Source organism: Thermogemmatispora aurantia (assembly GCF_008974285.1).
GTDB lineage: Bacteria > Chloroflexota > Ktedonobacteria > Ktedonobacterales > Ktedonobacteraceae > Thermogemmatispora > Thermogemmatispora aurantia.
Genome location: NZ_BKZV01000001.1, coordinates 1 through 171,220, shown reverse-complemented (window position 1 = coordinate 171,220; position 171,220 = coordinate 1). Strand labels below are relative to the sequence as shown.

Below are 171,220 nucleotides of genomic sequence, written 5' to 3'. Positions count from 1 at the left end.
GGCGGATGCGCCGCATGAGATGCTGATCTATGTGCAGACGACGATGGATGTGAACACGGTGATGGCCAAGATTGAGGAGCTGGATCGCAAGCTGGATGGAGGTCGTCATCAGCTCGCCATCGGACTCACCGATGATGCAACCTGGCCACTTATCTGGTATCTGCGTGACTACCCCAATGTCTGCCTGGAGTACCCCAATGGCTGCCCGGCAACAGCCAAGAGCATACCCGTGATCATTGCGGGTGGCGATAGTATTGCCAATGGCTTCCAGCAGCAATACGCTGGCCCCAACGGCGACTATCTCTATCATGAGTACCAGATGCGCTCGTGGTGGGATCAAGGCTACATGCCGCCTCCCTGCATTCCCAGCGCGAAGCAGCGATGTGGACCGCCGGCTCCCTATGTTGGAGTAGGGCCGCTGCTGTGGCTCAGCTATGGGGACAATCCGCCGCCGGGGGCGCACTTCAACCCGGTGCTGGCAGCGGAACGCATCTGGGCCTGGTGGTGGCAGCGTCAGCCCATAGGACAGGACGCCGGCTATTATCCAATGGCGCTTCTCATCCGTAAGGGCCTGGGAGTTGCACCCTGAGCTGGAGCCGACCCTGGGAGAGAAAAGGACCTGCTGTCCTGGTGGGGCAAGTGCTCTACCAGGACAGCAGCTAATCGGCTGCAGCGTGCTCGCACTCTGCTGCAGCTAGGCAGGTAGCCGAACCGCTTATTCAGACAAAGCCTCGTTCTTTCAGAAAGCGCATCAACTCATGGGCCAGCTCTTCGGGCGATCCCTCGACCAGGCGAGCTTGCCGTCGAGACGTGCCACCGGTGATAATCTCTCCGATGCGTTCAAAAGGGCTCAGCTGACTATCGGGGATGGGAAGGCGATGTGGGCGCGGGCGTGGCGTACGTACCTCAACGATGGTTGTCTCCTCTGCCTCGAAATCAGCGGCAAACTGGGGCAGACTCAGCGGGTCGCGCACAGTGATCGTGGCCCGTAGCGCTGCCAGGTGGGCAGGCAAAGAGGGATAGCGCGGCTCGTTGAGTGTCTCGTGTACAGTGAGCAACACGGGAGGCCTGGCCAGTAGCCGCTCGCGGTAGCCGCGTTCTAGACGGCGAGTGACTCGTAAAAGGAGCTGGCCAGAATCCTGGTGCGCCTCCAGCCCTATCACGCCCGTAATTTGGGGCAAACCCAGGTAGGCCGCCAGTGCTGGCCCCACTGTCCCAGAGGCCCAGTCGCTGCTCTGTTCTCCACAAAAGATCAGATCGGGCAAGGAAGGATCAGCGCGCAAGCGCGCTGCCAGCGCGGCTGCAATCGTCAAGGGCCCCCAATCAGCAGCGCTCGGATGCCAGAGGCGTTCGATAGTGTCAGCTCCCATTGCTAAAGCGACGCGCAGCACCTCCTCGCTCTCGCCTGGCCCCAGGGTGAGCGCAAAAACTGACCCTACTCCTAATTGCTCCTTCAAGCGCAGGGCCGCCTCCAGGGCACAAGCATCAGCGGCATTCAACGTCTGGACGAAGCGCTCCGTATCGACCTCGCCGCTGATGGGATCAACATAGACCGAACTACAATCAGGAGCCTGCTTTAGGCAGACAGCGATGCGCATGGTCTCTCCTTTGGGTGGACCTTCCCTGTGCTGTGATCCAGTCTGAGTTGGAGAGCCTCTTATGAGGCTCGAAAACTGACTCCCCAGCCTCCGCGGGGATAATCCCACTCGATGGCTTTGCGCTCGCAGGCCACATAGCACGTACCGCACTCCAGGCAATGCTCGTAGGAGAAATGCATCTCCCCCCCGAGAATCTCGAATAGTCCCGCAGGGCAGACATAGACACAGGGAGTCAGGTCACAGCCTCGGCAGGCCTCAGTATGAACGCGAATGTGTGGCCTCTTATCGACCTTGAAACGCACCAGTTCTAGCCGTTCTTCGATAGGTTGCATCAGCACTGGCTCAGATGCTATCTGTTGCATAGTCACGTCTACTCCATGCACTCCTGAAGCGCACTAACGAACAGAGCAGGAAAGGCAAAGCGCGCCTCGCTGGATTCTTTTTCTTAAAAGAAGAGCGCGCGCCCCGCCTGCCATCCATCGCGCAGGAGGGTCCAGAGCGAGACCTTGCTGCGTAGTGTCGCCAGGATCGTTGACCCTAGCTTCTTGCGTGGCCTGCCCTCCGAGCGAAAGACCTGTTCAGCTGCCTGACACAACAGTTCAGGATAAAGATTCTGCAAACGCTCGTTATTCACAAAGGCGGGGGTCAGGCGGAAGCGCTGCAGGTCCTGCAACACAAAAGACTGCTCCAGGCGTTTCCGATAGCCCATGAGAGTCGCTGTAGAAAAATCCCCATGTCGGTGAGCCTCAAGCGCCGTTTCAGCGGCGGCCAGGCCAGAAGCCACAGCGAAGTTCATGCCTTCTAGAAAAATGCCTGCGGCGAAGACCAGGGCGGCAGCATCGCCAGCCACCAGCAGGCCAGCGCGTACCAGGCGGGGGACAAGCTGCCAGCCTCCTTCGGGAATCATGTGGGCCGAGTACTCCAGTGTCACACCATCGCGCACCAGAGGGGCGACCGCTGGGTGCTGTTTGAAGCGGTCGAGCAACTCATAGGGTCTGACCCGCTCCTGAGCCAGCGAGGCAATCTGGACGATGATCCCGAGCGAGAGTGTGTCGCGATTGGTATACAGAAATGCCCCGCCTTTGACGCTGCCAGTGGCCTCGCCCACATACTCGCTGGCCATACCCTCATCACCCGTCAGATTGAAACGCTCCTCGATCGCATGCTCTCCCAGGCGGAGCACCTCCTTGACGCCCAGGCTCATCTCTTCGGCGGAAAACTCCCGTTGCAGGCCAGCTTTTTTGGCCAGGAAGGAATTGGCACCGTCAGCAGCAATGACCACGGGGGCATAGAGGACCCCGTCGTCACGCCGGCATTGAACCCCGATAACGCGCTCTCCCTCGTAGAGCAGGTCATCGACCACTGTCGAAGTAATGAGCAGCGCGCCGGCCTCGACAGCCTTGCTGGCCAACCAGCGGTCAAATTTGGGGCGCAGAACCGTCACCCCATTGTAAGGAGGGATAGCGAAATGGCGGGTGCGGAAGTCGAGTGAGAAGGCGGATTCCTTTCCCAGGAAGGTCAGTACTCGGCGCGTGATATAGCGCTCGAAAGGGGCCTCGTCCCAGAAAGTAGGGAGCAGTTCAGCCAGCAGACCAGGCGCATAGAAGACCGCTCCAGAGACATTTTTCGCACCGGGATACTCGCCGCGCTCGATCAGAGCCACGCGCAAACCGGCGCGTGCCAGCGCCAGCGCTGCACTGCTTCCCGCTGGCCCGGCACCCACAACGATCACGTCAAACTGCTGCTGCGCATGCATTGCTTCGTCTCAGCTTTCGTCGACACACTGTACTGCTGTACTGCCTGTACCGCTGCTTCGCGATCAGCTCGCGCTAACCTGGTCTGGCATAGCCTCGGAGCACGCTCCTTTGCCGCGTTGTGCTGTCCATAGCCAGATTGCTAGCTGCTACGTAGAAGGACCTGAGCATACTGGAGGGAGGGCCGGCCTGGAGCAGGTCGAGCAGACGATGCTGGGGACAGATCTGTTATGCTCCGGACCAGCTTCCCTCTTTTCCCTTGCCGATAGTGACTCAGCTGTGCAGGAGGACAATCTTGCCAGTAACCTCACCTGCCGCTAACAGGCGATGAGCTTCGGCCACCTCGTTGATCGGCATAACGCGCGCTATGATCGGCGAGACTGCCTTCTCGGCAATCAGCTGCAGAATGCGCTGCTCATTGGCGGGCGAAGTGCGCAAGGTGCCACCGCCGATGACCTTCACTCGTTTGAGGCGCCAGGACTGTGTGTCAACAGTAGAGTGCTGGCCGCCCAGGTTGCCGATCAGCACCACACGTCCGTCGTTCACGCAGGCATCGATGCTATCCTGTAGGGTGGTACCGACTAATTCAATGACCAGGTTGACGCCGTGAGCATTGCGCACTACCTGACCGACCTTTTCCTCACGATAGTTGACGATCATATCGGCTCCCAGGCGGCGCAGTGTCTCGGATTTCTCCGTGTTGCTGGCTGTCGTGGTGACCCAGGCACCGACATGTCTGGCGAACTGGATGGCCCACGTCCCGACTCCACTTGCGCCCGCCCATACGAGCACGCGCTCACCTGCCTTGAGGTTCCCCAGGTCGAACAGCGCCGCCCAGGCCGTCGAGGCCGCCAGACCGGCTGCTGCCGCCTGCTCGAAAGTGACCTCATTGGGAATGCGTACCAGGTGGGAGGCAGGCACCGCGATCCGGCTGGCATAGCCACCACCCCCACGCGCCTCCGGCGCCCGCGTGGTGAGCACGCGCTCACCTGCCTTGAAACCGTTGCTGTCTTCGACTACCACACCCGCCGCCTCTAGACCTGGCGTGTAAGGCAGGTTGGGCACCGGTCTGCTGCCAGCCCGCTGAAAAAGATCCAGACGATTAACTGTCGTTGCTTTCACGTCGACGAGCACTTCGTCTGCTGCGGGAACAGGGTCCGGGACCTCGCGCAGTTCCAAAACTTCGGGTCCGCCGTAACGAGCAAATTGCACAGCTTTCATGGCGATGTCTTGCTCCTCGCTTCTCGTGAATCGTCAGGATGTGTTGCTCCTGGCTTGATATATTGTATCCATTCCGCCTGGTGACTGGCAAAACCAGAAAGAACGCTGGCAATCAGCCGGCCAGACAGCTCAATCAGGTCAGACCAGATCAGACAGGAAGGTAAAAAGAGCAGTAGAGGACTGAATTGAAACGCTTAGACCCCTACCGACTCTTCTTGTAGCAGCTGGATGGCGCGTCGCAGAATCTCTCTGGCATCGCCTAAAAGTCCCAGATCGGCCAGCGCAAAGATCGGGGCGTTGCGGTCGGGGTTGATGGCGATGATGGTTTGGGCCTCCCGAATGCCGCTGGTGTGTTGAGCTGCGCCTGAAATGCCACAGGCAATGTAAAGTCTTGGGCTGACGCTTTTGCCAGTCGCTCCAATCTGGCGCTCTGGCTCAACCCAGCCACGATCGGTCGCTACGCGACTGGCTCCCACCGCGGCACCTAGCAGACGAGCAAAGGTGGCAAGCTCGGCAAACCCCTCGCGGCCAACACCTCGACCGCCGGCAACGATCTTCTCCGCTGCCTCTAGCTCTACTTCCTCTGCTGCCGGGGCCTCGATCCCAAGATGCTGCAGACGCGGGCTTTGCTCCTCAATGGCAAGCGGAAGCTGATAGCGAAGCACCTCTGGCTCCGGTGAACGCCCCAGCTGCGAACGGCTTGCCGACGGTGTTCCCCGCGTGCCCGGTGCAAAGGTCACCAGCGCTGGCAGCCGTCCCAGCCGGGTACGAGTCTGGACGTAAGCCCGGCCGCCGTACAAGGCCCGCAGCGTCAGTAGGGTATCTTGCTCCAGCACAAAACGCAGGCAGCGCGCCACAAAGGGTAACCCGAGCTGCGCTGCCAGGCGTGGGGCCCAGTCCTGGCCATTGGCCGTCGCGCTGGTTACGATCAACGCCGGCGTATGCGCTCGGATGAGCCAACTCAGCGCCGCAACATAGCCCTCAGTTGTGTAACGCTCCAGGGAGGGATGCTCCAGCACATAAAAGCGTTCAGGCACGATGCTCTTGAAAAACGGCTCCGTGCTCTTCTCGGTAGCAGTAGGAAGAGGAGCGCGCAGCTGCACTGCGCAAAGCTGCAATCTGCCTGAATGTTGTTTGGCCAGCTCCTGTGCCTCAGCAAGCACCTCCTGATTGTACTCAGGGGGCAGGCCATCTTGTTCCTGTAGCACGACCCAGAGTTCGGCCACGCTTTCACCTCGCATGAGCGCCGCATAGTCGACAACATTCGTTGTTGACCAGACTCGCCTGTTCTCTCAAGCTCCCGCAGGCGCGGGAGCCTGGAGCCGGCCCTTTGCTCTGAGCACCTGGGTAACCAGCACAAACATGGCGTGAGACCAGCCAAGTGGCATAATCCAGCAAGGTTGGCCATCCTGGCGACTGATTTGCTCAGCCAGCAGATCGAGGGCAGTACGATGTTCGACGGCCCAACGATAGAGCTGCTCGGCTTCAGCAAGGTTTCCCGTCAGTGCCTCGTACCAGGCCAGCCAAAGGGTGCACAGTATCCAGGGGTTGCCGCCGCGATAGCTATCTCCCTGGTAACGCAGAATACCACCGACAGGACTGCGCAGCCGCTCGGCAATAGCTCTGGCTGTGGCCTGCAGCCGGGGATCAGTCGGATCAAAGACGCCGCAGGGAACCGCCAGCCCCAGGATCGAGATATCGAGTGTCGGATCGCTACGGCGGGCGCGCCAGCGTCGACCCCGGATCGTGATTGCTACTTCATCGGCTGCCAGGGCTGTCGTTTCGTCATCTTCCAGCGGAGCCACTTTCAAGCGTCCACCGCGTAGGAAGTGCCCTGCTGACTCACTCCACAGATGCTGCTCAATAGCCTGCTTTAAGCGCGCGGCAGCTTCCTGCCACTGCCGCATCTCAGCCTCGTCGCCCAGGAGCGTGGCAAGGTGGGCCAGGGTGGCGAAACCGGCCCAGGTCGTGGCGCAGGCATAGGTACTGATCCCGTCGAACTCCTCCCACAGATCCTTCGTGACCGGAGCCAGGCCTGTCTCCGGGTCCAGCTCGCGTAACATATAGTCTCCGGCCCGCCTGAGCGCTGGCCAGGCTAGGCGCGCGTACTCTATATCCCCGGTTAACTCCACGTGCTGGCCCAAGGCCCAGACAAAGAGGCCGATCTCATCAAATTGAATCAGACCCCAAGTTGGTGCCAGGTTCCCCTGCGTATCATAGCGCTGGTACCAGCAGCCAGCAGCCTCCTGCGTCCGCAAAGCCCAGTTAAAGAAGGCTCGGGCACGTTCATGCTCGCCGGCCACATCAAGAGCATAGGCATTATAGGCTCCATCGCGCAGCCAGCACATACCATATCCCCCGCTTGAGCGGAAGGTCGGGTCCATCTCCGGCGCGGCGATGATGGCCCCCGTCTCCTGGTCGCTCAACAAATGGAGCACCATGAGCGAACGCTCGTAGAGCCGACTAATCTCATCTTCTATACCATTGAGCGCGAAGCGTAAGCAGCGCTGGCGCCAATAGACAAGCGTCTCCTCAAGCAACTGACCGCTGTTGTGTCGCTGCTGAATCAGGACCGTACGCACGGCCTCTAGCTGGCGACCGAAAGAGAACAGCAGGACCCCACTGTGGCTGGCCCCGGGAGACAGCTCCCCGATATTGTGACGCAGGGCCGCCGCCACCTGACCAACAGCAAACTCCTGGCGGCTGTAGCGCTGCTCAGCGGCCATCTGGAAGGCTGTGTCAACGATCCCGCAACGGCTCTGTTCACAGGCAAAATCGGCCACGGGCCAGTCGCTGCCCAGGGCCAGATAGCGATCAGCATGGAAGAAGGTCAGCAGCTCCGTCTCTGGATCGTACCAGGCGCAGTTGCCCCCTGGACGCAGATCGATGTCAATAGCAGCGTAGGTGAGCAGACTACAGCGCAGAGGAGCCGGCCCCGTATTTGTCAGGCGCAGCTCAACCACTAGCAGATCGTGCTCGGGATGGACGGCGAGGCGACGCTCAATAAGCAGCCCGAGGTCGGATTGCTCCGAGCGAGCGCTGACCACGGCGCTGGATGGCAGATAACCCAGCTCGTGCGACCAGCCTTCTTCGGCCAGCCAGCTCACCTGCGGCGCCTGCTCCTCCCGCTCGACCTGGACTCCCTGGAGCAGGGAACGCACATGTGGACCACCGTCGATATGCGGATAGAAGCATTGCACAGGGGTCGCTGTCTCATCCAGACAAACGAGTAGCCTGCCATTGCTGAGGAGCGCGCTATAGAGCCAGGCCAGGCCCAAGGCCCGTTCTGGAGGCAGAGGAGGAACGCTCGCACGCCGGGCAGGCGGCTCCATCAGATAGCTGGCATTGAGACCAGCACTCAGCTGAGCAGCGACATGAGACGGAGACGACCCGGCAGCCTGGGCCGGCTCCCCTTGCTCTCCTGACGAAAAGGAAGAACGCTCAACAGACATACCTACTCCACAAACAGCATTTGGCCTAGCGCTCACCGCTGGCTGAAGACCGGCGACTGCCGGCGGGCAAGAACCAGGCAAAACCTGAGCTCCTGGCACCCTGGGTTCAGCACAGCGGGTTTCCCTGTATTGTAGCATCTCGCGCGAAATCGACAAGCCTCGAACCTGCTCGGAGGGCCACAAGCTGGGGCCGCTGGAGCTGAGGCCTCAAGCACTGTCGACAGCGCTCAGGCCCTCTAGCGCCAGTGCCCGCCCGACGCGCTCACCGTCGAGAATAGCATGCTCCACACGTCGCGGCGCCAGACAGTCTCCTACACGATAAAGGTGAGGAACCCGACCCTTGAGGTCCTGATAGAGGGCCTCATCGGCTACCTGGGGAGCGACTACGACCACCAACGCCAGGTCCTCAATAGTGCGGGCCTGACCGGTATAGTTATTGACAATGGTCGCCCCGCCGGGCTGCAGGGCCGCCAGATAATGATGAGGAGTGAAGATCGCCCCGTGAGCAAGCATGCGACGATACCACAGCTCGATATCCAGGGTCACACTGAGATCGCCGCCGACGTAAAACTGGGGCGTCACCACTTCAACCTGACAGCCGCGCTCGGCTAACAGCTCTGCCACACTTGTCGCCTGGTGGAAGCCAACCTGATCGTAGATCAGAACGCGCTGGCCGGCAGCCGCAGTTTTCTCTCCGAGAAGCACTTGCCAGGGATTGGCCACATGGGGCAGATCGCCGCCTGGTACTGGGACCGGCCCAGGGCGGGAGCCGGTGGCGAGAATCACCGCGTCTGCCTCCTCTCTCAGGATGAAGTCGGCGTCGACCTCGGTGCCTGTGATCACCTCAACATCCACCTCGGCCAGCTCGCGCTGCAGATTCCGCGCGGCATCGCCAAACTCAACGCGACTGGGCACCCGTACAATCAGGTTGATCTGGCCCCCAGTCTCTGGCTGGCGCTCATACAGACGTACCTGGCCTCCGCGTTGAGCAATCACCTTGGCCGCCTGCATGCCCGCTGGCCCGCCGCCCACCACAAGCACCCGCGGACGACGAACGGCGCTTCGCATCACGGGCCGCGAGGATAGGGGACGGAAGCGCAGCTCGTTCCCTGTAGCCGGTGTCTGGATACAGCCCAGGCTGAGATTCAGCCCCATCCGTCCGATGCAATACTGATTGCAAGAGATACAGAGGCGGATACTCTCACTATGTCCCTCGCGCGCCTTGCGGGCGAAAGCAGGATCACAAATCTGGCCGCGCACTACATCGACCATGTCGGCCAGCCCTTCGCGCAGAATACGCTCCGCCTGAACGGGGTCCTTGATGCGCCCGGTGCAGAAGACCGGCAGCTGTACGACCTCGCGCAGTCCTGCCGAGACGAAGAGCTGGTAGCCGGGCGGTGTGTGCATCGACCCCTCAACCATATAGAGATTATGGAATTCACCGATGCTTGTATTAATGAAGTCAAGCTGGCCAGTAGCCTCCAGGCGCAGAGCGATCTCGCGTACATCGCTGAAGGTCAGGCCCCCGGGGATCAACTCATCGCCGCAGAGGCGAATTCCCAAAGGGAAATCGCGCCCGACCTCGGCGCGAATGGCCTCGATGACCTCCAGCACGAAGCGCAGGCGGTTCTCTAATGAGCCACCGTAAGCGTCACGGCGCCGGTTGTAGTAAGGGGAGAGGAATTGACGGATCAGGGAGCTATGCGAGGCCTGCAATTCGGCCCCATCGAAACCGCCTTCGCGCACATGACGAGCCACCATGGCGTAGCTGCGCACGATCTCGGCAATCTCCTCGGCCTCGATCTCCTTACACATCTCGCGGTGGATCGGGTCGACCAGAGGGGAAGGGCCGAGCACGGGGCGGCGCGAGTAGATGCTGCTCGCCTGCATGCCGTTATGGTTCAGCTGAGCAAAGATGCGCGTCCCGTAGTCGTGAACGGCGCGTGTCAGGCGGCGATAGGCGGGGATTACCTGGGGATCGAAGCCGTGAATCAGTTTTTGATAGGCCCAGTCGCTGGGATGAACCGACTGCTCCTCGGTAATGATCAAGCCGCAGCCGCCGCGAGCACGCTCAACATAATAGGCAATCAAGCGCGGGCCGGGCTGATTCTCCTCGGCCAGGTTCGTCAAATGAGCGGCGAAGACGATGCGATTGGGTATGACCACTGTACCAATGCGCAGCGGCGTAAACAAATACTGAAACTGGCCTGCCATGGGCGGACCCTCCTGTGCTGCTCAGGCGCATGCTTACCTGCTCTCTGCTACGCTCATGCATGGGCTGGCTGCTGACGCTCAGGCCCAGAGGCCAGCCTGGCGCCCCTCAGCGATCGCCTGCTCAATGCGACGAGGTGCAATGCAATCGCCAGCGCGGCGCAGACGAGCGAGGCGCCCCTTCAAAGCAAAATAGAGATCCTGATCGGGCTGCTCATAGACTCCCAGAACCACCATGTCGGCGGGCAAGGCGCGCTCTGCCAGGGCGAAGCGATCACGCACGATCACCTGCCCAGGCTCAATGCGCACAACGCTGGTATGAGGTGTCATGACCACGCCGCGCGGGAGTACCCGTCCCAGCCAGGCCGGCAGATCGTGGGTAGCGACCAGATCGCGCCCGACATACCAGTCTTCGGTCACAATCTCGATCTGCCATCCCTCATTGGCGAGCAGCTCCACTGTCGAGAGCACGCCATGTGAAGCCGTCTCATCGATCACGACGGCGCGCTGGCCAGCCCCAGTCACGCGTTCACCCTGCAGAATGCGGCGCACGTCTAGCACATGGGGGAGGCCATGACCGGGAATCGCCAGCAGACCCTGGCCCGCTTTCGCCCCTGTAGCCACAAGCACCGCCCCAGGCCGCTGCTCCAGGAGCCAGGAGGCGCTCACGGCTATGCCGGTCTGCAGCTCGACTCCCAGACGCTGGCATTCGTCCACCAGATAGTCGATGATGCGGCGCAGTGAAGCGCGTCCCGGCGCCCGTGCGGCCAGGGCCACCGCTCCACCTGGCTCCGACTCACGCTCGAACACTACCACCCGCCGCCCGCGCAGAGCGGCGGTGCGTGCCGCTTCTAATCCTGCCGGACCTGCCCCTACCACAACAAAGGCTCTGCTCAGCGAGGGGGTCTTGTCTGGAGAAACCTGGCAGTCCTGGCTCTGGCGGCCTCCCACGGATGACTCGGTGAGCAGAGCAATGGAAGGAGGCCAGGGATGCAGCACATCGGGGTTGACGTTACAGCTGAGGGCGACATTGAGCAGGCCACGTACCTGGCAACCCTGGTTACAGGCCAGGCAGGGTCGTACACGCTCTGCGTTGCCCGCCTGAGTCAGACGCGGCAAAGCGGGATCGGCGATCAGAGGCCGGATCATCTCAACGCCATCGGCCTGGCCTGCCGCCACAATTGCCTCCGCTTGCTCGGCATCCATAATGCGACCGGCGGCAAAAACAGGCAGCGAAACTGCCTCCTTCACGGCTGCCGCCAGCGCTACTGCATAGCCTGGGGCGACGTGCATGGAGGCGTGGAAAGGAAAGAGGTGGGTACTCAGGATGCTTCCCATCGTTACCGTCAGGTAGTGTACCCGACCTGTCTCGGCCAAGCGGCGGGCGATCTCGACCCCCTGCTCTGGCGTGAGACCAGCCCACGGTGCCAGCTCATCGACGCAGAGGCGGACCCCAAGTATATAGCGCCCCTGCAGGACGGCGGCCACGGCCTCAATGGTCTCCTGCAGGAAGCGCAGACGGTTTTCCAGCGATCCCCCATAGGCGTCGCTGCGCTGGTTGGTCAACGGTGACAAAAACTGACGCAGCAGCGAGCGATCGGCAACTTGCAGCTCTACCCCATCGGCTTCGCCGCGCACAGCGTGCTGAGCGACCAGGGCGAAACCGGCGATCACAGCGCGAATATCTTCCAGCTCCATCGCCTTGGGAACCTCGCGCGTGGCCACATCAGGTACGGCAGAGGGCGCCCACAGTTCGCGCTGATGATGGTCACTCACTCCTTGCTGACCGTTGTGGTTCAGCTGAACGAGGGTCAGCGCCCCGGCAGCACGCAGGCGAGCGCTCACCTTGGCCAGGGCCGCTGGCGTTTCGGGCAAATAACCAAACAGGGCAGCCTCGTACGGGAAATCGGAGGTGTGAACGATGTGCTCCTCCAGCACGATGCTGCCGACACCTCCTTCGGCCCGGCTGGCGTAGTAGTCGCCATGCTGCTCGCTCAGCAGATGATGACGGGCGAAGTTAGTCGTGTGGCTCCCAAAAATCAGGCGATTGCGCGCCTCTCGCGGCCCAATGCTGATGGGTTGAAAGAGTTTCATATCCATGCTTATCATGGCGTAGGGCGGATTCTCCTCCGGCGGCAGTGCCTGCGCCGCCCGTTCTCATGGACAAACAAGCAACCAGACTGCTGGCTCAGCTCCCAACGCTCAAGCCCAACGCACCAGCCCCATATCATGTTTACCCGCTAGCAAGGGATGATTGGGCAGCACACGTACCCCATAGACCAGACTGCCGCTCTCCTCTGGCTGGAAGCGGGCCTCGTAGCGATACGAGCCGTCCTGCTCTTGGTGCTGATATTGCATGGGAATAGCCCGCTGATTAGTGACCTGCTCACCGTCCCCGCTCTCGCCATAGACCAGCTCGACCAGCAAATCATCCGGTGTAATCTCTGGCGCGCGCACCCAGGCCCGTACTTCGATTGTCTCGCCCAGGCTGAGCTGACCCTCGCGGCGTCCCTCCACGTAGAGAGCCAGGCTCTCCCAGCGCTGCTGAATGCGCTCTTTCCACTGAGCCAGTGCGCGGGCCAGCTCGTAGGCGTTCTGCTCGACCCGCTGGCCCTGCTGAATCTGGGGTACATAGAAGCGTGTCGTGTATTCCTTCACCATCCGTCGCGTACTGAAGTGAGGGGCACAGGAGCGGATGGCTTCTTTCATATAGCTGATCCAGCGATGAGGCAGACCGCTATTGGCCAGATCGCGCTCATAGTAGGTAGGGATGATCTCCCCTTCCAGGAGAGCGTAGAGCGACAGACTGTCGGCCTCATCCTGAACATCGGGATTGTGGTACTCGCGCTCCTCGCCGATGGCCCAGCCGTTGCGCCCATTGTAGGCCTCGGCCCACCAACCGTCGAGAACGCTGCAGTTAGGCTGCCCATTCAAAGCCGCCTTCTGGCCGCTGGTGCCGCTGGCCTCGTGGGGGCGAATCGGGTTATTCAGCCAGAGATCGGTCCCTGCTACCAGATAGCGTGCCATATCAATATCGTAGTTTTCCAGGAAGATCACCTTGCCGCGGAAATCGTCGCTACGCGAGATCCGATAAACCTGCTCAATCAGGGCCTTACCAGGCTCATCGGCGGGGTGGGCCTTACCCGCAAAGATAATCTGTACCGGACGCTCAGGATTATTCATAATGCGCTTCAAGCGCTCCGGATTGCGGAAGATCAGCGTTGCCCGTTTATAGGTTGCAAAGCGACGGGCGAAGCCAATCAGCAGAGCCTCGGGATCAAGCATACGCTCGAACTCGGCCATCTGCAGCGGCCCCTCGCCCAGGCGCAGATGCTGCTGTTTTAAGCGTCGACGCACATAGTCGATCAGCAAGCGCTTACGCTGCAAATGCACCTGCCACAGCTCCTCATCGGGAATCTCCAGCACACGATTCCACAGATCCGGCTCATCGACGTGCTCCGCCCAATCCGGCCCTAGGTAGCGCTGGAAGAGAGCGTTCATCTCAGGAGCCACCCAGGAGAGGGTATGGATACCATTAGTAATCGAATCGATAGGGACCTCATCGGGATCGACGCCCGGCCAGAGAAACTGCCACATCCGGCGCGAGACCGCGCCGTGCAGCTTGCTCACCCCGTTATGCTGCCCGGTCAAGCGCAGGGCCAGCACTGTCATCCCATAGGTCGGACCCCAGCCATGATCTTCGCGAGCCACCTCCAGAAACTGCTCGCGCGAAAGACCAAGTTGACCCCAGTAGGTATTGAAATACTTGTCGATCAGATCATAGCTAAACGTATCATTGCCCGCTGGCACCGGCGTATGAGTCGTAAAGAGGGAGCTGGCGGCCACGACCTCGCGTGCCTCGCGGAAAGTCAGCCCGCAGGCGACTAACTCGCGGCAGCGCTCCAAATTCAGGAATGCAGCGTGTCCCTCATTGATATGCCAGACCGCCGGAGAAAGGCCCAAAGCGCGCAGAGCGCGCACTCCACCAATGCCCAATACAATCTCCTGAGAAATGCGCATCTCGCGGTCGCCACCGTAGAGGCGGGCCGCCAGCTCACGATCGGCGGGAGCATTCGGTTCGACATCGGTATCCAGCAGATAGAGTGGAATACGACCGACCTGGACGCGCCAGACCTTGGCATGGATGCGCCGTCCCGGCAGATCAACGCTAATCAGGACCTCATTGCCATCGGGGCCGCAGGCCGGAGTTGCTGGCACCTGGGAGAAGATCAGCTTATCGTAGAAGGCCTCCTGAATACCCTCGCGAGTGATGCTCTGCCGGAAGTAGCCCTGGGGGTAGAGGAAGCCTACTCCCACTAGCGGCAGGCCCAGATCGCTGGCCTCCTTACAATGATCGCCTGCCAGGATACCCAGGCCACCGGAATAGATGGGCAGAGCCTCGTGCAGGCCAAACTCAGCCGAGAAGTAAGCAATGACGCACTGCTCCAGCTCTGGATATGTGCGAGCGAACCAGGTGCTGCCCGGAGCTGGATGCATATAGCGGTCGAATTCTGCCAGCACACGATCGTAGACCTGCAGATACTGGGGATTATGAGCGGCCTTCTCTAGATACTGTGGTCGCACCTCGCTCAGAAAGTGGACAGGATTATGACCGACCGCCTCCCATAGTTCGGGATCTAGCGTGCTATAGAGCGTGCTGGCTTCGGGGTGCCAGCTCCACCACAGATTGTAAGCAAGCTCATAGAGGCGGCTAATCCGGGCGGGCATGATGGGGAAAACGGTCATGCGTCCGAATACTTTCACGGAAATCAAGCTCCCTTTCTTCGCTTACTGGACTGGCCTGTGGGCTATGTTGTTATCTCTCGTTATCGCTAGCCCGTGACCCGGCAGGAAGCCAAAAGCCACCTGGGCTGACCTTCTGCCGCAAGGCAAGGCTTGTTTCAGGGTACCACAGCTGGCAAGAGGAGGTCCCAGTCTGCGCCCTGGGTTCTCGCTCCGCTCGTCAGGCCCTGCAGGCGCAGGTCTGGCAGCGCCGGGCCTGTAAACCATAGACAGACTCAAGCTGGCTTCTTGCTCCTCTTCTCATTCTCATTATGGCATATCGCCTTGAGGGCTGCGCCTTCCCTCCGCTGTGAGAGGCTTGTCTTGGCCAGGCATCTTCGACTATACTTGGCAATACTGGACGGACCAGATGCTTGAGCGAGGCGGCGAGCGCCAGGCCCACGAGTCAGTCGTCGACCAGCCAGCCGGTTTAGTGGCAAGCGAGCCATAGCTGATCAGCTCGTCAGAACCGTACAGGCAGCAGGCCAGGTGCATCTACTCAGAGGAAGGAGAAAAGGTATCAGCATGAAGCGGCGACAGCGTATCCAATCGCGTACCTGGAAGATCAGCGGCCTCGTCGGAGCGCTTCTGCTGGTGATTGGTCTGGGCTGGTTTATCCTCCTGCTCAGACACCCCCAAGGAGGGCTGAGGCTGCTTGTTCCCCATCTGGCCCAGACCAGTCAGACCTCGGCGGTCCAGCTGCCCGCCCTCTACACCGCTGGCGTTATTCTTGGTACACCCTCCCAGCCGGCCAGTCTTAGCCAGGAAGAGGCTCTTCTACTAGCCAGCCAGTGGGAGCCAGAGGTAGCCAGCGAAGCCAAGAAGGTCCTGGCACGCTATGTCCTCCTCACCTACATTCCGCACACCAGCAATCGGGCCCAGATTGAAAATGCTCCGGCCTGGATGATCATCTACGAGCAGGTACCGCTGCAGCCCGCCGATGCCTCAGTTGATCCCACACCCTTCCCGCGCTCAAGCTACGACTTTTATCTGTTTCTTGATGCCCGGAACGGCAAAGTGCTTCTCAGTCTGTGGACCTAGCAAGTTTGCTTGGCTCAGTGCTGCCTGCGACCTCCTCCCTCTCTGCGCTGGCTTTACGTATCCTGAATCTTGATCCAGCCGTGGCGCAGAGCATGCACCACTGCGGCGGTACGATCGTTAACCGCGAGCTTTTTGAGGATCGACGTAATGTGATTTTTCACGGTCTGATCGCTGATCTTCAAAGACTTAGCGATCTCCTTATTGCTGTTTCCACGGGCAATGTAGTCCAGAATCTCGATTTCACGGCTGGAGAGCGGGGAATAGCTCTCCTTGCCGTCGCTCTCAGCGGCACCATCGTGAGAGGCCGCCGGCAGCTCGCGCAACGACTGCAAGACACGGCTGGCGATCTGAGGCCGGGCGAGCACTTCGTCATTGATCAAATACTCCCCGCGATTCACGCGCTGCACGGCCTCGATCAACTCCTCAGATGAAATATTGCGGGTATAGTAGGCGGCGGCGCCCACCTTGATCGATTGAAAGAGGCGCTCCTCATCCTCGGAAGGGGTAAGAATCACAATGGCCATCTGAGGGGCCAGCTGGCGGAGCTGGCGGGCCAGCTCAAGAGCGTCAGTGCTCTTGAGGCCAGCGTCGAGGAGGATCACCTCGGCTCCCGGCTCGCGCGCCAGCGCCAGAATCTCGGCGGGGTTAGTCGACTCGCCCACAACAGTGCAATGGCCCAGGCGCTCAAGCGTATAGCGAATTCCTTCGCGGAACAGCGGCTGCTCATCAACGATGATGACACGGATAGTCTCCATAAGAACCTCGCAGCGAGACAGTCGATCGATCCAGCGGGCGGCCCGGTGCTTTGCCTGGGCCGCCTCGCAGTGATGGCCTTTCATCCGCAAAGAGGGGAAAGGCCAAATCTCCCTTCGTAGAGAGGGAGAAGATAACCAGACCAGGTTTCGCCGTATTATACACAGAAAACCGTCGATGAACAACGAGTAAGACAGGAACAAAGTTGCTCTACATAGATGGCGGAAGAGGCACGGGGAGAAAGAGTTGCTGAAAAAAAGGTCGGGCCATCCTGCCAGTCAGAGGAGAAGCGGCGACTCCTTGCCACGGGAGGAGAGCGAAGCGAGCGAGCGCGTAGGCGCGCGCACCGCTAGCAAGCTGGACTAGATGCGTTCGAGGCGGCGGAGCGTCGCATTGATGGCGACGCGCAGGCATTCGATCACGCCGTAGCCTGTGACAGCGACGGCCTCGAAGCTAGGGACGCGGTACGGGTTCAAATACTGTTCCAGCACCGATACTGGTAGAATATCCTGCAAGTCGCGCTTATTCCACTGCATCACCAGCGGGAACTCGGTAATATTCTTGTTCATGCGGCGGAGCTGTTCCTGAAGCTCGTTCCAGCTTTCAATATTTTCCTGCAATTTGCTGGCCTGGGAATCGGCCACGAAGATCACGCAGTCGGCCCCTTTCAGCACCGAGATCCGCGTCTGCTGGTAGAGCACCTGACCGGGCACGGTGTAGAGCTGAAAACGGATTGAGAAGCCATTGACCTTGCCCAGTTCCAACGGCAGCAGATCGAAGTAGAGGGTACGCTCTGTCTCGGTATCGATCGAGACCATCTCACCCACATCGCGGGGATCGACTGCCTGATAAATATAGTGCAGGTTAGTGGTCTTGCCGGACAGACCAATGCCATAGTAGACGAGCTTACAAATGATCTCGCGTTTGGCCATATTAATCAGGGACATAGGTGGTCATTCTCCTCATCCGCTCGCTGGTGTGCCTCGTCGTGGTAGCGCGTCGTCTCCTCTTCTCTGTAAGAGGAGGGCACCGTGCCTATGAATCTCAGCAACAGTCCTCTCGTGCGAAGCAGTACAAAAGGTATTTCCTGGATTTATCGAGGGAAGCTTGCGTTTCAGCGCAAGACGTCCCACGATGTTGGTGACTTCAGTATACCAGAGTCATCCGTATCTGGCAAGGACTCCGACTCCTCTTTCCTGCTTGTCCCGAAGCAAGGGACTGGCGGCCTGCTCGGGCATCAGCGAAGCCCTGGCTGGGCCTGTCACGGCTACCCAGTTGACGAATCCAGGGGAAAGGGCTAGACTAACGGGTGACAGTGACGCTGAAGAAGCTTTCAGGAAGGTTGGGAAAGATGGCTGTACCTGCTCATACCGAGGTTGCCACCGAATTCGAGATTGTCATCGGTCTCGAAGTGCATGCTCAGCTCACCACGCGGAGCAAGATGTTCTGCTCCTGCAGCACTGATTACGCCAACGCCGCTCCCAACACCCATGTCTGCCCTGTCTGCATGGGGATGCCAGGCGTGTTGCCGGTCATCAATCGGCAGGCTGTGGCCTACACCATTATGACGGCGCTGGCCCTCAACTGTAGCATTCCCGAATACTCCAAATTCGACCGCAAGAACTATCCCTATCCTGACTTGATGAAGGGGTACCAGATTTCCCAGTATGATCTCCCACTCAGTCGCAATGGCTATCTGCTGATTGAGCATGATGGGCAGGTGCGGCGCATCGGTATTACGCGCGTTCATCTGGAGGAAGATACCGCCAAGCTGCTGCATCGAGACGGTTACAGCCTGGTTGATGTCAACCGCGCCGGTACACCCCTTATCGAAATCGTTAGCGAGCCGGACATGCGCAGTCCCGAGGAGGCGCGGCTCTATATGCAGAAGCTGCGCGAGATTCTGGTCTACCTGGGAGTCTCTTCGGGGCGTATGGAGGAGGGCAGCCTGCGCTGCGATGCCAATATCTCGGTCCGTCCCCGCGGACAGCAGACGCTAGGAGTCAAAACCGAGATCAAGAACATGAATAGTTTCAAGGCCCTGCAGCAGGCCCTCGAATATGAAGCTCATCGCCAGATTGAGGTGTTGCGAGCTGGCGGGACCATTCAGCAGGAAACGCGTGGTTGGGACGAGAGTCGAGGCGTGACGGTGCCGCAGCGTAGCAAAGAGTATGCGCATGACTATCGCTACTTCCCTGAGCCGGATCTGCCGCCGCTGGTGATCAGTCGTGCATGGGTGGAGGAACTGCGTGCGCGCCTGCCAGAGCTGCCCGATGCGCGCCGGCTGCGATATCAGCGCGACTATGGCCTCTCGGCTCAGGATGCGGATATTCTCACAGAAGAGAAGGCTCTGGGCGACTACTTCGATCAGGTCATGGCTCTTTCTTCCCAGGTCCAGGATCGCCAGGCCAGGGCCCGCGCAGCCAGCAACTGGCTCCTGAGCGAGGTTGTTCGCCTCCTCCATGCGCATGATATCGCTCCCGCAGCTTGCCCACTGAAGCCAGAGGCGCTGGTGAATCTGCTGGATCTGCTCGATCGTCAGCGCATCACTGGCAAGCAGGCGAAGGAGGTTCTCGATGAGGCCTTCGTCAGTGGTGAGCTGCCAGAGACCATCGTGGTGCGCAAGGGCATCCAGCCACCGATTACTGATCCGCAAGCCTTGGAGCGCATCATCGTTGAAGTCATTGAGGCGAACCCTAAGATCGTGGCTGATTACCGCTCGGGTAAGACCAACGCCGCCCAATATCTGGTCGGCCAGATTATGAAGCGCACCCGTGGCCAGGCCAAAGCCGATCTTGTCCAGCAACTCTTGCGCGCCAAGCTTGATGAGGCGCCCACGGCCTGAGCGAGCTTGACCGACTCTGGCAGTCACCTGGCTGCTGGGCCGGAACAGGCTGGCTGGGCGATTCCTGAGCCTTGGCTGCATCAGCTGCTTTCAGCTGTAAAATACGGAAAAAGGAGCAAGAACGTGGACCTGCACAACGACGTGAAGTCCTCTCGCGAGACCCGTATTAACCCCTATGAAATGGCTGTTCAGCAGTTTGAGGAGGCTGCCGATCGGCTCAATCTCTCGGAGGATATGCGAGAGATTCTGCGCAAGCCCAAGCGCGAGCTGACAGTCAACTTCCCTGTACGCCTGGATGATGGCCGGATCAAGACCTTTACCGGCTATCGCGTACAGCATAACGTGAATCGCGGGCCTGCCAAAGGTGGCATTCGCTACAGTCCTGATGTGACCCTGGACGAGGTCAAGGCGCTGGCCATGTGGATGACGTGGAAGTGCGCGGTGGTGGGTATTCCCTATGGCGGAGCCAAAGGGGGAGTCATCTGTGATCCCAAGGCCATGAGTCCAGGCGAGCTGGAGCGGCTGACGCGCCGCTATGCGACTGAAATTTCGATCATTATCGGCCCTCACAGCGATATCCCAGCGCCCGATGTCAACACCAATCCCCAGGTCATGGCCTGGATTATGGACACCTATTCGATGCACGAGGGCTTCTCCATTCCCGCCGTTGTCACTGGCAAGCCACTCTCTATTGGAGGGAGCGAGGGGCGCAACGACGCTACCGCGATGGGCGTGCTCTTTGTCACACGTCAGGCGGCGCGCCGGATTGGCATGCCGCTGCGAGGGGCGCGCGTCAGCATTCAGGGATTTGGCAACGCTGGCTCCATTGCTGCCCGTCTGTTCCATCACGAAGGCTGCAAGATCGTGGCGGTCAGCGATACCCGGGGTGGTATCTACAACGAGGCCGGACTGGACCCTGCCGCTGTGCTCCGGCATAAGCAGGAAAGGGGCAGCGTGGTTGGTTTCCCGGCAGCTCAGCAGATCAGCCCCCAGGAGGTCTTGGAAGTTCCCTGTGATATCCTGATCCCGGCGGCGACCGAAGGGGTCATCACCGAGGCCAATGCCGGTCGTATCCAGGCGCAGATCATTGCTGAAGCTGCCAACGGCCCGACAACGCCCCAGGCGGACAGGATTCTCGGACGCAGGGGTGTCGTTGTCATTCCGGATATTCTGGCCAATGCTGGTGGCGTCACGGTCAGCTACTTCGAGTGGGTGCAGGATCTCCAGAGCTTTTTCTGGGGAGTTGAAGAAATCACTCAGAAGCTAGAGATCATTATGAATCGGGCCTTTGCAGCGGTGGCCGAAAAAGCGGAACAGTACCATTGTGACCTGCGGCTGGCGGCCAATATGCTGGCCATCTCACGAGTGGCTGAGGCCACTCAGATTCGCGGCATCTATCCCTGATATGGCCTGAGAGGAGCCGAGGGTTGAACAGCTGCTGCTCGGCGAGCGGTGGCGGCTCGGCGTAGTCGAAGCGGCTAGTGATCAACAAAAAGGCCAGGAGCAGACAACTGGCTCCTGGCTTTTCCTGGCTGGGATCGGACTGGGACAGCGGTGAACAAGTTCCCCCAAAACACAGAGGCTGATCAACAATTTCCTCTGTTAGCTACTGCTCCAGTCCGACTGGCATCCAGCGCAGCGCATCATCGCAGGCTGTCTAGCTAGTAACCGCGACGCGTCTCGCGTTTTGAGCGCTTCGCGGGCTTAGACTGGCGACCGGGTTTTGGCTGCTTCTTCTTCCCTTTACCGCCGGGCCAGAGGTCCTCATCCTCCTCCTCTTCCTCATCCTCGAAAAACTCCTCCTCCTCGAAGTCCGGCTCTAGCTCCTCCTCTTCCTCGTATTCCTCCTCCTCTGGAGTGGCTTCCAGAGACTCTTCCTCTAGCAGCTCCTCATCCTCAAGGTCGGCCTCCACGCTCTCCTCTTCCTCCTCAGCGGTCGGAATCTCCTCCTCGGGGACAGTAATTTCCTCAGAGGAAGCCGTCTCAGGAGGAGCCGCGGGCGCCGTGACCTCGGGCTGGCGGGCCTTAGCTGTCAGCGTTTCCGCCTGAGAAGCGCGAAGCTCCTCACGCTCGCGGCTTTCGCTGCTGGACGTGTGGCTGCCGCGAGCCGGCTTTCGTGCTGCCCCTGACTCCTGGGAGTCGCGTTCGCCCCGCTCACCCGTCTCGCTCTCCTCGGTGGTCTTGGAGCTGCCGATCACCCGGCGTCCGGCGGCGACATCGAGCCAGAACTGAGAATAGTAGTGCGGACGTTCGGTGTCCTTTTCGCTCTCTTTCCTCGTCATTGGACCTGCGGCGCAGCAACCCCCGCCAGGAATCTGGGGAAAAGCGCCGCCTCCTTTCCCTCAAACAGTATCAGAAGATGACGACAAAAGCGCCGTAATGTCCGTTCATTCAGACAGACGGCAAGCCGCCTGGGCACTATTGCCGGTGCCTCTCTCCCCGGACCGGGCGTGCTGATCGTCTCCCTTTCCATGATCCTGTTGGCGTGCTGTTCTGCGGGGCTGCTTCAGCCCTGATGCTTGCCGACCTCATGACTGCTTGGCTGGTTTGACTCAGCTCGACTGGCTTACTCACGAGCTGAAGGAGGACATTCCCACGCACGGACAGGGTTGATGGGAGACGAAGAGCTGAAGGGATGCAGGAGAGCCGCCTCCACCCCAGTGTGATCAGTATACCGGCAGGAAAAGGCAACGTCAAGCGGTCCATCGGGTCACGCCTGCCATCATTTCAGCGCGTAAACGGACCTCCCCTTGCGGGGGAGCGTTGATCTTTTGGGAACGCTCCAACCCACCCGGATGTCCCAACTGTTTTCCGAAAGGCCATGATAAGAAGAAAGTGGAACCCTGTCAAGAGTCTTCCGGCTCCATCCCGGTTGGCCAGTACCGTGAGCAACGCCAGCGCACCAGCAACCGCCTGGCCGCTTCCCGCCCGCACTGCCTCCCCCTTCTTTCACGTGAACAGCTGTCCTGTCAAGGCTTTAGGTGCCTTCCTCTGTCGCATCGCGACCTTTCTTTCGCTGTCTGCGACGCCCTATAATACAAGGTAAGCTTTCCTGTGGGAGGACTGCCTTGGCAAGGATACTGGATCGCATTGATAGCCCGGCTCAGCTCCGCTCGCTCAGTGTGGCGGAGATGCAAATGCTGGCCGAAGAGATTCGTCAGGAAATCATCGAGACTGTCTCGACGAGAGGGGGACATCTTGCCCCCAACCTGGGTGTTGTCGAGCTGACACTCGCCTTGCATACCGTCTTCAACACCCCCCATGATCTTCTTGTCTGGGATATCGGCCATCAGGCTTATGTGCATAAATTGTTAACTGGACGTCGCGAGCGCTTCCGCACAATTCGCCAATTTGGAGGCCTGTCGGGCTATCTCCGCCGCGAAGAAAGTCCCTATGATGTCTTCGGCGCCAGCCATGCCAGCACCTCCATCTCTGCCGCCCTGGGCCTGGCCGTGGCGCGTGACCTCCAGGGCCAGGACTTCAAGGTTGTGGCCATCATCGGTGACGGCGCCCTGACTGGCGGTATGGCTCTGGAAGCCCTCAACAACGCTGGCAGCTTGAAGAAGAATCTCATTATTATCCTCAACGACAACGAGAAATCGATCTCGGATAATGTAGGCGCCATTGCCTCCGTGCTGGCCAAAGCGCGACGCATGCAGACCTTGCCGGCCTATCAGCGCTTACGAGAGGTGACCAAAGGCTCTATCGAGCGTTTGCCTGTCGTGGGTGATGTCGCTCTGGAAGCCGCTGCCCGTGCTGAAACCAGCTTTAAACAGTTTGTCTTGCATAGCAAGAGCGGAACCATTTTCGAGGAGCTGGGCTTCAAATTCTTTGGGCCATTCGATGGCCATGATCTTGCACTGCTCATCGATGTTCTGGAAAATATCAAGCGTATTGAAGGGCCGATCGTGGTCCAGGTGGTTACCAAGAAAGGCAAAGGCTGGACCTTTGCCGAAGAAGATGCCACCAAGTGGCATGGACCAGGCGCCTTCGACTACCGCACCGGCGTCATTAAAAGGAATCCCAACGACCCCCCAACCTACACCGAGATCTTCGCGAACACACTGGTCGAGCTGGCTGAGCGCGACCAGGCCATTGTTGGTATCACTGCCGCCATGGCCGAAGGCACAGGCTTGAAGAAGTTGCACCAGCGTTTCCCCGAGCGCTACTTTGATGTCGGTATAGCTGAGCAACATGCCGTGACCTTTGCCGGCGGGCTGGCTGTTGGTGGCCTGCGTCCGGTGGTTGCCATTTATTCCACCTTCATGCAGCGGGCCTTTGATCAGGTCATCCACGATATCTGCATGCAGAACCTGCATGTCGTCTTTGCGATGGACCGCGCCGGCGTCGTCGGCGAGGATGGTCCCACACAGCACGGCCTCTTTGATATCGCCTTTATGCGCATGATTCCTAATATGAAGGTCATGGCCCCTCGTGATGAAAACGAGCTACGCCACATGCTCTATACGGCCCTCTACATGGACGGGCCAGTCTGCCTGCGCTATCCGCGTGGTAAAGCGCGTGGAGTGACCCTAGACAAGGAGCTGCGCCCTCTAGAGATTGGCAAGGCTGAGCTGCTCACACCAGCGACCCTCTCGGAGGCCAGGCGTTGCCAGTGTGCCCTGCTCGCCTATGGCACTACCGTCGAGTTAGCTGAGCAGGCGGCCACAGAGCTACGAGGAGAGGGATTGAATGTCGCGGTAGTCAACGCGCGCTGGGCCAAGCCGCTTGACGAGGATCTCATTCTGGATCTGGCCCGGGCCACGCGACACCTGATCACCATTGAAGACCACATGGTGGCGGGCGGCTTTGGCAGTGCCGTCCTTGAACTCCTGGCCCGCGAAGGCTGCCACGACACCCGTGTCAGGCTCATTGGCTTTCCCGATCGCCTGGTCGAGCACGGGGCGCCGTCTATCCTCAAGGAGCTGTATGGCCTCTCCTCTGCTCATATTAAGGAAGTCGTGCGCGAGCTGCTTGGGATCACAACCCCAACACCCACCGCGCATAGTAGCCCAGCCTCGGCCTGAGCAAGCGGCGGCAGGCCACACCTGTGAGCTGAGGGCAGCACGGGCCTGTTCTATCTGCCCGGTTTGATCCTGCCCTCAGCCACAGCGATGAGCAAGCGTGCGGCAGAATGATAGGGAACAGATGTCCGCCTGATGGTGCGCGAGAGATAGGTTCAGCCCTCAGTTGCGTGAACTGAGCAAATAAATGGCCTCAGTGCGGCTACGAGCATGTAGCTTCTCAAAAATATTCTGGATGTGTTTATGTACTGTTGATTCTGCTATATTGAGTTCCTGGGCGATTTCCCGGTTCTTGCGACCTTTGCGGATCAGATCAAGAACCTCGATTTCGCGCTCCGTGAGCGGGCGCGAGAGGTTCGGCAGGTTCAGTGCCGAACCGTGAAGCCGCTGCTGGACCTTATAATAGAAGGCGCGACTGGCCGCGCCCTGGGAGAAATCGGCGGGAGGAACCTCGCGGATCTTACCGCTGAGAGTCAGTGTGCGCAGGTGAGCTAACACGCGCGTTGCCAGGGGGCCGGGGATCGAGATTTCGTTGCGCGCGGCGGAGCGGATGGCAGCTACCAGCGTCTCTGGCTCGATATCCTTGGTCAAATAGCCAATGGCCCCACGCTGGATGGCGAGCAGCGCCAGCTGTTCCTGCTGCGAGGCTGTCAAAATGACCACGCGCGTCTCCGGTGAGCAGGCGAGCACACGCTCCGTTGCCTCGAAACCATCGCATTCTGGCATGTCCAGGTCCATCAATGCAACATCCGGGTGCGTTTCACCGGCCTGGGCCTCGGCCTCCCGGCCATTACATGCCTCGGCCACTACCTCGATATCACCGGCTCGTTCCAGAATCTCACGCACGACACGTCGAATCAAGGTATGATCATCTGCCAGTAGGACTCTAATCATCGTCTAACCCTTTCTGCCTCCTGTACAGTCTTAAGTCCTATCAGTATATAAGCAAATATGCACGTGTGCCAGATAGGAAAGCACACATAAGCGAATATGTGTACACATTACACTGTACTGTGGCCTCCAAGAAGCAGGGGCTAAAAGCGCGGTTAGAGGGGGGAGGTCGTAGGAAGGTGGGGGGATGGTCGGGGTAGGATGAGCCGGGAAATCTTGCTTGCGTCCATCTGCAACCTATGCTATACTTGCAAGTTAGCAGGAGCGAGGGTTCCTGCGGGTTAAGGCAAGTGTAGCGTTGTATTATTCATCAAGTACACACGCTCTCTAATCGGCGTTTCCCTGGTGCCCCGATACCCTCGGTACCTCGAACCCTGAACAGCCCTGGCACCAGCGTGGCGAGGGGAGGGGCGCGAGCGAACCAGCAGGCCAGCCAGGAAGCTGTGCAGCGCAAGGAGCGAGCAAGGGGAACCCTATCGCCGATAGGAGGAGAGCGGAGGAAAAAGGGAGGATCTGTTTTTTGGCCAACATTATCTCGATGAAGCAGCTGCTGGAAGCTGGCGTTCATTTTGGGCACCAGACGCGGCGCTGGAACCCCAAAATGAAGCCCTTCATCTTCATGGAGCGCAATGGCATCCATATCATCGACCTTCAGCAAACTGTGGCGCGTCTCAACGAGGCCTACAAGTTTGTGAAGGAACTGGCTGCCAGCGGTGAGACTCTGTTGTTCGTCGGGACGAAAAAGCAGGCTCAGGAGGCGGTGGCGGAGGAGGCCAGGCGCTGTGGAATGTTCTATGTCAACCAGCGCTGGTTAGGTGGTATGCTCACCAATTTCCAGACCATTCAAGGGCGTATCCGTTATCTCCGTGAGTTGGAGGCGCGGCGCGATCGAGGTGAATTCGAGCGCCTGCCCAAGAAAGAGGCTCAGCGTCTGCAGGATGATCTGGTGCGTCTGGAGCGTATTCTGGGAGGCATCAAGGAAATGCGGCGCCTGCCTGGAGCGGTCTTCATCATTGATACGCGCAAAGAGCATACCGCTGTGCTGGAGGCCCGCCGCCTGGAGATCCCCATTGTGGCCCTGGCCGATACAAACTGCGATCCCGACGAGATCGACTATCCGATCCCGGCTAACGATGATGCTATTCGCGCTGTCCGCCTGCTCTGCTCAAAGATCGCTGACGCGGTGATTGAAGGACGCCGCGAGCTGGAGGCGCAGCAGAAGGATAGCGAGGTGCCTGCCGAGGGCGCAGCGGCTTCAGGCGAAGAGGGGGTTGTCCCGCCGGAGGCGGTGGAGGTGTCAGCCTCTGGTGCTGGTTCGTCTCAGCGTGAGCGTGAGGCGACGTCCTCTACTGGTGGAGAGGCCGAGAGTTCATCGAACGCCTCTGAGCCTGAGCTGGTGGCCAAAGAATCCTAGTGCCATCTCGCTCCCCTACGAGTTTGTCCCATCCTGCCGCTTGTCGTTCGTTGTGATCTGGTTGCACTGCTGTGCTGCTCACCCTGCTTGCGCCTACCAGCTGATCGCCAGCTGGAGAGGCGTGGCTACCTGCACTTGTGCCTGAAAGCAAGGGCCTGGGCTGGTGCCCGCTCTTGGTCCAGGCTCTACGAGAAGAAGCGCGAGAGCCTGGGCGGTACAAAGAACTGCGATATTGGACCAGTGCAACTGCCCTGGCCGGCCCATCGCTGGGGGCTGAGTGAAACGAAGCGCTGTCCCGGGCAGCAGGCGGTTCCCACCAGCAAGGAGGGCAAGTGGCGAGGCAGGTAGCCCGGCGAGCTGGATTCATCTTAACGGACCTGTTCTTCTCTTCTCTCTGTTATCCCGCGTGCTCCAGGTCTATCGGGACCGGCACGGATGGCTTGCGGCCTGCGCCAGATGTCAGCTGTCGGCTGCGCCCTCTGCTGCCAAGAGACTTGGTTGGGATATGGACCTGGTGACCACACGTGTGCCAGACCGGAAAGACAGCAAAGTTTCTCGCCTCCGGGAGCTGGCCGTGGTGGATGCCAGGTCCTCTCTATGCCGTCTGGCCTGGTCGAGATTGGGCCAGTGGCTGCATGCTATGCTCACACTGGGGGGTCTTGGAGTAGAGGAGGCTGGTGACTGGTGAGCCGCACAAAGCCCAGAATCCTACTGTACCGCAGCTGTCAAGCACTCGAAACCGTCTACGAGTGGCCGAGAGTCATTGTCAGTCAGACTGAAACCTGAGTATGCTATCAGAGTACGCTGAAGGAGAAATGCCCTTATGAACTATGCTGCTGCCGATGTGAAGAGGTTGCGTGAGGAGACCGGGGCGACCTTTGCCGATTGCAAGAGCGCGCTGGAGGAGGCGCAGTCGTGGGAGGAGGCCATCAAGATCCTCAATGCGAAGGCCAGCCGCAAGGCGGAGAAGATGATTGCTGCCGGTCGCGAGACCAAGCAGGGAGGCGTCTTCTCCTATGTCCACCACAACAACAGTGTGGGGGTCCTGCTGGAGCTGAACTGCAGCACCGACTTCGTGGCGCGCAGTGAGAGCTTTCGCCAATTAGCCAATGAGTTAGCTCTGCAGATTGCTGGCACCAATCCAAAGTATGTGAATTACGAGGATGTACCTGCCGAGGTGATCGAGCAGGCTCGTCAGCAACTGCTTGAGGACCCCTCGATGGCTCGTGTGCCGGAGCACAAGCGTGAGGAGGTCATTCAGGGCAAGCTCAAGAAGCTCTTTGGCGAGCAGGTGTTGATGATGCAGCCCTGGATTCGTGATGAGAGCCAGGTGGTGGGCGACCTGGTGCGCAAGGTTATTGCGGAAACCGGGGAGAACATCGTGATTCGTCGCTTCTGTCGCTTTGCCTTGGGCGAATAGGGTAGGAAAGGAAGCGGCACTTCCTGGCCAGTCTTGTGGCGTGCTATGCTATGTGTGGAATTGGAGGTGAGCGAGATGCGCTCCGGTCAGCCGTCCAGGTGGCCGCTGAGGCATCCGCTCCCACTCCGGCCTTGCCTACCGGGGGCCGGCCTCTCTTTTTCCCCTCTCTGCCTGCTCTGGCCAGCAGCTGAAAGCGTCACGCGCCAGTGTTGGGCAGTCAGGGCCGGGGGCTGTCCCCCCACCAGAAGCGCATGGGAGTAGAAGAGAAGATGGCTGAATCTCAGATGGCTGCGTCCTTGCGATATCGGCGTATCCTGCTCAAGCTGGGCGGCGAAGCGCTAGGTCCCCGCCATACCTCAGAGGCCGGCGAGCCGCGCATTGGAATCGATCCGGTGGCGGTCCGCCGGATCGCGGCTGAGGTCAAGCGCGTCCACGATCTGGGGGTCGAGGTCGCGATGGTCATCGGTGGCGGCAACATTTGGCGTGGGGCAGATGCCGCTGCCGCAGGCATGGATCGAGCGACCGCCGACTATGTTGGCATGCTGGCCACGGTAATGAACTCTCTGGCCATGCAGGATGCCATGGAGAAGCTCGGTCTGGTCACCCGCGTGCAAACAGCGATAGAGATGCCTCCGGTGGCGGAGCCCTTTATCCGTCGCCGCGCTGTGCGCCACCTCGAAAAAGGGCGCGTGGTCATTCTGGCGGCGGGAAGCGGTAATCCGTTCTTCACGACCGACACGGCGGCGGCCTTGCGCGCCATTGAGCTGAATGCCCAGGTGCTGCTGAAGGCCACAAAAGTCGATGGCGTCTACGATGATGATCCCATGCGCAATGCGAACGCTCGTAAGTTCGAGGAGTTAAGCTATATGCGTGCGCTCAACATGGGCCTCAAGGTGATGGATAGTACCGCGATCTCGCTGTGCAAGGATAATCGCTTGCCGATCGTGGTCTTCAACCTCGATCAGCCTGGAGCGCTGGAGGCGATTATGCGTGGCGAGAAGCGTGGGACACTCGTTCATGACCTTGAGGAGAGTGCTATTGGTGAGCGTGCCTGAGCACAGGTTGGCTGCCAGCCGCAGGCCCAGGTCTCTTGTTGCCTGGCCGCTGACTGGCTCGCTGGCCCGTGATTCTATCCTGGTCTGTCGCTGGCTCTGCGTGCGTATCCAAGGTACCTTACGATGGGAGCATTGCTATGGTAGATGATATTTTCGGAGATGCCGAACGCCGGATGCAGAAAGCTGTGGAGGCGCTCCGCCATGACTTGGGGAGCATCCGTACTGGTCGCGCCAGTTCTGCCCTCGTGGAGCGGATTCAAGTCGATTACTATGGCGTCCCCACGCCAATTAACCAGCTCGCTTCGATCTCTGCGCCGGAACCGCGTTTGCTGGTGATCCAGCCCTGGGACCGCAAGCTGCTCCCTGATATTGAGCGGGCTATTCAGAAGTCCGATCTGGGGATCAATCCCAGTAGTGATGGCCAGGTGATCCGCCTGGCGATCCCCCCTCTCAATGAGGAGCGGCGCCGTGAGATGGTAAAACTCCTTCATAAGAAGTTGGATGAGCATAAGGTGGCGGTGCGCAATATTCGTCGCGATATCCAGGACAAGTTGCGCGACCGCGAGAAGAAGAAGGAGATCTCCGAAGATGAGCTGAAGCGCGGTCAGGATCGTCTGCAGAAGCTGACCGACCGCTACATCGAGGAGATGGATAAGATCGGCAAGCTCAAGGAACACGAGATTTTGGAGGTCTGACGTTGACCAGGATACGTGATCTTTTTCCCTCTTCCGTAGGGAAAAAGAGTGAGCAGTCGCAACCAGCGGTAGAGGTGCGCTCTCGGGAGCAAACTCAGGAGCAGAAGCAGGGACAGAAGCAGGAGCAGAGCTGTCCGCTGCGTCACCTGGCCATCATCATGGATGGCAATGGACGCTGGGCCGCTCAGCGCCATTTGCCTCGCCTGGCCGGCCATAAGGCCGGCGTGGCTGCGCTCCGCCGCGTGGTGGAGGCCGCCGTCGATGAGCATATCGAGTATTTGAGCGTCTATGCTTTCTCGACCGAGAACTGGGGCCGCCCGAGGGAAGAAGTCGAGGGCCTCATGCGCCTTTTCTGGGAAACCATTCGCTCTGACCTGGAAAAGTTGCATCGTGACGGAGTGCGGCTGCGCCATCTTGGTCGCTTGCAAGATCTCCCCCCTGCGATTCAGCGCGCCGTCCAAGAGTCGGTGGAGCTGACGCGCTATAATAATCGTATCCACCTCAGTGTGTGCTTTAACTACGGCGGTCGCGCCGAGCTGGTCGATGCCGTGCGACGTATTATTGCCGCTGGCTTGCCGCCCGAGGCGATCACCGAGGAGGTGATTAGCTCCTATCTTTATACTCATGATCTACCCGATCCCGATCTCGTTGTCCGCACAGCTGGCGAGATGCGTGTCAGTAATTTTTTGATCTGGCAGTCAGCCTATAGCGAGTATTATTCCACACCAACACTTTGGCCCGATTTCGGGCGCGAAGATCTACGCGCGGCCCTGGAGAGCTATCGCCAGCGCCAGCGGCGTTTTGGTCGGCTGACCGCTTCTCCCAGTGGCCGCTAAGCAGGTGGAAGCATCGCGTGGAGCGCGCAACTGAGAAACAGGTACAATCAGGGAAGAGAGCTGCTGACAGCGGCAGGCAGTGGACGGGCACTCTGGCTCTGCGAGTGCTGACCGCTGTTGTCGCCATTCCTATTGTCTTGCTGGTGGTCTGGCTGGGGGGTTGGGTGGCTTTTGCGGCGGCGCTCTTTGTGCTGGCCTGGGGCAGCTACGAGTTGCATCAGATGATGGCGCACTCGGGTAGCCGCCCCTTGCTCTGGGTGAGCTTCGGGCTGGGGACGCTCTTGCTGATCTCTGCCATGCTCCCCCAGTGGCGCTTGCTCTTGCTGGAGATCAGCCTGGGCGCCGCTTTGCTGGTGGCCTTCCCGCTCCTCTTTTGGCGAGAGCGCCTTGACGGCTCGCTGGTCGATTGGGCGCTGACGGTCGTCTTCGCTCTCTATCTCGGCTGGCCGCTTAGCCTCTTGTTGTTGTTGCGTGGCTCTCAATTCGGCTGGCCCCCCCCTCGGGGTCTCTGGTGGCTGCTCTTGCTCTTTGCCGCCGTCTGGACCTTCGATTCGGCGGCCTTTTTCACCGGCCATTTCCTGGGGCGCCATAAGCTGGCTCCTCAGATTAGCCCTGGCAAGACCTGGGAGGGGGTCTTCGGCGGCCTGCTCTGTACAGTGATCCTTTGCCTGTGGCTGGCTGGCTCGCTACTGCAGGTCCCCTGGTACCTGGCTCTGATCCTCGGCCTGGCTCTCTCGTTGGCTGCTACCCTGGGCGATCTGGCTGAGTCATTGATGAAGCGCCAGGCGCAGGTGAAGGATAGTGGTCAGCTGATGCCTGGCCACGGCGGCTTGCTCGATCGCATCGATAGCCTGCTCTTCGCCGCCGTTGTTCTCTACTTTTTCTCTGAGCTGGTCCTGGCGCTCCCGCACTAATCAGCTGGCCAACTCGCTTCCTGGCAGATCCAGGTAATGGCTCATCTAGGATAGTCACTGATAGACGAGGCTGGTCGCTGCCGATTAGACGGACCGGCTTGAAGTGCCATGCTCCGTTTTGCTTAAGGATGAAACTCTGACTGGAGTGTAGAATAAGAGCAGAAACGTCTCCTGCTGCATGTGCTCTGCCGTGCTACAATATTCCCTGGGCAGAGCCAGCAAGGGAACGGCAATACAGCAATGGAATCGAATGAGGAGAAAGAAGCTGACCAGCCGGCTGCGGGCCGGATGACTGCGATGCAGACCTTTCCCAGGCGCATCGCCTTACTAGGAAGCACCGGCTCAATTGGACGACAGACGCTGGATGTGGTGCGCTGCTTCCCTGAGTACTTCGAGGTCGTGGCCCTGGCCGCCCATAGTAATCTCTCCCTGCTGGCCCAGCAGGTTGAGGAATTTGCACCGACTCTCGTGGCCTGCTTCGCGGAGACACCGGCTATTCGGGAGGAGGCGCAACGCTTGCTTGTGGATGCCCGTGGCCGTGAGCGGCGACCGGCGCCCCGCCTCGCTTTCGGTCTCGCTGGCTTGCTGGAGGCGGCTACCCTGCCGCAGGTGGATCTGGTGGTTGTGGCTACGTCTGGCCTGGTGGCCTTGGAACCGGTGATGGCAGCGATCCAGGCTGGCAAGACCATCGCTCTGGCGAATAAGGAGACGCTGGTTATGGCTGGCCATCTGGTGATGGAGGCGGCGCGGCGGGCCGGAGTGGCTATTCTGCCGATCGACAGTGAGCATAGTGCGCTATGGCAGTGCCTGCGAGGTGAAGATGGAACCGAGGTGCGCCGCCTGATCTTGACGGCTTCTGGCGGGCCTTTCCGGCGCACTCCTCTCACAGAGTTGTCCTCGGTGACGGTTGCTCAGGCGCTGGCTCACCCAACCTGGCGCATGGGGCCGAAGGTCACCGTGGATTCGGCGACCTTGATGAATAAGGGACTGGAGGTCATTGAGGCTCACTGGCTCTTCTCCGTCCCTTACGAGCGTATCGAGGTGGTAATCCAGCCTGAGAGTATTATCCATTCTATGGTTGAGTTCGTTGACGGCTCGATCAAAATGCAGGCGAGCCTTCCGAGTATGCATCTGCCAATTCTCGATGCGCTAAGCTATCCACTGCGTCTGGAGGCTGAGGCTCGCGGGCTGATCCGACCCCTGGACTGGGCGCAGGTGGCGCAGCTACATTTTGAGACTCTCGATGTGGCACGCTTCCCTTGCTATCGCCTGGCTCGTGAGGCCGCTGAGCACGGTGGTACCTACCCTTGCGCTCTGGTGGGGGCCGATGAGGAGGCGGTCGCGCTCTTTCTGGCGGGACAGATTGGCCTCTTGGATATCGCTCGCCTGATTGAGGCTGTGCTCGAGCGCCACACGACGATGGCTCAGGCGCAGCCGGATATTCCAGCAATCCTCCAGACGCGCGATTGGGCACGGCAGACAGCGCGAGAGTTGGCTGCCTCGCTAGGGGTTGTGCGCCAGGCCACAGGTTAGTCTTTGCTTGCAAAGCTGTCTGAGGGAAGTGGGAATGAATTATTGGTACTTGTTAGCTGCGATACCGGTCTTTGGCCTACTAGTCTTTGTCCATGAGCTGGGTCACTTTTTGACTGCCAAGTGGGCGGGGATTCGGGTCGAGGAGTTTGGCCTCGGCCTGCCTCCACGCATTGTGGGCATTCGTCGCCGCCCTGGCGGGGGATGGGAGCTAATCTGGTTTAACGGGGGCACTCAGCCTAGCCAGCCAGCTACTGCTCAGACTGCCGACGATCTCTGGACTCCAAGCGCTCCCGGTTCTGGCACCATAGCCGGTGAGCGCGAAGGCAGCTCTATGGCTGTGGCTCCTCCTTCCTCGACGATCTACTCGCTCAACCTGCTTCCCATCGGTGGCTTTGTGCGGATGCCTGGTGAGAACGGGGAGATGTACGATGAGTACGGCCGCTATGACCCGCAGAGCTTCGCCTCGAAGTCTGCTGGTAAGCGTCTCATTGTGCTGGTGGCCGGGGTGGCGATGAATTTCTTGTTGGCGATCCTCCTCTTCTCGATCGCTTACAGTGTCGGGGAGCCGGTGATCCCGCCGGTCATTGCCAAAGTGGCGCCGGGTTCTCCGGCGGCTGCGGTGGGCTTGCGCCCAGGCGATACTTTCCTCTCTGTCAATGGTCAGCCGGTTCAGCAGTTTTCTGATGTGCAGAATATCGTCCAGCAGGCCATCGCTCAGGCCCACGGTCAGGCTACAGTACCGGTACACGTTGTCATCAGACATGCTGGTGATTCGCAGCCGGTGGCGCTGACCATCAATGTGCGGGTCAACCCTCCCCCGGGTCAGGGTCCGATGGGGATCGAGCGCGGCAATGAGGTTCGCTATGTGACCTACCCACTCTGGCAGGCTCCACTCAAGGGCATCACGCAGACCTTCTCTGTGACTGGCCAGTTTATCTCCAGTATCGTTCAGATGGTGACGGGGGCGGTGAAACCGGAGATCGCTGGACCGGTGGGTATTGTGCAGATGACCGGCGAGGTGGCCCAGACGGTGCCTACCATCGGCTGGTGGCCCATTTTGACCCTGACCGGTATCCTGAGCTTGAATCTGGCCATTATCAATATCTTGCCGTTCCCAGCTCTCGATGGGGGGCGAGTGCTCTTGATCTTCATTGAACTGCTGCGCGGCGGCAAACGCTTGCGCCCTGAGCGCGAGGGCCTGATTAATCTGGTGGGCATGGCCATTCTCTTGATGTTGATCGTGGTCGTCACGATCAGCGATGTCGTGAATTGGAGTGCCCGCTGAATGCCAGTACAGTGCTGGTATGATGGGTTGCTTGCTCTCTAGTCGACCTGTCTGCTCTCCTGCTCGCTAGTGGCCCTCGATTGCTCTGACCGGTCGAGTAGCGGGCGGGTAGAGCCTCGCCGCAATCGTTTGTCGGGGTAGACTCCTGCTCAGCAGTACCTTGCCGCAGCGGGTGCTGCTGTTATGATAGATGTATCGGATTTATGGAGTGCTTATGCGAAGAAAGACGCGACAGATTCATGTCGGAGATGTACCTATCGGTGGTGATGCACCCATTGCGGTGCAGTCAATGTGCACCACCTACACCCGCGATGTCGAAAGCACCGTGGCCCAGATCTTGCGCCTTGAAGAAGTAGGCTGCGAGCTGGTGCGTGTGGCCGTACCGGAGATGGAAGATGCTCTCGTCCTGGGGGAGATCAAGAAGCGTATCCATATTCCGCTCATCGCTGATATTCATTATAATCATCAGCTGGCCCTGGAGGCAATTCGCCAGGGCGTCGACTGCGTGCGCATTAATCCTGGTAACTTGATTCATGGGCGCAAGGCTCTGGAGGAGATTGTCAAGGCTTGTAAGGAGCGCGGTATAGCGATGCGCATCGGAGTCAATTCCGGCTCGCTCGATGCTCTGGACAAGCAGGCCCAAATGCAGCGCATCCAGATTCGCCGCCGCTCCGATGGGGTAGTGGAGCGCAGTGATCCGGCGGAGGAGCGCCGGCGCGAGCGTGAGCAGCTGGCCGAGCGCATGGTGAATAAGGCTCTGGAGTACATTAGCTGGTGTGAGGAGCTGGATTTCCACGAAATCAAGGTCTCGCTGAAGTCCTCTGCGCCGTTGACGGCTATTGAAGCCTATCGGCGTTTCTCACAGCGCTCCGACTATCCGCTTCATTTAGGAATCACCGAAGCCGGGACTCTGGTGCCAGGAGCGGTGAAGTCGGCGGTTGGTCTGGGTATCTTGCTAGCTGAGGGAATTGGCGATACTATTCGCGTCAGTTTAAGCGCCGAGCCGGAGCAAGAGATCCCTGTGGCCTATGAAATCCTGCGCTCGCTGGAATTGCGCAATCGCGGCGTGACCTTTGTTTCGTGCCCTTCTTGTGGGCGCGTCGAGATCGATGTTATCGAAGTTGCTAATGAAGTGGAGCGCCGGCTGGCCAAAGTACAGACCCCTATTCATGTAGCGGTGATGGGTTGTGTGGTGAATGGACCAGGTGAGGCGCGAGATGCGGATGTCGGCCTGGCGGGCGGTCGTGGCAAAGGGGTCATTTTCCGCAAAGGGCAGGTGGTACGCACGGTGCCTGAAGAGGAGTTCCTCGATGCTGTCTTAAAAGAGGTGGCCTCGCTCCTGCCAGAACATGAGGCGCGCCTGGTCTATCCCGAGGGAGGGATTAAGGAAAGTGCCGGGCGTCATCGCACGCGCGATGAGGGCATCACAGAAATCCCTGTGCTGAGGAAGTAGAGAGAAAATGCGCTGAACTAAAAAGAGAGCAGCCCTCATGGCGTCCTCTACGCGCAACCTCGTTCCTGCGAGACGGGGGCACAGCCAGCAAGCCAGGGCAGGATAGCCGAGTAGAGCTATGCCCTCGTAGGAGGGTGCCAGGCTGCTCGACCGGCGCCCTCTGGCTAAACTGGCGAGAGACGCTCGATTGGGGGAGCTAGTCGTTCTTGTCTTTCTGGAGTCCAATGAGGGGAGAGAGCAACCTCCTCTGGGCCGTAAGGCAAGGAGCCGGATTGCAAGAGTTCCTTTCTCTGCTTTTTGACCCCACTGTTTCCTCCCCTTTTTCCCTGTCTCCTCAATAGAAGCCTCTTCCCTTTTCTGGAAAAGAAAAGAGGCGATCCGCTTTGCACAGGATCGCCTCTCAGAGTGGGCAATACAGGACTCGAACCTGTGACCTCTGCCATGTCAAGGCAGCGCTCTAACCGGACTGAGCTAATTGCCCGAGCCTTGGATTGGATAGCCTTGCCCTTCCTTCAGGACGCTCCTATCATAGCATTGCTCCCCCACCCTGTCAAGCCCTTTTTTGGCTGGGGAGCGAAAAGGACAAAGTGCAGGCTTGTTGTCTTCTGCTCGCTTGCTAGGTATCTGCCGGGTGGCTGAGACGGGCCTGGCTGCCCAGGAAAAAGGTACAATAGAACTGGAAAGTGACGGAGGCGGTGCCAGCTCCTGGCGAGTGCTGCGGCGTGAAGGCAGAAAGGAACCGGCAAGACAAGCAGGCCACCTTGCGCGCATGAACTCACAATGGTATACTCTCCAGGAAATCGCAGAATGGCAGAAAGACCGCGAGCGTGCTTTCAGGCAAATTGGCCAGCCGTGGCTGCATACAGGTCTTATTTTAGGGAGGAAGAGACCAGATGCATCCTTTGGCCTTCCTGCGGAGGCTACTGCAAAGCGATGACAGGCATGTGTCCACTGGGCCTATCAAGCGACGCCATTTCCTCACTGCTTTCCTCGTTGCGGTGCTCTGCTTGCTGTTCTCGCAACCACTCTCATTGATGAGCCTGCTCCAGGCTAATGCCCAGGGCCTGGGGTATACCGCTCCAACACTCGATTCTGACTGTGACCAGCTCAGCTTCAGCGCTGATGGCAATCCCTTTGCGCTTTGCCCTGGTCCCTTTCCTCGGGGCGGAAACTGTGTCTGGTGGGCCTGGGAGCAGTGGCACTGGCTGCATTACGATCTCCCCCTCAATTGGGGGAATGCGGCGGACTGGATCAGTGACGCTCAGAAGGCTGGCCTGGCAGTGGGGACGCAACCCCGCGTCGGAGCTATTGCTGTCTTCCCCGTTGCTGATGGCGTCTGGGCCTACAGCTCCGCTGGTCACGTAGCTTTTGTCACCTGGGTCAGTCCCGACGGCGATACCTTCAATGTGACCTATCAAAACTATGGTGACCCTACCCCGGTGCATCTCGGCCTTGGTTACCGGGTCTCGGTCATCAATCAGCCACGCTATCAGCGCGGTCAGCTCCGCTTCATCTATTTCCCGGGCCAGATAGACCCGCAGCTCTTCGCTCGTTTACCAGGCGTTGACAGCGAGGCCCTGGCGCAGGTGATAGCGGCTAATCAGCAGCAGCAGCGTGATCCGGCTACGCTGACCACGGCGCGCCTGGCTCTTGGTCTGCCCCCAACCTCCTCGGAGCAGGAGTTTGATGCCGATTTCACTGGCAGCGGTCAGAGCGCTCTCCTGCTTTATAACCGTCAACAAGGTACGCTGAAGGTGCTGCAACTGCTGGACGCCGACCAGCTCAGCAGGCGCCCCGGAGGACGTCTCTGGCCCTATCCCGATGCGCCAGCAACTTCCTCTGGCACGATCGCCGGTGCGCGGCTAGTGACGCTGGCCGATCGCCAGGTGGGGCCACATGGTTGGGGCTCGGACCTCGATATCCGGATCGGCGATTTCGCGGGCCTCGGTCATGCTCAGATACTGCTCTACAGCCGCTCTTCAGGAAAGATACAGATCTTGAGCCTTGGCCCTGATCTACAAATCAGCCAGCATATTACGCTCGATGGTTGGGGACCTGGTTGGGAAGTGTACACGGGTCGCTTCAATGGTCAGACGACGGGTTTGCTGCTCTACAATCGCTTTGTCAACACGCCGATCCCGACCATTCCGACGCCGAGCTTGACGCCCACGCCTTTCCCAACCGTGACCAGCGAGCCAAGCGTCTCGCCTGTGCCTAGCCTGGTACCGACGAAGACATCTACACCTTCACCCACTCCAAAACCCACGCCAAGGCCAACAGCGACCGCTACGGCGAGTCCGACCCCGGTACTGACGCCGACAGCCACGCCAAGGCCAACAGCGACCGCTACAGCGAGTCCGACCCCGGTACTGACGCCGACGGCCACGCCAAGGCCAACAGCGACCGCTACAGCGAGTCCGACCCCAGTACTGACGCCGACGGCCACGCCAAGGCCAAGCGCGACCCCTACCGCCACCCCTACGACCAGCCCTACAGTCACGCCGACGGCCACGCCGGGCTCAACGCCTTCAGCCACGGCGGGAACTATCACCAGCACTCTGGCCTCTGGCGATGCTGGACCCCTGGCCGTGCCGAATGGCCTGGCTCTGAGCTTGTCCCCCAGCGATGGCGGAGGCAATGACCTCGGCGGCAGCCAAAGCAATCAGTCCCAGTTGATGCCGAATGTACTACTGATTGACTTCACGAGCAAATTGGGCATCAATCATCTCCAGCGCTATCTACTCTCACAGGACTCGTGGGAGATCTATGTCGGGAGCTTCGTGAGCACCCGGCAGGACGGTCTCTTTCTCTACGATCGCCTGAATGGCCAGGGGCGTCTGATCAGTTTTGATGCCCGCTTGCAGGTTGTCCATAACCAAGCCGTGACCGATCTCGATGGCAACTGGCAAGTCTACAGTGGTGATTTTTGCGGCACCGGCCAGGCCCAGCTTTTGCTCTATGATCCCATTGCTGGCGAGGCGCAGCTCTTGATCCTGAAGCCCAATCTACAGGTGCAGGAGCGTCAGAGCTACAGCCAGTGGGGAAGTGGGGCGATCCTCTACACGGGTCACTTTGGCGGTGCTGCGGAGGGTATTATGCTCTATAGCCCTCTGCAGGCTCAGAGCACCTTCATCGCCTTTGATCATGATGGGCAAATTACCCACCAATATACTGTGGCAAGCTGGGATCAGCGCTGGCAGATTCTGATCGGCTCTTTCACCAATCATACGTCCTGTAGTGCTGAAGCAACCTGCCTGCCTGGGGATGACATTCTGGTGCTCAATCGCCAGACGGGGCGTCTTGAACAGTACGCCTTCCATTTCCAGTCAACCTTTAGGCTCTACGATAACCGCGTCCAGGCTTTCATGCGCGAGGGTCTGGCCCAGGAGCAGGATAACTATCTCAAGATAGTCGATACCTCGACCTTCAGTCTGCTGGCTGTCCTGGATACGCCGGTGCACAGCGAAGAGCTTTACTGATTCAAGCAAATAAAAGGAGTATAAGAGGAGGGAGGAAGGAGCCGCGGCAGCTGCTGAGCTGACTGCCAGGCTCATGGTAGAATAATGCGCATGCGTAACGTCTTCTTGATAGGGCTGTCCGGGAGTGGCAAGACGACCGTAGGCCGCCTACTGGCGGAGCGCCTGGGAAGGCCCTTCCTTGACACCGATCTGCTGGTAGAGCAACGCTGTGGGAAGCGTATTGCCACCATCTTTGCTGAGGAGGGTGAGAGTGCTTTCCGGGCTCGTGAGAAGCTGGCCTTGCAAGAAGCGGCTGCCAGCGCCGGAGCCATTGTGGCCACGGGCGGGGGTATTGTCCTGGATGCTGACAATCGCCGGCTCATGGCTGAGCGGGGAGTCAGGATCTTTCTGAATGTCGAGCCGGAGACTGCTCTTGAACGTCTGCGTCAGCAAGAGGCGGTAGCGCGGCGGCAAGGCCTCTCTCCCGAAGTGCGTCCGCTGCTGGCTGGTGATGATCCGCTGGCGGCTCTGCGTCGTTTGCAGGCCGAGCGTCGGGCACTCTATGAAGAGGCGGAGGCCACCTGCTCAACCGATGGCAAAAGCGGCGAGCAGGTCGCACGTGCTGTCCTGGCGGCCCTCATCGCCCTGGGAGTGCTGGAGGGAGAGGAGCCGCTGGAGCGTCAGATTCGCGCTGGGGAGGGCTATGCAGCGATCGTCGATTGGGGTGGACTGGGACGCTTACCGGCGTATCTGGCGCGTCTGGAGCTGCCGCGGCGCGTCTTTCTCCTCAGCGACCAGCATGTCTATGATCTCTACGGGCCGCCTTTGCTTCGCACGTTGCGGCGAGCTGGCTGGAGCGCGAGTAGCTACGTCCTTCCTGCGGGCGAAGCCAGTAAGTCGCTGCAACAGCTGAGCGCCATCTACGACTGGCTCGTCGAGCAGCGGGCAGAGCGCCGTGAGGCCCTGCTGGCCCTCGGCGGAGGCGTTGTCGGCGATCTGGTTGGCTTTGCCGCCGCTACTTATCTCCGCGGCGTGCCCCTGGTGCAGCTGCCGACCTCGTTACTGGCCCAGGTTGATGCGGCCATTGGTGGAAAAACAGGAATCAATCATCCGCGGGGCAAAAACCTCATTGGCGCCTTCTATCAGCCCCGTCTGGTCTTGGCCGATCCGGCAACGCTGCTGACGCTGCCAGAGCGCGAGCGCACTGAGGGCTGGGCAGAGGTTGTCAAGTATGGTATGATACTCGACGCAGAACTCTTTACTTTGCTAGAAACCCATGCGGCGGCGCTGCGCGACTTCTCTTTGCCCCCAGCTTCTCTGTTGGCGCAGATCATCGCGCGTTGTATTGCCCTCAAGGCCGCAGTAATTGAGGAGGATGAACGCGAGCAGGGGCGGAGGGCGATCCTCAACTATGGGCATACGCTGGGCCATGCCCTGGAAAATGTGACCGGCTATGGCGAGTGGCTGCATGGGGAAGCGGTAGCGCTAGGCATGGTGGCCGCGGCTGAACTGGCTTGCCAGGCCGGCTTCCTGGCGCGTGAGGAGGCTGAGCGCCAGCGAGCGCTGCTAGCGGCTTTGGGACTGCCCACCGCCTATCATGGGAAGCCGCAAACCGAGGCTTTGCTGGCCGCCATCCGGCTTGATAAAAAGGTGGCTCAGAAGCAGGTACGCTGGATCATGCCGCGCCGGATCGGCGAGGTTTTCCAGACAACGCTGCCAGATGAGCTGGTCAGCAAGGTCGTGTACTCCCTCTTTGGAGGCGAGAGCATCACCCGCTCCAGCGCCGGGGCAAGGCAGGAAGAAGTATGACGCACACGATCCTGGTGGTCAATGGACCGAACTTGAATCGTCTGGGAAAACGGGAGCCGGCTATTTATGGCACGGTCACCTTGTCCTGGATTATCGAGCGCTTGCGCCGCCTTGCCGCTGAACACGGGGTCACGCTGCTCGATTTTCAGTCGAATCACGAGGGGGCACTCATCGATTTTCTCCAAGAGCAGGGAGAGCAGGCCGCCGGAGTGATCATTAACCCAGGGGCCTTGACTCACTACTCGCTGGCCCTGCGCGATGCGCTGGCCGCCCTCGCGGTTCCGATCATCGAGGTCCATCTGAGCAATATTTATGCGCGGGAGCCTTTCCGTCATCAGTCAGTGACGGCAGCGGTCTGCCGCGGCCAGATCACTGGCCTGGGCTGGCGTGGCTACGAGCTGGCCCTGCGCGCCTTGCTCGATATCCTTACTGAGGAAGATTCTCGCGCAAAAGAGGAGCATACATGAAAGAGGAGAGCATCGCTGCTGTACGCGCGTGGCTGCGCGAGCAGGCACTCGATGCCTGTTTGATTACGCAGCCGTACAATCGCGTGTATCTGAGCGGCTGGCTGGAGAGCGACCCCGAGGCGGCCTGGCTGCTCATCTCTCAAGAGCTGTGTCTGCTGATTACCTCCACGCTCTACCGTGAGGTAGCGGAGAGAGAGGCAGCGGGCTGTCAAGTGCTGGTGCCGGAGCGGCGCGACTTCGCCGAGGCGGTAGCAGCTCAGGCCCGTCAGTATGGTTGGCAGCGCCTCGGCTTCGAGGCGTCGGCCCTCAGCTACAGCTCCTATGCCAGGCTCTCTCGTGGCGGTGAGGGCCACTACACCTTGCAGCCACTGGAGAGCACGATCGTTGACCGTCTACGCCAGGTCAAATCGGCCCAGGAGCTGGAACAGCTGCGCAAGGCCGCGGCGATTACTGACGAGACCTTTATCCGTCTACGCCGCTGGCTGCGCCCCGGACTCTCCGAGAGGGAAGTGCAATGGGAGATTATTCGAACCATGATCGCTCTTGGGGCGGATGGGCCGGCCTTCGAGCCGATCGTGGCGGCTGGTCCTAATGGCTCGATGCCCCATGCTCGTGCCAGCGAGCGCCCCATTGAGGCAGGCGAGCTGATCACGATCGACATGGGGGCGCGTTACCAGGGCTATTGTGCCGATATGACGCGCACTGTCTGTCTCGGGGAACCGCGCGAGGAGCGTATGCGCACCCTCTATGGGGCCGTGCTAGAGGCCATGCGTACCTGTGAGCAGGGCCTGCGGGCGGGCCTCTCTGGACGTCAGGCTGACAGCCTGGCGCGAGATGTATTGGAGCGTCACGGCCTGGCTGAGTACTATATCCACAGTACCGGCCACGGCGTTGGCCTGGAGGTGCACGAGGAGCCGCTGTTATCTCAGCGTGCACCCGAGGATAGCCACTTGCCCGCTGGGGCGGTGGTGACCGTAGAGCCGGGGGTCTATATCCCAGGCTGGAGTGGCTTGCGCATTGAGGATAGTGTGCTGGTGTTGGAAGATGGGGCGGAGGTGCTAACGCGCTCACCGCTCGATCTGATCATTCCGCAATAGGGAGTGTGTGGCGATGATTTCGACTGGCGACCTGAAAAAGGGCCTTTCTATAGAGCTGGATGGCCAGCTCTATACCATTCTCGACTGGCAGCATATTAAACTTGGCCGCGGTGGGGCCACGGTTCGCCTGAAGCTGCGCAATTTGCGCACGGGCGCTATCGTCGAGCGGACCTTTGATGCCGGCGAGAAGTTTAGGCGCGTCTTCCTGGACCGGGTGCATGTGATGTACCAATACCGGGATGGCGATCAGTACCATTTTATGGATACGACTACCTACGAGGATATTGTCCTGACCGAGGACCAGCTCGGCGATGCCCGGCTCTATCTGACCGATAATATGGAGCTGGATATCATCATGTACGAAGGCCAGCCGATCTCGGTGGAGCTGCCGGAAAAGGTGGTGCTTCGGGTGACTTATACGGAGCCGGGCGTCAAGGGCGATACGGCGACAGGTGGTTCGAAGCCAGCCACCACGGAGACAGGCCTGGTGGTGCAGGTGCCGCTCTTTGTCAACATCGGCGACCTGATCCGTATCAATACCACCACTGGTGAGTACGTTGAACGCGCGTAGCCTGCTAGCGTAGGGGAGGACCAGAACAATGGAAACCAAGGGATCGCGCCGGGGAGGCAGCCGCGCTGCTCTGGAAAACGGTTCTTCTGGCACTGAGGAGCTGACAGTTGAGCAGATCAAGCGCCTGGTGCAGTTGCTCGACAGGAGCGATGTGAGCGAGCTGGAACTGCGCGCTCCGGCTGCGGGCCTGCGCCTGGCGCTGCGCAAGGCGCGCCTCAGTGGCGCCGATGGTCTGGCAGCGGCAGAACTCGTTGATGAAGAAGAGGCGGCGACCGAGGAACCGCCAGCGACCGCCGTCGAAACCCGACACACGATTGTCTCTCCCTGGGTCGGTATCTTTCATCGCTGGGCCAGGCCCAAGGAGCAGCGCCCTGCGGTCCAGGTCGGCGATCAGGTCAAGGTGGGACAGCTGGTGGCCACCGTCGAGGCACTCAATGTCATCAATGAGGTCGAATCGCCAGTCGCGGGCCGCGTTGCTGAGATTCTGGTGGAAGAGGGCCAGCCGGTCGAGTACGGGCAACCGCTGATGGTGATCGATAGCGCCGGCGAGGCTTAGCCGAGGAGCGGGAGGGCGCTGATGCTGGCGACACTCAACGAGCCGCCGTTGACAGTCTCCGAGGCGGTTCATTACCTCAAGAAATTGCTGGAGCAGGATGAGCTGCTGCGCAGTCTCTGGGTGCAGGGAGAAATCTCTGATTATAAGGTTCATCTGGCTTCCGGCCATTGTTATTTCACCTTGAAAGACGAGACAGCCCAGCTGTTATGCGTCTTTTTCAAGCATGCTCGCCAGCGGGCCGGCTTGCCTGAGCTGCGCAACGGCATGGCGGTGCTGGCCGCCGGCTATGTCTCGTTCTATGAGCAACATGGTCGGCTGCAACTCTATGTCGAATATGTCGAGCCTCTAGGCGAGGGCGCCCTCTATCGCCGCTTTGAGCAACTGAAAGAGCGGCTGGCTGCGGAGGGCCTCTTTGCCGAGGCCCGTAAGCGTCCGCTCCCTTCAGCGCCAGCGGTAATCGGGGTCGTGACCTCACTGCAGGCGGCAGCCCTCCGCGACATGCTACGCGTACTCCGCACACGCTACCCGCTGGCGGAAGTGCTGATTGCCCCCGCCCTGGTGCAGGGCGAGGAGGCTCCAGCCTCTATTGCCGCCGCTCTTGATCTGTTAAATGAGCATGGAGAAGCAGAGGTGATCATTGTGGCGCGCGGCGGCGGCTCGCGTGAAGAGCTGTGGGCCTTTAACGACGAGCTGGTGGCGCGCGCCATCGCTCGCTCGCGCATTCCGGTCATCAGTGGTGTCGGCCATGAGACCGATGTCACCATCGCTGACCTGGTAGCCGACTATCGGGCTTCAACGCCGACCGCCGCCGCGACTATCGCTGTCCCCGATGTGGCTCGCTGGCGCCAGGACTTGCTTGAGTGGCAGCGGCGCTTGCAGGAGTGTATCTTGTCGTACCTGGCCGAGCAGCGTGAGCGCTTACTGCGCGCCGAGCGCGATCTCCGACGCGCTAGCCCTCGTGGTCAATTGGATCAGCAACGCCAGCAGCTGGATGATCTGAGCGAGCGCTTGCTCGTCAGTATGCAGACGCTCCTCACTCTGCAGCGCGAACGTCTCCGCGGAATCGCACGTCATCTGGAAACGCTCTCTCCGCTGGAGACGCTCGCACGGGGCTACGCCATTGTGCGACGCGCCGAAGACCAGGCGCTGGTTACCACTGTCGAGCAGGTCCACCCTGGCGATCGCTTGCTGCTCCAGCTCGCGAACGGTTCCGTGACCGTTCAGGTGCTCCCCTAAGCGAGTCATTCCTGCCGCGCGACCTTGCTTGAGGTGATCTGCGTTCCCTTGCTGCTCTCTCTGGCTCTCAGCTCCCTCAAGGTCAATGGCCTGTAAGCTGTGGTGAAAGCTTCGCTGCTGCTCACTTTGCTGGTAATTAATAAGGCTGATCCCGTCTTCTTGGTTGGCTTTACTCGGAGAACTGGCGGAATGGTGCGCACTATGGAAGAGTTGTCTTTTGAAGAGGCATTTCAACAGCTAGAGGAGACAGTGCTCACCCTACAAAATGGACAACTTCCTCTAGAAAAAGCTATTGAGCATTTCGAACGTGGTATGCGCCTGGTGCATTACTGCAACGATCTCTTACAGCGGGCGGAGCTGCGTGTCAGGCAGCTGACGGTTGACGGCCAGGGTATGCCAGTGGCGCAGCCGCTGGAGCCGAGCCAGCTCACGGACGAGATCGAGTAGGATGCAAAGCGCGCATAGTTGCAGGTGTCGATGGCATCGTTGCTAGAGAATCGTGCCTTGTTGGCAGCCTTGCTGGCCTGGGCCTTGGCTCAGGTGAGCAAGACCCTTATCGAGGTGGTCACCCAGCGGCGACTGAACCTGCGCCGACTGGTCTCGGCAGGAGGAATGCCTAGCGCCCACTCAGCTCTTGTCATGGGACTGGCCACGGCGGTAGGCCGTCTGGCGGGCCTCTCCTCGACCAGTTTTGCCATCAGTATCGTGCTGGCGGGCGTGGTCATGTACGATGCGGCGGGCGTAAGGCGAGCTGTTAGCATTCAGGCCCGGATGTTGAACCAGATGCTGGAGGAAGCCTTTAAGGGCCACCCTATTGGGGAGCAGCGTCTGCGCGAGCTGATTGGCCATACCCCGGTGCAGGTCCTGGTTGGGGGACTGCTGGGCATTGCGATCGGCTTGCTCATGACGGCCTGAGCATGCCTCGCTGGCCTCCGACAGCAGCTGCTCGTTCCTCTTCGAGGAACGAGCAGCCAGCAGACAGCTCAAGAGATGATATTTTCAGGAGAAGCGCGGTAATGGAGCACAAGCGCACGAGTGAGAAGGATATCTTTATCCATCCGACGGCAGATGTCTCGCCAGAGGCGCAGATCGGCACGGGGACACGCATCTGGGGTCTGGCCCAGGTACGTGAAGGAGCTGTGATTGGTGAAGAGTGCATTCTGGGACGAGGCGTCTATATCGATGCGCGAGTACGCATCGGGGCGCGGGTCAAGATTCAGAACTACGTATCGGTCTTTGAGGGGGTAACGATCGAGGACGGGGTCTTTATTGGCCCCCATGTCTGCTTTACGAACGATCTGTTGCCGCGGGCGATTACGCCCGATGGGCACCTGAAGAGGGCCCAGGACTGGCAGATTACGCCCACGCTGGTGCGCTATGGGGCTTCGTTGGGGGCGCGGACGGTGGTCGTCTGCGGGGTAACCATTGGCGAGTTTGCTCTCGTAGGAGCCGGTTCGGTGGTCACGCGCGACGTACCTGCTCATGCGCTGGTTTATGGTAATCCGGCGCGCCAGCATGGCTATGTCTGTCGCTGTGCGCGGCGTCTGAGCGAGCTGCGCGAGGAGGGGGGGCAGCTCGTTGGCTGGTGTTCGGCCTGTCAGCGCCTTTGCCTGCTGCCTGCTCACCCCGAAGGCCCGAAGGGTGGAGGTGAACAGGGAGAGGCAACGGGGTAGTGCGCTGCGCTTCCCTGCTCACCCCGCAAGGTCAAGTGGCAGCCGTGGACGTCACGGCGCCGGGGGAAGGGGGGGATAGTAGTGGGGGTCCTGGCTAAAGTCAAAGACCTCATAGAGGTCGCCGATCTGGGCCAGCCCGTCGCGTGGCGGGGCTGGCGGTCCTGCACTTCGCCCGGCGGCGGCGTCGTTGTTGCTGGCAGGCGTCTCGTCATCAAATTGATGGTTGAGGCTCGCCAGCGTTGGCAGCCCGAAGGTGCGCTCGATGAATTTAAGCACGGAGCTGTGTTCGTAGAGTTGGCCGGCGACATAGCCGCGCTTGACCCAGGGCGAGATGATCAGCGTGGGTACGCGCATGCCGAGGCCATAGGCATCCAGCTGCGGCGGCGCGATGTGGTCAAAGTAACCGCCGTTCTCGTCGTAGGTCAGGATGAAGGCGGCCTGGCTCCAGTAGCGCGAGGCGATGAGCGCGTTGATGATCTCTGCGACCTTTTTCTCCCCAGTGCGCACATTGCTGGGGGGATGCTCGCTGACCTCGCTGCTGGTAATGAGAAAGACAACCTGGGGCAGGGTTCCGTCGACCAGGGCCTGATAGTAGTCGTCTTCGCTGCCATAGAGCCGCGCATCGTTGATCCAGCGTTTGAAGTAGGCCAGGCCGTTGAAGCCGTTGGGGCTGCCGATGCGCTGCCGGCTGTGGCTGTTGAGATTATAGCTTTGCCAGCTGACGCCGTGCTGGTCAAGCAAGTCGGCGATGGTTGGCCAGTCGAGCGAGCCTGGCCCTGGTCGATTATTGGTGATGCCACCACTGGTGCCGCTCCAGAGGGCAAGGCGATTCGGCAGGGTTGGTCCGAGCTGGTAGCAGAAGTAGTTGCCGCAGAGGGTGAAGGCGTCGGCCAGGGCGTAGTAGTAAGGCAGGTCGCTCCGCGTGTAGTAGCCGAGAGCTTCGAGGCCATCTGTGGTAACGAACCCGTCCATCTTGCCACCGTTCCATTCAGCGTGGAGGGCCTGCCAGCTGTGGGGAATGTCGTGGTTGGTATAGCTGCTGAAGTGATAGGGCTTGACGGCGGGCTTACCGGCTCCGCCCGGCTGGCTGTAGTTGGCCGGTACGGCAAAGCGCCCAGCCCGCTCGTAGTAGCCAAAATAGGTATCAAAGGAGCGGTTTTCCTGGCAGAGGATGAGAATATGTTTGAGCGGGTTCTCTGCCGGAGCCGGAGCCGGCGCGCTGGCCGCGGCTCGCCCAATGGCGGTCAGCGCTCCTGTTCCCAGACCTGCGCTAGCGCTCAGGCCAAGGGTAAAGGCCCCGAGCCGCTTGAGGGCATGGCGCCTGCTCTGGCGGCGGAGAAATTGCTGTGAAAAGTTCATGTAGCCTCCTTTGCTCTACTAAACCATCCTGTTGCTATTATAGCGGTATGAGTAGCAAAAGTGAACACAATATCTGTGAATATAGGGGGAGAAGGATGGGAAGTGGTACTGACAGGCAAAAGCGCGCATAGCTTGACCAGTAGTCCAGTATACGTTAGAATAGGTCTGGCGCTCGGCGACCTTGCGGTCGCAGCCTTTGGTTAGGCTGGTGTCCTGGTTGGATGAGTGATGAGTGAGGAGCTGTAGGCGGATAGGCCGGACGGTGCCGTTGCTCAGGTCGGGGGAGAGAGGTATTGAAAGGCGGGTGGCTTTGCTGGCAGGCAGCGGAAGGCTGTGGTGGAAGTTGGTTCTCTGGTGGCACGAACTGGCAGACGAGCCTGTCTGGTTCTTACCTGAGCTGAGCCGGGTGGGTTGGGCTGCGGCCGTGCGCTGCTGGAGATGATCCTGATGAGACCCGGTGGCTCTGGACGCTTTAGAGCCGGTCCGGTCGGGTTGGGACGGCACGCGGACGAGGGCCGCTGGACTGCGGTAGGTGGGGGAGGCGCTAGAGTGGAGAGGGGCAAGGGATGGGAGGAATGGGTGAGTAACCCGCACGTGGCACTGTCTCACGGTCACGGGAGACAGCACCCGAACACTGATGATGGCCTGTCCATCGTTAGGGCAGTTTCGGAGAACGGCGTTGTACTATGTCTTCCAATGCACAGTGGCAGGGTTCGCTAGCTGACCTGCCCAGTATTATCAGCAGTATTAAGCGCCTGCGCGCCTTTGGGCGGCTGACCGTGCGGAACAATACGCGTCTGGGGCTGGCTCATCTCTATTTCCGAAATGGCAGACTGGTGCATGTGATCGGAACGCGGGGCGCAGTCGATGCTGTGCTGGCGGATTTGCAGAGCTGGACGCGCGCGACGCTCCGGTTTGAACGCGGTGTGACGGTCCAGAGCGAGAATGTGACGCCTGCCCATGAGCAGCGCTTTGAGCGCTGGCTCTTGCATTTGCAGGCGCGCTATAGCTCTGGGGCCGTACCACGCTCAGGGCCGGCTCCAACCGCGCCGCCGCCTCCTGCGGCCCAGCCGCGTCCACAGATTGTAGAGGGCCAAGTGGTAGCCCGTACCAAGGTCAATCAGCTGATCTCGCCCTGGGAGTGGCAATTGCTGGTTGAGGCCACCAGGCGGGTCTCGTTGGCTGTAGCTCAGCTGGTCGGGCCGAAGGAGGCCATGAACGTTCTGCGTGACATCATCGATGATTGTTCCGCTGCTTTCCCTGCCTTCTCTGGCCTGAGAATCTCCCCCAACGGCTACCTCTATGTGATGGATAAATCGCACCTTGACCGGATGCCTCGTGAAGACTTGCTTGAGGGGTTCTCAGCCCTGATTGCCATCTGTCAGTATTTCTGCTCTCCTATTGTCGGCGAGGTGGAGGCTCATAAGCTGATTATTCGGGCCTTGGGGGACATCGCCCCGGCCCTCGTCAGTCTGGGAGTCTTTCAGGTTGACAACCACCTGCTCCTTAATGGGGGCTGAGTCGGGCGAAAGGAGCGAGCCAGCCACGCCGCAGCAAGCCTGCTCACCTCGGCTCGAGCTGGCGGCGTGCGCTGGTCTCTGGCTTCCTTTCTCCGCCTGGCTAGGCAGGTGGACTTTCCTGGAGCCGCTCGGGGTGCTTCTTCCGCCAATAGCGCATGTAGCCCTGGACCGTCATCGGATAGTTGGTCGCAAGGTCGTAGCGCTTGATGGCCCGGGGATCGCGAGCAACGCGCTCCAGCTCAGGTTGGGTCTTGGCGATGAGGTGCTCGCGGATCTCCTCCTCGCTTTTGCCTTCGCGCATGGCCTGCAAGACAATCTCACCCCAGGCGATGAGGCGCTCGCGCAGATTGGCGATATGCCGCGTGACATCGCGCGTTGGCCCGAAGTGCCCCAGGTAGAGCACATCAGGCCGCAGACGGCTGATGCGGCTCAGACTCTCGAACCAGGCCTCCAGATCGAGATCGGGTGGCGGCGTGGGTGGGCGCACATAATCGACATCCTGGAGACGCACGCCAGCGGCGTCCCCGGCGAAGAGTTCCCCCGAGTGAACATCGAAGAAGACAACATGATGGATGGCATGTCCCGGTGTATAATGCACCTCCAGCCGACGCCCGGCGACTGTGAGCACATTCCCGTCTTCAAGGCTATGAACACGCTCGGCGGGCACGGCCTCAACCTCGCCCCACAGCGTTGGCATCTGCTCGCCGTAGATGCGGCTGGCGCTGGCGATGACCTTCGACGGGTCGACCAGGTGCGGAGCACCCCGACTGTGGACATAGACCTGAGCCTGCGGCAGCAGGCGGGTCAGAGTGCCCGTGGCTCCGGCGTGGTCCAGGTGAATGTGGGTCAGCAGGATATGTGTAATGGCCTCGGGATCAAAACCCGCCTCGCGCAATTCGCTTAGCAGGGCTGTCACTGTACTGGTTGGTCCGGGATCAATGAGAGCCGTCTGCCGCTCATCTGTGATGAGGTAGCTGCCGATGATCCCGTGTTCTCCGAGGAAAGGCAGCGAGATCTGCCATGTCCCCGGCCTTTCTTTCCGTAGGCGAACAACAGGTTGAAAGTTTGCAGACACGTAATACACCTCTCTCGTGCCGCGACGCAGGCGCTGCCCTGCGGCAACAAGCTGCTCTTGCTTGGACTCACTCGCCTGGCGGGCGAGCTAGAGCTTCTTGACCGAGATTGCCTTAGCCTGCGTAAACAGCAGGAGATAGTCGCGACCCCCGGCTTTGGAGTCCGTGCCTGACATGTTGAAGCCTCCGAAGGGGTGCACGCCGACCAAGGCTCCCGTGCACTTGCGGTTAAAGTAGAGATTGCCAACGTGGAACTCTTCTTTGGCCCGCTGGATGCGCTCAGGGTCGCGCGTATAGACTGAACCCGTGAGGCCGTACTCGGTATCGTTAGCGATACGCAAGGCGTCACTGAAGTCCTTCGCCCGGATGAAGGCCAGCACAGGCCCGAAAATCTCCTCCTGGGCGATGCGGGCGTGGGGGTCGACGTCAGCGAAGATGGTCGGCTCGATATAATAGCCCGGGCCGTGATAACCACCGCCCAGGACAAGGCGCCCCTCGCCTTTGCCGATCTCAATGTAGTCGGTGATCTTTTTGAAGGCGTTGGCGTCGATCACTGGCCCCATGAAGGTTTCAGGGCGCGTGACGTCGCCGATGCTGAGCTGTCTGGTCTTCTCTACCACCTTCTGCAGAACCTGGTCATAGACGCTCTCGACAATGATGGCGCGCGAGCAGGCTGAGCATTTCTGGCCCTGGAAGCCGAAAGCGGAGGTAACAATGCCGTTAGCGGCAGCCTCCAGGTCGGCGGTTTCGTCGACGACGATCGCATCTTTACCGCCCATCTCCAGGATAGTGCGCTTGATCCAGCGCTGGCCCGGCTGGGTCTTGGCCGCCAACTCGTTGATGCGCAGGCCGACATCGCGCGAGCCGGTGAAGGCGATGAAACGCGTCAGGGGATGGGAGACCAGGGCGTCGCCAATGCTGGAGCCAGCTCCCGTCAGGAAGTTGACAACGCCCGCTGGCAGGCCGATGTCTTCAAGGATGCGTACAAATTGGGCCGCAATAGTAGGCGAGGCGCTCGATGGTTTGAGAACCACGGTGTTGCCTGCCACAAAGGAGGCGCTGGTCATACCAACCATGATAGCGCCGGGGAAGTTCCAGGGTGGAATGACGGCACCGACGCCCAGCGGAATGTAGACAAGTTCATTATCTTCGTCTGGAATACGGACAAGCGGCTGTTCTTCGGCCAGGCGCAGCATCTCGCGGGCGTAGAACTCCAGGAAGTCGATGGCCTCGGCGGTGTCGGCATCGGCCTCGGTCCAGCTCTTGGCCACCTCGTAGATCATCCAGGCGTTGAAGAGAAAGCGACGCTCGCGCAGGCGGTCGGCGGCGGCAAAGAGATAGTTGGCGCGCTCGTGGGCTGGAACGCGCTTCCACTGCTCAAAAGCCTCGGCGGCGACGCGCACGGCCTGGTCAACCTGGTCTAACGTGGCGCGCGAGAAATAGCCGATGACCTGGTCAGGCTGAGCTGGGTTGACAGAAGCGAAGGTCTCAGAGTTCTGGATATGCTGGCCGCCAATGATCAGCGGATAGGTACGGCCTAGCTCGCTGCGCACCTGAGCCAGGGCCTCTTCTTGGGCCCGACGATTCTCAGGACGCGAGAAGTCTGTCAGCGGCTCGTTTCTAAAGGGAGTCCGCGCACGCTCTAAAACGTGCTCTGCGGTTATGGTCATGATCGGTCACACTCCTTCGTGTTCTCAACGGGTACTTTCCCCTTTATTGTATCCCACGGAGTGGCCCGCCTGGTAGGGAAAGGGCCAGCTCTGCCGGCAGACCGCTGGCTGGTTGGCTCGATTGCTGACCGTCTGCTCGACCGGCTCAGCAAAGAACGAGGTCACTGGCGATTGCAATCAGAATGGTGCCAAGGCAGAGGAGCGCGACACCAGGCCAGCCGCCGTGCAGGAGGGCAATGCCAGGCAGGACCGCCCCCAGACTGCCACCGAAGTAGTAGCAGGAGAGGTAAAGGGAAGCGGCTGTCCCTTTGGCTTTGTGGGCTTGTTCACCGAGATAGAGATTGACAGCGGGAATAGTACAAAACATGCCAAGGGCTAGTAGACCAAGACCTGTGATGACAAGAGGTAGTAGAGGGATCAGAGTAACCAGGAGACCGCAACCAGCCAGGCTCATGCTGACAGCAATGGCGCGCCGTGAGCCAACACGTCCCGCCAGGCTGCCCGCGATGGGCGAGCAGAGGCCAGTTAGCCAGAGCAGATAGACCAGACCAAGCTGGACCGTTGAGAGACCGAAGTGCGGTCCGCTGAGGTAGTAGGGTAAATAGGTGAAGGTGCCAACGAAGCCAAAGAAGAGGGTGAAGCCGATGATGAAGGCTCCCACCAGATGCTGATTATGCAGATGGAACCAGATATCGCTGAGCGATTGACGCAGGACGTTGCCCTCTGACTGATCACTGACGCTGTCGGAGATCGCCGTCCGCTGACGCCGGTGGAGCAGATGAGGAGCCTGCTGGGACTGCGGGCCCTGGCTGTCGGGCAGGAAGCGCCACATGGCGAGTGCGGCGATCAGGGTCGGCAGGCTGAAAGAGAAGAGGGCGACCTGCCAGCTGGTGGCTGCAGTCAGGGCGGCGCTCCCGAGGCGAGCAAAGAGACCACCGAGCGTCTGCCCGCTGACATAGACACCCATTGCCAGGCCACGCTCGCGCCCTCTAAACTCGTCATTGACATAGGAGATGGCTACACTGGTCAATCCCGGCATGAGCAAGCCCTGCAGGGCGCGCAGACAAAGTAGAATAGTAAAATTAGGTGCGAAGGCGCATAGCAGCGTCGGCAGGGTAATGAGAAGACTGCTGCCTACCATGACGACTTTGCGCCCGATGCGGTCGGAGAGCGGTCCATAGAAGAGCGAGCCAATCGCGACCGCCAGGACAATAATGGAAATGGTCAGGCCCGCGGTGGGCGCATCGACTCTGAAAGCCCGGCTCAGCACAGGCAAGATAGCCTGGGTGGTGTACATGTTAGCAAAGACGAAGGCAGGACCTAAGAAAAGGGCTATCAGGGCTCCAATGCGGATGTTTTTCTGCTCCGGATGAGAAGAGAAAGAGGTCGTGCTAGACATGAACGGGAAGACCTTTCCAGACACAAGAGACTGCCAGAAAAGAGATGGATGTCTCTATTATAGCCTCGTGAGGGCTGGCTAACCAACCAGGTCGGGGACCACGGCTTTTAGGCATCTGGACTGTCTTGCTGTTATGGTCAGGACGCTGCCGACGTTTGTGACCCTTGCCAGTGTCAACTATGATAGGAAAAGCGAGGAAACCATATGGACATCTATCGCGCCCTGGGACTGGATATACCGATCCTCCATCTCTGTGTCCGCCTGCTCGCTCGGGAGGGGGAGGCCGAACTTTTGCCGTTGCTCACTGCGCTCCGTGAACGCTGCGCGGCGGTTGCTGCACGCTTGCAGGAGTGGACTGAGGAGCAGTGCGCGCGCTATGCGGAGGAGGCCGCGCTGCGCCTTCAGCGTCTGGGCTTCCTTGCTGCCGCCGCTCAGCCATCCCAGGTTGCAGCCGCCTTGCAGCGTGAGCTGCGTCATCTGGCCACACGCTTAGGCTCGACTGGCCTTTTCCCTCTTGAAGGACCAGCGCTAGTCGTCTGCACTGTCCCGGAGCTGGGGCCGGCGTTGGCTGCCAGTGAGCTAGCGCCAGCATTACAAACCGCCAGAACCAGGCTGGAGGACTGGCGACGCTGGCGACCCGGGCATCAGCTCTACGAGCTGTGGTTTCTCTTGCGTGGCTCCTGCGCCTTCGATCTGCTCAATCAGTTCATTACAGACTGGCCAGCTTCCTTGCGCGGCGATCAGGGGCCGGCAGCAGAGGAAGAGCTGCCTGCGCCTGCCTCTGCCGGGCTATCCTCCGTGGCCAGTGGCGCGCTTGTCTATCATCTCGTTTACCAACTCGGCAATGATCTGCTTAGTGGCGCGGCGCCAGAGTTGGGGACGCAAACGCTCTCGCTCTCCTTCTCTGCGGGTGATCTTTCGTATAGTACTCTGAGGTATGAGGTGATGGCCTTGCTGGAGCAGCTGGCCGAGCAGCCTTTCCTGCGCCACGCCTCGTTTTGGCAGCGTGATCCCTGGCCGGGAGAGGCGGGCGCGGCTTTTCTGCTACGCCTGCGTTTGCCTGCGGGAGAGGTGGCGCTGCGGCAGATTGGAGAGGCGCTGAGGGCGGCCAGCCCCAGTGGATGGGAACAGCTGTTGCGCGGGGGCCTGCTGTTCACTGGACGGCGCCTCTTCTAAGCAATGGGTAGCCGGGTTGGTCCAGGTGTGGGGCCGATGCTGTAGGGCGTAGGCCTGGCAGGTCCTGCTGGTGTGCGCATCGCCCGGCTGACTCGACAGCACTGGTGCCAAAGGCTATACTGGAGATCACCATCAGAATTGCCGAGAGGATAGGAGGAATATGTAACATGGCGCAGACGCGTGAGGAGTTCCCTATCGAGAAACAACTGCGGAAAGATATTCAGGAAGCTCAGCGAGCGAGAGATCAGCTCAGGGTTGATACGCTGCGTATGGTACTGGGGGCTATCCACAATCTGGAAGTTGCACGCACCGATCGCAAGCATCCTGAGTACGGGAAGCCACTGACCGAAGCTGACTGCTATCAGGTGCTAGAGCGCGAGATCAAGATGCGTGATCAGGCCATTCCTCTCTACGAAAAGGGAGGTCGCAGTGATCTGGTCGAGAAAGCCCAGCGCGAAAAGGCCCTCCTGCAATCCTATCTTCAGGCTGCCCAGCTCAGCGACGAGGAGATCCGTGCTGTAGTGGCCCGTCTCATTGAGGAGCAGGGGCGCGATTTCCGCAAAGTCATGCCGCTGGCGGCTCGTGAACTGAAAGGGAAGGCCCCAGGCGCCAGGGTTCAGCAGATAGTCAAAGAGATGACCGCCTGAGTCTGGACTCCACCTGTGCACGAGCGTTACTGGCGAGGAGGGAGACGGCTGCACGTCAACACACTGGCGGGACTGCCCTGTCTCCTCGCCTGGTCGAGGCCGCCGAGCTGGGAGTATAATTCCGTGTGGGAAAAAAAGGGACATGGGGCGGGTCAGTAGCAGTCGGCGCCAGAGACGGCGGTTGAGCCGAGCCACATGGGCGCTCGCTCGGGCGAGGACTGGCAGAGGAGAGGCTGTCACGGAGAGCCGTTCGTCGTTGTTCTGTTTGACGCATGCTGGGAGCGTGACGAGGCGATGAGAATCTATAACACACTCACGCGGCGCGTCGAGGAAATTGTCCCGTTGGAGCCTGGCAAGATCAAAATGTACTCCTGTGGTCCGACCGTCTACCGCTATATCCACATCGGTAACCTGCGTACCTTCACAATGGCCGACTGGCTCCGTCGTACCCTGGAGTACCTCGGCTACGAGGTCTTCCATGTGAAAAATATCACTGATGTCGGGCACATGCGTCATGAGCTGTTGGACCGTGGCGAGGATAAGATCCAGGCCCAGGCCCGCAAGGAAGGGAAGACCTCTGCCGAGATCGCGCGCTTTTACACTGAAGCCTTTCATCGTGACGAGGCCAAGCTCAACATTCTGCCGGCCCATGTCTTCCCGCGGGCCAGTGAGCACATTCCCGAGATGATCCAGGTCATCGAGGAGCTGCTGCGCAAAGGCTTTGCTTACGAGGTTCGTGGCTACGTCTATTTTGACATCCAGCGCTTTCCCGGCTATGGCAAGCTTTCGCGCAATCTACTGGAGTATATGCAGATTGGCATTCACGAGGGCAGCGATGCTGACCGGCGCCATCCCGAGGATTTCCCGCTCTGGAAACCTGCCGAGCCAGGGCGTGACATGGCCTGGGATAGCCCTTGGGGGCGTGGCTTCCCCGGCTGGCACATCGAATGCTCAGCCATGTCCATGAAGTATCTGGGACCCCACTTCGATATCCACACCGGCGGGGTGGACAATATCTTTCCACATCACGAGGATGAGATCGCCCAGAGCGAAGCCTACAGTGGTCAGCCCTTTGTCAACTACTGGGTTCATGCCCAGCACCTGCTTGCCGACGGGCAGAAGATGGCCAAGTCGGTCAGCAACGACTATACCTGCGCTGAAATTGAGGCGCGCGGTTTCGATCCACTGGCCCTGCGCTATCTCTACACCACTGCCCTCTATCGTAGCCGTCTCAACTTCACCTTCCGCGCTCTAGAAGCGGCCCAGATCGCTCTGGAGCGCTTGCGCGAGCGTGCCTATGATCTCTGGCTGCGAGCTGATCAGGAGCGTGCGCTCAGGTCGCTGGAGGATGAAGAACAGCCGTGGCGTCTGGCTTTCCGCCGTGAGCTGGAGAATGATCTCAATATCCCTCGGGCGATGGCGGTGCTCTCGGCCATGCTGCGCGCTCCTGAGCTGGATGCCACCAGGAAGCTGCAGCTACTGCTCGATTTCGACCGTGTGCTCGGTTTCGACATCAAATCTTATCTTATGAGTGAAAAGCCACGCCAGCGCCGTGAGCCGCAGCACTCACAGCATCTTTTGCCGGCAGAGCTGGCGGCGCTTGTGCGTGAGCGGGAGGCCTTGCGTCGGCAGAGAGACTACGAGGGCGCTGATGCCTTGCGGCTCCGTTTACTCCAGCGGGGCTGGAAAGTAAGTGACCTGCCCGAAGGGACGCTGGTTCGGCCCCGGCGCCTCAGCGAAGAGTTCCCGGTGCTCTCGCGCTGGCAGGATGCTCCTGATGCCACACAGCTGCCATCGCGCTATGCCTTCTCGCTCAATCTGCTGGCGCGCAATAACTACAAGGACCTTGAGCGTTGCCTTGACAGCATCTGTCGCCATGCTAACGGGCACAGCCTGGAAGTTGTCGTGATCGAGAATGGATCAACCGATGAGACCCTTCCTTTTCTACGGGAGCTGGCCCGACGCGCGGAGCTGGTCGGAGCCAACGGCGAGCAGCTTGCTCTGCGTGTGCTCTTCGCCGACCATAACCTGGGCTTCGCCGCGGCGCGCAATGCAACCATGCGTGCCAGCCAGGGAGCGATCATTGTCTGGCTGGACACCTCGGTTGAGATCCAGGGCGATATCTGGACGCCCCTGGAGCAAACGCTGGCCGATCCGCAGATAGGAGTGACCGGTCCCTTCGGCCTGATTACTGAGGATCTGCGTGAATTTCGCGAAGAGAGTGGCCCCGAGGTGGATGCCATTGAGGGGTACCTGTTTGCCTTTCGCCGCGCCTTGCTTAACGAGGTCGGCTGGCTCGATGAAAAGTTCCGTTTCTATCGCCTGGCCGACGTCCACTACAGTTTCTTCTTCAAGGCCGCTGGCTATCGCGTCGTAGTCTGTCCCGAGGTCGCAGCCCGTCTTATCAGGCATCCGCATCGCGAGTGGTACAGCCTGACGGAGGAAGAGCGGCGTACCAAGAGCAAGAAGAATTATGATGTCTTTCGCGCGCGCTGGCATCATGGGCAGAGCCTGCTGGTGGCGTATTGCAATCCGGCCCATCGTTGGTACGGGCATGATCATCCCTATCATCTCGAAGGCACTCATAGTCACGGACCTGGCGAGCTACCGCCGCCGGGAGTCATGCACAGCCACGAGCATCAGCACTGGCCTGACCATGCTCATAGCCATCCTCATCTCCATGCTGTTCAAACGGTCTGAAGCGCCTCTTCACCACGGTCAGAGCGGACCAGCCAATGGCCTCGCCTGGCCTGGTTCCGTCGGCGGAGGTATCCTCGACAAGCTGCATCGACCTGACCAGGGTCTCTCTTCGGCGCCTGAGAGCGAGGTACTCAGGCCGGCGGGCCAGGGCTGCCTGGGATGCGATCGAGGCAAGGCCCCTGTCTATCCCAATCAGCAGGCACAGATGCGGATGCGCCGGCAGAAGCGAGCGAATACACCCATGATCCTGTAAGAAAGCCGAAAGCCCGTGCGCTAAGGAGAAGATCCCGTGGAGAGAATCGTCGAGGTCCCACTCTTCCCGTTGCAGCTGGTCCTCTTCCCGACCGCGGTGGTGCCGCTGCATATCTTTGAGCGGCGCTATCGCCTGATGGTCGCTCGCTGTCTTGAGGAGAAGTCTCCCTTTGGCATCGTCCTGATGCGTCCCGAGAGTCGTCATCTTCAGGAAGTACCCTACAGCGTAGGCACGCTAGCCGAGATTCTGCAAGTTGAGCGTCTAGAAGACGGGCGCTACAATCTCATTGCCATTGGCAGCGAGCGCTTCCGCATTCGCCAGCTCAAGCATCAGCAACCCTATCTTTCGGGTGTGGTTGAGCTGTATCGCGATGCGCGTGAACCAGCCAATCTGATCAGGCCTTACGCCGAGCGGGCCCTTGATCTCTTCAGCAGCTATCTAGAAATCCTGCTGGAGGCGCGCAGCCTACCAGAGATCAAAGAGCATCTTCCGACCGATCCAGAGGAACTTTCCTATCTCATTGCCTATCTGCTCGATCTGCAGGATGAGCAGAAACAACACTTGCTGGAACTGACCTCGACGCGACAGCGTCTGGCAGAGGAGAACGAGATTTTGAGACGTGAGGTTCCCTTTGCCCTGCAGGTACTGCAGCGTAACGCCCATTTGCAAACTCATCCAGACCGCAGCTTCTTGAATTAACGCGATGAGGAAGAAGGGGCGTGCCCATTGGTAGGCGGGAGCGTTAGCTGTATCAGCCCTTGTTCCTGCAAGCGCTGGAGAGAGGCATAGACCTCAGCGGGTGTGCGCCGGGTCAGCTGTGCCAGATCGCCAAGCGTGCGCCGACCATTGATGAGGAGAAAGACGATTCGATCATAACGCGGAACGGCGGTGGCAGCATATTCCTTGCCGAGAGCGGTCAGGCTGGGTACGACGGTTTCCGGCGGCAGCGGACCGGACGGCTGGTTGGGCTTGACAGCTGGCAGCACCAGCGAGTCGCCGAAACGCGGGGTCAGGCGCCCGTTTTGGGGCTGCGCCTGGCTTGGAACCTGGACATGAGTCTGCCCTGCGCTGGACGGGCGCGCCTGGGTGGGTGGGCTACCCATGCCGCCATGCTGACCCTGTAGCGAGATCGTCTGACGGGCACTGCTCCGACCTCTAACAGTGGGCAAAGGTCCACTTTGGAGCGAGAGAGGTGGCCAGGTTGGCCGCCGCGGGCCCTCACCAGTGGGAGCACCCTCCTGCGGCTCCGGCTGGCCTGGGGCGGGCAGCTGCAAAAGCGGCTCGGCGGATTGAAAAGTAAAACGAATTTCTCCCCATGAATTTAGCCAGGCTAGCACAGCCTCGCTGGCCTCCTGCTGCTGGCGGTTCCAGACAACCAGCGTTGGTTGCCCCCGCTCAACCGTGATATACACTTCCTCGGGCGGCGCGCCCCGTGCTCGTTGAATAGTTAGCAGACCGCTGGGCCGGTAGATCCTGAGCTGCTTGAGCACTTCCGCGAGCGAAGGCGCGGAAAAAACCGGTCTGGAAGGCATACGGCCACCTCACTGAGCTCTGGTGCAGGCCCCCTGCTCTCGTCCTTAAGAAGGAACACGATCTGTTCGTTGTCTCTGGAATTGTACGTATCCTGGTGTCCGCTGTCAAGTCCGCAGAGCTGCCTCCTTCGCTAGAACGCCGCTCAGTCCAAATCCTCGCATTCTGCCGCCTGCCTTCAAGGGGAAAAATAGAATCACGATTGAAAGCCTCTTAAAAGAGAACGATCGACTTTTAAATAATCAGTAAGCATATCAATGCATCGTGGTCACCGTTGCCGGCGAGTTTCCTGCCAGGACCTTCCGGCAACGGTACTGGTCCGTCTGCTACTGTGGAGCTGGAGGAACGAAGTGCGCCAGGAATGCGGGCAGCTCTTCGGAGAAGGTCGGTGGGTAGAAGTGACCCAAGCCGGAATAGAGTTTCACCTCGCAGGTCAGGCCGGCGGCGCGCAGGCGCTCGATGGCTGCCAGGGTGGTGGGAGCGCACTGGTCATGCTCACCGAGCAGCACGAAGCCCAGGCGCACCTGGCAGGCATCTTGAGGAAGCAGGGTCTGGCTCGCCTCCAGGGTTGGGCAGATAGCAATGAAGCCGATGGCGGGGATACGCCCCTCCAGCGCCAGACGCAAAGCGATGCGTGCACCACGCGAGAAGCCGGCCAGGACCACATGTTGGGGATCAATACGTTTCCAGCGCTGCTGTCGTTCCCAATGGGTGCAGATCTCATCCATTGCGCGGGCCTCATCATTCCAGCTAGCCAGGCCATAACCGACCAGCTGCGAAGAACAAGGCAGGGCCACTTGCCAGCGATGCGCCGTGATTGGCTGCCAGTACTCGAGCTCGGCCAGTGGGCTACTCTGATTCCCGTGGAGCACGAACAGTGTTGGATAGGGGGGTGGGACCAGGTTGTCAGGCTCCAGCACTAGAATTCCCGGATGTGAGCTAGTCTGGGCCTCGGCGTAGCGTTCCTGGCAGATCTTTTCCAGGGCAGCGAAAGCTGGTAGTGAACGTAGAGGAGCGAGATCCTCATCCTCCAACTGCGCTGGTCCAAACCACAGTCCCTGGCCAATGGCCTCTTCCAGAATCGCCAGTGCCTCCTCGGGGCTTCCCAGGCGCAGCGTGAGGATGGCACGCCATAATACTAGGGTGGGCCAATGTTCGGGGAAAAAAGGAAGCGCTTCCTCAACCAGATCCCGAGCGCGGGCATAGTCCCGCTGGCGGTACAGCTCCAACACCTGGGATCGCAGCCAGCCGAAAGACCTCTCGTGCAGAGACATTGCAACTCCTTTCACCGAGCCCAGCTACTCAAACTCAACCGTAACAGAAAGGAAAGCGGGGCACCGTCCTATCCTGACGGATCAGCCATTGACCTCTGGGGGTAGCTCTCCGCTCGTCTTGGGAAGACGGTGCCCCATCCTGCAATCGAATGACAGCGATATTGAGGGAGTCATCTGCCTTGCTCGCCTCTCTCGCGAACCAGGCAGCGAGAATCAGGCTGGCTCTCCCTTCTCTTTCTTGTAGCGCGCGATCAGCTCCTGCTGGATCTGAGGGGGGACCTCCTCGTATTGATAGAACTCCATCGTAAAGGTACCACGGCCCTGAGTGAGGGAGCGCAGGTCTGTCGCGTAATGAAGCATTTCCGCCTGGGGAACTTGAGCGACGATCTTCTGCATACCGTTGCCAAGGGACTCCATGCCCAGCACTCGCCCGCGCTTTGTATTGATATCGCTCATCACGTCGCCCATCGTCTGCTCGGGCACAATCACTGTCACGTTCATCACCGGCTCCAGGATCGTGGGATTGGCCTGGGGCACGGCCTCCTGCATACAGATCGAAGCAGCGATCTCGAACGACTGGGCGGAGGAATCGACCGGGTGATATTTCCCATCGACCAGGGCCACCTTAACGTAGACCATCGGATTGCCGGAGATGAAGCCTCGCTTCAACGACTCGCGCACGCCCTTCTCGACGCCGGGGACGAACTGGCTTGGAACCACGCCACCCACAATACGGTCTTCGAAGATGAAGGTATCGGGTCCCCCGATGGGCAGCGGCTCAATCTCCAACCAGACATCGCCAAACTGACCGTGACCGCCGGTCTGGCGCTTGTGTCGTCCATTCGCGCGCGCCTTCCGGCGAATCGTCTCGCGGTAGGCGATATGGATATCGCGCACCTCCAGGTCGATGCCAAAGCGCCGCTTAATCATATCGACCGCGACCTGGATATGTGTCTCGCCCATGCCCGAGATGCGGGTTTCGCCTGTCTCTGGATCGCGCGTTACCCGGAGCGTGTGATCCTCCTCTACTAGGCGTGTCAGAGCATTGCTCATCTTATCGAGATCGGCCTTGCTCTTGGGGAAGACCGCCACTGTAAAGCACGGCTCAGGGAATTGGATTGGCTCCAGCGCCGTAGCAACCTCTTTACTTCCCACCAGCGTATCGCCTGTATGCGTATTGGTCAGCTTGGCCACACCACCAATGTCGCCGGCGGCAATCTCTGACGTGCTCTCCTGCGCCTTGCCGCGAGGAATGATCAACTGACCGATGCGCTCCTCGGCGTGCGTTTGCACATTGAAGACATGACTATCGGCCTTCAGCGTGCCGCTGTAAACGCGGAAGAGCGAGATTGTACCGACCTGAGCGGCTGCGGTCTTAAAAACAAAGAGAGCCGGCGTCTCGCCCAGGGCACGAACCTCATCAGAAAGTGCCTCGGCGGCGCTCGGCAGATAGTCGAGAAGCGCATCGAGTGCGGTCTGCACCCCGATATTCTTTAGCGCGGACGCACACACCACGGGCACCAACTCGCCGCTTACCGTCCCCTGACGCACCAGCGTACGCAGCTCCTCCTCGCTCAGCTCCTCGCCTTCGAGGAACTTATCCATCAGAGCCTCATCGTTCTCGACCGCCGATTCAATCAACTGCTCGCGGAAAGCAGAGACCTGATCCTGGAGGTCGGGAGGAACAGGAACCTCCTGAACCTTATTACCGCCCTCGAAGGTGAAGCCACGGCGAGAGACCAGGTCGATCACTCCCTTGAAGTTCGATTGGCTTCCGATGGGGATCTGCAGGGGAACTACCCTGAGACCGAAGCGCGCCCGCAGTGCCTCCAGTGTCTGCTCGAAAGAAGTGTTCTCGCGGTCCAGCTTGTTGACCAGGATCATACGCGGCAGCCGGCGCTCATCGGCGTACTGCCAGGTGAGTTCGGTGCCGACTTCGACCCCTTTCTCCGCCGTCGTCACGATTAAAGCCGCATCGGCCACACGCAGCGCTGCTTTCACTTCACCTACGAAGTCTGGGTAACCCGGCGTGTCGATCAGATTCAGCTTCTGGCCCCGCCATTCTACCGGCACCGGCTTGGTGTGGAGGGACATGCCTCGCTTCAACTCCTCCGGGTCGTAATCGACCGCCGACGTCCGCTCATCCACTTTCCCCTGCCTGGTCACAGCTCCGCTGTCATAGAGCGCGGCATCCACCAGCGACGTCTTGCCCGCTCCTACATGCGAGATCAGCGCTACATTGCGAATCTGTTCTGCCGTGTAGACCTTCATGAAAACGTTGCGGCAGAACCCCTACCAGGATCGCTCCTGGCTGCGAGGTGCAGAATGCCGCCCCTCCTTTCCATGCGTATTACGTTCTTTTGCAAGCGCAGACGCGACGCTTCTCCTTTCTATGGTGGTAGTATAACAGGATCGCCATCTTTGTTCAATGCTGTTTGAAGACGATCGGGGTTCACTTTCTCTCATCTTTTGTTCAGCTTATTGCAGCAATACGCACTCGGAGCCATATCTGAATGACACGGCGGGTGCTGTGCAGCCTGACCAGAGGCCATTGCCATTTACAGATGCTGGAGGCCATGCTACACTAAACCCACCAGCGTTGCGCACGATCAGCTCAGGTCAGTCAGCAGTCAGCCATAGTTGCCATTGCTCGCTTGCTTGCTCAGCCACTCAGAGGGGAAGGCGCACCATACTCGAACGGGCCGAACGTGATGCACCCGATATTCAGGCGTAACGTGTGCGGTATGAACAGGTAGGGGTCTGGTGGTTAGGCTCCGTGTAACCTCTGGCCCCCTTCACCTCTCCCTCGCTAGCGGCTAGCCGCTGCAGGCTCCCGGCTGATCCGCTGCGCCGCCACTTGCCCCGCCTGGCTCTTCTGGCTGGTACTGTCCCTGGCCAGCGGTCGCTCTGGTGATCGCCACGGCTCCGGCAGGCCAAAACCCGGGAACCGAGCCACGGCGCTCTTGCTGTCGCGCTTGCCGTATTTCTTTTAATGCTTGCTTGAACGCTCGGCACGTCTGCTCTTCGTCGGTCAGTCGATCAGGCAGGCAGAGTGACTGTCTGATTGGCTGGCGGCCAGACGCTAAACTGCCTGTGCGGGAGGAGGAATACTGATGACGGTTGATATCAGTGACATTGAGGCCATTCTTGCCAGGCAAGAGGACTGGCGCCAGAGGCAGTGCATTAATCTGATTGCCAGTGAGAATACCCCTAGCCCGGCGGTGCGTCGCGTCCAGCTTTCTGATTTCATGGGGCGCTATGCGGAAGGCCATCCTAATGAGGGCGAGCGTATCAATCGCTACTATCAGGGAACGCGCTACATCGACGAAATCGAGCGTATGGCGCGGGATGAGATTCGCGAACTCTTTGGGGCTAAGCAGGCGGATGTACGCCCAATCAGCGGCAATGCAGCCAATACGGCGATCGCGCTCGGCTTCCTGCGCGGCGGGGATACGATCGTAGTCAACTCGACCGATGCGGGGGGGCATATCAGCCACGGGGCCGTGGGTGTCTTCGGGCGACGCATTCAGACGCGGGGGCAGTCTTTGAAAGTGGGCGGGTCTCAGTCCATCAATCTCCACTACCTGCCTCTCACCGAGGATCGCTATCATGTCGATGCGCAGAAGACGATTGAATTGATCGACCGGGTGAATCCGCAGATTGTTGTCATGGGCAAGAGCCTCTTCCTCTTCCCCGAGCCGGTGGCGGAGGTAGCGGCCTTCTGCAAGACCAGGGATATTCCGGTGCTCTACGATGGGGCTCATGTGCTCGGTCTGATCGCCGGTGGCCAGTTCCAGTCACCGCTGCAGGAGGGTGCCACCTGGATGACCGGCAGCACCCACAAGACCTTTCCCGGTCCGCAGCGCGGGGTAATCCTGGCGAATATGGATGAGGAGACAGCGAAGAAGTACTGGCCGCCTGCCGATCGCGGAGTCTTCCCTGGCTCTTCGAGCAACCATCATCTCTTCTCACTGCCGGCCCTGCTGGTGGCGACCCGTGAGATGAAGCGCTACGGGCGCGAGTATGCGGCCCAGATTGTGCGCAATGCACAGGCGTTGGGCCAGGCCCTTGATGAGCTGGGCACGCCGGTGGAGGCGCGCGAGTTTGGCTACACGCGCAGCCACATGATTGCGGTCAATGTCGCGAACTGGGGGGGTGGTGTGGAGGTAGCCAGGCGTCTGGAAGCCAACGACATCATCGTGAACTATAATATGCTGCCCGGCGATGCTGATCCGCGCAATCCCTCGGGCCTGCGTATTGGAGTGCAGGAGATGACGCGCTTCGGCATGGATGAGCGCGCAATGGGAGAACTCGCTCAGCTGATCCACGATGCCATCCGCGGCAAGCAGGTGCGTGAGGCTGTTCATCAACTGCGTGCTCGCTATCTGGAGATGCACTACGTCTGAGTCCGAACCACAGCTGACCCCACCGTCAGGGGTCAGCTGGGCTGAGGGGGTAGAAAGGAGGGGCGACTCACGAGAGCGTCTGTGCTCCGGGCTGCTCCCTCCACTCTCTCTGGCCCGGTGGGACCAGTCTGCTGTTCCTCTTGCCAGGCTGGTCCCCTGCCCGGGTTTCAGATGCCTGATGAGCTAATGTCGACGCCGTGCTGGCGCAGCAGGTCAAGGAACCACTGTTCGTCGTGAATCTGTACGCCGGCGCGGCGGGCTTTCTCTAGCTTAGAGCCAGGGTCTTCGCCCACAATGAGGTGGGTCAACGAGCGGGTGACGTTGCTGGCGACGGTACCGCCGAGCTGGCGCACCGCCTCCTCGGCCTGTGAGCGTGTCAGGTGGGCCAGTTTGCCGGTGAAGAGGAAGGACTGGCCGGCCAGCGGTCCGCCTGGCCGTTCTTCGATGGTCATGTTGACGCCAGCCTGGCGGAGGCGCTCAATAAGCTGGCGATTCTTCTCCTGCTGGAGCCAGGTATAGAGGCTGTGAGCGCTCTTCGGTCCCACACCGGGAATGGCCATGATCTCTTCTTCGCTGGCCGTCAGCAGGCGATCCATTGAACCGAAGTGCTCGGTAATCAGCTGGGCTGTCTTTTCGCCAATGTAGCGAATGTTGAGGCCGAAGAGCAGGCGCCAGAAAGGACGCTTCTTGCTCGCCTCGATGGCTTTGAGCATATTGTCGGCGCTCTTCTCCTTGACCCCCTCCAGCTTGAGCAACTGCTCTCGCGTCAGATCGTAGAAGTCGGCCACGGTTTTAATATAGCCGGCTTTAACCAGTTGCTCGCATTGCTTCTCGCCGATTGTCTCCAGGTCCATTGCCCCTTTGGAGGCGAAGTGGATGACGCTTTCCAGCAGGCGCGCCGGACAGTCCGTGTTGGGGCAATAGGCAATGGCCTCGTCCGGCAGACGCATGATGGGCGTCTCACAGACGGGGCAGCGTTCGATCGGGGTGTAGGGGCGTTCTTCGCCGGTGCGCCGCTCGACGATGGGCTTGACTACCTGGGGAATAACCTCGCCAGCGCGCTGTACAATGACCCAGTCGCCGATGCGCAGGTCTTTGCGGAGGATGTCTTGTTCGTTGTGCAGGGTGGCCCGCGAGACTGTCACGCCGCGGATGTTGACCGGCTCCAGCACAGCCCAGGGATTGACTGAGCCGGTACGCCCGATGTTGATACGGATGTCTAGCAGGCGTGTGGCGACCTGGATGGGAGGATATTTGAAGGCGATGGCCCAGCGCGGCTCTCGTCCAACATAGCCCAGCTCCTGCTGTTGGGCGAGATCGTTGATCTTGATGACAACCCCATCAATTTCGTAGGGCAGCTCGAAACGCTTCTGCTCCCATTCACGACAATACTGCAGCACTTCGTCAAGATCCCGCGCCCGCCGATTGTGGGGGTTGACTGGAAAGCCCCATTCGGCGATCAGCTGTAGAGCCTCCCAGTGCGTGCTCAGATTGCGACCCTCGATATAGCCGATCTGGTAGCCGAAGAAGTCGAGGTTGCGCTCAGCGGTGATACGTGGGTCTTTCTGACGGAGCGAACCGGCGGCGGCGTTGCGCGGGTTGGCAAAGAGTTTCTCGCGGGTAAGCGAGGCGTTGAGCTTCTCAAAGCTCTCGATAGTCATGTAGATCTCGCCACGTACCTCGACCCGCGGCGGCGGATTGGCGTCACGCAGGCGCTGAGGAATGCTGCGAATGGTGCGCACGTTGGGGGTCCAATCCTCGCCGACGAGACCGTCGCCTCGGGTGGCACCCACGGTCAGCCTCCCCTGTTCGTAGGTCAGAGCCATAGCCAGCCCGTCGATCTTCAGCTCGCAGACATATTCAAAGGTGGCGTTGGGCAGGATGTTCTGCGCACGCCGGTGCCAGGCCTGTAGCTCTTCTTCGCTGCGCGCGTTGGCCAGACTCAGCATGGGAACAGGATGGCGATGCTGCCGCACTTCAGGGAGCGGCGCCGCCCCAACGCGCTGCGTTGGCGAGTCAGGCGTCTGTAGCTCAGGATGCTCTTCCTCGATGCGTCGCAGCTCCTGCATCAATTGATCATATTCTGCGTCGGTCAGCGTGGGGTTGTCGAGCACGTAATACTGGTAATTGGCTTCTTCTATGCGACGGCGCAGCTCTGCCACGCGAGCAGCTAGCTCCTCGCTCTCGCTTGCTCTGCTGCTTGCTTCCTGGCTCGGCTCGACGCCGGTCTGTTCATGCTCGCGCTCAAACGACTGATCGGCCATCAGGTTGCCTCCCCGAAAAAGAATCTCCCTGACTGAAATACCTCCCCACTTATCTTGTTCTTTTGAGAAGGGCCAGGAAAGGAAGAGTCTGTTCTGTCTCTGTTTGTCAGTCAGTCAGTCAGTCAGTCAGTCAGTCAGCCTGTCTGTCACTGGTCACTCCTGGTCGGAGAGGAGCGCTCTCTGTCAGGAGTGGTCAGGTTTATGACGAGGCTGGGGCTGAGCGTGTGAATGCTTACCCATCTGCCCCATCGGTTCTACTGATCGCTCAAGTCCTGTGGTTTGGCCTGCGCTGCTGTCAGCTCTACGGAAGGACTGGGAACGACAGAACATGCTTTCCTATCGTATCACATGGTAGCAACGGGGAGAGAGAAGCAGGAACGACGCGACGTCAGCCTGGTACTATCAAGCCGGGCCAGGCTGAGCGAGAAGCCTGGCGAACTAGCTACTCCGCTGTGTGAGTCCTCCGGGCATACCGCTCAAGGCTGGTTTGGCTCGCTCGTGCTGACCCGGTCCAGGCTGTTTGTGCCCGTCGTCTCAGGGGCGGTCTAGAGAAAGGACCGGCCTTCTTGCTGAACCGCCTAGCGGCAGGCGGCTCAAGATGCGGTCGAGGCCTATGGGTTTTTCAGACGCTGCGTGAACTGTCCCAGTCCTCGGAAAAGGTCTGCTGGAGCACGCTGAGAATGTGTTGATCGGAGAGCACGATACCCAGCTCGCGATTGTGATCAAGCGATTGGCTTGAGAAGTTCTCGGAGCCAACAAAAGCCTTCTCACCGTCGACGATCATCAGTTTGGCGTGCATATAGAGCTGCTTATCCTCACGTACCTGGGCTCCGCCGCGTTTGATGGCCATAATACCGCTGTGGTTGCTATCGGAGGAACTGCTCTGGTAGGGTAGGATGACCTGCACCGTAACGCCGCGTTGGGCCGCGGCAGCCAGGTCCTGCTCAATGGTGTCGTCGATCAGCTCCTCTGCTTCAATGAGCAGTGATTTTTGCGCGCCTTTGATGAGCGATTCAAGGACGCTGCGCGAGTTGATAGGGCTGACGACGAGATTTGGATCGCTGAGAGAGACCTGCGTGCGGTTCCAATCGGCTTCGAAGATATCGCTAACGGCTTTGACATCTGCGGGATTGGTATCGACGATCCCATATTCGCGGTTTTTGGTGCTGCCGATGCCGAGAGCGGCGTTTGTCAGGTTACAGGTCATGATATAGGCCGTGGTGCCATCGATAATCATGCCTTTCTCGTGGGTCAGCGCGAAAGCTGGGCTGGTCGCTTTGACTTTGACCCCCGCCGCGCTCAGGCGGTCCATCGTTTCGGTCGGTGAGAGCGAGCCGCCGCCGTAGGGGTGAGTCTCCAGCATCACGCGCACATCGAGGCCGCGGTTGGCCGCCTCCTCAAGGGAGTTGATGACATTACGGTTAGTTAACAGGTAGAGTTCCAGCCAGACCGAGTGGTGGGCCCCGCTGATAGCGTTGGTGATGACCCTTTCGCCGGCATCTGGCTCAACAAAAACTTGCAGCCCTTGCTGGGCTCCATTGCTGAGAACGGCGGTCGGCGAGGCTAGCAGGGTACTCCCGCCAGCGGTAATCTCAACGTTACAGGCGCTCAGGGACAAGAGGAGGCAGAAGAGCACGGGGAAGAGGCCCTTCTGCCAGCGAGAAGCAGTGCGTTCGGCGTACCTTTTCATCCTCATCGAAGCGACTCCGTGATCGTTAGAATGGAGAGGGTAAATGGCCTCTCCAGCCTCATCATATCTTCTGCAGACTAGAGGCGAGCAGCGCAAGAGCAGTACTCTCTAGATAAGCACGTCTTGGGGGCCAAAGGCGCGTCAGAAGCAGTCATCGTCAAAGGCGGGCTTGACGCAGGGCGATGAGCCGACCGGGACGTTGCCAGTCTTGGGGATAAGCGCAGGTCACAGTGAGACCAGACCGGAAAGCGTGGGCCTGCGCAGTGTTGCCGGCCTTGTCTTCCTCCGCCGGTCTGGTCTGTAGCGGTTGGCTTCGGCTTCCTCTCTGGCCAGGGCAGCGCTACGATCGAACACGCTCCTGGAGCAGGCTCCGAATACGACCCAGCAGGGGAACCAGTTGTTTCTTGCGTGAGACCAGCCCCTCGACCTCGATAGTGTGACCGTCCGACCCGAGCGGCGCTCCGAGCGCTGTGGCCACCGCCTGCTCGCCACCGTGGATTAGCAAGCGGCAGCGCATGTTGATAATGTCAACAATCATGAAGAGGAAGACGCTATAGTTACGCTCCTGAGAGAGCTGGCGCATGGTCTCCAGCAGCTCTGCACTGCGCTGCTCGATTACCGAGGGGGTGGCGGTCTCGACGGTGCCGATAGCGAAGCGCAGACCGTTGACGGTATACTCCTTGAAATCGGCGGTGAGCAGAGCCTCGGGGCTGCGCTCGTTCAAGTCGGAGGCCGCCGCGGCAAAGATAGCCTGGCCATAGGATTCAAGATCCTCGCCCGTGATCTCAGCCAGCTCGGCAGCTACCTGCTCATCGCGCTCCGTCGTCGTGGGTGAGCGTAGAATCAGTGTATCATAGAGCAGTCCGGCGAGCAGCAGGCCGGCGGCTTCGCGCGAGATAGGCACTCCAGCCTCGTGATAGAGACTGACAATAATGGTGCCCGTACAGCCGACCGGCTCGGCCCGGAACATGATGGGCTTGCTGGTGTGAACATCGGCAATGCGATGGTGATCGATAATGGCCAGCAGCTCTGCCTCTTCGATGCCATCCACAGCCTGCGCACGTTCATTGTGGTCGACGAGCACAATGCGACGTGGACGGGCATTGAGCATGTCGGTCCGCGAGAGATAACCGACCAGACGCCCTTCATCGTCCAACACTGGCAGCGAGCGATGGCGTGCCAGCAGCGGCTGTATCTCGCTCATCAGGTCTTCCGGCCTGCAGGAGTCGAAGTCACGGTTCATGATCTCGCTGGTCTTCATACTCAGATTGATGAGGCGGACGGCGGTGAAGGTGTGATAAGCGGTGCTGATGACGAGCACACCGTGTTTGCGCGCTGCAGCCAGCGTGCGCTCGGAGACGAGCAAGTCGCCGGTGATGACCAGGGCAGCAGCTCCGGCCTCGATGGCAGCCAGTTGAGCATCCTCGCGGTCCCCCAGGACAACCAGACAACCCGGCTCAAGATATTCGCGCATGGTGGCTGCCTGCATGGCGCCGACCAGGATGCGGTTGCCCAGCTTGCGCCGTCCCTCGACGAGCACGCGCCCGTGAAGGACGCGTACCAGGTTATCCCGCTCCAGCGGGACACGGTTGACCGCTTGTGGATCGAGATCCTTGAAAAAGAGCTTGGCCAGGTCTTCAATGGCGATAATTCCCCGAACGCGACCCTCGTCGTCGATCACAGGCATGGCGCGCCGGTTGTGCTCCTGTAGCAGGCGCCCGGCTTCCAGCAGGGGCTGATCAACGTGGATACTGATGACGCCGCGCCTCATGACGTCGCGTACCTGCAGATAGACGTCCTCCAGGGCCTCTGGTGGCTCCACTCCGTAGCGCTCTAACACAAAACGCACTTCTGGTTTGATAGTGCCGTGTCGAGCGGGAATAGCCTCTTCTCCCTGAGCTTGTAGCAGGCGCGCATAAGCGTAGGCCGAGGCGATCGAGTCGAGATCTGACTGTTTATGTCCAATAACGTAGATTGGCTGTGCCATGCTAGCTGCTTCCTCCAGGCCCGTGCTCCCTCGTGGCGTGAGCACTGGCGTTCTGCCGGTCGTTGCGTTGGCTGCGAGAGATGAACAGTAGTACGCCTATCAGTATAACAAAAAGCAGTGCCAGGCCGATAGCCACGCCGAGGGCGAGCGCCACAGGATGAGCTGTGCCGGCTGGGGGGACTGCTGTGATAGCGGTAGCCTGGGCGACAGTGGTGACGCGGTCGCTGAGCCGGTTATTCGGGGTGGGCAGAGTGATGCCGGGGTTACCGGGCGGCATGCCGTTGTTGAGGAAACGCACGTAAGGATTAGGGTAACTTGGAGACTGCTGCCCCACAACAAGCGTCTGGCTAATGAGGCGTTGGGCGCCATTGGCAGCCGTCACTGTAAGTCTGAGCTGATACTCGCCGGCCCGATGATAGACGTGGCTGACGCGTTGGCCCTGAGCGCTCTCACCGTCGCCGAAATCCCAATGGTAGCTGAACCTGCCTGTCGGTAAGCTGGAGCCAGGCAGGAAAGCGGCCTGAGCCTCAACGGTCAGTGGCAGACCTGGTCTCGCTCTGCCGAGATCGTTGATAGCTGTGAGCGGGCGACCGTCAGGAGGGACGGCTCCCAGGATCGCGGGCTGGTTGAGCAGCCAGGTCGTGAGCATGGCGGGCAGGGTCAGAGCTAAGGTCAAAGCCTGTGACTGCTGTGAGCTGCCGTCGGCGAAGGTATTCATCAGCTGAATCGTGTCTTCCGGCTGGTCAAAGGGGTAACCAGGCATGGCGGCTGTGCTGTAATAACTGGAGTTGCCGACCAGAGTGGCACAGGCGACCCCTGCCAGCGTGAACGGCACCTGATCGCTGCTGCCAAGCCGGTCATCCTCACGGATCACGTCTTGCTGCTGATCAGGAGTAAAGATCGGCTCAAAGATATCCTGTTGCTGTCGTCCGTGATAGGAGAGCATCTGAAAGCCTTCTTCATAAAGCTCAGCAAAGACAGCAGGAACAGCCTGGTCCATCAGATTCCGGAGTTGACTGATACGTTGGCGTTGCCCTGCTGTAAGTGCATTCTGTTGTGGGTAGAGCTTAGTGCTCGTCAAGGGGGAGAGATCGACATAGAGAGGAAAAACAGGATTAGCAGCCTGACCGAGGTAGCGCACAGGATAGGCGATGCCGCTCTGCTCCTCGTTAAACATGGCAACAATATTCCCCAGATCGGCGTTCATGGTCTCGTTGACGGCATGGAACGAGCCATAGAGGCCCTGCTCCTCGGCATCGAAGAGGACAAAGCGTAGCGTGCGAGCTGGATAGAGCTGATGCGCACGCCAGTAGCTGGCTAACCCGCGGGCGATGCCCAGTTCGATGGCGCAGCCGCTGGCGTCGTCGTAGGCCGACTGGGTTGAGAAGGCCATGCCATCGTAGTGGCAGCCAATGATGATGATCTGCTCAGGGTGTTTGATGCCGGGGACGCTGACCTCAACATTGAAGGCAGGCACGAGCGCCGGGCGATTAAGCCAGCCCCGGATAGCAAAGGGGTCGCGCCGGACTTGGGGATCAAAGCCACCCAGGTTGCGCAGCATTTCCTCGCTCCAGTAGGCAGCAAACTCGTCGTGACCGTTGACAGTGGGCGGCAGATTGCGATCGTAACCGGCTTCGCGCCGCAGAAAATGGGTGGCCATATAGAAAAGCTGCTGGTAGATATAGTTGCCATCTACTGTCGGAAAACTGGCCACCCCAGGGCTGTGCCCGCTGGCGCTGGCCGACGGCGATTTGAAGTAGCCGGGCCATAGCGAACTGATCAGCAATAAGGACAGGAGGAGCCGTTGAACGAGTGTCGCCTTGCGCGCTGTTGGCTGCCATAAGCATGTCTTGCCTGGTAATAGCATGAGCTTCCTCCATATGAGAGTTGCCTGTGTACCTGCAAACAAACCCCCTCCAGGGGCTTTGGCGGCTCAACTCCATAGTGCTCTAAGACAACGCAAAGCGCACCTCAGATATGAGGGGCCGTGGTGGACAGGAACAATCTTTTCTTCTCCCCTGGCTTGTAGCAGATGACTGGTGGCAGAAAAAGGCGCCTGGCTCTTGTCTCCCACTCCTAAAAAAGACGATTCGCTGCCTCTTTCTTGGTGGTGGCCATTTTGGGGGAGGAGCGCAAGCTGTAAAAAATAGGCCGCTTGATCGTTCGTGGATTCCTCCCAGAGAGAAGCTGTGGATGTGAGGCGCGAGCCTTCAAAGAGGGGAGACAAGCATGCTAGAGGTCATCATTGAAGACAGCCTCTCTGGACTAAGGTATCCAGTAGAGGTCTCAGGCGATGCACCGCTCTGGTCGCTGGTGCCGGCCCTGGTCAAGGTGTTGAAGTTGCCGCAGGAGGATAGCACTGGCAACCGGCTGAGCTACCGTTTGAGCCTGGCAGAGAACGGACGGGAGCTGCCGCGTGAGCTGAGCCTGGAGGAAGCCGGAGTCAAGGCCGGGACCTCCTTGCTGCTGAGACCCTACGTGGTAGAGCCGGCTGTTGGCGGACGAGGGCCAGTGGAGGATGGGCTGCATGATGCAGTGACGCTGGTTGATGCTACAGCTCTGCCAGCGGTGGGAGTGCCAGGCTCACCGGTTGCAGATGGGGGCCAGCAGGCGGCAGGAAGGAAGCGCTCACGGCGTCTTGTCCTGAGCTTGCTCGGTCTGACAATAGTGGGAGTGGCGGGAGCAAGCGCTGGCTACGCCGCCTACCGCTCTGGGGTCCTGGGAGGGTGGCTGACAAAGCAGCAGCTCCAAGGCAGGCCAGCGACCACCGCTGTACCGAAGCAAACGCCCACTCCAACGGCGGCCCCGCTGCCGACCACCGCTCGGGCTAGCCTGGTCTTCGCCCAACACCGGCAGACCGTGCGCTCGCTGGCCTGGTCACCCGATGGAAAATTGCTGGCCAGTGGCTCGCTTGATGGGCAGCTGCTGATCTGGAACACGCAAGGTCAGGTTCAACATACTTTCACCATCAACGGAGCCGTCCGTACCCTGGCCTGGTCACCTGATGGAACGCAGCTGGCTCTGGGAGCTGGCTTGGCGGTGCAGTTTCTCGATCCCTACAATGGCACCCCACTGACGCAACCGCTCCAGCGACATACAGCCACCGTCACCGCCGTAGCCTGGGCGCCACATGGTCAGGCACGCCTTGTCTCGGCCAGCCTTGATAAGCTGGCCATTGTCTGGGATGGCAAGCTCTGGCGCCCTTTGCAGGTCTTCAGGCGCCATACGAGTCCGCTGGAAGCCGCCTCATGGGCCGCGGATGGCCAGACCATAGCCACAGCCTCCACTGGAGGAGTGGTGCGTGTCTGGCGAGCTGACAGCGACCAGGAACTGCACGGCTACTATCAGGACGGTCAGATAACCCTGCGTACGCTAGCGTTCGCTCCCACAGGCATGCTGCTTGCGGTTGGGGGCGACGACGGCCTGATCCGCCTCTGGAACGGGCTGACCTGCCAGCGCCAACAGGCAGGGGCCTTCGGAACCCAATGTGTCGACGGACCTCAGCATCTCCATCTGCACACACAGCCGCTGCGTACGCTGGCCTGGTCGCCCGATGGCAGGCTGCTGGCTAGCGCCGGTAACGATGGCCTGCTGGCCATCTGGTATCCGACGCACAGTCAGATGCCACTCTTCACCGTCCGCCTGGGCGCTCCGGTACTCTCCCTGCAATGGTCCGCGGACGGGCGGACCATTGCCACGGCGGCGGGGAATCGGGTGACGCTCTGGCAGCTTAGTTAAACGACTGCCGGACCGCGCCAGGCCTGGTCTGGCTCAGCCTTCCCGTAGAAGTTGCCCTGGCTGGCTGGCTGGCCGCGACGGTGCTGATCTCTTGCTCTCTGCCTGGAGCTGATGATGGCGGTGCCAGTTCTGCCGCCTGCTGGGCCGCTGGCCCTGGATGATCTTGCGCTGCTGAACTCTAGTTTTGGCTGGCAGCTTCAATGAAAGCCACAAAGGCTTCTAAGTCGCTTCGAGCGCGCCTGGCGAGTGAGGTAGACGAAGCAGGGACAGCATCCAGGGCGGCGCGCGCTCGGCGGCATTGCTCGGCCAGAAAAGCCTGGCAGTAGGAGCGTGTCTCCGTGCGAGCAAAGATCGCCAGGATCTCGTCCACCTCCTCTTGACTCAGAGGAGCGCTTTGCTGGTACAGGATCTGTAGCCGCTCGCGATCAGCCGGTTGGGCTTGGGCCAGGGCGTGCAGGATCGGCAGACTCTTTTTGCGTCGGTAGATATCGCCAGCAGGATTCTTGCCCAGCTCATCCAGACTGGCCCAGACGCCCAGTACGTCGTCGCGCACCTGGAAGGCCAGGCCAATAGCCTCACCGAAATGACGCAGCCGCTCCACGGTCTCTGCGTCCTGTGTGCCCAGTAAGGCCCCCATCTCGGCAGCGCAGGCCATCAAGGCAGCGGTTTTACGTCGAATCATTTCGATGTAAGCCTCAACCGAGACATCCATACGAGTCTCGAACAGCATATCGAGATACTGGCCCTCTGCGATTGTCAGACAAGTGCGGTCAAGAAGAGCGGCCAGGCGGGCGGCGAGGGCGGGATCAACACCGACCTCCAGCACGCCCCAAAGGGCCAGACGGCTGAGAGCGAACATGCCATCGCCAGCATTGATTGCGTGGGGCACACCCCACAGCTTCCAAACCGTAGGACGATGGTGGCGCTCGCTATCTTCGTCCACAATGTCGTCATGGATGAGGGTGAAATTGTGGGTCAGCTCAATGGCTGCCGCCGCGGGCAAGGCCCGCTGGAGGTAGTGACGTGGCTCATCCCCAGGAGGCAGCTGCCCCCAGGCGCCAGCAGCTTCGTAAGAGAGGAGCAGCAAGGTAGGGCGCAGGAGCTTGCCCGTCTGAGCGTTGATGGGATGCAACTGGGCATCGACCCAGCCCAGATGATAGCGCATCTGACCATAGTAATCTTGCAGGAGCCCGGAAGCCTCTGCCCCAGTAGAGGCCGTGGCGCGTGCCACAGCCTCCCTGAGTGCGGCCTGGATCTCCTCGCGGTAACGCTGGAGCGTTGCTTGAACGGTAGTTGAGATGGCCATGCTTCTCCACAGGAAACTTTTTCCCTATCTTAGGGGTGAAAGTGAAAAAAGACAAGGGCCACAACCGTTCCCACCAGCGTCACCCAACGCGCTAACCCCTTGAGGCCACCCACGTAGGAAAGAGGGGCACAGAGATCACAGTAGCGAATCGTGTACTGGTAGCGATGGCCACGCAAGCCCTCGCGAACAATAACAACATCTTCATCTTTCTTCCTGGTATGTAGCTCTTCGCAAACATAGCGCCCACAGCCTTTACAACGGTATTGATCGATGAAATGCGAAGTACGGGAGATTGACCACTGATCTGGATAAACCGGGACGCCACAGACGTAGCAGACCTGGATCTCAGCCATGCGCAGCTGCCGCTCGGCGCAGGGCGAGTGTTGCTGCTTCGGAAAATGCTCCTGGCAGAAGCTGCGATGGCAGTCGGGACAGCGCCCCAGGGCCTCCTGTTCGCATTCTCGGCAGCGGCGGGACTGACTCAGCGCCTGTTGGCGTCGACGCGTCGTAATGGGATCTTCCATTGTCTCTGCTTCCTCTGCCTTTTCTTTCTTATAGTTGATAGAGCGGTGCGGTTAATGAGTTGCTTGCTGGATCACGGGTAGTTAGTCAAGTTGGCCGGCTGGCCTGACTAGGAGAGCAATATCTCTATCTCTCTGTGTAGTATAGCATGAGGGGCATACCTGTGCCGCATTGTGACCGGGATGGTCTAGCGAGCCGGCTTCCAGGGGCGGAAGCGGTGCCTACTGCTTGCCCGCAGCGGCTCGGCCCGGGCACCTAGATAGCAGACGAACAGACAAGGTCAGGTTTGCGGCCTTGTGCTGCCGGAAGATAAGATAATATAGGCACCAGGACCAGGCATCGGAGCGAAAGCAGGCGGAGGCCAATCGATCTCGGCCCGACCCGACCATGCGTGCACAACGGCGTCCTGTCGCCGAAGGACTCTGGAAGTCCAGGCTGAAGCGACCACTCTTGTGAGAGAGACCCTCTGCAGCTTGGGCCAGAGGCAAGAACTCTATTGTTGTGAGGGTAGCCAGCCATGTCCGTAGCAGCAGCGGCAACCGTACCGCTACCGCCGACTATCTGGGATCGTTATCACCTCGAATGGGGTCGACGTACCTATGTGATGGGCATCGTTAATGTCACCCCTGACTCCTTTGCCGGCGATGGCTTGCTTCCCACAGGAGCAGCCACCTTAAGCGATCCCGCCGTGCGCGACCAGGTAGTGCAGCGTGCTGTCGCGCAGGCCAAGCAGTTTGTGAGCGAAGGAGCGACCTTCATCGATGTAGGAGGTGAGTCGACACGCCCAGGTGCCTCACCAATTTCGCCCGCAGAAGAACAAGAGCGGGTGCTGCCGATCATTCGAGCCTTGCGTGCAGCCTTGCCCGAAGACATCATTATTTCCATCGACACCTATCGGGCCGAGGTCGCGCGGCAGGCGCTGGAGGCCGGGGCCAACCTGATCAACGATATCTGGGGCTTGCGCGCTGATCCTGAGATGGCGGCTCTGGCCGCCGAGCGCGGCGTCCCCGTGGTCCTTATGGCCAACATGCGCGGCTTTCAGAAACGCGATATTGTCAGCGATGTCCTGCGCTTCCTGGCGGGCAGCATTGAAATCGCTCTCGCGGCAGGAGTGGCCTGGGAGCGCATCATTATTGACCCAGGCATCGGATTCGGTACTACGCCCGAAGAGAATCTGACCTTGCTCCGACGCCTGGGCGAACTGCGCAGCCTTGGGCGCCCTCTCCTGCTTGGAACATCGCGCAAATCAACCATCGGCCTGGTGCTAGGTGGCCTCCCGCCCCAAGAGCGCGTCGAAGGCACTGCCGCCACAGTAGCTCTTGGCATCGCCCAGGGAGCTGATATCATCCGTGTTCACGATGTACGTGAAATGATGCGCGTTGTCAAAATGAGCGATGCTATCGTGCGTGGAGCCTTTTCTATTCCAAAATCCTGAGTGAAAGGTGTAGCGATCGAAGTGAATTATCAGGAAGCCCTTGCTTATCTCTACAGCCTCAGTGACTATGAACGCGGCGGCAGTTACGTGCGCGATCGCAACGAGAATCTGCCTCGCGAGCGTTGTCTGCTAGAGGCCGTTGGCAATCCACACCAGGCCTACAGCTGCACTCTCATAGCGGGTACCAAAGGGAAAGGCTCAACAGCAGCCATCATCGAGCGTGTCTTGCGTGAGGCGGGTCTGCGTACCGGCCTCTATACGCAGCCGGATCTACACACCTTTCGCGAGCGAATTCGCATCAACGGCCAGCTCATTGGTGAAGAGGATGTAGCCAGGCTTGTGCCCGAGCTGCGTGCCGCTGTCGAGCGTATCGAACGAGAGGGGCGCTTTGGACCCTATATCACCTTTGAAGTAGCGACCGCCCTGGCCTTTCTCTATTTCGCACGTCAGGGGGTCGAGCACGCTGTGATCGAAGTTGGCCTGGGGGGACGGCTCGATGCCACCAATGTCACCATGCCGCTGGTCTCGGTCATCACCTCCATTGGCTTCGATCACATGGAGGTCCTTGGTGATACGCTCACCAAGATAGCCACCGAGAAGGCTGGTATCATCAAGCCGCAGGGGACAGTAGTCACCTCGGCTCAGGCCCCGGAAGCTTTGCTGGCCATTGCTGCCGTCAGCGAGCGGCAGCAGGCCGAACTCATCCGCGTCGGGCCGGCAGAAGGCGATCCGGCGCAGGAAGAGGTCCGGGCAGGTCTCCTGCCGCCGCTGCGTTACCGCTATGCCCTGGAGGCGCGCACTCCCGAGGGCCAGCGCTTTACTGTCGAGACTCCCTCGCAGGTCTATCAGGGGCTGGAGCTATCGCTGCTGGGCCAGCACCAGCTTGAGAATGCCACGGCGGCCATAGCCACCCTGGAGTCCTTGCGCCACAAAGGCATTCAGTGGACCGAGGAGGCCCTGCGAGCAGGCTTGCGCTCGGTCTACTGGTCGGCGCGTCTGGAAGTCATTGGACGGGAGCCGCTGGTAGTAGTAGATGGCGCTCATACTGCCGAATCGATGCAGCGCCTTATCGAAGCGCTGCGGACCACCTTCCATTTCCGGCGGCTCATTGTGGTTCTCTCGACCCTGCGCAACAAGGACGTGGCGGGCATGGTTCAGGCCCTGGCCAGTGTCGATGCGGTTGTCATCACAGCCGTCGCCAATCCGCGCACGCTGGGTATCGAGGAAATTGCCGACCAGTTCAGGACTCATGCTCCTCATGTCCCCCTCTATCGTGCAGAGACCAGCCGTCAGGCAATGGATCTGGCGGTGCAGCTGGCTGAAGCCGACGACGCCGTCTGTGCCGCCGGCTCGCTCTATCTGGCTGGCGAAGTGCTGCGCTGGGCCGCGGCCCGAGGCAACCAGCAGGTGGCGGCTACCATCGAGGGTGTTGACCACGCAGGTTAGCTGAGCTGGCTTTGCAGCTCAGCGCGCCTGCGTGCATAGCGGGCGCTACCCTTCTTGCCCGCTGCTGAGGCCTCTTCTGCTGTCCACTGATGGGCCGTGCCGCGCGATTGCGAGGTACGGCCCCCTTTGCTGGCGATCTCGCGTCGACGCTCGGGGCTGAGCGCGGCCAGCCCACGCGGACGCCCCGTCTTGCTTATCATCATAGTCGGCTCCTCTGCTCGATCTAGACTAGCCCGTGTCTTTCTTGGTTGTCGCTGGTTGCTGGAGCCGGCTCCCCTTCTCCTCTTGTCTTCACTGCCACTGTGCCGGGTGGTGACAGCAGCCAGGCGTGTTCTATTGGCTCTTCTGTATTCAGAATAACAGAAGCGCAAATCCCCGGGCAAGCAAAACTACAAAAATCGCTGGAATTCTCAGCAGTCTCTAAGACTGTGACGTTTTGTTAGAGGGCGAACCTGACGCAGCGGCCTGCTGACTGTGAAAAAAGCCGCTGGTTCTCTGGAAGAGGGCGGCTGTTGCAACGTACAATACTGTAGAGCAGGGCGTTGCGGTCCCGGCCCATGCCCCGCCACGGTACGATGTCGTAACGCTTGATCCACGACAGGAGATGCGCACATGCAAGGCTTAATGATGAACTATCCGCTGACGCTGCAACACGCCTTCAATCGGGCCACTCGCCTGTTCTATCGTAAGGAGGTTGTGACGCAGACGGAGGATGGACTCCACCGTTACACCTACGCCGATTGGGGCAAGCGCACCATGCAGCTGGCCAATGCCCTCAAAGAGGCGGGCGTTGCCCAGGGCGACCGCGTTGCAACTTTTGCCTGGAATACCTACCGCCATCTGGAGCTCTATTTTGCCATCCCTTGTTATGGGGCCGTCCTGCACACGCTCAACATCCGCCTGTTCCCCGAGCAGCTGGTCTACATTGTCAACGACGCTGAAGATCGTCTGATCTTTGTCGATGGTGACCTGGTGCCGGTCCTGGAGCAGATTGCAGATCGGCTGCCGACGGTCAAGCTCTATGTGGTGATGGGACAGCCGCCCTATCAGCCTCAGAAGCTGCATCCCGTGGTGGACTACGAGGATTTCATTGCCACACAGCCGACAACCTATACCTGGCCCGAGCTCGATGAGAATACGGCGGCTGCCATGTGCTATACCTCCGGTACCACGGGTAACCCCAAAGGTGTGGTCTATAGCCATCGCTCGATCTTCCTGCACTCGATGGGGGTGGGCTTGGCCGATGGCCCGGGTCTCTGTGAGCAGGATCGCGTCTTGCCGGTTGTGCCGATGTTCCACGCCAATGCCTGGGGCTTTCCGCATGCGGGTGTCATGATGGGATCAAGCATTGTGATGCCGGGACGCTTCCTTGATCCCCTGCGCATTGCCCAGCTGATGGAGAAGGAGCACGTGACGCTCGCCGCTGGCGTGCCCACGATCTGGATCGGCCTGCTCAACGTTTTGGAGAAGGAGCAGTTTGATTTCTCCTCTCTGCGTGCCATTGTCAGCGGTGGCTCGGCGGTACCCCAGTCGCTGATCGAGGGCCTGGCGCGCAAGAACATAACCATTATTCATGCCTGGGGCATGACCGAGACCTCGCCGCTGGCTTCCATTGCGCGTCTGCGCAGCTATCAGCGTGATCTGCCTGCCGAAGAGCAGTTCCGTACTCGCGCTAAGCAGGGCACAGTTGTGCCTGGCGTTGACTTCCGCGTGGTCAACATTGAGAGTGGCGACGAAGTGCCCTGGGATGGTCAGACCTTCGGTGAGCTGCAGGTGCGCGGCCCCTGGGTAGCGCGAGCGTACTATAAAGATGCGGCTTCCGGCGAGAAGTTTGTCGATGGCTGGCTGCGCACAGGCGATGTGGCCGTCGTCGACGCCGATGGTATGATCCAGCTCGTTGACCGCACCAAGGACCTGGTGAAGTCGGGTGGCGAGTGGATCTCTTCGGTGGAGCTGGAGAATCTGATTATGGGGCATCCCAAGGTGCTCGAAGCCTGCGTGGTAGGTGTGCCTCATCCGAAATGGTCCGAGCGCCCGCTTGCCTGTGTTGTTCCCAAACCAGAGTTTGCTGGCCAGGTGAGTGCCGAGGAGATCCTTGAGTTCCTGCGCCCCAAGGTCGCCAAGTGGTGGCTGCCAGACGAAGTGATCTTTGTGGAAGCCATTCCCAAGACTAGCGTGGGCAAGTTCGATAAGAAGGTGCTGCGCGCCCAGTACGAGTCACGCCTGGCCAGTCAGTCCTAGTCTGCGACTGCCTGGGCTTGTGAGTCGAGCCTGCTCCAGGCCTGGCGCTAGAGCGTGGCCCCGAAGAGTTTGCAGAGCAGTTGCGTTGTGAAAACCAGGACCAGTTCCCGTGGCACACTCCCGCCACGGGAACGCTCTTGCAAGGCCTTCACGCTCTTGGGGGCGAAAATTCCGGTCTGCAGCAGGGCTGTCGGAGTCAGGGTCTCGGCAAGCAGGTCGCGCCCGATGCTGCTCAGGGCTGTCGTGCTGGTCAGCTCGGCTACCAACGAGCGAGCCGGCGCACTGAGGAGGGTGGTCGCTGGCCAGGCTGTCTCTGCCGACGATCTGCGGTAGCTCTGGACCAGAGACGCGAGTGAAAGCGGGCTGGGCTGGTTCCCAGGGGTGGCCTGGCTGATCAGATGCTCGTGGTCTGGCGGAAGGAGGGCCAACGCTTCCGCCAGCTCCGGCAGCGCAAACGGCGCCACCAGGATCAGCCGGTCAAAGGTTGCCAGCTGCTGCGCTGTCTGCAGAAGCAGGTCGGGCAAACGTAGATGCAGGTCAAGATAGCGCCAGCGCTGCCAGGGCTGGCGCAGCGCCAGTGTCTTGCGGGCCAGGCGCCGGGCATGGCGGGTCTCCTCCCAGCTTGGACTCTCAGCCAGACAACGCCTGACTTCCGGCGCCCATAGCTGGTCCCCCTCGGTAATAGGGAATCTGGGCCTGGACGATCTGCCGTGTAGAAGCGCACTATAGCTGTGGAACAGCTCTACACTCTCCTCTCCTGCAAGAGAGGGGGAAGGTGGAGGAGCCAGCAAGGGGCGTGCTCCCAGTCCCAACAAAGCCAGGCGCGCATCGCTTTCAACGCCTGCCGTGTGCAAGGCTTGATGCAAGGCCAGCGGGAAGGTCAGCGCGCAAGGCGCTTCGATGGCGCTCACCGTTGCCAGCCAGTACTCTGGTGCGTCGACTCCCCGAATGGCCAGCAAGCCGGCCTGGAGACGCTCCGCTAGCGCTTCTGCGCTTGTGTAAGCACGGCGCTGACCAGCAAAGGCCAAGGTGGCGATTTGGAGGGAGGGGCTGCTCTCCTGTCGCTGCTGCTGAGCGACCCAGCTGAGCAGTTCCGCGCTCATGGCCGCTGCCCCTGTCCCGGCGGTCAACACCAGCAAGGGGGCGGCTGGCAGTGGCAGCAAGTGTCTGCTCTGTGCACAGAGGAGCTCATCTAGCTCACGCAGGGCAGCCTTGACTGCGTCTGGGGTTGCTTCCCCTTCTTCTCCCTCTGAAGCAGAGGCCGCCAGGCGGTAATCATGCAGCTCGCTGACAAGCGTACGCCCCTGCTGCCAGCGCAGTAAGGAGCCAGCGGGAACCACCTCAATGCCGACAAAAGCCGTCCACGGCGCTGGCAGGAACCCATAGCGCCGCACGGCCTCCAGGGCTGGCAGAAATAGACGACACGGGACGCCTGCGGCCAGGAGGGCTTTGATCTCGCTAGCAAAGAGCAGGTCACCCGGCTCCGGCCAGTCCTGCACGTAGTAGAGCGGGTGCCAGCCAGTAAGTGGACGGCGGTAGACAAAAGTCTGCTGACCCGGTAGCCAATCCAGGAGCGCCGTTTTCTGCTGAGTAGTGACTCCCGTCAATGGATCGGCGAAGGTCACCAGACCTGCCCCAGGTTGCAACACCAGCGCTCGCTCGCCACCGTGCTGCTCTAGCACCGCGGCCATGCGTAGGAGCCGCTCCTCAATGACTGCCTCGGGTATGGCTTGCTTGCTTAACCAGCCTGCCAGGATGGCCATTGTCAAAAGCGCTCCTGCCTGGTACGCGGCACTACTGCTGGCTGCAGGTGCTCACGCTCACTCTCATACTTTCGCACTCTCTCATCATAGCATAGAGTACTGCCCAGATGCGCGCAGGGAGAAAGGAGGGGGAAGATCCGGCTAGCGAAGGCGGGGGATGACTTTCTACCAGGGTACGTGCTCTGAGCTGCCTTCGGTCATAAAGGCACTAGTCTAAAAAAGACGTGACAACCTGTCCCCTGCTCAGGATACGCCTTGCCCGACTGGCGTGGGCTATGCTATACTTCCTTCTAGCCAGACCGTTGGCTACATCATACTCACTGCCAGGAAAATGACGCGCTCCGCTGCGCGACAGCCGGCCAGAGACGTGGCACCCTGGCGATGCTGAGGAGCCTGTATCGATGCCTGTGCTCGTGCTCGTGCTCTTTGCGGTCGCCTTGACCGTCTCACTGTTCGGTCTCTACCTGTCCGCGCGCCCATCGTTGAGAGGCCGGAAACGCCGCCCTGCTGCCGCAGAGCGCCTACTGCGCCCTCCGAGCACACCTCGCTTACGCGCGCGCCAAAGCCCGATCGCGACCGTGGCGCAGCCGCGAAGACGCAGCGCGAGCGTGCTCTCGCTCTCAGTGGCTTCTGAACGCGTCTATGGCGCTGGTTCTTTCCCCTGGCGTGAGATCCCCTGGAAGATTCTCCTTCTCGGCCTGGTTTCGTTGCTGATTGTCATCTTCCTCGGCTCGCAGCTCTTTCTCTCCCGTGGAGTAGGTTTTGTCCTGCCCTACCTGTGGACTGCTGAGCCGGCGGCAACGATGACCTCGAACGCACCGGCCTCTACTGCTCACTACGATGCCACAAGTCACCTGGCGCGCATCAATCAGCTCGATCCCGCGCAGTATGACTCCCAGGCCCAATATCAGATGTGGGCTTATTCGGCTTGCTCCGCCGCTGCTATGACGGTGGTCATCAACTCCTATGGCTATCACTACCGCATCGCCGACATCTTAAAGGTCGAGTCTGCTATCCATGAGATTACACCTGACCAGGGCTTACTGGAAGAGGCGGGTATCGCTCGTACTGCTGCTCGCTTCCACTTCAATACGCTCTGGGGGCACAATCTCTCGCTCGACCAGGTGCTGGCCATCGCTAACAGCGGGCGCCCGGTGATTGTTAGCTTCCCGCCTGATCGTTTTCCTGGCGGTCACCTGCTGGTGGTGCGTGGAGGTAATACCAGCACGGTCTACCTGGTCGACTCATCGCGCCTTAACTACACCTCAATGGCACGATCGCGCTTCCTGCAGCTCTGGGGCGGCTTCTACGCCGTGCTGACACCACAAGCCTCCTGATCATCTCGCCGTGTCAGCTCTTCCCCGACTCATTTCACGCTGCGCCTGTCTTCCTCGCTAACTGCTCTTCCCAGTAGTGGCAGTTGCTTGCTTAGTGAGTGGCCTGCTCCTGTTGGGTCTCCGAAGGCTGTTCCTGGTTCCCTTTCTCCTTGCCGGGGATGTAGAGCTTGATGCGCCGAAAACCCTCGGCATACTGCATCTGCAGACCCTTTTTCTGCTGGGCCTCGCGGGCCGTCTCGGCAGCCCAACGCTTCACACCCTCCAGCAGATTTGCCTGGGGACCAAACTGACTGACATGGCACTGCAGGCCCCTGGCCTTCAGTTCGATCGTCTCACTGATGTCAATATAGGTGTTATCGTGTTCGCTGTTGAAAAGATACAGCTCGTGAACCTGATAGGGAAGGAACCCTTCAACCAGCAGCTCGCGGTAAGCGTGGGGATTAACTGCCGCCGGGAAGATAGCATCGAGCACAATATTGCCAGTGGCACGGTGATCAGGATGATTCAGATAGGCCGTCTCATCTGGCTCCTCATCAGGATCGGGAGCAAAAATGTGCTGCGTCGGATCGTGCGTGATCACAATACGCGGACGGTATTTGCGAATCAAGCGCACCACAGCCTTGCGCGTCTCATCATTATTCACCAGATGGCCGTCTTGGAAGCGCAGAAACTCCACTGCCTGAACCCCGAGCACCTCGCAGGCCAGACGCTGCTCCTGCTCGCGAACCACCATCAGCTCTCTATCCACCATACTGGGTACCTCGGTACCCTCCGTACCGTCGGTCATAATAACCCAGACAATCTTCTTCCCCTGGCGAGCCCAGAGGGCGCTGGTTCCCGCGGCGGCAAAATCTGCGTCATCGGGATGGGCCCCGATGACCATCGCCTCGTAGTCTGGAACCTTGATAACCTCAATTGCTCCTGGTGCATTCCTATCTGCCATAGTAAAGGACCTCTGCTACTATACTCATGGAGTTTGCCTAGTATAGGCACGAGAGCGGCACCTCGTCAAGTCTCAGCAGGAGAAGCGGGGTGCTTTTGCGGCGTTGGAGGAGAGAAAAATCGAGCCAGCAAGGCCTGTTCGAAAGCGGCCATCACTTCAGCAACGGAGACCGCTCGGCCTGCCAGAGTCTCCAGTCCCACAGCCCGGCGCGGCAGCTCGCGGCGCAGCAGAGCCTGCTCCTCTGCCGTCTGACCCAGAACCAGGGCGAGCAGCTCCACCTCCCAGCGCAGCAGCAGCCCGGACTGTAGCAGACTCCCTGTACGACGGCGGATCATAGTCAGTCCCACTACCTTGCGCTGATCAGGCGCCACCACTTCGTAGGGAGAGAGCGACCCATAGCAGGCGCGGCGCAGCACGGCCTCGCGCGACGCCGTAGCTGGCTGTTTCAGCAGAGCCTGCTGAGCGCGAGCCTCTGCCGGTGGAACAAGGCGTGTTGTAATCCCTAAGCGGTTCAGGGCCGCCACCCAGCTCTCTCCCAGCCAGCGATAGGACTCCACCACGTCCGTCAGAATTAAAGGATGTCCTGGCGGCAAAAAGACGTCCAGAGCCAGCAGATCAGGGCCAACCAGGACTGCTGTGCCGCCGGCCTGACGCTGATAGAGCGGCAAGGCCAGCCGGCGCAGGGCCTCAACGTTCAATTGCGCCGCCTTCTGAGAGAAACCCAGTACCAGACCTGTCCTGTTGGCCTGCGACCAATAAAGGGTCGGTGGCTGAGGTGCCTCGTTACCAGCAAGCAACCGCAGACCGTAGTCCAGATGCACCTGCTGGTCAGCGACGGTGAGCGGCAGGATGCGCCATACGAGGCCATCAGTAGCAGCCATAGCAGTATCGCAGCTCCATCAAATCTTTCTCCATTGGCTCGCGCAGCCATCAGCCGAGCTGGACAGAATGGCGCTCAGGCTGAGAACAGCCTCCACCAGTACCACCGCTGCCACCCCGAGAAGAGCGGCTAAGGCACCTGCGCTGCTGCTTCGACATCACAGTCGGCAAGGTGGTAGCGATCCGGGCCGGGCTGAGGAAGCGATCCGCGTGGAGTCGGCCAGGGCGCTCAAGGTCAGTGACAGCAGCGACCGAGGCGGGCGCGCCAACCCTGCTCTCAGTATACTGCAAGCGCTGCCGTTGACAAAGAGGCTACGGCTAGTAGACTGCTGGTTGACGCAGGCCAGTCGCCAGGCTGGAGGGCACGGCGCTGCTGGTGGGCCGCAAAGCTGGAGCATGCCGTCGAAAGAGAGACTTGCTGGAGAAAGCCCGGCGCCAGGCCCCTAAGCCTGGCCTGCAACCGATAATAGCAGCGCGGCTGAGGCGGCGTGGGCCTGACGGGGCTAGAGGCGTGAGCCAGTTATAGAAACTGTCGCGATTCCGTCAAATCTCTCTCGGCAGGTCCGCGCAGGAACCAGCCAGCCAGAGCGGCGACCAGGCTGGGGAGTGCACCGGCCAGCACCGCCGCTGGAGCGCCGAACAGATCGGCCAGGGCGCCCGTGTACAGATTGCCGATGGGCGAGCTACCAGCGAAGACCATCATATAGACGCTCATCACGCGCCCGCGCAGGTGGTCTGGCGTCACAGCCTGCAGGGTCGTATTGGCCAGCGCCGAGAAAGCGATCTGCGTAAAGCCGGTCAAGGCGATCAAGACCAATGACAGCGGATACCACGGCGACAGGGCAAACCCGGCCTCCAGGATGCTAAAAGCGATGCCACTAACAAGGAGACTGCGAATAGTGGGCCGCTTATTAGCCCAGGCCAGCCAGAGAGCTGAAAGCAGTGAACCGATCCCGAAGGCGGAGGAGATGAAGCCGAAGCCTGCCGGTCCGGCATGCAGCACATCCGTGGCGAAGAGCGGCAGCGAGACATTGAAATTAATCCCGAAGAGTGAGACCAGGCCCACCACCACAATCACCAGCAGCACAGACGGCGTATGCGCCACATAGGCCAGCCCTTCGCGCAAGCTCTGCAGAGGACTGGGTTGCCCCTGCTTGCCCAGCGGCAAGCGGGCCTGAGCGTAGAGACGACGGGAGTCGATCATGGCGATGCCCGCGATCACCGGTACAAAGCTCAGCGCGTTGAGCAGAAAGAGCGGTGCCACCCCAAGGCGGGCGATCAACAAGCCACCAATAGCGGGACCAAGCACACGGGCCATATTGAACAAGGACGAGTTCAGTGCCACTGCGTTCGGCAGATCCTCGCGTCCCACCATCTCCACCACGAAAGCCTGCCGTGTCGGCATATCGAGCGCATTCGTAATACCCAGCAGCAGAGCCAGAACCAGCACGTGCCAGATCTGCACAGCACCACTGGCCACCAGCACCCACAGCAAGAAAGCTTGCACCGCGGCTGACGATTGCGTCAGCACCAGAATCCGCTTCTTCGGGAGACGGTCGGCAATAATGCCCCCGAAGAGAGCGAAAAAGAGTACAGGCAAGAACTGAAGGGCCCCGACAACGCCAAGTAACCAGGCGTCATGGTCCAGCTCCAGCACCAGCCATGCTTGAGCTGTGGTCTGCATCCAGGTCCCGATCAACGAAATAAGCTGACCGAACCAGAAAAGACGAAAATTACGATGGCGTAAAGCCCGGAAGGCGCGAAAAATCCCGCTTTGCGCTGGCGCGGGCTGGAGCACAGCAGTCGTCGTAGCAGCGGCAGAAGCTTCTCTGGCCATATCAGGCGCTGATAAGGTCACCTCTTCTTCTGAAGAAACGCGCATCTTGCTAACACATCCCTTCTCTCAAGAAAATCAACTCAATCTGCCAAGGAATTGCCTTTTAAAGAAATGCAGGCAAAAAAGCTAATGAGCAGAGAATCTCCAAGAGGCCATGCCAGGAGAGCGGTGGAACTGGTGCTTGAGTGCTGGGGACAGAGAGTCGCTCCGCAAAGGGCCAGTGCCGGTGAGGCAAGGCAATATCAGCTACGAAAGGAGAAGATGTGGACCGGAACGCCAGTGGAAGGCACGCGAGCCACACCGAACGGCATGACCTCGCCGCTCTCTCCGGTCCACATCTCCTTCGGGAAGGAAACACTATGCCGGGGACCTCATGTGCCCCTGCACCTGCAAGCATCTGTCAGGTGGCCGTGCCCCTGACCTGCCTACGCTCAGGGATTGGTCTGCTCCCCTGAGACAGCCATCATTATGTATTAATGATTAGAAATATAACTATATACGTTGCCAAAAAACTTGCACAAGGAGCATAAAGCTCACTTGTCAAGAGAGGATCGTTGCTGAAGCAACTCAGCGCGACGTTGGGCGTGGCGGTCCAGCCTTGCTTGCAGGCTGGAGCGCAGCTGTTCCAGGCCGGTGATCTTCTGCTCAATCAACTGCAGCTGGCGCTGAATCAAGGTATCGCAGCGCTCAAGCTGAGCGAGGCGGGCCTCGACATCGCTCTCCTGGCGGAAGGCCTCGCGGAGCTGCTCGCGCTCGTCGTCGGCCTCCAGGAATGCGCGAATTTCAGCCAGTGAGAAGCCCAATAGATCGCGCAGCTCCTTAATGCGCTCCACGCGTTCCACATCGTCCTCGCTATAGAGGCGATAATTGCCATCGCTGCGTCCAGTGGGTCGCAGCAAGCCCAGCTCCTCATAGTAGCGCAGCGTCCGCTTCGTCAGACCGGTACGAGAAGCCACCTGCTCAATTGTCAAAAGAGGAGAGAAGCGTCGTCTACCAGTGCCAGTCTGCTCGGAGGAGCATGCCACATCTGCCATAGCCATCGCTGAGGCGACCTCCTGGAGAGCGAATTACAGCAAGAGAACGAGCGCTGTCGCATGGCAACCTGGCTGCCTGGCCAGGGCTATCGACTGTTGCAGCCGCGCAAAGCTGCTCTTCAACACCGCTTTCGCCAGCCGCCTGTTATTATTGTAGCACAGGCTTACCGTTTACGTCAAGGTTAAGGAAGTTAGAGGCCAGGTTGTGAGAGTGAGGCGCGAATGTGGGTGAGCGAGTCAGGGTTGAGAAAGGAGCACAGCCAGCACCAGTTGGTCTGGTGGAATAGGAGTAGACAACCGTAAGTACGAGCAAGGAGCAACTAGAGACAGCGATGACTCTGTGCTACAATCAGGGCAGCGACCCTGATAGCGTAGACAAAGGAACTGAAACAGCATGCAAGATACACTAGAACCGCTCATTGACAAAGCCCTGCGCGGCAGACCGCGGCTCCTGGAGTTCTATCTGCGGGAGCAGAGCCATCTGCCGGGCCCACGGGCCAATCTGGCCTTAGCCTATGATCTAGCGCATCTCCTCGCCTTGCACCTGTCCAATGATCAGCCAGCTGTCGAAACGCTCCTGACCTATCTGCTGAGCACAGAGCGCGAAGACGTGCAGAGCAACACCCCTGCCGAATTCACCGTCCTGTGTGGTCTCATTGCCCTGGGGGCCTGTGCGGCAGTCCGGCCAGACTGGCGAGCGTGGGCTTTGGCCCTCTTAGAAGAGAGAGCGCTTTCTCCCTGCTGGCGTATTCGCGAGGGAGTAGTTATGGCCTATCAGCAGCTGCTTCCTGCGGCCAGCGCAGAGACTCTGGCCCAGCTCAGTCGCCTGGCTGCCGAAGGCCTCCTGTTGCACCAGCGTGCCGCAGTAGCTGCCCTGGCTGAGCCATCGCTGCTCCTGGAGCATCGGTTCGTCACAGCAGCTCTCAGCATTCATCGCCAGGTTCTGGAGCGGCTGCACCAGCTGACGCCAGCGGATCGCCATCAAGCCGCTTTTCGCTCCCTGCGTCAGACTCTGGGTTACAGTCTCAGCGTCGTCACTGCTGCCGCCCCAGAGGACGGCTTTGCGCTGATGCAGATCTGCGCCAGCTGGAATGACAAAGATATTGCCTGGATTCTGCGCGAGAATCTCAAGAAAAAGCGCCTGGCCAGGTTCAGCGAGCAGGCGGAGGCCCTGGCGCGTTTGCTCCAGTCTTAGGTGCTCAGCTGTGTCTGATCTTGTCGGGCCAGCCATCGGTCTGAAAGTCGCTCCTTTGATTTTTTGGACAAATCACTTGACAAAAATTGTTAGAAAGTATATCCTATGGATAGGTCCCGGGAGCGGGGAGCAGGTGAGCGTGCGCCCCTCGTGGGGAGGTGGGTTGGTGAGGGAGGGGGTGAGGGGGCGTGCGTGATGCCCACAGCATGGCACAGCGTGGCACAGCGGGCCAGGTCAGAGGTCGTTGAGGAAGGAGGCTTGGCATGAAGCGACGATCCAGGCCATCTGCGAGAGTCCCAGGTGAGCCGAGAGACACAATTCACAAGTACACCATAGGGGTTGTCTCGGAGCTACTGGGGCTGCCTCCGCACATGTTGCGACGCTATGGAGGAGAGCTGGAAAAAGCGGGCCTCCTGGAGCCGGCGCGTCAAAGCGGCAAGAATCGCCTCTACTCCGATAGTGATCTGGCCATCCTCGAAGAGGTGGCCGAATTATATGAGCAGGGAGTGAACGCGGTTGGCATTCGCTATATCATGCAGATTCGCAGGCATGTCCGCGTTCTCCAGCAGGAGATTCAGGAGGCAAGAGAGGCGCAAATGCGTGCTGAGAATGCGCTGCGTGAGATGCGTCGGCTCTTCGAAGTGCTGGGGCTGGGCGAGGTCGGAGAAAGTGCCGGAGTGCGTATCGAGGTACGCCGGGCGCTGAGCGAGCAAGCTGGAGTTGGCGAGCAGCACAGCTCGCAGGAGACGGCGGGTGGACAGGCGGACATTGCCGGGCAACCGTCGCAGTCCCTAGCTCGCATCAGGCTATCGCAGGCAGACCAGCACGCCGCTGAGGCTGATCCCGCTGAGCGAGCGGTAGGCTCTGAGTCGGCGCGAGAGTGAGCAGAGTAGAAGAGAGAGGAGGATGGAGGGGAGAAGGGAGAGCAGGCTGCCTGCCTGCGCGCACGCTGTGTCGGTCCGGCTCCGACGGCGCTCGCCCCACCCCAGGGGGAGGGAGGGCGGACGCCCAAACGGGGGAGTTGGGGGCGCAAGCAGCTGGCTGCCTCGGCAAGGGTGTTCCGAAGATCAGAAAACAGGAAAGAGGTGGCGGGACGAGAGCAGAGAAGACTCGTATTTCTCTGAGCTTCTGCTAAAGAAATGCCCGTCAGTTCAGCGAGCGTTTGACAAACTATGATAGAGTTAAAAGTTACAGGTCTGACATTGCGCGAGGCGGCTGGTCAGGGGCAGCCGGGGGGTGCCGGAGCACTGCTGGCCTCGTCTTCGCGCTAGAGGAGGCAGGAAATGTGGCATCAAGGGCAGGAGCGACAGCAGGAAGCCAGGCCACAGCAGGCCGTGGAGGATGATAAAGCGCAACTGGTCAGTCGCCTGGAGCGCGAGCTAGCCGCGGAGCAGCGGCGATCAGAAGAGTACCTGGATATGCTGCGTCGCTCACAGGCCGATTTTATCAACTACCGGCGCCGTGTGGGGCAGGAGCAGGAGGAGGCCAGCCTCAGTGCCCAGATTGCTCTCCTGCGGCGTCTGCTGCCCGTGCTCGATGATCTGGGACGCGCCCTCAGCGCCACTCCCCCTGAACTGGCCCACCAGCCCTGGGTTCAGGGGCTGCACCTGGTGGCCCGGCGCCTCGCCAGCACCCTGGCCGAGTTGGGCATCCGTCAGATTGGGCGCCAGGGCGAGCAGTTCGACCCACGCCTGCACGAGGCCGTGGCCCTCGATACCCAGGCTAGTGCCCCCGAGGGCACTGTCCTGCAGATCGTGCGCCCCGGCTACATGCTTGGCGAGCGGATTGTCCGCCCAGCTCAAGTCGTTGTGGCCGGCTCACAGTCTACTCCTTCCTCGCCGTCTGCTCCATAACTGCCTGGTTCCATATCTGACGGTTTGGGTAAATTGACTTGACAGTTTTTGTGATATGTGATACAAGTACTGACAGAGACCTGCCCTGCTATGGCTGGCGACGTGGGTATAACGGTGTTGAAGTGACGAGATGACGAAAGAGCTTGAAGGAACGAAGTGAGTGAAAGCATGAGTAGTGTGAGGAGAGAGTCTTCTCAGAAGAGCGCTTTCTCCTCCACGAAGGAGGGATTGTAGCGATGGCTAAAGTGATCGGCATTGACCTTGGGACGACCAACTCGGTGGTGGCGGTGATGGAGGCGGGCGAGCCGGTAGTCCTGGAGAATAGCGAAGGCTCGCGCCTGACACCCTCGGTGGTGGCGGTGACCAAGACAGGTGAGCGACTGGTGGGTCAGCTTGCCAAGCGCCAGGCGATCACCAACCCGGAGAACACGATTTATTCGGTCAAGCGTTTGATGGGGCGCCGCTTTGATGACCCCGAGGTCCAGCGCACCATGAAGCTGGTGCCATACAAGATTACCAGGGCGCCCAATGGTGATGCACGGGTCGTGATGGGTGGCCGTGAGTACAGCCCGCCTGAGATCTCGGCCATGATCCTGCAGAAACTGAAGCTGGATGCCGAGGCGAAGCTGGGCGAGAAGATTACGCAGGCTGTGATTACGGTCCCGGCCTACTTCAACGACTCGCAGCGCCAGGCCACCAAGGATGCCGGCAAGATCGCCGGTCTGGAGGTTCTGCGTATCATCAATGAGCCGACGGCGGCCTCGCTGGCCTATGGTCTGGATAAGAAGAAGGATGAGATCATCGCTGTCTACGATCTGGGTGGCGGAACCTTCGATATCTCGATTCTGCAGCTCGGTGATGGCGTCTTCGAGGTGAAGGCTACCAATGGTGATACGCACCTGGGTGGCGATGACTTCGATCAGCGCATTATCGACTGGATGGCCGATGAGTTCCGCAAGGAGCATGGCATCGACCTGCGTCAGGATCGTATGGCGTTGCAGCGCCTGAAGGAGGCCGCTGAGCGCGCAAAGATTGAGCTGTCCAGCTCGCTGCAGACGGAGATCAATCTGCCCTTCATTAGTGCTGATGCCAATGGCCCCAAGCATCTGATGATGACCTTGACGCGCGCCAAGCTGGAGCAGTTGGTGAGCGATCTGATCGAGCGCACTCGCGGGCCGGTGATGCAGGCTCTGGCCGATGCCGGTATTCGCCCCAGCGATGTCAACGAGGTGGTGCTGGTCGGTGGTCAGACGCGCATGCCGGCGGTCATTGAGATGGTGCGCCGCCTCTTCGGCAGGGAGCCGCATAAGGGCGTCAACCCGGACGAGGTGGTGGCGATTGGTGCGGCGATCCAGGCTGGTGTGCTCAAGGGTGAGGTGCGCGACGTCCTGCTGCTCGATGTCACGCCGCTGTCGCTGGGTGTTGAGACACTGGGCGGCGTGATGACGAAGCTCATCGAGCGTAATACAACGATTCCAACGCGCAAGACGGAGCTGTTCAGCACCGCCGAGGATAATCAGACGGCAGTCGAGATCCATGTGCTGCAGGGCGAGCGCGAGCTGGCTCGCGATAACAAGAGCCTGGGCCGCTTCCGCCTGGAGGGTATCCCGCCCGCGCCGCGTGGGGTGCCGCAGATCGAGGTAACCTTCGATATCGATGCCAACGGTATCCTGAATGTCTCGGCACGCGATAAGGCCACCGGTCGCGAGCAGAAGATTACGATTACTGCCTCTAGCGGCCTCAGCAAGGAGGAAGTGGAGCGCATGGTGCGCGAGGCCGAGCAGTATGCGGAAGAGGACCGGCGCCGCCGTGAGGAGATCGAGTTGCGCAACCGCGCTGATAGCGTGGCCTATCAGGCTGAGCGGACGCTGCGCGATATGGGCGATAAGGTGTCGGCCAGTCTGCGCAGCGAGGTGGAGAGCAACATTGCGGCGGTGAAAGAGGCCCTCAAAGGCAGCGATGTCGCTCGTGTGCGTAGCACGCTCGATGAACTGGAGCGCTCGCTGTCGCGCATCGGCCAGGAGATCTACAGCCAGGCTGGTGCCAGTGCCGGTGCTGCTCCGGGCAGCGGCTCATCCTCCAGCTCGAACCCCTCCGATGGTGGCGATTCTGGTCCCATCGAGGGTGAGTATCGCGAGATCTGAGCCGCTCCCCGGGGGTACTCTGGTACCTCGTCTCTGGCTGGCTGGCTTGGCTGGCTCTTGCCCTGCATCAGGCGGCCCCGTTCGGCTGCTCAGGCTCGCTGACGAACGAGGCCGCCCACCTGTGCAGGTGGACCGGCCAGCTCACCAGCGGTCCAGACTGCCCGAATGCAAGTAAGAGGTATCACGATCTCTGCTCGCTCGTTGCCTGATGAGCTGGCCGGCCAATGTTACTGAACCGCCCACCAAGCAGACTGTCTCCTCTCAGCAGCGGACTGGTGCTGGCTCCCGCCGTCCTCCTTCCGCTGCCGCTTCGTGTGACTGACGCCGGCGTCAGGTCCGTTGAGTGAGATGCTGATGTGTTTGCTTGCCTACTTGGTCGCTCGTGATGGCTCCTTTCCTGCACATGTGGCTTCCCTGCCTTCCTACAGGGGAAGGGAGTGGGGGCGTGCTTACGTTGGGAGTGCTCCGTCTCACCACTACTCTGCAGGCGGTCGTTCCTATTCAAGGGTATGGGTCAGGCCCGTGGAGGGCTGAATGGGCGGTTAAGTAGTTAGTTGGTTGCTTGATTGAAGGGCCTGTAGCTCACATCTTCCTGGGGGGAGGCACCTATGGCTGTCGACTACAAAGATTATTATAAGATCCTGGGTGTAGATCGTAACGCCGACGATAAGACCATCCGGCAGGCTTACCGCAAGCTGGCGCGCCAGTATCACCCTGATGTAAATCCAGGAGATAAAGCGGCAGAAGAGCGCTTCAAGGAGATTAACGAGGCCTACGAGGTCTTGTCTGATCCTGAGAAGCGCAAGAAGTATGATGAGCTGAGCAGCTATTATCAGCGCTATGGGCGCTGGCCGGGTGCCTCTGGCTCTGGCGGATATCGCTATCAGACGATCACCGAGGAGGATCTGGAGGATCTGCTCGGTGGCGCTTCGCCCTTCTCCGATTTCTTCGAGATGTTCTTCGGCAGTCCCTTCGGTGGGCGGGCACGGACAGGCCGCACTGTCGGGCGTCAGGCTCCACTTGGGCGCGATGTGGAGTCAGTGTTAGAGGTATCGCTGGCGGAGGCTTACGACGGCGCTACCCGTATGATCGAGTTGGAGGATCTCGATGGCAGCCGCCGCCGTCTGGAGGTCAAGATCCCAGCCGGTGTCGAGGATGGTGCACGCATCCGCATCCCTGGCCAAGGACTCCCGGGGGCTGCTGGGCGCGGCGATCTCTATCTGCGTATCCATGTCCGGCCTGATCCGCGCTTTACTCGTGAGGGCACGATTTTGCGTACGCGGGTCGATGTCCCTCTGACAACGGCTATGTTGGGTGGCGAGGTGGAGGTGCCGACGCCGTCAGGCCGTCGCCTGTTACTGAAGATCCCGCCGGAGACCCCCAATGGCAAGTCTTTCCGCCTGCGTGGCCAGGGCATGCCGGTTCTGGGACAGCCGGATCAGCGTGGCGACCTCTACGCTGAGGTGAATGTGGTTCTGCCAACTCACTTGACCGAGGAACAGCGTCGCCTCTTCGAAGCCTTTGCTCGCTCGCTGCAGTGATTGGGGCTGGCTCACTGGCTGTGCTCGTGCCTGTCTGCCTACCTGATCGACTGCTAAACTGGCGACAGACGAGAAGAGGTGAGAGCAGCAGCGGAAGGGAGGGTGCGCTTCTGTTACCTCTCGCGAATTGCAGCCCTTGTCTCTCAATTGGTAGGCGTGAGCGAGCCGGCTCCTCGTAGCAGGCTGCCGATGGGATAAGAAGGAGGCAAGAAACTGGGCCTGCTCTCGGGCGATGAATTGGCGAGAGCAGGCCCAGTTGTCGTTTCTCTGCTGAGGTCGGTTTGCTCGTTCCATTCGCGCTTCAGCCTGGCCCGGCTGGCGCATGCCCTACTGCTCTCAGACCTTGACGGCCTCGATTTGCTGAATCAGCTTCTCCAGCTCCGACGTCAGGCCCGGGGCAAATTCCTCGGGACGGGCCTCGCCAAGCTTGATGGGGGCCCCCTCGGGCGGCTTCTGGGTGGTGGTCAAGGTACCGTCCTGTGCTGGTGAGGGGCCATGGAAGATCTTGCTCATCTCCGAGCCGTCGAGGCGCCAGTGGTGAAGCTGGTTATGAAGGCCCATGTCCATCAGACGCTTGACTTCAGGCATCTTGCTGGCGTCAAACTTGGGAATGGGCAGGATCTTGCCCCATTGGACTCCAAGCGTCTCAAGTGCTTTGGCATAGGCTTTCTCGTGCACTTCGTCACGCACGATCAGATAGGCGATGGTAGAACGCGCGGTCTTGTTGTTGGTCATCTCGTAGAGACGACATTTCTGGAGCCGCCCGGTGGCTTCAAGCACCAGGTTGTTGAGCAGATCGAGCACCAGGTTGCCGCTGTTGTAGACGTAAGAGCCTGACCAGGGGTTGCCGGCGGCATCGATGGGCAGCGCTCCCTGCGCTCCGACCAGAAAGTGGTGAATGTTGCCCTCCTTGAGAGCAATGTTGAGCGGGGTGGCTCCATTGGCCGGGATCTCTCCCCGATAGCGCGGCGAGCCGTCCAGGAGATGGTTGATGGTGGTGGCAATCAGCTCGACATGGCTGATCTCTTCGACCCCAATGCCCTGAATCAGGTCGAGATAGGGCTTGGCCTTACCGCGGAAGTTGAAGCTCTGGAACAAATACTGCATCATTGTACGCATTTCACCAAACTGACCACCTAACCCCTCTTGCAGAGCATTGGCCGCTGCCGGATCTGGTTCATCTGGAATGATCTCATTGATGAGCTTCTGTACATGGAAGAACATGTCGTTATCCTCCTTATTGTTGACTTTTCAACGGGGAACTCTGTTTTCCTATCCCTTACTTATTTTAAAGCACTAATACAAGCTAACAATATATCAAGTTGTTATAAATTGAAGAGATTATTTAGCATGAGATACTGCTGTAGTAGAAAATTGATCGGCTTACCGAGGTCCCTGGGCTATGCTCGGGCCGGGGAAAGGCGCTATACTTCTCCTTGGCGTGGGCAAGAGGGTATCAGCGGTCAAGAATGGGGAGAGGAGAATGCATGATCAAGCAGATGTAGTCATTATCGGGGCTGGAGTCATTGGTTGGTCGATTGCCTACTATCTCCGCCGAGCTGGGGTTGACGTCTGTCTCCTGGAGCAAGCGAAGGTCGGCGCTGGGGCCTCAGCAGCGGCGGCGGGCCTGCTGGCTCCACTTGGCCCACTCAATGGGCCAGGCCCTATGGCTTCCTTATTGCTCGCGGGCTGCTCGCTCCTGCCGGAGCTGGTGGCCGAGCTGGAGGCGAGCAGCGGTCTTCAAATCGAGCTTGAGCAGCGTGGGGCCTTGCGTCTAGCTTGCGAGACGCGGGCGGTAGCGCGTCTGCAGCGGCGGCTGGCGTACTGGCAACCGCTAGGTTTGCAGCTGAGCTGGCTCAGTGGAGAAGAGGCGCGGCGGCGGGAGCCGCTGCTCAGCGCTGAGGTCGAGGGGGCTGTTTACGCTCCCCAGGAGGGGCAGCTTAGAGCCAGGGAGCTACTCAAAGCGCTTGCCTGGGCTACTCGTCAGGCTGGGGCCCGTTGCTACGAAAGCTGCGAAGTATGTGGCCTGCGCCAGCGCGCTGGTCGGGTGCTGGCTGTCCAGACTAAGACGGGTGAAGAGATTAGCTGTGGCTCCCTGGTGATTGCGGCGGGGGCCTGGAGTGCCCGGTGCTGTGCCTGGCTGGGTTATGCTGTGCCAGTGAGACCGGTGCGGGGGCAGCTTCTGAGCTTACGCCCGCCGGCGGGGCTGCCGGCGCTCCGTCACCTTATTTTTGGCCGGGCCATCTACCTTATTCCTCGGCGAGATGGCTCGCTGACAGTAGGAGCTACGCGTGAGGAGGCCGGCTTTGAGGCGCGCGTGACTACCGAGGGAGTAGCCTGGCTGCTCGCGCAGGCGCGGCGTCTAGTGCCGATGCTGACTGACGCCACGCTTGAAGACAGTTGGGCTGGATTGCGACCAACCACACCTGATGGCTTGCCAATCCTGGGCCTTCTCCCTGGCTGGCAGAATGTCCTTCTAGCGACCGGGCATGGCAGTGTTGGGGTGATGCTGAGTGCCATCACTGGTCAGCTGATCAGCGATTTGATTTGCACGGGACGGCGTTCTCCGCTGCTGCTGGCCTGTGGTCCCGAACGCTTCGACTCCCTCACCTCTGGAACATAGCTGCGAGGTAAGCTATGATGGATGGCTGAAGCAGGGGAAAAAGCAGGCGGGAGATGACCCGCGGAGGGTCGTATCTGATGGCCGCGCCAATGTCAGTCGGCGCGGCCATCACCATCGTGTTAGAGCTGTTCTGTCCCTCTATTATCTACTGGCTCTTGCTTGCTACTTCCCCCCACCTGGCGCAGGGCTACCTCTGGCCGATGGCGGGCTATGCTCACTCAATGTGGCGAGAGATAGACCTGTGACCAATCCTCCACATAGAGGCCGCGAGCATTGAGACTAATCCCGTGCACCCAAGGGGGAATAATGGCGTTGATGGTCTCATGGTCCAGGGGCAGTATCGCTACCTCTTCGAGAGCTAGCTGTTCTGCCTGCTGGTAGAGAGCAAAGCGGGCCTCTCCACTCGTTTGATCGGCCTGGGTGATCAGTTGATCGAAGGTCTGGTTTTGCCAGAGCGACTCATTATGGAGAGCGCCAGAGAGCAGGTTAGGAGCGAGCCAGTTGTGGGGATCAGGGTAGAGCGCGTACCATTGAATGAAGCCCAGCTGAACCTGGTGCTGGCTCAGCTCATCGGTATAGGCATTCAGCTCGACCGGCAGCGGTTTAACCGAAATATTGAGAACGCTTGACCACATGCTGCAGAGAGCATTGGCCTCAGCGCGCGAGAGCAGCGCGGTCGGATAGGTCAGCACAATAGGCGGCATCAGAGCCGTGTCGGGGTAGACCGAGCGTAGCAATTCACGAGCCTTCTCGGCGTCGAATGGCAGTCCCTGGTAGTCCGTTTGATAACCTGGCAGACCGGGGGGGATCAGTGTTGGGGCCAAGGTCGCTGCATCCTTGAGGAGTGTCTGCACCAGCGTGGTTCGATCCAGTGCATAAGCGAAGGCCTGGCGCACCGTAGCGTTATCGAAAGGTGGCATGTGGGTATTGAAGAAGAGCATATCCGTTTCCTGCTGCGGATTAGAGACAAAACCGGCCAAACCGCGAGCTGCTGGTAGATCGCTCTGAGGAATATTCCAGATCAAACTGAACTGCCCGGCGCGATACTGTTGATAAGCGGTTGCCGGGTCATTCACAAAAATCATATCGATCTCGCTCAGGCGTGGGCGGGCCCCATAGTAGTACGGATTCGGCACCAGGATCATTTTGACATTGTGCTCCCAGGCTTTCACCATGAATGGCCCGCAGCCGATGCCGTTGCCTACGGCATGCTCGGTCCAGTCGCTCTGGCCATAGCGCTCGATCAGCTGCTGATTAACAGGAAAAAAGAGTTCGTTGGTGAGCGAAGCTAGGAAATAAGGAGTCGGTCGTGTCAGCGTAATGCGCAGTGTATAGCGGTCGACCGCCTGTACTCCGGCCAGGACCCGGCTCTTCCCGCTAATGACAGCGCTCGCTCCAACAATCGGTTTCTCAAGAACCGCGGCCAGAGGAGATTTCACCTCGGGCAGCAGAGCGCGTGTCAGCGAATAGACGTAGCTGGCCGCTGTGACCGGAGTGCCGTCCGAAAAGGCGATGTTCGGCTTCAGATGAAAGGTATAGACTCGTCCATCGGGGGAAATTTCCCAGCTGGCCTGGTCGGGGACCACGTTCAGATTCTTGTCAGTCCGCACCAGGCCGCTGTAGAGCATGCTCAGAGCGAGCGCCGAGTTTGGATCAGGTCCCTGGGCTGGATCGTTGGCATCCGGCTCCTGGGCTGGATCGAGATAGTTGAGGTCCTGAGTTCCAACGTTGGGCAGAACAAGTACCTGCCGGAGTGTTGGCGCTGGTGAATTGCTCATCGCCGTCGATGAGTTGCCCGTGCTGCAGCTAGTTACTACAAAGACGATGGTGGCGATCAGCCCGACGAGCAGACCAAAGCATGGCCATCCGGGCGCAGGGCCTCTGGAGCATGGATCACAATGCACAGATTATCTCCCTTCGCGGGAATGGGATAGCTAACCAGAGCAGAGCCACAGAGAGGCGCAGCATTAGCGCTAGATTGGGATGATGGCCGCTCCTGTCAGGCCTCTCTGTCCTCCGTACAGGCGCTTGCCTTAGCGTGTCGTCAGCCGGGCCAGAGTCGCAAAGGTCTCAGCCCGGCGGAGGTGCACACTGCTTTCCCTTCGCTAACTATAGGGGCTGATGTTCAAGAAACCGTCAGGAAACTGTAAAAAAATTTCGCTGACTGCCTCCTTCGCTCAGGGGTAATCTCCACCGGCAAGGAAAAAAGGAGAGGAGAAGACCGACCGGCTGAGAGGCCGGTCGAGATCTATTCCCTCTCCTTATATGCAGCAAATGAAGCGCGCCCGGCAGGACTCGAACCTGCGACAGGCGACTTAGAAGGTCGCTGTTCTATCCAACTGAACTACGGGCGCAGGATCGACGCAGGCCACGAGCTACGGAAGTAAGGCGGTGACCTGTGCCCTCTTCTTTGATGATAGCAATCTCTCTTGCGATCTGTCAAGTATCTCAATCCTCTCCAGGGCGTGTTAACCGGAGGAGAGGTGGCAGGGCCAAGAGAACGGGCGAACAACTGTCCAGAGTAAGGAAGAGAGCAGAGCGGAGTGGAAGCGGCACAACCGGGAGAGGGTGGCAACCGCCTCTTGACTCAGTGCCGTAGGGTGTGCCACCAGCTCCAGAGATGAGGCCCGAAGACGCAGACACCGATTGCCACAGCGAGCAACGCACTCAACAGTACGGCCCCGGCGGCCACGTCCTTGGCGGCCCTCACCAGGGGATGGTATTCGGGATGCAGCAGGTCAAGGCACAGTTCAATGCTGGTATTCACCAGCTCGCTAATGAACACACTGCCGATCGCCACCGCCACTAGCGCAAACTCGATAGGAGAGAGGCGCAGGAGTGAGGCGGCGATGATTACCAGCAAGGCAACGCCGGTATGGACACGGAAGTTGCGCTGAGTGCGTAAGGCGTACCAGAGGCCCCTGAAAGCGTAGGTAAAACCGGCTAGGAAACGGCCCCAGGCGCTGCGAGGTGCGCGTCTGGGATCGCTCAACTTGCTCATAAGCCGCTGACGTGTTCTCCTGTGGCCGCCAGGATTGCCTCCTGCTTGCGGACCATTGTCTCATAGCCGGCCTGCGTCTGATCATCGTAGCCGACCAGATGGAGGATGCCGTGGGCCAACAGGTAGAGGAACTCTTGTCGAGGGCTATGACCAGCAGCGGCAGCCTGGCGGAGCACGGTGGGCCAGGAAATAGCGATGTCGCCCAGGTTTGTCGGCTGGCCTGGAGGGGTTATGAATGGGGGAGGAGTGAAGGCAGCGGCCTCTGATGCTAAATTGGCAGGCTGCTCGGGCGGTTGCCAGAGCAACTCTGCGGGGGCCTCGACCAGCGGCTGATCAAGGAGCGGGAAAGAGAGTACATCGGTGGGCTTATTCTGCTGGCGGTACTGGTTATTCATCTCCTGGATCGTAGCGTCGTCTGTGACCATCAAGGTAAACATCACGGGCTGGTCTACCCCGGCCTCTAGCAGGGCGCGGCGGGCGAAGGCATCCAGATCGACCAAGGCTAGCGCCTCATCGAACGAGCGCTTCAGTGCCACATCTTCCAGCGTGACATACAGGTCAACAATTTGCGACAGCTGTTCGTCCATAAGGCCCCTCATTCTTGGCAGGAACTGTGCAGTAATCCTGGTAGTAACTTGCCTGGCGCTCTTGTTTGCTTCTTTTGCATTCTGACTGGTTGATTGGCCAAAGCGAGCGAGCCGGCCAGCCGGAAGTCGCCGTGCAGTGACGGAAGCAAATGACCTAAGTAAAGCAGGGTCTGCACAAGTGCAGAGGGCAGATTTACCAGTCGAACCAGCGGCGCGCCAAAAAGAAACCCCTGTCGGAAAAGCACCTGCCTTTCGCATGCATTGTTCTCTGCATTTGCCCTTTAAGCGCTCAAGCGTGATCCTTACACATCGTATACTTGCAACTATATAGTTGCTCTGCAGGGTATCGACCGCTCAAGCGTAATCCGACAGGGGTTACGGACTACTTATTTTTACGGGCTGTCTTGCGACGCTTTGCTGCTTCCTTCTTCTTGCGCCTTACGCTTGGTTTCTCGTAGTGCTCTCGGCGTCTCGCCTCGGCGAGAATGCCGTCTTGCTGGATCTTGCGATTGAAGCGTTTCAGCGCAGCCTCGAACGGCTCATTTTCGCTAACCTTGACTTCCGACAGCAGGACTCCCCCCCCTCTCGGCCTGGTTGCGAGATGGTGTTTGTTTGCCATTGTGTCTGCGTCGGCATGTGTGCCTGGACGCATCCCCAAACGGTTGTGGGGGTGAGGGCTCCTCTGCCTTGTTGTTTGACTGAAGGTTGGTCAGAGTGGAGCCCTTGCAGTCTTGATGTCCGTTTAAGCCATCCCGCGGGCCTACGGGGAGATTATAAGACTGGTGAGTTGGCTCTGTCAAGCATCTAGGGACTGCTTTGCTGTTTGTCTCCCGAAGGCGATGAAGAAGACGATAAAGCCGATCACCAGGATGCTGAGCAGGCTGATAGTGCGGTCCAGCACGATGGCCGCCAGGGCCAGGCTAGTGGCATGAGGGCGGAAGAGAGCGATCATAGCGATCATTCCTCCTTCGACCAGGCCCACGCCTCCCCCGGTGAAAGGGATGACCGTCAGCAGGGCCTCAACCAGAGCGATGAGGATCGCCACCGCCAACAGGTGCAGCAAGGGACCTTGCAGGAGCTGTAGCGCCAGGACCACGAAGAAGAAACGCAGTGCTTCACAGCTCCAGATGGCCAGGGTCAGCAGGCCCAGGGTAGGCAGATGACGAAAGGAGCCGAGGATGCCCCCCTGCAGATGTTCATAGTAGCCACGCAAGCGTGCCGGAATGCGCTTCCCGATCGGTTCGTGCAGCCATCGCAGCAGTCCCAGGGCGGCCATACCGACCAGTACTGCGACCAGGGTGACGATCAAACCAAAACGCACCTGCCAGGGCATACGCTCATGGAGGCTGATCATCAAGGCCGGAATACACAGACAAAGCAGCACCATGAGATCGAGCAGACGCTCCGCCAATACAGTGCCGAAGGTGCGTGTCGCTGAACAACCGCTCTCCTGCCGCAGCAGATAGGCCCGGTAAAGGTCGCCGAGCTTGGCTGGCACCAGGGCATTGGCGAACCAGGAGATATAGACGATCTCTACCAGTTTCCAGAAAGGCGGCAGGCGCATTTCATTCTTTGCTCCCTGGCCCTGGCCGGCGTTCCGCAATAGAATGCGCCAGCGCCAGGCTCGCAGAGGAAAGGAGAGGTAGTAGATCACAAAGGCCAGGGCGAAAAAGAGAGGATTGGCCGCCTCAATAGCTAACCAGGTCTGCTGGAGATTGATCTTCTCTTGTTTTAAGAAGATCAGCAGGGCCAGCAGCACAACGACCAGGGGTACAATGGTACGCCAATTCAGCAAACGCTTACCAAGCGAGAGTTGCTCTACTGTAATGGGCTGCTCGTTGTGTTCATCGATTGTCAGAGGGGCCTCGCTTACTGCCCCTTCCTGGAAGAGTGCCGCCTGTTCCAAGGGGCGGCCTGTACGCTCTCTCTCGGCCTCATCCTTGCCGTGCTGAAACCACTGACTCATCAGTGCAGACTCCTTCGGAGATCCTTCTCCCTGTACGTGCTTATGCTTGGCCACAAATGACCAACCTGGCTCTCTCCTTGTTTAGTTACGGGCCTGCTCTTCTCCTCTCTGGTCTGGGCAGACCCGGGCGCCCCTCACTCACCTCGCAGGCATCGAAGCTACCTGGCGCAGGCACATGCTGAGTCACAGTGCAGTGTGCTCTGAGATTTCGGGCGCTGGAAACCGGCAAAAGCGACCCTCTCCCGCGGGAGGAAGAGTTCCCGGCGCGGCGGCTCTCTTCTCAATCGCACACGTGCGCTCTTCTCATCTCATCGAGTAGCCTGCTTAAGGGATCGCCTCTCATAGATCGCCTGGCGCCTGGCCTGGGCCGACTTTGAAACCTGACAGGGCCTGCTTGCTCAGAGTTAGGGCTGTGCCTTCTCTTCATCTCTAAGCAGCAGGTCCCTCTCTCCTTTCCCTGACCAGATCTTCCCTTCTCTGCTAAACGCAGAGAAGGCCGGCCAGGTCACGTACGCGCGGCCAGTGTTGGCGCGTTCTGGATGGCTGCCTGAGTAGGGTTACTCTCTCTCTGCCCCTGCTGCTGGTGCTCGGCCAGTGCCAAGCGCTCCAGGCGAAGCAGAACAATCAAAAGGAGCGCCATGAGATTGGTCATGCCTTGCACATAGAGATTATCAACCATGTTATGCACGAGAACCGTAAGGAGCGCAGCCACGATTCCCAGGGCCAGAGCCTGATCATCGCCAATATGAGCGAGCCGTTGCTGCCAGCGAAGGGCGGAGACACTCATACTGTTGGACGCCAGACTGGCAGCCAGCTCTCGATAGACACGCCGCAGGCGATGGTAAGCGCGAGCACTCAGCCCGGCGATGACAAGAACAAAGAAGGTGTAGGCTATCAGTCCTACCAGGCCCATCTCTGCCGCGACATTGATGAAATAGTTGTGGGCGTGACCAAGGGGGATAACGAAGATGCCGATCGCGTAGCGCGGATAAGCATCACCATAGTTGCCAATGCCTACTCCTAGCCACGGGTGATCAAGAAACATGTGAATCCCTGCCAGCCAATGGGCTAGTCGTTCCGCTGTAGCGTACTGCTGAGCACTAGGATGTGTGAAGGAGATGTTGTTAACCCCAATGAAATTTAACAATGGAATAAAGAGATTCTGCGGAATAATACCGATCAAGATGCTCTCGACCAGCGCCCCGAAGCCGACGATGAGCACGCGCCAAAACGGGCGCAGGCTGGGCAAGCCCACCAGCAAGATGAAGAGGCTGGCGGTGATAAGGGCCAGCCAACCCCCGCGTGACTGGCTGAAGAACTCGGCCAGGGCCAACAGCACGCTCGCGCCGGCGGCCAGCCAGCGAGTTTGTTTCCTGCTGCCCGCAATGGTCAGAGCTAGAGCGATAGGCAGCGAGAGATTGATATAGCCGGCATAGGGATTGGGCTGATTGAACGTGCCATAGACACGCAGGCTCTCGCCGCGCACAAAGCTGCTGGGACCAATGTTGAACAGTTCCTGATAATAGCCGAGGGCTGCCTGCGAAAGCGCTGCCACCAGGCTGAGAATCACAATTGTCCAGCCCTGGCGCCGCGTGCGAATATAACTACTGCCGGCTACAACAACGATCAGCACCTCGATCCACTTAAAGATTTCTTTGACACTTGATTTCACACTGATCGCCACAGTCATTGAAGCGAGCATGCTGATCAGCAGTACGGCCAGTCCCACCAGCAGCAGCGGCGGAACAGCCTGCCGCTCGTAGCTGCGCGGTCCGTTGGTTTGGTCGCCGCTACGCAGGACGTGACCTGCCAACCAGGAGGCAGCCAGGAGAATCACCAGGATATCGGTGCTATTGAGACGCAGCGAGCCAAGGCTGATATAGTCAAGTGCTCCCCAGGGAACGCTTAACGGGAGAAGGTAGAGCGCGACCTGGGGACGGAGGAGGACCCAGACGCTGAGGATCAGATAGATCGGCAGACGAATGTTCCACGGCGCGGGGAGAGTGAGCAGACAGCCGAGAGCTAAAGCGGCCCCTATCAGGCCAACTGCATTGGCCGCTGTTAGGAAGGAGCGCCAAGTTGCTCTCAAACGGAAGAAGCGAGAAACATCAACTCCGACTTCTCTTGTAAAGATGCTAAAGCTTCTCATAATGCGCTAAATTCTGCCATAGTTGCAAACGCTCCTCTCGGGGCGGGCACCTGTCAGGAGATCGCCGAGAGGGAACTTTGTTCCTTACTAAACCATTCTATCGTTCGTCGCAATCCCTCCTCCATTGGAACAGTGATATGCCAGCCCAGCAGGCGACAGGCCTTGGAGATATCAGGACGGCGCCGTTCGGGGTCATCGACCCGGGCTGGTTCAAACACAATGGGCGATGAGGAATGGCAAAGCCGGATAATGGTCTGAGCAAACTCCAGAACGGTATGCTCTTCTGGATTGCCCAGGTTGAAAACCTCGCCGGTCGTCTGTGGGTGGAACATAGCCAGCATCAGCCCCTCGACCAGGTCGCTAACATAACAGATGCTACGGGTCTTGCTTCCGTCGCCGTAGATAGTCAGCGGCTCATTCTTGAGAGCCTGGGTAATAAAGTTCGGAATCATGCGCCCGTCGTTCTGCTGGCTGTTGGGGCCATAGGTGTTGAAGATACGCACGATGCGCACATCTGTACGATATTGGCGATAAAATTCCATTGTCAACGTCTCACCCAGCCGCTTGCTTTCGTCGTAGCAAGCACGTGGGCCGATCGGGTTGACATGGCCCCAGTAGTCTTCGCGCTGCGGGTGCTCCAGCGGGTCACCATAGACCTCCGAAGTAGAGGCCAGCAGAAAACGGGCCTGCTGGCGCCGGGCCTCCTCTAGCAGCAGGTAAGTGCCGTGGCTATTGACCAGGATGGTCTCTATCGGGTGCTCCATATAGCCCACGGGACTGGCCGGGCTGGCTAAATGAAAAATCGCTTCAGCCTCAAAAGCGAAAGGCTGCGTAACGTCGTGATAGAGGAAAGTGAAATGAGGATAATGGCGCAATTCAGCTATATTTCTTTCTGATCCGGTGATCAGGTTATCCACACAGAGTACATGATGGCCGGCCTCTAGCAAACGTTTGCACAGATGGGAGCCGATGAAACCCGCTCCACCAGTGACAACGACTCTCAACGAATGAACCTCCAGACCGATAAGGTAGAGACTTGCTTGATTGGCGAGTCAAGGATATCATACTTTCTCCCTGCAAGGGAAGCCACCGCTCTAGGGACGGCCCAATCGGGGGAGAAAGCACTCTGTCTGCGAATGACTAGGCCGACTGGAGCTGGGTGAGATAAAAGCTGACCAACTCTATGCTCGTGGCTTTCTCCCCTGGACCCGTGTTGCAGAGGGCAGAGACGATCAAGCCTGGCTGGGGTTTACAGATCTCAACAGCCCCAGGAAGTGCCAAACAGCCGCAGCAAGCTCCCATTGCAAAGCGTGAGTCTCGTCTTGCTCTCTCTGCCTCAGCCTTTGGAGGCGGGCAGATCCTGGCTATGACGACGGCGCCAGCGTTGATAGAGGAACTCATCCCCCCAGCTGAGAAAGCCGCAGGTGGTGAGGCCGTGCACCAGGACCACGCTCAGCAGCGATGGGGGGGTGGGCTGTAGTAGGTAGAGAGTGCTAAAGGCCATCCCGGCCAGGCCCACGCCCGCGATGCTGCGCCAGTTCCAACCCCCCAGGCGATGGTAGAGCGTATACACCAGAGTGCTAATCAGCCAGCCCCAGCCGCTCCAGCCTGTCCATTGCCAGACCAGGTGCAACAAAAAGCCGCGAAAGAAGACTTCTTCGGCTGGAGCATTAATGAAGAGGTAGTAGAGTGCCTGCAGTAGATGGTCGCCTGGCGTCGGACGTTGAAAGCGCGGTCCCACGATCAGACTGCGGTAGAGCATAGCCAGCAAAGCCATCAGGCTGCCCAGACCCAGCCCCAGGGCCAGCTGCGTCCCGAGGGCCGCTGGCAGGCTCAGGCCCAGTTCCGCCGGCGGCTGGTGCGAGAAGATCAGCCAAAGCAGGGGGATGCCACTCAGAGGGAGGATGCGGATCAGCACATCTGGCCAGAGCCAGCGCCAGGTTGTGGCCACCGTCGAACGGGGATAGGTGGCGGGAGCAAACGACTGCTTAGGCGTCTCTACTAACGACATTTTCTCACCTCACGGACAGCGCTGAGGGCCAGCTGACGCAAGAGCGGGCCGCGACAGCCAACTGCTCTGCCTGCCTGCTTTACTCTGCTGAGGGAGGAGAACGGCGCACCTCCTGTAAACGCTGGAGATCTGCCAGCCCTTCCTTGATCTCCTCAGGCGAGAAATTGCCTGCTCGCAGCTCGGCATTGCTCTTCCCCTGCAAGCGAGCGTAAAAGGCCAATCCCTGCCCGAAAACCTCATCACTGCTATCGGGCGCCTCCAGAGCCTCGAAGAGCGCGTCCTCTGCCTGGGCATAACGTCCAGTTCTCTCATAGTAGAGCATGATCCGCGTCAGCAGCGAGGCAGGCAGCTCATGGCGACTCAGCAGCGTCAGCAGCTCCTCAATCTCGGCAAAGAAATCTGACTGGCGCGGATTCTCCTCCAACAGAACAGCCTCCAGAAAGAGGCGTAACGAGCGCAGATAACGGGGGAAGCTTTCCTCGTAGCGCTCTAGATCCTGATAAACATCGCCTTCCAGCTTGAACAGGAGAGCTATCCAGAGGCATTTCCCGACATCGAGCAGATCGATACGCTTCACCAGAGCCAGGAGCATCTCTTCAGGCGCCGCCAGCAAGAACTCAGAGCTCAGGCCTAGCGTCTGCCGGAAAAGCTCATCGATCAATATGAGCGCCTCCTCATACTGGTAATCCTGGCGTAAGAGAAGCACACGCGCTAAAACGCGGCTGAACTGCTCGATCAATCGTAGAATATAATCGCGATTAATCACAGGACTAACCTCTCCTGATGCTCAAAAAGGATCGGCGGCTTGGCCCGCTGGAAGGTATATGGACATATCCCCGGGGCAAGGGCTGCTGGCGAAGCGCCGACTCACTCCAGAGAACGGGAGTTTTCAGATCTGCAGACCGGTCAGGAGAGACGAGCGATGGCCTGGTCGAGACGGTGCAAGGTGCGCTGACGGCCCAGGACCTCCATTGTCTGGAAAAGTGGGGGTGAGACCGTGCGCCCACTGATAGCCACGCGAATTGCTCCGAAGAGCTGGCCAGTTTTCAGTCCGAGCGTTGCCGCCAATGCACGCAGCGGCTCTTCGAGAGCACTGTGCTCCCAGCGATCGAGTGCAATCAGAATCTCGCGCGTGCGTTCCAGGGCCGCGCGGGTGCTGGCTGCATCCATCTGCTTCTGTAGCAGAAGTGCTGTATCGTAGTGCAGCTCATCGACGTAGAAAAAGTCGATCATTTGGGCAGCCTCTCCCAAGGTCTTTAGCCGCTCCTGCTCCAGCTGAAGCACGCGCTGCGTATACTCGAAATCGAGAGGACGAGGCACACTGTCAGGCAGACCGCCCTCGGCAGCGGGGCGCTCAAGGTAAGGCAATGTGCGCCGCGTTAATTCCTCCAGGGGCAGCTGGCGGATATAGACCCCATTCATCCAGGTCAGCTTATCGGGATCGAGGATTCCCCCGGAGACGCCGATGCGATCCAGCGTAAAGACGCGAATCAGCTCCTCGCGGCTAAAAATCTCTGTCTTATCGTCGTAGGCCCAGCCCAGCAGCGCCAGGAAATTGAAAACCGCCTCGGGGAGGTAGCCCTGCTTCTGCAGTGTATCCCAAGAAGGAGCGTTGTGGCGCTTGCTCAGCTTCTTCTTATCCTTCCCCAAAACATTGGGGAGATGATAAAAGAGCGGTGGCTCCCAGCCTAGTGCCTGGTAAATCTGCACGTGGCGCGGGGCACTGGCGATCCACTCTTCGCCGCGTAAGACATGGGTAATCCCCATCAGATGGTCGTCGATAACGTTCGCCAGGTGGTAGGTGGGATAGCCATCCGATTTCAGGATCACAGCGTCGTCGAGATCGGCATTTTTGAAGGTGATATCGCCGTGCAGCTCATCATGAACAACGGTCTCGCCTTCTAGCGGCATCGCGAAGCGCACCGTCCAGCTGTGGCCGGCGGCCTCCAGGGCAGCGCGCTCCTCGGTGCTGAGAAAGCGACAGCGGCGATCATAGCGGGGTGGAAGCTTTTGAGCCTCTTGCTCCTTGCGCATCTGCTCCAGTCGTTCGGGAGTACAGTAGCAGCGATAGGCATGGCCGTTGGCGATCAACTGATGGGCGTATTGCTGATAGAGGGCCTTGCGCTGTGTCTGATAATAAGGGCCATACGGGCCACCGACAACTGGGCCTTCGTCGTAGTCCAGCCCGAGCCACTTGAGGCCCTCGATCAGATAGCTCACTGCGCCCTCAACCGTGCGGCTCAGATCAGTATCTTCGATGCGCAAGATAAAAGTACCGCCGCTGTGGCGAGCAAATAACCAGCTGAAGAGGGCGGTCCGATAACCGCCGATATGCTGAAGGCCCGTTGGGCTTGGGGCAAAGCGTAATCGTGGAGCAGTTGTAGCCTGCTTGGGTTGCTGCTCCTGCATAGGCACGTCGGACTGTGTCATAGGCGACGATAAGCTCTCCTCTTTCTCGGCTAGGAACGGCCTCATTGTACCATACCTGGCAACAGAGCGTAAGAGCCTGATGGAGAAGAGAGTGAAAGAGTGTGTGCCTGCGGGCGAAGCTGACTTGACGTTGGCTTGCGTTGCTGCCAGCCTGTGGCTCCAGCAAGCCCTCTTACTCAGCCTGGGCAGGAAATTGTGGGTGGAGAAGCGATAGCAAACAGACGCTTTGCCCTGAGAAGATGTCCTCGGGCAGGGACAGAGCGCAGGAAAAGGCGCGCAGGGGGAGCCACAGGGATGCAGCACTGAGAGCGTTACGACAGTAGGCGGCAGCATCGGCAAGCCGGGGGAACTATCGCTGTCCAGGATAGCCAGGCCAGGAACACGACCGCTGGCTGGCCCTCCGCTGACCCTCCGCTTGTCCCTGAGCTGCTGAGCAAAACCGTATAAGCCATAGCGGAGCGCTGAGAAGCCAAAGGCATCAGTCCCAGGGCGTTACGGCAGGGCCAAGAACATCCTCTCGCAACGCTGGGCAGGATTCGCGCCGCTTTTGCTCCTTTTATGCTATGCTTTTGGATAAACAAGCTCATGTGATCGATCTGGAAAGCGATCGATCATCAATATACTGGTGGAGTCCCATTTGACCTTTGTGCTTCCGAGAGGGGGTGAGCCAGCGGAAAAGAAAAGACTCACTCTCTCGCCGGAGCAGCATGTCTGGTTGCTCGGTTATTGGAGAAGAGAGCCAAACGCTAGGTTGATGCCCCTACAGGATCGCGTCGCCGCCGCGGTTTTGGGCCAGCGGAAAGCGAGCGGGACCCGATGCAGCAAGGCGAGCCGGAAGAGGCAGTGACGGGGCGGCAGGTAGGGTCAGTCCTTACCGAACTCGTCCAGCACATCGAGGCTATTGATAAAGTCGCGATAGGCCTCCAGATTATCCGGCTCCGGCTCCTTCTTCGGAGGGGTCTTGGGCAGGCTCTGCTCCTCACTCGTCTCAGGCGTGACACCAGCGCGCTCCAGCACACTCTCCTCGACGTAAATCGGAGCCTTGGCGCGAATGGCCAGCGCGATTGCGTCACTTGGGCGAGCATCGATCTCCACGTGCCTGCCGTCGGCATCCAGGATAATGCGGGCGTAGAAGATATCGTCGATCAAGTCAGAGATCACGACACTCATAATCTTCGCGCCCAGCTCGGTGATCACGTTCTTGAGCAGGTCGTGGGTCAAAGGCCGTGGGGAGCTAGCTCCCTGGAGTTCGATCGCAATCGCGTAGGCTTCCGCGTGCGCTATCCAGATGAAGAGATAGCGCTCCTGCCTTAGCGCCTTTAAAATGACTACCCGTTGCTGTGTCGCCAGATTTATGCGTACACTCTCGACTGTCATTTCAACCATGTGTCTCTGACTCCCTCTTTCATGGCCGGTTCCGCGAGTGTTCGACGCCTTTATTGTACATCTATCCACGGGTCTGGCGCAAATCGCTTGCCCTTCTCTCGCTGGCTACGGTCAGGACAGGAAAGGAGCAGGCGCTGCCTGGCTGCGACCCGCCATCGCCTCCCCTCGTCCGATAGTATAGCAAAGACTGGCGCCTATTCCAAGGGCCTGCCTCTCCCTAAGGCGGCCCGGCTCGCTCATGATCGCCCCTGAAAAACTGTTCCGAAAATACGTTCGAGAAAAAGCTTGACTTGTCTTGCCCTGTCTGATATCATTGACTCGAATAGCCGTTCTACTTTTGACAGCGACGAAGTTCGCAGAACGGGTTTTTGGAGAAAGGCAGGAACCTGGATTATGCCTGAACCATTGGGCGAGTTCCAGCGGCGCATGTTGGAATTCATCGTCAATTACATTCGCCGGGAGGGAATGCCTCCGACTAACCGTGAGATCGGCAAGGCCATGAAGATCGCCAGCACCGGCCATGTCGACTACCACCTGAGCATGCTGGAGAAGCGCGGCTACATCATCCGTGAGGCCAAGAAGAGCCGCGGCATTAAGCTGACCAGGCATCCCTGGGGCATTCCTGTCGAGGGCACCATCGCCGCTGGTGAGCCGATCGAGATTTTCTCGGAACCGGACCAGACCATCGAAGTGGGGCATGGCGTTGATCCCGAGAGCAGCTTTGCTCTCATTGTCCGCGGCCAATCGATGATTGAGGACCATATTTGCGACGGCGACTATGTGGTAATTAAGCGCCAGCGCACCTGCGAGAACGGTGATATCGTGGTGGCTGTCCACCTGGTGGAGGGCACGCCCGGTAAAGCAACGCTCAAACGCTTCTTCCTGGAGAAGGAACAAGTCCGTCTGCAGCCGGCCAATGCTGAGCTGGAGCCGATCTATATCCCGCGCGACGAGTGGGATCGTGAGTGGGAGATTCAGGGCAAAGTGATTGCTATCGTACGCCACTACGGCGGTTCCGGGCGGGCCGCCTGACCTGATCTCGACCGACCGGCTGCCACTCCTCCTTGTCAAGCCTGTAAGGCTTGAATGGCTTTCTCTTCCGTAGAGTAGACGAGGCCTCCCCAGGGTTGAGTAGGCTGTAACACTGAGGACGCGCATATCCTGCCGTGCTGCGTCCTCTTGCTTTGTATCTCTATCTCGCTCGTCTCAAGAGAGAACATTTTGTTGTGACTGCTCAGCTGGCTGGCGCTGTCTCTTTCCCGCCCTTGCGATCAGCCGTCGTTGCCTGCGGAGCCTGATGCGCCCGGCTCTCCCCTGCTCTCTCGCCAAGGCGTGGCTGCTAGAGCGCTTCTTGCCAAGAAATCCCGTCGCTGTTATACTGTCACTAAAGATGATAGGTGCATACCCAGGCCGGGTTTTTGAGAAGAGAGGCAAGGCTCTTCCTGGGCAGGCTCTGCTCTTTTTTCGCCATGCTCTTGCTCGTACTGAGGAGAACTTCTGTTTGAAAGGATATACTTCCTATGAGAGCCGCCGCCGTGGCTTTCGTGCTGGTTGCTGCAGCTGCCGTGGTCCTGTGGTTCGGGAATACGCTGAATTCCTGGGTGCTTGGTGGCCTGATAGGCGGGTTGGCAGCCTTGTTACTTAGTATCCCCATTTCTCTCTCTCTCTTCTCCTTTCTCTCTCGTCGCCATGATGAGTATTTTCGGGCTGAGTTGCAGGCTCACATGGCCCTCGAAACGGCACGTCAATCGCCTCCTCCTGTTCCCTCACGTGCTGCTCATCAGGCGCTGCTGGCTGGCGATGGCTGGCGAGGTCCGACGCGCTATACGCGGCTTGATGGCGATGAGGGGCCGCTGGCTGGAGAAGACGAGTGGGTCTTTGCTGAGGGAGAGGAGGAGACTGATTCCAATAGTGGCTTTGTGACCTTTGATGATGAGGAACCGGAAGAGGAGATGGTGCGTGGTCGGGGGTCTGCTTCCAACCCGCTCTCATCACGTCTATCTCGCTCATTATCACAAGAGCTTCCGGCTCGCACTCCCTCTTCGGTTCCTTTACAGACGCGCTCAACTGGACGCTATTCCTCAGCACTTCATCCGCAGACGCGCATCGAGGGGCGCCGTGCGCAACCTCAGCAGGGAGGGTATCGGCTTCCCCCGGCTGCCGCTGGTCCAGCGTATCCTGGCGTGGGGCGCGCTCCAACCGGTAGTCAGCGCCGTCAAAGTCAATACTTTGCCGAGGCGCTGCGCACGGCACGTCTAGAGGCTCTGCGCCAGCAGGAGGAGACCCACAACGAGGAGAATGTCGAGATCTCGCCAATGCTTCCGCCGCCGCCTCCAAGGCTGGCGGCGCGCCGTTCTTCTGGCCTGGCTGGCCAGATGCCTGCTTCTCCCTCCTTCTCGGCTCTCTCTACTTCCGTACCGCAGCGCCAGCTGCGTTCGCAGTCGCTGGCACGGTCGGAACGTCCCGTCGGGCCTGTCTCCACTACGCTATCCCAGACGGCTGGGCGCCGTTCACCATTGGCCACTGAGGCTGACGAGGCCTATGATGATGATTCTCTGTCTTCTCTGAAGAGAGAGAACAGCGCTTTTGCTCGCTCGCCTTCGGCAGAGACCGCCAGTGGCCCAGGGCGTGTACGCGCCGCTGGCGAGCAGCGTCTCTTGCGCAGCTCTCCATCAGGGAGCTTGAGGAATCCTCTGGTGCGTCGCCCTCCGTATCTCTATGAAGATGATCCTCTGCGCACAGAGTTGAGTCAGTTCGCCGAGGAACCAATCACTCGCCGCTCTTCACGTCTTCGACGTTTTCAGGCGCCTGACGAGGACTAGACGGCCTGAATGGAGCCGGAAAAGGCGGAGACTGAGGAGGGTGGCGCGGCTGATCAGCCGGCTGGCCGGCCAGGGTGCTACTCCAAAGAGGCGTTGGTACCCCTTCCCTGGCGTCCCTCGGCAGAGTGTGCTAGGATTGGGCAAAAGTGCAGGAGCTTGCCTTACAAAGGAGGCTGTGTTTTGTTGAATCACTTGATCGAAGCTTTGACCAGCTTGATCACCAATCTCTATGTCTCGACAGGACTCTTGGGGATCGTAGTGGCGATGGCGGTCGAGAGCTGCTGCATTCCCTTGCCCAGTGAGATTGTCATGCCTCTGGCCGGGGTGATGCTCGCTCAGGGCCGCTTGCTTCCTGGCCTGAACTCCTGGTTGGCTCTGCTGCTGGTGGCGCTCTCTGGCTCCCTTGGCTGCTTGCTCGGTTCGATACTGGCCTATGCGATTGGAGCCTCCGGTGGGCGTCCTCTAATGCTCAAGTACGGTCGCTATCTGCTCATCTCGCAGCATGATGCTGATAAAGCAGATGAGTTCTTCAGACGATGGGGGAGTGCAACAACCTTCTTTTCTCGCCTGCTCCCCGTGGTACGTACGTACATTTCTCTACCCGCTGGCATTACAAAGATGCCCTTTGGACGCTTTTGTCTTTATACTTTCCTGGGTTCGCTGCCTTGGTGCTTGATCCTGGCTTACGCTGGCACGGTCCTGGGCAATCATCTGGATACGCTGGCCCCTATCTTTCATAGCCTCGATGGCGTGATCGTGCTAGCTTTGCTGGTGTTGATTGTACTCTATGTCTGGAGGCATATTCGCAACGATCGGCGTGCTCGTGCCGCTCATGCTGCCGCAGCTGCCCTACAACAGCAGCCGGGCCAGGGGCCGCTGACTGCTGGCCCGGCTGAGCAAAGGCTGTCCTCGGTGGCTCCCCAGACGGCTCCTTGGGGACAGCCCATGTCACAGCCGCCGTTTGTGCCGCCCTGGTCGAATACCCCAACTCCGCCGCCTGCACCATCTCCTCAGTCTCCTCCCTCCTCTCAGACACCCTGGCAGGGGCCGCCTGTTCATGGGTCGCTCCTGGGAGGGCAGGATTATCGCCCACGTTGGCCTGCAGAGGGGCAAGGTGGGCCGGCGGGACCTTATCCCCGCCAGTAGCTGGTGGCAGTAGCACTTGCGGTAAGAACGCAGCAGAGCAGCCGGCAGGGCTTTGACCCTGACCGGCCTTCTTTGTGTGTGCTGGTGTGAGCGAGGTCTGGAACGGCTGGAAGTAGGGGAAAGTACTGAGGCCCCCGCTAGGTGGATGCTGAGGTGAGGGCTGGGGATCGAGGAGTGCTGATCTGTTGCTCAGCAGTTTGGCTGACGCTGCGTCGGCTGGCAACTGGGGGAGATCAACGCCTGGGAGTGCTGGTCGGAGGAACGGGGGTGGGGGAGATCCTCCCAGGCGTTGATCTTGACAGCAGGAACCATAGGGGTCTGTCTGCTCCCTATAATAGAGGGAAGAAATCAAAAAATCCTAAGCCAATTACAAAGATTTTGTAAAGATTCCTATCGTGGCCGGCTATTCCCGCTGCTTCTTTCTGACTGCGGATAGGAGATAGCGTTTTCTGGCTGGTGCCGTCCCTGGAGAGGGGCTTTTTGAAGAAGAAGAGGAGAAGTCACCAGGAGTGGTGGATCATAACTCTGGCAGAACAGTAACGGGGTGCTCCACCGACCACTGACTGGTGGTGAGGGTGGGGCACCCCGTCTGAGAGGAGGGAAAGGGCAGGCGTTTGATGCCCTCTGGGTGACCTAGGGCAGGCTGCTGAGATGTGGTCCTACGGTATTGGCAAAGGCGTAACCGTTGGAGGCATCCCAGTTAATCGACCAGGTCATGGCTCCGCGCAAACCAGGGTAGGTCGTCGAGGGTTTGAAGCTTGAGCAATTGGTACCGCTGCTGAGACAGTCAAGGGCTGCATTGACCACAGAAGGGGCCACGTAGCCGCCACCTGCCGCCGAGGGCGAGGCAGGCAGTCCCAAGCCAACTTGGTCGGGGCGCAGTCCGCCTTGCAGCTGGATACAAGCCAGCGCGGTGATGAAGTCCTCGCTTCCCTCAGCGTAGACGTTGCCATCGCAGCCGTTCATTGTTCCCGAGTTGTAATACTGGGTGTTAACAAGGGTCAGAATATCTTTGATGTTGAGGGCGAGCTGGAAGTAGGCGCCAGCCGTCGATTGCATATCGATGGTCTGGGGGGCCAGGGTAATGATCAGACTAGGCCCGGCGAGTGCTGAGAGCTGACGCAGCGCGCTGGCCAGGTAGGTGGGATTGATCCCGTTTTCGAGATCGATGTCGACACCATCGAAACCGTAGGTAGTCATGAGCTGGTAGACGCTATTGGCGAAGTTGGTGGCGCTGGTCGCGTCATTCACTGTGATGGTGCCATTCTGGCCACCAACGGAGATAATGACTTTTTTCCCTTGGGAGTGGAGCGTGGCGATGTCGCTGATGAACTGGCTGGTGGTATATCCTCCCAACGCCGAGGCAAGCCCGGAGTCGATGCTAAAGGTGACAGCGCCTGGACGAGAGGGATCAGCGTTGGCGAAGGCAACGGCAATCAAATTATAGTAGGTGTTGATGGCACTGAGTCTGAGCGGGGTAGCGCCGTTGGTGAAATCCTGCCAGTAGCCGGTTAAGATATGGCGCGGAAGACTACCACCACAGTTGGTGCAGGGCGTTGGTGTAGGCGTAGGTGCAGCTGTGCTGGTTGGTGTGGGTGTGGGTGTAGGTGTAACTGTGTTGGTCGGAGCCGGCGTTGGGGTGGGACTGCTGGCCGCTGTGGGAGATGGGGTTACGCTACCCGCTGGCCCACTCAGGCTGACGTCATCGACGTAGACGCTTCCCTGCAGATACCAGCCGTGCACATAGATGGTGATGCTGGTGGTCGAGGCGCCGGTGGTAAAGGAAACGCTCAGCTGAGTATAACTGCTGCTGCTGGTCCAGTTGCTGGCTCCCCCGTTAACACCGAGATAGGCATAGGGTCCGTCAACGTAGGCACTAAGGGTATAGCTACTGTTGGGTTGCACGCTGATGGTCTGGGTACATTGCCCGGTGGTGGAGGCAGTGGGATTCATTTGTAAGGCATAGTTGCCGCTGTGTACTGGCGTCGTCACAACGGTGTCACCGGGGTCACAACTCCAACCGCTTAGATCACCGCTCTCGAAGCCCGGATTGGTAACAAGGTTGCTGCCCGCCGCAAAGGCTCCGCTCGTCCAGTGGAGAAAAAGGGCTGCTGCCAAACTGCTGACAATGAGAAGCGCCGAGAGCAGTATGAGCGGGAAGCGAGGCCGCAGAGGAGGGAGAGACCTGACCTTGGACAGACTGCTGGACATGGCGATGGCTTTCCTCCTTGCCTTGAAATGCTCGAACAGCCGCAGGCTGTTAGATGCCACGGCAGGGCATGCTGGCTTCATGCCCGCGGCCTGCCTGCGATGAGGGAGACAGACCGTGCCCTGCCGGCAGATCCTTCACAATCAATGATAACTGCGTGTAATCATATCGTCAAGATGTCTAGACCACTCTGACTAGATCTGGCCGAAGGACCAGACCAGTGGACCGCCTGGCCTGCCCCTGGTGAGAAGGTGAGATGGGCTGCGCGACAGAGAGGCCTCAGATGAAGCCGGTAGAGGTTCAGGCATGCAGGTCTCCGACCGGGTCTGGGTGCGGCTGTACAGCCGGGCTAGAGCGGGGTCAGGGATTATGCGAAGCGATAGCGCAGGAAGAGGTAGCTACCGGCCCGTTTTAAACTGAGCAATTCTCCCCAGCGTGGATCGGACGGCAGGAAGAGCTGGTTCGCGACAAAGCCGGGACGTGACTCGTTAGCATCGCGTCCGGCTAGCTGTGGGGCCAGGGTCAAGAACAGCTCATCGATCAACCGTTCGGCCATGAAACGGCCCATCAGCTGGGGGCCACCCTCGATGAGAATGCGCTGGCACCGCTGCCAGCGGCTCAGTGTCTCCACAATGGCTCGAGCCTGGAGAGGTCCATGCTCGCTGGCGACAAGCAGGTGCAGGGTAGGAGGAAGGGATTGCTGCTGCAGATGGGCCTTTCCTTGAGCAGTGGTAATCAGCACTGAGCTGATGGTAGCCTCGTGGAAGAGGGGGAGGCTAAGATCGACATTGCCGCTGCTACTGACGATCACATTCAGCGGCTGGGTGGTCTGGCCCAACTGCTGGCGCAACTGATGATATTCTGAGGCCAGCGGAGGATAGATATAATCGGGGGTCCAGCGGTGCTCGGGCGCGTCGCGTAGTGTGCCTGCCCCAACAATGACCGCGTCAACGCAGGCTCGCAGCAGACCCATGACCATATGATCATGCTCGTTGCTGCCGCTGATATCCAGGCTTTTTCCGTTGGCATGGGCGACGGCCACGCCGTCGAGCGTCTCGACAAAATTGCTGATGATATAGGGGTGCCCCTCCGGTGCAGGTGGAAAGGCCAGCCTGCCATAGAGGTGGGCTAGCCTTGGAGGAAGTGGCAGCGCCTGGCTTTCAGCCTCTATCTGCTCAAAGGCGGTCTCCAAAGGGGGTACTGTTTGCATGGCTTGTATACCGTCCTCTTTCTGCTCATGGGCCTATCCTTACTGTTATTGTATAAGACAGGCTGCTCCTGCTGTACATTGGCCTCTCTTGCTGAGAACTGGGGTGGGAGGGCCGCAGGAGCGTTTGGGCCTTCCTCTCTATCACGCTGCGAACCCTGGTTGGGGAACTATCCGGCGCTCACTCATGGTGATTTTATTCAGCCGTAGTTAAAATCCTGCCAGCGGGCACCGCTGTCGGCGATCATACTGCCGATAGCGGCGGCGCCCAGGCAGATCAGGGCCAGGCCACCGACGAGATACCGCCAGGAGCCGGCGCTGATCTGGGTGGGGAATCCAGGGGTAGACGACGGTTGTGATCATTGCTGTCAAACAAGAGAGCAATCCTGGCAGGCAGCATAACCAGAGGACGGGCCTGGCCCAGGGTTTCGGGAGGAGATAGCGGCTGTTCAGCAGGGACGGATAACGGAATATGCAGACCAATATCTCGGTGAACAGAAACATGACAGAGAGCGCCCAGGCGAGTGTAGCTGCTGCTTGCGCTCAAAGGAAATCCTGGGCAGAGAGCAGAACGCTTGTCGGACCCTCCTGGGAACCAACAATGAGCATGGCGAGCGCCGCCAGCAAATCTCCAGGAGCTTCTTTCTTGATTCAGTGCAAGACCCGCACTTTATTTCAGCGATAGTCTTTTATAATATAAGATATTGAAAAGCTGGCAAAGCCTCAGTATTATAACATAGAGATATTCGAGTAATCCAGCCTGATCTATCATGCCTTGTATAATTCTCTCATGATAGAGCGAGCCTAAAGCACTCCGACGGGCTACAGAAGAACAGGGCTGAGGCTGAGCGGTATTTACAGATGGTGCCAGGCGTGCTATCCTCTCTCTGGCTTGCATGGTGATGCTGGCTTGAACCTGGGACCTCTGAGCTGATCACGAGTATCAGGCCCTGATGCTCTCTGGCTGTGGTGCGCTCAAGCGGCTAAGATGTGATTGAGGGAGAGAAGGGACCGATGCCTATGGCCTATTTTCTGGTGAAGACCGAGCCTGCGGACTATAGTGTGGAGGATCTTGCACGTGAGCAGCGCACTGTCTGGGATGGAGTGCGCAATCCCCAGGCGGTGCGTTTCATCGCGCAGATGCGCCCTGGAGATCGGCTGCTGATTTACCATAGCGGGGCCCAGGCGGCGCTGGTTGGCCTGGCCCGCGTCGTTTCCTGGCCACGTCCTGATCCTGCCGATAGCCGCAGTCAGGTGGTCGAGATCGAGTTTGTGCGTCCGCTGGCGCGCCCGGTAAGCTTACGTGAGATCAAGGAGAGCCAACTCTTTGCCGACTGGAGTCTGGTGCGGCAGCCACGTCTCTCCGTCATGGCTGTTCCAGAGCGCTTTCTACACTGGTTGCGTGGGCAGGGGCTGCTTGATCCAGAAGAGGAAGAGGAATAACTATGGAGCAGCAGACTAGCTGGTACGTTGGTGGACGGTGGGTCCATCCAGACGAGGCCTCTATCCCTCTCACCGATGTGGCCGTCTTGCGAGGCTACAGTGTCTTCGAATCCCTGCGTACCTATGATCGTCGTCCATTTCGTCTTGAAGATCATCTCGATCGACTGTATCACTCTGCGGAGCTAATTGATCTGGCTATTCCCTATACGCGCGAGGAGATTCGCGCTGTGCTGGAGGAGACCATTCGGCGCAATCCCTTTCGCCATGCCTCTCTACGCATTCTGGTGACCGGTGGCGTGAGCGAAGACGGAATTCTCCCATCTGGGAAGCCGCTACTAGCGGTCTTGATTACGCCCTTACCCGAGCGCGATCTGGAGGCTTTCAAGCGCGGGCTGCGTCTGATCACCTGTCGCTTGCAGCGGGAAGCGCCAGAGGCCAAAACGACTAGCTACATAGCGGCAGTGCGAGCTTTCAAGGAGGCGGTGCGGCGCGGAGCCGCCGATGCTCTCTTTGTCAATGAGCAGGGGCAGGTCCTGGAGGCGACGCGCAGCAATTTCTTCGTCTTCCGAGGCGACACGCTGGTGACACCGCGGGAGGGTATTCTTCCAGGAGTGACGCGCGCTGTAGTCCTGGAGCTAGCCCGGGGGCGCTTCCCGATAGAGGAGCGACCCATTGCGCTATCTGAGCTGCCTTCTGTTGATGAAGCCTTCCTGACTGCTTCGTCCAAGGAGATCATGCCGGTACTGCAGATCGACGACCTGGTGATTGGCTCAGGCCAGCCAGGGCCACGCACCTGGGAGCTAGAGCAGCGCTTTATTGCCCTGGTTGAGCAAGGTCGTTTCTAGTCGACGGGCTGGAGTTGGAGGTGGGCAGCACAGGCGGGCCATTCAGGCCGCACCTCCCAGGCTGGCGGGCGGCTCCGGCTTCTGCCGTTGAAAGGCGCGCGCGGCAGCTTGCTTCAGACGCTCCTCGCTGCGAGGGCCAAAACCGGGCAGGCGACGCAGGCGTTGCTCATTGGCGGCCTGCCATAACTTCTCTGCGGAGTCGATGCCCAACTCTTCATAGAGTCGCAGGGCTGTACGCGGGCCGATATGCTCGATCGTCAGGAGGCGACGCGCTCCTGCTGGCAAACCCTGGGGAAGAAGGTCATGGGAGAAGGTCAGGGTTCCCCGTTGCAGGAGCTCAGCGATGTGGGCCTGCATGCGACGACCCAGGCCCGCAATTGGCAGCGGCTCACCCCGCGCGATGATCTCTGTGACTGGCTCGTGGAGAGCAAGGATCGCCCGTGCCGCGTTGCGGTAAGCCTGAATGCGGTAGGGGTTGCCGTGTTGTAGCTCAAGCAGCTCGGCCACGCTCGCCAGTACTTCGGCAACCTGACGATTGCTGCGAACAGGCCGGGCTTCCTCTAAAGGCTCCAGCTCCAACCCCGGGAGCATCGGCTGCTGCACCACGCGCCGCTGGTAGACAGATTGGCTCGGCAGCACCTGGATGGTCTGAGTAAGTTTGAGAATGGGATACATAGTTGCGCCCCCTGTCGATGCTGGTCTACTCTACTGACCTTATCGTGGTCGGTGATACGGTACTGCGTGCGTTCTCCCTTTCTTTCTTCCTTTCCGTCTGGCCGTCCTCTGACCGGAAAAGCCGCAGACAGCCACGGCTGAATGTACTGCTCTCTTCTCAGCTGCCTTTGTTCTCTCAGAGTGACTGGAAAATTTGTTCAATGTAGTATAGCACAACGGGAGTAGAGTTGCAAGGAGCGCGCAGGAGAGCAAAAAAACGAAGGCCGGGACACAGGTATGTGCCCTGTGGGCAGCCAGCCAGTGTGGCGGATGCCAGTGCTTTAGGAGGGCGGGTTTGAAGCAGAGATCTTTCTTACATACATCCGTCTGGTCGCCGCTGCCTATCAGAGCGTAGATCGCAATCGTTATCCTCCGCCGCGTCCCTTGCTGTTCTAGCGTAGGCGGACCCTGTTTCTGATTGGGCCGCAAGGGCGTGATGCCAGTCTGCGACCGGATGGCCCCTTCTCGATCTGGATTGTCGTCGGACGCCAATGCCTCCCCCTCTACGGCGCCTGCTGCCTTCCAGGGGGGCTTGCAGCAGTCAGAGAGATGGATAGCCTTACTGCGGTAGAGCGCGATGGGAGATTGCCGGAACGACTTACGATCACGCTGGGGGTGCCCGACCCCCGACTCGTAGCCCCTGCCTGCCCCGGAGGAGGCAGCAGGAAGCAGCCGGATGGTGGAGATGGATCTGAACGAGACGAATGCGCTAGTGGCAGTGGATGGAGAGGAGCGGGTGCTCTTCGTCAATGGGAAGATGGCGAAGGTTCGCAGACAGCGTGGAACCCATCGCCGGCATGTCTTCGCCTGTCCTCACTGTGGATTCCAGGAACACGCCGATCGCTGGGCGGCCAGGAATATTCAAGCGCGCTTTACTGTCCTGCGGGGCAGTGGGCTGCCGTCAGCCAGCCCGAAAGCCCACGCCGGTGGGGCTACGGGTAAATCCTTCCTGGGCATAAGCCTGGGATAGCTGATCTGCGAGATACAGTCCTTATAGCATGTTACTGGAGAGACGTTGTCAGGCTCAGCTGCGTTCTGAAGATTAAGACTCCGCGTCCCCAGTAGTGAGATCGACTCTCTCTGGGGAGGTGAGTAGGTCCTGCACCAGGCTTGTCAGCGAGCTGCTCAGCTTTGCATTAGACACCACGCGCTGAGCGCCGGCCTCCAAAGCTTTGGCCCGCGCCTCCGTATCCACATGGGGGCCAAAGGCCAGCACCGGCAGTCCAGCCTGGCGAGCCTGGCGAATCGCCTCATCCCAGGCCACGCCTGGGATCGAGATGTTGATAATCGCCAGCGCTGGCTGCTCACGCGGCTGCCCGGTACTGGCCAATGCTCGCGAGAAGGCAGCCAGATCACGCACGACGACCGTCTCCAACGCCAGGTGACGCAGCGTATCGCGTATCTTCACTGCGAAGAAGAGGTCTCGCTCTAGAGCAAGTACTGATCGTGACACAGGATAGCACTCCTGCTGATTGGTTGACTGATGGCGCTAGCGGCCTGGGCCTGGTCGCTCTGGTTCAGAACCGCTGGCGTCCACGCGCGTCTCGCCCTTATCTCGGCCTCGTCTTAGTCGTCGGTTGGCTCCTGAACGGGACGGCGGAACAGCTCGGCCAGCTCCTGATTGATCAGATCAAGATTTGTATACTGCTCGCGGCTGAGCACATGGTGAGTGCCAGTGCAGTAGGGCTTACTACACTTGCGCATGTGGCTCGTCTCAAAGAGCAGATTCCCGTTCTCCACGCTCACCCAGATATGCTTGCGCGAGTAGCCATCGCCCCACTTCAGCAGCAGGCCGCCCTCGTACTCATCGAAACGGCCCTGCCCATAGAGGTAGTCACGATTAAACATCTGTAGAATCTCGCGTACACGGCTGGCAGCTATCACCTCGGCCACCTCTGGGCGCATGCGGGTGGTTGCCTCCTGAGCTAGGTCCTCCTTGGGAATCTCCAGCGCGCGCGAAGAATGTTGTTCCTCGCGAATCATGCGCTGAATCAGAGCCGCCTCGTAATCGGAGAGGCTGCGGGACTGGCCCAGAATCAAGGGTTTCCCATTGGATGCACGGAGACTGCGCTGATTATTGGGATTATTCTGTTCAGGCACCATTGTGCTCCTTAGCTACAATCGCTTCCAGTAGAAAGCGTGCTTCTGGTAGGCTAGCTGACCTGCCCTGCTCGGCCCCAGGCGCGCAGGGGGGTCGGTGGCTCACGCCGCCGAAGCGATCAGCCCGTTAACCTCTTTCCTGACTTCTTCTGTCAAGGCACTTGTTGTGGTTGTTTGTTGGTTCGCTCTCTGTCATAGCTTACAACGCCACGGCCCCTTTCCACAAGGGGGGCGGGAGACGAGCACAAGAGGCTGACTAGGAATGGACCCGGCTCAACGGCCCGGGGACACTGCGGTCAGGCCGACCTTATCCACTCTGGCGATCGTGGATGTCAACGACCCCTGGCTCAAGCCAGGGGCTTGCCGGCAGCCTCGTCGGCCCGAGCTTCTGGGCTGGTTGATAGCAGCCCACTGTCCCGCAGGACAGTAAAGCGTGTGCGGATATTCCTGGCCGCGTTGCTGTCAGCATGCTCCTGGAAGCCACAGTGTGGGCAAGTGAAAGCGTGCCGACGGCGGTTCCCTCGCTGCTCACAGCGGGAACAGGTTCGGCTGGTGTAAGACGGGTTCACCTCCACCACACGCAGTCCTTGCTCCTGTGCCTGCTGCTCTGCCCACCGGCGGATCAAGCCGCGTTGCCACAGCGCGAGCCGGCGTCGCAGGGTCCTCCCACGGATCTGCTCTTTCTGCGGCGGTGGCACCTGCAGCCGTTCGAAGACCAGCACTCCCTGTGACGGTGCCCACTCCACCAGACGCTGCGCCACGGTCTGGGCAAACGTCCGGGTGCGGTGTTGTTGCCGGCGGCCAAGCCGTTGCAGCTCCCGCCAGCCACTGCGCGTGTCCCGATGCTGTGCCTTGTGGGCCGCCGGCTTGCGTTGCAGTCGCGCGCGCCCGCGTCTTCGCCGTGCGCCGATTGCGCACCTTCACTGCTTTCCCACTCACAAAGAGCAGCCGCTCCTGGCCATCCACCGCTACCAGCGCATTCGTCTCGTTCAGGTCAATCCCCACGACGGCCTTGATCTCTGGACGTGCCGTCGGGGGATCAGGTACCTCCAGCGTGATGGTCAGTCGCCCGACGAGCTTTCCCGCCTGTTCCACCACGGTGAGGCTCTCGATGGTCTTGGCCTGGGCCAGCCGTGGCAGGAATGCCTCCGGCACCCGGCAGGAGAGCTGTTTGCGTCCGGCCACGGTCCAGATCGAGAGGGTGCCATCAGGGCACAGCCTGGCATCCCATCCTCGTGGGCCGATCAGAAACAGCGCCCGTCTGCGCCGAAACTGGAAGGGGCGCTGGGGGGGACAGTGGTTGCTGCAGGCGCACTGAGAGGCGGCAGCCACCAGCCGGATGGCCGTGCAGGTCATCTGCGCGTTGAGCTGGCTCTTGACTTCCTGATAGCAGGCCCGATGCAGAGCCACGGCAGAGAGGGGTTTTCCCCCATTGAAGCAGGGAGCTGAGAGCTGCTGCTGGACCCGCTGGAAGACCGCCAGGGTCTCACGCAGGTCTTCATCAGCTGGCAGCAGCAGCGGGATCGTGCGCTGTACCTGTGCCATTGTAGCAGACCTCTCCTCCTGGCTGGCGATGCTGGAGACGCTGCCTGCTCCCTAGGACCCAGGACCGTCGTGCGATGCCGGACTCTGGAAGCAGGCAGCTTGGCCCCACGGACTAGTGGGCCACTGGTGTGCTGCCCGGGCGTGGACAGGTACAGGTTCCGCAGCGGGGGCTGCCCCCGCACGCATGAGCCGGCTGGTGGCAGCGCAGACAATTGCCATAGAAGGATAGGGTCGAGGGAAGGCGGGCCGAGATCAGCCCGGCCAGAAACCCTGCCGACCAGGCTGCCCATGCTCGCCAGCTTCCCACCTCGGGGGGCTTGCCCCAGCGGCCTTCTTTGAACAGGTGCACGACCTCTTTGATGAGGTCGCGATTCTGTGCTCTCCCTAGGGTCTCATTGGCAGAGAGCAGGAGAGGAGGAGATGCCAAGACTCTGCTGACAGAGAGGAGGAAGGCGGCATGCCTTTATGGCAGCGAGAGAGTTGGGCTGTCGGATCTCGCGCCTGTTCTGCGCCTGACTGACTAGGCGGGATAGCTACGTTGGGCGACTGCTTCAATAGACTTGAGAATCGTGTCAAGCTGGTCTGGCTCCTGGATAAAAGCTAGCATGCCTTTCCAAAAAGCGTGCTGGACCACAGGTGGCATCAAGTCACCTGCTCCAAAGCAGAAGAAGGGGGCCTGGCTGAGCATCTGGGCCGAGGCCCGGGCGACCGGGTTGGGATAGGCGCTGAGGGAAATCGATTTATTGACTGAGGTAAAGCCGCCGCGCCGAACCCAGATCTCTTGTGCTTGTGCGCTGGCGAGGTACTGCACCAGAGCCCGCACCTCTGCTGTGTCCTGCAGAGCAACCACGGCATCGGCTCCCCCAGTGACGGCGCCAGCGTAGCGTGGGTTGATCTCCGGGAAAGGAAAGAAGTTGATCTCCTCTCCGGGGACAATAGTGGGAAAGCGGCTCGTGACAAAGCCAAGCACGAAGTCGCCCGAATAGTAGAAGTAGGCGCGCGGCGGTTGTTCAAAGGGTGCGTAGCTGGCGTCCTGAAAGTTCGTCAGCAGGATCGAGGTCGGAGCATTGGGGATATAGTGATTGCCCGTGAGAATAGAGCCGAAGCGGCGAAAGGTCTGCTTGATAGTCGGGTCGGTCCAGGCAATGGTGTGGTTGACCCAGCGCTGGTACATCTCTGGTCCCCACTCTTTCAAATAGAGCTCGGCGATCCAATCGGCAGCCGGCCAACCGCTAGAGGCTGCACTCTCGACCCCGATGGCCCAGGGATAGCGTCCCTGGGCTGCAATGGCATTAGAGACCGCGATCAGCTCATCCCAGGTGTGAGGTACGCTTAGGCCGAGGGCCTGCAGTTGCCGGGGGTTATACCAGATGATCCCTTTATTGGCCGCCTTGTAGAAGAGCGCATAGAGTGCTCCCTTGTAGCTCCCAAGATCGATCCAGGTACGGCTATAGTCGCGTTTGACCATCTCCATGTCCAGGAAACTGTCCAGAGGGAGAAGCTTCCCCTGCGCGGCCAATTGCTGCATCCCGCCCGGATTGGGCAGGATGGCTACCCCTGGAGGCGTATTCGCTCGCAGCAGCGTGGCCAGGAGCGTGTCCTGATCGCGAGTAGAGACAACTTGCACCTTGATCTGAGTCTGTCGTTCGAAAGGGGCAACCACTGCTCGGAAAGAGTCCTGTTCCTCGCTGCTCCAGACGGTCAAAACATCGACCGAGGCGGACTGACTGTCGCAGGCTGCTAGCAAGGCGAGTGCCGGGTGGGCGGCCAGGCCCAAGGTCACAGCACGCTGCAAGAAGACGCGACGGCGGAGGCGCTCCTGCTTGCACTGCTTCCGCTGATACTGAGCCTGCCAGCCCGGCTGTTCATCGCGCCGTTGGTGATGATGGTATGGCGCGGGCATGCGTTCCTCCCAGGCTCACAGCGCACTGAGCTTCCAGCGATAGGGGGCGTAAATTAGCCACCTTACAGTATAGTTCTTCCGGGCTGTCTGTGCAATATGGTGGCTATCAGAGAGACGCTGTGCTAACCGATAATGTCAGAAGAGCTTGTAATGCTTTTGCCTCTTCTTCATAAGAAAAGTATAATTACAGTATATCAATTGGTAGAAGAGAAGAAAGGTAGAGAGGAAAACGACTCCCCCGGTCCCGACTGGCTAGCTAGGGACTCCCAATCGGGTCGGGACCAGGGGCAAGAGCCTGATCTGAGAGGGAGGGGGAATCGGTATGAGGTGGTCGCTCTCTCCCTTGGCGTAGAACCGTAAGCGGCTCAGCAGCTGTGCCTGGAATGGTCAGGGAGCGCGCCAGACCTGGACCGTATGGTCCCAGCCCGCGGAGGCCAGATAGTGATCGTTCGGAGACCAGGCGACCGCGGTGACTTCATCGCTATGCTGTCGATAGATCAGGGCCACCTCGCCGTTGAAGGGGTCCCAGACTTGCACGGTAGCATCGGCTCCCGCAGAGGCGATGAAGCGTTCATCATGCGACCAAGCGACAGCGTCAACGCTGCCGTGGTGGCCGGTATAGACCCGCAGGGTGCTGCCATTCTTGGCGTTCCAGACGCGCACCGTGCCATCCTTGCTGGCCGAGGCGATATAGCGACCGTCCGGTGACCAACTCAAGGAGGTAATGGCATCGCTGTGGGCTGTATAGGAGAGGAGCGGCGTCTCTGGATTGCTGGTGTGCACGTTCCAGATGCGGACAATGTCGCCGGCGTCGCCTGCCGCCAGGTAGTTTCCGTCTGGTGACCAGGCCAGCGTTGTCACGGGAAAGATGCCATTATAGACAACGGCGTTGGCTCCTGTGGTGGCATCCCAAACCCAGATGCGATTGTCACCTCCTCCAGAGGCCAATCTCCGGCTGTCTGGCGACCAGGCCAGCGCATAGACGATGTCCGTGTGGCGAGTGAAGCGATAGAGACGCTGGCCCGTTTCAGTGTTCCAGACCTCGACGGTATGATTCTCAAAAGCGGCGGCCAGATAGCGCCCATTGGGAGACCAGGCCACGGCGTAGGCAATACCGGCGCTGGTCGCATAGCGATAGCGCAGCGTGCCAGTGAGAGCGTTCCAGACTTCGATGGTGCCTTTGAGGTCGCTGGAGGCCAGCGAGCCGCCGTCCGGCGACCAGGTTAAGGAGGTGATAGGGCTGCTGTGTCCGTGGTAGGTCACCAGCAGTGTGCCTGGGCTGGTAGCTCCGCTCTCCGTGAGCAGGTGCATCAATGGCAGGCCCATCGCCAGCATGAGGCAAGCCGCTACCAGGGCGGCCACAGCTGTCCAGACACGCTGAGGCGACCGTGACCAGCGGGCCGGGACGGGGCGCGCGTAAAGGCTGCTTGCCCGGCGAGTCCGGCCTGCGAACGGTTGTGATGAGCGCTCCTCTTCTTCACTGGAGAACTTGCTCATGAGGGCGGCCAGACGTGGTACAGGCTTCAGCACTGGGTCGGGTAGTGCGCGCAGGCGGGCATCAATCAGCTCATAGTCGGCCCGCGCAGCTGCGCAGACGGGACAGTGCTGCAGATGAGCCTGCAGCGCCTCACGATCGGCAGGTGACAGGTCCTCCGGACGCAGAGCGAGCTTCTCAGCCCAGGACGGGCAGGGAGGACGCGGCGGCTGCTTCATTTCCGCTTGCCTCCTCTCTGCCTGGTCGGAAGACCTTCGCTCTCCAGGCGCTGGTAGATCTGGCGCATCTCCTCTTTGCCTCGGCTGAGATATTTACTCACGCACGATTCTTTCATGCCCAGCAGTTCGGCTACCTTGCGCTGTGGCAGCCCTTCAATCACGTATAGAATGAGACAAGCGCGGTAAGTGGGCGAGACATGAGCAAGAGCGATCTGGGTCAACTCGCGCTCTTCGATATGCTGTTCCATCCCCAGCGTGCTCAGCTCGCGACTCTCCTCGTGGCAGTCTTCCCAGGGGACGTACTGCATGCGCCTGGCCTGTTCCAGATAGTTATGAGCAAGATTAGTGGCGATGCGATACAGCCAGCTGGCGAAACGTTGCGGATCGCGTAGACCCGCCAGTCCTTGCCAGGCGCGGAAAAACGTATCCTGGGTCAGATCGCAGCTCACCCCATCGTTGCCGACCATGTGTTTCAGGTAGCGGGCGATCCGGTGCTCGTAGCGCTCGAACAGAGTATTAAAGGCAGCCTCGTCGCCGCGTTGCGCTCGTTGCACAAGAGCTAACTCATCAAGCGAGCCATTTGTCCCCGATGAAGACGTATCCTCTATCCTGTAGGCCATGGGTGAGGTTCCTTAACGAGCTGCCGAAGACAACTGCAGAGAGACCCCGGCGTCTGCTCTGGGTCTGCTGCCTTGCAATAGCGCTTTCTCAAGCAGGTGAGCAAGAGAGCGCACGAAGTGGCAGTCTGGACCCCCTGGGAGGCAGCTCAGGGAGAGAGCGCCAGGGGATTAGCATGAGCCGGCTGCTGATGGTCCTGGTAATGGAGTGCAGGCAGCGACGGCTGAGATCTCTCCCCCCCATGATACACCATCGGTGCTAGATCTGGGCAGCGGGCAGGACGTTCGGGCGAGCCAAGGCTCGCGGCGCGAGAGCGCTCTGCCAGCGGAGCAGACGCGGTGACAGGTCTGGAAACAGACTGAGCGAGATCCTGGTCCTGGAGGTGAGAGTAGCTACGTGCGTACTCGGCGATCACCGGATGCAACGTATAGCTGTCCGGGCCGGCGCTTTCTAGCAAACCGGCATCCAGCAGCTCATCGAGCGTATGTGCTGAGACCTGCTGGCCCAGCGATGTTTCATGAAAGGTCTGCGGCTTCGGTGGTAGGGTGGCCAGGCAAGTCAACGCCTGGCGGGCCTCGCGGCTCAAGCGGCGGTAGCTGATTGCAAGCGCAGCTGCCAGCGATGGTGGAGCGGCCTGGGCGTGGTAGTGATGAGGTTCCACGGTGGCGTCACATCCCTCCAGCGAGAGGCGTAGCTGCGGATTCTGGAGGCGCTCCAGGGCGGCGCGCAAGCGTCGGATCTGACCGCTGTAGGTCTGGGCCTGCAGGTAGCGCCCGATCAGGGTCAGAGCCAACGGCAAGCCGCCGACGGCCTGCACCAGAGTGCGACTGGCTTCCGGCTCCAGACGAGTAGCCAGGGGGGCAAAGCGCTCCAGCAGAGCCAGCGCTTGCTCCTGTTCCAGCTCAGGAACGCGGAAAGCCCGCTCATTGGCGAAGTGCAGGGCCACCACCGGCAAGCGTGTTGTCAGCAGGTAAGCGCACTGTGGCCCGCCGACCATCAGCAGCAAGGCTTCAGCGTATGACCAGGCATCGTCGATGACCAACAGCATGCGTCGATACTGAATAGCGGCGCGCAGCGCCTGAATCCAGCTTTCAAGACTTTCCAGGCGTAGCTGAATGTGGGGAGGAATCTCCAGCAGCGCTGCCCAGTGGCGTAGCAGGGCTGGGAGATGAGGCTCGCTGCCGAGCCGGCCCCAGAGGATACCCCCATTGAAGTGGGCCTGCACCTCTGGATCGTGTGCCAGGGCTAGAGCCAGCGTCGTCTTGCCGACTCCGGGCAGACCATAGAGAGCCACTGTATTGCCGCTCCGTTCTCGCATCAATTGCGATTTTAGCTGGGATAGGATGCGGTCGCGTCCAATCGGTGAAAGACTCTCTGGCGTTACGAGCGGCATGGCCGGGTCAAAAATGCTCTTGTTTATCCCTGGCTGCTCAGACGAGTCGTGGCTGCTTTCCTCATGTGTGCGGGCTGATCCACAAGCGGGCGACTCGCTGGTCGGTGGAACGGCGTGGGCAGGCTCCTGATAGAGGCCCAGCTCCTGGGCCGACAGGCCGAAGAAGCTGCAGAGCTTCTGGCGGAAGTAGGCGCTGGGAATGGCGTCCCCGCGTTCCCAACGGCCAATTGTCTTCGGATCAGCCACTCCGATCTGGGCCGCCACATACTCGCGCGACCAGCCCCGACGGAGTCGCTCGCTACGGAGCCGGTCATTGGCAGGCATTTTTCTGGCCTTGCTCACGGCTGTATCCTTTCTGCGCTTGTTGTCCCTCTGCCTATACTGTATGACAGGAGAGCCATGAAAAATCTGACAGGGAAACACTTAAGATTGCCGTTACCACCAGGAAAAGAGAGAAAGATTGCTGCCCCGGCGCCGCGCGCTCAGTCTGCTTGAAGGACCAGAAGCTGGCCAGGTTGGCTGGGCTGGCCGTGCTCTAGGCGGTAACTGGCTGTGGCGACGCTGTCAGCAAGCTCATGTCGGGAGCAAATAAGGGAAGGAGGGAGGGCTGGCCAGATCAAGCCGTCTATGAGCCGTCACGCTGTCCCTAGGAGGACGTTGCCAGCCTGGGGCTGCCTGGCTACACTCTCTCTGTCTGCACAGACATCTTTCTGCTCCGTTCCCTGTTTGTCTGTGACAGTTGCAAACTGCACGCAACTGTAGTGAGCCGAGCATCATCAGCCCAAAGGAGGAGCTTATGTTTATTTATGATCGGCAACAACGCGAGGCGCTAGATCGGCTCGTAGAAGATCTGAGTGAACATCGGATCGGGAGACGGGTCTTTCTACAGCGCGCGATGGCGCTCGGGTTGACGGCCAGCGCTGCCGCCTCTGTATTGGCGGCCTGTGGCACGCCCAGCACTACCGGGGGCAGCAGTACGCCCGCAACCGTCAGCTCGATCGATGTGCTCAATGTCTGGAGCGGCGAGGAGCAGCAATCGTTTGACGCAGTAGTGACTCCCTTCGAGAGTCAGTCGAAGATCACAGTCAAGATCGAGGCAACGCGTGATCTCGATGCGGTGCTCACCTCGCGCTTGCGCGGCGGCAACCCGCCAGATATTGCCGTGCTGCCTAATCCGGGCAAGATGCAGCAGCTGGCGAGCCAGGGCAAGTTGATTCCCCTCGATTCCTTCCTGGATATGAACAAGGTCAAGAGCGATTACGCTTCGACCTGGATCGATCTGGGTTCCTATAACGGTCGGCTCTACGCGCTCTTCTACAAGGCGGCCAACAAGGGTACTATCTGGTATAATCCTACGCAGTTTCAGGCGATCGGCGGCACAATTCCCAAAACCTGGGACGACCTGATCAAGCTCTCCGATATGATCGCCGGCAAAGGAAAGTATCCCTGGTCGATGGGAGTCGAGAGCGGCTCGGCCAGCGGCTGGCCAGCTGCCGACTGGGTCGATGAGATCTTCCTGTTGCAGTCGGGGCCTGATCTCTACGATCAGTGGGTCAATCACAAGATCCCCTGGACCCACAGTAGTGTCAAACAGGCTTTCCAGACTTTCGCCCAGATCGTCACTGGCAAACATTATATTAATGGTGCGCCTCAGTCGATCCTGGCCACCAACTTCCAGGACGCCAGCTATGCCCCCTTCAAGAATCCCCCCGAGGCCTACCTCTACTACCTCGGCGACTTCACTGCCGGCTTCATTACGGCGCAGTTCAAGAGTGCCCAGCCTGGCAAGGATTTCAATTTCTTCCCCTTCCCGACGATTAATCCCCAGTACCAGGGGGCTGTGACTGGGGGGGCGGATGTGATCGTTGCCTTGAGGGATAACAATGGCGTGCGCGAGCTGGTGAAGTATCTGGAGACGGCCCAGGCGCAAGAAATCTGGGTCAAGCGCGGCGGCTTTACCTCGCCGAGCAAGGCGGTCTCCTTGTCGGCCTATCCTAATGATGTCGCGCGCGCTTCGGCGCAGATGCTGACCAGTGCCACAATCTTCCGCTTCGGGGCCGATGACCTGATGCCGCCGGCGATGGAGACGGCTTACTGGAAAGCCATGCTGGATTTCATCAAGGACCCGACTAAGCTCGATAGTATCCTGAGTTCGCTGGAGTCAACGGCTCAACAGGCTTACGCTTCCTCGTAGGAAAGTGAAGCCTCTCTCGTTCGGGTGAGTTCGCTTGCTTGCCCGCTTGAGATCTTGTCTGCTGACTCCCCTCTGCCTGGATAGAACCTGGCAGCTCAGCCGCGCATCCGCGGGAGCTGCGGAAAGGGCAGGGCCGCTGAGGCAGAGGGGCAAACTGAGGGGCAGAGGAGGCGGGGAGAAAAGGCTATCCCCGCCTCGCCCTGACGCTGCGCGCTGTCTGGCGATAGCTGGCGGACAGGCCTGCCCGGCTCACTGGATGACCCACGATAAGGCGCACCGGCGTCTCTCTCATGGGGCTTTTAGGAACTCCTGCGAGATGCCAGTGGGACTCTTACCTCCTGCAAATGCTGGCAGGTCTGGCTGGATAGATGGAGCTTCTTCGCCCATTTTTACGTGGTACTGGTGTCAGGCCCGTAGACACAGGCCAGTAGACACAGGTTGGACGCGGGCCAGCAGCTGTGGTACCGTGTCATAGACACAATTGTTCCCAGGGGATGTGTGCTTATGATCAAAGCCATCGAAGAGCAGCGGAGCCTTCCGACGAAGACAACGGCGCGCAGAAAGCGCTTCAGCCTAACCCCCTGGCTCTGGATCGGGCTGGCGGTCCTCTTTGTGATCATCTTTCTGCTCTATCCGATGTTCTTCACGATCTGGCTCAGCTTCCTGGATGCCACTTCCACGCACTTTGTTGGGTTGCACAACTATCTTCTGATCTTTACGAACTCTTCTCTACTGGAGGTATTGCGCAATAACCTGCTCTGGCTGGTGCTGGCCACGGTGGCAACAGTGGTGCTGGGCTTGCTGATCGCCGTACTGGTCGATCGCGTGCGCTTTGAAAGCGTGGCCAAAGCGGCTATCTTTGTTCCGATGGCGCTTTCCTTTGTAGCAGCCGGCGTCATCTGGCGCTTCGTCTATGAATATGAGCCGCCTGGTCAGACCCAGATTGGTCTGCTGAATGCCCTGGTAACGGCTCTTGGCGGCCAGCCGCAGGCCTGGATTACCGATAGTCGCTTTAATAACTTCGCTCTGATTGCGGTCTACGTCTGGATGTGGACCGGTTTCTGTATGGTAATCCTCTCGGCGGCCATCAAAGGAATCCCGAGCGAGATTCTGGAGGCCGCCCGCTGCGATGGAGCAGGCGAGATTACCATTTTCTTCCGCATCATTGTGCCGATGATCAGCCCGACGATTGCCGTAGTGACGACCACGATGATCATCAATATTCTGAAGATCTTCGATATCGTCTACGTCATGACGGGTGGGGACTACGGCACCAATGTTGTTGCTGTTGAGTACTACCAGCAACTCTTCAATTTCAACAATTTTGGTGTGGCCAGTGCTCTGGCTGTCTTGCTCTTGCTGGCAATCATTCCCATCATGTACTTCAATATTCGTCGTTTCCGTGTGCAGGAGGCGCAACGATGAGTACCATGAATCCAGAGGCTCAATCGAGCCTGGTCGCTCCACAGAAAGCAGCTCCCGCCCTGCCAATGACGGAGACGGCTGCCAGAGTGGGACGCCTGCCCCTGCGCCAGCGGCTCCTGAGCCTGGTCAACCATAGCCTGGTGGCGGTCATTGTCGTTCTGATTGCGCTCATTTGGTCGGTACCTACGCTGGGCCTCTTCATTAGCTCCTTTCGCCCCCCGTCTCTGATCCACACTACTGGCTGGTGGACAGCTCTCGTTCCCCCCTGGAGTTTCACCATCGAGAATTATGAGAACGTCCTCCATGCTCAGGGTCTGGGCCAGGCATTCCTCAATAGCCTGATTATTGCTATCCCTGGCACGATTATCCCAACCCTGGTGGCAGCTTTTGCTGCCTATGCCTTTGCCTGGATGGAGTTCCCCGGGCGCGACTGGATCTTCCTGATGATTGTGGCGCTGATGGTCATTCCGGTGCAGATGACTTTGATCCCTGTGCTGGGCCTCTATACGATGTTTACCCAGGTAACGGGCCTCCAGCTGACGGGAAATTACGTCGGTATTTGGCTGATGCACACTGCTCTCGGCCTGCCTTTCGCCGTCTACCTGCTGCGCAATTTCTTTGCCGGCCTGCCCAGCGATCTCTTTGAGTCGGCCCGGATCGATGGCGCCTCCAATATCAACATCTTCTTCCGCATTCTGCTACCGCTCTCTGTGCCTTCGCTGGCTTCGCTGGTGATCTTCCAGTTCATGTGGGTCTGGAACGATCTGCTGGTGGCCCTGGTCTTTATGGGCGGTAACCCCGATCGGGCTCCCATGACAGTGACGATTGCTAACCTGGTCAATTCCTATGGCTCGAACTGGGAAGTGCTGACCGCGGCGGCCTTTATCTCGATGGCCTTGCCTTTGGTGATCTTCTTCACCCTGCAGCGCTACTTTGTGCGCGGCATCCTGGCTGGCTCGGTCAAAGGCTGATTTTGCCTGTCTGTATGCTTGATTGTCAGCACAGGCGTAACGTGAGCTAAGGCTCGCTGCCTTGCTGACCTCACATCGACAAGAAGGCGATCCTGCTCCTTCGTCTCACCGGCTTGAGGGAGCGGGATCGCCTTGCTAGCTGGCTAGAAGCTGAGACCCTCACCGCGGGCATGCAGGGGGGGCAGGCTCACCGGCAGGTGACCCTGGGGTTGAGTGTCTCCAAAGAGGACGGCGACGGCAGCTTCGATGGCGGGCCGGGTATACTCATAGGTGAGCACATAGGTGGTCAGTTGGGGGCAGGCCAGAAGGTCGTAGGGGTTATAAACGGCAAGTGCGACAAGAGGGCAAGGGGCTTCCGCGACCAGCCAGTTGATGTACTCGCTCTGGGCGCGATCCAGATAGGCGTTGACCGTCACCAGCAGCACCAGCTGGGCCTGGGCCACTGCCTCCCGCAGAGGCTGCTGCTCAGGCTCGGAAAGAGGAAGAGTGAGAAGTCGTGCCTCTGTCTTAGGATGATAGCTTCGCACGGCAGCGACGAGCGCTTCAACAGGATAGCGCTGATCTTCGACGCGACTGGCCCCTTCCTTCTGGGGCAGCACGATCAGGAGTTGCTGCTCTGGGGCCAGTCGTAAGGGCAGCAGCCCGGCGTCGTTGCGTAGCAGCGTAATGGCCCGCGTGTAACTCTGGCGCTGCAAAGCCAGATGCTCGGGCTGTTTGAGCAGGCGCAACCCCTCGGGCCGTGGTAGCTGCTGCCACGAGAGGTAGCGTGCTTTGAGACGTTGCAAGCGTGTCAGGGCCTGGTGCAGGCGATTTGGAGAGAGCCGCCCCTCATCGAGCGCGGAGCGCATGGCAGCCAGCCCGGCTAGCTGACGGTCGTAGCGATGCGAGATCAAGATCAGGTCGAGGCCGGCCTCTAAGGCTCGCACCGTGGCCTCCTCTATGCCCAACGTGGCGGCTGTGGCCTCCATCTCCAGACAGTCACTCATAGCTACCCCGTCGAAGCCCAGGCGTTGCCGAAGCAGGCCCGAGATGATCGCAGGTGCTACCGTCGCGGGTAGACCTGGATCGCCGGTCAGGGCTGGGAAGGCGATGTGCGCTGTCATGATGCAATCGGCCCCTTCTTCCTGCAAGACGCGGGCGAAAGGAACCAGCTCCAGGCGTTCCAGGCGCGCTAGATCGTGAGGAATAAGTGGCAGGGCGAGGTGGGAATCGGTAGCCGTGTCGCCATGCCCGGGGAAGTGTTTGAGGCAGCTAATGAGGCCTGCCTCGCGGTAACCACGCACCGCAGCCAAGCCCAGGCGGGCAACCTGCTCGGGATCTTCACCAAAGGAGCGGACGCCGATGACGGGGTTAGCCGGATTGTTGTTGATATCCAGGACGGGCGCCAGGTTCATGTTGATGCCCAAGGCTTGCAGCTCGCGCCCGGTAGCGCCAGCGACTGCGGTCACAAGCTCGGGTGAATCACTGGCTCCCAGGGCCATATTGCCTGGAAATAGAGTGACGTGCTCGCCCAGCCGCTGGACCATGCCATTCTCTTGATCGATGGCGATCAGCAATGGATAGCGATGGCCTGCAGCACGTGCTTTGGCCTGTAGGGTGCTGGTCAGGTGATAGACTTGTTCTGCGCTCTCGATGTTGCGTGAAAAGAGAATGACGCCGCCCAAGCGGTGATTCTCGATGAGGTCGAGAATGGTGGGTGAGGGCTTGGTCCCTTCGAAGCCTGCCATCAGGAGCTGGCCCAGCTGGTCGCGCAGATCGGCGGCATTCAGGACGGCTCTCTCGACCATCTTGTCAGACGATGGATGATGAGGTGGCATCAACGTCTCTCCCTTCCTTCATCGCTCGTATAGGGCCTGGACTGCAGAGAGGACGACCTCGGTGGAGAGTGCACCGACTCCAGGTGGATCGCTGCTTTGGCGGCGCTGAGTGCTGGCTCTTCTACGATGACTACCTGGCCAAGACGCCGCCGCGCGCGCAGCCGCCGCAGGATCTGAGCACGGAAAGGTGCCTCACGTACTAGCAGGCTTCCAGCCAGAGCCAGTGGCACCACGTTGTCAGAAAACTCCAGCTGGTTGCTGACCACCAGGGCCGCCAGCGCCAGCTCGGTAGCTGCATTGCCCACGATGCGGCGCGCTACCCGGTCGCCCTCGCGAGCTGCAGCAAAGACACAGGTGGCCAGGCGAGCGACAGCGGCAGTCTCCAGACCGTGGTAGACAACACCGATCAGGTCCTCTGCGCGCTCTAATCCCCAGTAGGCCAGAATACGGGGAAGAAGACTGGTGTGGGGGCCGCGGCCATCGGCGGCGCGAGTGGCAGCCTGGAGAGCCTGGCGCCCAATGTCGTAGCCGCTTCCCTCGTCGCCCAGCAGATATCCCCAGCCGCCGGCGCGGCACAAGTGACCGCAAGCATCCCGTCCCAGGGCGATTGAGCCAGTGCCCGCGATCAGCACAACGCCTACGGCTTGCTCCAGTGCCGCGAGAGGAAGCTCGGCGTCATTGGTCACATGGACCTGGTCGGCCAGGGTGGCCAGCCGAGGGGAGAGAACAGCGTGATCAGCTGGACGGTCCAGCCCAGCCAGACCAATCCAGGCGGCCCGCGGTCGGCTCTCGGCGCCGGCGGCTTGCAAAGCCCGCTCGGCGGCCAGCTGCACCTGGTGGACAGCCTCTTCCTGACCCACGGAGGCGTAGTTTGCGCTACCAGCTAGAGCGCGACCGCGCTCGCGTCCGTGGCGGTCGACGACAATCGCCAGCGTCTTGCTGCCCCCGCCATCAACCCCAAGATAGAACTCCTCGTCATGCGTGGCTGTGTGCTTCTGTGGTGTGCTTCCTATCATGACAGCGAATCCAGTGTTGCGCGTAAAATAAAACCGTGTTCGGCCAAGCGCTGGCGGGCACTCTGGGGATCGAGGCCGCTGCGGGCACAGACTATCGCTGTTTTGACCTCACCATTGGCCTGAGCGAGCAGCTCCTCGGCGGCACTTCGTTCCAGGCCGGTGGTCAGCTGCACGATACGTAATGCGCGCTGCTGCAGCTTGTAGTTTGTCGCCTGGACATCAACCATCAAGTTGCCGTAGGTTTTCCCCAGGAGAATCATGGTCCCAGTGCTGAGCATGTTGAGCACCATTTTTTGCGCAGTGCCGGCCTTCATACGGGTGGAGCCGGTAATGACCTCTGGGCCAACGATGGGAGCAATCATGATCTCGACAATGGCTTCCAGAGGCGTCGGGCGGTTGCAGGCCAGGCCGATGGTCAAAGCACCCTGCTCACGGGCGTAATGGGCGGCTCCCAGCGCGTACGGCGTGCGTCCGCTAGCAGTGATGGCAACCAGAGCATCGGCAGCCCCAACCTGTAAGCGTGCCGCGTCGTCGCGCCCGGCTTCAGCGCTGTCTTCTAGATCCTCGCTGGCCTGACTGAGAGCGGCGGGCCCACCAGCGACCCAACCGATGACTAGCTCTGGTGGCACGTTGAAGGTCGGGGGACATTCCGAGGCGTCCAAGGCCCCAAGTCGTCCCGAGGTGCCAGCCCCCATATAGATTAAGCGTCCACCACCACGCAGGCGGGCAGCAATAGCTTCGATAGCGCGCGCGATCTGGGGCAGCTCTTGCTCGACTGCCGCAGCAACACGGGCATCTTCGGCGTTAATGATCTGTACAATCTCCAGCGCACTCTTGCGATCAATGTCGCGGCTGGCGGGGTTGTCCTGCTCGGTGACCAGGGCGCTGAGGGATGGCTCAGCGGGATGGTCAGGCTGTAAAGAGGCTGACATGTTGACTGCTCCTCACTCTCCTAATGAAATAGCTCCCAGCCTCGGCTCACCTTGCTATCCTTCTCCCCCTGGCTGGGCTGCTCCTGGAATGCCCTGCCTGTTGTGATCACGGCTGCCTGGCTCGGTGCTGGGCAACGCTACGAGAGCAGTTGCTCGCGCTTCATATGAGTATAGAAGACGTACTTATTACCACAATAAACAGAAGAGGCGTACTCGATCGGTTGATTGCGCTCGGTATAGGTAACTCGGCGCGTGAAGAGGGCCGGGCTGCCAACAGGGACCTTGAGATATTGGGCTTCCTCGCTGCCGATGAGTCCGGCCTCTAGCTCCTGATCAGCTTCGAGCAAAGGTAGACCGTATTTGGTCTCTAACAGACGGTAGAGCGAGTTGTGTTCCAGGTCCTCTTCGAGAAGTTTTTCACAGCCGATAAAGCTAATATGCGAAACCTCGATGGCCAGTGGCTCCCCATCGGCCAGACGCAGGCGGTGGAGACGGAAGATCTGCAGCCCGGGCTTGATGCGCAGCCGCTCAGCGACGGCTTCGTCCGCCGGACGCATTTCAGCAGAGAGAACCCGCGTGCCCGGCTGCTGACCGCGAGCCTTCATGTCTTCGGTGAAACCCGTCAGATGGATGAGCTGCTGGGTAATCTTGCGCCGGCTGACAAAGGTCCCTTTCCCTTGCTCGCGGTAGAAAAGCCCTTCATTCACTAGCTCGGTGATAGCTTGCCGGGCTGTCATCCGACTGATCCCGTATTGCTCGCCAAGCTCTCGCTCAGAAGGGATCAGATCCCCCGGCTTCCATTCACCGCTACGGATCTTTTCCCTCATGATCTCTTTGAGTTGATAGTAACGTGGCAATGGACTTTTTCTTACGATCGTACTCATGGCTGTTCCTATTCAGAAGATGTTTGCTTGTTCACAAACTGCTCTCAGTTGCTCGTTCGGGCCTCGCTCGCGGCAGAACTCACTTTCGGGGCCACGACGATCAAGGTCAACACAGATTACAGTATACCACATAGCCTGTCTACTTGGTATATTGTCTAGACCATATACCTTCCCTCCCCTAAAGAAGCCCACGGTACCGTAACCGCGCGCCCTTCTCTATGGTCTACTTCGATAGTTGTATATACCACTATACCGGCGACAAGAAGCCAATAGTAGCGGCCTATCGCGCCGTGGGCAGCTCGTTCAAGAGGCTGTCCTGTCGCTAGGGTGAAGGTTCGGCCTGGAGGCGGATGAAGGTCGGAAAGCCTTTGAACCAGGCTTGCAGGACCTCAACGCCGTCCTGATTCACAAAGCTGGCCTCTGCTGAGAGGAGGCGCTGCTCTTCATCCTTCTCGACAAAGGTCACGGTGCAGGTGATAGTCTCTCCTGGATAAACGGCCTTCAGGTAGCGAAAATGCATTTCGGTCGCCACGAAGCCCAGCAGGCCCCCAATGTGGGTGATCATGCTACTGGTGAGCAGGCCGGGGAGGATACGTCTCCCATACCAGCTGGCCTGGGCGAAGGTTTCGTCCAGGTGATACGGATTATAGTCCCCTGTCAGGCCGCAAAATAGTGTCATGTCCCCTTCTGTAAAGGTGCGGCGAAAAACGTAGCGCTGCCCGGGCTGGATGGCCGCGAAGGCGCGGCGCACCTGCTCTTTGAACTCTGCTGATGCAGCCATACTGGTCTTGCTCTCCTCCTTTCTCCCGCCTCATGGGCAGAAAATGGGCTTAACCAGATAGAGGTGCGCATGGGTGTGGTCTCTCCGGTGCTTAGTGGCGTTAGTGGCGCCAGATGAGCAGGGCATCGAGCACCTCCACCTGGTCGCCGTTGACCAGCAAGGGATTGATCTCCAGCACTTCCAAGTGTGGGGCCAGCGCCTGGGCCAGCAGCGCGATCTGAGAGATCACGGCGCTCAGGCGCTCCAGGTTGACGCCTGGTTGGTTGCGGAGGCCGCGCAGTAGCGGGAAGCCGCGTAGCTCTGCGAGCATGGCCCGAATCTCACGACGGTTGATGGGCAGCGGACGCAACGTGATATCGTGGAGCACCTCGGTCCATAGACCGCCGAGGCCGATGGTCAGGGTAAGGCCCCAGACCTGGTCGGCGAGAATACTGACCAGCAGTTCGTGTCCCTCCTGGCGCATGGGGCTGACGAGGATGCCCTCAATCGCGCTCGCGGGCGCATGCTGACGAGCGGCTGTCAGAAGTCGGTTAAAGGCCCTTGTGACCTCCTCTTCGCTGCTGAGGTTCAGAGCAACGCCGCCGATGTCGCTTTTGTGCAGTATCGCGGGCGACTGGATCTTCAGTGCCACCGGAAAGCCGTAGTGACGAGCGGCGGCCAGGGCTTCGGAGACAGAGTGCGTCAGTTGGGCTGGTACGAGCGGGATACCGGCCTGCTCCAGGAGAGCGCGCGTTTGAACCTCTGACCAGCTGCCTGTGCCAGAAGCTGTGAGCACGGTCCTATCCAGGGCCAGCAGCGGCTCTGAGTGTGGTTCCTCTGCCTCTGGTTGCTGTGATTGGCTGAGCTGCTCTGACCACCAGAGCAACCGACCCAAGGCGCGCAGACCATGTTCGAGGCCAGCAATAATATGGAGGCCGGTGCGCTCAACGATTGGCAGCAGCGCTGCTGGCAGGTCGACACAGGTATTAGAGACCAGGAGGATGGGGCGTGGTGAGGTATGGACCAGATCAGCCAGGCGCTCATACTGATTGTAGAGGGCTTGCAGTCCCTCGGGGGTAGAACGGCGCAGGCCGTCGATGCTCACCACGTTGAGCAAGAAGTCAAGCTGAGGGTCTTCGCGCACGATGGCCAGGGCCTGCTGTTGGAGGGTGCTATCGACAACCACATAGCCGGTCACATCGAGCGGATTGTGGGGAGTGGCAAATGGGGGCAGCACTGCCTGCAGTCGCTCGCGTGTCCTGTCGCTTAGCTCGGGTAGGAGCAAGCCCTCATCCTGGGCGCGATCGGCGATCAGGTCGCAGGCGCCACCCGAGGGTGTGACTGCGCCCAGGCGTCGGCCCGGTAACGGACCGTAATAGGCGGCGAGCGCAGTGGTCGTTAGCAGATCCTCCAGTGAGGAGACGCTGATGATGCCCAGTTGGCGCAGAGCAGCGGCATTAACCGCCGCATCTCCGACCAAAGCCCCTGTGTGGGCAGCGGCAGCTCGTGAACCTGCCTCGCTTCGACCAACTTTGAGCGCGACCAGTGCACAGTGCCGGGCTTGTGCCCGGGCTGCGAGCTGGCGCAGTGTCTCCGGCTGACGAATGCTTTCGAGGAAGAGCGCCACGGCTCGTGTGGTCGAGTCGGCCAGCAGGTACTCAAGCACATCGCAAAGGCTGATCATCCCCTCGTTACCCAGCGAGACCAGAAGACTCAGGCCGATAGCATGGGCCTGGGCAAAGGCGAGTACGGCGCTGGCCAGCGCTCCACTCTGGAGCACCACGGCCACTGGCCCGCTGCGCAGGGGAAAATTGATGGGCAATCCATAAGGGGTGATGCCAGCGGTCGCGTTGATGAAGCCGTTCCCATTCGGTCCCAGGATCAGCAGATCATGGGCCTGGGCAAAGGCCAGCAGCTCCCGCTCTCGCTCTTCTCCCTGGGGGCCGGTCTCGCGGAAGCCAGCTGTGAGTACCACAAAATGGCGCACGCCACGCGCTGCTCCCTCAGCGACCACTGGCAGCACCTGGGGCGTCGGCACCATGACAAAGGCTAGGTCCGCCGCCTCCGGCAGGGCGCTCAGCGTCGGCAGGGTGGCCTGACCGTGAACAGAGGAACGCCGTGGATTGATCAGGTAGAGTGGGCCAGAGAAGTTGCTTGCTTTGAGGTTTTGCACGAGATAGGTCGACCAGCGCGCCTCGTCGCTGGCCCCGACCACAGCGATGCTGCGCGGGTGAAAAAACGCTTTCAGCCGCTCTGCTGCAATGGGTTTCTCCTGCTCCATAGGCCTTCATCCTTTATGGGATGCGACATTGCAACGGTTCGACAACTACCACAGGGGGCTATTGACAGCAGCAGCCTCTAGCCGCTTGCTGCCTGAGCGCCCCGCTGGTCATGCTGGCCTCTAGCTGGACAGACTGCTCACGCGAGCTATTCTGCCAGGCGGAAAAAGGGCAGTGGTGGGCGCCCGCTCACTTGTTCAAAACTGACCTGAACCGCAGCGCCAATGCGCACGCGCTCGCGCGGCGCATCGATCAGGCGGGTCATCAGGCGCACACCCTCCTCCAGCTCGACGATGGCGATGATGAAAGGGGCCTCGGCGGCGAAGGGGCCGAAAGCGCGGTGGACGACTGTATACGAATAGATGGTCCCGCGGCCCGAGGCGCTGACCCACGCGAGCTGGTCGCTGTGACAGTACGGGCATAGAGTGCGTGGATAGAAAACGTGGCGTTGGCAGGCTGCGCAACGTTGGATGCGTAGCTCCCCCTGCTGAATGCCTTCCCAGTAAGGAGCTGACTCGGGATCGCTTTGGGGGAGGGCGTAGTTTGCTTCCTCGCTCATACTGCATGCTCTCTTTCAATCTTTGCCAAGTAGAACGGTGGCCGCTGAAGAGAGAACGCCGCCAGTGCCGTGGGCCAGGGCAAGGCGGGCTCCGGAGACCTGCCGCGGGCCACACTCGCCGCGCAATTGGCGCGTGGCCTCGATCAGCAGAAAAATGCCGTACATGCCAGGATGGCAGTAGGAGAGGCCACCACCATTGGTATTCATCGGGAATGGGCCGCCCGGAGCGGTGCGTTGACCACTGACGAAGGCTCCTCCTTCACCGAGCGGGCAAAAGCCGAGGGCCTCCAGAGTCATGATGACCGTGATGGTGAAAGAATCGTAAATTTCCACAACGTCGATCTCTTCGGGCCGCAGACCGGCCATTGCAAAGGCCGTCTGGCCCGAGGCAATGGCTGCCTGATGAACGGCCAGATCAGGCATGTTGGCGATCGTGGCATGGGTGTGGGCTTCTCCGTGTCCCAGTACCCAGACCGGAGGCTTGCGGGCCTGGCGTGCTCGCTGGGCTGAGGCCAGCACTACGGCTCCGCCGCCATCGGTGACGAGACAGCAATCGAGCAGATGCAGGGGTTCGGCGATCCAGCGCGAAGTGAGCACATCCTCGATCGTGATGGGATCGCGCATCATGGCCTTCTCGTTGAGCATGGCCCACTTGCGTGTCGCCACTGCTACCTCCGCCAGTTGCTCGCTGGTCGTGCCGAATTGGTGCATATGGCGCATGGCGGCCAGGGCATAGGCCCCTACTGGCGTGGGTAGTCCAAACGGCCCTTCGAACTGTTCTGTGAGACGGTATGTCGGACTGACCCGCCCGCGGGAACGATCCGAGCGCTGGGTGCTGCCATAGACGATGAGGGCCACCTCGATGAGGCCGGCTTCGATGGCTGCCACAGCGTGCTCGATGTGAGCCTCGAACGAAGAACCGCCGATGTTGGTAGAGTCGCTATAGCGCGGTCTGAGGCCGAGATACTCGGCCAGGGTCAGGGTGGGAGACCAGGACCAATTGCCGGCGCAGAAGAGGGCGTCGACCTCGTCAAAGCTAAAACCAGCATCTTCGAGGGCGGCGCGGGCCGCCTGGGCTTGCAGTTGCAGGACGGTCCTATGAGGGGTGTAGCCCAGGTCGGACTCGGCAACGCCGACAATGGCAGCGCGCGGACTACGCGGCGCGAATACTCTGGACATGCATGCCTCCAGCCTGTCTACGTGTTTGTAGTATTAGTGTATCATCTCTCCTGTGGCTCGGCCTAGGCGCAGGCCAGGTGACTCGCAGCAATGCACAGAAGACTTGATGAGGTGGAAGTGGCTAAGCAGCGAATGGACGCTGACCTTTTCCCCCCATGCCAGTGGACCGGCGAGGAGCGCTTTGCTGCGATAGAGAGCTGTCAGCCGTTCTATAAACAGACGGCCAGTCTGGGGTCTAGGCAGGCCCATCACCGGCCAGACCAGACGGGCTGGCAATGCGAGATCGAAAAACGGAAGGAGTCATCTCTGCATGGACGAGGAGACGTCTGCTCAGGCGGAAGAGGTACGTTTACGTGAGGCCATGAGCCATGAACGCAATTGGGAGCGCTGGGGTCCCTATCTGGCCGAACGCCAATGGGGGACGGTGCGCGAAGACTATTCCCCCGATGGAAACTGCTGGGACTATTTTCCCCACGATCACGCACGTAGCCGCGTCTATCGCTGGGGCGAGGATGGATTGCTTGGCATCTGTGATCGTGAGTGCCGGCTCTGCTTTGCTGTGGCCCTGTGGAACGGCCAGGACCCGATTCTCAAGGAACGGCTCTTTGGGCTGACCAATGCCGAAGGCAATCATGGCGAAGATGTCAAAGAATACTATTTCTACCTCGACGCTGTGCCCAGCTCGGCCTACCTGCGCGCCCTCTATAAATATCCGCAGCGGGCCTATCCCTACGCGCGCCTCGTCGAAGAAAATCGCCGACGCTCGCGGACTGAGCCAGAGTACGAGCTACTTGATACAGGTGTCTTCGACGAGGATCGCTACTTCGACCTCACGGTCGAATACGCCAAAGCCTCCCCGAATGATATCTTGATCCGCCTGACTGTGGCTAACCGTGGCCCCGAAACGGCCACACTGCATCTCCTGCCCACGCTCTGGTTTCGCAACACCTGGATTTGGGGCCAGCATGGTGAAGATTACTGGACAAAACCACGTCTGAGTACCCCCAACGGACAGGCCCTACTGGCCGAACATGCCTCACTGGGCCGTTTCTGGCTGCTGGCCGAGCAACGCTCGGACCTGCCGGCGCCGCGGCTGCTCTTCACAGAGAACGAAACCAATTTCCTGCGCCTCTTTGGGGTGAGCAATGCCACTCCTTATGTCAAGGATGCCTTCCACGCCTATGTGGTCGAGGGACGTCAGGAAGCGGTCAATCCAGCCCAGGAGGGAACGAAGGCCGCCTTTTACTATGTGCTCACGTTGCCCACCGCTCAGGAGTGCAAGCTGCATCTGCGCCTCTTCGCTGAGAGCGAGACGCCCTCTGCCCCTTTCGGGGAACGCTTCTCGGCCCTCTTCGTCCAGCGTCGGCAAGAGGCTGATGCCTTCTATGCGGCGCGCATTCCGTCTGCGCTTCCGGAGCAGGCGCAGCGTGTGATTCGCCAGGCCAACGCCGGCCTCCTCTGGAATCGTCAGTTCTACAACTATGACGTAGCCACCTGGCTCAAGGGCGATCCGACGCAGCCTCCACCACCTTCTTCTCGCCTCTGTGGGCGCAATCACGACTGGAAGCATCTCTTCAATCGTGATATTCTCTCTGTACCTGACAAATGGGAATATCCCTGGTATGCTGCCTGGGATCTGGCATTTCACGCTGTCGCCTTTGCCAGCCTTGACCCCGACTTCGCCAAGCAGCAGCTAATCCTGCTCTTGCGCGAATGGTACATGCATCCCAATGGGCAGCTTCCGGCCTATGAGTTCGCCTTCTCAGACGCCAATCCGCCGGTTCATGCCTGGGCTTGCTGGAGAGTCTACAAGATGACTGCAGCGCGCGGCTCCCGTGACCTCCAGTTTCTGGCCCGCACCTTTCACAAGCTACTTATCAATTTCACCTGGTGGGTCAACCGCAAAGATGTGGCCGGCAGGCATCTCTTTAGTGGCGGCTTCTTGGGGCTGGACAACATTGGTCTCTTTGACCGTTCGCGTCCCCTCCCCGGAGGCGAGCAACTTGAGCAGGCCGATGGCACTGCCTGGATGGCCTTCTACTGCCTGACGATGCTGGCTATTGCTCTAGAGCTGGCCCATGAGGACCACACCTACGAGGATGTTGCCTCCAAGTTTTTCGAGCACTTCATTGCCATTGTGGATGCCATGAACGCCCTGGGCGGAAATGGGATGTGGGATGAAGCAGATGGCTTCTACTATGATCAGCTCCTCATCGATGGGCGCAGCTTCCCCCTGCGGGTGCGCTCGGCGGTCGGCATCATTCCCCTGTTGGCAGTCGACATCCTGGATGACGAGCGGCTCACAGCCCTGCCCGGCTTCACAAAGCGCCTGCGCTGGTTTCTGGAGAATCGGCCCGATCTCGCCCGCCACATCTCCTATCTGCAGGGAGGTGGTCAGCACTCTGAAACGCATCGGCTCCTGGCCATCCCTTCGCGCGAGCGCCTGCTGCGTGTCCTGCGCTATCTTCTGGATGAAGACGAGTTTCTCTCTCCCTATGGCGTTCGCTCGCTCTCGCGCTACTACCGTGACCACCCCTACACCATCGTGCTCGACGGTCAACGGCTCAGCATTGACTACGAGCCGGCAGAATCGCGCAGCGGCCTCTTTGGCGGTAACTCCAACTGGCGCGGTCCTATCTGGTTCCCGCTCAACTATCTGCTGATCGAAGCCCTGGAGCGCTATCATCGCTTCTATGGGACGAGCCTTCTGGTCGAGTGCCCCACTGGCTCAGGAAAACAGCTGACGCTGGCGCAAGTAGCTCAGGAGCTGACGAGGCGTCTTTGCCGTCTTTTCCTGCCCGACGAGCAAGGCAAGGTTGCCTGGTGTGGAGAGCAGCAGCGCTTTCTGAGCGACCCATATTGGCGTGATCTGATCCTCTTTTACGAATACTTCGATGGAGAGACAGGGCGCGGCCTGGGTGCCAGCCATCAGACCGGCTGGACGGCTCTCATTGCCCGCCTGCTGATGGATCTGGCAGGCGAGACGGCGGCTGCTTCCTAATCCTGAATGGCTGGCTGGTTAAAAGCGAGGGCGTGGGCCGGGCGGGCCATCGTCGGGAGAAATCAGACCGTGGCGGATGGCGAAGCGTACCAGGTGTGGGATATCGTGCAGTCCAAGCTTCTCCATAATATTGGCACGGTGAGCCTGCACGGTTTTGACGCTCAGGACGAGCCGGTTGGCGATCTCCTGGCTGGTGTAGCCCTCGGCGACCAGAGTCAAGACCTCCAGCTCGCGCGGACTGAGCACACGCAGCTCATCGGCCAGCTTCTCCGCCTCTGCACCATGCTGCGACTCGTGAGCGGGCTGGTCGCTTTCCTGAGCCTGGCGCTCTTGCTGTACCGTGTAGTGTTCCAGGTAGACGCGGATCAGCGAGCGAGCCAGGCCAGGGTAGAGGAAAGCCCCGTTCTCGGCCAGAGCGCGGACCGCGCTCTGCAGCTCTGCTGGCGCCGCCTTCTTGACCAGATAGCCGCTGGCTCCGACTCGTAACGCCTGCAAAAAGTATTCCTCGCTATCATGCATGGTCAGAATCAAGACCTGTGTCTCGGGCTGTTCAGCGCGGATGCGGCGGCACGCTTCTAAGCCATCCATTTCTGGCATCGTGATATCCATTACCACAATATCCGGTCGCAGTTGGCGCGCCATCTCCACTGCCCCGGTGCCAGTCTTGGCCTCCCCAACAATACGAATCTCCGGCTGAAGCGTTAGTAGAAGCTTAAGTCCCTGGCGCAAAATATCGTGATCGTCGGCCAGCACCAGACTAATCGTGCGCTCAGCCGTAGGACCAGTGTTGCCCGGTTGCTCATCCATCATAGTTCTCTCCCTCCTTGCCCTCCTCCTGGTCGGTGGTCTCTCGGTGTTCTATATTAATTAATTAGGTAGTGTAATCTGCCAGGGGGAACCATTGCCAGCCTGAGTGAGTCGGGCTGCTCACATCTCTCTGCATGATTATCTTATCTCACTCATAGAGCATGCCAGAAAGAGAATGACGATGCGGATCATCTGGGAATGGCTGCGGCGCTGGCGGCTCTCTCTCTTTGAGAAAGTCATCCTCACGAATAGCCTGCTACTGTTGGCGGAAGCGATAGCGGCTCTCTGGGTAACCAGTCATGCTCTGGAAGCCCATCATTTTCTGATCGATACGGCCTTTCTGGTAGCGGCTACTTTACTCAGCATCGCCATCAATGCCTTCCTGTTACGAGCCAGCTTCAGACCGCTCTTTCGCCTGCTAGAAGTCATTCGCCGCATCAGTGCAGGCCAGACCGAAGCTCGGGCCGAGCCGGCTGCTACGGATTCCGAAGTGGGGCAGCTCGCTGCAGCCTTCAATGCGATGCTGGACCGGCTGGAGGAGCTGCGCCATCAGCAATCGGCGCTCATTTTGCAAGCCAGAGAAGAAGAGTTGCGGCGTGTTTCGCGCGAACTGCATGACGAAAGCGGCCAGAATCTAACCGCTGTCCTGGTCTACTGCGAAATCCTCATGCGCACCGTAGAGAGCCTGCCTGATAGAGTCATCGCTGGCGAGACGCGCCAACAGCTTGTTACAAACTGTCAGCAATTGAGCGAGCTGGCCCAGCGCACGCTCGATGCAATCCGTCAGCTCTCACAGCGACTGCGCCCGCCCGTGCTCGATGATCTGGGGCTGGTTGCGGCCTTGCGCTGGCTGGCTGAGGATAGCCGTCAGCGTTTTTGCCTTCCAGTTGAACTGACCATAGAAGAGCAGCCGCTCTGGCAGTGCTTGCCTCCCCTCTATGAGACCACTCTCTTTCGGATTGCCCAGGAGGCACTCACCAACGTGGCTCGTCACGCGCGCGCCAGCCGGGCGCAGCTCTCACTCTGGCTGGCCCCTGCCGCTATTCATCTCTGTATTCAAGATGATGGCTCAGGGTATGATCCAGGGCTGCGCAGCAACGGACTGGGCCTGGTGAGTATGCGGGAGCGCGCTGCTCTCCTCGGCGGTAGGCTGTCTATTGATGCGCGCCCGGGTCAAGGGACGCGTGTTGAGGCCATTCTTCCCTTACCGGCACCGGCAGCCTGATGGCCTCACCTGCGACGTCTCGTCGCAGCGCGACCCTGGTGCCTGCTCTCCTTTAGCTCAGGCTATTTCGAGATGGAGGATCTGCTGCTGCGGCGTAAAGCCTCTGGCGCGTGCCTCTATTTTGATGGCCCAGGCGCCTGGCATTGAGAAAAAGACCAGCACGCTATAGCTGCCGTGCCCCTCCTGCTGGATATGGATCGGTGTCGGCCCCATAGCCATATCTGGCATCCAGGCTGAGGAACTGACCTGGGCCTGCTCGATAGGGATTCCCTGGGGATCAGTGAGCTGCAGCTGCAAGCGCGCTATCCCCACGCGCAGCGGCGCCTGTTCCGCTACGTGCACCTGGAGCACAGCAGGAACCTGAACAGGCCAGAGCGCTGCCAGCGTCAGGGCCGCCAGGCAAGAAACGACCAGCAGCAGCCAAAAAATCGGGCGCACACGCATCAGTGCTCACCCTCTCGGCGTGGTATCCTTCTCCTCTTCACGCGCGATCTCGCGCCGCATCTGTGCCAGGCTAGAAGATCTGGCGGACGGACGGGCGAGGCTGCGACCCAGACCGAGGCCGGCGCCGCCACCAACTAGCAGGCCGGCAATGCCTGCCACACTCACCCACAGCGGCAGATTACTCGTCCCACCCGAGGTCGAGGCGGTTGAGGAACTGGCAGCGCTGGCAGTGGGGGTGGGGGCTGGTGTCGTGCTCGCGCTGTTTGCCCCAGCGGGCTTTACCGTGAAGATAAAAGCCCCCTCATCTGCATCACCGTCCTCCGCTGACACAGTGATCCAGCGCACGATGTAGACCCCATTACCGTCCGGCTTGATGCGCACCGACATCTCTCTTGGATTGTTTAAAGGGATCGTGGCGTTCCCCTGGCTAATCAGTTCCCCGTCTGGCCCGTAAACGAAAAGATTGCTTTTGCTGGGATCGGGGTTCATATTCTCGGCGGTGAAGACTGTCACGGTCGATGGTACCTGGCTAATCGTAGAGCCAATTTTGGGATTGGCATCGATGACCTTAGCATGGGCCGAAACAGGACTGACCCCAATGACAAAGAGCAACAACGCGCCCACAAGCAGCGCACAGCCCAACTGCACTGGGCGCGTGAGTCGCCACTGAGAGTACAGCATCATCGGTCTCCTCACTTTTTCATCTCCGCAAGTGGCTCCGGCTCTGGCTCAAGTGCGGCCCTCCCTCTTTCTAGGGGAAGAGCAGCTTGGGCCAGAAAACCTCTGATCCTAGCATAAGAAGCAGCTTACCTGCTGTCCATTAGGAAGAATCCCTATTCTCCCTGGTGGACACCGTAAGGTGTTTGCCCGAAGGGGCTAGACCAGCGGAGGAAGAAGTGAGCTGCCAGGCGATCAGGAGCAGGAAGGAAAGGGGCAGGTCTCCAGGGAAGGTTAATCAATCGGTCAACACCTGCCAGGAGCGACCTCCGTCCTGGCTGAAAAGCACGCTGGCGGGATAGAAAAAGGCGGCATAGAGCAGTGTAGACTGCACTGGCGAAAGCTGCAGTGTCATCAGGTCGCCGCGCGAGAAAGTAAAGCGTTTCTGCCAGCTTGTGCCCTGATCGGCGGAGAACCACAGGTCGCGGCCAGCCAGGGCATACAGAGCTTGACCGTTGGCTGAGCTGACCAGGCGCGTCAGGGAAGCATTCGGAGTAGGACCACTCAGGTGAATGATCTGTTTACTGCCATCTTGCCAGCGATAAAGACCCTCATCGGTGGCGCAGAAGATCAAACGTGGGCGGGTCTGCGTGGCTGTCAGGCTGAGAACCGTACCGTTGATCCCCTGGATGCGCTGCCAGTGGTTCCCATCGTCGGTGGTTTCGAAGAGTCCCTGATCACCCCCGAGCAAAAGATGATGGGGATGCCCTGGATCAGTCAAGAACAGAGGAGTCTGCATCGCTGAGAGTGCCCCGCTCGTAATCGAGCGCCAGTGCGCTCCGAGATCAGTTGTTTCGTACCAGCCAGCATAGACGAAGAAGGCATAGAAATGACCGGCTGGTCCACTGCCTGCTTGCACTGAAAAAGGATAGGCTGAGGATGGCAGATGAGGCGGGTTACTCAGGCGCCAGCTCCTTCCACCGTCGCGGCTCATATAGACACCGGCTTGCTCGCTGCCAATTCCGCTCGGCACGGCAATCACCGCGAGCACATTGGGATCGCCGGGAGCGGGAGCAATCGAGGTCACCATCGCTGGCGCTAGCGCACCGCGCGTCTGAGGCCAGCTCTTTCCCCCGTCGTGGCTGATGAAGAGACCGAAATGGGTCCCCAGGTAGAGACTGCGCCCATCATCTCCGATGGCCAGCGTATGCAGGTGCGTCTCCGGATTCGAGAGTGGGCGCCCCGGCACTGTTGGATCAGTCGTGCTGCGGCGGTTGCTCAATAGCTCCCAGCTGGCGGCCACAATCACTGCGATCAGCACAATAGCCAGAAGAACATACGGTCCTCGTCTCTGCCGCCCTTCTCCCGCTTTCGTCGCCCGCTCCTGCGAAAGATACTCACCCTGCTGACGCTGCTGTGAAGTCGCCATTGTTCCTCTTTCATCCACACGCTCGAACTCAAGACCCTGGACATGAGTTGGTCTGGCTGCTCAGCGAGCACGGCCAGAATGGGCCTGACCCGGCCCGGCGATTATCCCTACAGAAAAACATTACCATCGAAGGTCAATAGGGAAGATTCTCGATCTCGGGTGGTCATGGTGCTGGGCGATCGGGCTGGCTTTTGCCCATCACATCAGGAGGGTGAGGCGATTGCGGCTTCTTCGTTCTTGACCCCTCCCCGGGGGGTGTGGTATAGTGACGGAGGATAGTCCCCAAGGTCAGGCAATACGGGCAGCAGAAAGGAGCCAGCCGCTGTGCAGGAAGAACGCCGTCGCGAGGTATTGAAACGGCTCTCCTACATCAAGGGTCATCTCGACGGCATCTCCAAGATGGTAGAAGAAGACAAATACTGCGTCGACATCCTGCGTCAAAGCTATGCCGTACGTCGGGCGCTAGAGAAGGTAGAAGCCATCATTCTCGAAGGGCACCTGCATACCTGCGTACCAGAAGGCATTAAAAGCGGACGCGAGGAGGCGGTTGTTGCAGAACTCCTGCAGCTTTTCACGCTTGCAGGCAATCACTTGAAGACGCGGGAGGCCGGCGAGCTGCCTCCTGCGGAAGAATGAAGAGAAAGAAAGGATGGCGAGGAAAGAGCATGAGCACTGCGAGCACCTCGGTGACGCTTATCTCACCAGACATTTCCTGTGAGCACTGCCAGCGAACAATTGAAAGCACACTGAGCACTCTGCAAGGCGTCGAGCGGGTGAGTGTCGACATCACCGGCAAGAGCATCCAGCTCTCTTATGATCCAGCGCAGATCTCGCTGGAGCAAATTGAAAAACAGCTCGACGAGATCGGTTATAGCGTTGTCCACTGACAAAGCAGCTTGGTTGCTATGCCCCGAGTTGGCTAATCAGGCAGAACACTGCGAGGGGGCCTGCGGCGCGCTTGTGCTGCCCCAGGTTCTTCCGTCCCCTCGCTGAGCAAACGGACTGATGGCTGGCTACTCGCGGGCACGATGATCTGGCGTGCCGCCGCCGCCGGTCTCTGAGGAGGGCTGGATGCCGAAAGAATTAGTAAGTTGTTGGTCCCGCTGATCGCGATTGCAGCGGAAAAGTCGCCTCAGTCTGGCGAGGCAGCTCTGTCAGGTCGGTGATGCGCAGCCAGCGCACCTCTAACGCAATGGCCTGGACTGGAAGCCTGGCAATGAAAGAGGCTGCCGCGGGCGATTTCTGGATGAGCCGCTTGCGAACCGCGGCACTGGCCTGCTCGTCGTTGATCAGGCGGGCCTCTGCCGTCGCCTCCAGCCAGGCAGTTGGCTCTCCTGGCCCAATAAAGATACCCACGCGCGGATTGCTCTGCAGATTCGCCAACTTGCGCGACGTCAGAATGAACGTGCAATAAAGTGTCAGTGTCTTGTGCTCATCACTGAGCGGTTCCTCTGCATAGAAAACGCGTGTCACGTAAGGCTGACCTTGGTCCTCAGTAGCAATTGCCAACGTATCATAGCGAGCAAGAAATTCATTAATGGTTTCTCGTAGCCGGACTTCATCCTGTATTGTATCCATGATGTTCAGTCCCCAATGGTTTCAAGCCCCGCTGGGCTTCTTGCTGAGAGAACGGGAATGCCTGCTTCTGCCTGTAGCATACCGCATGATGGCAAGAACGACCAGTCCCGTCTCCGGGCAGGCCAGCTTCTCTGCTGGTGCTTACTGTGAGCGGTGTAGGCTTTGCAAGCAGAGGAGGCAGGGCAGTCAGTGAGCGTGGATAGACTCACTTACCGAGGCGCTCTTGTTTCGAGAAGCGCCTTTTCGTTATGCTTTTAAGAGCGTACAACCCCTGTTCAAGAGATCCCTATCTAGCGACGAAAGGACCAGTGACAGGAGCCCAATGAGTGAACGTTTTCCCTGCTGGTATCCCCTGCAGATCAGATTTCGCGATCTTGATCCACTTGCCCACGTCAATAACGCTGTCTACTTTACGTATTTTGAGGAAGCGCGCAGCTATTATCTGAGCCTCCTGGAGCGCTGGCTCAAGGAGGGGCCGGGAGAGGAGGCTCTCCAGGAGAGGCAGAGCGCTGAGAATCCGCGCATCCAGACGGGGCCGCGTGCAACGCGCTATGGCCTGCTGGTCAAGGAAGTCAGCTGTACCTATGAACTGCCACTGATCCGCTCAGACCGTGCTGAGGTGGGTGTGCGAGTCTCCCACGTTGGGCGCACCAGCTTTATTATGGAGCACCAAATTCGCGATGCCCACAACCACGAGCGCGTTTTCGCCACGGGCCGCTCCGTGATGGTCTGGTGCGATTATCGGACTGGGCGACCGCATCCACTGCCGCCGGCCCTGCGCCAGGCCTTCGAACAGATGGAAGGGCGCAGCTTTCCCACGCCCGAGTAGGAAGGAAGCGCTAGCCCGGGCTACACCCGTAGCTGCTTTTGTCCTGGCCCTGCTCATCTACCAACCTGGGGAGGAGCGGGGCCAGGTCGCTAGTCGTAGCGATGGCCAGTGTGGTCAGGTATAGCCAATAACGGCAGAGAAGGGAAGCCGACCACAAAAGACACTAGCACGATCGGGCTGTTTTTCCTAGAAGAGTCGCCTCATCGTCTCTCGCTGAGCTATACTAATTTCAAGATTAAGCCTCATTCTTTGTGCAGCGTGAGGTTGCTCTATGCTCTCTTCAATAGTGATGGCGCTGGTGGCTGGCTGCCTAATCTTACTGCTGGTCGGTCTGGGATTGTGGGCGCTGCATCTGTATCGGCGCTCCAGGCGAGCAGCGGCGACTGGCGGTCGCTCGTTGGTCGTCGCCTGTGAAGAGCAGCAAGTCAGCGTCGTCCTGCCCGCGCAGGAGGGGGCGTTGGTCTCCCTCGAAAAGGCTCAGCCGCTGCCGGGCTTTGTCCTCCCTCCTTCATGGTATCGCCGCTGGCGCATGTTGGTTTCCCTGGGCCTCCTGCTCATGCTGGGCCTCGCCCTGGCAAGCCAGGGAGGGATTGTGCGCGACACTTTCCGCAGTCTGACCGCTACATTCAGCTTCTTCTCTGCATCCTCAACAATGGACCTGCAGACTGCGCCCCATCCTCTACCCGACACAGCCAGTGCGCGCATCGTCCGCGTCGACTCGGCCTCGCGCAGCCAGTACTACACTGACTACCAGTGGCAGGTCTGGTCTTACTCCTCCTGCTCAGGGATTGCTCTAGAGGAGGTGATGAACGCCTATGGGCGCCATCTCATTGCCGCCGACGTGCTGCAGGTCGAGCTACAGCTCGGTGTCTGGGATGTGCAGCTGGGCTTGCTCAGGGAGGAGGGGATCGCTATGACGGCCAACTATTTCAACTTCAATGCGAGCCTGAGTCATACGCGCACTCTACAGGATATCATTTCCATTGCTAACAGTGGCACGCCTGTCATCGTCAGCATCCGCGACAGCTACTATTTCCCCGGCGGCCATATCTTTGTCGTCCGCGGTGGAGATAGCCAGTATGTCTATACAGTCGACTCCTCTCCGGCCAACTTCACGCGTATGACCTACAACATGTTCACTGCCATGTGGCGAGCCAACAACGATTTCAGCGCCGTGGTGACACCGCGTTAGCCAGCCAGTTCTGCTCCACTCAGCCTGGCTGGCCACGGACAGGCCGCTCTCCCAGCACAAAGCGAGAGAGAAGAGGCGAGGAGGCCGGGGTCTCCATGCTGAGACCATGAGTGGCCTCGTTTCTTCTCTCTCGCTCTGCTGTGAGCCATTGGTTGCCAGCTATCCTGATAGGCATCTGCTGATCTGGTCCCGATTTGGTCCCTACCCGCTGCCATGCCGCTCTCTGCCAGTCCGCTTCCCTGGCAGGCCCTACTTATTGACGCCTGACGACCAGAGATAGCGGCGGAGGAGGGGAAGGACAGGCTAGTAGATCAGCACAGGCGTATACAGGCTCACAAAGTTATAGAGCCAGGCGGCATTATCGGTGGACATATTGACACAGCCATGCGAGCCTTGGCCCGCGAAGGGGTCGCCGGTTGGGTCCTGGTGGGGGAAATTAGTGCCCGGGCCAAAGTCGGCGCGCCACCAGGCGTCATGCAGGAAGTACCCATTGCTATGATATTGCATAGCGTAGTTGATCGGCGTATCGGGATACCAGTAGGGTGAACCCTTGGGCTCGCTTGATTTGAAAACGGTTGGATGCTGCTTGCCTTCAATCCACCAGGTGCCAGGAGGTGTCGGCAGGTCGGGCTGGCCGGTAGTTACCAGGAAGGCTTTGACCAGCTTGCCGTGGTCGTAAGCCCGCAGGGCCTGCTCGCTCAGTGAGACCACCACTACCCGCTCATCCATATAGCCATAGTGACGCATCAGCTCCAGATCGGTTTGATGAGGTTGGTTATAGGGTGTCTTATCGCTAAAGTTAGCCTTCATCGCCTCGAAATTTGTCAACCACATCTGTAGGTCCTCAACCACCTGCTGGTAGTCGGCCAAAGTCTGAGCCTGACTCAGCTCTTCACCGAGCCAATCACTACCGCCAATGCCTTGAGGACCGTATTCATAGCCCAGCGGGTAGGTCTGATTATTGTAGCTATCATGATAGGTATGCTCTTTCCCCCAGGCACTGACCTCCTGAGCCAGCTGCTGCTGGAGATGGGTGCTCTCAGCCTTCATCGCCGGAATCTGAATAGCGCTGATATGCTCCTTTAAGGTAGTCAACGCCCGGCTATAGGCGCTGGCTGTCTGGGCCTGTTGCAGAGCCTGCTGGTCACTCTGGTACTGCTGCTGATAGGTTGTCACCTCTCCACCATTTTGCTGCATCAGGTCAATCCATTGCTGGAAGGTTTCCAGAGCCATCTTCCCCTCATTTTGCAGCGTTGGAGAGATGGATGGTGTGGGCACAGTCCTGGGTCCACTGGCCAGCACGCTAGGGCTGTTTGAACCGCAGGCGCTCAACAGCAGCAGGCCAACCAGAGCAAATGCAGTCAGCAGCAACCTTCCTGCCATGTGCCTCTGGGACTGAGGCCGAAAAGTGTGAACCTCTGTGGTTGCCCGTTTCATGGCCCTTCCTCGTTTTTTCTGCATGCTGTTTGCTCTTCTTTCATCCTTGAAAAGGGTGAGTTGTGGCTAGGGATGCTGGCTAGACAGGATAGCCTGGAACACCTTGGCAGGGCTGTTCCCTCGCTACTCCCTTCATCATACTACGCCTATTGAGAAAAACGCAGAACAAGGCTCCTTCATTTCAGGAACCTGATTCTTATCCCCTTCTGGAGGAGAAAGCTGTCTGACCAGTCTGGGACCCGCAGGCACCCCCATGAGCGTAGGCCCCAAGGCGCGCCAGCGTGAAAATGGCCATGCCTAGTACTTTCTTCTTGAGAATAGTACTTTTGACTAGACCACCGGGGTAGAATAGTACCGTTGGGCGGGGGAAAGGCGTGGGCTAACCTCACACCACTGATAGCCTGCGAGCCTTGCCTCCGCCGAGAGGGCTGGCCAGAGGACGGGACAGGCTTGAAAAGAAACATTAACGCTGTAGAGCCGGAAGGAGGAGGGGAGTCCTTCTCTGTGAGAGGACTGCCGCAAGCTGGATGGAGACAATACGTGTGCTGATTGTTGAAGAGCAGCCGTTGCTGCGCATAGGTATTCACGCTACCCTGGAACGCATGGGGGATTGTGAGATTGTCGGCGAGACGACCGATCCCGCCGAGATTTTGGCGATCGCTGGCGACGGTCGACTCGACGTCGCCTTGATCGATACCGGTCTGACCTGTGCTGATCCGCTGGAGATTGCTCGCCAGGTGCGGCGGGTTGCGCCGCATGTCGCGATGATTATGCTCACTCCCGCCGAGAACGAGGAGGATCTCTTCCAGTCGATCAAGGTCGGTGCCGCGGCTTACTATACGCGTGATATCGGCCTGGAAGAGCTGCGGGATGCGGTGCGCAAGGTCAGTCGCGGCGAGTATCTGATGAACGATGATGTGCTCTCCAGGCCGCAGATTGCCTCGCGTGTCTTGGCCTCATTCCGGGCCCTCAACGAGGAAGAAGAAGAGGTCGACAACACTCAGAAGGAGCCATCACCGCTATCCAGCCGCGAGATCGAAATTCTTGACCATATTGCCCGCGGGCGTAGTAACAAGGAGATCGCCAAGGTGCTCAAGATCAGTGATCAGACCGTCAAGAATCATATTACTTCAATTCTGAAGAAACTGGCTGTTAATGATCGCACTGCGGCGGTTGTCTATGCGCTCAAGCATGGCTGGATCACTATTGAGAAAGAGCAGTGAAGCCAGCCATCCTGAGCGCCCTAAACAAAGCCATCGTGGCACGTCGCTCTATTTTGCCACCTTCGTCCTGATGTGGCACAAAAGCCTTGTGCTTTAACCAGGTCTGCTATGGACTGGCGAGCGCTAGCGCTGGTAATCGATAAGAAGCCTGCTCTAACCGGCCCACTGGCCAATGAGAAACTGGAGCACCGAGAAGGTGAGCAATCCCCCGGAGATAATTAGGTAATGAAGGCGGAAGCTTTCACTCTTGCCGAGGCGTGCCAGCACTATGAAGGCCGGGAAGAGGGCCAGGGCGAAGCGCGGCATCGACATGGTGGGATAGCGTCCCACCGCAGGAACCAGCAGAAAGAAGATGAAGGCTCCAACGGTATAGAGCGTGTAAGTGGGAGCGAGAGGGCCGCGCAGGCGCCAGGGTCCTACAAAAAGGAGCACCACCAGGGCCAGCACCGCAGTCAGCAGCGTCAGGTCGATGACGCGATGGATAGTAATAAAGTCAAGGTGGCTGGAGTCCTGAACGAGGGCGGTAATGGTCGCGCTAAAGGCGAGCCAGGGAGGTTGGAGACTGCGCTGCCAGACCGATTCCGCGTGAGAAAAGGCCAGCGGATCGTGAAAACGCAGATAGCAATAGCCGGCAAATAGGGCGAGGCCGCTGGGAATGCCAAGGATGCTGAGGACATCGAGGCGGAACTCACGCAGGCGAAAATGGTGCTGGCGCAGATATTCGTAGACAAAAGGGATGAGCAGCGGAATAGCGGTGGCCCGCGTCAGGCTGGTCAGGCCGCCCCAGAGCGCGGCCTGCCACCAGCGTCCACGCCGTGTGCTATAGAAACAGAGAAGAGAAAGAAGCATAAAGAGTGATTCACTATAGGCTGCTGCCAGAAAAAAGGCCATAGGAAACATTGCATAATAGAGCACAGTGCGATTGGCTAGTTCGTCGTCAAAGTCCTCAATGACCAGGCGGTACAACAGCACCAGGACACCAAAGCCAGCCAGGTTTGAGACGACCAGACCCGCCAGCACTGGATTATCTGCCAGATAATTGACCAGGCGAATGAGGAGCGGATAGAGGGGAAAGAAGGCCGTACGCCACCAGTCGCTATAACCATGTAGAGCGATGGTGATGAAATGGCCGGTGTCCCAGTGCCTCCAGCTGTTGATCATGGCCCGTAGAACAGGGCCGCTGGTGCTGCTGGAGTCGCCAGGGAAGAGAAAAGCGACATAGCTCAGCAGCAAATAGAGCAGATGGGTAGCGCTGTAGATCGGTAGGACCTGCTGGATGGCGGCGAGCCAGGGAGAGCGGAGAGCCGTGGCCGCCTTCGCCGTCTGCTCCTTGTAGTGGCCTGCCTCAGCGCTGGTGAGCTGTTTCTGCTCAGACAGCCTGTTCTCGCCCCCTGTTGTGGCCAATTCCCTTAAAGCAAGGCTGCGGGACGTGGTTGAGGCTTCCTGCTTCTCCTCCTTATTCGCAAGGCACGGGCCAGGTGCGAGAGGCCCGTGCTCATCAGTAGCGGATTCAGGCGTTGGCAGAATCTGCTGCGCAGCCTCGTCTTGAGTCAGAGGCTGGCTCAGCTGATCCCGTCTTGGGCGATGAGAACGTAGTGAACGAAGAAGCATGAGTACCCTCATTGATCAGAAAATCTTAAATACGCGAGCGCTCTCAGTCTGCGGCTAACCTGATCGGGTTCCTCTGCCGGAGAGGAACGGCTGCCGCGCTCCGCTCAGTGCCGGGAGCCGGATCGCGCTCTTTCTCGTGAGCAAATGGTTCAGCTCTGATAGAGTGACGGTTGATTGCCTGCGGCAATAACGCGCAGGTTCCCTTTGGTCCCCTCCATTCCTCATAGTAATATTCTCTAATATTTGCATAGGAGATTGTTGTTCAATGGGGGATATGTTATCATAGAAGAGCTGTCACGAAACAGCACTTCCTCTTTGAGTTGAGACGTAGATCAATCGATTCTTCTGATAAAGTGCTCTAATGATATTTCAGGAACGCTATGGGAAGGGAAGACGCTTGCAAACCTGGCAGGAACTGTTGAGTCAGCTTATTGAAGACATTCAGCTGGAGAGGCGGCTTGCGCAAGAGATGGGGGTACAGCCGATTACACTCAGGCGCTGGGCGCGGGGTGTAGTGCAGCCGCGAGAGGATAACATCCGGCGCTTGCTGAAGGCGGTGCCGCGCGAAGTCTACCCCGAGTTGATACGTCTGCTGGCCAACGACTTCCCGAAGCTGTTGGAACAGTCGACGGAGGCCTCTGCCCCGGCAGTGCTGCCGGCGCCACCTGTCGAGGTTTACGTGCGAGCCCTCAGCATGTATACGACCACGCCCCCTTCTCTCTATCCAGATGCACTCTACGATCTCCTGTTGCAGCAAATGCTCAGGCAGCTTGATCCTGAGCAGCGTGGTCTGGCTGTGACGGTTGCGCGTTGTATGCCGCCGCCAGCACCGGGGCGGAAGGTGCGTAGCCTGCGTGAGATTGTTGGACGTGGCAATCCTCCCTGGCCGCGTGATCTCAGCCAACAGGCGATTTTCCTGGGAGCAGAGTCCCTAGCCGGAGCTGCTGTGACCCATTGCCGGCTAGTGACTATTCCGAGTCGTGATGAAGAGTACAGTCTCTTCGCCGCTCACTGGGTCGAGCATGAGCAGAGCGCCGTGGCCTGTCCCATTCTCTGGCAGACGCGTGTTGCTGGCTGTCTCATTGTCTCTAGCGCTTTCCCTCATGCTTTTACCCAGACCCAACAGTCCTTGATTGAGCGCTATGCCCAGCTGATCTCTCTCTGCTTTCGTCCCGAAGCCTTCTACAGCCATGGCGATATCGAACTGCGTCTGATGCCTTTCTATACTGAGCAATTGCCATATCTTCAAAATTTCAGGAGATATGTCAGCCGTAAGGTGGAGGAAGCCAGCGCGGCAGGTCGCTCATTATCGCTGTACGAAGCGCAAGAGGCCGCCTGGCGTGAGATAGAGGAGCAGCTCCTGGAGCTGCCTCTGCGTCAGGCAGAAGAGGAGATGGAAAAACGCTAACGTGCTGAGGGGCCTGGATGCCGGCAGGAAGCTCCCAAGCATGCGCTCTGGCCTGTGGCGAGACTCTGCTTGCGTCATGCCAGAGCGCATGCTCGTGAGGGGATCTGGGTGAAGCTTACAATGGGACGCGTTGTCGCCCGGGCTTCAGCTTACCACCAGCGGCGATAGTCGTTCTCGCGTGAGTAGGGGTGGTAGGGATAGGAGGGATAGCTGATGGAAGCTGGTGGCTTGAGCCAGGGGCGCAGGATTAGCGTAATGATCAGGCCAGTCAGGAAGCCGCCAACGTGGGCCAGATAAGCGACGCCGCCCATGCCCTGTTGCACCTGGGCCAGTGAGGCCACACCATCGAAAAGCTGCAGCACAAACCAGAGGCCAATGAGTACAATCGCTGGCAGTGTCACGATGGTGAAGAAAAAGAAGATGAAGATGACCGTGCGCACGCCGGCCAGGGGAAAAAGAACCAGATAGGCTGCCAGCACACCAGCGATGGCGCCGCTGGCCCCAATGCTGGGGACCGTTGAGTCAGGAAAGGCCACAGCCTGGACGAGGCCGGCGACGATGCCGCAGAGCAGGTAGAAGCAGAGATAAGGAAAGTGCCCAAGACGGTCTTCCACGTTATCGCCGAAAACATAGAGGAAGAGCATATTGCCGCCGATGTGCAACCAGCCGGCGTGCAGAAACTGAGAAGTAATCAGGGTGAAGTAGACCGGCTGGGGAGTCTGGAAAGCAAGGTGAGTTTGCACAAGGGCTGTCTGAGGAACGCCGTGTAATAAGGCGACGGGCACCACTCCATAGGCGAAAATCAGCTCATCTACGCGATTCCCGAGGGAAAGTTCATAGAGAAAAATCAGTACATTGACCAGGATCAGACTCCATGTCATCCAGGGCACATGTCGGCGTGGCCCTGGGAAGTCCTGGAAGGGTATCACCTGCAGCCTCCTCCTTTAGCCTGTAGGTTACTATGCTCCAATACAATTCACGGGCCAGCGGCGCTTCAGGTGGCGTGCGTCGACCAGGATATGCCAGACCGGACTTGTATGCAGCTGTGTGTCGCTGCTGCCCAATTGATCGACAGGCAACCTCTGACCAAGGCCCTCTCTGAGCGGGACCCGGCCTGTTCGGCTCTGCCTTGGCTTCCGCTGCTCTGGACCCGACTGCGCAGGGTTTCAGTCAGCCGCTGAGCCAGCGCCCGACCAACGGCGCAGCACCTCTAGCGTGTCCTCTACCAGTTGCTCCAGTGGTTCAAGCGGCACATATTCTGTGGGAGAATGCTCGTTCACCACACCGGTGGAGATGGTAAAGACACGTATGCGCGGGCGCAGAGCGCTCGTATCGCTGCCGATGAAGGTGGGACGCAACTGGATCTGCTTGCCCCGATCAGCAAGCACCTGACGATAGAGGGCCAGTAGCGGCTCTTGTTCATCGACAACGTAGGCGTTGCAGTGTGAGACAAAGTGTATCTCTGCTCGCCCGCCGGCCTGATGGGCGCTCTCTTCAAAAGCCCTGCGCAGGCGTTCACGGTAGCGCTCTATCTGCTCACTTCCCTCGAAGCTGCGCAGCTCTCCCTGGAGTAGTACACGAGCAGGAACGGCGTTGCGCGCGCTACCGCCCTCGATGCGTCCGATCAGAATCCGCGTCTGGTCATTGGCGAGCGAGCCGTGAGGATAGGCCGCCTGGCGGAAAATCTCCACGGCGTTCACGGTCTGACTCAGATCTTTGCCAGGATGACCGGTGCGACCAGTGATCTCGACATCGAAGGCTTCGTAGTGAGCGCCACGCGAGACGACTACGCCGGCCTCAAAGGCATTGTCAAAGACAATACCCTCGCTTACCTGCCAGGGGGTCGGATCGAAGGCGCGGGCTCCTTGCAGGCCGCTTTCCTCCTGGACAGTGAAGAGAGCGACGATCGGCGGGTGGGGAAGCGAACGCTCCTGGAGACGCCTGAGTGTTTCCAGAATAATGGCCAGACCGGCGGCGTCGTCGGCTCCAAGGTTAGAGCTGCCGTCGCTGTAGAGCACGCCATCGCGCAGCACCGGATGCTGCCCTCGCCCCGGTGGGACACGGTCCATATGGGCATTCAGAAGCACAGGACGGCCCTGGCCGGGGAGCAGAGCGATCAGATTCCCAGCGGGGTCAACGCTGGTGGTTAACCCCTGGGCCTGCAAGGTAGCCTCAAGGTACTGGCGAACGTGCTCCTCATGGCCTGAGGTGGAGGGCAAGCCTACCAGTTCTATCAGAGTGGCGTAGAGACGATCTGCGCTCATCACAACGGTACTCTTTTCTTTTCCTTCTCCCTTGATCCTGGCTCCCAGGGCTTCTTGTCTCATTATAACGGGATTCCAGGGGCGAAGAAAAGGAGGCTGGGCAGCTGCTCCGGTTACCAGCGTACGGCCAGGCAAAGCCATTCGGCCTATCCCTGAGAAGCGCCCCGGAAGGTCTATTTGCTATCTTCTATTGGTTCAGTTATAATGCCCGATGATAGAAAAGCAGTCGCTCCATCTCATTTTGCATGAAGCAGGTAGGCGGGGAGGCAAGGGAGAAAGGGGTCTTTGCTGAGGAAGGAAGAGGGCAAAGATGCCATCCTGACTGCGGCTGTCTACCTGCGGAGGAACGCTGCTCACCATGTTGCGCGCTCGTTCATGCCGTACTAGCTCTAGCTAGAAGGGGATCTGTGCATGACTCCTGATGCTGCTGACCTCATAGGGAGGCCAACCGAGCTATTTCACTGGGTACGTGGAGAAATGGTGGTTGTAGTGCAACTGCCCAGAAGGCCGGCTGAAGATGCCTTGGAATTGCTGGCTGAGCAGGTACGGAGCCAGCTCAATGCTCTTCTGGCACCACATCATCTGATGCTGGAACCATATGGGAGCGGAGGCCACTGGCAGGAAGAGGCGAAGCCATCCCGGCCTCCGATTCGCCAGCGGGCCTTCCTCTTTGGCTATCATCGCCAGCAACCGCTTGTGGCGATTTTCTATCAGGTGCGCCATTTAGAGCAGGCGCTCATTGATCCTATGCCCCTGGCGCTTGCCTATCTGCAGGTGCATCTTGATGAGCTAGCTGAGCGAGGTCTCCGCCTCGTCTCTATGATGCCCAACTGGCTGGTCACTGCCGCCCCTTTTTACTACAGCATCGGCGGGCCAGCTCTGCCGCCGCGTCCTGCTCCGCGGCTAGAGTTGCCAGCCATCGGAGCCAATGAGCCACCGCTCGGCTGGCATATTTCCTTTCTTGATCAGGGACTCCTGCTTGATCCCGAGGGGGCGGGCAATGTCCTGGTAGCAGTGCTTGACACCGCGGTCGAGGCCGAGCGCCTCCTACGAGCGGCGGACCGCCCCGAATTCCGGCGGAACTGGCTGCTCCAGCGGCTGGCAGCCGATTTGCGCAATGGCCGCGGCCTCTTCCAAATCGAATATGATCGCTATCCGCTCTGGGAGGCGGTACGCACTGGACGTGATCATTACGGCGAGGCTCTGTATTATCCTATGCCTGACCACGGCCTCTTTGTGGCTGGCCTGATTCGAGATATTGCTCCCCAGGCGCGCATTCGACTGATTCGCATTCTCAATGACTATGGGGGGGGCGATCTCTACGGGCTCTTCGCAGCCCTGACGGGACTGGAGAAAGAGTTGTTCACCGGGACTATTCGGCGCCTGGTCGTCAATTTGAGCCTGACCACCTTACCCGATGCGCGTCGTCTCCCCTATGTCTGGTTCGATGATCGTCGTTGGCCAAGTCGGGGATTGGCCAGTGCTATGAGTGCCCTGACGCTGCTGGAGGATGGGTTGCGCCTCCTCTTTGAAAGTCTCTATGCCCAAGGGGCCTTGTTAGTCGCCGCTGCGGGAAACGATTCCTGGCCGGAAACTCGCCAGGGAAAGCGGCGAAGGCCGCCGCGAGCGCCAGCGCGCTATGCAACGGTGGTCAGTGTGACCTCGGTCAACAGTCGCTTCGAGCCGTCCCAGTTTGCCAATGTCGCTGCTATGCCGCCGGTGAATGGCGGCGTGGCTACGTTCGGGGGCGATGTTGAGGGTGTGAGAGATAGTAACGATCTACCCGATGCTGTCAGAGGAGTCTATATCTCGCCCACCTTCCCCAACGGCGAGCCGAACACCACTGGCTGGGCAGATTGGTCAGGCTCCTCATTTGCTGCGTCTATCGTCAGCGGTCTCGCTGCCCATTTACTCGCTCAGGACTGGTCGGCAGCCAATACAATGTTGCGGATGACTTCTAGTGGTGAGTGGCATGGTGGCCTGCTCTATGGCTCCCCACCTGAAGTGCCTGCATTGCTGGCCAATCTGATCCGCGCCCAACAGCGCTTTGGTCTCTAGTTCCTACTGGCTTGCTCTCGCTGGCAGGCGGCTGCGAGCGGTCGCTGGGCGGGGATTGACCTCCTCCTCTGGCTGAGAGCATAGGCCCTTGCCCTTTCCCTTGACGCTGTATACCTCGTGGGATATAATAAAACGCAACTGGGTGCTTGAAGTGTCTTCATAGAAGGCCTAACACGTATCTGCTGGGTACGTGAGGCCTGTCTTGGTGGGCTTGAGGAGAGCAAGCAGGTTCTACTTTTGGGAGAGAGATACTTATGATCGAGCAGACGCAGCAAAAGAGCGAAAGCAGCGTGGTGACGCTGACCCCTCTGGCAATGGAGAAGATCCGCGAGCTTCTGCAGCAGGAGAACGATCCTAATCTGGGCTTGCGTATCTTCGTGGCCAGTGGTGGCTGCTCCGGCCTCCAGTATGGCATGACGCTGGATGAGGAGCAGGAAGGTGATACGGTCATTGCTCAGGGCGATTTCAAGGTGCTCATCGATGAGATGAGCCTGGATTATGTCAACGGTAGCGAGATCGACTACGTTGATAGTCTGATGGGCGCCGGCTTTACGGTGAACAATCCCAATGCCGTGACAACCTGCAGCTGTGGCCACTCCTTTAGAACGGCCAGCGGCGGCGGCGAGCCGCGCGGCTGCGCTTGCGGTCGCTAACCTCGCTCGCCCCTAGCGCTACCTCGTTTCACAACGCTAGTGTAGCGCTTTCTTTTTCTTTGTCGCTTGACAGAACAGTTGCAACTGTGAGCGAAGGGGTCTCACCCAACGTATGTTGTAGTGAGACCCCTTCATGCTTGCTTGTCAACAAGCAGCGGACGAGCAGGCTTGGCCTGGCTCTCCTTGCATTAGTCGTTCGACCACTTTGTATGGCATCTGCTGCAAAAGAGGAGTGTGCATGAGCAGACGTTTCGCCTATCGTCCACGCTACTTCTCTCTCTCTCGCCGCCAGATTCGTACTCTCTCCAGAAATCAGCGTGCTTTCTTCCTTCACCAGTGGCCTGCTCGACAACAGCCCTTGCGTCCTTCTCTCAGGCGCGGCTCTTTTCCTCAGCCCCATTTACCTTTTTCGCCTTTTGTGCATTCGCTGACTTTGCCCAAGCTTTCCCCTCTCTTGTGGGAACGAGCGTGCCCTGCTCCGCTCCTGCTTCTGCCCAATAAAAAAGGTTGAGGCTTGCGCATGGGCCACCTCTGCGCAGACCCCAACCGTGATCCCAGATCTTTTCTCCCAGACACTGACTGCGGGGTTTTGCTAACTGGGTCGCCGGCTGGCGCCCCAGCCTAGCCCACCTCGGGCAGATCTCTGGGTTCTGTCTACGCCACCTCTAGTATGGCCTGACACCTCCATTATAGTAATTCCGTGAAAGCTCTGCAAGAAGATAGGACTCATGGAGTGCCTTACCTCTCTCGTGAGAAGCGGCTACTCTGATGGATTCCTCTTATCGAGGAACTGTTGGCAATTCTGATCACCTCTATCTTTCCATCTCCTTTTGCATTTCCATCTATTTAGTGAATATCGTTCTCTTCTATCGCCTCCAGGCGACGCTTGAGTGCCGCTGCGAAGACCGTGAGGTAGGTGGTGCGACTGGTAATGTGTGTGCCAGGCAGCTCCTGGCTGTCGATGTGCCCGCGACCTTCCTGCTGATGGTGCCGGGCGAAGTCGAGCCAGGGTTTACGGCGCCATCGTTTCTCTTCGGCAGCCCAGAAAAAGGTGATATCGCCACGATAAGGACCTGAACGGTAGCGCGTTAAGATCCAGCTGCATGTGCTTGTCCAGCGCTGATGATCCTCATTGGGAGGGGCCGGTTCATTCTCTCCTGAGCCTTTCCGCCAGTGAGCAAGGCGATAGCGCCAGAGGCTGTAACGGTACCGCCATCGTCGGTAGCATTCCAGTTGTTGCAGCTCATTCCAGTGCAGGAGAGCGCCCAGGACTCTGATGAAGGAGCACGCCAGGCGGGCCTGGCTCCATCCTCGCTCGGGAGCGGTGGGGTCGATCAGCACAAGCAGCTCGACCTTTTCTCCCACCGCTTGCAGCTGGCGGGCCATCTCATAGGCTACCAGACCGCCGTTACACCAGCCAGCCAGGCGGTATGGCCCGTGGGGCTGAATCTGGCGGATCGCCTCGATGTGAGCGGCGGCCATCTCTTCAAAGCTTGGAGGTAGGGCCTTCTGTGGGAAGCGATAAGGTTCAACAGCGTAGAAAGGCTGGTCTTCTCCCAGTTGCTTCGCCAGTTTGATACAGTAGAAGGCGCCACCAGTCCAGTCCCCGTGGAGATAGAAAAGTGGTCGCTTCTTCCCCTGACGTTGCACGGCGATGACGGGAGCCCCTGAATGTTTCTGCGATTCTCCTTCCTCGATGGCCCTCGCTAGCCTCTCTATGGTTGGCTCCTGGAAGAACAGGGAGAGCGGTAGCTGCTTGCCAAACTGCTGCTCTATGCGTGCAAAGAGGCGAGCGGCCAGCAGGGAATGGCCCCCGATCTCGAAGAAGTTGTCGCAAACGCCGATCGGCTGCACGTTGAGCAGCTCCTCCCAGAGCTGGACGAGTTGCTGCTCTAGCAGAGTGCGTGGAGCGACCTTAGCCCCTTGAACGGCCTCGTTCTCGGGAGCTGGTAGCGAGGCGAGGACCCGGCGGTCGACCTTGCCGGAGGTGGTATGGGGAAGGGTGTCCAGGACGACGAAGGAGGCAGGGACCATATAGGCGGGTAGCAGCTCTGAGGCGAAGGAGCGCAGGGCGCTCGGGGTGAGGTGGGTGCCTGGGCGGGAGGAGACGAAGGCGAGCAGGCGAGCCGAGGAGGGATCATCAGGGGAGGGCTGATGAAGGAGGACGGCGGCCTCCTGGACGGCGGGGTGGGAGCAGAGGAGGGCCTCGATTTCGCCGAGTTCGATGCGGAAGCCGCGGAGTTTCACTTGTTGGTCGAGGCGACCCAAGAAGAGGAGGGAGCCGTTGGGGAGCCAGCGGACGAGGTCGCCGGTGCGGTAGAGGCGGGCGGAGGGGTCAGAGGAGAAGGGGTGAGGGAGGAAGCGCTGGGAG

The 171,220-nt window shown here is 59.6% G+C and carries 133 protein-coding genes, 2 tRNA genes and 1 pseudogene; 62 read left to right on the top strand and 74 right to left on the bottom strand.

The annotated features are described in order from the left end of the window. Positions 1 to 589, top strand: a pseudogene (locus KTAU_RS00675) (hypothetical protein); the annotation flags it as partial. A gap of 130 nt (positions 590 to 719) precedes the next feature. On the opposite strand, the gene KTAU_RS00670 reads toward KTAU_RS00675, so the two are convergent. The 9 genes from KTAU_RS00670 to glgP all read right to left on the bottom strand — a co-directional run bounded on the left by KTAU_RS00670 (position 720) and on the right by glgP (position 14,982). Beyond that, the gene (locus KTAU_RS00670; protein WP_151726574.1) at positions 720 to 1,598 is read right to left on the bottom strand and encodes an electron transfer flavoprotein subunit beta/FixA family protein; all 879 of its coding nucleotides are present in this window, start codon (positions 1,596 to 1,598) and stop codon (positions 720 to 722) included. Between the two features lie 59 nt (positions 1,599 to 1,657). After that, positions 1,658 to 1,960 (bottom strand): ferredoxin family protein, encoded by a 303-nt coding sequence (locus KTAU_RS00665; protein WP_228026262.1) that lies wholly within the window; start codon positions 1,958 to 1,960, stop codon positions 1,658 to 1,660. A gap of 83 nt (positions 1,961 to 2,043) precedes the next feature. Further along, entirely contained in the window at positions 2,044 to 3,354 is a 1,311-nt protein-coding gene (locus KTAU_RS00660; RefSeq protein WP_151726573.1) for an FAD-dependent oxidoreductase, read from the bottom strand. A gap of 271 nt (positions 3,355 to 3,625) precedes the next feature. Then, positions 3,626 to 4,573: a quinone oxidoreductase family protein gene (locus tag KTAU_RS00655; RefSeq protein WP_151726572.1), complete on the bottom strand. Its 948-nt coding sequence runs from the start codon at positions 4,571 to 4,573 to the stop codon at positions 3,626 to 3,628. A 194-nt stretch (positions 4,574 to 4,767) separates the two neighbouring features. Then, positions 4,768 to 5,799, bottom strand: a complete 1,032-nt coding sequence (locus tag KTAU_RS00650) for an electron transfer flavoprotein subunit alpha/FixB family protein (RefSeq protein WP_170292954.1) — start codon at positions 5,797 to 5,799, stop codon at positions 4,768 to 4,770. Positions 5,800 to 5,865: 66 nt separating this feature from the next. Then, complete coding sequence (locus KTAU_RS00645; protein WP_151726570.1) at positions 5,866 to 8,025, bottom strand: glycoside hydrolase family 15 protein; 2,160 nt, start codon at positions 8,023 to 8,025, stop codon at positions 5,866 to 5,868. Positions 8,026 to 8,232: 207 nt separating this feature from the next. After that, on the bottom strand, positions 8,233 to 10,239 hold the full coding sequence (locus KTAU_RS00640) for a mycofactocin system FadH/OYE family oxidoreductase 2 (RefSeq protein ID WP_151726569.1): 2,007 nt from the start codon (positions 10,237 to 10,239) through the stop codon (positions 8,233 to 8,235). Positions 10,240 to 10,317: 78 nt separating this feature from the next. Next, the gene (locus KTAU_RS00635) at positions 10,318 to 12,330 is read right to left on the bottom strand and encodes an oxidoreductase (RefSeq protein ID WP_170292953.1); all 2,013 of its coding nucleotides are present in this window, start codon (positions 12,328 to 12,330) and stop codon (positions 10,318 to 10,320) included. Between the two features lie 108 nt (positions 12,331 to 12,438). After that, positions 12,439 to 14,982 (bottom strand): alpha-glucan family phosphorylase, encoded by a 2,544-nt coding sequence (gene glgP / locus KTAU_RS00630; protein ID WP_151727628.1) that lies wholly within the window; start codon positions 14,980 to 14,982, stop codon positions 12,439 to 12,441. A gap of 561 nt (positions 14,983 to 15,543) precedes the next feature. Between glgP and KTAU_RS00625 the strand changes: the two genes are divergently transcribed. Then, positions 15,544 to 16,059, top strand: coding sequence for a hypothetical protein (locus tag KTAU_RS00625; RefSeq protein ID WP_151726567.1), 516 nt, complete (start codon positions 15,544 to 15,546; stop codon positions 16,057 to 16,059). A gap of 53 nt (positions 16,060 to 16,112) precedes the next feature. Here KTAU_RS00625 and KTAU_RS00620 read toward each other — a convergent pair whose 3' ends face one another. Both KTAU_RS00620 and KTAU_RS00615 read right to left on the bottom strand, forming a co-directional pair. Beyond that, positions 16,113 to 16,814 carry a LuxR C-terminal-related transcriptional regulator gene (locus KTAU_RS00620; protein ID WP_151726566.1) on the bottom strand — a complete coding sequence of 234 codons (702 nt, stop codon included), beginning with the start codon at positions 16,812 to 16,814 and terminating at the stop codon, positions 16,113 to 16,115. 360 nt (positions 16,815 to 17,174) lie between these two features. Next, positions 17,175 to 17,759, bottom strand: a complete 585-nt coding sequence (locus KTAU_RS00615; RefSeq protein WP_052888601.1) for a GTP-binding protein — start codon at positions 17,757 to 17,759, stop codon at positions 17,175 to 17,177. A 404-nt stretch (positions 17,760 to 18,163) separates the two neighbouring features. Here KTAU_RS00615 and gatB point away from each other — a divergent pair, with 404 nt between their 5' ends. After that, positions 18,164 to 19,657, top strand: a complete 1,494-nt coding sequence (gene gatB, locus KTAU_RS00610; protein ID WP_151726565.1) for an Asp-tRNA(Asn)/Glu-tRNA(Gln) amidotransferase subunit GatB — start codon at positions 18,164 to 18,166, stop codon at positions 19,655 to 19,657. A gap of 180 nt (positions 19,658 to 19,837) precedes the next feature. Continuing rightward, the gene (locus KTAU_RS00605; protein WP_151727627.1) at positions 19,838 to 21,061 is read left to right on the top strand and encodes a Glu/Leu/Phe/Val family dehydrogenase; all 1,224 of its coding nucleotides are present in this window, start codon (positions 19,838 to 19,840) and stop codon (positions 21,059 to 21,061) included. A 257-nt stretch (positions 21,062 to 21,318) separates the two neighbouring features. Here the strand turns inward: KTAU_RS00605 and KTAU_RS00600 are convergent, their stop codons facing one another. Further along, complete coding sequence (locus tag KTAU_RS00600) at positions 21,319 to 21,939, bottom strand: hypothetical protein (RefSeq protein ID WP_151726564.1); 621 nt, start codon at positions 21,937 to 21,939, stop codon at positions 21,319 to 21,321. Positions 21,940 to 22,725: 786 nt separating this feature from the next. Here KTAU_RS00600 and dxs point away from each other — a divergent pair. Further along, positions 22,726 to 24,684, top strand: a complete 1,959-nt coding sequence (gene dxs / locus KTAU_RS00595) for a 1-deoxy-D-xylulose-5-phosphate synthase (protein ID WP_151726563.1) — start codon at positions 22,726 to 22,728, stop codon at positions 24,682 to 24,684. A gap of 159 nt (positions 24,685 to 24,843) precedes the next feature. Here the strand turns inward: dxs and KTAU_RS00590 are convergent, their stop codons facing one another. Continuing rightward, positions 24,844 to 25,575: a response regulator gene (locus KTAU_RS00590; RefSeq protein WP_151726562.1), complete on the bottom strand. Its 732-nt coding sequence runs from the start codon at positions 25,573 to 25,575 to the stop codon at positions 24,844 to 24,846. A 517-nt stretch (positions 25,576 to 26,092) separates the two neighbouring features. Here KTAU_RS00590 and rpsB point away from each other — a divergent pair. From rpsB to ispG, 9 genes are all read left to right on the top strand, one after another. Next, entirely contained in the window at positions 26,093 to 26,986 is an 894-nt protein-coding gene (gene rpsB / locus KTAU_RS00585) for a 30S ribosomal protein S2 (RefSeq protein WP_371875047.1), read from the top strand. 823 nt (positions 26,987 to 27,809) lie between these two features. Continuing rightward, a complete protein-coding gene (gene tsf, locus KTAU_RS00580) occupies positions 27,810 to 28,406 on the top strand; it encodes an elongation factor Ts (RefSeq protein WP_112427598.1) in 597 nt (198 codons plus the stop codon). A 269-nt stretch (positions 28,407 to 28,675) separates the two neighbouring features. Then, positions 28,676 to 29,461 (top strand): UMP kinase, encoded by a 786-nt coding sequence (gene pyrH / locus KTAU_RS00575; RefSeq protein WP_052888609.1) that lies wholly within the window; start codon positions 28,676 to 28,678, stop codon positions 29,459 to 29,461. A gap of 137 nt (positions 29,462 to 29,598) precedes the next feature. Beyond that, positions 29,599 to 30,156 carry a ribosome recycling factor gene (gene frr, locus KTAU_RS00570; RefSeq protein WP_151726561.1) on the top strand — a complete coding sequence of 186 codons (558 nt, stop codon included), beginning with the start codon at positions 29,599 to 29,601 and terminating at the stop codon, positions 30,154 to 30,156. A 137-nt stretch (positions 30,157 to 30,293) separates the two neighbouring features. After that, positions 30,294 to 30,992 carry a polyprenyl diphosphate synthase gene (gene uppS, locus KTAU_RS00565; protein WP_371875056.1) on the top strand — a complete coding sequence of 233 codons (699 nt, stop codon included), beginning with the start codon at positions 30,294 to 30,296 and terminating at the stop codon, positions 30,990 to 30,992. 17 nt (positions 30,993 to 31,009) lie between these two features. After that, positions 31,010 to 31,906, top strand: a complete 897-nt coding sequence (locus tag KTAU_RS00560) for a phosphatidate cytidylyltransferase (protein WP_170292952.1) — start codon at positions 31,010 to 31,012, stop codon at positions 31,904 to 31,906. 297 nt (positions 31,907 to 32,203) lie between these two features. Continuing rightward, positions 32,204 to 33,439, top strand: a complete 1,236-nt coding sequence (gene dxr / locus KTAU_RS00555) for a 1-deoxy-D-xylulose-5-phosphate reductoisomerase (RefSeq protein WP_151727625.1) — start codon at positions 32,204 to 32,206, stop codon at positions 33,437 to 33,439. 34 nt (positions 33,440 to 33,473) lie between these two features. Continuing rightward, positions 33,474 to 34,724 carry a M50 family metallopeptidase gene (locus KTAU_RS00550; RefSeq protein ID WP_151726559.1) on the top strand — a complete coding sequence of 417 codons (1,251 nt, stop codon included), beginning with the start codon at positions 33,474 to 33,476 and terminating at the stop codon, positions 34,722 to 34,724. Positions 34,725 to 34,938: 214 nt separating this feature from the next. After that, on the top strand, positions 34,939 to 36,177 hold the full coding sequence (gene ispG / locus KTAU_RS00545) for a flavodoxin-dependent (E)-4-hydroxy-3-methylbut-2-enyl-diphosphate synthase (RefSeq protein ID WP_151726558.1): 1,239 nt from the start codon (positions 34,939 to 34,941) through the stop codon (positions 36,175 to 36,177). A 406-nt stretch (positions 36,178 to 36,583) separates the two neighbouring features. Here ispG and KTAU_RS00540 read toward each other — a convergent pair. Beyond that, a tRNA-Val gene (locus KTAU_RS00540) sits at positions 36,584 to 36,658 on the bottom strand. A 463-nt stretch (positions 36,659 to 37,121) separates the two neighbouring features. Here KTAU_RS00540 and KTAU_RS21795 point away from each other — a divergent pair. From KTAU_RS21795 to KTAU_RS00490, 10 genes are all read left to right on the top strand, one after another. Then, positions 37,122 to 39,656, top strand: coding sequence for a CHAP domain-containing protein (locus tag KTAU_RS21795; RefSeq protein WP_228026257.1), 2,535 nt, complete (start codon positions 37,122 to 37,124; stop codon positions 39,654 to 39,656). Positions 39,657 to 39,746: 90 nt separating this feature from the next. Further along, a complete protein-coding gene (aroB, locus tag KTAU_RS00530) occupies positions 39,747 to 41,444 on the top strand; it encodes a 3-dehydroquinate synthase (protein WP_170292951.1) in 1,698 nt (565 codons plus the stop codon). Further along, the gene (gene aroQ, locus KTAU_RS00525; protein WP_151726555.1) at positions 41,441 to 41,911 is read left to right on the top strand and encodes a type II 3-dehydroquinate dehydratase; all 471 of its coding nucleotides are present in this window, start codon (positions 41,441 to 41,443) and stop codon (positions 41,909 to 41,911) included. The genes aroB and aroQ overlap by 4 nt, the downstream gene beginning before the upstream one ends. Next, positions 41,908 to 43,008, top strand: coding sequence for a M24 family metallopeptidase (locus KTAU_RS00520; protein ID WP_151726554.1), 1,101 nt, complete (start codon positions 41,908 to 41,910; stop codon positions 43,006 to 43,008). The genes aroQ and KTAU_RS00520 overlap by 4 nt, the downstream gene beginning before the upstream one ends. 13 nt (positions 43,009 to 43,021) lie before the next feature. Further along, positions 43,022 to 43,579 carry an elongation factor P gene (gene efp / locus KTAU_RS00515; protein ID WP_112427579.1) on the top strand — a complete coding sequence of 186 codons (558 nt, stop codon included), beginning with the start codon at positions 43,022 to 43,024 and terminating at the stop codon, positions 43,577 to 43,579. Between the two features lie 28 nt (positions 43,580 to 43,607). After that, complete coding sequence (locus KTAU_RS00510) at positions 43,608 to 44,135, top strand: acetyl-CoA carboxylase biotin carboxyl carrier protein (protein ID WP_151726553.1); 528 nt, start codon at positions 43,608 to 43,610, stop codon at positions 44,133 to 44,135. Between the two features lie 21 nt (positions 44,136 to 44,156). After that, entirely contained in the window at positions 44,157 to 45,371 is a 1,215-nt protein-coding gene (gene xseA, locus KTAU_RS00505; protein WP_151726552.1) for an exodeoxyribonuclease VII large subunit, read from the top strand. 201 nt (positions 45,372 to 45,572) lie between these two features. Beyond that, the gene (xseB, locus tag KTAU_RS00500) at positions 45,573 to 45,818 is read left to right on the top strand and encodes an exodeoxyribonuclease VII small subunit (protein WP_151726551.1); all 246 of its coding nucleotides are present in this window, start codon (positions 45,573 to 45,575) and stop codon (positions 45,816 to 45,818) included. A gap of 30 nt (positions 45,819 to 45,848) precedes the next feature. Continuing rightward, positions 45,849 to 46,286, top strand: a complete 438-nt coding sequence (locus KTAU_RS00495; protein WP_052888622.1) for a divergent PAP2 family protein — start codon at positions 45,849 to 45,851, stop codon at positions 46,284 to 46,286. Positions 46,287 to 46,387: 101 nt separating this feature from the next. Then, entirely contained in the window at positions 46,388 to 47,044 is a 657-nt protein-coding gene (locus KTAU_RS00490) for an acyltransferase (protein WP_151726550.1), read from the top strand. A 51-nt stretch (positions 47,045 to 47,095) separates the two neighbouring features. Here the strand turns inward: KTAU_RS00490 and KTAU_RS00485 are convergent, their stop codons facing one another. Continuing rightward, a complete protein-coding gene (locus tag KTAU_RS00485) occupies positions 47,096 to 48,403 on the bottom strand; it encodes a phospholipase C (RefSeq protein ID WP_151726549.1) in 1,308 nt (435 codons plus the stop codon). A 686-nt stretch (positions 48,404 to 49,089) separates the two neighbouring features. On the opposite strand from KTAU_RS00485, the gene KTAU_RS00480 reads away from it, so the two are divergent. Continuing rightward, on the top strand, positions 49,090 to 49,923 hold the full coding sequence (locus KTAU_RS00480; protein ID WP_151726548.1) for a DUF4388 domain-containing protein: 834 nt from the start codon (positions 49,090 to 49,092) through the stop codon (positions 49,921 to 49,923). Positions 49,924 to 50,023: 100 nt separating this feature from the next. Here KTAU_RS00480 and KTAU_RS00475 read toward each other — a convergent pair whose 3' ends face one another. The 3 genes from KTAU_RS00475 to KTAU_RS00465 all read right to left on the bottom strand — a co-directional run bounded on the left by KTAU_RS00475 (position 50,024) and on the right by KTAU_RS00465 (position 54,065). After that, positions 50,024 to 50,998, bottom strand: coding sequence for an MBL fold metallo-hydrolase (locus KTAU_RS00475; RefSeq protein ID WP_170292950.1), 975 nt, complete (start codon positions 50,996 to 50,998; stop codon positions 50,024 to 50,026). A gap of 87 nt (positions 50,999 to 51,085) precedes the next feature. Beyond that, complete coding sequence (gene pruA / locus KTAU_RS00470; protein WP_151726546.1) at positions 51,086 to 52,666, bottom strand: L-glutamate gamma-semialdehyde dehydrogenase; 1,581 nt, start codon at positions 52,664 to 52,666, stop codon at positions 51,086 to 51,088. Between the two features lie 145 nt (positions 52,667 to 52,811). Next, entirely contained in the window at positions 52,812 to 54,065 is a 1,254-nt protein-coding gene (locus KTAU_RS00465; RefSeq protein WP_151726545.1) for an MFS transporter, read from the bottom strand. A 204-nt stretch (positions 54,066 to 54,269) separates the two neighbouring features. On the opposite strand from KTAU_RS00465, the gene KTAU_RS00460 reads away from it, so the two are divergent. The 4 genes from KTAU_RS00460 to KTAU_RS00445 all read left to right on the top strand — a co-directional run bounded on the left by KTAU_RS00460 (position 54,270) and on the right by KTAU_RS00445 (position 59,540). Beyond that, entirely contained in the window at positions 54,270 to 55,241 is a 972-nt protein-coding gene (locus KTAU_RS00460) for a hypothetical protein (RefSeq protein WP_151726544.1), read from the top strand. Between the two features lie 167 nt (positions 55,242 to 55,408). Continuing rightward, entirely contained in the window at positions 55,409 to 55,888 is a 480-nt protein-coding gene (locus KTAU_RS00455) for a GatB/YqeY domain-containing protein (protein WP_112427558.1), read from the top strand. Positions 55,889 to 56,182: 294 nt separating this feature from the next. Further along, positions 56,183 to 58,588 carry a cysteine--tRNA ligase gene (gene cysS / locus KTAU_RS00450; RefSeq protein ID WP_170292949.1) on the top strand — a complete coding sequence of 802 codons (2,406 nt, stop codon included), beginning with the start codon at positions 56,183 to 56,185 and terminating at the stop codon, positions 58,586 to 58,588. Positions 58,589 to 58,877: 289 nt separating this feature from the next. Further along, positions 58,878 to 59,540: an LON peptidase substrate-binding domain-containing protein gene (locus tag KTAU_RS00445; protein WP_112427553.1), complete on the top strand. Its 663-nt coding sequence runs from the start codon at positions 58,878 to 58,880 to the stop codon at positions 59,538 to 59,540. Here KTAU_RS00445 and KTAU_RS00440 read toward each other — a convergent pair. The 3 genes from KTAU_RS00440 to fusA form a co-directional block, all read right to left on the bottom strand. Continuing rightward, positions 59,537 to 60,373: a hypothetical protein gene (locus KTAU_RS00440; RefSeq protein ID WP_151726542.1), complete on the bottom strand. Its 837-nt coding sequence runs from the start codon at positions 60,371 to 60,373 to the stop codon at positions 59,537 to 59,539. The two genes, KTAU_RS00445 and KTAU_RS00440, sit on opposite strands and share 4 nt — an antisense overlap. A gap of 324 nt (positions 60,374 to 60,697) precedes the next feature. Next, positions 60,698 to 61,645, bottom strand: a complete 948-nt coding sequence (locus KTAU_RS00435) for an alpha/beta hydrolase (RefSeq protein ID WP_151726541.1) — start codon at positions 61,643 to 61,645, stop codon at positions 60,698 to 60,700. A 213-nt stretch (positions 61,646 to 61,858) separates the two neighbouring features. Further along, on the bottom strand, positions 61,859 to 63,916 hold the full coding sequence (gene fusA / locus KTAU_RS00430) for an elongation factor G (RefSeq protein ID WP_151726540.1): 2,058 nt from the start codon (positions 63,914 to 63,916) through the stop codon (positions 61,859 to 61,861). Between the two features lie 842 nt (positions 63,917 to 64,758). On the opposite strand from fusA, the gene glyA reads away from it, so the two are divergent. Beyond that, positions 64,759 to 66,051, top strand: coding sequence for a serine hydroxymethyltransferase (gene glyA, locus KTAU_RS00425; RefSeq protein ID WP_151726539.1), 1,293 nt, complete (start codon positions 64,759 to 64,761; stop codon positions 66,049 to 66,051). A 167-nt stretch (positions 66,052 to 66,218) separates the two neighbouring features. Here glyA and ligA read toward each other — a convergent pair whose 3' ends face one another. The 4 genes from ligA to KTAU_RS21835 all read right to left on the bottom strand — a co-directional run bounded on the left by ligA (position 66,219) and on the right by KTAU_RS21835 (position 73,859). Continuing rightward, positions 66,219 to 68,315, bottom strand: a complete 2,097-nt coding sequence (ligA, locus tag KTAU_RS00420; RefSeq protein ID WP_151726538.1) for an NAD-dependent DNA ligase LigA — start codon at positions 68,313 to 68,315, stop codon at positions 66,219 to 66,221. A 622-nt stretch (positions 68,316 to 68,937) separates the two neighbouring features. After that, on the bottom strand, positions 68,938 to 70,011 hold the full coding sequence (locus KTAU_RS00415; protein WP_151726537.1) for a phospholipase D-like domain-containing protein: 1,074 nt from the start codon (positions 70,009 to 70,011) through the stop codon (positions 68,938 to 68,940). Between the two features lie 334 nt (positions 70,012 to 70,345). Beyond that, positions 70,346 to 71,992: a putative manganese-dependent inorganic diphosphatase gene (locus tag KTAU_RS00410; RefSeq protein WP_151726536.1), complete on the bottom strand. Its 1,647-nt coding sequence runs from the start codon at positions 71,990 to 71,992 to the stop codon at positions 70,346 to 70,348. 1 nt (position 71,993) lies between these two features. Next, on the bottom strand, positions 71,994 to 73,859 hold the full coding sequence (locus KTAU_RS21835; protein ID WP_151726535.1) for a M28 family peptidase: 1,866 nt from the start codon (positions 73,857 to 73,859) through the stop codon (positions 71,994 to 71,996). 362 nt (positions 73,860 to 74,221) lie between these two features. On the opposite strand from KTAU_RS21835, the gene KTAU_RS00400 reads away from it, so the two are divergent. Continuing rightward, complete coding sequence (locus KTAU_RS00400) at positions 74,222 to 75,730, top strand: WD40 domain-containing protein (RefSeq protein ID WP_151726534.1); 1,509 nt, start codon at positions 74,222 to 74,224, stop codon at positions 75,728 to 75,730. A 178-nt stretch (positions 75,731 to 75,908) separates the two neighbouring features. On the opposite strand, the gene KTAU_RS00395 is transcribed toward KTAU_RS00400, so the two are convergent. Beyond that, the gene (locus KTAU_RS00395; protein WP_151726533.1) at positions 75,909 to 77,036 is read right to left on the bottom strand and encodes a polyprenyl synthetase family protein; all 1,128 of its coding nucleotides are present in this window, start codon (positions 77,034 to 77,036) and stop codon (positions 75,909 to 75,911) included. Between the two features lie 29 nt (positions 77,037 to 77,065). After that, complete coding sequence (locus KTAU_RS00390) at positions 77,066 to 77,560, bottom strand: B-box zinc finger protein (protein WP_151726532.1); 495 nt, start codon at positions 77,558 to 77,560, stop codon at positions 77,066 to 77,068. Between the two features lie 515 nt (positions 77,561 to 78,075). On the opposite strand from KTAU_RS00390, the gene folP reads away from it, so the two are divergent. Together folP and KTAU_RS00380 are read left to right on the top strand one after the other, a co-directional pair. Then, entirely contained in the window at positions 78,076 to 78,993 is a 918-nt protein-coding gene (gene folP / locus KTAU_RS00385) for a dihydropteroate synthase (protein ID WP_151726531.1), read from the top strand. A gap of 21 nt (positions 78,994 to 79,014) precedes the next feature. Next, positions 79,015 to 80,439 carry a bifunctional folylpolyglutamate synthase/dihydrofolate synthase gene (locus tag KTAU_RS00380; protein WP_170292948.1) on the top strand — a complete coding sequence of 475 codons (1,425 nt, stop codon included), beginning with the start codon at positions 79,015 to 79,017 and terminating at the stop codon, positions 80,437 to 80,439. On the opposite strand, the gene KTAU_RS00375 is transcribed toward KTAU_RS00380, so the two are convergent. After that, complete coding sequence (locus tag KTAU_RS00375) at positions 80,436 to 80,642, bottom strand: KGG domain-containing protein (protein WP_223258223.1); 207 nt, start codon at positions 80,640 to 80,642, stop codon at positions 80,436 to 80,438. The two genes, KTAU_RS00380 and KTAU_RS00375, sit on opposite strands and share 4 nt — an antisense overlap. A gap of 409 nt (positions 80,643 to 81,051) precedes the next feature. Between KTAU_RS00375 and KTAU_RS00370 the strand changes: the two genes are divergently transcribed. Next, positions 81,052 to 82,680 (top strand): long-chain fatty acid--CoA ligase, encoded by a 1,629-nt coding sequence (locus tag KTAU_RS00370; protein WP_151726529.1) that lies wholly within the window; start codon positions 81,052 to 81,054, stop codon positions 82,678 to 82,680. A 47-nt stretch (positions 82,681 to 82,727) separates the two neighbouring features. Here KTAU_RS00370 and KTAU_RS00365 read toward each other — a convergent pair whose 3' ends face one another. Next, positions 82,728 to 84,443, bottom strand: coding sequence for a hypothetical protein (locus KTAU_RS00365; RefSeq protein WP_151726528.1), 1,716 nt, complete (start codon positions 84,441 to 84,443; stop codon positions 82,728 to 82,730). Between the two features lie 401 nt (positions 84,444 to 84,844). On the opposite strand from KTAU_RS00365, the gene KTAU_RS00360 reads away from it, so the two are divergent. After that, on the top strand, positions 84,845 to 85,780 hold the full coding sequence (locus tag KTAU_RS00360; protein ID WP_151726527.1) for a C39 family peptidase: 936 nt from the start codon (positions 84,845 to 84,847) through the stop codon (positions 85,778 to 85,780). A 91-nt stretch (positions 85,781 to 85,871) separates the two neighbouring features. On the opposite strand, the gene KTAU_RS00355 is transcribed toward KTAU_RS00360, so the two are convergent. The 4 genes from KTAU_RS00355 to KTAU_RS00340 all read right to left on the bottom strand — a co-directional run bounded on the left by KTAU_RS00355 (position 85,872) and on the right by KTAU_RS00340 (position 90,479). Continuing rightward, positions 85,872 to 86,723, bottom strand: a complete 852-nt coding sequence (locus KTAU_RS00355; RefSeq protein WP_151726526.1) for a PIG-L deacetylase family protein — start codon at positions 86,721 to 86,723, stop codon at positions 85,872 to 85,874. A 65-nt stretch (positions 86,724 to 86,788) separates the two neighbouring features. Beyond that, positions 86,789 to 87,604 carry a lipoyl protein ligase domain-containing protein gene (locus KTAU_RS00350; RefSeq protein WP_151726525.1) on the bottom strand — a complete coding sequence of 272 codons (816 nt, stop codon included), beginning with the start codon at positions 87,602 to 87,604 and terminating at the stop codon, positions 86,789 to 86,791. A gap of 518 nt (positions 87,605 to 88,122) precedes the next feature. After that, positions 88,123 to 89,484 carry an MFS transporter gene (locus KTAU_RS00345; RefSeq protein ID WP_228026256.1) on the bottom strand — a complete coding sequence of 454 codons (1,362 nt, stop codon included), beginning with the start codon at positions 89,482 to 89,484 and terminating at the stop codon, positions 88,123 to 88,125. Between the two features lie 488 nt (positions 89,485 to 89,972). Beyond that, the gene (locus KTAU_RS00340; RefSeq protein WP_151726524.1) at positions 89,973 to 90,479 is read right to left on the bottom strand and encodes a MerR family transcriptional regulator; all 507 of its coding nucleotides are present in this window, start codon (positions 90,477 to 90,479) and stop codon (positions 89,973 to 89,975) included. 54 nt (positions 90,480 to 90,533) lie between these two features. On the opposite strand from KTAU_RS00340, the gene KTAU_RS22125 reads away from it, so the two are divergent. From KTAU_RS22125 to KTAU_RS00315, 6 genes are all read left to right on the top strand, one after another. After that, entirely contained in the window at positions 90,534 to 90,659 is a 126-nt protein-coding gene (locus tag KTAU_RS22125; protein WP_265576079.1) for a hypothetical protein, read from the top strand. A 208-nt stretch (positions 90,660 to 90,867) separates the two neighbouring features. Beyond that, positions 90,868 to 91,668, top strand: a complete 801-nt coding sequence (locus KTAU_RS00335) for a hypothetical protein (protein ID WP_151726523.1) — start codon at positions 90,868 to 90,870, stop codon at positions 91,666 to 91,668. A gap of 263 nt (positions 91,669 to 91,931) precedes the next feature. Then, positions 91,932 to 92,552, top strand: coding sequence for a MerR family transcriptional regulator (locus KTAU_RS00330; RefSeq protein ID WP_151726522.1), 621 nt, complete (start codon positions 91,932 to 91,934; stop codon positions 92,550 to 92,552). Between the two features lie 399 nt (positions 92,553 to 92,951). Further along, positions 92,952 to 93,521 (top strand): nucleotide exchange factor GrpE, encoded by a 570-nt coding sequence (locus KTAU_RS00325; protein WP_151726521.1) that lies wholly within the window; start codon positions 92,952 to 92,954, stop codon positions 93,519 to 93,521. 236 nt (positions 93,522 to 93,757) lie between these two features. Next, on the top strand, positions 93,758 to 95,665 hold the full coding sequence (gene dnaK / locus KTAU_RS00320) for a molecular chaperone DnaK (protein WP_151726520.1): 1,908 nt from the start codon (positions 93,758 to 93,760) through the stop codon (positions 95,663 to 95,665). A gap of 608 nt (positions 95,666 to 96,273) precedes the next feature. Next, on the top strand, positions 96,274 to 97,206 hold the full coding sequence (locus KTAU_RS00315) for a DnaJ C-terminal domain-containing protein (RefSeq protein ID WP_151726519.1): 933 nt from the start codon (positions 96,274 to 96,276) through the stop codon (positions 97,204 to 97,206). Between the two features lie 336 nt (positions 97,207 to 97,542). Here the strand turns inward: KTAU_RS00315 and KTAU_RS00310 are convergent, their stop codons facing one another. Beyond that, positions 97,543 to 98,430 (bottom strand): manganese catalase family protein, encoded by an 888-nt coding sequence (locus KTAU_RS00310; RefSeq protein ID WP_151726518.1) that lies wholly within the window; start codon positions 98,428 to 98,430, stop codon positions 97,543 to 97,545. Positions 98,431 to 98,689: 259 nt separating this feature from the next. Between KTAU_RS00310 and thiO the strand changes: the two genes are divergently transcribed. Continuing rightward, positions 98,690 to 99,829: a glycine oxidase ThiO gene (gene thiO, locus KTAU_RS00305; protein ID WP_170292947.1), complete on the top strand. Its 1,140-nt coding sequence runs from the start codon at positions 98,690 to 98,692 to the stop codon at positions 99,827 to 99,829. 53 nt (positions 99,830 to 99,882) lie between these two features. Next, positions 99,883 to 100,074, top strand: coding sequence for a hypothetical protein (locus KTAU_RS00300; RefSeq protein ID WP_151726516.1), 192 nt, complete (start codon positions 99,883 to 99,885; stop codon positions 100,072 to 100,074). Here the strand turns inward: KTAU_RS00300 and KTAU_RS00295 are convergent. From KTAU_RS00295 to KTAU_RS00240, 12 genes are all read right to left on the bottom strand, one after another. Further along, positions 100,048 to 101,733, bottom strand: coding sequence for a peptide ABC transporter substrate-binding protein (locus KTAU_RS00295; RefSeq protein WP_151726515.1), 1,686 nt, complete (start codon positions 101,731 to 101,733; stop codon positions 100,048 to 100,050). The two genes, KTAU_RS00300 and KTAU_RS00295, sit on opposite strands and share 27 nt — an antisense overlap. A gap of 376 nt (positions 101,734 to 102,109) precedes the next feature. Beyond that, a tRNA-Arg gene (locus KTAU_RS00290) sits at positions 102,110 to 102,183 on the bottom strand. A gap of 233 nt (positions 102,184 to 102,416) precedes the next feature. Beyond that, positions 102,417 to 102,830: a diacylglycerol kinase family protein gene (locus tag KTAU_RS00285; protein WP_151726514.1), complete on the bottom strand. Its 414-nt coding sequence runs from the start codon at positions 102,828 to 102,830 to the stop codon at positions 102,417 to 102,419. Then, on the bottom strand, positions 102,827 to 103,417 hold the full coding sequence (ybeY, locus tag KTAU_RS00280) for an rRNA maturation RNase YbeY (RefSeq protein WP_170292946.1): 591 nt from the start codon (positions 103,415 to 103,417) through the stop codon (positions 102,827 to 102,829). The genes KTAU_RS00285 and ybeY overlap by 4 nt, the downstream gene beginning before the upstream one ends. Positions 103,418 to 103,799: 382 nt before the next feature. Beyond that, positions 103,800 to 103,985, bottom strand: a complete 186-nt coding sequence (gene rpsU, locus KTAU_RS00275) for a 30S ribosomal protein S21 (protein WP_081839175.1) — start codon at positions 103,983 to 103,985, stop codon at positions 103,800 to 103,802. Between the two features lie 228 nt (positions 103,986 to 104,213). After that, positions 104,214 to 105,383: a lysylphosphatidylglycerol synthase transmembrane domain-containing protein gene (locus KTAU_RS00270; protein ID WP_151726512.1), complete on the bottom strand. Its 1,170-nt coding sequence runs from the start codon at positions 105,381 to 105,383 to the stop codon at positions 104,214 to 104,216. Between the two features lie 505 nt (positions 105,384 to 105,888). Then, on the bottom strand, positions 105,889 to 107,532 hold the full coding sequence (locus tag KTAU_RS00265; RefSeq protein WP_151726511.1) for an O-antigen ligase family protein: 1,644 nt from the start codon (positions 107,530 to 107,532) through the stop codon (positions 105,889 to 105,891). Between the two features lie 53 nt (positions 107,533 to 107,585). Then, the gene (locus KTAU_RS00260) at positions 107,586 to 108,536 is read right to left on the bottom strand and encodes a UDP-glucuronic acid decarboxylase family protein (RefSeq protein ID WP_151726510.1); all 951 of its coding nucleotides are present in this window, start codon (positions 108,534 to 108,536) and stop codon (positions 107,586 to 107,588) included. A gap of 332 nt (positions 108,537 to 108,868) precedes the next feature. After that, on the bottom strand, positions 108,869 to 109,543 hold the full coding sequence (locus KTAU_RS00255; RefSeq protein WP_151726509.1) for a CPBP family intramembrane glutamic endopeptidase: 675 nt from the start codon (positions 109,541 to 109,543) through the stop codon (positions 108,869 to 108,871). A 79-nt stretch (positions 109,544 to 109,622) separates the two neighbouring features. Then, positions 109,623 to 110,309 (bottom strand): DUF6483 family protein, encoded by a 687-nt coding sequence (locus KTAU_RS00250; RefSeq protein WP_151726508.1) that lies wholly within the window; start codon positions 110,307 to 110,309, stop codon positions 109,623 to 109,625. Between the two features lie 140 nt (positions 110,310 to 110,449). Further along, positions 110,450 to 111,973, bottom strand: coding sequence for a glutamate--tRNA ligase (gltX, locus tag KTAU_RS00245; protein WP_228026255.1), 1,524 nt, complete (start codon positions 111,971 to 111,973; stop codon positions 110,450 to 110,452). A gap of 864 nt (positions 111,974 to 112,837) precedes the next feature. Next, positions 112,838 to 113,359: a bifunctional nuclease family protein gene (locus tag KTAU_RS00240; RefSeq protein WP_052888665.1), complete on the bottom strand. Its 522-nt coding sequence runs from the start codon at positions 113,357 to 113,359 to the stop codon at positions 112,838 to 112,840. A 393-nt stretch (positions 113,360 to 113,752) separates the two neighbouring features. On the opposite strand from KTAU_RS00240, the gene lexA reads away from it, so the two are divergent. From lexA to KTAU_RS00225, 3 genes are all read left to right on the top strand, one after another. After that, complete coding sequence (lexA, locus tag KTAU_RS00235) at positions 113,753 to 114,391, top strand: transcriptional repressor LexA (RefSeq protein WP_151726507.1); 639 nt, start codon at positions 113,753 to 113,755, stop codon at positions 114,389 to 114,391. Between the two features lie 488 nt (positions 114,392 to 114,879). Beyond that, positions 114,880 to 116,181, top strand: coding sequence for a hypothetical protein (locus tag KTAU_RS00230; protein WP_151726506.1), 1,302 nt, complete (start codon positions 114,880 to 114,882; stop codon positions 116,179 to 116,181). 180 nt (positions 116,182 to 116,361) lie between these two features. Next, a complete protein-coding gene (locus KTAU_RS00225; RefSeq protein WP_228026254.1) occupies positions 116,362 to 117,327 on the top strand; it encodes a DedA family protein in 966 nt (321 codons plus the stop codon). A gap of 633 nt (positions 117,328 to 117,960) precedes the next feature. Here the strand turns inward: KTAU_RS00225 and KTAU_RS00220 are convergent. Next, positions 117,961 to 119,538 (bottom strand): chitinase, encoded by a 1,578-nt coding sequence (locus tag KTAU_RS00220; protein ID WP_151726504.1) that lies wholly within the window; start codon positions 119,536 to 119,538, stop codon positions 117,961 to 117,963. A gap of 365 nt (positions 119,539 to 119,903) precedes the next feature. After that, complete coding sequence (locus tag KTAU_RS00215; protein WP_151726503.1) at positions 119,904 to 120,746, bottom strand: RibD family protein; 843 nt, start codon at positions 120,744 to 120,746, stop codon at positions 119,904 to 119,906. A gap of 1,011 nt (positions 120,747 to 121,757) precedes the next feature. On the opposite strand from KTAU_RS00215, the gene KTAU_RS00210 reads away from it, so the two are divergent. Both KTAU_RS00210 and KTAU_RS00205 read left to right on the top strand, forming a co-directional pair. After that, positions 121,758 to 122,186 (top strand): EVE domain-containing protein, encoded by a 429-nt coding sequence (locus KTAU_RS00210; RefSeq protein WP_170292945.1) that lies wholly within the window; start codon positions 121,758 to 121,760, stop codon positions 122,184 to 122,186. 2 nt (positions 122,187 to 122,188) lie between these two features. Then, a complete protein-coding gene (locus tag KTAU_RS00205; RefSeq protein ID WP_151726502.1) occupies positions 122,189 to 123,031 on the top strand; it encodes an aminotransferase class IV in 843 nt (280 codons plus the stop codon). Between the two features lie 42 nt (positions 123,032 to 123,073). Here the strand turns inward: KTAU_RS00205 and KTAU_RS00200 are convergent, their stop codons facing one another. Then, positions 123,074 to 123,706 (bottom strand): helix-hairpin-helix domain-containing protein, encoded by a 633-nt coding sequence (locus tag KTAU_RS00200; protein ID WP_151726501.1) that lies wholly within the window; start codon positions 123,704 to 123,706, stop codon positions 123,074 to 123,076. A 724-nt stretch (positions 123,707 to 124,430) separates the two neighbouring features. Here KTAU_RS00200 and KTAU_RS00195 point away from each other — a divergent pair. Further along, positions 124,431 to 124,715 (top strand): zinc ribbon domain-containing protein, encoded by a 285-nt coding sequence (locus KTAU_RS00195; protein ID WP_151726500.1) that lies wholly within the window; start codon positions 124,431 to 124,433, stop codon positions 124,713 to 124,715. A gap of 72 nt (positions 124,716 to 124,787) precedes the next feature. Here the strand turns inward: KTAU_RS00195 and KTAU_RS00190 are convergent, their stop codons facing one another. The 7 genes from KTAU_RS00190 to KTAU_RS00160 form a co-directional block, all read right to left on the bottom strand. Continuing rightward, complete coding sequence (locus KTAU_RS00190) at positions 124,788 to 125,198, bottom strand: PleD family two-component system response regulator (RefSeq protein ID WP_151726499.1); 411 nt, start codon at positions 125,196 to 125,198, stop codon at positions 124,788 to 124,790. Between the two features lie 113 nt (positions 125,199 to 125,311). Then, the gene (locus KTAU_RS00185) at positions 125,312 to 125,848 is read right to left on the bottom strand and encodes a hypothetical protein (protein WP_112427454.1); all 537 of its coding nucleotides are present in this window, start codon (positions 125,846 to 125,848) and stop codon (positions 125,312 to 125,314) included. 344 nt (positions 125,849 to 126,192) lie between these two features. Continuing rightward, a complete protein-coding gene (locus tag KTAU_RS22280) occupies positions 126,193 to 126,591 on the bottom strand; it encodes a zinc ribbon domain-containing protein (protein ID WP_353739802.1) in 399 nt (132 codons plus the stop codon). Positions 126,592 to 127,910: 1,319 nt separating this feature from the next. Then, positions 127,911 to 129,293, bottom strand: coding sequence for an ABC transporter substrate-binding protein (locus KTAU_RS00175; RefSeq protein WP_151726498.1), 1,383 nt, complete (start codon positions 129,291 to 129,293; stop codon positions 127,911 to 127,913). Between the two features lie 387 nt (positions 129,294 to 129,680). Further along, positions 129,681 to 131,006, bottom strand: coding sequence for a WD40 domain-containing protein (locus KTAU_RS00170; protein WP_151726497.1), 1,326 nt, complete (start codon positions 131,004 to 131,006; stop codon positions 129,681 to 129,683). Next, entirely contained in the window at positions 131,003 to 131,626 is a 624-nt protein-coding gene (locus tag KTAU_RS00165; protein WP_151726496.1) for an RNA polymerase sigma factor, read from the bottom strand. Before KTAU_RS00165 ends, KTAU_RS00170 begins: the two co-directional genes overlap by 4 nt. Before the next feature lie 146 nt (positions 131,627 to 131,772). Further along, positions 131,773 to 133,359: a helix-turn-helix domain-containing protein gene (locus KTAU_RS00160; RefSeq protein ID WP_151726495.1), complete on the bottom strand. Its 1,587-nt coding sequence runs from the start codon at positions 133,357 to 133,359 to the stop codon at positions 131,773 to 131,775. Between the two features lie 454 nt (positions 133,360 to 133,813). Between KTAU_RS00160 and KTAU_RS00155 the strand changes: the two genes are divergently transcribed. The 3 genes from KTAU_RS00155 to KTAU_RS00145 all read left to right on the top strand — a co-directional run bounded on the left by KTAU_RS00155 (position 133,814) and on the right by KTAU_RS00145 (position 137,607). After that, complete coding sequence (locus KTAU_RS00155; protein ID WP_151726494.1) at positions 133,814 to 135,211, top strand: ABC transporter substrate-binding protein; 1,398 nt, start codon at positions 133,814 to 133,816, stop codon at positions 135,209 to 135,211. Between the two features lie 504 nt (positions 135,212 to 135,715). Beyond that, on the top strand, positions 135,716 to 136,636 hold the full coding sequence (locus KTAU_RS00150; RefSeq protein WP_151726493.1) for a carbohydrate ABC transporter permease: 921 nt from the start codon (positions 135,716 to 135,718) through the stop codon (positions 136,634 to 136,636). 65 nt (positions 136,637 to 136,701) lie between these two features. Next, entirely contained in the window at positions 136,702 to 137,607 is a 906-nt protein-coding gene (locus tag KTAU_RS00145) for a carbohydrate ABC transporter permease (RefSeq protein ID WP_151727620.1), read from the top strand. Positions 137,608 to 137,750: 143 nt separating this feature from the next. Here KTAU_RS00145 and nagZ read toward each other — a convergent pair whose 3' ends face one another. The 8 genes from nagZ to KTAU_RS00105 form a co-directional block, all read right to left on the bottom strand. After that, entirely contained in the window at positions 137,751 to 139,424 is a 1,674-nt protein-coding gene (gene nagZ, locus KTAU_RS00140; protein ID WP_151726492.1) for a beta-N-acetylhexosaminidase, read from the bottom strand. Continuing rightward, positions 139,424 to 140,440 carry a BadF/BadG/BcrA/BcrD ATPase family protein gene (locus KTAU_RS00135; protein ID WP_151726491.1) on the bottom strand — a complete coding sequence of 339 codons (1,017 nt, stop codon included), beginning with the start codon at positions 140,438 to 140,440 and terminating at the stop codon, positions 139,424 to 139,426. The genes nagZ and KTAU_RS00135 overlap by 1 nt, the downstream gene beginning before the upstream one ends. Beyond that, positions 140,437 to 141,372 (bottom strand): N-acetylmuramic acid 6-phosphate etherase, encoded by a 936-nt coding sequence (murQ, locus tag KTAU_RS00130; RefSeq protein WP_151726490.1) that lies wholly within the window; start codon positions 141,370 to 141,372, stop codon positions 140,437 to 140,439. The genes KTAU_RS00135 and murQ overlap by 4 nt, the downstream gene beginning before the upstream one ends. Positions 141,373 to 141,509: 137 nt before the next feature. Beyond that, positions 141,510 to 142,256, bottom strand: a complete 747-nt coding sequence (locus tag KTAU_RS00125; protein ID WP_084659202.1) for a GntR family transcriptional regulator — start codon at positions 142,254 to 142,256, stop codon at positions 141,510 to 141,512. Between the two features lie 322 nt (positions 142,257 to 142,578). Continuing rightward, positions 142,579 to 143,037 carry a MaoC family dehydratase gene (locus KTAU_RS00120; RefSeq protein ID WP_151726489.1) on the bottom strand — a complete coding sequence of 153 codons (459 nt, stop codon included), beginning with the start codon at positions 143,035 to 143,037 and terminating at the stop codon, positions 142,579 to 142,581. Between the two features lie 100 nt (positions 143,038 to 143,137). Continuing rightward, a complete protein-coding gene (locus tag KTAU_RS00115; protein WP_151726488.1) occupies positions 143,138 to 145,297 on the bottom strand; it encodes an acetate--CoA ligase family protein in 2,160 nt (719 codons plus the stop codon). A gap of 146 nt (positions 145,298 to 145,443) precedes the next feature. Then, positions 145,444 to 145,854: a Zn-ribbon domain-containing OB-fold protein gene (locus KTAU_RS00110; RefSeq protein ID WP_151726487.1), complete on the bottom strand. Its 411-nt coding sequence runs from the start codon at positions 145,852 to 145,854 to the stop codon at positions 145,444 to 145,446. A gap of 15 nt (positions 145,855 to 145,869) precedes the next feature. Next, positions 145,870 to 147,033: an acetyl-CoA acetyltransferase gene (locus KTAU_RS00105; RefSeq protein ID WP_151726486.1), complete on the bottom strand. Its 1,164-nt coding sequence runs from the start codon at positions 147,031 to 147,033 to the stop codon at positions 145,870 to 145,872. 310 nt (positions 147,034 to 147,343) lie between these two features. Between KTAU_RS00105 and KTAU_RS00100 the strand changes: the two genes are divergently transcribed. Further along, positions 147,344 to 150,034 (top strand): MGH1-like glycoside hydrolase domain-containing protein, encoded by a 2,691-nt coding sequence (locus KTAU_RS00100; RefSeq protein ID WP_151726485.1) that lies wholly within the window; start codon positions 147,344 to 147,346, stop codon positions 150,032 to 150,034. A gap of 18 nt (positions 150,035 to 150,052) precedes the next feature. On the opposite strand, the gene KTAU_RS00095 is transcribed toward KTAU_RS00100, so the two are convergent. Continuing rightward, entirely contained in the window at positions 150,053 to 150,844 is a 792-nt protein-coding gene (locus KTAU_RS00095) for a response regulator (protein WP_151726484.1), read from the bottom strand. A gap of 178 nt (positions 150,845 to 151,022) precedes the next feature. Between KTAU_RS00095 and KTAU_RS00090 the strand changes: the two genes are divergently transcribed. Beyond that, positions 151,023 to 152,066: a sensor histidine kinase gene (locus KTAU_RS00090; protein WP_170292943.1), complete on the top strand. Its 1,044-nt coding sequence runs from the start codon at positions 151,023 to 151,025 to the stop codon at positions 152,064 to 152,066. Between the two features lie 57 nt (positions 152,067 to 152,123). Here the strand turns inward: KTAU_RS00090 and KTAU_RS00085 are convergent, their stop codons facing one another. The 3 genes from KTAU_RS00085 to KTAU_RS00075 form a co-directional block, all read right to left on the bottom strand. After that, a complete protein-coding gene (locus KTAU_RS00085; RefSeq protein WP_151726482.1) occupies positions 152,124 to 152,510 on the bottom strand; it encodes a FixH family protein in 387 nt (128 codons plus the stop codon). A gap of 6 nt (positions 152,511 to 152,516) precedes the next feature. After that, positions 152,517 to 153,194 carry a copper resistance CopC family protein gene (locus tag KTAU_RS00080; protein ID WP_151726481.1) on the bottom strand — a complete coding sequence of 226 codons (678 nt, stop codon included), beginning with the start codon at positions 153,192 to 153,194 and terminating at the stop codon, positions 152,517 to 152,519. A gap of 271 nt (positions 153,195 to 153,465) precedes the next feature. Next, positions 153,466 to 154,596 (bottom strand): WD40/YVTN/BNR-like repeat-containing protein, encoded by a 1,131-nt coding sequence (locus tag KTAU_RS00075; protein WP_151726480.1) that lies wholly within the window; start codon positions 154,594 to 154,596, stop codon positions 153,466 to 153,468. Between the two features lie 324 nt (positions 154,597 to 154,920). Between KTAU_RS00075 and KTAU_RS00070 the strand changes: the two genes are divergently transcribed. Continuing rightward, positions 154,921 to 155,232: a metal-sensitive transcriptional regulator gene (locus tag KTAU_RS00070; RefSeq protein WP_151726479.1), complete on the top strand. Its 312-nt coding sequence runs from the start codon at positions 154,921 to 154,923 to the stop codon at positions 155,230 to 155,232. A 29-nt stretch (positions 155,233 to 155,261) separates the two neighbouring features. Continuing rightward, positions 155,262 to 155,483 (top strand): heavy-metal-associated domain-containing protein, encoded by a 222-nt coding sequence (locus KTAU_RS00065; protein ID WP_170292942.1) that lies wholly within the window; start codon positions 155,262 to 155,264, stop codon positions 155,481 to 155,483. A 196-nt stretch (positions 155,484 to 155,679) separates the two neighbouring features. On the opposite strand, the gene KTAU_RS00060 is transcribed toward KTAU_RS00065, so the two are convergent. Next, positions 155,680 to 156,174, bottom strand: coding sequence for a pyridoxamine 5'-phosphate oxidase family protein (locus KTAU_RS00060; RefSeq protein ID WP_151726477.1), 495 nt, complete (start codon positions 156,172 to 156,174; stop codon positions 155,680 to 155,682). Positions 156,175 to 156,496: 322 nt separating this feature from the next. On the opposite strand from KTAU_RS00060, the gene KTAU_RS00055 reads away from it, so the two are divergent. Further along, a complete protein-coding gene (locus KTAU_RS00055) occupies positions 156,497 to 157,003 on the top strand; it encodes an acyl-CoA thioesterase (RefSeq protein WP_151726476.1) in 507 nt (168 codons plus the stop codon). 271 nt (positions 157,004 to 157,274) lie between these two features. Further along, positions 157,275 to 158,195 carry a C39 family peptidase gene (locus KTAU_RS00050; protein ID WP_151726475.1) on the top strand — a complete coding sequence of 307 codons (921 nt, stop codon included), beginning with the start codon at positions 157,275 to 157,277 and terminating at the stop codon, positions 158,193 to 158,195. A gap of 303 nt (positions 158,196 to 158,498) precedes the next feature. Here the strand turns inward: KTAU_RS00050 and KTAU_RS00045 are convergent, their stop codons facing one another. Beyond that, complete coding sequence (locus KTAU_RS00045; RefSeq protein ID WP_170292941.1) at positions 158,499 to 159,428, bottom strand: L,D-transpeptidase; 930 nt, start codon at positions 159,426 to 159,428, stop codon at positions 158,499 to 158,501. A gap of 731 nt (positions 159,429 to 160,159) precedes the next feature. On the opposite strand from KTAU_RS00045, the gene KTAU_RS00040 reads away from it, so the two are divergent. Continuing rightward, the gene (locus KTAU_RS00040; RefSeq protein WP_151726473.1) at positions 160,160 to 160,855 is read left to right on the top strand and encodes a LuxR C-terminal-related transcriptional regulator; all 696 of its coding nucleotides are present in this window, start codon (positions 160,160 to 160,162) and stop codon (positions 160,853 to 160,855) included. A gap of 153 nt (positions 160,856 to 161,008) precedes the next feature. On the opposite strand, the gene KTAU_RS00035 is transcribed toward KTAU_RS00040, so the two are convergent. After that, positions 161,009 to 162,259, bottom strand: a complete 1,251-nt coding sequence (locus tag KTAU_RS00035; RefSeq protein WP_170292940.1) for a mannosyltransferase family protein — start codon at positions 162,257 to 162,259, stop codon at positions 161,009 to 161,011. Positions 162,260 to 162,827: 568 nt separating this feature from the next. Between KTAU_RS00035 and KTAU_RS00030 the strand changes: the two genes are divergently transcribed. Beyond that, complete coding sequence (locus tag KTAU_RS00030) at positions 162,828 to 163,874, top strand: GAF domain-containing protein (RefSeq protein WP_151726471.1); 1,047 nt, start codon at positions 162,828 to 162,830, stop codon at positions 163,872 to 163,874. A 149-nt stretch (positions 163,875 to 164,023) separates the two neighbouring features. Here the strand turns inward: KTAU_RS00030 and KTAU_RS00025 are convergent, their stop codons facing one another. Both KTAU_RS00025 and KTAU_RS00020 read right to left on the bottom strand, forming a co-directional pair. Next, a complete protein-coding gene (locus tag KTAU_RS00025) occupies positions 164,024 to 164,803 on the bottom strand; it encodes a rhomboid family intramembrane serine protease (RefSeq protein ID WP_228026252.1) in 780 nt (259 codons plus the stop codon). 237 nt (positions 164,804 to 165,040) lie between these two features. Then, a complete protein-coding gene (locus KTAU_RS00020) occupies positions 165,041 to 166,138 on the bottom strand; it encodes a M20/M25/M40 family metallo-hydrolase (protein WP_170292939.1) in 1,098 nt (365 codons plus the stop codon). Positions 166,139 to 166,549: 411 nt separating this feature from the next. Here KTAU_RS00020 and KTAU_RS00015 point away from each other — a divergent pair, with 411 nt between their 5' ends. Both KTAU_RS00015 and erpA read left to right on the top strand, forming a co-directional pair. Further along, positions 166,550 to 168,196 carry a S8/S53 family peptidase gene (locus KTAU_RS00015; protein WP_151726469.1) on the top strand — a complete coding sequence of 549 codons (1,647 nt, stop codon included), beginning with the start codon at positions 166,550 to 166,552 and terminating at the stop codon, positions 168,194 to 168,196. A gap of 254 nt (positions 168,197 to 168,450) precedes the next feature. Further along, positions 168,451 to 168,849 (top strand): iron-sulfur cluster insertion protein ErpA, encoded by a 399-nt coding sequence (gene erpA / locus KTAU_RS00010; RefSeq protein ID WP_112427393.1) that lies wholly within the window; start codon positions 168,451 to 168,453, stop codon positions 168,847 to 168,849. An 846-nt stretch (positions 168,850 to 169,695) separates the two neighbouring features. Here the strand turns inward: erpA and KTAU_RS00005 are convergent. After that, on the bottom strand, positions 169,696 to 171,220 hold a 1,525-nt coding region (locus tag KTAU_RS00005; protein WP_151726468.1), incomplete at its 5' end, for a thioesterase domain-containing protein.

Coding starts and splice junctions, on each gene's coding strand:
- KTAU_RS00015 (WP_151726469.1), top strand. CDS start 166,550: ATGACTCCTGATGCTGCTGACCTCATAGGGAGGCCAACCGAGCTATTT.
- KTAU_RS00520 (WP_151726554.1), top strand. CDS start 41,908: ATGAAAGAGGAGAGCATCGCTGCTGTACGCGCGTGGCTGCGCGAGCAG.
- KTAU_RS00350 (WP_151726525.1), bottom strand. CDS start 87,604: ATGGCTGCTACTGATGGCCTCGTATGGCGCATCCTGCCGCTCACCGTC.
- gatB (WP_151726565.1), top strand. CDS start 18,164: ATGGCTGTACCTGCTCATACCGAGGTTGCCACCGAATTCGAGATTGTC.
- KTAU_RS00435 (WP_151726541.1), bottom strand. CDS start 61,645: ATGTCTCTGCACGAGAGGTCTTTCGGCTGGCTGCGATCCCAGGTGTTG.
- dnaK (WP_151726520.1), top strand. CDS start 93,758: ATGGCTAAAGTGATCGGCATTGACCTTGGGACGACCAACTCGGTGGTG.
- KTAU_RS00125 (WP_084659202.1), bottom strand. CDS start 142,256: ATGAGTACGATCGTAAGAAAAAGTCCATTGCCACGTTACTATCAACTC.
- KTAU_RS00215 (WP_151726503.1), bottom strand. CDS start 120,746: ATGCAAACAGTACCCCCTTTGGAGACCGCCTTTGAGCAGATAGAGGCT.
- KTAU_RS00375 (WP_223258223.1), bottom strand. CDS start 80,642: ATGATGATAAGCAAGACGGGGCGTCCGCGTGGGCTGGCCGCGCTCAGC.
- KTAU_RS00460 (WP_151726544.1), top strand. CDS start 54,270: ATGGACATCTATCGCGCCCTGGGACTGGATATACCGATCCTCCATCTC.
- KTAU_RS00600 (WP_151726564.1), bottom strand. CDS start 21,939: ATGACGAGGAAAGAGAGCGAAAAGGACACCGAACGTCCGCACTACTAT.
- KTAU_RS00510 (WP_151726553.1), top strand. CDS start 43,608: ATGGAAACCAAGGGATCGCGCCGGGGAGGCAGCCGCGCTGCTCTGGAA.
- KTAU_RS00285 (WP_151726514.1), bottom strand. CDS start 102,830: ATGAGCAAGTTGAGCGATCCCAGACGCGCACCTCGCAGCGCCTGGGGC.
- KTAU_RS00300 (WP_151726516.1), top strand. CDS start 99,883: ATGACCCGCGGAGGGTCGTATCTGATGGCCGCGCCAATGTCAGTCGGC.
- KTAU_RS00080 (WP_151726481.1), bottom strand. CDS start 153,194: ATGATGCTGTACTCTCAGTGGCGACTCACGCGCCCAGTGCAGTTGGGC.
- KTAU_RS00020 (WP_170292939.1), bottom strand. CDS start 166,138: ATGAGCGCAGATCGTCTCTACGCCACTCTGATAGAACTGGTAGGCTTG.
- KTAU_RS00115 (WP_151726488.1), bottom strand. CDS start 145,297: ATGGAGCAGGAGAAACCCATTGCAGCAGAGCGGCTGAAAGCGTTTTTT.
- KTAU_RS00615 (WP_052888601.1), bottom strand. CDS start 17,759: ATGTCCCTGATTAATATGGCCAAACGCGAGATCATTTGTAAGCTCGTC.
- KTAU_RS00270 (WP_151726512.1), bottom strand. CDS start 105,383: ATGAGTCAGTGGTTTCAGCACGGCAAGGATGAGGCCGAGAGAGAGCGT.
- KTAU_RS00465 (WP_151726545.1), bottom strand. CDS start 54,065: ATGTCTAGCACGACCTCTTTCTCTTCTCATCCGGAGCAGAAAAACATC.
- KTAU_RS00195 (WP_151726500.1), top strand. CDS start 124,431: ATGGATCTGAACGAGACGAATGCGCTAGTGGCAGTGGATGGAGAGGAG.
- KTAU_RS00050 (WP_151726475.1), top strand. CDS start 157,275: ATGCTCTCTTCAATAGTGATGGCGCTGGTGGCTGGCTGCCTAATCTTA.
- KTAU_RS00045 (WP_170292941.1), bottom strand. CDS start 159,428: ATGGCTCTGGAAACCTTCCAGCAATGGATTGACCTGATGCAGCAAAAT.
- KTAU_RS00670 (WP_151726574.1), bottom strand. CDS start 1,598: ATGCGCATCGCTGTCTGCCTAAAGCAGGCTCCTGATTGTAGTTCGGTC.
- KTAU_RS00065 (WP_170292942.1), top strand. CDS start 155,262: ATGAGCACTGCGAGCACCTCGGTGACGCTTATCTCACCAGACATTTCC.
- KTAU_RS00365 (WP_151726528.1), bottom strand. CDS start 84,443: ATGGCCATCCTGGCAGGCTGGTTAAGCAAGCAAGCCATACCCGAGGCA.
- pruA (WP_151726546.1), bottom strand. CDS start 52,666: ATGACCATAACCGCAGAGCACGTTTTAGAGCGTGCGCGGACTCCCTTT.
- dxr (WP_151727625.1), top strand. CDS start 32,204: ATGCAGACCTTTCCCAGGCGCATCGCCTTACTAGGAAGCACCGGCTCA.
- glyA (WP_151726539.1), top strand. CDS start 64,759: ATGACGGTTGATATCAGTGACATTGAGGCCATTCTTGCCAGGCAAGAG.
- tsf (WP_112427598.1), top strand. CDS start 27,810: ATGAACTATGCTGCTGCCGATGTGAAGAGGTTGCGTGAGGAGACCGGG.
- KTAU_RS00055 (WP_151726476.1), top strand. CDS start 156,497: ATGAGTGAACGTTTTCCCTGCTGGTATCCCCTGCAGATCAGATTTCGC.
- KTAU_RS00340 (WP_151726524.1), bottom strand. CDS start 90,479: ATGGCTATGGCAGATGTGGCATGCTCCTCCGAGCAGACTGGCACTGGT.
- KTAU_RS00155 (WP_151726494.1), top strand. CDS start 133,814: ATGTTTATTTATGATCGGCAACAACGCGAGGCGCTAGATCGGCTCGTA.
- KTAU_RS00625 (WP_151726567.1), top strand. CDS start 15,544: ATGAAGCGGCGACAGCGTATCCAATCGCGTACCTGGAAGATCAGCGGC.
- KTAU_RS00655 (WP_151726572.1), bottom strand. CDS start 4,573: ATGAAAGCTGTGCAATTTGCTCGTTACGGCGGACCCGAAGTTTTGGAA.
- KTAU_RS00495 (WP_052888622.1), top strand. CDS start 45,849: ATGGCATCGTTGCTAGAGAATCGTGCCTTGTTGGCAGCCTTGCTGGCC.
- KTAU_RS00255 (WP_151726509.1), bottom strand. CDS start 109,543: ATGTCGTTAGTAGAGACGCCTAAGCAGTCGTTTGCTCCCGCCACCTAT.
- KTAU_RS22125 (WP_265576079.1), top strand. CDS start 90,534: ATGGCAACCTGGCTGCCTGGCCAGGGCTATCGACTGTTGCAGCCGCGC.
- KTAU_RS00315 (WP_151726519.1), top strand. CDS start 96,274: ATGGCTGTCGACTACAAAGATTATTATAAGATCCTGGGTGTAGATCGT.
- gltX (WP_228026255.1), bottom strand. CDS start 111,973: ATGACACAGTCCGACGTGCCTATGCAGGAGCAGCAACCCAAGCAGGCT.
- KTAU_RS00635 (WP_170292953.1), bottom strand. CDS start 12,330: ATGAAACTCTTTCAACCCATCAGCATTGGGCCGCGAGAGGCGCGCAAT.
- KTAU_RS00605 (WP_151727627.1), top strand. CDS start 19,838: ATGGCTGTTCAGCAGTTTGAGGAGGCTGCCGATCGGCTCAATCTCTCG.
- KTAU_RS00170 (WP_151726497.1), bottom strand. CDS start 131,006: ATGAAGCAGCCGCCGCGTCCTCCCTGCCCGTCCTGGGCTGAGAAGCTC.
- fusA (WP_151726540.1), bottom strand. CDS start 63,916: ATGAAGGTCTACACGGCAGAACAGATTCGCAATGTAGCGCTGATCTCG.
- KTAU_RS00325 (WP_151726521.1), top strand. CDS start 92,952: ATGTGGCATCAAGGGCAGGAGCGACAGCAGGAAGCCAGGCCACAGCAG.
- KTAU_RS00355 (WP_151726526.1), bottom strand. CDS start 86,723: ATGGCAGATAGGAATGCACCAGGAGCAATTGAGGTTATCAAGGTTCCA.
- KTAU_RS00040 (WP_151726473.1), top strand. CDS start 160,160: ATGGAGACAATACGTGTGCTGATTGTTGAAGAGCAGCCGTTGCTGCGC.
- KTAU_RS00135 (WP_151726491.1), bottom strand. CDS start 140,440: ATGATAGGAAGCACACCACAGAAGCACACAGCCACGCATGACGAGGAG.
- KTAU_RS00030 (WP_151726471.1), top strand. CDS start 162,828: ATGATATTTCAGGAACGCTATGGGAAGGGAAGACGCTTGCAAACCTGG.
- KTAU_RS00145 (WP_151727620.1), top strand. CDS start 136,702: ATGACGGAGACGGCTGCCAGAGTGGGACGCCTGCCCCTGCGCCAGCGG.
- KTAU_RS00370 (WP_151726529.1), top strand. CDS start 81,052: ATGCAAGGCTTAATGATGAACTATCCGCTGACGCTGCAACACGCCTTC.
- KTAU_RS00240 (WP_052888665.1), bottom strand. CDS start 113,359: ATGGTTGAAATGACAGTCGAGAGTGTACGCATAAATCTGGCGACACAG.
- KTAU_RS00640 (WP_151726569.1), bottom strand. CDS start 10,239: ATGGCAGGCCAGTTTCAGTATTTGTTTACGCCGCTGCGCATTGGTACA.
- KTAU_RS00480 (WP_151726548.1), top strand. CDS start 49,090: ATGTCTTCCAATGCACAGTGGCAGGGTTCGCTAGCTGACCTGCCCAGT.
- KTAU_RS00665 (WP_228026262.1), bottom strand. CDS start 1,960: ATGCAACAGATAGCATCTGAGCCAGTGCTGATGCAACCTATCGAAGAA.
- KTAU_RS00185 (WP_112427454.1), bottom strand. CDS start 125,848: ATGGTGCCTGAACAGAATAATCCCAATAATCAGCGCAGTCTCCGTGCA.
- thiO (WP_170292947.1), top strand. CDS start 98,690: ATGCATGATCAAGCAGATGTAGTCATTATCGGGGCTGGAGTCATTGGT.
- xseA (WP_151726552.1), top strand. CDS start 44,157: ATGCTGGCGACACTCAACGAGCCGCCGTTGACAGTCTCCGAGGCGGTT.
- folP (WP_151726531.1), top strand. CDS start 78,076: ATGTCCGTAGCAGCAGCGGCAACCGTACCGCTACCGCCGACTATCTGG.
- KTAU_RS00400 (WP_151726534.1), top strand. CDS start 74,222: ATGCTAGAGGTCATCATTGAAGACAGCCTCTCTGGACTAAGGTATCCA.
- KTAU_RS00660 (WP_151726573.1), bottom strand. CDS start 3,354: ATGCATGCGCAGCAGCAGTTTGACGTGATCGTTGTGGGTGCCGGGCCA.
- KTAU_RS00345 (WP_228026256.1), bottom strand. CDS start 89,484: ATGCGCGTTTCTTCAGAAGAAGAGGTGACCTTATCAGCGCCTGATATG.
- murQ (WP_151726490.1), bottom strand. CDS start 141,372: ATGTCAGCCTCTTTACAGCCTGACCATCCCGCTGAGCCATCCCTCAGC.
- ybeY (WP_170292946.1), bottom strand. CDS start 103,417: ATGGACGAACAGCTGTCGCAAATTGTTGACCTGTATGTCACGCTGGAA.
- KTAU_RS00490 (WP_151726550.1), top strand. CDS start 46,388: ATGGAGCACAAGCGCACGAGTGAGAAGGATATCTTTATCCATCCGACG.
- KTAU_RS00100 (WP_151726485.1), top strand. CDS start 147,344: ATGGACGAGGAGACGTCTGCTCAGGCGGAAGAGGTACGTTTACGTGAG.
- KTAU_RS00360 (WP_151726527.1), top strand. CDS start 84,845: ATGCCTGTGCTCGTGCTCGTGCTCTTTGCGGTCGCCTTGACCGTCTCA.
- KTAU_RS00645 (WP_151726570.1), bottom strand. CDS start 8,025: ATGTCTGTTGAGCGTTCTTCCTTTTCGTCAGGAGAGCAAGGGGAGCCG.
- KTAU_RS00415 (WP_151726537.1), bottom strand. CDS start 70,011: ATGAGGATGAAAAGGTACGCCGAACGCACTGCTTCTCGCTGGCAGAAG.
- pyrH (WP_052888609.1), top strand. CDS start 28,676: ATGGCTGAATCTCAGATGGCTGCGTCCTTGCGATATCGGCGTATCCTG.
- KTAU_RS00075 (WP_151726480.1), bottom strand. CDS start 154,596: ATGGCGACTTCACAGCAGCGTCAGCAGGGTGAGTATCTTTCGCAGGAG.
- KTAU_RS00550 (WP_151726559.1), top strand. CDS start 33,474: ATGAATTATTGGTACTTGTTAGCTGCGATACCGGTCTTTGGCCTACTA.
- nagZ (WP_151726492.1), bottom strand. CDS start 139,424: ATGCCACCTCATCATCCATCGTCTGACAAGATGGTCGAGAGAGCCGTC.
- frr (WP_151726561.1), top strand. CDS start 29,599: ATGGTAGATGATATTTTCGGAGATGCCGAACGCCGGATGCAGAAAGCT.
- KTAU_RS00335 (WP_151726523.1), top strand. CDS start 90,868: ATGCAAGATACACTAGAACCGCTCATTGACAAAGCCCTGCGCGGCAGA.
- KTAU_RS00440 (WP_151726542.1), bottom strand. CDS start 60,373: ATGCCTTCCAGACCGGTTTTTTCCGCGCCTTCGCTCGCGGAAGTGCTC.
- KTAU_RS00410 (WP_151726536.1), bottom strand. CDS start 71,992: ATGGCACAGCCAATCTACGTTATTGGACATAAACAGTCAGATCTCGAC.
- KTAU_RS00265 (WP_151726511.1), bottom strand. CDS start 107,532: ATGAGAAGCTTTAGCATCTTTACAAGAGAAGTCGGAGTTGATGTTTCT.
- KTAU_RS00220 (WP_151726504.1), bottom strand. CDS start 119,538: ATGTCCAGCAGTCTGTCCAAGGTCAGGTCTCTCCCTCCTCTGCGGCCT.
- ligA (WP_151726538.1), bottom strand. CDS start 68,315: ATGGCCGATCAGTCGTTTGAGCGCGAGCATGAACAGACCGGCGTCGAG.
- KTAU_RS21835 (WP_151726535.1), bottom strand. CDS start 73,859: ATGCTATTACCAGGCAAGACATGCTTATGGCAGCCAACAGCGCGCAAG.
- KTAU_RS00390 (WP_151726532.1), bottom strand. CDS start 77,560: ATGGAAGATCCCATTACGACGCGTCGACGCCAACAGGCGCTGAGTCAG.
- glgP (WP_151727628.1), bottom strand. CDS start 14,982: ATGACCGTTTTCCCCATCATGCCCGCCCGGATTAGCCGCCTCTATGAG.
- KTAU_RS00200 (WP_151726501.1), bottom strand. CDS start 123,706: ATGTATCCCATTCTCAAACTTACTCAGACCATCCAGGTGCTGCCGAGC.
- KTAU_RS00060 (WP_151726477.1), bottom strand. CDS start 156,174: ATGGATACAATACAGGATGAAGTCCGGCTACGAGAAACCATTAATGAA.
- KTAU_RS00085 (WP_151726482.1), bottom strand. CDS start 152,510: ATGCGTGTGCGCCCGATTTTTTGGCTGCTGCTGGTCGTTTCTTGCCTG.
- aroB (WP_170292951.1), top strand. CDS start 39,747: ATGCGTAACGTCTTCTTGATAGGGCTGTCCGGGAGTGGCAAGACGACC.
- KTAU_RS00095 (WP_151726484.1), bottom strand. CDS start 150,844: ATGATGGATGAGCAACCGGGCAACACTGGTCCTACGGCTGAGCGCACG.
- KTAU_RS00105 (WP_151726486.1), bottom strand. CDS start 147,033: ATGTCCAGAGTATTCGCGCCGCGTAGTCCGCGCGCTGCCATTGTCGGC.
- efp (WP_112427579.1), top strand. CDS start 43,022: ATGATTTCGACTGGCGACCTGAAAAAGGGCCTTTCTATAGAGCTGGAT.
- xseB (WP_151726551.1), top strand. CDS start 45,573: ATGGAAGAGTTGTCTTTTGAAGAGGCATTTCAACAGCTAGAGGAGACA.
- KTAU_RS00205 (WP_151726502.1), top strand. CDS start 122,189: ATGGAGCAGCAGACTAGCTGGTACGTTGGTGGACGGTGGGTCCATCCA.
- KTAU_RS00455 (WP_112427558.1), top strand. CDS start 55,409: ATGGCGCAGACGCGTGAGGAGTTCCCTATCGAGAAACAACTGCGGAAA.
- KTAU_RS00090 (WP_170292943.1), top strand. CDS start 151,023: ATGCGGATCATCTGGGAATGGCTGCGGCGCTGGCGGCTCTCTCTCTTT.
- KTAU_RS00110 (WP_151726487.1), bottom strand. CDS start 145,854: ATGAGCGAGGAAGCAAACTACGCCCTCCCCCAAAGCGATCCCGAGTCA.
- KTAU_RS00310 (WP_151726518.1), bottom strand. CDS start 98,430: ATGTTCTTCCATGTACAGAAGCTCATCAATGAGATCATTCCAGATGAA.
- KTAU_RS00590 (WP_151726562.1), bottom strand. CDS start 25,575: ATGATTAGAGTCCTACTGGCAGATGATCATACCTTGATTCGACGTGTC.
- KTAU_RS00210 (WP_170292945.1), top strand. CDS start 121,758: ATGCCTATGGCCTATTTTCTGGTGAAGACCGAGCCTGCGGACTATAGT.
- lexA (WP_151726507.1), top strand. CDS start 113,753: ATGCCTGAACCATTGGGCGAGTTCCAGCGGCGCATGTTGGAATTCATC.
- KTAU_RS00120 (WP_151726489.1), bottom strand. CDS start 143,037: ATGGCTGCATCAGCAGAGTTCAAAGAGCAGGTGCGCCGCGCCTTCGCG.
- erpA (WP_112427393.1), top strand. CDS start 168,451: ATGATCGAGCAGACGCAGCAAAAGAGCGAAAGCAGCGTGGTGACGCTG.
- KTAU_RS00165 (WP_151726496.1), bottom strand. CDS start 131,626: ATGGCCTACAGGATAGAGGATACGTCTTCATCGGGGACAAATGGCTCG.
- KTAU_RS00150 (WP_151726493.1), top strand. CDS start 135,716: ATGATCAAAGCCATCGAAGAGCAGCGGAGCCTTCCGACGAAGACAACG.
- aroQ (WP_151726555.1), top strand. CDS start 41,441: ATGACGCACACGATCCTGGTGGTCAATGGACCGAACTTGAATCGTCTG.
- KTAU_RS00395 (WP_151726533.1), bottom strand. CDS start 77,036: ATGGCCATCTCAACTACCGTTCAAGCAACGCTCCAGCGTTACCGCGAG.
- KTAU_RS00485 (WP_151726549.1), bottom strand. CDS start 48,403: ATGAACTTTTCACAGCAATTTCTCCGCCGCCAGAGCAGGCGCCATGCC.
- KTAU_RS00330 (WP_151726522.1), top strand. CDS start 91,932: ATGAAGCGACGATCCAGGCCATCTGCGAGAGTCCCAGGTGAGCCGAGA.
- ispG (WP_151726558.1), top strand. CDS start 34,939: ATGCGAAGAAAGACGCGACAGATTCATGTCGGAGATGTACCTATCGGT.
- KTAU_RS00620 (WP_151726566.1), bottom strand. CDS start 16,814: ATGGAGACTATCCGTGTCATCATCGTTGATGAGCAGCCGCTGTTCCGC.
- cysS (WP_170292949.1), top strand. CDS start 56,183: ATGAGAATCTATAACACACTCACGCGGCGCGTCGAGGAAATTGTCCCG.
- KTAU_RS00175 (WP_151726498.1), bottom strand. CDS start 129,293: ATGCCCGCGCCATACCATCATCACCAACGGCGCGATGAACAGCCGGGC.
- KTAU_RS00230 (WP_151726506.1), top strand. CDS start 114,880: ATGAGAGCCGCCGCCGTGGCTTTCGTGCTGGTTGCTGCAGCTGCCGTG.